241 protein-coding genes, 4 tRNA genes and 6 pseudogenes (2 of these 251 cut by a window edge) are annotated in these 216243 nt (G+C 67.7%); 146 read left to right on the top strand and 105 right to left on the bottom strand.

The genetic code is table 11. The annotated features are described in order from the left end of the window. Positions 1 to 459: the 5' portion of an FKBP-type peptidyl-prolyl cis-trans isomerase gene (locus NLF94_RS09725; protein ID WP_254841271.1), read on the bottom strand. It extends 549 nt beyond the left edge of the window; 459 of the gene's 1008 nt are visible here — the first part of the coding sequence; the start codon lies at positions 457 to 459; the stop codon falls past the left edge of the window. A gap of 156 nt (positions 460 to 615) precedes the next feature. Between NLF94_RS09725 and cyaB the strand changes: the two genes are divergently transcribed. Further along, complete coding sequence (cyaB, locus tag NLF94_RS09720; RefSeq protein WP_254841270.1) at positions 616 to 1155, top strand: class IV adenylate cyclase; 540 nt, start codon at positions 616 to 618, stop codon at positions 1153 to 1155. Between the two features lie 73 nt (positions 1156 to 1228). Next, a complete protein-coding gene (locus tag NLF94_RS09715; RefSeq protein ID WP_254841269.1) occupies positions 1229 to 2428 on the top strand; it encodes a methionine adenosyltransferase in 1200 nt (399 codons plus the stop codon). On the opposite strand, the gene NLF94_RS09710 is transcribed toward NLF94_RS09715, so the two are convergent. Beyond that, positions 2425 to 2913 (bottom strand): archaellin/type IV pilin N-terminal domain-containing protein, encoded by a 489-nt coding sequence (locus NLF94_RS09710; protein WP_254841268.1) that lies wholly within the window; start codon positions 2911 to 2913, stop codon positions 2425 to 2427. The two genes, NLF94_RS09715 and NLF94_RS09710, sit on opposite strands and share 4 nt — an antisense overlap. A gap of 225 nt (positions 2914 to 3138) precedes the next feature. Between NLF94_RS09710 and NLF94_RS09705 the strand changes: the two genes are divergently transcribed. Beyond that, positions 3139 to 3591, top strand: a complete 453-nt coding sequence (locus NLF94_RS09705) for a DUF5804 family protein (protein ID WP_254841267.1) — start codon at positions 3139 to 3141, stop codon at positions 3589 to 3591. A gap of 19 nt (positions 3592 to 3610) precedes the next feature. Here NLF94_RS09705 and NLF94_RS09700 read toward each other — a convergent pair whose 3' ends face one another. Continuing rightward, complete coding sequence (locus tag NLF94_RS09700) at positions 3611 to 4945, bottom strand: RNA-guided endonuclease InsQ/TnpB family protein (RefSeq protein WP_254841266.1); 1335 nt, start codon at positions 4943 to 4945, stop codon at positions 3611 to 3613. A 155-nt stretch (positions 4946 to 5100) separates the two neighbouring features. On the opposite strand from NLF94_RS09700, the pseudogene NLF94_RS09695 reads away from it, so the two are divergent. Beyond that, positions 5101 to 6354 (top strand): annotated as a pseudogene (locus NLF94_RS09695) (RNA-guided endonuclease InsQ/TnpB family protein). 226 nt (positions 6355 to 6580) lie between these two features. Here NLF94_RS09695 and NLF94_RS09690 read toward each other — a convergent pair. Continuing rightward, on the bottom strand, positions 6581 to 7567 hold the full coding sequence (locus NLF94_RS09690; protein WP_254841265.1) for a PLP-dependent cysteine synthase family protein: 987 nt from the start codon (positions 7565 to 7567) through the stop codon (positions 6581 to 6583). A 214-nt stretch (positions 7568 to 7781) separates the two neighbouring features. Between NLF94_RS09690 and NLF94_RS09685 the strand changes: the two genes are divergently transcribed. Together NLF94_RS09685 and NLF94_RS09680 are read left to right on the top strand one after the other, a co-directional pair. Next, positions 7782 to 9254, top strand: a complete 1473-nt coding sequence (locus NLF94_RS09685) for an HTTM domain-containing protein (RefSeq protein WP_254841264.1) — start codon at positions 7782 to 7784, stop codon at positions 9252 to 9254. A gap of 67 nt (positions 9255 to 9321) precedes the next feature. After that, the gene (locus NLF94_RS09680; protein ID WP_254841263.1) at positions 9322 to 9705 is read left to right on the top strand and encodes a TlpA family protein disulfide reductase; all 384 of its coding nucleotides are present in this window, start codon (positions 9322 to 9324) and stop codon (positions 9703 to 9705) included. A 6-nt stretch (positions 9706 to 9711) separates the two neighbouring features. Here NLF94_RS09680 and NLF94_RS09675 read toward each other — a convergent pair whose 3' ends face one another. Next, positions 9712 to 11817: a thioredoxin domain-containing protein gene (locus NLF94_RS09675; RefSeq protein WP_254841262.1), complete on the bottom strand. Its 2106-nt coding sequence runs from the start codon at positions 11815 to 11817 to the stop codon at positions 9712 to 9714. Between the two features lie 105 nt (positions 11818 to 11922). Here NLF94_RS09675 and NLF94_RS09670 point away from each other — a divergent pair, with 105 nt between their 5' ends. The 3 genes from NLF94_RS09670 to NLF94_RS09660 all read left to right on the top strand — a co-directional run bounded on the left by NLF94_RS09670 (position 11923) and on the right by NLF94_RS09660 (position 14922). Continuing rightward, positions 11923 to 12750, top strand: a complete 828-nt coding sequence (locus NLF94_RS09670; RefSeq protein ID WP_254841261.1) for a hypothetical protein — start codon at positions 11923 to 11925, stop codon at positions 12748 to 12750. 85 nt (positions 12751 to 12835) lie between these two features. Further along, complete coding sequence (purD, locus tag NLF94_RS09665) at positions 12836 to 14131, top strand: phosphoribosylamine--glycine ligase (RefSeq protein WP_254841260.1); 1296 nt, start codon at positions 12836 to 12838, stop codon at positions 14129 to 14131. A 92-nt stretch (positions 14132 to 14223) separates the two neighbouring features. Further along, positions 14224 to 14922: a sterol carrier protein gene (locus NLF94_RS09660; protein ID WP_254841259.1), complete on the top strand. Its 699-nt coding sequence runs from the start codon at positions 14224 to 14226 to the stop codon at positions 14920 to 14922. 18 nt (positions 14923 to 14940) lie between these two features. Here the strand turns inward: NLF94_RS09660 and NLF94_RS09655 are convergent, their stop codons facing one another. Then, complete coding sequence (locus NLF94_RS09655) at positions 14941 to 15825, bottom strand: winged helix-turn-helix domain-containing protein (protein ID WP_254841258.1); 885 nt, start codon at positions 15823 to 15825, stop codon at positions 14941 to 14943. 259 nt (positions 15826 to 16084) lie between these two features. Here NLF94_RS09655 and NLF94_RS09650 point away from each other — a divergent pair, with 259 nt between their 5' ends. Next, positions 16085 to 21298, top strand: a complete 5214-nt coding sequence (locus NLF94_RS09650) for an outer membrane protein assembly factor BamB family protein (protein WP_254841257.1) — start codon at positions 16085 to 16087, stop codon at positions 21296 to 21298. A gap of 33 nt (positions 21299 to 21331) precedes the next feature. Here NLF94_RS09650 and NLF94_RS09645 read toward each other — a convergent pair whose 3' ends face one another. Then, positions 21332 to 22993 carry an NADH-quinone oxidoreductase subunit D gene (locus NLF94_RS09645; protein ID WP_254841256.1) on the bottom strand — a complete coding sequence of 554 codons (1662 nt, stop codon included), beginning with the start codon at positions 22991 to 22993 and terminating at the stop codon, positions 21332 to 21334. A gap of 61 nt (positions 22994 to 23054) precedes the next feature. On the opposite strand from NLF94_RS09645, the gene NLF94_RS09640 reads away from it, so the two are divergent. Next, positions 23055 to 23714, top strand: a complete 660-nt coding sequence (locus tag NLF94_RS09640) for a helix-turn-helix domain-containing protein (protein WP_254841255.1) — start codon at positions 23055 to 23057, stop codon at positions 23712 to 23714. Here NLF94_RS09640 and NLF94_RS09635 read toward each other — a convergent pair whose 3' ends face one another. Together NLF94_RS09635 and NLF94_RS09630 are read right to left on the bottom strand one after the other, a co-directional pair. Continuing rightward, positions 23715 to 24158, bottom strand: coding sequence for an RNA-binding protein (locus NLF94_RS09635; protein WP_254841254.1), 444 nt, complete (start codon positions 24156 to 24158; stop codon positions 23715 to 23717). Positions 24159 to 24162: 4 nt separating this feature from the next. Continuing rightward, positions 24163 to 24342: a DUF1918 domain-containing protein gene (locus tag NLF94_RS09630; protein ID WP_254841253.1), complete on the bottom strand. Its 180-nt coding sequence runs from the start codon at positions 24340 to 24342 to the stop codon at positions 24163 to 24165. A 141-nt stretch (positions 24343 to 24483) separates the two neighbouring features. Between NLF94_RS09630 and NLF94_RS09625 the strand changes: the two genes are divergently transcribed. Then, positions 24484 to 25050 (top strand): NUDIX hydrolase, encoded by a 567-nt coding sequence (locus NLF94_RS09625; RefSeq protein ID WP_254841252.1) that lies wholly within the window; start codon positions 24484 to 24486, stop codon positions 25048 to 25050. A 3-nt stretch (positions 25051 to 25053) separates the two neighbouring features. Here NLF94_RS09625 and NLF94_RS09620 read toward each other — a convergent pair whose 3' ends face one another. Continuing rightward, complete coding sequence (locus tag NLF94_RS09620) at positions 25054 to 25920, bottom strand: alpha-amylase family protein (RefSeq protein ID WP_254841251.1); 867 nt, start codon at positions 25918 to 25920, stop codon at positions 25054 to 25056. A gap of 235 nt (positions 25921 to 26155) precedes the next feature. Here NLF94_RS09620 and NLF94_RS09615 point away from each other — a divergent pair, with 235 nt between their 5' ends. After that, positions 26156 to 27646 carry a S8 family peptidase gene (locus NLF94_RS09615; protein ID WP_254841250.1) on the top strand — a complete coding sequence of 497 codons (1491 nt, stop codon included), beginning with the start codon at positions 26156 to 26158 and terminating at the stop codon, positions 27644 to 27646. Here NLF94_RS09615 and pyrI read toward each other — a convergent pair. Both pyrI and pyrB read right to left on the bottom strand, forming a co-directional pair. Further along, positions 27633 to 28094, bottom strand: coding sequence for an aspartate carbamoyltransferase regulatory subunit (pyrI, locus tag NLF94_RS09610; protein ID WP_254841249.1), 462 nt, complete (start codon positions 28092 to 28094; stop codon positions 27633 to 27635). The two genes, NLF94_RS09615 and pyrI, sit on opposite strands and share 14 nt — an antisense overlap. Next, positions 28091 to 28993 carry an aspartate carbamoyltransferase gene (pyrB, locus tag NLF94_RS09605; RefSeq protein ID WP_254841248.1) on the bottom strand — a complete coding sequence of 301 codons (903 nt, stop codon included), beginning with the start codon at positions 28991 to 28993 and terminating at the stop codon, positions 28091 to 28093. Before pyrB ends, pyrI begins: the two co-directional genes overlap by 4 nt. A 154-nt stretch (positions 28994 to 29147) precedes the next feature. On the opposite strand from pyrB, the gene NLF94_RS09600 reads away from it, so the two are divergent. The 3 genes from NLF94_RS09600 to NLF94_RS09590 all read left to right on the top strand — a co-directional run bounded on the left by NLF94_RS09600 (position 29148) and on the right by NLF94_RS09590 (position 30716). Continuing rightward, the gene (locus tag NLF94_RS09600; protein WP_254841247.1) at positions 29148 to 29774 is read left to right on the top strand and encodes an RAD55 family ATPase; all 627 of its coding nucleotides are present in this window, start codon (positions 29148 to 29150) and stop codon (positions 29772 to 29774) included. Positions 29775 to 29853: 79 nt separating this feature from the next. Then, the gene (locus NLF94_RS09595) at positions 29854 to 30528 is read left to right on the top strand and encodes an NUMOD3 domain-containing DNA-binding protein (protein WP_254841246.1); all 675 of its coding nucleotides are present in this window, start codon (positions 29854 to 29856) and stop codon (positions 30526 to 30528) included. Positions 30529 to 30606: 78 nt separating this feature from the next. Then, positions 30607 to 30716 (top strand) — tRNA-Glu (locus tag NLF94_RS09590). A 10-nt stretch (positions 30717 to 30726) separates the two neighbouring features. Here NLF94_RS09590 and NLF94_RS09585 read toward each other — a convergent pair. Beyond that, the gene (locus tag NLF94_RS09585; RefSeq protein ID WP_254841245.1) at positions 30727 to 31395 is read right to left on the bottom strand and encodes a hypothetical protein; all 669 of its coding nucleotides are present in this window, start codon (positions 31393 to 31395) and stop codon (positions 30727 to 30729) included. A 40-nt stretch (positions 31396 to 31435) separates the two neighbouring features. Next, positions 31436 to 32035, bottom strand: a complete 600-nt coding sequence (locus NLF94_RS09580; protein ID WP_254841244.1) for a protein sorting system archaetidylserine decarboxylase — start codon at positions 32033 to 32035, stop codon at positions 31436 to 31438. Between the two features lie 177 nt (positions 32036 to 32212). Here NLF94_RS09580 and NLF94_RS09575 point away from each other — a divergent pair, with 177 nt between their 5' ends. From NLF94_RS09575 to NLF94_RS09565, 3 genes are all read left to right on the top strand, one after another. Further along, entirely contained in the window at positions 32213 to 34168 is a 1956-nt protein-coding gene (locus NLF94_RS09575; RefSeq protein ID WP_254841243.1) for an AMP-dependent synthetase/ligase, read from the top strand. 221 nt (positions 34169 to 34389) lie between these two features. Then, the gene (gene cysE, locus NLF94_RS09570; protein ID WP_254841413.1) at positions 34390 to 34944 is read left to right on the top strand and encodes a serine O-acetyltransferase; all 555 of its coding nucleotides are present in this window, start codon (positions 34390 to 34392) and stop codon (positions 34942 to 34944) included. An 84-nt stretch (positions 34945 to 35028) separates the two neighbouring features. Beyond that, positions 35029 to 35223 (top strand): XapX domain-containing protein, encoded by a 195-nt coding sequence (locus NLF94_RS09565; RefSeq protein WP_254841242.1) that lies wholly within the window; start codon positions 35029 to 35031, stop codon positions 35221 to 35223. On the opposite strand, the gene NLF94_RS09560 is transcribed toward NLF94_RS09565, so the two are convergent. After that, positions 35220 to 35636 (bottom strand): archease, encoded by a 417-nt coding sequence (locus tag NLF94_RS09560; RefSeq protein ID WP_254841241.1) that lies wholly within the window; start codon positions 35634 to 35636, stop codon positions 35220 to 35222. The two genes, NLF94_RS09565 and NLF94_RS09560, sit on opposite strands and share 4 nt — an antisense overlap. Before the next feature lie 164 nt (positions 35637 to 35800). On the opposite strand from NLF94_RS09560, the gene NLF94_RS09555 reads away from it, so the two are divergent. The 3 genes from NLF94_RS09555 to NLF94_RS09545 are packed head-to-tail and all read left to right on the top strand — an operon-like array spanning position 35801 to position 38501. Beyond that, positions 35801 to 36289, top strand: coding sequence for a GNAT family N-acetyltransferase (locus NLF94_RS09555; RefSeq protein WP_254841240.1), 489 nt, complete (start codon positions 35801 to 35803; stop codon positions 36287 to 36289). 44 nt (positions 36290 to 36333) lie between these two features. Next, complete coding sequence (gene priS / locus NLF94_RS09550) at positions 36334 to 37515, top strand: DNA primase small subunit PriS (protein ID WP_254841239.1); 1182 nt, start codon at positions 36334 to 36336, stop codon at positions 37513 to 37515. After that, the gene (locus NLF94_RS09545) at positions 37512 to 38501 is read left to right on the top strand and encodes a DNA replication complex subunit Gins51 (RefSeq protein ID WP_254841238.1); all 990 of its coding nucleotides are present in this window, start codon (positions 37512 to 37514) and stop codon (positions 38499 to 38501) included. The genes priS and NLF94_RS09545 overlap by 4 nt, the downstream gene beginning before the upstream one ends. Here the strand turns inward: NLF94_RS09545 and NLF94_RS09540 are convergent. Further along, positions 38493 to 39254 (bottom strand): alpha/beta fold hydrolase, encoded by a 762-nt coding sequence (locus NLF94_RS09540; protein ID WP_254841237.1) that lies wholly within the window; start codon positions 39252 to 39254, stop codon positions 38493 to 38495. The genes NLF94_RS09545 and NLF94_RS09540 overlap by 9 nt on opposite strands. Before the next feature lie 167 nt (positions 39255 to 39421). Here NLF94_RS09540 and NLF94_RS09535 point away from each other — a divergent pair, with 167 nt between their 5' ends. From NLF94_RS09535 to NLF94_RS09525, 3 genes are all read left to right on the top strand, one after another. Next, on the top strand, positions 39422 to 39658 hold the full coding sequence (locus NLF94_RS09535; protein ID WP_254841236.1) for a DUF7127 family protein: 237 nt from the start codon (positions 39422 to 39424) through the stop codon (positions 39656 to 39658). A gap of 3 nt (positions 39659 to 39661) precedes the next feature. Next, a complete protein-coding gene (locus tag NLF94_RS09530; protein WP_254841235.1) occupies positions 39662 to 41935 on the top strand; it encodes a CDC48 family AAA ATPase in 2274 nt (757 codons plus the stop codon). A gap of 93 nt (positions 41936 to 42028) precedes the next feature. After that, positions 42029 to 42295, top strand: coding sequence for a DUF8106 domain-containing protein (locus NLF94_RS09525; protein WP_254841234.1), 267 nt, complete (start codon positions 42029 to 42031; stop codon positions 42293 to 42295). Here the strand turns inward: NLF94_RS09525 and NLF94_RS09520 are convergent. Beyond that, entirely contained in the window at positions 42251 to 43105 is an 855-nt protein-coding gene (locus tag NLF94_RS09520) for an eIF2B alpha/beta/delta subunit family protein (protein ID WP_254841233.1), read from the bottom strand. The genes NLF94_RS09525 and NLF94_RS09520 overlap by 45 nt on opposite strands. An 80-nt stretch (positions 43106 to 43185) precedes the next feature. Here NLF94_RS09520 and NLF94_RS09515 point away from each other — a divergent pair, with 80 nt between their 5' ends. Then, positions 43186 to 43506: a DUF7969 family protein gene (locus NLF94_RS09515; RefSeq protein ID WP_254841232.1), complete on the top strand. Its 321-nt coding sequence runs from the start codon at positions 43186 to 43188 to the stop codon at positions 43504 to 43506. Positions 43507 to 43516: 10 nt separating this feature from the next. On the opposite strand, the gene NLF94_RS09510 is transcribed toward NLF94_RS09515, so the two are convergent. Next, complete coding sequence (locus tag NLF94_RS09510) at positions 43517 to 44197, bottom strand: type 1 glutamine amidotransferase domain-containing protein (RefSeq protein WP_254841231.1); 681 nt, start codon at positions 44195 to 44197, stop codon at positions 43517 to 43519. A gap of 183 nt (positions 44198 to 44380) precedes the next feature. On the opposite strand from NLF94_RS09510, the gene NLF94_RS09505 reads away from it, so the two are divergent. Further along, positions 44381 to 46078: an acyl-CoA carboxylase subunit beta gene (locus tag NLF94_RS09505; protein WP_254841230.1), complete on the top strand. Its 1698-nt coding sequence runs from the start codon at positions 44381 to 44383 to the stop codon at positions 46076 to 46078. 75 nt (positions 46079 to 46153) lie between these two features. Further along, a complete protein-coding gene (locus tag NLF94_RS09500) occupies positions 46154 to 46339 on the top strand; it encodes a hypothetical protein (protein WP_254841229.1) in 186 nt (61 codons plus the stop codon). 11 nt (positions 46340 to 46350) lie between these two features. Here NLF94_RS09500 and NLF94_RS09495 read toward each other — a convergent pair whose 3' ends face one another. The 7 genes from NLF94_RS09495 to NLF94_RS09465 form a co-directional block, all read right to left on the bottom strand. Beyond that, positions 46351 to 47004: a helix-turn-helix domain-containing protein gene (locus tag NLF94_RS09495; protein WP_254841228.1), complete on the bottom strand. Its 654-nt coding sequence runs from the start codon at positions 47002 to 47004 to the stop codon at positions 46351 to 46353. 124 nt (positions 47005 to 47128) lie between these two features. Next, a complete protein-coding gene (locus tag NLF94_RS09490) occupies positions 47129 to 47509 on the bottom strand; it encodes a secondary thiamine-phosphate synthase enzyme YjbQ (RefSeq protein ID WP_254841227.1) in 381 nt (126 codons plus the stop codon). After that, complete coding sequence (locus NLF94_RS09485) at positions 47506 to 48048, bottom strand: DUF7344 domain-containing protein (protein WP_254841226.1); 543 nt, start codon at positions 48046 to 48048, stop codon at positions 47506 to 47508. The genes NLF94_RS09490 and NLF94_RS09485 overlap by 4 nt, the downstream gene beginning before the upstream one ends. A gap of 41 nt (positions 48049 to 48089) precedes the next feature. Further along, complete coding sequence (locus NLF94_RS09480; RefSeq protein WP_254841225.1) at positions 48090 to 50075, bottom strand: SpoVR family protein; 1986 nt, start codon at positions 50073 to 50075, stop codon at positions 48090 to 48092. After that, on the bottom strand, positions 50072 to 51400 hold the full coding sequence (locus tag NLF94_RS09475) for a YeaH/YhbH family protein (protein WP_254841224.1): 1329 nt from the start codon (positions 51398 to 51400) through the stop codon (positions 50072 to 50074). Before NLF94_RS09475 ends, NLF94_RS09480 begins: the two co-directional genes overlap by 4 nt. Further along, positions 51391 to 53667: a PrkA family serine protein kinase gene (locus tag NLF94_RS09470; protein WP_254841223.1), complete on the bottom strand. Its 2277-nt coding sequence runs from the start codon at positions 53665 to 53667 to the stop codon at positions 51391 to 51393. The genes NLF94_RS09475 and NLF94_RS09470 overlap by 10 nt, the downstream gene beginning before the upstream one ends. Further along, positions 53664 to 55736: a PrkA family serine protein kinase gene (locus NLF94_RS09465; RefSeq protein WP_254841222.1), complete on the bottom strand. Its 2073-nt coding sequence runs from the start codon at positions 55734 to 55736 to the stop codon at positions 53664 to 53666. The genes NLF94_RS09470 and NLF94_RS09465 overlap by 4 nt, the downstream gene beginning before the upstream one ends. A 354-nt stretch (positions 55737 to 56090) precedes the next feature. On the opposite strand from NLF94_RS09465, the gene NLF94_RS09460 reads away from it, so the two are divergent. From NLF94_RS09460 to NLF94_RS09445, 4 genes are read left to right on the top strand one after another with little or no spacing between them, the layout of a single operon-like run. Next, the gene (locus NLF94_RS09460) at positions 56091 to 56483 is read left to right on the top strand and encodes a DUF5820 family protein (protein ID WP_254841221.1); all 393 of its coding nucleotides are present in this window, start codon (positions 56091 to 56093) and stop codon (positions 56481 to 56483) included. Between the two features lie 41 nt (positions 56484 to 56524). Further along, positions 56525 to 56971 (top strand): UPF0179 family protein, encoded by a 447-nt coding sequence (locus tag NLF94_RS09455; protein WP_254841220.1) that lies wholly within the window; start codon positions 56525 to 56527, stop codon positions 56969 to 56971. A 1-nt stretch (position 56972) separates the two neighbouring features. Then, on the top strand, positions 56973 to 57539 hold the full coding sequence (locus NLF94_RS09450) for a cupin domain-containing protein (protein ID WP_254841219.1): 567 nt from the start codon (positions 56973 to 56975) through the stop codon (positions 57537 to 57539). Between the two features lie 39 nt (positions 57540 to 57578). Further along, a complete protein-coding gene (locus tag NLF94_RS09445) occupies positions 57579 to 58352 on the top strand; it encodes an SDR family NAD(P)-dependent oxidoreductase (RefSeq protein WP_254841218.1) in 774 nt (257 codons plus the stop codon). On the opposite strand, the gene NLF94_RS09440 is transcribed toward NLF94_RS09445, so the two are convergent. From NLF94_RS09440 to NLF94_RS20780, 3 genes are all read right to left on the bottom strand, one after another. After that, on the bottom strand, positions 58349 to 59200 hold the full coding sequence (locus tag NLF94_RS09440) for a M14 family metallopeptidase (RefSeq protein ID WP_254841217.1): 852 nt from the start codon (positions 59198 to 59200) through the stop codon (positions 58349 to 58351). The two genes, NLF94_RS09445 and NLF94_RS09440, sit on opposite strands and share 4 nt — an antisense overlap. 98 nt (positions 59201 to 59298) lie before the next feature. Continuing rightward, complete coding sequence (locus NLF94_RS09435; protein ID WP_254841216.1) at positions 59299 to 59883, bottom strand: peroxidase-related enzyme; 585 nt, start codon at positions 59881 to 59883, stop codon at positions 59299 to 59301. Between the two features lie 44 nt (positions 59884 to 59927). Further along, on the bottom strand, positions 59928 to 60053 hold the full coding sequence (locus NLF94_RS20780; protein WP_256558734.1) for a hypothetical protein: 126 nt from the start codon (positions 60051 to 60053) through the stop codon (positions 59928 to 59930). A gap of 58 nt (positions 60054 to 60111) precedes the next feature. On the opposite strand from NLF94_RS20780, the gene NLF94_RS09430 reads away from it, so the two are divergent. After that, a complete protein-coding gene (locus tag NLF94_RS09430; protein ID WP_254841215.1) occupies positions 60112 to 60594 on the top strand; it encodes a metal-dependent hydrolase in 483 nt (160 codons plus the stop codon). Between the two features lie 100 nt (positions 60595 to 60694). After that, positions 60695 to 62368 carry a class I adenylate-forming enzyme family protein gene (locus tag NLF94_RS09425; RefSeq protein ID WP_254841214.1) on the top strand — a complete coding sequence of 558 codons (1674 nt, stop codon included), beginning with the start codon at positions 60695 to 60697 and terminating at the stop codon, positions 62366 to 62368. 59 nt (positions 62369 to 62427) lie between these two features. Here NLF94_RS09425 and NLF94_RS09420 read toward each other — a convergent pair whose 3' ends face one another. From NLF94_RS09420 to NLF94_RS09410, 3 genes are read right to left on the bottom strand one after another with little or no spacing between them, the layout of a single operon-like run. Next, the gene (locus NLF94_RS09420) at positions 62428 to 63246 is read right to left on the bottom strand and encodes a nucleoside phosphorylase (protein WP_254841213.1); all 819 of its coding nucleotides are present in this window, start codon (positions 63244 to 63246) and stop codon (positions 62428 to 62430) included. Further along, complete coding sequence (gene cdd / locus NLF94_RS09415) at positions 63243 to 63632, bottom strand: cytidine deaminase (RefSeq protein ID WP_254841212.1); 390 nt, start codon at positions 63630 to 63632, stop codon at positions 63243 to 63245. Before cdd ends, NLF94_RS09420 begins: the two co-directional genes overlap by 4 nt. Positions 63633 to 63662: 30 nt before the next feature. Beyond that, entirely contained in the window at positions 63663 to 65021 is a 1359-nt protein-coding gene (locus tag NLF94_RS09410; RefSeq protein ID WP_254841211.1) for a phosphohexomutase domain-containing protein, read from the bottom strand. 119 nt (positions 65022 to 65140) lie between these two features. Between NLF94_RS09410 and NLF94_RS09405 the strand changes: the two genes are divergently transcribed. The 3 genes and pseudogenes from NLF94_RS09405 (at position 65141) to NLF94_RS09395 (ending at position 67304) form a co-directional block, all read left to right on the top strand. Continuing rightward, positions 65141 to 65839: a hypothetical protein gene (locus NLF94_RS09405; protein ID WP_254841210.1), complete on the top strand. Its 699-nt coding sequence runs from the start codon at positions 65141 to 65143 to the stop codon at positions 65837 to 65839. 9 nt (positions 65840 to 65848) lie between these two features. Further along, positions 65849 to 66946: pseudogene (locus NLF94_RS09400) on the top strand (NAD(P)/FAD-dependent oxidoreductase); the annotation flags it as partial. Positions 66947 to 67019: 73 nt separating this feature from the next. Beyond that, complete coding sequence (locus tag NLF94_RS09395; protein WP_254841208.1) at positions 67020 to 67304, top strand: DUF7545 family protein; 285 nt, start codon at positions 67020 to 67022, stop codon at positions 67302 to 67304. A gap of 40 nt (positions 67305 to 67344) precedes the next feature. Here the strand turns inward: NLF94_RS09395 and NLF94_RS09390 are convergent, their stop codons facing one another. The 3 genes from NLF94_RS09390 to NLF94_RS09380 form a co-directional block, all read right to left on the bottom strand. Beyond that, positions 67345 to 68010 (bottom strand): 2,5-diamino-6-(ribosylamino)-4(3H)-pyrimidinone 5'-phosphate reductase, encoded by a 666-nt coding sequence (locus NLF94_RS09390; RefSeq protein ID WP_254841207.1) that lies wholly within the window; start codon positions 68008 to 68010, stop codon positions 67345 to 67347. 49 nt (positions 68011 to 68059) lie between these two features. Further along, a complete protein-coding gene (locus tag NLF94_RS09385; RefSeq protein ID WP_254841206.1) occupies positions 68060 to 70627 on the bottom strand; it encodes a heavy metal translocating P-type ATPase in 2568 nt (855 codons plus the stop codon). Positions 70628 to 70770: 143 nt separating this feature from the next. Then, positions 70771 to 71361 carry an AsnC family transcriptional regulator gene (locus tag NLF94_RS09380; RefSeq protein WP_254841205.1) on the bottom strand — a complete coding sequence of 197 codons (591 nt, stop codon included), beginning with the start codon at positions 71359 to 71361 and terminating at the stop codon, positions 70771 to 70773. Positions 71362 to 71454: 93 nt separating this feature from the next. On the opposite strand from NLF94_RS09380, the gene NLF94_RS09375 reads away from it, so the two are divergent. Beyond that, on the top strand, positions 71455 to 72138 hold the full coding sequence (locus tag NLF94_RS09375; protein ID WP_254841204.1) for a halocyanin domain-containing protein: 684 nt from the start codon (positions 71455 to 71457) through the stop codon (positions 72136 to 72138). 381 nt (positions 72139 to 72519) lie between these two features. Here the strand turns inward: NLF94_RS09375 and NLF94_RS09370 are convergent, their stop codons facing one another. From NLF94_RS09370 to NLF94_RS09355, 4 genes are all read right to left on the bottom strand, one after another. Next, a complete protein-coding gene (locus NLF94_RS09370) occupies positions 72520 to 73041 on the bottom strand; it encodes a type IV pilin domain-containing protein (protein WP_434085392.1) in 522 nt (173 codons plus the stop codon). A gap of 541 nt (positions 73042 to 73582) precedes the next feature. Beyond that, positions 73583 to 74077: a DUF309 domain-containing protein gene (locus NLF94_RS09365; RefSeq protein ID WP_254841202.1), complete on the bottom strand. Its 495-nt coding sequence runs from the start codon at positions 74075 to 74077 to the stop codon at positions 73583 to 73585. Beyond that, on the bottom strand, positions 74074 to 74310 hold the full coding sequence (locus NLF94_RS09360; protein WP_434085391.1) for a DUF309 domain-containing protein: 237 nt from the start codon (positions 74308 to 74310) through the stop codon (positions 74074 to 74076). The genes NLF94_RS09365 and NLF94_RS09360 overlap by 4 nt, the downstream gene beginning before the upstream one ends. A 31-nt stretch (positions 74311 to 74341) precedes the next feature. Next, positions 74342 to 74791: a hypothetical protein gene (locus NLF94_RS09355; protein ID WP_254841201.1), complete on the bottom strand. Its 450-nt coding sequence runs from the start codon at positions 74789 to 74791 to the stop codon at positions 74342 to 74344. A 90-nt stretch (positions 74792 to 74881) separates the two neighbouring features. Between NLF94_RS09355 and NLF94_RS09350 the strand changes: the two genes are divergently transcribed. The 4 genes from NLF94_RS09350 (at position 74882) to NLF94_RS09335 (ending at position 77654) form a co-directional block, all read left to right on the top strand. Next, a tRNA-Leu gene (locus NLF94_RS09350) sits at positions 74882 to 74965 on the top strand. 314 nt (positions 74966 to 75279) lie between these two features. After that, positions 75280 to 76065, top strand: coding sequence for an inositol monophosphatase family protein (locus tag NLF94_RS09345; RefSeq protein ID WP_254841200.1), 786 nt, complete (start codon positions 75280 to 75282; stop codon positions 76063 to 76065). A gap of 66 nt (positions 76066 to 76131) precedes the next feature. After that, positions 76132 to 77274 carry a DUF63 family protein gene (locus tag NLF94_RS09340; protein WP_254841199.1) on the top strand — a complete coding sequence of 381 codons (1143 nt, stop codon included), beginning with the start codon at positions 76132 to 76134 and terminating at the stop codon, positions 77272 to 77274. Positions 77275 to 77402: 128 nt separating this feature from the next. After that, complete coding sequence (locus NLF94_RS09335) at positions 77403 to 77654, top strand: MTH865 family protein (protein ID WP_254841198.1); 252 nt, start codon at positions 77403 to 77405, stop codon at positions 77652 to 77654. A 99-nt stretch (positions 77655 to 77753) separates the two neighbouring features. Here NLF94_RS09335 and NLF94_RS09330 read toward each other — a convergent pair whose 3' ends face one another. Together NLF94_RS09330 and NLF94_RS09325 are read right to left on the bottom strand one after the other, a co-directional pair. Next, a complete protein-coding gene (locus NLF94_RS09330) occupies positions 77754 to 78920 on the bottom strand; it encodes an NAD(P)/FAD-dependent oxidoreductase (protein WP_254841197.1) in 1167 nt (388 codons plus the stop codon). A gap of 93 nt (positions 78921 to 79013) precedes the next feature. Then, positions 79014 to 79553 carry an HTH domain-containing protein gene (locus tag NLF94_RS09325; protein WP_254841196.1) on the bottom strand — a complete coding sequence of 180 codons (540 nt, stop codon included), beginning with the start codon at positions 79551 to 79553 and terminating at the stop codon, positions 79014 to 79016. 198 nt (positions 79554 to 79751) lie between these two features. Between NLF94_RS09325 and rocF the strand changes: the two genes are divergently transcribed. Both rocF and NLF94_RS09315 read left to right on the top strand, forming a co-directional pair. Next, the gene (rocF, locus tag NLF94_RS09320; protein ID WP_254841195.1) at positions 79752 to 80651 is read left to right on the top strand and encodes an arginase; all 900 of its coding nucleotides are present in this window, start codon (positions 79752 to 79754) and stop codon (positions 80649 to 80651) included. 63 nt (positions 80652 to 80714) lie between these two features. Further along, a complete protein-coding gene (locus tag NLF94_RS09315) occupies positions 80715 to 81947 on the top strand; it encodes a hypothetical protein (protein WP_254841194.1) in 1233 nt (410 codons plus the stop codon). A gap of 34 nt (positions 81948 to 81981) precedes the next feature. On the opposite strand, the gene trpB is transcribed toward NLF94_RS09315, so the two are convergent. From trpB to NLF94_RS09295, 6 genes and pseudogenes are all read right to left on the bottom strand, one after another. Further along, positions 81982 to 83145 (bottom strand): tryptophan synthase subunit beta, encoded by a 1164-nt coding sequence (gene trpB / locus NLF94_RS09310; RefSeq protein WP_254841193.1) that lies wholly within the window; start codon positions 83143 to 83145, stop codon positions 81982 to 81984. A gap of 78 nt (positions 83146 to 83223) precedes the next feature. Further along, positions 83224 to 85725, bottom strand: coding sequence for a DNA gyrase subunit A (gene gyrA / locus NLF94_RS09305; protein WP_254841192.1), 2502 nt, complete (start codon positions 85723 to 85725; stop codon positions 83224 to 83226). 1 nt (position 85726) lies between these two features. Continuing rightward, positions 85727 to 86146 (bottom strand): annotated as a pseudogene (locus tag NLF94_RS20965) (DNA topoisomerase IV subunit B); the annotation flags it as partial. A gap of 6 nt (positions 86147 to 86152) precedes the next feature. Beyond that, positions 86153 to 87859 (bottom strand): annotated as a pseudogene (locus tag NLF94_RS20960) (helix-turn-helix domain-containing protein); the annotation flags it as partial. Beyond that, positions 87833 to 89356: pseudogene (locus NLF94_RS20955) on the bottom strand (DNA gyrase subunit B); the annotation flags it as partial. The pseudogenes NLF94_RS20955 and NLF94_RS20960, both read right to left, overlap by 27 nt. A gap of 80 nt (positions 89357 to 89436) precedes the next feature. Continuing rightward, entirely contained in the window at positions 89437 to 89979 is a 543-nt protein-coding gene (locus NLF94_RS09295) for a mechanosensitive ion channel domain-containing protein (RefSeq protein WP_254841190.1), read from the bottom strand. Between the two features lie 169 nt (positions 89980 to 90148). Between NLF94_RS09295 and NLF94_RS09290 the strand changes: the two genes are divergently transcribed. Beyond that, positions 90149 to 92542: a DNA topoisomerase VI subunit B gene (locus NLF94_RS09290; protein ID WP_254841189.1), complete on the top strand. Its 2394-nt coding sequence runs from the start codon at positions 90149 to 90151 to the stop codon at positions 92540 to 92542. A 1-nt stretch (position 92543) separates the two neighbouring features. Beyond that, complete coding sequence (locus NLF94_RS09285) at positions 92544 to 93650, top strand: DNA topoisomerase IV subunit A (RefSeq protein ID WP_254841188.1); 1107 nt, start codon at positions 92544 to 92546, stop codon at positions 93648 to 93650. A 16-nt stretch (positions 93651 to 93666) separates the two neighbouring features. On the opposite strand, the gene NLF94_RS09280 is transcribed toward NLF94_RS09285, so the two are convergent. Further along, a complete protein-coding gene (locus NLF94_RS09280; protein ID WP_254841187.1) occupies positions 93667 to 94533 on the bottom strand; it encodes a hypothetical protein in 867 nt (288 codons plus the stop codon). A gap of 86 nt (positions 94534 to 94619) precedes the next feature. On the opposite strand from NLF94_RS09280, the gene NLF94_RS09275 reads away from it, so the two are divergent. Beyond that, positions 94620 to 95171: a hypothetical protein gene (locus NLF94_RS09275; RefSeq protein ID WP_254841186.1), complete on the top strand. Its 552-nt coding sequence runs from the start codon at positions 94620 to 94622 to the stop codon at positions 95169 to 95171. Between the two features lie 81 nt (positions 95172 to 95252). Continuing rightward, on the top strand, positions 95253 to 95516 hold the full coding sequence (locus NLF94_RS09270; protein WP_254841185.1) for a hypothetical protein: 264 nt from the start codon (positions 95253 to 95255) through the stop codon (positions 95514 to 95516). Here NLF94_RS09270 and NLF94_RS09265 read toward each other — a convergent pair. After that, a complete protein-coding gene (locus NLF94_RS09265; protein WP_254841184.1) occupies positions 95505 to 96197 on the bottom strand; it encodes an MBL fold metallo-hydrolase in 693 nt (230 codons plus the stop codon). The two genes, NLF94_RS09270 and NLF94_RS09265, sit on opposite strands and share 12 nt — an antisense overlap. A 95-nt stretch (positions 96198 to 96292) precedes the next feature. Between NLF94_RS09265 and NLF94_RS09260 the strand changes: the two genes are divergently transcribed. After that, positions 96293 to 96544: a hypothetical protein gene (locus tag NLF94_RS09260; RefSeq protein ID WP_254841183.1), complete on the top strand. Its 252-nt coding sequence runs from the start codon at positions 96293 to 96295 to the stop codon at positions 96542 to 96544. On the opposite strand, the gene ligA is transcribed toward NLF94_RS09260, so the two are convergent. The 4 genes from ligA to NLF94_RS09240 all read right to left on the bottom strand — a co-directional run bounded on the left by ligA (position 96541) and on the right by NLF94_RS09240 (position 101388). Next, positions 96541 to 98187: an ATP-dependent DNA ligase LigA gene (gene ligA, locus NLF94_RS09255; protein ID WP_254841182.1), complete on the bottom strand. Its 1647-nt coding sequence runs from the start codon at positions 98185 to 98187 to the stop codon at positions 96541 to 96543. The two genes, NLF94_RS09260 and ligA, sit on opposite strands and share 4 nt — an antisense overlap. A gap of 52 nt (positions 98188 to 98239) precedes the next feature. Next, complete coding sequence (locus NLF94_RS09250) at positions 98240 to 100381, bottom strand: alpha-2-macroglobulin family protein (protein ID WP_254841181.1); 2142 nt, start codon at positions 100379 to 100381, stop codon at positions 98240 to 98242. 73 nt (positions 100382 to 100454) lie between these two features. After that, a complete protein-coding gene (gene psmB / locus NLF94_RS09245) occupies positions 100455 to 101174 on the bottom strand; it encodes an archaeal proteasome endopeptidase complex subunit beta (RefSeq protein ID WP_254841180.1) in 720 nt (239 codons plus the stop codon). Between the two features lie 40 nt (positions 101175 to 101214). After that, entirely contained in the window at positions 101215 to 101388 is a 174-nt protein-coding gene (locus NLF94_RS09240) for a hypothetical protein (protein WP_254841179.1), read from the bottom strand. A 286-nt stretch (positions 101389 to 101674) separates the two neighbouring features. Here NLF94_RS09240 and NLF94_RS09235 point away from each other — a divergent pair, with 286 nt between their 5' ends. Beyond that, a complete protein-coding gene (locus tag NLF94_RS09235; RefSeq protein ID WP_254841178.1) occupies positions 101675 to 102034 on the top strand; it encodes a DUF555 domain-containing protein in 360 nt (119 codons plus the stop codon). Here the strand turns inward: NLF94_RS09235 and NLF94_RS09230 are convergent. The 6 genes from NLF94_RS09230 to NLF94_RS09205 all read right to left on the bottom strand — a co-directional run bounded on the left by NLF94_RS09230 (position 102031) and on the right by NLF94_RS09205 (position 108080). Then, positions 102031 to 102573 (bottom strand): CBS domain-containing protein, encoded by a 543-nt coding sequence (locus NLF94_RS09230; RefSeq protein WP_254841412.1) that lies wholly within the window; start codon positions 102571 to 102573, stop codon positions 102031 to 102033. The genes NLF94_RS09235 and NLF94_RS09230 overlap by 4 nt on opposite strands. A 181-nt stretch (positions 102574 to 102754) precedes the next feature. After that, positions 102755 to 103735 carry a phosphoribosylformylglycinamidine cyclo-ligase gene (gene purM, locus NLF94_RS09225; RefSeq protein ID WP_254841177.1) on the bottom strand — a complete coding sequence of 327 codons (981 nt, stop codon included), beginning with the start codon at positions 103733 to 103735 and terminating at the stop codon, positions 102755 to 102757. Positions 103736 to 103810: 75 nt separating this feature from the next. Further along, positions 103811 to 104452 carry a zinc metalloprotease gene (locus tag NLF94_RS09220; RefSeq protein ID WP_254841176.1) on the bottom strand — a complete coding sequence of 214 codons (642 nt, stop codon included), beginning with the start codon at positions 104450 to 104452 and terminating at the stop codon, positions 103811 to 103813. Next, a complete protein-coding gene (locus NLF94_RS09215; protein ID WP_254841175.1) occupies positions 104449 to 105954 on the bottom strand; it encodes a TraB/GumN family protein in 1506 nt (501 codons plus the stop codon). Before NLF94_RS09215 ends, NLF94_RS09220 begins: the two co-directional genes overlap by 4 nt. Before the next feature lie 215 nt (positions 105955 to 106169). Then, complete coding sequence (locus NLF94_RS09210; RefSeq protein ID WP_254841174.1) at positions 106170 to 106709, bottom strand: RAD55 family ATPase; 540 nt, start codon at positions 106707 to 106709, stop codon at positions 106170 to 106172. Positions 106710 to 106757: 48 nt separating this feature from the next. Beyond that, positions 106758 to 108080, bottom strand: a complete 1323-nt coding sequence (locus NLF94_RS09205; RefSeq protein WP_254839721.1) for an RNA-guided endonuclease InsQ/TnpB family protein — start codon at positions 108078 to 108080, stop codon at positions 106758 to 106760. A 226-nt stretch (positions 108081 to 108306) separates the two neighbouring features. Here NLF94_RS09205 and NLF94_RS09200 point away from each other — a divergent pair, with 226 nt between their 5' ends. Then, positions 108307 to 108783 (top strand): acyl-CoA thioesterase, encoded by a 477-nt coding sequence (locus tag NLF94_RS09200; protein ID WP_254841173.1) that lies wholly within the window; start codon positions 108307 to 108309, stop codon positions 108781 to 108783. 24 nt (positions 108784 to 108807) lie between these two features. On the opposite strand, the gene NLF94_RS09195 is transcribed toward NLF94_RS09200, so the two are convergent. The 3 genes from NLF94_RS09195 to NLF94_RS09185 all read right to left on the bottom strand — a co-directional run bounded on the left by NLF94_RS09195 (position 108808) and on the right by NLF94_RS09185 (position 110380). Beyond that, positions 108808 to 109227 (bottom strand): universal stress protein, encoded by a 420-nt coding sequence (locus NLF94_RS09195; protein WP_254841172.1) that lies wholly within the window; start codon positions 109225 to 109227, stop codon positions 108808 to 108810. Positions 109228 to 109295: 68 nt separating this feature from the next. After that, positions 109296 to 109754: a DUF7992 family protein gene (locus NLF94_RS09190; protein ID WP_254841171.1), complete on the bottom strand. Its 459-nt coding sequence runs from the start codon at positions 109752 to 109754 to the stop codon at positions 109296 to 109298. Positions 109755 to 109825: 71 nt separating this feature from the next. Further along, complete coding sequence (locus tag NLF94_RS09185; protein ID WP_254841170.1) at positions 109826 to 110380, bottom strand: YbhB/YbcL family Raf kinase inhibitor-like protein; 555 nt, start codon at positions 110378 to 110380, stop codon at positions 109826 to 109828. A 31-nt stretch (positions 110381 to 110411) separates the two neighbouring features. Between NLF94_RS09185 and NLF94_RS09180 the strand changes: the two genes are divergently transcribed. Further along, positions 110412 to 110672 carry an HEWD family protein gene (locus NLF94_RS09180; RefSeq protein ID WP_434085390.1) on the top strand — a complete coding sequence of 87 codons (261 nt, stop codon included), beginning with the start codon at positions 110412 to 110414 and terminating at the stop codon, positions 110670 to 110672. A 5-nt stretch (positions 110673 to 110677) separates the two neighbouring features. Continuing rightward, positions 110678 to 110980 carry a divalent-cation tolerance protein CutA gene (gene cutA, locus NLF94_RS09175; RefSeq protein ID WP_254841169.1) on the top strand — a complete coding sequence of 101 codons (303 nt, stop codon included), beginning with the start codon at positions 110678 to 110680 and terminating at the stop codon, positions 110978 to 110980. A 41-nt stretch (positions 110981 to 111021) separates the two neighbouring features. On the opposite strand, the gene NLF94_RS09170 is transcribed toward cutA, so the two are convergent. Then, positions 111022 to 112122 carry a DUF7973 family transport facilitator gene (locus tag NLF94_RS09170; protein WP_254841168.1) on the bottom strand — a complete coding sequence of 367 codons (1101 nt, stop codon included), beginning with the start codon at positions 112120 to 112122 and terminating at the stop codon, positions 111022 to 111024. A 154-nt stretch (positions 112123 to 112276) separates the two neighbouring features. Between NLF94_RS09170 and NLF94_RS09165 the strand changes: the two genes are divergently transcribed. The 5 genes from NLF94_RS09165 to NLF94_RS09145 all read left to right on the top strand — a co-directional run bounded on the left by NLF94_RS09165 (position 112277) and on the right by NLF94_RS09145 (position 117149). After that, on the top strand, positions 112277 to 112753 hold the full coding sequence (locus NLF94_RS09165; protein WP_254841167.1) for a YbaK/EbsC family protein: 477 nt from the start codon (positions 112277 to 112279) through the stop codon (positions 112751 to 112753). Positions 112754 to 112809: 56 nt separating this feature from the next. Next, positions 112810 to 114915: an acetate--CoA ligase family protein gene (locus NLF94_RS09160; RefSeq protein WP_254841166.1), complete on the top strand. Its 2106-nt coding sequence runs from the start codon at positions 112810 to 112812 to the stop codon at positions 114913 to 114915. Next, a complete protein-coding gene (locus tag NLF94_RS09155; protein WP_254841165.1) occupies positions 114912 to 115988 on the top strand; it encodes a phosphotransacetylase family protein in 1077 nt (358 codons plus the stop codon). The genes NLF94_RS09160 and NLF94_RS09155 overlap by 4 nt, the downstream gene beginning before the upstream one ends. 86 nt (positions 115989 to 116074) lie before the next feature. Continuing rightward, a complete protein-coding gene (locus NLF94_RS09150; protein ID WP_254841164.1) occupies positions 116075 to 116359 on the top strand; it encodes a DUF7968 family protein in 285 nt (94 codons plus the stop codon). Positions 116360 to 116438: 79 nt separating this feature from the next. After that, the gene (locus NLF94_RS09145; protein ID WP_254841163.1) at positions 116439 to 117149 is read left to right on the top strand and encodes a methyltransferase domain-containing protein; all 711 of its coding nucleotides are present in this window, start codon (positions 116439 to 116441) and stop codon (positions 117147 to 117149) included. A gap of 77 nt (positions 117150 to 117226) precedes the next feature. Here NLF94_RS09145 and bioD read toward each other — a convergent pair whose 3' ends face one another. From bioD to trxA, 5 genes are all read right to left on the bottom strand, one after another. Next, positions 117227 to 117907 (bottom strand): dethiobiotin synthase, encoded by a 681-nt coding sequence (gene bioD, locus NLF94_RS09140; RefSeq protein ID WP_254841162.1) that lies wholly within the window; start codon positions 117905 to 117907, stop codon positions 117227 to 117229. After that, complete coding sequence (locus NLF94_RS09135) at positions 117904 to 119103, bottom strand: aminotransferase class I/II-fold pyridoxal phosphate-dependent enzyme (protein WP_254841161.1); 1200 nt, start codon at positions 119101 to 119103, stop codon at positions 117904 to 117906. Before NLF94_RS09135 ends, bioD begins: the two co-directional genes overlap by 4 nt. After that, complete coding sequence (gene bioU / locus NLF94_RS09130; protein ID WP_254841160.1) at positions 119103 to 120185, bottom strand: (S)-8-amino-7-oxononanoate synthase BioU; 1083 nt, start codon at positions 120183 to 120185, stop codon at positions 119103 to 119105. The genes NLF94_RS09135 and bioU overlap by 1 nt, the downstream gene beginning before the upstream one ends. 18 nt (positions 120186 to 120203) lie before the next feature. Further along, entirely contained in the window at positions 120204 to 121319 is a 1116-nt protein-coding gene (bioB, locus tag NLF94_RS09125; protein WP_254841159.1) for a biotin synthase BioB, read from the bottom strand. A gap of 174 nt (positions 121320 to 121493) precedes the next feature. Continuing rightward, positions 121494 to 121883, bottom strand: a complete 390-nt coding sequence (gene trxA, locus NLF94_RS09120; RefSeq protein ID WP_254841158.1) for a thioredoxin — start codon at positions 121881 to 121883, stop codon at positions 121494 to 121496. Positions 121884 to 122237: 354 nt separating this feature from the next. On the opposite strand from trxA, the gene NLF94_RS09115 reads away from it, so the two are divergent. Then, positions 122238 to 122525: a PRC-barrel domain-containing protein gene (locus NLF94_RS09115; protein ID WP_254841157.1), complete on the top strand. Its 288-nt coding sequence runs from the start codon at positions 122238 to 122240 to the stop codon at positions 122523 to 122525. Here the strand turns inward: NLF94_RS09115 and NLF94_RS09110 are convergent. Beyond that, complete coding sequence (locus NLF94_RS09110; protein WP_254841156.1) at positions 122522 to 123979, bottom strand: DHH family phosphoesterase; 1458 nt, start codon at positions 123977 to 123979, stop codon at positions 122522 to 122524. The two genes, NLF94_RS09115 and NLF94_RS09110, sit on opposite strands and share 4 nt — an antisense overlap. A gap of 121 nt (positions 123980 to 124100) precedes the next feature. On the opposite strand from NLF94_RS09110, the gene NLF94_RS09105 reads away from it, so the two are divergent. Further along, positions 124101 to 124174 (top strand) — tRNA-Lys (locus tag NLF94_RS09105). 196 nt (positions 124175 to 124370) lie between these two features. Continuing rightward, positions 124371 to 125621, top strand: a complete 1251-nt coding sequence (locus tag NLF94_RS09100; protein ID WP_254841155.1) for a transposase — start codon at positions 124371 to 124373, stop codon at positions 125619 to 125621. Positions 125622 to 125821: 200 nt separating this feature from the next. Here the strand turns inward: NLF94_RS09100 and guaB are convergent, their stop codons facing one another. Beyond that, a complete protein-coding gene (guaB, locus tag NLF94_RS09095) occupies positions 125822 to 127300 on the bottom strand; it encodes an IMP dehydrogenase (protein WP_254841154.1) in 1479 nt (492 codons plus the stop codon). Between the two features lie 229 nt (positions 127301 to 127529). On the opposite strand from guaB, the gene NLF94_RS21130 reads away from it, so the two are divergent. The 3 genes from NLF94_RS21130 to NLF94_RS09085 are packed head-to-tail and all read left to right on the top strand — an operon-like array spanning position 127530 to position 128908. Further along, entirely contained in the window at positions 127530 to 127718 is a 189-nt protein-coding gene (locus tag NLF94_RS21130) for a DUF8099 family protein (protein WP_491562648.1), read from the top strand. Between the two features lie 3 nt (positions 127719 to 127721). Further along, positions 127722 to 128639 (top strand): DUF5794 domain-containing protein, encoded by a 918-nt coding sequence (locus NLF94_RS09090; RefSeq protein WP_254841153.1) that lies wholly within the window; start codon positions 127722 to 127724, stop codon positions 128637 to 128639. A 44-nt stretch (positions 128640 to 128683) separates the two neighbouring features. Continuing rightward, positions 128684 to 128908 carry a DUF5795 family protein gene (locus NLF94_RS09085; protein WP_254841152.1) on the top strand — a complete coding sequence of 75 codons (225 nt, stop codon included), beginning with the start codon at positions 128684 to 128686 and terminating at the stop codon, positions 128906 to 128908. On the opposite strand, the gene NLF94_RS09080 is transcribed toward NLF94_RS09085, so the two are convergent. Further along, positions 128905 to 129234 (bottom strand): 2Fe-2S iron-sulfur cluster-binding protein, encoded by a 330-nt coding sequence (locus NLF94_RS09080; RefSeq protein ID WP_254841151.1) that lies wholly within the window; start codon positions 129232 to 129234, stop codon positions 128905 to 128907. The genes NLF94_RS09085 and NLF94_RS09080 overlap by 4 nt on opposite strands. An 81-nt stretch (positions 129235 to 129315) precedes the next feature. Here NLF94_RS09080 and NLF94_RS09075 point away from each other — a divergent pair. The 6 genes from NLF94_RS09075 (at position 129316) to NLF94_RS09055 (ending at position 132060) form a co-directional block, all read left to right on the top strand. Beyond that, positions 129316 to 129495, top strand: a tRNA-Trp gene (locus tag NLF94_RS09075). A gap of 182 nt (positions 129496 to 129677) precedes the next feature. Beyond that, on the top strand, positions 129678 to 129812 hold the full coding sequence (locus NLF94_RS20775; RefSeq protein ID WP_256558731.1) for a hypothetical protein: 135 nt from the start codon (positions 129678 to 129680) through the stop codon (positions 129810 to 129812). Then, entirely contained in the window at positions 129809 to 130102 is a 294-nt protein-coding gene (locus NLF94_RS09070; protein ID WP_254841150.1) for a hypothetical protein, read from the top strand. Before NLF94_RS20775 ends, NLF94_RS09070 begins: the two co-directional genes overlap by 4 nt. A 112-nt stretch (positions 130103 to 130214) precedes the next feature. Further along, positions 130215 to 130736 carry a hypothetical protein gene (locus NLF94_RS09065; RefSeq protein ID WP_254841149.1) on the top strand — a complete coding sequence of 174 codons (522 nt, stop codon included), beginning with the start codon at positions 130215 to 130217 and terminating at the stop codon, positions 130734 to 130736. Positions 130737 to 130909: 173 nt separating this feature from the next. Next, a complete protein-coding gene (locus tag NLF94_RS09060) occupies positions 130910 to 131524 on the top strand; it encodes a class I SAM-dependent methyltransferase (RefSeq protein WP_254841148.1) in 615 nt (204 codons plus the stop codon). Next, the gene (locus NLF94_RS09055; protein ID WP_254841147.1) at positions 131521 to 132060 is read left to right on the top strand and encodes a hypothetical protein; all 540 of its coding nucleotides are present in this window, start codon (positions 131521 to 131523) and stop codon (positions 132058 to 132060) included. Before NLF94_RS09060 ends, NLF94_RS09055 begins: the two co-directional genes overlap by 4 nt. 283 nt (positions 132061 to 132343) lie before the next feature. On the opposite strand, the gene NLF94_RS09050 is transcribed toward NLF94_RS09055, so the two are convergent. From NLF94_RS09050 to NLF94_RS09040, 3 genes are all read right to left on the bottom strand, one after another. Further along, entirely contained in the window at positions 132344 to 132949 is a 606-nt protein-coding gene (locus NLF94_RS09050; protein ID WP_254841146.1) for a site-specific integrase, read from the bottom strand. A 248-nt stretch (positions 132950 to 133197) separates the two neighbouring features. Next, positions 133198 to 133365, bottom strand: a complete 168-nt coding sequence (locus tag NLF94_RS09045; protein ID WP_254841145.1) for an AbrB/MazE/SpoVT family DNA-binding domain-containing protein — start codon at positions 133363 to 133365, stop codon at positions 133198 to 133200. A gap of 165 nt (positions 133366 to 133530) precedes the next feature. After that, positions 133531 to 133755: a hypothetical protein gene (locus NLF94_RS09040; RefSeq protein ID WP_254841144.1), complete on the bottom strand. Its 225-nt coding sequence runs from the start codon at positions 133753 to 133755 to the stop codon at positions 133531 to 133533. A 65-nt stretch (positions 133756 to 133820) separates the two neighbouring features. Here NLF94_RS09040 and NLF94_RS09035 point away from each other — a divergent pair, with 65 nt between their 5' ends. The 26 genes from NLF94_RS09035 (at position 133821) to NLF94_RS08910 (ending at position 152011) form a co-directional block, all read left to right on the top strand. Further along, the gene (locus NLF94_RS09035; protein WP_254841143.1) at positions 133821 to 135299 is read left to right on the top strand and encodes a hypothetical protein; all 1479 of its coding nucleotides are present in this window, start codon (positions 133821 to 133823) and stop codon (positions 135297 to 135299) included. A 6-nt stretch (positions 135300 to 135305) separates the two neighbouring features. Beyond that, a complete protein-coding gene (locus tag NLF94_RS09030; protein WP_254841141.1) occupies positions 135306 to 135758 on the top strand; it encodes a hypothetical protein in 453 nt (150 codons plus the stop codon). Between the two features lie 51 nt (positions 135759 to 135809). After that, the gene (locus NLF94_RS09025) at positions 135810 to 136181 is read left to right on the top strand and encodes a hypothetical protein (protein WP_254841140.1); all 372 of its coding nucleotides are present in this window, start codon (positions 135810 to 135812) and stop codon (positions 136179 to 136181) included. Between the two features lie 121 nt (positions 136182 to 136302). Next, positions 136303 to 136797: a hypothetical protein gene (locus NLF94_RS09020; protein WP_254841138.1), complete on the top strand. Its 495-nt coding sequence runs from the start codon at positions 136303 to 136305 to the stop codon at positions 136795 to 136797. After that, entirely contained in the window at positions 136798 to 137103 is a 306-nt protein-coding gene (locus NLF94_RS09015) for a hypothetical protein (RefSeq protein ID WP_254841137.1), read from the top strand. A 43-nt stretch (positions 137104 to 137146) separates the two neighbouring features. Next, positions 137147 to 137899, top strand: a complete 753-nt coding sequence (locus tag NLF94_RS09010; protein ID WP_254841136.1) for a hypothetical protein — start codon at positions 137147 to 137149, stop codon at positions 137897 to 137899. 2 nt (positions 137900 to 137901) lie between these two features. Continuing rightward, positions 137902 to 138234, top strand: coding sequence for a hypothetical protein (locus NLF94_RS09005; RefSeq protein ID WP_254841135.1), 333 nt, complete (start codon positions 137902 to 137904; stop codon positions 138232 to 138234). Next, positions 138231 to 138707: a hypothetical protein gene (locus NLF94_RS09000; protein ID WP_254841134.1), complete on the top strand. Its 477-nt coding sequence runs from the start codon at positions 138231 to 138233 to the stop codon at positions 138705 to 138707. The genes NLF94_RS09005 and NLF94_RS09000 overlap by 4 nt, the downstream gene beginning before the upstream one ends. Further along, a complete protein-coding gene (locus NLF94_RS08995) occupies positions 138707 to 141028 on the top strand; it encodes a PKD domain-containing protein (protein WP_254841133.1) in 2322 nt (773 codons plus the stop codon). Before NLF94_RS09000 ends, NLF94_RS08995 begins: the two co-directional genes overlap by 1 nt. Beyond that, on the top strand, positions 141021 to 141836 hold the full coding sequence (locus tag NLF94_RS08990) for a hypothetical protein (RefSeq protein WP_254841132.1): 816 nt from the start codon (positions 141021 to 141023) through the stop codon (positions 141834 to 141836). Before NLF94_RS08995 ends, NLF94_RS08990 begins: the two co-directional genes overlap by 8 nt. 2 nt (positions 141837 to 141838) lie before the next feature. Further along, a complete protein-coding gene (locus tag NLF94_RS08985; RefSeq protein WP_254841131.1) occupies positions 141839 to 143029 on the top strand; it encodes an ATP-binding protein in 1191 nt (396 codons plus the stop codon). After that, entirely contained in the window at positions 143022 to 143426 is a 405-nt protein-coding gene (locus NLF94_RS08980; RefSeq protein WP_254841130.1) for a hypothetical protein, read from the top strand. Before NLF94_RS08985 ends, NLF94_RS08980 begins: the two co-directional genes overlap by 8 nt. Then, positions 143423 to 143707, top strand: coding sequence for a hypothetical protein (locus tag NLF94_RS08975; protein ID WP_254841129.1), 285 nt, complete (start codon positions 143423 to 143425; stop codon positions 143705 to 143707). The genes NLF94_RS08980 and NLF94_RS08975 overlap by 4 nt, the downstream gene beginning before the upstream one ends. Position 143708: 1 nt before the next feature. After that, on the top strand, positions 143709 to 144005 hold the full coding sequence (locus NLF94_RS08970) for a hypothetical protein (RefSeq protein ID WP_254841128.1): 297 nt from the start codon (positions 143709 to 143711) through the stop codon (positions 144003 to 144005). A gap of 149 nt (positions 144006 to 144154) precedes the next feature. Continuing rightward, positions 144155 to 144634 carry a type IV pilin domain-containing protein gene (locus NLF94_RS08965; RefSeq protein WP_254841127.1) on the top strand — a complete coding sequence of 160 codons (480 nt, stop codon included), beginning with the start codon at positions 144155 to 144157 and terminating at the stop codon, positions 144632 to 144634. Positions 144635 to 144668: 34 nt separating this feature from the next. Beyond that, on the top strand, positions 144669 to 145016 hold the full coding sequence (locus tag NLF94_RS08960) for a hypothetical protein (RefSeq protein WP_254841126.1): 348 nt from the start codon (positions 144669 to 144671) through the stop codon (positions 145014 to 145016). Beyond that, on the top strand, positions 145013 to 147121 hold the full coding sequence (locus tag NLF94_RS08955; RefSeq protein WP_254841124.1) for an outer membrane protein assembly factor BamB family protein: 2109 nt from the start codon (positions 145013 to 145015) through the stop codon (positions 147119 to 147121). Before NLF94_RS08960 ends, NLF94_RS08955 begins: the two co-directional genes overlap by 4 nt. Before the next feature lie 379 nt (positions 147122 to 147500). Continuing rightward, positions 147501 to 147902, top strand: coding sequence for a hypothetical protein (locus NLF94_RS08950; RefSeq protein ID WP_254841123.1), 402 nt, complete (start codon positions 147501 to 147503; stop codon positions 147900 to 147902). Next, positions 147899 to 148072: a hypothetical protein gene (locus NLF94_RS08945; RefSeq protein ID WP_254841122.1), complete on the top strand. Its 174-nt coding sequence runs from the start codon at positions 147899 to 147901 to the stop codon at positions 148070 to 148072. The genes NLF94_RS08950 and NLF94_RS08945 overlap by 4 nt, the downstream gene beginning before the upstream one ends. Before the next feature lie 3 nt (positions 148073 to 148075). Then, on the top strand, positions 148076 to 148774 hold the full coding sequence (locus NLF94_RS08940) for a hypothetical protein (protein ID WP_254841121.1): 699 nt from the start codon (positions 148076 to 148078) through the stop codon (positions 148772 to 148774). Between the two features lie 63 nt (positions 148775 to 148837). Next, complete coding sequence (locus NLF94_RS08935) at positions 148838 to 149032, top strand: hypothetical protein (protein WP_254841119.1); 195 nt, start codon at positions 148838 to 148840, stop codon at positions 149030 to 149032. After that, entirely contained in the window at positions 149029 to 149994 is a 966-nt protein-coding gene (locus tag NLF94_RS08930) for a hypothetical protein (protein WP_254841118.1), read from the top strand. The genes NLF94_RS08935 and NLF94_RS08930 overlap by 4 nt, the downstream gene beginning before the upstream one ends. A gap of 97 nt (positions 149995 to 150091) precedes the next feature. Continuing rightward, on the top strand, positions 150092 to 150346 hold the full coding sequence (locus NLF94_RS08925) for a winged helix-turn-helix domain-containing protein (protein ID WP_254841117.1): 255 nt from the start codon (positions 150092 to 150094) through the stop codon (positions 150344 to 150346). Next, positions 150343 to 150792: a hypothetical protein gene (locus tag NLF94_RS08920; protein ID WP_254841116.1), complete on the top strand. Its 450-nt coding sequence runs from the start codon at positions 150343 to 150345 to the stop codon at positions 150790 to 150792. Before NLF94_RS08925 ends, NLF94_RS08920 begins: the two co-directional genes overlap by 4 nt. Before the next feature lie 59 nt (positions 150793 to 150851). Further along, complete coding sequence (locus tag NLF94_RS08915; RefSeq protein WP_254841115.1) at positions 150852 to 151625, top strand: hypothetical protein; 774 nt, start codon at positions 150852 to 150854, stop codon at positions 151623 to 151625. A 116-nt stretch (positions 151626 to 151741) separates the two neighbouring features. Beyond that, positions 151742 to 152011 carry a hypothetical protein gene (locus NLF94_RS08910; RefSeq protein WP_254841114.1) on the top strand — a complete coding sequence of 90 codons (270 nt, stop codon included), beginning with the start codon at positions 151742 to 151744 and terminating at the stop codon, positions 152009 to 152011. 17 nt (positions 152012 to 152028) lie between these two features. On the opposite strand, the gene NLF94_RS08905 is transcribed toward NLF94_RS08910, so the two are convergent. The 3 genes from NLF94_RS08905 to NLF94_RS08895 are packed head-to-tail and all read right to left on the bottom strand — an operon-like array spanning position 152029 to position 152513. Continuing rightward, entirely contained in the window at positions 152029 to 152187 is a 159-nt protein-coding gene (locus tag NLF94_RS08905; RefSeq protein WP_254841113.1) for a hypothetical protein, read from the bottom strand. 2 nt (positions 152188 to 152189) lie between these two features. Further along, a complete protein-coding gene (locus NLF94_RS08900; protein ID WP_254841112.1) occupies positions 152190 to 152357 on the bottom strand; it encodes a hypothetical protein in 168 nt (55 codons plus the stop codon). Continuing rightward, on the bottom strand, positions 152358 to 152513 hold the full coding sequence (locus tag NLF94_RS08895; RefSeq protein WP_254841111.1) for a hypothetical protein: 156 nt from the start codon (positions 152511 to 152513) through the stop codon (positions 152358 to 152360). It lies immediately after the preceding gene. 144 nt (positions 152514 to 152657) lie between these two features. On the opposite strand from NLF94_RS08895, the gene NLF94_RS08890 reads away from it, so the two are divergent. The 12 genes from NLF94_RS08890 (at position 152658) to NLF94_RS08835 (ending at position 159840) form a co-directional block, all read left to right on the top strand. Then, positions 152658 to 152879 (top strand): transcriptional regulator, encoded by a 222-nt coding sequence (locus NLF94_RS08890; protein ID WP_254841110.1) that lies wholly within the window; start codon positions 152658 to 152660, stop codon positions 152877 to 152879. A 539-nt stretch (positions 152880 to 153418) separates the two neighbouring features. Further along, a complete protein-coding gene (locus NLF94_RS08885) occupies positions 153419 to 153643 on the top strand; it encodes a hypothetical protein (protein ID WP_254841109.1) in 225 nt (74 codons plus the stop codon). 473 nt (positions 153644 to 154116) lie between these two features. Then, on the top strand, positions 154117 to 154698 hold the full coding sequence (locus NLF94_RS08880; protein ID WP_254841108.1) for a hypothetical protein: 582 nt from the start codon (positions 154117 to 154119) through the stop codon (positions 154696 to 154698). Beyond that, a complete protein-coding gene (locus NLF94_RS08875; protein ID WP_254841107.1) occupies positions 154695 to 155144 on the top strand; it encodes a hypothetical protein in 450 nt (149 codons plus the stop codon). Before NLF94_RS08880 ends, NLF94_RS08875 begins: the two co-directional genes overlap by 4 nt. Beyond that, positions 155141 to 155587: a hypothetical protein gene (locus tag NLF94_RS08870; protein ID WP_254841106.1), complete on the top strand. Its 447-nt coding sequence runs from the start codon at positions 155141 to 155143 to the stop codon at positions 155585 to 155587. The genes NLF94_RS08875 and NLF94_RS08870 overlap by 4 nt, the downstream gene beginning before the upstream one ends. Further along, positions 155584 to 155931: a CopG family ribbon-helix-helix protein gene (locus NLF94_RS08865; RefSeq protein WP_254841105.1), complete on the top strand. Its 348-nt coding sequence runs from the start codon at positions 155584 to 155586 to the stop codon at positions 155929 to 155931. The genes NLF94_RS08870 and NLF94_RS08865 overlap by 4 nt, the downstream gene beginning before the upstream one ends. Then, positions 155928 to 156278 carry a hypothetical protein gene (locus NLF94_RS08860; RefSeq protein WP_254841104.1) on the top strand — a complete coding sequence of 117 codons (351 nt, stop codon included), beginning with the start codon at positions 155928 to 155930 and terminating at the stop codon, positions 156276 to 156278. The genes NLF94_RS08865 and NLF94_RS08860 overlap by 4 nt, the downstream gene beginning before the upstream one ends. Next, on the top strand, positions 156275 to 156466 hold the full coding sequence (locus tag NLF94_RS08855; RefSeq protein ID WP_254841103.1) for a hypothetical protein: 192 nt from the start codon (positions 156275 to 156277) through the stop codon (positions 156464 to 156466). The genes NLF94_RS08860 and NLF94_RS08855 overlap by 4 nt, the downstream gene beginning before the upstream one ends. Position 156467: 1 nt before the next feature. Next, entirely contained in the window at positions 156468 to 156641 is a 174-nt protein-coding gene (locus NLF94_RS08850; protein WP_254841102.1) for a hypothetical protein, read from the top strand. Next, the gene (locus tag NLF94_RS08845; RefSeq protein ID WP_254841101.1) at positions 156634 to 157704 is read left to right on the top strand and encodes a tyrosine-type recombinase/integrase; all 1071 of its coding nucleotides are present in this window, start codon (positions 156634 to 156636) and stop codon (positions 157702 to 157704) included. Before NLF94_RS08850 ends, NLF94_RS08845 begins: the two co-directional genes overlap by 8 nt. 551 nt (positions 157705 to 158255) lie before the next feature. Beyond that, positions 158256 to 158795 carry a type IV pilin domain-containing protein gene (locus NLF94_RS08840; protein WP_254841100.1) on the top strand — a complete coding sequence of 180 codons (540 nt, stop codon included), beginning with the start codon at positions 158256 to 158258 and terminating at the stop codon, positions 158793 to 158795. 436 nt (positions 158796 to 159231) lie between these two features. Beyond that, the gene (locus tag NLF94_RS08835; protein ID WP_254841099.1) at positions 159232 to 159840 is read left to right on the top strand and encodes a hypothetical protein; all 609 of its coding nucleotides are present in this window, start codon (positions 159232 to 159234) and stop codon (positions 159838 to 159840) included. Between the two features lie 3 nt (positions 159841 to 159843). Here the strand turns inward: NLF94_RS08835 and NLF94_RS08830 are convergent, their stop codons facing one another. From NLF94_RS08830 to NLF94_RS08820, 3 genes are read right to left on the bottom strand one after another with little or no spacing between them, the layout of a single operon-like run. Then, positions 159844 to 161148 carry an ABC transporter ATP-binding protein gene (locus NLF94_RS08830; RefSeq protein ID WP_254841098.1) on the bottom strand — a complete coding sequence of 435 codons (1305 nt, stop codon included), beginning with the start codon at positions 161146 to 161148 and terminating at the stop codon, positions 159844 to 159846. Next, positions 161141 to 162163: an ABC transporter ATP-binding protein gene (locus NLF94_RS08825; RefSeq protein ID WP_254841097.1), complete on the bottom strand. Its 1023-nt coding sequence runs from the start codon at positions 162161 to 162163 to the stop codon at positions 161141 to 161143. The genes NLF94_RS08830 and NLF94_RS08825 overlap by 8 nt, the downstream gene beginning before the upstream one ends. Further along, positions 162160 to 163320, bottom strand: a complete 1161-nt coding sequence (locus NLF94_RS08820) for an ABC transporter permease (RefSeq protein ID WP_254841096.1) — start codon at positions 163318 to 163320, stop codon at positions 162160 to 162162. The genes NLF94_RS08825 and NLF94_RS08820 overlap by 4 nt, the downstream gene beginning before the upstream one ends. A gap of 187 nt (positions 163321 to 163507) precedes the next feature. Here NLF94_RS08820 and NLF94_RS08815 point away from each other — a divergent pair, with 187 nt between their 5' ends. Further along, on the top strand, positions 163508 to 164512 hold the full coding sequence (locus NLF94_RS08815; protein WP_254841094.1) for an ABC transporter permease: 1005 nt from the start codon (positions 163508 to 163510) through the stop codon (positions 164510 to 164512). Positions 164513 to 164586: 74 nt separating this feature from the next. Here the strand turns inward: NLF94_RS08815 and NLF94_RS08810 are convergent, their stop codons facing one another. From NLF94_RS08810 to NLF94_RS08800, 3 genes are all read right to left on the bottom strand, one after another. Continuing rightward, a complete protein-coding gene (locus NLF94_RS08810) occupies positions 164587 to 165297 on the bottom strand; it encodes a hypothetical protein (protein WP_254841093.1) in 711 nt (236 codons plus the stop codon). A gap of 74 nt (positions 165298 to 165371) precedes the next feature. Further along, positions 165372 to 165956: a hypothetical protein gene (locus NLF94_RS08805; RefSeq protein WP_254841092.1), complete on the bottom strand. Its 585-nt coding sequence runs from the start codon at positions 165954 to 165956 to the stop codon at positions 165372 to 165374. Between the two features lie 59 nt (positions 165957 to 166015). Continuing rightward, positions 166016 to 166396, bottom strand: a complete 381-nt coding sequence (locus tag NLF94_RS08800; protein WP_254841091.1) for a hypothetical protein — start codon at positions 166394 to 166396, stop codon at positions 166016 to 166018. Between the two features lie 109 nt (positions 166397 to 166505). On the opposite strand from NLF94_RS08800, the gene NLF94_RS08795 reads away from it, so the two are divergent. Further along, on the top strand, positions 166506 to 167267 hold the full coding sequence (locus NLF94_RS08795) for an MBL fold metallo-hydrolase (protein ID WP_254841090.1): 762 nt from the start codon (positions 166506 to 166508) through the stop codon (positions 167265 to 167267). Between the two features lie 21 nt (positions 167268 to 167288). On the opposite strand, the gene NLF94_RS08790 is transcribed toward NLF94_RS08795, so the two are convergent. The 3 genes from NLF94_RS08790 to rqcH form a co-directional block, all read right to left on the bottom strand. Next, on the bottom strand, positions 167289 to 168356 hold the full coding sequence (locus tag NLF94_RS08790) for an mRNA surveillance protein pelota (protein ID WP_254841089.1): 1068 nt from the start codon (positions 168354 to 168356) through the stop codon (positions 167289 to 167291). 41 nt (positions 168357 to 168397) lie between these two features. Beyond that, positions 168398 to 169234, bottom strand: coding sequence for a DUF4013 domain-containing protein (locus NLF94_RS08785; protein WP_254841088.1), 837 nt, complete (start codon positions 169232 to 169234; stop codon positions 168398 to 168400). Positions 169235 to 169338: 104 nt separating this feature from the next. After that, positions 169339 to 171450: a ribosome rescue protein RqcH gene (gene rqcH / locus NLF94_RS08780; protein ID WP_254841087.1), complete on the bottom strand. Its 2112-nt coding sequence runs from the start codon at positions 171448 to 171450 to the stop codon at positions 169339 to 169341. Between the two features lie 97 nt (positions 171451 to 171547). Here rqcH and NLF94_RS08775 point away from each other — a divergent pair, with 97 nt between their 5' ends. Further along, positions 171548 to 171901, top strand: coding sequence for a hypothetical protein (locus NLF94_RS08775; protein ID WP_254841086.1), 354 nt, complete (start codon positions 171548 to 171550; stop codon positions 171899 to 171901). Positions 171902 to 171920: 19 nt separating this feature from the next. Here the strand turns inward: NLF94_RS08775 and NLF94_RS08770 are convergent, their stop codons facing one another. Next, positions 171921 to 173267, bottom strand: a complete 1347-nt coding sequence (locus NLF94_RS08770; protein ID WP_254841085.1) for a S8 family peptidase — start codon at positions 173265 to 173267, stop codon at positions 171921 to 171923. Positions 173268 to 173405: 138 nt separating this feature from the next. Here NLF94_RS08770 and NLF94_RS08765 point away from each other — a divergent pair, with 138 nt between their 5' ends. The 12 genes from NLF94_RS08765 to NLF94_RS08710 all read left to right on the top strand — a co-directional run bounded on the left by NLF94_RS08765 (position 173406) and on the right by NLF94_RS08710 (position 181776). Then, a complete protein-coding gene (locus NLF94_RS08765) occupies positions 173406 to 174017 on the top strand; it encodes an MBL fold metallo-hydrolase (protein WP_254841084.1) in 612 nt (203 codons plus the stop codon). Positions 174018 to 174066: 49 nt separating this feature from the next. Beyond that, positions 174067 to 174336, top strand: coding sequence for a hypothetical protein (locus tag NLF94_RS08760; protein ID WP_254841083.1), 270 nt, complete (start codon positions 174067 to 174069; stop codon positions 174334 to 174336). Positions 174337 to 174551: 215 nt separating this feature from the next. Next, positions 174552 to 175280: an NAD(P)-binding domain-containing protein gene (locus NLF94_RS08755; protein WP_254841082.1), complete on the top strand. Its 729-nt coding sequence runs from the start codon at positions 174552 to 174554 to the stop codon at positions 175278 to 175280. Next, positions 175277 to 176701: a small ribosomal subunit Rsm22 family protein gene (locus tag NLF94_RS08750; protein ID WP_254841081.1), complete on the top strand. Its 1425-nt coding sequence runs from the start codon at positions 175277 to 175279 to the stop codon at positions 176699 to 176701. Before NLF94_RS08755 ends, NLF94_RS08750 begins: the two co-directional genes overlap by 4 nt. Positions 176702 to 176744: 43 nt before the next feature. After that, on the top strand, positions 176745 to 177521 hold the full coding sequence (surE, locus tag NLF94_RS08745; protein ID WP_254841080.1) for a 5'/3'-nucleotidase SurE: 777 nt from the start codon (positions 176745 to 176747) through the stop codon (positions 177519 to 177521). Positions 177522 to 177608: 87 nt separating this feature from the next. Continuing rightward, a complete protein-coding gene (locus NLF94_RS08740; protein ID WP_254841079.1) occupies positions 177609 to 178421 on the top strand; it encodes an AAC(3) family N-acetyltransferase in 813 nt (270 codons plus the stop codon). A gap of 57 nt (positions 178422 to 178478) precedes the next feature. Continuing rightward, a complete protein-coding gene (locus NLF94_RS08735) occupies positions 178479 to 179165 on the top strand; it encodes a carbonic anhydrase (RefSeq protein WP_254841078.1) in 687 nt (228 codons plus the stop codon). Between the two features lie 87 nt (positions 179166 to 179252). Beyond that, positions 179253 to 179708 carry an Hsp20/alpha crystallin family protein gene (locus tag NLF94_RS08730; RefSeq protein WP_254841077.1) on the top strand — a complete coding sequence of 152 codons (456 nt, stop codon included), beginning with the start codon at positions 179253 to 179255 and terminating at the stop codon, positions 179706 to 179708. Between the two features lie 107 nt (positions 179709 to 179815). Further along, on the top strand, positions 179816 to 180259 hold the full coding sequence (locus tag NLF94_RS08725) for a DUF2267 domain-containing protein (protein ID WP_254841076.1): 444 nt from the start codon (positions 179816 to 179818) through the stop codon (positions 180257 to 180259). 91 nt (positions 180260 to 180350) lie between these two features. Then, positions 180351 to 180770, top strand: coding sequence for a universal stress protein (locus tag NLF94_RS08720; protein WP_254841075.1), 420 nt, complete (start codon positions 180351 to 180353; stop codon positions 180768 to 180770). A gap of 109 nt (positions 180771 to 180879) precedes the next feature. Beyond that, positions 180880 to 181236, top strand: coding sequence for a hypothetical protein (locus NLF94_RS08715; protein WP_254841074.1), 357 nt, complete (start codon positions 180880 to 180882; stop codon positions 181234 to 181236). Positions 181237 to 181242: 6 nt separating this feature from the next. Beyond that, entirely contained in the window at positions 181243 to 181776 is a 534-nt protein-coding gene (locus NLF94_RS08710; protein ID WP_254841073.1) for a GNAT family N-acetyltransferase, read from the top strand. A 75-nt stretch (positions 181777 to 181851) separates the two neighbouring features. On the opposite strand, the gene NLF94_RS08705 is transcribed toward NLF94_RS08710, so the two are convergent. Then, positions 181852 to 182541 carry a LiaF transmembrane domain-containing protein gene (locus tag NLF94_RS08705; protein WP_254841072.1) on the bottom strand — a complete coding sequence of 230 codons (690 nt, stop codon included), beginning with the start codon at positions 182539 to 182541 and terminating at the stop codon, positions 181852 to 181854. Positions 182542 to 182698: 157 nt separating this feature from the next. Here NLF94_RS08705 and NLF94_RS08700 point away from each other — a divergent pair, with 157 nt between their 5' ends. The 12 genes from NLF94_RS08700 to NLF94_RS08645 all read left to right on the top strand — a co-directional run bounded on the left by NLF94_RS08700 (position 182699) and on the right by NLF94_RS08645 (position 190853). Next, on the top strand, positions 182699 to 182989 hold the full coding sequence (locus tag NLF94_RS08700) for a DUF211 domain-containing protein (protein ID WP_254841071.1): 291 nt from the start codon (positions 182699 to 182701) through the stop codon (positions 182987 to 182989). A 5-nt stretch (positions 182990 to 182994) separates the two neighbouring features. Beyond that, complete coding sequence (locus NLF94_RS08695) at positions 182995 to 183576, top strand: VIT1/CCC1 transporter family protein (protein WP_254841070.1); 582 nt, start codon at positions 182995 to 182997, stop codon at positions 183574 to 183576. Between the two features lie 71 nt (positions 183577 to 183647). Continuing rightward, the gene (locus tag NLF94_RS08690; protein WP_254841069.1) at positions 183648 to 183818 is read left to right on the top strand and encodes a DUF7560 family zinc ribbon protein; all 171 of its coding nucleotides are present in this window, start codon (positions 183648 to 183650) and stop codon (positions 183816 to 183818) included. Between the two features lie 245 nt (positions 183819 to 184063). Further along, positions 184064 to 184699: a helix-turn-helix domain-containing protein gene (locus NLF94_RS08685; RefSeq protein WP_350355873.1), complete on the top strand. Its 636-nt coding sequence runs from the start codon at positions 184064 to 184066 to the stop codon at positions 184697 to 184699. Between the two features lie 149 nt (positions 184700 to 184848). After that, complete coding sequence (locus tag NLF94_RS08680; protein WP_254841067.1) at positions 184849 to 185265, top strand: winged helix-turn-helix domain-containing protein; 417 nt, start codon at positions 184849 to 184851, stop codon at positions 185263 to 185265. Between the two features lie 144 nt (positions 185266 to 185409). After that, a complete protein-coding gene (locus NLF94_RS08675) occupies positions 185410 to 186462 on the top strand; it encodes an NAD(P)-dependent alcohol dehydrogenase (RefSeq protein ID WP_350355872.1) in 1053 nt (350 codons plus the stop codon). Between the two features lie 86 nt (positions 186463 to 186548). Continuing rightward, positions 186549 to 186968: a CBS domain-containing protein gene (locus tag NLF94_RS08670; RefSeq protein WP_254841065.1), complete on the top strand. Its 420-nt coding sequence runs from the start codon at positions 186549 to 186551 to the stop codon at positions 186966 to 186968. Positions 186969 to 187017: 49 nt separating this feature from the next. Continuing rightward, positions 187018 to 187647, top strand: coding sequence for a class I SAM-dependent methyltransferase (locus NLF94_RS08665; protein ID WP_254841064.1), 630 nt, complete (start codon positions 187018 to 187020; stop codon positions 187645 to 187647). A gap of 147 nt (positions 187648 to 187794) precedes the next feature. Further along, positions 187795 to 188814 (top strand): thiamine pyrophosphate-dependent dehydrogenase E1 component subunit alpha, encoded by a 1020-nt coding sequence (locus NLF94_RS08660; protein ID WP_254841063.1) that lies wholly within the window; start codon positions 187795 to 187797, stop codon positions 188812 to 188814. After that, positions 188814 to 189830, top strand: coding sequence for an alpha-ketoacid dehydrogenase subunit beta (locus tag NLF94_RS08655; protein ID WP_254841062.1), 1017 nt, complete (start codon positions 188814 to 188816; stop codon positions 189828 to 189830). Before NLF94_RS08660 ends, NLF94_RS08655 begins: the two co-directional genes overlap by 1 nt. Next, positions 189827 to 190087 (top strand): lipoyl domain-containing protein, encoded by a 261-nt coding sequence (locus NLF94_RS08650; protein ID WP_254841061.1) that lies wholly within the window; start codon positions 189827 to 189829, stop codon positions 190085 to 190087. Before NLF94_RS08655 ends, NLF94_RS08650 begins: the two co-directional genes overlap by 4 nt. Positions 190088 to 190133: 46 nt before the next feature. Beyond that, complete coding sequence (locus NLF94_RS08645) at positions 190134 to 190853, top strand: 2-oxo acid dehydrogenase subunit E2 (protein WP_254841060.1); 720 nt, start codon at positions 190134 to 190136, stop codon at positions 190851 to 190853. Between the two features lie 3 nt (positions 190854 to 190856). Here the strand turns inward: NLF94_RS08645 and NLF94_RS08640 are convergent, their stop codons facing one another. Both NLF94_RS08640 and NLF94_RS08635 read right to left on the bottom strand, forming a co-directional pair. Then, a complete protein-coding gene (locus NLF94_RS08640) occupies positions 190857 to 192068 on the bottom strand; it encodes an APC family permease (RefSeq protein ID WP_254841059.1) in 1212 nt (403 codons plus the stop codon). Positions 192069 to 192111: 43 nt separating this feature from the next. Next, the gene (locus NLF94_RS08635) at positions 192112 to 192747 is read right to left on the bottom strand and encodes a phosphoribosyltransferase (RefSeq protein WP_254841058.1); all 636 of its coding nucleotides are present in this window, start codon (positions 192745 to 192747) and stop codon (positions 192112 to 192114) included. 107 nt (positions 192748 to 192854) lie between these two features. Here NLF94_RS08635 and NLF94_RS08630 point away from each other — a divergent pair, with 107 nt between their 5' ends. Beyond that, complete coding sequence (locus tag NLF94_RS08630) at positions 192855 to 193061, top strand: HVO_2922 family protein (protein WP_254841057.1); 207 nt, start codon at positions 192855 to 192857, stop codon at positions 193059 to 193061. 63 nt (positions 193062 to 193124) lie between these two features. Here NLF94_RS08630 and NLF94_RS08625 read toward each other — a convergent pair whose 3' ends face one another. The 8 genes from NLF94_RS08625 to NLF94_RS08590 all read right to left on the bottom strand — a co-directional run bounded on the left by NLF94_RS08625 (position 193125) and on the right by NLF94_RS08590 (position 201985). Then, positions 193125 to 193274 carry a DUF7557 family protein gene (locus tag NLF94_RS08625; RefSeq protein ID WP_254841056.1) on the bottom strand — a complete coding sequence of 50 codons (150 nt, stop codon included), beginning with the start codon at positions 193272 to 193274 and terminating at the stop codon, positions 193125 to 193127. Between the two features lie 126 nt (positions 193275 to 193400). Next, entirely contained in the window at positions 193401 to 194384 is a 984-nt protein-coding gene (locus tag NLF94_RS08620; protein WP_254841055.1) for a PhoU domain-containing protein, read from the bottom strand. Continuing rightward, on the bottom strand, positions 194384 to 195058 hold the full coding sequence (phoU, locus tag NLF94_RS08615) for a phosphate signaling complex protein PhoU (protein ID WP_254841410.1): 675 nt from the start codon (positions 195056 to 195058) through the stop codon (positions 194384 to 194386). The genes NLF94_RS08620 and phoU overlap by 1 nt, the downstream gene beginning before the upstream one ends. 2 nt (positions 195059 to 195060) lie before the next feature. Further along, entirely contained in the window at positions 195061 to 195960 is a 900-nt protein-coding gene (gene pstB, locus NLF94_RS08610; protein WP_254841054.1) for a phosphate ABC transporter ATP-binding protein PstB, read from the bottom strand. After that, positions 195953 to 198604 carry a phosphate ABC transporter permease PstA gene (gene pstA / locus NLF94_RS08605; protein WP_254841053.1) on the bottom strand — a complete coding sequence of 884 codons (2652 nt, stop codon included), beginning with the start codon at positions 198602 to 198604 and terminating at the stop codon, positions 195953 to 195955. The genes pstB and pstA overlap by 8 nt, the downstream gene beginning before the upstream one ends. Before the next feature lies 1 nt (position 198605). After that, entirely contained in the window at positions 198606 to 199715 is a 1110-nt protein-coding gene (gene pstC / locus NLF94_RS08600; protein WP_254841052.1) for a phosphate ABC transporter permease subunit PstC, read from the bottom strand. A gap of 96 nt (positions 199716 to 199811) precedes the next feature. Then, a complete protein-coding gene (locus NLF94_RS08595; RefSeq protein ID WP_254841051.1) occupies positions 199812 to 200951 on the bottom strand; it encodes a substrate-binding domain-containing protein in 1140 nt (379 codons plus the stop codon). A 200-nt stretch (positions 200952 to 201151) separates the two neighbouring features. Then, a complete protein-coding gene (locus tag NLF94_RS08590; RefSeq protein WP_254841050.1) occupies positions 201152 to 201985 on the bottom strand; it encodes a universal stress protein in 834 nt (277 codons plus the stop codon). A gap of 189 nt (positions 201986 to 202174) precedes the next feature. Between NLF94_RS08590 and NLF94_RS08585 the strand changes: the two genes are divergently transcribed. Both NLF94_RS08585 and NLF94_RS08580 read left to right on the top strand, forming a co-directional pair. Beyond that, positions 202175 to 202993, top strand: coding sequence for a hypothetical protein (locus NLF94_RS08585; RefSeq protein WP_254841049.1), 819 nt, complete (start codon positions 202175 to 202177; stop codon positions 202991 to 202993). A 99-nt stretch (positions 202994 to 203092) separates the two neighbouring features. Next, positions 203093 to 203296 (top strand): hypothetical protein, encoded by a 204-nt coding sequence (locus NLF94_RS08580; protein WP_254841048.1) that lies wholly within the window; start codon positions 203093 to 203095, stop codon positions 203294 to 203296. A gap of 14 nt (positions 203297 to 203310) precedes the next feature. Here NLF94_RS08580 and NLF94_RS08575 read toward each other — a convergent pair whose 3' ends face one another. Further along, positions 203311 to 204546 (bottom strand): Dyp-type peroxidase, encoded by a 1236-nt coding sequence (locus tag NLF94_RS08575; RefSeq protein WP_254841047.1) that lies wholly within the window; start codon positions 204544 to 204546, stop codon positions 203311 to 203313. A gap of 138 nt (positions 204547 to 204684) precedes the next feature. On the opposite strand from NLF94_RS08575, the gene NLF94_RS08570 reads away from it, so the two are divergent. The 4 genes from NLF94_RS08570 (at position 204685) to NLF94_RS08555 (ending at position 207567) form a co-directional block, all read left to right on the top strand. Beyond that, entirely contained in the window at positions 204685 to 206001 is a 1317-nt protein-coding gene (locus NLF94_RS08570; protein WP_254841046.1) for a right-handed parallel beta-helix repeat-containing protein, read from the top strand. Next, positions 205994 to 206620: a hypothetical protein gene (locus NLF94_RS08565; RefSeq protein ID WP_254841045.1), complete on the top strand. Its 627-nt coding sequence runs from the start codon at positions 205994 to 205996 to the stop codon at positions 206618 to 206620. The genes NLF94_RS08570 and NLF94_RS08565 overlap by 8 nt, the downstream gene beginning before the upstream one ends. A 118-nt stretch (positions 206621 to 206738) precedes the next feature. Then, complete coding sequence (locus NLF94_RS08560) at positions 206739 to 207131, top strand: DUF7994 family protein (protein ID WP_254841044.1); 393 nt, start codon at positions 206739 to 206741, stop codon at positions 207129 to 207131. Next, the gene (locus NLF94_RS08555; protein ID WP_254841043.1) at positions 207124 to 207567 is read left to right on the top strand and encodes a hypothetical protein; all 444 of its coding nucleotides are present in this window, start codon (positions 207124 to 207126) and stop codon (positions 207565 to 207567) included. The genes NLF94_RS08560 and NLF94_RS08555 overlap by 8 nt, the downstream gene beginning before the upstream one ends. A 705-nt stretch (positions 207568 to 208272) precedes the next feature. Here the strand turns inward: NLF94_RS08555 and NLF94_RS08550 are convergent. From NLF94_RS08550 to NLF94_RS08540, 3 genes are read right to left on the bottom strand one after another with little or no spacing between them, the layout of a single operon-like run. Then, the gene (locus NLF94_RS08550) at positions 208273 to 209883 is read right to left on the bottom strand and encodes a hypothetical protein (protein ID WP_254841042.1); all 1611 of its coding nucleotides are present in this window, start codon (positions 209881 to 209883) and stop codon (positions 208273 to 208275) included. Next, positions 209880 to 210656 carry an ABC transporter ATP-binding protein gene (locus NLF94_RS08545; protein ID WP_254841041.1) on the bottom strand — a complete coding sequence of 259 codons (777 nt, stop codon included), beginning with the start codon at positions 210654 to 210656 and terminating at the stop codon, positions 209880 to 209882. The genes NLF94_RS08550 and NLF94_RS08545 overlap by 4 nt, the downstream gene beginning before the upstream one ends. A gap of 59 nt (positions 210657 to 210715) precedes the next feature. Beyond that, on the bottom strand, positions 210716 to 210979 hold the full coding sequence (locus tag NLF94_RS08540) for a hypothetical protein (RefSeq protein WP_254841040.1): 264 nt from the start codon (positions 210977 to 210979) through the stop codon (positions 210716 to 210718). 182 nt (positions 210980 to 211161) lie between these two features. Here NLF94_RS08540 and NLF94_RS08535 point away from each other — a divergent pair, with 182 nt between their 5' ends. Then, on the top strand, positions 211162 to 211542 hold the full coding sequence (locus tag NLF94_RS08535; protein WP_254841039.1) for a hypothetical protein: 381 nt from the start codon (positions 211162 to 211164) through the stop codon (positions 211540 to 211542). A gap of 13 nt (positions 211543 to 211555) precedes the next feature. Here NLF94_RS08535 and NLF94_RS21125 read toward each other — a convergent pair whose 3' ends face one another. Next, positions 211556 to 211783, bottom strand: coding sequence for a hypothetical protein (locus NLF94_RS21125; protein WP_491562647.1), 228 nt, complete (start codon positions 211781 to 211783; stop codon positions 211556 to 211558). Between the two features lie 114 nt (positions 211784 to 211897). Here NLF94_RS21125 and NLF94_RS08530 point away from each other — a divergent pair, with 114 nt between their 5' ends. Together NLF94_RS08530 and NLF94_RS08525 are read left to right on the top strand one after the other, a co-directional pair. Continuing rightward, on the top strand, positions 211898 to 212500 hold the full coding sequence (locus NLF94_RS08530; protein ID WP_254841038.1) for a hypothetical protein: 603 nt from the start codon (positions 211898 to 211900) through the stop codon (positions 212498 to 212500). Between the two features lie 20 nt (positions 212501 to 212520). Further along, complete coding sequence (locus tag NLF94_RS08525) at positions 212521 to 213393, top strand: DUF4870 domain-containing protein (RefSeq protein WP_254841037.1); 873 nt, start codon at positions 212521 to 212523, stop codon at positions 213391 to 213393. Positions 213394 to 213444: 51 nt separating this feature from the next. Here the strand turns inward: NLF94_RS08525 and NLF94_RS08520 are convergent, their stop codons facing one another. The 3 genes and pseudogenes from NLF94_RS08520 to NLF94_RS08510 form a co-directional block, all read right to left on the bottom strand. Continuing rightward, positions 213445 to 214014: a metal-dependent hydrolase gene (locus NLF94_RS08520; protein WP_254841036.1), complete on the bottom strand. Its 570-nt coding sequence runs from the start codon at positions 214012 to 214014 to the stop codon at positions 213445 to 213447. A 151-nt stretch (positions 214015 to 214165) separates the two neighbouring features. Continuing rightward, positions 214166 to 215125: pseudogene (locus NLF94_RS08515) on the bottom strand (GHMP family kinase ATP-binding protein). Positions 215126 to 215151: 26 nt separating this feature from the next. Next, positions 215152 to 215967, bottom strand: coding sequence for a DUF7839 domain-containing protein (locus NLF94_RS08510; protein WP_254841035.1), 816 nt, complete (start codon positions 215965 to 215967; stop codon positions 215152 to 215154). A 147-nt stretch (positions 215968 to 216114) separates the two neighbouring features. Here NLF94_RS08510 and cbiT point away from each other — a divergent pair, with 147 nt between their 5' ends. Further along, a protein-coding gene (gene cbiT, locus NLF94_RS08505) for a precorrin-6Y C5,15-methyltransferase (decarboxylating) subunit CbiT (RefSeq protein ID WP_254841034.1) crosses the window boundary here: on the top strand, positions 216115 to 216243 show its 5' end (the start). The gene runs 441 nt beyond the window's last position; the window shows 129 of its 570 coding nt (coding positions 1–129); the start codon lies at positions 216115 to 216117; its stop codon lies off the right edge, out of view.

Raw genomic sequence — 216243 nt, 5'->3', positions numbered from 1 at the left:
GCGTGCACCGGGATAGCGGTCGTCCTCGTCGATCTTGTCGGCCGAGACGGTCTCGACCTCCTCCTCGTCGTACTCGCCGAAGGCCTCCGCAGCGGGGACGACGACGCTGCCCTCGTCGCCGACCTCACCGCCGCGGATCGCGTCTTCGACCTCGGGGAAGAGGTGTCCCTCCCCGAGAACGATGACGCGCGGCTCGAAGGTGCCCTGGTCGTCGACGCCCTCTTCTTCCGCGACCTCTTCGTCGGTCGTGTCGACGAGCTGGCCGCCCTCGACGGTGCGGGCGGTGTAGCCGATGCGGACGAAGTCGCCGTCCTGAAGTCCTTCTTCTGCTTCGGCCGCGTCTTCCTCGCTTTCGGCGTCGGTGGCCTCGGCGTCCTGCTCCTCGGTCTCGGCGTCGGTCACTTCCTCGGCCTCGGTGTCGGCTTCAGTCTCCTCGACCTCATCGGATTCGTCACTCATGGTCGAACGGACAATCGTCGCACCCTTAACAATCACGTTTCCCGGCCGCAACCCGAGACGGCCGCTGGAACCGGTGTTGCCGCCGATTGTGGACGCCCGGCGGTTCCCCGTGGATCGGTCGGACGGCTTTTGCCAGCCGGGGTCGAGAGGCCACTTATGTACGAGGTCGAACTGAAGGTCGAGGCCGACCACGACGAGGTTCGCCGGCGGTTGACGGCCCTCGGCGCCGACCCTCTGGGCACCGTCGAACAGGTCGACACCTACTACGAACATCCCGTACGGGACTTCGGCGAGACCGACGAGGCCTTCAGGGTCCGCCGGGAGACGGACGACGAGGGAACCGAGACGCGGGTGACCTACAAGGGGCCGCTCGTCGAGGAGAGCTCCAAGACCCGCGAGGAGTTCGAGACCGGCGTCGAGGACGGCGAGACGATGGAACGGATGCTCGAAGAGCTGGGGTTCGAACCGTTCGAGGCCGTCGAGAAGCGCCGCGAGCGCTTCGCATGCGAGGGATACACCGTCACCCTCGACACCGTCGCCGGCCTGGGGGAGTACGTCGAGGTCGAAACCGAGGCGGCGGACATCGAGCCGGCACGGGAGGGTGCCGTAGCGCTGATGACCGACCTCGACCTCGACCCGGGCGAGCAGGTTCGGACCTCCTATCTGGGACTTCTGCTCGAATCTCGGGACGAGTGATGCTCTCGGGTAATCATAGCTTCCGTTTTGGTTTCCGTAAGTTATAGAACCGGTCGAGAGGTACTGGCTGGTAATGAGCGAGCGAAACATCCGCGTCGAGCCGGTCGTCGGCCGCGCGGTCGAGGATCAGGAGGTCGAGATCGTCGAGCGGAAGGGACTGGGACATCCCGACTCCATCTGCGACGGTATCGCCGAACACGTCTCACAGGCGCTCGCCCGCGAGTACGTCGACCGCGTGGGGAAGGTCCTCCACTACAACACTGACGAGACCCAACTCGTCGCCGGACGGTCGGCGCCGGCCTTCGACGGCGGCGAGGTCATCGAACCCATCTACCTGCTCATCACCGGCCGGGCGACCAAGGAGTACGAGGGCACGAAGATACCGGCCGAGACCATCGCGTTGCGGGCCGCCCGGGAGTACTTCCGGGAGAACTTCCCGCTCGTGGACTTCGGGACCGACATCGTCGCCGACGTGAAACTCGGCGAGGGGTCGGGCGACCTTCAGGAGGTCTTCGGCGAGGACGGCGTCCCGATGGCCAACGACACCTCCTTCGGTGTCGGCCACGCGCCGCTGACCGAGACCGAGAAGATCGTCCTCGAGTCGGAACGGCAGCTGAACGGCCACTACAGCGACGACAATCCCGCCCTCGGCGAGGACGTCAAGGTGATGGGCAAACGCGAGGGCGACCGGATCGATGTCACCGTCGCCGCCGCCGTTGTCGACCGCCACGTCTCCGACATCGACGAGTACGACGACGCCATCACCGGGGTCGGCGAGTTCGTCCAGGGGCTCGCCGAGCGGTTCACCGACCGTGAGGTGAACGTCCACGTCAACACCGCCGACGACTACGAGGCCGGCTCCATCTACCTCACGACCACCGGCACCAGCGCCGAACAGGGCGACGACGGCTCCGTCGGGCGCGGCAACCGCGCCAACGGCCTCATCACCCCCAACCGGTCGATGTCGATGGAGGCCACCTCGGGGAAGAACCCCGTCAACCACATCGGGAAGATATACAACCTGCTGTCGACGGACATCGCCGAGACGGTCGTCGACGAGGTGGACGGCATCCGCGAGATTCGGATTCGACTGCTCAGCCAGATCGGCCAGCCCATCGACCAGCCCCACGTCGCCGACGCCAACCTCGTCACCGAACCGGGCGTCGAGGTCGGCGACATCGAGGGGGTCGTCACCGACATCGTCGACCGGGAACTCGCCGACGTGACCTCCATCACCCAGCGGGTCATCGACGGCGAACTCTCGACGTTCTAGGTCTCCGCGGTTCCGTTCCAGGTGACGAGCGTGTCGCTCGTCTCCCCGTCGTCGTCCTTCCAGACCAGCCGAACCACGTCGTCCGGGGCGGTCTCGATGTAGGCGGCGTCCTCGACGGTCACGTCGTCGTCCGGCGAGAGCGCCGAACACTCGTGGAAGGCCTTCCTCGATGGGGCCGCCCCCACGATGGTGAGTTCGTCGACCGGGATGGTCTCCCCGGCGTTGTGCTTTATCTTCAACTCGCCGTTGGCGCTGTCGAAGGAGCCGTCGGTACAGCCTGTCGTGGACGTCGCCGACTGGTCGTAATCGACGGTGAACTGCGTCTGCGGCGCGGGACTCACGTCGACGACGCCGGTCTCGAAGACGAAAACGCCCGCGACCCCGGCCAGTACCACCGTGACGGCCACCATCAGGATGACGCCGATGACGGGGGAGACGGCTCGGGCGTCGCGGTTCGGGTCGTCGAGTGGGTCGTCGTGATCCATTGGCGTCGTTCCTATGTATCGCGTCCGCGGTCCGCCAGGGGCTCGGGTACGGGCTCCCGACGCGTCCGGCGACAGCCCCCGGACCACGGCTCGTCGTACGACCGTCCGTGCCGGGGACTTATTAATCGGATGCTTGACTTCTTCCGTGAGCTAGCCGGTAGCCGGCCGCGTCGGCGATCCGGGCCGACCCGTAACCGCTATTTCCCGGGCCGCACATCACCGACCATGACGCGGGTGTGTCTGGTCGGCGACGACGACGTCGAGTTGCGGTACGAACTCGTCAGCCGGGAGACCGCCAGGGACGCACTCGCCACCTACGACCTCTACGAACCGTACCGGAACACGGTCGCGCTGGAGACGGTCTCGCTGGGGAGCGCCGTCTCGCTTCTCAACGACCTCAACTGGTATCTGGTCCGCTTCGCAAGCGAGGCGCTCGTCTTCGAACCCTCGGTCAGCGACGAGGAGTGGCTCTCCAGGGGGCTGGCGGCGGCCGTCCGGGACGGGGAACTGGCCCCCGACGAGACCGACCGGTTCCTGAAGGTGTTCGGCGTCGCCGACGACGAGTTGCTGGAGCCGATGTTCGTCACCCGGACCGGGCCGGAGTTGCCCGACTACGACCTCCACGAGGTCGACGAGACGCTCGTCGTCCGCGTCACCGAATCCGAGTTCGGCGCGTAAACTACCCCACCCTACTCGCTCACGGCTTCTTCTCGCGGGCCGAAGGCCCGCTCGAATGGTCCGCGGAACTTCGTTCCGCGCTATCGCCGTTCGCTTCGTTGAGGGTGGGGCTTTCGCGTGGACTCCTGTTCTGGCCACCCTCGGCGGCAGGCGAATACTCGCCGTTCACGTTCAACGTCCCGCGATTCAAGCGCACGTTTACGGGTGCGCCTCCGCCCGACGACTTTTGCGCCGAGCGAAGATGCTTCAGACCGATGTTCTTCGCCGCGTTGTAGTCCGCGTGCGGTGAGTACCCGCACTTCAGACACTCGAATGCGTCCTGCCCGTCCGAGGTTGAACGGTTGTTCTCGTGAGTGAATCCGCACTTGGAACACCGCTGGCTCGTGTACGCAGGACTCACCTGTTCGACCGAGATGCCGACCACTTCGGCTTTGTACTCGACGTACTCGAACAGGCGGCGAAACGCCCATGCGTGGAACTTCTTGGCGTTCGGCATCCGCTCACGAATTCCCGTCAGGTTCTCGAACGCGATTACATCACAGTCGTGTTCGACGGCTTCCGCGACGAGTTCCTTCGAGACGGTGTGTAAGAAGTGGTTGTAGCGGCCCGTCTCGGTCCGTCCGACCGACTGGATGGTTTCATGAGCGGCCCGCGTTCCACGCTGTTGGAGCGACCCACGTCGCTTCTCGAACTCACGATGCCAGTGGTTCAACTCCGACCCGTTCCAGAACGTACCCGTAGAAGCGACGGCGATGTTTTCGATGCCGAGGTCAACGCCGAGGACTGTGCTGTGCCCGTCGTTGCCGTCGTCGGCAGTCTCGAACTCCACGTCCGTTTTTGTTCGGACGTGAAGGTAGAACTCGCCGTCGCGGTAGTGGAGTTCTGCGCCCGTCACTTCGTAATCGTCGTTGAATAGGTACTCCGAGTGGGGGGTCTCGCGGCCCTCGTCGGGAAGGATGTACTCGGCGGTGATGCGTCCTTCGACGGTTGAGAGCGTTGCGTGGTCGTCGTTGAACGTCGCACATCGCTTGTCGTAGACGAGCGTCGGGGCAGTGAAGTGCGGCTTCCCCGCGTAGTCACCGTGCTTCCACCGAGCGACGACGCTCTGTACGGCATCGGCGGCCTTGTTGCGAGCGTTCTGGACGAGATTCGCTTGAAGCCTCGTTTCGGCCCGCACGTCGTCGTAGGTTTCGCGTTGAAGTTTGGATTTTCTTGTGGTCTTGTACTCACCTTGCCACGCGTGGTCTACGACGTAGTTGGCGGCCCAGAGGAACTCGGAGATGGTTTCGTGGAGGAGGTCAGCGTCGCTGTCGGCTACGTCGAGTTTGACGGGGATGGTGCGACGTACCTCCATCCGTGTTTCAGATGTAGATTCATGTCTTTATAGAAAGTACGAGGCGAAAACCCACGGCTTTAGCCGTGGGATGAAGCCGACAACTGGAAAGCAAACCACGCTACAGTAGCAGGCCGCCCCCAATTTTTAATAATATCCCAAGCTACATATAAGATATGGCGGTGCGGCGTACCGTCCCCGTTGCGCTCGACGTGGACAGTGATGACGCCGCACTCCTCAAAGACACCGTAGACACGTTCCGCTGGTCGGCACAGTACGCCGTCGACCACGCCTTCCAAGGCGAGTACGTAACCACCAGCAAGACCACGCTGGATGACGAAACCTACGACGACGTGCGCGAGAAAACGGACGGATTCAACGGTGGACTGGTGCAAGCCGCTCGGAACAAGGCCGCTGAAGCCTGCAAAAGCGTCGTCGCACGCTGGAAACAGGGCAAGAAAGCCTCGAAACCACGCTTCACCAGTCCGCACGTCGTCTACGACAAACGCACCGCCACGTTTCACGACGAGTACGTGAGCCTCGCCACCACAGACGGCAGAATTGAAGCCGACTACGTCCTGCCCGATGAGGATAGCGACACGCCGCACTCGGAGTACCTGTTTTCAGACGAGTACGAAACGACGGGGGCGGAACTGCACTACCACGACGGCGACTGGGTGCTTCACGTCCACTGCAAGATGGACGTGGAGTCCGACACGTCGGAACAGGCGACCACCGAGAACGGAACGGTTCTCGGGGTTGACCTCGGCGTGAACAACCTCGCCGTGACCTCGACAGGCACGTTCTGGACGGGCAGCGAGTTCGACCACTGACGCAGGGAGTACGAGAAGCGACGCGGCGACTTACAGGAGCATGGCACCCGATGGGCACACGAGAACATCCAATCAGTAGGTCGCAAAGAAGACGGCCGATTCAAGCAGACGCTCCATCGAATCAGCAACGAGTTGATCGAGGAGGCCCGCGACCACAGGTGTTCGGTGATTGCCTTCGAGGACTTGACCGGCATTCGCGAGCGCCTCGGCGCGTCGTGGGGACACAAGTGGGCGTTCAACCGACTCTACGAGTACGTCGAATACAAAGCCGTCGAGTACGACATCGAGGTAGTGCAGGTAGACCCGGAGAACACGTCGCGGCGATGTTCTCACTGTGGATTCACCCACCCAGACAACCGTGAGAGCGACGCCTTTGAGTGTCAAAAGTGTGGCTACGAGAACCACGCCGACTACAACGCCGCGAAAAACATCGGGGTACGGCATCTCCGTCGCCACCAAACTGGGGGCGATGGAGGCGCACCCTTGGGCGTGCGCTTGAACAGCGGGACGTTGAACGTGAACGGAGGCTATTCTCCTGCCCCTGATGGGGCCAGAACGGGAGTCCACGCTGAATCCCACGGCTTTAGCCGTGGGTAGCTCAAATTAGTAATGGTTAGGTGGGGGAGTCGACCAGCCATCGAGCGTGGTTGGTGTAGGACCGTGTCGGTTTCTGCTCACGGGCCGAAGGCCCGTTTGCACGGCCCGAGGCGCGTAGCGCCTCGCTGTCCTCTCCGACCTGCTCGCTCGCTACGCTCGCTCCTTGAGGTCGGAGGCTCCACCTCGAATGACGCTGAGGGGTATCGACGGCTCCGCCGTCACCGCCTCAATCGAACATCCCGGTCGACATGTAGCGCTCCCCGGAGTCCCAGAAGACCGTGACGACGAGCGGACACTCCTCGGGAATCGGCTCGCGTGCCGGCGGCTCGTCGTCGAGGATTCCCACCTTGTTGTCCGGCGTGGGGGCCTCGGCGTCGACGCCGCGCTCCTCGACGAGGCGCTCGGCGACCCGTCTGGCGGCGACCAGCGACGCCCCCGAGGACTGGCCGACGAGGACGCCCTCCTCGCGGGCGAGGCGGCGACACGCCGTCTCCGCGGCGTCGAGACCGACCACCTCCACGTCGTCGAGCAGTTCGCGGTCGAGGTTCGGCGAGACGAACCCGGGCCCCATCCCCTGGAAGGCGTCCTCGCCCGTCTCGCCGCCCGTCAGCACCTCGTTGCCCTCGGGTTCGACGCCGACGACCTCTATCTCGGGGAACGCCTCCCGGAGGCGGCGGCCGACGCCGGTTATCGTGCCGCCGGTGCCGATGCCGGCCACCAGGGCGTCGACCGTCCGGTCGCCGACCGCCTCGAGTATCTCCGAACCGGTCGTCCGGTAGTGCGATTCGGGGTTGGCCGGGTTCTCGAACTGCCGGACCTGGACCGCCCCCTCCGAGTCGGTCAGTTCGTCGGCGCGCTCTTTGGCGTCGGAGATGTCCCCCTCGACGAGTTCCAGGTCCGCGCCGTAGGCCTCCATTATCCGCCGTCGCTCGGGCGACTTCGAGGCTGGCATGACGACCGTGATGTCGTAGCCCTTCGCGGCGGCGACCATGGAGAGCCCGATGCCGGTGTTGCCGGACGTAGGCTCGACGATGCGGTCGCCGGGACCGAGTTCGCCGGACCGCTCTGCGGCCTCGACCATCGCCACCGCCGGCCGGTCCTTCGCGGACCCGCCGGGGTTCTTCGACTCCACCTTCGCCGCGACGACCGACCCACGGGGCGACTCGACCTGCACGAGTGGCGACCCGAGGGTTCCGAGGATGCCCCGTTCCATTGGCGGTGGGTTGTGCGCGGTGGTATAAAACCCCGCTGGAGGCGGGAGGGAATGCCGCGGCCGGTGTCGACCGCCCGGGGAGTCGCCCCGGCGGGGGAGCCGGTCTCCTCGTTCCGATCGTCGCACCGTCGGTTCGGCCGTCGTGATTTTCCTCACGACGGTGGTCGCGTCGCTCGACAAGACATTTACGGCGGCCGGCGGATCGGGTTTAGATATGGTCCCCGGACGCGACACCGCCCTCCTTCCGTCGGCCCGGGCCGCGCTCCGACGACGGCTCGGTATCGACGCCCGCGCGCTCGCGGCCTTCCGCATCGCGGTCGGCAGTCTCCTCGTCGTCGACCTGCTGTACCGGAGCCGGAACCTCGGCGTCTTCTACACCGACGGGGGCGTCCTGCCGCGGGCCGCCAGCGCCGAACTGTACCCGACGCTGTCGGCGCTGTCGATTCACGGCCTGTCGGGGGCGGCGTGGCTCCAGTGGCTCCTCTTCGCCGTCGGCGGCACCCTGGCCGTCCTGCTGACCGTCGGCTACCGGACCCGCATCACCGCCGCCGGCTCGTGGGTCCTGCTCGCGTCGTTGCAGTTCCGCAACTACGTCGTCCTCAACGGCGGCGACACCGTCCTGCTCGTCGCGCTGTTCCTCGCGCTGTTTCTGCCCCTCGGCGAGCGGTGGTCGCTGGACGCCGTGGCCGACCGGCGCGAGGGTCGGCCCCGCTCGCGGGTCGCCGGCTTCGCGTCGGCCGCGCTGCTGTCGCAGGTGACGCTCATCTACGCGACGAACGCGGTGTTCAAGCTCCGCAGCGACGCCTGGACGAACGGCACGGCGGTCCGGTACGTCTTCGCCGTCGACCGCTTTACCGTCCGCTTCGGCGACCTGCTGGCGGAGGTGCCGGCGCTTCTGGTCGCCGTCAACTGGACGTGGCTCGCCATGCTCGTCGCCTCGCCGCTGCTCGTGGTTGCGACGGGCCGCGCCCGGACGGCCCTCGTGGCGGCCTTCGGGACCGCACACCTCGGGATGTGGCTGACGATGGACCTCGGTCTCTTCCCGCACGCCATGGTGGCCTGCCTGCTCCTCTTCGTGCCGCCGTCCGTCTGGGACCGCACGGAGCGGGCCGTCGCACCGGTCGAGCGGTCGCTGCGGGCGCGAGTCGGGAACTCGCCGTTCGTCCACTCGGGACCGTTGCTGCCTCTGGGGGTCCGGGATGTGGCGGCCCGCCTCGCCCCGGCCGTGACGGCGACGGTGCTGGTCGTCGGACTCCTCTGGCAGGGTGTGGCGGTCGGCTACGTCGCCGCGCCCGCCGAGACGCCCGTCGACCCGGCCGAACATAGCTGGAAACTGTTCGCGCCGCACCCACCGACGGCCGACGGCTGGTTCGTCGTCACCGGCGGTCTCTCGTCGGGAGCGACCGTCGACCTCTACCTGCACGCGAACACGAGCGACGGGCCACCGGCGGACAGCGCGGCAACGTATCCCACGACGCGGTGGCGCAAGTACCTCACCGAGGTCCGGCGGGACCCGCTGGTTCGGCGGTACTTCGCCGACTACCTCTGTCGGTGGGGGGAGGACCGCTACGGCGAGCGCGTCGAGACGGTCGACATCGAGTACGTCACCGAATCGGTCCGCTTCGAGGGCCCGACCCCGACGGAACGGCGCCGTCTCGGCCGCTACCGGTGTCCGGTCGTGGACTGACGCGACGAAGCCTGCCCGACGCCCGCACACCGACCACGTTTAAGCCGCTCGCACCGAACCCACTGGCATGGAACTGGAGACGATGCGGCCCAACCCGGTCTTCGACGCCGAATCCTACGACGACGCCGTCGCCGTCTTCGAGTCGCTGGCCGACGACATCGTCGTCAAGGTGTGGGGCGGCGACTGGTGCAAGGACTGCCGCTCGCAGTTGCCGGACTTCGGGGCGGCGCTCGACGCCGCCGGCGTCGACGCCGTCGAGCACTACCCCGTCGAGAAGGCCGACGACGGCTCGAAGGTCGGCCCGAAGGTCGACGAGTACGGCATCGAACTCATCCCGACCGTCGTCGTCGAGGACGCCGCCACCGGCGAGGAACTCGCCCGGTTCGTCGAGGAGGAGGACGTTCCGATCGCCGTCTACCTCGCCGAGCGGCTGGCGTCGCGCGCCGAGTAGCGCCGCTCAGAACTCCGAGCGAGCCCACGCCAGCGCCTCGCTCACGTCGTGCTTCGGTGGCGAGCAGGTGAAGTCCCGGCACGCGTAGACGGTCGGCTCGCCGTCCCGGACCTCGCGGTTCGCCCAGACGGGCGGCACTTCGTCCAGCCCCAGGCGCCCGGCCCACTCCTCGACGCCGGCCTCCTCGGGCGGCCGGACGCTCAGAAACCGCGTCGGCAGGTACGTCGACCCCACCTCGGCGCGGACGGCCTCGGGCAGGCCGTCGGCGGCCACCGTCAATTCCAGGTGACCGACGGCCCGGTCGTCGGCCGCGAGCGAAAGCGAGGCGTGCGACAGCGGGTTCGACTCCAGCGTCCCGGCGTGGGTCTCCAGCACCGTCTCCGCGACGTCGCCGAACCCCTCGTCGGGCGCGACGGCGTCCAGCGTCGAGAGCAACTGGACGGCGACGCCGGTGCTGGCCGGCGTCGAGGCGTCCGTCAGTTCCTGTGGCCTCGCCAGCAGCTTCTCGCCGTCCGCGGGCGTGAAGTACAGCGTCCCCTCGCTCTCGTCGAAGAAGGCGTCCCGGACGACCCGGCCGAGTTCCAGCGCGAACGCCAGGTGCTCGACGTCGCCGGTCGCCTCGTAGAGGTGGATGGCGCCGCGCCCGAGGAAGGCGTAGTCCTCGAGGTAGCCCGGGATGCCGACATCGCCGTCCTTGAACCGGCGGTTCAGCCGGCGCTCGTCGGCGTCCCAGAGGTGCTGCCGACAGAAGTCCAGCGCCTCGGTCGCGGCGTCGGCGTACGACGAATCGAGGACGAGCGCACCCTCGGCCAGCGCCGACACCATCAGGCCGTTCCAGCCGGCAAGCACCTTCTCGTCGCGCGGCGGCCGGGGGCGCTCGCTACGGGCCTCGAAGGCCCGCTCGCGGGCGCGTTCGAGACGTTCCTCGACCGACGTCACGGACTCGCCGTACTCGTCGGCCAGTGCCTCGATACTCGTCGATTCGGTGAGGACCGTCGTCCCGTTCTCGAAGTTGCCGGCCGCGGTGACGCCGTAGCGGTCGCAGAACAGGTCGGCGTCCGCGTCGTCGACGGCCTCGTGGACCTCCTCGGGCGTCCACACGTAGAAGGCGCCCTCCTCGCGCTCGCCGTCGGCCGTCTCGCTCTCGGCGTCGAGCGTCGAGTAGAAGCCCCCGTCGGGGTGGGTCATCTCGCGCTCGACGAACGCGAAGGTGCCCCGGACGGCGTCGGCGTACCGCTTCTCGCCGGTGACCTGGTAGCCCGCCAGCAGCGCCCGCGGAATCTCGGCGTTGTCGTACAGCATCTTCTCGAAGTGCGGGACGGTCCAGTCGCGGTCGACGCAGTAGCGGTGGAAGCCGCCGCCGACGTGGTCGTAGAGACCGCCGGCACACATGGCGTCGAGCGTCGTCGTCGCCACGTCGAGGTACTCATCGCGGCCGGTCCGGTCGTGGGCGCGCAGGAGGACGTGAATCCGGCCGGGCTGTGGGAACTTCTGGCCGCGACCCCAGCCGCCGTGCTCGCGGTCGGCGCCCCGGAGCGCCGACGACGCGGCGGCGTCGAGGAACTCGGCGTCGGGCGCCTCGCCCGGCGTCTCCGGGGTGTCCTCGAGTTCGCCGGTCACGGCGTCGGTCCACTGCTCGGCGCGCTGCTCGATTTCGGCGCGCTCCTCGGGGTCGTTCCAGGAGGCGGCGATGTCGTCCAGCAGCCCCCCGAACCCGGGCATGCCCCGCTTCGGTTCCGGCGGGAAGTAGGTGCCGACGTGGAACGGCTCGCCCTCGGGCGTGAGGAACACCGACAGCGGCCACCCGCCCTGTCCGCGGACCATCTGACAGACGCTCATGTAGACGCTGTCGACGTCCGGCCGCTCCTCGCGGTCGACCTTGATGGGGACGAAGTTCTCGTTGAGCCGTTCGGCGACTGCGGGGTCCTCGAAGCTCTCTTCCTCCATTACGTGACACCAGTGGCAGGCGGCGTAGCCGATAGAGAGGAATATCGGCACGTCGCGCTCCCGTGCGAGTTCGAGGGCGGCCTCGTCCCAGGGCTGCCAGGCGACGGGGTTGTCGGCGTGCTGGGCGAGGTACGGCGAGGCGGCCTCGTCGAGGCGGTTCTCCATACCCGACGTGGGACCGCCACGGTCTTAACGCCCGTCCCGCCCCCGACGCCGGTCTCGCGGATCGTGATAGCGGGTTATTTGAGGGGTCCGCTGGAGTGATCCACCATGAAGCTCTCCCGAAGGGGCGCCCTCCGTGCCGCCGGTGGACTGCTCGCCGGCGGCGGGCTGGCGGGCTGTGTCGAACGCCGGGTGACGCGGCGGGAAACCAACGTCGAAAGCTCGACCACCTGGGACCTCGACCCCGGGGCCGGCGAGGAACTCGACGCCTCGGCGTTCGAAGCCTACGTCGAGGAGATGGCCAACGTCTACGGCGACAGCGGCGTCTGGGGACTCGTCGACCCCGAAGCCGCCGACTTCGAGGCCGCCTACGCCCAGCGGCTCCCGATCGTCCGGGAGTCGTCGGGCCAGCCGGGCGGCGACCAGCCGACGCTGTCGCCCGACGAGATCGACCGCGAGGACGGGCACCCGATCCTCGACGCGGCCGTCTCGATGTACGGCCTCGGCGACTCGACGTACCGCTACTGGCTGTGGGCCGCCGTCGACGTGCGCAACGACACCTTCCCGACCGACGCCGACGCGACGGTGCTCTCGACGGGCGTCTCCGTCCGCGACGGGACGGTCACGAGGGCCGCGGCCGTCGCCAGGGACGGCGACGCCACCCCGACCGGAAACTGGGACGGGGGTATAGCGACCGTCGACGTTCCCGTCGATGGGGGCGACACGGAGACCGTCGGCCGGTTCCCGCTCTACGAGACGACGGATTCGGTCGGGACCGCCGCCCGGACCGAGGCCGACGGCCACTACGTCGTCGAGTGGTCCGGCGGCGTCGACGGCGTCCAGTCGGCCAACGGCGTCTGCGAGGTCGAACGGTCCGGCGAGTACGACCTCGGCTGGAGCGTCGGGGGCGGCTACCGGCGCGTCGACCGGGTGTGAAACCGACCCAGTGTAACCACGTTCGTGTACACGCTTTCCCCCCGGAAGGGCAACGTTTAGGCATCCTTGCGTCCCGAACTCGCGTATGACCGAGACGGTTCTCCTCGTGGGCGGCGGCGGACGGGAGCACGCCATCGCCCGCGCGGTTGACGATTCGGCCGACGCGGAACTGTACGCCTGCGCCTCGAACCGCAATCCCGGCATCGACTCGCTGGCCGAGGGCTTCGAGACGGTCGAGGAGACCGACGCCGACGCAATCGTCGCCTACGCCGAGGCGGTCGGCGCGACGCTTGCGGTCATCGGTCCCGAGTCGGCGCTGGAGGCCGGCGTCGCCGACGCCCTCGACGACGCCGGCGTCTACGCCTTCGGCCCGCGCGCCGAACAGGCACGCATCGAGACCGACAAGGCCTTCCAGCGGGAGTTCATGGCCGACAACGCGATTCCCGGCTGTCCCGACTACGAGATTTTCGACGACCCGGAGGCCGCCGCCGACTACATCCGCGAGTACGACGGCGACCTGGCCATCAAGCCGCGCGGACTCACCGGCGGCAAGGGCGTCCGCGTCATCGGCGACCAGATTACGGCCGAGGAGGGTGTCGAGTACGTCCTCGAGAGCGACTACGAGGAGTACGTCCTCGAGGAGCGACTCGTCGGCGAGGAGTTCACGATTCAGGCCTTCGTCGCCGACGGCCAGTACCGCGTCTCGCCGGCCGTCCAGGACCACAAGCGCGCCTACGAGGGCGACGAGGGCCCCAACACCGGCGGGATGGGGTCGTACTCGGACGCCACCTTCGAGTTGCCGTTCATGACCGAGGACGACTACACCGCGGCCGTCGAGATTATCGACGCCGTCGTCGGGGCGATGGACGACTACAAGGGCATCCTCTACGGCCAGTTCATGCTGACCGCCGAGGGACCGAAGGTCGTCGAGTTCAACGCCCGCTTCGGTGACCCCGAGGCGATGAACACGCTGCCCGTCCTGGAGACGGACTTCGTGTCGGTGCTGCGGGCGGCCCGTGAGGGCGAGGACCTGCCGGAACTGGAGTTCTCGAATCAGGCGACCGTCTGCAAGTACGCCGTCCCCGACGGCTACCCGACCGACCCCACCGCCGGCGCGAGGGTGAACATCGACCCCGACTCGGCGGGCGAGGCGCTCCTGTTCTACGCCAGCGTCGACGCTCGCGAGGACGGCGTCTACACGACCACCTCCCGCTCCTTCGCCGTCGTCGGCCGCGCCGGGACCATCACCGAGGCGGAGGCCATCGCCGAGGACGCGCTGCAGCGGGCCGGCGAGGAGGGGCTTCGCGTCCGTCACGACATCGGGACGGCCGAACTGCTGCAGGCCCGCATCGACCACATGAACGAACTGCGCGGCGACTGAGGGACGAACGGACGCGTCCGTCGGCCCCCACCGGCCGCCCATACGAGGCAGCCGGCTTATTCTGACCCACCACGAGGGTACCGACAGAACCGATGCCGTACTTCCCGACCGAGGCGTGGCTGGAGGCGTACAGGCGACGACTGAACGACAGCGAGGCGTTCGCCGACCTCGGGGCCGGGTGGGCCCGCGGCTTCGACGGCGACGTCCGCTACGTCATCACCGACCTGCCGGTCGAGACGACGACGCTCGGGGACCTCCCGCCGGGCGTCCTCGATGGACTGCCCGACCACGTCCGCGAGCGGGTCGCCGACGTTCCGCTGGCGGAGGCGCCGGCCGCGTTCGACCCCATCCGGGAGGGGCTGCCCGACGACGTGGTCGACAGGCTCGACCAGCTGGAACGGTACGCCGTCGACGGGACGGTGCACGCCCACGTCGGCCTGGAGGACGGCCGCTGTACCGACGTCGAGGTACTCGAATCGCCCGACGAGCGCGAGGCGGGGTTCGTCCTCCGTGGCTCCTACGACGTCTGGCGGTCGATAGTCGACGGCCGGCCGTCATCGTCGGCCGTCCTGAGCGGCGACCTCGCCTTCGAGGGCAACCGCGTGCGACGGCTCCGCTACGCCCCGATGTTCGGAATGTTGGGCGACGCCGCCGCCGACGTGGAGACGACCCACCTGTTCCCCGCGGAGGAGACGCCCTCGCAGCCGGTGCTGGACACGGCGATGCGGGGTCGCTCGCTGCTGGAGCGGCAGGTGCACCGGCGCGTCAAGCGGACGGTCGACCTCCTGTAGCGTCCCCGGCGACCACCGTCAGTACCGGTTCGTCTCGATCACGTTCAGTTCCTCGTCGACGACGAGTTCCAGCGTCAGCCCCTCGAGCGTGACCGCGACGGCGACCTCCCAGGGATCCCGCGAGCGGACCGTCGTGTGTTCGTCCGAGAGGACGAACTCCAGTTCCCAGTGGTTGACGGAGGTCAGATCGACGCCGTGCTCGTAGAAAAAGGAGATCAACGCGGGGTGGTACAGAAGCGCGAGCCCGACGGTCATGTACTGTTGCCGGCCGCAGTGGTCACACCCCCAGTGGACGAAGACGTCGAGCCGTTCGGATCCCTCCGACCACACTTCCTCGGACGGCACGAACTCCAGTTCCATCGGGTTGACGCAGATCGGACAGACCCCGCGGGAGGCGACCAGCATCTGGTGGCGGTTGTACTGGTCGACCCGGGCCAGCAGTTCCGTCTCGTCGGCCTCCGAGACAGCACTCGGCGGCAGCATCGTGCTCGCAAAGAGGTGGTCGCAGCCGGGACAGACCAGCCGGAAGGAGCCGTCGTCGTAGGACGCCTCCACAGGGGTCGAACAGAAGTAGCAGTCGAAGCCGGCATCGAACGGCTCGACCGTGACCCGGCGGTTGAACGCGCCCGAGCGGATGGCGCGGTACAGCGCCAGCCCCGGCGCACGCAGCACGTATCCGTCATCGGTGTTCTCGACGAACGGGCCGACGAGCTTCTGGAGGTGGTAGTTGAACTGGCCGCTGTCGACGCCCTCGTCGACGCGGGTCCGCAGTTCCGAGAAGGAGAGTCCCTCGTGTGGCGACTCTCCGAGCACCCGCATTATCTCGGCGCGGAGTTCGTTGCCCAGCAGTCCGAAGGCGTCCTCGGCGGTCAGCCCCTCTGCCGTGGCCTCCTCGTCGGTCATTCGGTTCCAGTAGGTCGCCGCGGACACATAAACGCGTCCCCACCCGACATCACCTGAAGCGACCGGTATTTGTAACTGTGTCCGCGACCCAGGAGTCGTCCACGGGCAACATGAGTGGGGGGCGACGCGCGACACCTCGACAGAGGACTCGACAGGCAGGACGCGACGGCGGACGGAACGGAACGCGACACCACGGTCTCACCGGCCGGCTGCCCCGGTCGTCGGGGCGGCCCTCCGTTCCGGGAGGCGTGGTCGGGGCGTGACCGACCGCGAGTGGCCGCTGGACCGCCGTACCGTCCTGCGGACGACCGGTGCCGGCGTCCTGGGCACGCCGGCGCTCGCGGACCGGGCGGCCGCGGGGACCGCCGCCGGCGAGCAGCGCTGGCGGTTCCAGACCGACGACACGTCCAGCGGGGTGCAGTCGTCGCCGACGGTCGTCGACGGCACCGCCTTCGTCGGTAGCTGGGACAACAACGTCTACGCCGTCGATGTGGCCACGGGCGACGAGCAGTGGCGCTTCTCGACCGACGGCGAGGTCAGCTCCTCGCCGACGGTCGTCGAGGGGGTCGTCTTCGTCGGGAGCAACGACAGCCGCCTGTACGCCCTGGACGCGGCCACCGGCGACGAACTGTGGCGATTCGAGACCGGGGCACAGATCGAGTCCGCACCGACGGTCTCCGACGGCCTGGTCTTCGTCGGGAGCTGGGACGACAACCTCTACGCGGTGGACGCGGCCTTCGGCGACGAGCAGTGGCGCTTCGAGACGGGTGACACCGTCCGGTCGTCGCCGACGGTGGCCGACGGCACCGTCTTCGTCGGGAGCAACGACGGTCGACTCTACGCGGTGGACGCGGCCACCGGCGACGAACTGTGGCGCCTCGGGACCGACGGCGAGGTCATCTCCTCGCCGACGGTGGCCGACGGCACCGTCTTCGTCGGCAGCGACGACCGCAACGTCTACGCGGTGGACGCGGCCACCGGGGAGGAACAGTGGCGCTCCGGCGTGGGCTACCTCGTCCGGTCGTCGCCGACCGTCCTCGACGGCACCCTCTACGTCGCGGACACCTCGGTGCACGCGCTCGACGCCGACGACGGCACCGAACAGTGGAGCGGGGGCTCGAACTACTTCACGAGTTCGTCGCCGACGGTGGCCGACGACACCGTCTTCTACGGGAGCGGCGACGACAACGTGTACGCCCTGGACGCGGCGACGGGCGACGAGAAGTGGCGCTTCGAGACCGGCAGACGCGTCGACTCCTCGCCGACCGTCGTCGACGGCACCGTCTTCGTCGGGAGCAACGACGGCGGTCTCTACGCGATAGGCGCCGGCGTCCCCGACGCCAGCGACGGCTCCCGGGTCTCGCTCGGAACGCTCGGACACCACCGGGACTGGGCCAACGAGGCCGGCGGCGGGACCGCGTTCACGCTGACCCCGACGACGCCCCGTATCAACGAGACGGTCACCTTCGACGCCGCCGCGACGGCCGGCGACAGCTACCAGTGGGAGTTCGGGGACGGCACCACCGCCACGGGGTCGACCGTCGACCACACCTACGCCGCCGTCGGCGACTACGACGTCGTCCTCACCGTCGAATCCGGTGGTGAAGCCGAACAGGTCAGCCGGACGGTGTCGGTCGCCGAGTACGACGACGACGGCGACGCCGGCGTCACCGCGGCCTTCGACTACGCGCCCGCGATTCCGACTCCCGAGGAGACGGTCACCTTCGACGCCGGCCTCGCCAGCGGCGCCATCGACAGCTACGAGTGGGAGTTCGACGACGGTACCACCGCCACGGGCCGGACCGTCACCCACGCCTTCGACGCGGCCGGCACCTACGAGGTCGAACTGCGGGTGGCCGACCAGGGGGCGGACACCGTCGACGTCATCGAGGCGACCCTCGACGTCTACGCCGACGATTCGACCGGCCCGTCCATCGGCACCAACCCCTCGACCCCGACGGCGGGCGATTCGGTGTCGTTCTCGACCGGTCTCGGCCCGTCGGACGTCGACACCCCGCCGGAGTGGAACTTCGGGGACGGCGGGACCGCGAGTGGCTTTCAGGTCACCCACGAGTACGCCGATGCCGGCACCTACACGGTCACTCTCGACAGCGGGGCCGGCAACTCCCAGCAGGAACTGACCGTCGAGGCGGCCCCCGTCGACGTCGACGCCGTCGACCGCGACATCGGCGGGACGCTCCTCCCGAACGTCCCCCTGGAGGAGGCCTTCGAGGCGGAGGTGTCCACGGATGGCGACAGCGCCGTCGACCGCGTCGAGTTCGACCTCGACGGGACCGAGCGGACGGTCACCACCCCGCAGGACGGCAGCTATCCGGCCACCTTCGGGACGGAGGGGCTGTCGGCGCCGGGCGGGACGCTCCGTGTCCGGGCCGTCACCGAGAGCGGTGCCACCCGGGAGGTCACCCGCCACGTCGACGTGCTGTCGCTGCCCGCCTGGCTCGACTTCCTCGTCAACGGCGGTCTCGGCCTCGACGTCTCGCTGCGGAGCGGCGACGTCTCGCTCGTGTACGACCCGCTGGAGGACCTGCTCGTCAGTTTCCAGTTGCCGAGCGACGCACTCGGCGGCGGGACCGACCAGAAAGACCAGGAGCAATCGACCGAGTTCGACCTCGGGTTCGGTGCCAGCTACGACCCGAGCGCCCGGACGGCCGACGTCGAGGCCGAGGGCGAGGTTTCGGCGGACCTGATGCGTGCGGCCGTCACCGCCGACGCGACGATTACGGGCACCGTCGAGACCGACCTCGAACTCGTGGCCGCGTCGGGCAGTCTCGACGCCGACGCCGAGGTCGACATCCCGAGCGTCGGGCCGATTCCACTGAGCATCCCGGTTCCGGGCACCGACTCGACCATCGGTATCGTCCCCACCGTCGCGCCCGGAATCGCCGCCCAGTTCAACTTCGACGACGAACTCGACTTCCAGAACGGCACGGTCACGCCCAGCGTCGACCTCGACGTGACCGTCGGACTCATGATAGAGGACCCCTTCGTCGGCTACGTCAGCGCCGGCCTGGAGGTGACCGGGTCCGGCGACTTCACCGCGGAGTTCGACGTCGGGACCGCCGACCGGAACCTGGGGGGCGAAATCGTCCTCAGCGGCGAGGTCGTCCTCGACGCAGTCGTCGGCGTCCTCAGCCTCGACGGGACCCTCCTCGACGAGGAGTTCGGCGAGGGCGTCGACGCCGAGTCGACGGGCGCGACGCTCACCGGCGAGGCGGCCCCGTTCGGCGGACCCAATCCGTCCGGCGAGGCTGCTGCCGCCCTCGCGGAGGGCGACGTCCGGACCACCACGCGGCTCACCGACCGGCCCTACGAGGACACCCAGCCGACGGTCGCGCCGCTCGGCGAGAACGCCCACGTCGTCGCCTGGAGCAGCCAGGACGACGCCAAGAGCGCCGAGGCGGGCCGCGACGTCGTCGTGCGCCGCTTCGAGGGCGGGTCGGCCGTCTCGACGACCCGGATCACCGACGACACGACCGCCGACGTCGCGCCCGTCGCCACCGCACTGGCGGACGGCCGCATCCTGCTGGCGTGGTCGACGTTCACCTTCGACGCGACCGAACAGGCGTTCGACGCCGACGCCTTCTTCGACTCGGCGGAGATCGCCTTCAGCGTCTTCGACGGCGACGGCTGGAGCGACCCCCAGCGGCTCACCGACACGGCCCGGACCCAGCAGCGCCCCACCGTCGCGGCCGCCGGCGACGAGTGGGTGCTGGCCTGGCAGTCGATCGACGACGACGCGCCCGCGACCGACGTCCGCGTCGCACGGGTCCGCCCGGACGGGTCGACGACGGAACTGGACGCCAGGACCGCCGCGGCCAACCCCGACGTGGCGGCCCGCCAAGACGGCGCCGTCGACCTCGCGTACTGCACCGTCGACTCGGGGACGACCACCGGCGTCACCCACGAGCGCATCGACGACGGCACCGTCGTCGGCACCGACCAGTACGCGGCCGCGGGCGTCCGGGACGTCGTGGCGGCCGACGGTCGACTGGCGTGGACGCTCGGCAGCGGCGAGAGCGACCCGACGGTCGTGGCCGCGAGCGGTGGCTCGAAAACGGCGTTGACCGTCCGCGACGACGTGACGACCGTCTCGGAACTGTCGCTGTCCAGCGCCGCCGGCGACTACGTGCTGTCCTACCGGGCGAAGTGGCGCGACAGCCCGAACCGGGACCTCGTCTACCGACTCGACCGGGGCGACGGCTGGATTCGGGACCGGCGCATCGCCGGCGGGCCGGCCACGGACCTGAACCTGTGGTACTCCGAGACCCGGTTCGCGTCGGCCGAGACGTTCCTGACGGCCTACGCCGTCGGCGAACCGGACCCCGGTGCGACCGACGACGTGTTCGTCACCCGCCAGCCGTTCGCGCCCGCCTACACCGTCGAGGCGACGGCGACGCAGGCGGCGGTCGGCGAGGAGAGCACCGTCGAGTACACCCTCGCGAACCGGGGCGACACGGCGGGGTCCGAGTCCGTGACCGTCGCGGTGCGGAACGGCGGCGGCGAGACGGTCGCCAGCCGAAGCTACGACCCGCTCGCAGTCGCGGGGTCCCGCACCGACAGCGTGGCCGTCGCGGTCGACGAGACGGGTCGCTTCGAGGTGGCCGTCGAGGCCGCCGAGCCGACGCTCTCGGCGGCCGACTCGCGGACGGAGGTGGTCGCGGCACGCCCGGCACTCTCCGTCGGCGAGACGACCGCCACCCGCCAGAGCGAGACCGAGGCGACCGTCGAAATCCGGGTCCGCAACGAGGGCGGCGTGCCGGCCGAGGACGTGCCCGTCGCGGTCGCTGACGCCGGCGGTCGGATCGCCGAGTCGACCGCGGCCGTCGTGCCGGCCAGCGGGGAGACGGCGGTGACGGCGACGGTGGACCCGACGGCGCTGGACCGCAGCGAGCCACAGACGGTGACGATTGCACCCGACGGCGGGGTCGCCGAGGCGGCCGTCTCGACCCGAACGCGGCGGGTCCACCTGGTCCGGCCGTCGCTGGCAATCGGCGAGGTGCGCTTCCGACGCGACGACGAAACGTTCGTGGAGGCGGTGCTGTCGAACCGCGGTCCCGGCGAGGGGCGCGGCACCGTCCGGGTACTCGACGCGGCGAGCGGGGAGGCGCTCGGGAGCAGCGACGTGGCGGTGCCGCCGGGTGCGCCCGAGGCGGCGACGTTCGAGACGTGCCAGGTCGCCACGCCGGGCCTCACGGAGGGGGACGCGGTCCGGGTCGTCGTCGAACCGGCGTTCGGCAGCCGCGAGACCAAAGCGTTGGGCGTCGAGACGGACGTCGAGGCGGTGCTGCCGGGGACGCTCGTCACCGGGGCGGCCGCCTACACCGACGCGAGCGGCGTCGTCGACACCGACGGCCTCCGGCGGGCCGTCGACGACTGGCGCGGCGGCGAAATCGACACCGACCTGCTCCGGAACGTCATCGAGTACTGGCGGTCCGGCGACCCGGTCGAGTGACGTACTGGGGGCGCTCGTCCGCTCCGGTGGAGGTCAGCGGTCGACCTCGCCCATGATGGTGTCGAGGCTGCCCAGCGACGCGATGAGGTCGGGGATGTACTCGCCTTCGGCTATCGCCGGCAGCGCCCCGACGTGCGAGAAGGAGGGTCCCCGAATCTTGAACCGGGCGGGCTTGTCCGTGCCGTCCGAGCGGATGTAGATGCCGAGTTCGCCCTTGGCGGCCTCGACGGCGCGGTAAATCTCGGTGTCGGGGTCGGGCTTCAGCGTCCGCGGGACGTTGGCCTGGATGGTCCGGTCGTCCTCGGGCCACTCGGCCAGCAGGTCGACGCACTGCTCGATTATCTTCGCGGACTCCTCGACCTCGCGCAACCGGACCAGCAGTCGGGCGAAGTTGTCACAGCCGTCCTCGGTGACGACGTCCCAGTCGAGTTCGGGGTAGTAGCCGTAGGGGTCGTCCCGCCGGAGGTCGTAGTCGACGCCGGACCCGCGGGCGACGGGACCGGTGCAGCCGTGCTGCTTGGCCGTCTCGGGCGGCAGTTCCCCGACGCCGACGGTCCGGGTCTGGAGTATCTCGTTGGAGGTCAGCAGGTCGTGGTACTCGACCATCTTCGGCGGGAGACCGTCGACGAACGAGCGCACCTTCTCGAAGAACTCCTCGCGCGGTTCGGGGATGTCCCACGAGACACCACCGAGACGGAAGTAGTTGAACATCAGCCGCTGGCCAGTGAGGTCCTCGAGGATTTCCTGGACGAGTTCGCGGTCCCGGAAGGCGTACTGCCAGGTGGCGTTGAAGTCGCCGACGACGTCGAGGGCGTAGGCGCCGACCGCGAGCATGTGCGAGAGGATGCGGCTCAACTCGGCGGCCATCGTCCGGACGACCTTCGCGTACTCGGGCACCTCGATGTCGGCGAGGTCCTCGGCGGTGCGGGCGTAGGCCCACTCGTTGAGGATGCCGCCGCCGCCCCAGTCCCACCGGTCGGGGTAGGGCATGATCTGGTGCCGGTAGGTGCCCTGCTGGCACATCTGCTCCTCGCAGCGGTGGATGTAGCCGATGTCCGGGTCGACGTCGGCGGTCTGCTCGCCGTCGAGCGTCACCCGGAGGTGCAGGACGCCGTGGGTCGCCGGGTGGTGCGGGCCGATGTTGACGAGCATCGTGTCCCCGCGCCGCTGGTCGTCCTGCAGGGGGTTGGCGTGCTCCCGGTAGGGGACCACCTGCGACTTCTCGGGGTCGTAGTCCTGCGAGAGTGGGTGGCCCTGCCACGTCTCGGGCAGGAGGATGCGCCGGGGGTCGGGGTGCCCCTCGTACTCGATGCCGACGAGGTCGTAGGCCTCCCGCTCGTGCCAGTCGGCCGTCCGGTAGACGCCCGCCGCCGACTCGCTGGTCGGGTCGGACGCCGGCACCGGCACGACGACGCTCAACTCGTCCGTCGGGTCGTCGTATGCCCGGAGGTGGTAAATCGTCTCGTAGCGGTCCCCGTAGTCCTGGGCGGTGACGCAGGCGCAGTGGTCGTAGCCCAGCTCGTCGCGGGCCACCCGGAGGGCGTCGGCCACCTCGTCGGCGCGCACGACCACCCCCGGCGCGTTCAGGTGCTCCTCGTACTCGACGGCGAAGGCCGCGAGTTCCTCCGGTACCCCCAGGTCCGGTCGCTCCTCGTAGACGGCGTCGGTCGACATACGCGGGAGGTGAACCGCCATCGGGCCGTGAATGTCGCCTCACGAGCTAGGTCTTTTATGAAATGCGGGCGAACGCCGTCGTATGAAGTCCCTCCGCTGTACCGTCCACATCGACGAGTCGGCGATGCACCCCGTCCACCGGCGACTGACGAACGACGACGCGCTGGTCCGGGACGCGCTGTTGCACGGCCACCGGGCCGGCGACGGGCCGGACACGCTCATGTTCTACGTCGAGGGCGACCGCGAGGCCTACGTCGACGCGCTGGAGTCGACGGACCGGGTCGTCGACTACGAGGTGACGCCGCTGACCGAGGAGGCCTGTTACGCCTACGTCCGAGAGCACGCCAGCGACTTCGACGCCGAACTCCAGGGCGCCTTCGAGTTGCCGGGCCTGCTCGTGGTGCCGCCGGTGGAGTTCCGCAGCGACGGGACCGCACGACTGACCGTCGTCGGCGAGGCCGACGCCCTGCAGACGGCGCTGGAGTCGGTGCCGGCCGCCGCACGGGCCGACGTCGAGAAGGTCCGCGAGTACGGCGGCCCGCCGGCGTCGCCGGGCGTCGACCTCACGGACAGACAGCGGGAGGCGGTGGCCGCGGCCCTGGAGGTGGGCTACTACGAGGTGCCGAGGCAGGGCTCCGTCGAGGCGGTCGCCCGACGGCTGGACTGTGCGCCCGGGACCGCCTCCGAGCACCTCCGGAAGGCCGAACGGGCGGCGATGGCGGCGACGGTCGAGGCCGATTGATTACGGGGTCTCGCCGGCGTGGAGGTCCTCGAGGGCCGCCTCGGCCGTCTCGATGGCGCGCTCCCTGTCGGCGGGGTAGGCCTCGACCTTCCCGCGCAGCATCAGGCCGTCGCCGAGTTCGACCGTCCCCTTGTAGGCGGCCTGCTTGTCGAGGCCGAGGAAGAACGCGCAGTTGTCGTCGATGCGCTGGTCGAGTTCCGCGAGAAGCCCCTCGAAGTCGTCGATTTCGGCCAGTCGAGAAAGGACGTGTCTGACCTCATCGGCCCGCTCCAGACGGACCGAGAGGACGAGTATCCGGTCGCCGTTGTGGCCCTCGGTCTCCTGACGCTCGATTTCGGCGTCCTCGGGCAGGAACGTCCGCAGCGCCGCCTCGACCCGTTTTTCGTCCTCCGTCGCGTAACAGAAGGTCCGGAGGTCGACGTAGTGGAACGGGACGGCGCTCATCCGCTCACTCCGCGGCTTCCAGCGAGTCCTCGGGGATGCCGGCCTCCTGGCCCTCCTCGAACTGGACGATGTAGGTGCTGTCGCCGAACATGGTCTCGGAGACCTGCGTGACCTCGCCCGTCTCGCCGTCGTATTCGCTGTGCTGGTCGTGGAGAACAACGGCGTCTCCCTTCTCGAATGCCATGGCAGCGCTTTTCGCCCGCCGGAAAAAAGCCCGTCGTTTCGCCTTCGAACGCTTTTTGCGCCACCGGCACCAATCAGCGGCCATGACCGACGCTTTCGCCCGCTGTGCGCCCCGACCGACGGACTCGCCGCCGGTGTCAGCATGACGACCTTCGACGGCCTGTGGTACCTCGCCGACGAGGCGACCCGGCGGGCCGAACGGGCCTACCATCGGACCGTCGACCGCCACGACGGCGGGTACCTCGAGCGCACCTACCGGAAGTACGTCTCCCGGGGCCGGTTCCGGACGCTCACCGAGCGCATCACCGACAGCGGCGCCCCCTACGGCGCCCACACGCTGGTCTATCGACCCTCCGGCGAACTCCTCCTCGTCCGCCACGAGGGCGTCGGCAAGTGGGTCCTCCCCGGCGGCGACCTCGAGGGATCGGAGACGTTCCACGAGGCCGCCCGCCGCGAACTCCGCGAGGAGACCGGCATCGGCGCCAGTTACGAGGGACTGGCGATGCTCGTCCGCGTGGAGATCGCCTGTGACGACCACGAGACCTGGGGCGTGATGCCGGTGTTCCTGGCGCGTGCGGAGGCGGTCGAGTTGACCGTCGCCGACCCCGACGATGAGATAGGCGCCGCGCGCTGGTTCGCCCCCGAGTCGGTCCCCGAGGACACCCGGGACCGCGAGGACATCATCGCCGCCGCGAACGCCGTCGCCTGAGGCCTACCACTCGACGCCGTCCCGTTCGTCGGCGTCCATCCGGCGCAGCGCCGCCCGCGCGTTCGACGCCTCGTAGCCGAACAGCACCGACTCGGCGTACGCCTCGGCGACGTCGGCCGCGTGAATCAGGTCGTCGATGTCGACGTCGACGGCGTACAGTTCGACGCTGACCGGCGTCTCCAGCCGGTCTTCGAAGCCGCTGGCGATGGTCTCCAGCCAGTAGGTCGTCCCGTAGTGGGTGTCGTACAGCGGGACGACGAACTCGTCGACGAACTGTTCGACCGCCTCGAGGTCGATGCCGGCCCGCTCGTAGAGGTGGCCCTCGTAGGGGTCGGGGTACAGCGTCATGTAGGTCCGGCCGGGAATCCGGTCGGCGGCCTCGGCGAGGAAGTCGGTGATGACCTCGGCGCGCCACTCGTGGCGGTCCTCGACGCCCGTCTCGTCGGGCGGCGCCCCCTCGCCGGCGTCGTGGCGGGTCTCCACCCACGTCTCGAATCGCTCGTTGCACCGCTGGCAGTAGCAGTACTCCGGGCGGGGAAAGCCAACGTCGTCGAGGCGAACGTCGGGGTTGACGGCCGCACAGTCCTCGATTATCTCCAGCAATCCCTCGCGGTAGCCGTCGTGGGTGGGACAGACGTAGGCCCAGTCGAAGTACGTCCGCTCGCGGGTGGCGGGCTGTCCGTCCGGGTTCACGGGAACGATGTCGGGGTTCTCCTCGGCGGCGGCGTTGTCGCCGAAACAGGAGACCATGCTCACCGCCGTCTCGGTGGGTTCGGCCGAGCGCCCGGAGACGTCCTTGACCTCGAAGAACGCGCGGTCGAACTCCGGCCACCGCGTCTCCTCCTCGTTGCGCGTGACGACGCCGTACATACCCGGAGTCGGGACTCCGCGAGCGTAAGTCGTTCGGAAGGGCGGCGGGGAGTGGTTCGGGGTCGGTACCTGACGGTCGCTGCGGTTACCGTTTCTTCGCGTACAGCAGGACTGCCACGACGACGAGGACAACCGCGATTGCTTTCTTCGACATACGCCGTATACGTCGGCCGCCGGTGGCATAACCTTTCCCCCGGTCCCGAGATTTTTCCGCTCGGCGACGCCAGTTTACGCTATGGACTACTCGCGTCGGGAGACGCTCGCGCTCGGCGGCGGCGTCGCCGCCGGATTCCTCGCGGGCGGCCTCCTCGGGTTGGGGGCGCGACGGGACGGAGAACCGAAACGGCGGATCGTCGGGACGAGAGACGAGGCGGCAGTCTCGGAGGCCTGCGAGGCGGTCGCGGGCGACGAGCGGGTCATCGACCTCGAGGCCCAGCGGACGCTCGTGGTCGGACCGCTGGACGAGGCGGCGGCCGCCGACCTGGCGACGGCAGAGGCCGTCGACTACGTCGAACCGGACCTGCCGGTCGCGGCCGCGGACGCGGGGCGGCGCCCGGCCCCGCTAGGACAGCGCCGCAGGCAGTGGGCGCTGGATCGCATCGACGCCCCGGCGGCCCACGAGGCCGGCCACCGCGGTGAGGGCGTCCGGGTCGCCGTCATCGACAGCGGCGTCGCAACCCATCCAGACATCGCGCCGAACCTCGCCGACGGGATCGCCTTCGTCGACTGTACCGATGGCTGTTCGGCGCCGTGGACCGACGATGCCGGCCACGGGACCGGCTGTGCCGGCGTCATCGCCGCCGCCGGCGACCTCCTCGGCGTCGCCCCCGGTGCGACCGTCCACCCGGTGAAGGTGCTCGACGCCGAGAAGGCGGGCCGCGTCTCGCTGGTCGCTGCCGGCATCCGGTGGGCCGTCGACCGCGGCTGTTCGGTCGTCAACCTCTCCATCAGCGGGCCGATCATCCGCGCCTACGAGGACGCGGTCCGACACGCCGCCGAGCACGACGTCCTCGTCGTCGCCTCCGCAGGCAACGTCGGGCCGTGTTCCGACTGTCTGAACCCGCTGTCGACCCACCCCGAGGTGGTCGCCGTCACCGCGACCACCAGAGAGGACGACTTCGCGCGGTTCTCGGCGACCGGGCCGGAGGCCGAACTGGCGGCGCCGGGCGCTGCCATTACCACGACCGGCCTCGGCCAGTACGTCACCGTCAACGGGACCTCCTTCTCGGCGCCGCACGTCGCGGGCGCCGCGGCGCTGTGTCGCGGCGCCGGCCACTCGGCGGCAGCGACGCGGGCGCTGCTGGCCGAAACCGCCGAGACGCTAACGCTTTCGGCCGACGAGCAGGGCAGCGGCCTGGTGGACGCCGCGGCGGCGCTCGTTCCGACCGTCCGGACGCTCCCGCCGGAGCGGAACGGCCGCCGAGTGACGTTCCGGGGCCAGGTACCCCGCATCGAGGGCGAGGCCGCGACCGTCCGCTTCGAGTACCGCTGGCGGTTCGGGCGGCGGTGGCGGACGACGCCGGCGCGCCGGCTGACCCGCTCGGGCCGGTTCGAGGCCACGGTCCGGCTCCGCCGACTCCTCACCTACCGGGTCCGTGCGCTCGCGGAGTTCGACGACGGCACGACCGTCAGGGGCGACGGCGTCAGGGTGCGGGTCCCCGTCTCGCTGCGACAGGGAGGGCCCGTCACTACCGGCCGTCACCGAGTGGGTGTTACTCGACGCTGATGTGGGCCGCGATCGACTCCCGGATGATGGTGTCGCAGTAAGTACAGCGGACCCCCTCCTCGAGCACCTCGAACCGGGACTCGACGGGCTCGCTCTCGGTCGTGATGCAGTTTGCGTTCGGGCACGACAGCACGCCCGTCACCTCGCTGGGACGGGAGACGCGGTGTTTCTCGACGACGTCGAAGTCCCGGACGATGTTGATGGTGGCGGCGGGCGCGATGAGCGAGAGGACGTCCACCTCGTTTTGGCTCAACTCGCGGCCCTCGACCTTCACGATGTCCTTGCGGCCCAGCCGGTCGGAGGGGACGTTCATCCCCACGGAGACCTCCTCGCCGGACGTGCCGTCGATGCCCAGAATGGCGAGGACGTTCAGCGCCTGTCCGCCGGTGATGTGGTCGATGACGGTGCCGTTCTCGATCTTGGAAACGCGGAGCTCTGTGTCTGTCATAGCATCAGATCCAGCAGCGCCATTCGGACGGGAACGCCGTTGTGCGCCTGTTCGAAGTATCTCGCGTGGTCGGTCTCGTCGACGTCCGGCGCGATCTCGTCGACCCGGGGCAGCGGGTGCATCACGGTCAGATCGTCCCTGGCCGACTCGAGCAACTCGGCGTCGATCCGGTACTCGCCGGCGACCTGGCGGTACTCGTTCTCGTCGGGGAACCGCTCGCGCTGGATGCGCGTGACGTAGAGGACGTCCAGCGTCTCCAGCACCTCCTCGATGTCGGTGTGCTCGCGGACCTGCGCACCCGCCTCGTGGAGGTCGTAGCGGACGCTCCGGGGCAGCCGGAGGCTCTCGGGGCTGACGAAGTGCTGGCTGGCGTCGAAGTTCGTCAGCGCGTGCGCCAGCGAGTGGACCGTCCGACCGTACTTCAGGTCGCCCATGATGCCGACCGTGAGGTCCTCGAAGCCCGCGTTCTCGCGGATGGTGTAGAGGTCCAAGAGCGTCTGTGTCGGGTGCTGGCCCGCGCCGTCACCCGCGTTCAACACCGGCACGTCGACGAACTCGCTGGCGAGTTTGGCCGACCCCTCCGACGGATGCCGGAGGACCAGGGCGTCGGCGTACCCCTCGATGACCCGGACGGTGTCGGCGAGGCTCTCGCCCTTCTTGACCGAGGAGGACTCGACGCTGCCCATGTCGATGGTGTCACCACCGAGCCGCTTCATCGCGGCGTCGAACGACATCTTCGTCCGGGTGCTCGGCTCGAAGAAGCACAGCCCCAGCAACCGGTCGTCGTGGGCCTCCGCGACTGCACCGGGGTCGGCGGCCATCTCGGCGGCGCGGTCCAGCACCGCCTCGATGTCGCCACGCGACAGCTGTTTCGCGCTGAGCAGGTGGTCGTGACGCATTAGGGGAACACCCGCGACGGACGCTCTTGAATCCCCCGACCGCTCACCGCGTGTGACAGCCGGCGTCGTACCGTCGGACGGCCGCCGCAAAAAGACAGTTTCCGGACCCGACTCGCCAGAAACCTTTAACGGCTCCGGTCCCGAGGAATCACCGATGAGCGACCGCCTCCGTACCGGCATCGAGGTCCTCGACCGGAAGCTCGACGGAGGCATCCCGCCGGGAAGCGTGGTCGTGCTCGCCGCCAATCCCGCCAGCCAGGCCGAACTGTTCCTCTACGAACTCACCGCTACCCGCGGCACGCTGTACCTCTCTTTGGACCGGTCCGGCGACTTCGTCTCCAACAGCATCGACGACGCCGAGACGAAGACCGGCGACCCCACCGTCAGGGACGTCACCGGCGAGGCGCCGCTGGACAACGCCGCCAAACTCGTCTCCGCGCTCCCCGAAGACTCCAACCTGATAATCGATCCCGTCGACGTCCTCGAACGACAGGAGCCGACCCGCTACCGCAACTTCCTCAACGAACTCCAGAACCACATCTACAACACCGGCGGCCTCGCACTCCTGCACTGTCTGGACGGCCACAGCGTCCCCGAACTCCGGGACACGACCGAGCACATGGCCGACATCGTCTTCCAACTTGATACCTCCGTCAAGGGCGACCGCATCGAGAACCACCTCGCCGTCCCGAAGTTCCGCGGCGGACAGGCCCTCTCCGATATCATCAAACTCGAACTGTCCGACGAGGTCGACATCGACACCAGCCGCGACATCGCGTAGGATTCCTCCGACGATTCGTGAGACTTAGTTTCGCTCCGTTCGGCAATAGTTTTTATCCGGCCGGGCGTTACCCCCGACCGTGCCGCCGGACTACCGCGACCCCGAGTGGCTGGTCGCCCGCTACCACGGGGACGGCTGGACCCAGCGGGAGATGGCCGACGCCTGCGACGTCTCGCCGCGGACCATCCGCACCTGGATGCACCGACACGACGTCGAGACGCGGGACCTGGAGGGCGAGACCCACCCGCTGTACGGGGAGTCGAGGAACGAGGGGGTCAGAGAACGGATCGCGGAGACGATGAGTGGGCGGGAGTTCTCCGAGGAGACCCGCCGGCGGATAGCCGAGGCGAACCGGGGCCGGACCGTGGACGAGTCGACCAGGCGGGAGATCGCCGAATCCTTACGTGGGCACACCCGCTCCGAGGAGACCCGGCGTCGCATGAGCGAGTCCACCGCCGGCCCGGACAACCCGAACTGGCAGGGCGGCTACAGCCAGCGGTACGGGTCCGGGTGGGCGACGGCACGGGAGCGGGTGCTGGAACGCGACGAGGCGTGTCGGCACTGCGGGCGAGGCGACGGGGAGACGACGCTCGAAGTCCACCACATCGTCCCGGTTCGGGAGTTCCGCGAGGCAGCCGACGCCGACGTGAGCGACGCCCACGACGAATCCAACCTCGTGACGCTCTGTGAGCGGTGTCACCCGAAGGCCGACCACGGCGACCTCTCCTTCGAGTCCGGGCTCGAACCGCCGTAGTGCACCGTGACGCTCCCTCACGGGGTGCGGCGCAAAGAGCAGGATTTATACGACGCCGACGCAGAAATCCGGGTACAGGCTCGCTTGGTGTAGCCCGGCCAATCATATCGGCCTTTCGAGTGCTTAAAAGGGACGGCCCTTTGAGACGAGGACAGCCGATGACAGGGGTTCAAATCCCCTAGCGAGCATTCTTCGCGGTCACCACCGGAACAGTCGCCCGAGCGGGTGCCGTGTCCGGTGGGTCGTGACCGACCACTCCCGTTCTTCGAGGGCCTCGCCGACGGCGGTGCGGTGGGCGTCGCCACAGAGGACGGCCACGCGGTCGTAGGAGCGTTCCGCCGCAAGGTCGTCGATGCGGTCGGCCATGTAACTGGCCCTGGCGTCGGCCGAGACCTTGACGAAGACGATGGCCAGCGTCGTGTAGAGGTACGGCACCGAAAGCGAGAGGACGACGAGCAGCGGGCGGTTGAGGCCGGCGACGACGGCCACCGCGAGCAGGCTCACCAGCCAGGCGCCGAAGAGGTATCGGGCGGGTGTCGGCACCATCTCGTAGACGGTGGCGGTGTCGGCGTCGATGCGGTCGTGGAAGGCGGCGTCGGCGCGGTCGGCGGCCTCCCGGAGGGTGGCGCCGGCCTCGGTCCGACCCCGGACGCGGGCGACGGCGGCCTGGACCCACATGAGCGTCACGTACCCCATCAGGAAGGCCGCGTAGCCGAGCGTCAGTTCCCGGACGACGAGTGTCGGCGAGCGCCCCTCGACGAGGACGGCGTCGTAGGACTCGAGGCCGCCGTCGCGTTCGAGCAGCGCGCGGGCGTCGGTCGCGCCGGCGTGGAACTCCCCCTGGACGGTGGCTTCCCGGGACGACACGGTCCCGTGTACGCGGTACGCCGTAGAAAATCCTGCGCCGTCAGGGGGCGATGACGGTCTCGCCGGCGCGGACGTGCTGGCCCTCGCCGACCCGGACGTCGTCGAGGTCGTACTCGGGGGGAAGGAGGACGTCGGCCCGAGACCCGAAGGAGATGTGGCCGAGTCGCTGCCCGCGGTCGAGTTCGTCGCCGGGCGAGACGTAGGGGTGGATGCGGCGGGCGACGGCGCCGGCGACGAGCGTCACCTCGACGTCGCCGCAGTCGAAGGTGACCCGCTCGTTGCGCTCGGATTCCTTGGAGAAGGCCGGCATGTGGCCGCCGGGGGTGTGGGTGACGGATTCGACGGTACAGGGGACCGGCGCGCGGTTGACGTGGACGTCGGTGACGTTCATGAAGACGGCGACGCGGACCCGCTTGCCCTCCTCGCGGACGACGGAGACGCGGCCGTCGGCGGGGGCGACGACGCCCGAGGGCGGGGGCGACCGTTCGGGGTCGCGGTGGAACCACAGCGCGGCGACGCCGGCCAGGAGACACGCGACGCCGAGCGGGAGCGCGACTAGCAGTGCAGGGACGGCGAGGGCGAAGGCGACGCCGGCGTAGCGCCACCCGCCGGGTGCGACGTCGGGGAGGGAGGGGAACACGGGTAGACGTTTTCGGCCACCACCAAGGGGGTTTCCTTGTCGACGCGGTATTTTAAATAACCGGACAGTACCCGCTATTACCCGCTTATTATCAAAGAGACGCGTTCCAGCGGTATCGTGTGCCTTCGTAGCCTCCCCATTAATGTAGGTGGCTCGTCACTGGCCCCATAGGTAGACATGTCCACGAGAAAACCGGACTGGCTGCGGGCCGAGGCGGAGTACGAGGACGAGGTGATCGGCGAGAACACGCTGTCGCGGATGTTCGAGGCCAGCGCCTCGCGGCACGCCAGCCGCGAGGCACAGTGGTACAAGGGGGGCGTCTACGACCGGTCGCTGGCACCCGAGGTGGTGCCGGAGGCGCCGACCGGCAAGTTCGCGGCGCTGACCTACGCCGAGATGCAGGACATCGTCCACAACCTCGCGGCCGGCTTCCGCGAACTCGGCGTCGAGAGCGGCACGCGAGTCGGCATCTTCGCCAACACGCGCATGGAGTGGGCCCAGGCGGACTTCGGGCTGCTCGCCGCGGGGGCGGTCGTGACGACCGTCTACACCGAGTCCTCGCCGAGTCGTGCACAGTACCTGCTGGACGACCCCGGTGCAGAGGGGGTCGTCGTCGAGAACGGCGAACTGCTCGATGGCCTCCTCGAAGTCGAGGACGATCTCGAACTGGAGTTCATCGTGGTCATGGACGAGTTCGAGGGCCACGACGACCGCGAGGACGTGCTCACGCTGCGTGAACTCTACGAGCGCGGACAGGAGTCCTTCGACATCGATTCCTACGAGTCCTGGCTCGCCGAGCGCGACATCGACGACCTCGCGTCGCTCATCTACACCTCGGGGACGACGGGCAAGCCGAAGGGGGTCCAACTGACCCACAGGAACTTCCGGTCGAACATCAACGGCATCCGCAAGCGGGTCGGTCCCCGCCCGGACAAGCCCGCCGACCTCCCGGTCTTCGACGAGACCGACCGGACGCTGTCCTTCCTCCCGCTCGCGCACGTCTTCGAGCGCGTTGCCGGCCACTTCCTGATGTTCGGGGCGGGGTCGACGGTCGCGTACGCCGAATCGCCGGACACGGTCGCCGACGACATCCAGATCGTCCAGCCGACCGGCGCCTCCTCGGTGCCTCGCGTATACGAGCGAATCTTCGACAACATGCGCTCTGAGGCGCCGGACGCCATCTTCGACCGGGCGGTCGCCGTCGCCCGCGAGTACGCCACCACCGAGAGGCCGGGACCGATCCTCCGGCTTCGCCACGCCGTCTACGACCGGCTGGTGTTCTCGAAGGTCCGCGACCAGATGGGCGGCAACATCGAGGCGTTCATCAGCGGCGGCGGCAGCCTCTCGAAGCGGCTCTCGCAGCTCTTCGAGGGGATGGGACTGCCCATCTACGAGGGCTACGGTCTCACCGAGACGTCGCCCGTCGTTTCGGTCAACCCCCCGGAGGACTCCCGTGCGGGGACGCTCGGGCCGCCGCTCGTCAACGTCGACGTCCGCCTCGACGAGTCGGTCGTCGACGACGAGCGCCGCGCGGAGGTCGAGGGCGACATCGGCGAACTCCACATCAAGGGGCCGAACGTCACGCCGGGCTACTGGAACCGGCCGGGCGCGACCGAGGAGGCGTTCACCGAGGACGGCTGGTTCCGCAGCGGCGACATCATAGAGCAGACCTCCGACGGCTACCTGATCTATCACGACCGCCTCAAACAGCTCATCGTCCTGGACACGGGCAAGAACATCGCCCCACAGCCCATCGAGGACGAGTTCGCCACCTCCGAGCGGATCGACCAGGCGATGGTCATCGGCGACAACCAGAAGTTCATCGCGGCGCTCTTCGTCCCGAACTTCGAGGCCATCGAGGCGTGGGCCGACGCCGAGGGCATCGACCTGCCCGACGACCAGGCGGCCATCTGCGCCGACGACCGCGTCCGTGAGTTCGTCCAGAGGGAGGTCGACGCCGTCAACGAACAGCTCTCGAAGTCGGAGAAGATCAAGGAGTTCCGACTGGTCCCTCTCGAGTGGACCGCCGACAACGAACTGCTGACGCCGTCCATGAAGATCAAGCGCCGGAAGGTCGTCGATCGCTTCGAGGAGCAGGTCCGGGACATCTACGGCGAGGACTACTCCCAGTAGCCCCACGACCGACAGGTTTTAGCCGCTCGTCGGGGAACTACGTGATAGTATGGCGCACGACCACGTCGCGGCCGCGGGTGTCGGTTCGCACACTGCCCGTTCGCTCTCCCGTGCGGCGTGTCGCTGTCGCTGTTGAGGCTCTTTTCGGCCGTCGCTGCCAGTGACGGCCGACTTTCGGCTGCCCGTCCCGTCTCCGACCGACCGGCTCACACCACGACATGATACTCGACAGACTCAGAGAGGACGTCCGCGCCGCGCTCGCAAAGGACCCGGCAGCGACCAGTGCCGTCACCGTCGCGCTGCTCTACCCTGGCCTGCACGCCGTCTGGGGATACCGCGTCGCACACGCCCTGTGGGAGCGGGGGTTCACGTTCACCGCTCGCCTGCTCTCGCAGGCGGTCCGACTGTTCACCGGCGTCGAGATACACCCGGCCGCCGACGTCGGCCGACGGCTGTTCGTCGACCACGGCGCCGCCGTCGTGATCGGCGAGACTGCCGAAATCGGTGACGACGTGCTGATGTACCACGGCGTCACGCTGGGCGGCGACTCGATGCGCCGCGAGAAACGACACCCGACGCTCGAAGACGGCGTCACCGTCGGCGCCAACGCGACGCTGCTCGGCGACATCACCGTCGGCGAGAACGCGACGGTCGGGGCCGGGTCGGTCGTCGTCGAGTCCGTCCCGCCCGAGACGACCGTCGCCGGGTCGCCCGCCGAGCAGGTGTCGGGGACCGGCGCCGAGCGTGCGGTCTCCCAGGAGTGCGGCCCCGAGTGAGCGCGCCCGGGCGCGCTCTCGACTCCCCGCCCGCCGACCCCCGGGACCGCAACCGATTTATCTGCACCCGCCGGGGTAGCTGGTATGAACGGACCGGCCGTCGCTGTGCTTGCGCTTCTGACCGGTTTCATCGCAGGCGCCGCCTTCGCCTTCGTCGGCGTTCCCATCCCCGCGCCGCCGGAACTGGCGGGTCTGCTCGGTATCGTCGGCATCTATCTGGGCTTCAAGACCGTCGAGTACTTCGACGTCGGCGTCGACCTGCTGGGGTCGCTCGGCTAAACGTCGAGGACGACGTAGGCCCGCCAGCCGTCGTCGGTCTCGACCAGTTCCATCTCGGAGTAGGTGACGGCCTTGATTTCGCGGGCGTCGACGGCCTCGAAGGGGACGCCGCGGGCGTAGGCCTCGGCGACCCACTCGCCGTTCCAGTGGACGTCCACCTCGTGGTCGGTCGGGAGGACGCCGCGGACATCCCGCTGATAGATGATTTCGTCGAGGTAGTCGAAGAGCAGCGCCTCCCGGGAGGCGGCGGCGACGCCGAAGCCGAAGGTGTCGCCGCCCTCGGCGGGCACCGACTCGCAGTGGGCGGCGGTCAGGCCGTCCGCGACGGCGGCAAAGACCGCTCCGAGGGTGTCGCCGGTCGCCTCGATAGCGACGTCTGCGGTGTGTTCCCGGAGGGCGAACTCACCTGTCATCGTTCTCGGGTCCGTTCGTTCCGTCGACGGAAGCGGCGGTCGAGCGTTCGGGGTCGTTTCCGGCCGGCGCTGGCGGCATTGACGACTCCCTACCACCGGACGGCCGAAAGGGTTACGGGAGGCCGGCGGTGGAGTTATATTCGGTCCCTCCGTACGCGTAGCCAGTGAGCGTCACCGTCGATACCCGCCTCATCGACACGGGAGACGACGAACTCGTCGAGGAGGCGTGGGCGCTGAAGGAGCGAATCCGGCGCGAGGAGGGCGTCCTCAAACAGCGCCACGGCTTCTTCACCGACGCCTACCGCCGCTCGAAGGTGTACCTCCTCGTCGAACCGGGCTACGACGGCGACAGCGTCGTCGGCTTCGCGGCCACGCGCCGGGACGGTTACATCCTCTTTCTGGCCGTACATCCCGACTACCGCGGCGAGGGGTTCGGCAGACGGCTCGTGGCCGCCGTCGTCGACGACCACGGGACGGTGACCTGTCACGCCCGGGCGACCAACGACGAGGCGCTGTCGTTCTACGAACACCTCGGCTTCGAGGTCCAGCGCCGGGTCGACAACTACTACGAGGACGACGGCGACGCCTACTACCTCCGCCTGGGCGACGGCGGCATCACGGAGACGCTCTCGCGGTTCATGCCCGGTGGCTGACGCGGAGAGCAACGCTTTTTCACCCGAGTCTCGAACCCCGGGGCATGGACGGCCGCACCCGCGAGTACCTGCGAGGCCGGTTCGGCGACCACTACCGGCGAACCTCGGTGTCGCCGCCGCCCGCGGGCAACGAACGCGAGTGGGGCTACATTACCTGGAGCGAGGGCGGGACGACGATGGTGCGGCACCACTCGCACCTCGACCTTGTCGGCGGCGGCGACCTCGGGGACTTCCTCGCGGGCGAGCGGCCACGGCACGTCTACTTCTCGGCGGGCCGCTACGACGACCCGGGCGCCGACAGCATGGGCGCGAAGGGGTGGCGGGGGTCGGACCTCGTGTTCGACTTGGACGCCGACCACCTCCCGGGGGTCGACCCCGGGGCGGACGCCTACGCCGAGATGCTGGCCGAGTGCAAGGGTGCGCTGCTCCGGTTGCTCGATCTGCTGGAATCGGACTTCGGCTTCGAGGAGTTGACCGTCGTCTTCTCGGGCGGCCGCGGCTACCACGTACACGTACGCGACCCCGGCGTCCTCGAGCTGGACCGGACGGCGCGACGCGAGATAGTCGACTACGTCCTCGGCGAGGGCGTCACCTTCGACGACATCGTGCGGACAGAGGCCGTCGCGGGCAGTGCCGGCCGCTCCTCGCCGGCACAGAAACGGTCGCTTCCGGCGGGCGGGTGGGCCGGCCGGACGCGGGAACGGCTCGAAACGTTCGTCGAAGAACTGCTCTCGATGGACGACGACGAGGCGCTCGAACGGCTCCAGCGTTTCGAAAACATCGGCGAGGGGAAAGCGACGGCGGCGCTGAACGCCGCCCGACAGAACCGCGAGGAGCTGGCGACGGGCAACGTGGACGTCCATTCGGCAGTCTACACCGTCGCTGCCAGACTCTTCGAGGAGGTCCGCGAGGCGGAGACGGCCCCGATAGACGAACCGGTGACCACGGACATCAACCGGCTCATCCGGCTGCCGGGGAGCCTCCACGGCGGCAGCGGTCTCGCGGTCAGGCGCATCGACCGGTCGGAGGTCGAGTCGTTCGACCCGCTCGTCGACGCCGTCCCGGAGACGTTCGTCGGCAACGACATCGCCGTCTACGTCCGCGAGTCGACGACGGTCGAACTCCGCGGCGAAACATTTAGGCTCTCGGAGGGAGTCCATTCGCTGCCAGAGTACGCGGGCGTCTTCGCCATGGCCCGCGGCCACGCAACGAAAGCCGGAGAATGAACCTCGACGAACTCCAGTCGGTGCAAGCACGCGAACGCCAGTCGAGCGACCTCCAGCACCTGCGTTCGTCGTTCTACCGAGAGGTCGGCGAGTACATCCGCGAACTCACCGAACAGCGCGCCAGCGTCGTCGAGGACGCCGACGATCCCTTCTCGTCGCCGGAGGTCAGGAAGCTCTCCGACGACATCGAGACGGCCGAACAGACCGTCGAGGCCATCTACGAGCGCCGCGTCGGCAAGGTGGTCAAGAAGGCATCCATCGCCGCGGCGGGAATGCCGGTCGACGACGACGGCCTCACCGACGAGGAGGCCGACCTCTTCGAGGACCTGGTCGCCCGCATCGAGGCCAACCGCGAGACCGTTCTCTCGGCGATGGACGGCGAGGGGCCGTCGGTCTCCTGTTCCATCGACGAGGAGACGGCCGACGCGGCCCCGGCGGACCCGAGCGTGGCGTCGGACGCCGACCGCGAGCCCCCGACGGCCGACGCCGACGACCCGGCTCCCGAGGGGGTCAGCGCCGCCGACCTGATGGGCGAGGCCCCGGAGGAGGCGCTGCCGGAATCGACGCAGGCCTCGGGGGAATCGCCGGAGACCGTCAGCGAGACGCCCGCCCAGCAACCGCCCGAGTCGCCGTCCGACCACGCCACCGAGTCGGCGACGAAATCCCCGGCGGAGGCCGTCGCAGGCCCCGACCGCACGGACGCGCCCCCCGAGACCGAGCCGACGCCGCCGGCGACGGACGAGGCCCCGGCCACCGACGACACGGTGGAGACCGCCGAGGAGGCCTCGAACGGCGGGTCAACCACGGAGTCGGGGTCCGACCTGCCCGGTATGCCGCGGACGACGGTCCGGGTCACCGCGGACGTGGGCGAGGTCGTCGGCGCCGACGACCGCGACTACGACCTCGGCGCCGAGGATGTCGTCACGCTGCCCGAACCGAACGCCGACGTCCTCGTCGACAAGGACGCCGCCGAACGGCTAGAGTAAAAACGAGCGGACGGCGTCGTCGAAGACGTCGGGTCGCTCGAGCATCGGCATGTGTGCGGCCGCCGCTATCTCCACGTACTCGCAGTCGGGCATCTCGTCGGCCAGGTACTCGGCGAACCGGGGCGGCGTCATGGGGTCGTGTTCGCCACAGAGCGCCAGCCCCGGAATCTCGATTTCCCCGAGTCGGTCCCGGACGTCGAAGGCGTCGCAGGTCCGGAAGTCACGCAGTGTGACGGCCCGTCCCGTCGACAGCAGGCCGCGCTTGGACACTTCCACGAGGTCGTCGTCGGGGTCGTGAAACAGCGTGTCGGGGACGTGCAGCGAGGCGACGGCGCTCTCGAAGTTCCGGTCCAGCGCCTCCAGAAGGCCGTCGTCGACGCCGAGTTTCGCGCCGGTGTCGGCCAGTACCAGCGCCTCGACGTCGAGGTCGTACTCGAGGGCGACCCACAGCGCGACGGCCCCGCCCATCGAGTTGCCGCACAGGACCGTCGCGCCGGTCGCCTCGCAGACGGCCACCACGTCCTCGGCGTAGGCGTCCAGCGTCTCGACTCCGGGATCGGTCTCGACGTCGTCGCTGTCGCCGTGTCCCGAGAGGTCGACCGCGACCGCGGGCGGGCCCTCGCGGTCGCCGTACTGCTCGACCCAGACGTCGTGGGCCCCGCCGGCGCCGTGGACGTAACAGACCCGTGGTCCCTCGCCGAAGTCGGTCGCTCGGTAAGCGGTCGTCCGGCCGTGGTGTGTGACCGTCTCCATGCCGGTCCCAGGTCCGGTCGGGCGATAAACGCCACGAACGAACGCCCCCGCGATTGGACGGCAGCCAATGGTGTGAACCGCAATTGTACTGGATCGATACTATTCGACACCGTATGTGGGTTTTGGTAGAAATATTTATATACTTTGAACACTAACTCATGGTTAGTATGAGCGACTACACCCAGTCGATCCGCGGCGACGTCGACGGCGTCGTCCGGCAGTTTGACTACGAAGCGGAGTCGGTCGTCGCCGTCGACCTCGGACACGTCGACGGCACCGTCGACATCGTCGACGGGACGGCCATCGTGGTCGTCGGCGACGAGCAACACGAGTTCGAGGTTCCGGCGGGCGCGTCCCGTGCAGTTATGAACAACGGAATCGTCAGTATCGAGGTGGAGCGATAACGCATGAAGCTCACCGTCAAGCCCCTCAAGCAGAAGGACGCGGGTCGCGGGTTGGCCGCCATCGACCGCAGCGCGATGGCCGATCTCGACTTAGAGAACGGCGACTACATCGTCATCGACAGCAGTGACTCCCGTGCGGTCGCCCGGGTGTGGCCCGGCTACCCCGAAGACGAGGGCGAGGGCGTCATCCGCATCGACGGACGCCTCCGCCAGGAGGCCGACGTCGGCATCGACGACAGCGTGATCGTCGAGGCCGCCGACGTCAACCCGGCCAAGCAGGTGACGGTGGCGCTGCCCCAGAACCTCCGCATCCGGGGGAACATCGGGCCGCACATCCGCGACAAGCTGAGCGGCCAGGCCGTCACGAAGGGCCAGAACGTCCCCTTCTCGCTGGGACTGGGCCCGCTGTCCTCGCGCAGCGGCCAGCGCATCCCGCTGAAGATAGCCGACACCGACCCCAGCGGGACGGTCGTCGTCACCGACTCGACGGAAATCGAGATCAGCGAACAGCCCGCCGAACAGATCGCCCAGCAGGGCGGCGGTTCCGCGACCGGTGCCGCCGGCGGCACCCCCTCCGTTACCTACGAGGACATCGGCGGTCTCGACGACGAACTCGAGCAGGTCCGCGAGATGATCGAGCTGCCGATGCGACACCCCGAGCTGTTCCAGCAGCTCGGTATCGAGCCGCCCAAGGGCGTGCTGCTGCACGGCCCGCCGGGGACCGGCAAGACCCTGATGGCCAAGGCAGTCGCCAGCGAGATCGACGCCTACTTCACCAACATCTCCGGCCCGGAGATCATGTCGAAGTACTACGGCGAGAGCGAAGAGCAACTCCGGGAGGTGTTCGAGGAGGCCGAGGAGAACGCCCCCGCGATCATCTTCGTCGACGAACTCGACTCCATCGCCCCGAAGCGCGGCGAGACGAGCGGCGACGTCGAGCGCCGCGTCGTCGCCCAGTTGCTCTCGCTGATGGACGGACTCGACGAGCGCGGTGACGTCATCGTCATCGGCGCGACCAACCGCGTCGACGCCATCGACCCGGCGCTGCGGCGGGGCGGCCGCTTCGACCGCGAGATCGAGATCGGCGTCCCGGACAAGGAGGGCCGCAAGGAGATCCTGCAGGTCCACACCCGCGGGATGCCGCTGGTCGACGGCATCGATCTCGAGCAGTACGCCGACAACACCCACGGCTTCGTCGGCGCCGACCTCGAGAGCCTCGCGAAGGAGGCCGCGATGAACGCGCTGCGTCGCCTCCGGCCCGAACTCGACCTGGAGGCCGAGGAGATCGACGCCGAGATGCTGGAGTCGATGCAGGTCACCCGCGAGGACTTCAAGGAGGCGCTGAAGGGCATCGAGCCCTCCGCGCTCCGGGAGGTGTTCGTCGAGGTCCCCGACGTCACCTGGAACGACGTCGGCGGGCTCGACGATACCCAGGAACGGCTCCGGGAGACCATCCAGTGGCCGCTGGAGTACCCCGAGGTCTTCGAGACGATGGACGTCGACGCCGCCAAGGGCGTGTTGCTGTACGGCCCGCCGGGGACCGGCAAGACCCTGATGGCCAAGGCCGTCGCCAACGAGGCCCAGTCGAACTTCATCTCGATCAAGGGTCCCGAACTACTGAACAAGTACGTCGGCGAGTCCGAGAAGGGCGTCCGCGAGGTGTTCGAGAAGGCCCGTTCCAACGCCCCGACCGTCGTCTTCTTCGACGAGATAGACTCCATCGCGGGCGAGCGCGGCAAGCGCATGGGCGACAGCGGCGTCGGTGAGCGCGTCGTCTCCCAGTTGCTGACCGAACTGGACGGTCTCGAGGAACTGGAGGACGTCGTGGTCATCGCCACGACCAACCGCCCGGACCTCATCGACTCGGCGCTGCTGCGGCCCGGTCGGCTGGACCGCCACGTCCACGTCCCCGTGCCCGACGAAGAGGCCCGCCGGAAGATCCTGGCGGTCCACACCCGCAACAAGCCGCTGGCCGACGATGTCGACCTCGAGGAACTGGCCCGGAAGACCGACGGCTACGTCGGTGCGGATCTCGAGGCGGTCTGTCGGGAGGCCTCGATGGCGGCCACACGCGAGTTCATCAACAGCGTCGATCCGGAGGAGGCCGCCCAGAGCGTCGGGAACGTCCGCGTGACCGCAGCGCACTTCGAGGAGGCCCTCGACGAGGTCGGCGCCAGCGTCGACGAGGACGCCCGCGAACGCTACGAGGAGATGGAGGAGAAGTTCACGCCCGGCGGCGAACCGGACGAACCCGAGATCAGCCGGACGTTCCAGTAAGTCGGCCGTATTCCCCATCAAAATCCATCATACACCGTCTGCCTACATTGACAGGCAGCAGGTTTATCCGTTACAGTACCATCACGTTACTTGATGGCCGACAGAAAAACGCACCCGACGGCCCGGACGGACAGGAAGGCGGTCCTGTTCTGTCCGGCCTGCGGGCACGACGCCCCCGTCGACGGGGGCTGGTCCGTGGCCAGGACCGACGGCGACCGGACGGACGTCGAGTGTCCCGAGTGCGGTGAACTCGTCGTCAGCCAGCCCCGGTTCGACGCGCCGAGCCGCTGGAACCCCTTCGCCGGTATCAGACCCCTACTCCAGTTTGTGAACGCCCTCGTCCGTCACGACGTTCTGTAGGAGGTGGGTCGGGGTCGCGTCGTAGGCCGGGTTGGCGACCGAAAACCCCTCCGCGGGCTCCCGCATCACCTCGCTCGGCGAGCGGAACTCGTTTTCGAAGGCGAACCCCTCGTCGATGAGCTTCGCGCTCGAGCCCAGCACCGACACCGGCACGGCCAGTTCCGCCGCCGTCGCCGCGATGGGGAAGGTGCCGACCCGGTTGTAGAGGACGTCGTCGACGATGCAGTCCATGCCGACGACGACCCGGTCGCAGTCGTCGAGGTAGTGGCCGGCCGCGCTGTCGACGACGAGCGTCGGTTCGACGCGGTCGATCCCGGCCAGCGCGCGGGCGGCCTTCCGGCCGATGAACCGCGGCCGCGCCTCCGTGACGTACACCTCCAGGTGCCGGCCGGCCTGTGCGGCCAGTTCGATGGCCTCCATCACGGTCGAGGAGAAGTCGTGCGTGAGGAGGGTGGTGCCGTCCTCGAGCAGGTCGACGGCCTCCTTTGCGGCCTCGTGTTTGGCCCGCTCGACGGACTCGACGGCCTCGTCGATGGCGGCTTCCGTCGCCGCCTTCGCCGCCTCGACGGAGTCGGGGTCGGTCTCCCGGACCCGGCCGACGATCTCCCGCTGGGTGGTAAAGAGCGAGGCGTGGGAGGTGTTGGCCCGGCGCAGCGCGTTGCTGTTCTGTTCGAGCGACTGGAGGTACTCCTCGGTCGTGGCGAACTCCCGGTCGAGCAGTTCCCGGAGGGCTTCGGCGGCCTTGATGGCGACCGTCGACGACGAGTGGGTCTGCATCTCCTCTATCTCTTCGACCGTCTCGTCTATCATGCGGGAACCGACGACCGGCGGCTTCATAACCCCTTCGGGCCGTCCGACGGCCCTATTGCGGTTCGGACCCAACGTCCGGTATGGTCACCGTCTCCTATCACTGCCCGCGCTGCGGCGCCGTCGCCGAACTCCAGCGCGGCGCCTACCTCGACGACAAGTGCGTCACGCCCGACCCCCTCGACGGCTGGACGTACGCCGACGCCCACGAGGCAGCCGACGCCGACCCGGACGGGGACCCCTACGCCGACAGCGAGGGGGTCGTCATCGTCTGCGGCGCCGCCGAGACCGACGGCGACGGCTGTGGCGAACCGTACTACCTCAGTTTCGTGAAGTTCGACGAGGGCCGCGAGGTCGAGCCGAACGTCGCCGTCGAGGAGGTCCGCTTCGACTTCCGGCGGTAACGGGTACCGTTCAGATGTCCAGCGCGTCAAGCAGCGTCTCGGCGGCCGCCGCCGACGACCCCGGTCCGCGCGCCGTGATGAGGTCGCCGTCGACGGTGACGCTGGTGTCGTCGTCCAGTTCCGCGTCCCAGTCGGCGCCGGCCGCCTTCACCTCGTCCTCGACCCAGTAGGGCAGTTTCCGGCCGTCCGGCATCAGATCGTCCTCGTCGACGATGCCCTCCTCCCAGTCGTTCGGGAAGCCGGTCACCGGGCGGCCCTCCGCGAGGAAGGAACCGTCGGCCTCGCGGGTGAACGCGAGGATGCCCACGGCGTGACACACCACCAGCGCGACGCCGTCCTCGCCGGCGACGGCGTCGAGCAGTAGCTGTCGAGCGTGGCGGTCCTGGTTCACGTCCCACTCGGTACCGTGGCCGCCGGGGAAGACGACGGCGTCGTACTCGCCGGGCGACGCCGCCGCGAGTCGAATCGGGTCGTTCAGTTCGGGGTGGCTCTCGTCGACCTCGCGGACCTCCGCGGCGGTCTCCTCGCCGACGTTGTCGGGGTCGACGGACCGCTCGTCGACGACCGGCGGCGACCCGGTCGGCGTCGCCACCGTCACGTCGATGTCGGCCGACTCCAGCGTCGTCAGCGGCTCGATACACTCCTCGCCCCAGTAGCCGTGCTCGCTCACGACGAACAGCGCGGCCGTCATGTCTCGGCCGTTCGGGACCCAGGGGCTAAAGCCGGTCGGTGGCCGGCAGTCGCTGCCGCGGGACCGAAGCTTTTCCCGCCGGGTGCCGAGACCGCACCCACAATGTTTTTACGCTGCGTTGGTATATCACGGCATACGCGAACGCTGGAAACTCTAAACCCACTGTGAGTTTCCCGAGATACCATGGAGATAAAAATCGACAACGAGACCGACGAGGAGGTCGCACAGGCCATCGCGACGGCCGTTTCCGAACACCTGGGCCGGGGCGTGCAACTGGTCGACGAGGGCGAGACGCTGGCGGAGGCCGGCGAGAACTGGAGCGAGGAGGGCGCCGTCGTCACCGAGCGCGAGGAGGCCATCCGCGAGGAGGTCGAGGGCATCCTCTCGGGCGGTCCCGAGCGCGGCTTCGACAAGATAGAGGACCTCGGGAAGGTGTTCGTCCGGGACCGCCTGGACATGATATTCGACCGTATCGAGTACGAGGACGGCACCTTCGCCCGCCACGGCGACGACGACGAACTCCCGGCCGACGGCCTCATAACCGGGGTCGGCACCATCGACGGCCGGAAGGTCGCCTTCACCGCCAACGACTACACCGTCAAGGCGGGGTCGCTCGGGCAGATGGGCGTCGAGAAGGTCATCCGAATCCAGGAGCGTGCGATGGACCTGGGTATCCCGATGCTCCGACTCGTCGACTCGACGGGCGCCCGCCTCAACGCCGACGAGCGGGAACCCGGCGACACCCACATGGACCGCTACCGGGGCGGCAAGATGTTCTACAACCAGTGTCGGATGTCCGGCGAGATCCCCCAGATCGGCGTCCTGTACGGTCCCGACGTCGCGGGCTCGGCGTACACGCCCGTCTTCTGTGACTACCTCATCATGGTCGAGGACATCGCCGGCATGGCCATCGCCTCCCCGCGCATCGTCGAGGCGATGACCGGCGAACAGACCGACATGCAGCAACTCGGCGGCCCGGAGGTCCACGCCAGACACTCCGGCAGCGCCGACCTCGTCGTGCCCGACGAGGAGACGGCCGCCGAGAAGGCCAAGGAAATCCTCCGCCTGCTCCCGCAGAACTACTCCGAGACACCGCCCGAGGAACCCGCGAAGCCGCCGAAGAAGAACCCCTACAGCCTCGACGGCGTCATCCCCGACGAACCGAACAAGGCCTACGACGTCGGCGAGGTCATCGACCGCGTCGTCGACCGGGACTCGTTCATCGAGGTAAAGCCCGAGTTCGCCCCCGAACTCGTCACCGGTCTCGGCCGCATCGACGGCCAGGTCGTCGGCGTCGTCGCCAACAACCCCGAGCACGTCTCCGGCGCCATCTTCCCCGATTCGGCCGACAAGGGCGCTGGCTTCGTGTGGACCTGCGACGCCTACAACATCCCGCTCGTTTACCTCTGTGACACGCCGGGCTACATGATTGGCTCGCAGGTCGAAAAGGAGGGCGTCCTCCGGAAGGGCCGGAAGTTCATCTACGCCACCTCCAACGCCCAGGTGCCGAAGTTCTGCGTCATCACGCGGAAGGCCTACGGCGCCGGCATCTACGCGATGGCCGGTCCCTCCTTCGGCCCGGACGCGACGCTGGCGCTCCCGTCGGCCGAAATCTCGGTCATGGGGCCCGACGCCGCCGTTCACGCGCTGTTCGGCGGCCAGATCGAGGACATGGACGAGGAGGCCAAGGACGCCTTCATCGAGTCGGCCAAACAGGAGTTCGACAAGTACATCGACATCGAAAAGCAGGCCGGCCAGATGCAGGTCGACGAACTCGTCCCCGCCGGCGACCTCCGCGAGCAACTGGAGGTCCGGCTGGACACCTACCGGACCAAGCAGCGCGACGACCGACCCCGTCACCACGGCACCGTCTTCTTCTGATCGGCCGGGACGGGTCGACCGCCGTGTCGTCGAGGTCGCACAGTGCTTATTTACGTCCCGTGTGATCCGAACGGTATGCATCGCGCCCTCCGTGCGGTCGTCTCGCTCGTGGTGGGACTCGTGGCCGGGTTCGGTCTCGGATTGCTCCTCAGCCCCGACCCGACCGGCGTCGGACCGGTGCTCGTCGGCACGGTCCTCGGGATCGGATTCGCCGTCGGACTGTACGTGAAACTCGGTGACGAGGCGACCGACCCGGCGTAGCCGGCGGGCGGTCAGCCAACTAGCGACTGCAGCACCCGCGATTCGGCTTTTCGGAGGTGCTCGTCGACCGTCGAGGGCGCACACTCGAGGTGGTCGGCGATCTCCTCGTGGGTCGCCCGCCGCGGAATCTCGTAGTAGCCGAGGTCGACGGCCGCCCGGAACACCTCCAGTTGTCGGTCGGTGAGCGAGGAGAGCATATCGCGGCGGTCCGGCGCGTAGGTGCCGACCTGATCGAGCGAGAGGGTCAGCGAGTCGGGCATCTCGTCGATGGCGCCCCGGAGCATCTCGTGGTCGCCGATGACGGTCATCCGAACCGAGTTACTGTGGATGAACTCGATGGGCGTCTCGATGATGAGGGCGTACTTCTCGGCCAGGTCCATCAGCTTTCGCGCCGGGTCCCCCGGCGTGACGTGGACGTAGAGGTGAAAGGCCTCCTCGTCGAGGTCCATCAGGTCGTGGGCATACAGGTCGGGGTGATCCGACAGCGCGTCGAGCAGTCGATCCGAATCGCCCACCAGCCGATAGAGCAGTATCGCGGAGCCGTCCCCCAGCCCGTCGAAGTGCATGATCGCCTCCCGGTCGACGGCGGCGTTGGCCGCGATGGCCCGGTCTACCGGGTGAATCGCGCCGTCCTCGGGGGTCAAGGTCAAATCGAAGTATCGCATTCTGGGAGGAGAGTCTGTCACGATAATAAACCACTTATTGGCGTTTAGACCTTTCGGATGACTCAACGACGAGACCGACCCCGACGCAGGGCCCGAGGTCGCGGTCGACGACGGCAGCACGCCCTCAGACCCGCACGTCGACGGTTCTGGTCCGGGGGCCGTCACACTCGACGAGGAGCACCGACTGCCAGGTTCCCAACTCGAGGGAGCCGCCCGAAACCGGGACGGTTGCGGAGGCGCCCACCAAGAGCGCCCGGAGGTGCGAATCAGCGTTGCCGTCGAGTCGGTCGTGGTCCCATCCCTCGTCGTTGACGACGGTCTCGAGGAACGCCTCGACGTCGCCGAGCAGCCGCGGTTCGGCCTCGTTGACGCGGACGCCCGCCGTGGTGTGACGGACGAACACCGTCGCCGTCCCCGAGGCACCGTCGGGCAGCGCCGCCTCGACGCGGTCGGTGACGTCGATCACTTGCGTCCGCCGGTCGGTGTCGACGTCGAAGGTGGTCATCGTAGGAGTCGCTGGAAGACGATCCGGTCCTGCTGCGTGTAGACGTGGTAGGCGGCGGCGACCATCTGGAGGAGGAAGTACCCGGCGACGAGGTACGCGAGGCTGATCGAGGAGACGCCGGGCACGCCGACCAGGGCCGCGACGACGGTCGATATTCCCAGCAGTCCCAGGCCGAAGTACAGCTCCCCCCAGGAGAGTCCGTACTCCGGGACCACCTCCATGTACACCTCGACCTGCTGGACCCGGTTGGTGAGGGCGACGTCCTTCTCGTCGGGATCGTACTCGACGATGCCGAGTTCGTCGAGTTTCGGGAGGTGCGTCTGGTGCAGCGAGACGTACACCGACTGGCGCTTGTTCCGCGGCGGCGGGTCCTCGCCGGTCTCGTGGGTCCCGATGCGTTCCGAGAGCTCCCGGACCGTCGCCTCCCCGCCGTGCTGCCGCAGCGTCTCCAGCGCCAGGCGCCGGCGGTCGTTCCGGAGGATCTCGTGGATCTCCCGCTCCTCGAGGTCCGGTTCGGCCTCCTCCACCGTGGTCGACACGACCTCCAGTAGCGGACGCGACGACAAGAAACTACCTCCGCTCAGAGCCACTCGTCCGGTTTCGTGTCGTAGTCGACATCCGTGGCGGCGATGTCCTCGATCTCCTCGTCCGGGAGGTCCTCCTCCTCGAAGGACTCGCCGTCGAAGCGGATGAGCTTGCCCCGCTCGGTCGGTTCCGGCTCCTTGTCCCGGCGGCGGGCCACCTCGATGTCGTGTTCGTCCAGTTCCTTGACGACGGTCTTCAGGGCGACCGGCCGACCCCACAGCTCGAACACCCGTTCCAGGGTCTGTTTGGCCTCCCGGACGTCGAGCTGGACGCCGTTGTAGTGGTGCGCCAGGAGTAGCTCGTTGCGGTTGCGGAAGTTGCCGTCCTGAACCGCGATGGTCGGCTTCCCGAAGTTGGTGAACTGCAACATCAGCTTCTTCTTGACGTCGGCGGCCTCAGAGGAGGTCACCCGGAAGTCCCGCGTCGTGTGGGTGTACTCGTAGGTGAAGTAGTCGTTCTCGTCGACGAACTCGGGGGTGAGGAACTCGTCGAGGAACGTCACGTCGTTGTGGCTCTCCCGGACCTCCCGCATGCGGTCCCAGCCGGCCGCCCGGTCGACGTCGGCAATCGCCGCCTCGACGGAGCCGTACCGCTCGGTGTCGAAGAGGTACCGCGAGACCTGCTCCAGTTCCGCCTGGCTGACCCGCTTGAGGAAGCCACGGTTCTGCGCCTTGGTCAGCGAGTAGTGCCGCTCGGCCAGCCCCTCGTAGGTCAACAGCTTCCAGGGGTAGGTCTCGAGGTCGATATCGCCGTCGCGGGCAGCATCGAGCGCCTCGGCGTCCACGCGAGGGTCCTCCGGATCCAGCGAATCGAGGTGGGCGACGGGGTCGGCGACCACCGGGTCCGGCTCGAGCAGTTCCATCACCGCATCGAGGTCGACCGTGTCGGCGAAGTTCCGCCAGGTGACTCCCTCGACGCGGAGGAGGTGCTCGACGACCTCCCGGCGGTTCCGCCGGTTCTCGACGTACTGCCACAGCTCGAAGCCGAGCTTGTAGGGGTTCAGCCCCGGCGAGCCGAGCACCTGCGCCATGTGGTCGGCGTAGGAGACGAACTCGTCGGCGGCCGCGAACCGCTCGTCGGCCATCATCTTCGATTCCCAGTACGCGGCGTGGCCCTCGTTCATCACCTTCGTCATCTTCTGGGGGGCGAAGTAGTACGCCTCCTTGCGGAGGATCTCCAGTATCTCCCGCTGCCACTCCTCGTAGTCGGCGGCCTTCCCCGTCTCGTCGTCGTAGGCCTTTCCGTGGGCGGCCAGGAACGCGAGCAGGTCCTTCTCGGGTTCCGGCGGGAACGTCGGTCCCTCGCCGTCGTCGGTCATGGCGTCGACGAACGCCTCGTCGAACACCTCCCGTCGGACCTCCTCGGAGACGTCCATCTCCTCGAGCTTCTCGGCGAAGTCCTCGGGGGTCGCCGCGTCGTCCTGCCACTGCTTGGCCGTCGAGAACTCGCGGTGCTGGTCGATGTTGTCCTCCAGACAGAGGACGTGGTCGATCCAGGCCTCGACCTCCTCGCGGGAGATCTCGGGGTCGTCCATGTACTCGGCGACCGTCTCGCTGTGCCGTTCGAGCATGGCGGCGGCGTCCGGCGAGGTGCCGAACATCCGGAACCACTCGTTGTTCCGGAAGAAGTCTGCGTGGGCCTCGACGTGCGTGATGACCGCCTTCTGATCGGCCATCTCGTTGGACTCCTGCAGGAAGGCGTTCGAGGGGTCGTCGTTGTTGACGATCTCGAAGGCCTTCCCGCCGAGGAACTGGGTCTGTTTCTGCTGGCGGTCGTAGCCCATCCCCCACCGCCAGTGGGGGTAGCGGTGCTGGAAGCCGCCGTAGGCGATGAGCTCGTTCATCTCGTCGTAGTCGACGACCCAGTAGTTGACGTCGAACGGCCGGAGACCGAGTTTCTCGGCCAGCGCCCGGGCCTCCCGGGCGGGCTCTTCGAGTTCGTCGGCGATGCGCTGCTTTCTGAAACGGTCGTCGGTGCTCATGATTCGTCCTCCGTGCTGAGGATGGTGTAGATGGCGTCGACCACGTCCTCGGGGCCGTTGACGTAGGCGACAGCGACGTTTCCGGCGTCGTCGAAGTGGTCGTCGACCTCCTTGGCGTGGGTCGCGTTGATGGCGTTGCCCGACGGCTGGGTCTCCACGTAGGCGTGGAGGTTCGCCGGTATCTCCTCCATCAGCGGGATGACGTTCTTGTCGGTGTCGTTCGAGGAGTTCTCCGAGTCCCCGGCCGCGAAGACGTAGCGGTTCCACTCGCTCCAGGGGTACCGCTCCTCCAGCAGTTCCGCCGCCAGTTCGTAGGCGCTGGAGATGCGGGTGCCGCCGCCCGACCGGATGCCGAAGAACTCCTCGCGGTCGACCTCCCAGGCGTCGGCGTCGTGGGCGATGTAGACGAACTCGGCGTTGTCGTACTTGCCGGTCAGGTACCAGTCCAGCGGCGTGAAGGTCCGCTCGACCAGTTCGCGCTTTGCCTGCCGCATCGACCCCGACACGTCGCGGATGTTGACGACGACGACGTTCTTCTCCCGCTCCTCGATGATTTCGGGGTAGCGGTACCGCTCGTCCTCCCGCCGGAACGGGATCTCGTCGATGCCCTCCCGGCGGATGCGCGCGGCCGTCGACTCGCGGTCGACCTCTCGTTGCATCTCCTCGATGGAGTCCCAGCGATCCATCTCCTCGGCCGGCAGCGAGTCGTAGGCGTCCTGAATCCAGGCCCGCGAGACCGGGATGTGCTCACTGCGGGCCCACTCGAAGACCCGCGAGGGTCCCCAGCCGTCGACCCGCAGCGCCTCCCGGACGTACTCGCCGTCGAAGTCCATCGCCAGTTTGCGCTTGAGACCCTGCTTGAACAGCCGCTCGAAGTCCAGCGTGCTCGCCGGACCCGTTCGGGTCATGTCCGTGAAGTCGCCCTCCTTTTCCTCGATCACCTTCTTGCCCTTCGGTTCGAGGTCGAGGCCGAGTTCCTCGTCGAGTTCCTTGGCGAACTCCTTGGGGTCCATCTCGTAGTACTCGTGGTCGCCACCCTCCTCGCCGGGCTCGTCGCCGTCGCCCTCGTCGTCGCCGTCGCCCGGCTGGGGCTGTGGCTCGCCGACGGGGTCGCCCACGTCGGGCGTCCCGCCCTGGCCCTGGCCGACGCCGCCCTGGTCGCGGGGGTCGTAGACGAACTCCGGCAGGTCGACGATCTTGATCGGTATCTTCACCTCGTCGGGCCGCGACTGACCCAGGTCGCCGTACTGGATGAACTCCGAGAGGTCCTGGCGTTTGGCCTCGCCGACCTCCCGGTAGCGGTCGAGGTCGTCTCTCAGTCCCATCTGTAACTCACCTGTCCCATGACGTGTCGGCTCGTCAGCTCCGCGGAGGCCGGCGAGTAGCCGAACATCTCTTGGAGGTTCGCGAGCGTCTTCTCCTTGAGGCGCTCGGTCTCGGTGCCCGAGGGCGGGTCGTCCCACTGGCTCGGTTCAAGGTCCTCGTAGGTCCGGCCGACGTCGTCCCAGTCGTGGCTCCCCAGTACCGTCTCGATGACGGGTATCTCGCGGGGGTCGACGTCCGAGACCCGGAAGTCGGCGTCGCGGTTCCGCCAGGCGTGGCGGTTCAGCGCCGTGATGACCTTCTGTTCGCGGAACGTCCGCGGACCCTCCTCGGCCTCGGCACCGTCGTAATCGCTCTCGTCGAACCGGCCCAGGTGCTCGATCTCGAACACCTTCATCTTCAGCGGGTCGGGCTCTTCGAGTTCGCCCCGCTCGTTGGCGATCTGCTCGCCCTCGACGGCCGCGTAGACGTGCTCGATGTACTCCTCGACCGTCTCCTCGTCGACCCGCTTGTCCCGCATGATGGCGTCGATGACGTCGTCCTCCTGGCGGCCGAAGACGTGGTTCTTCACCGGGACGAGCCGGTTCTCGTACTCCGTCCGCTCGGTGCCCGAGAAGACGGGCGCCTCGTCCAGCCCCTCGGCCATCGCGTTCAGCAGGTCCCGCGGCATGATGACGCCCTCGACGTCGAGGTCGGCGTGGTGGCGGTCGGTCTCCTCGTGCAGCAGGTCGGCGATGACGTCGCGGGTGTACGTCACCGGGATGCCACCGCCGCCCTCCTCGACATCGGCGAAGTCGAACTCCTCCTTGTAGCGGCGCTCGTCGCCGTCCTGGAGGTAGCCCCGGTCGTAGACCAGCGCCTTGTCCACCAGGTCCAGGCCGGGCGGCAGCGATTCGGCGTCCAGCCGCGAGACGACCGCGTACAGCGCCGCCGCCTCGATGGCGTGGGGCGCCAGTTCCCGCTCGCGCACCTCGCCGTCGCCCGCACGGACCGCGATGGTCACCGGCTCGCGGATGCGCTCCTCGAGGGCCTCGTAGCTGTCGGCCTCCCAGATTTCGGTCTCGTTGGTCAGCTCCCGGCGGACGAGTTCGGCCTCCAGCGAGAGGTTCAGGAGGTAGGTGAACTCGTGTTTGTCCAGCCGGCGCTTCAGCGCTTTCAGCGGGTCCGACCCCTCCATCTCGGCGTGCTTGTTCAGCTGGGCCTCCAGGTCGGGGTTCGAGATGATGACCATCTGGGTGTCGACGTCCATCCCGATGCCCTTGTCCAGTTTCACCGCCCCCTCGTCGGGGACGTTCAGCAGCTTCTGCAGCAGGTCGGCGTGCTGGGCGGCGTCCTCGACGATGGTCAGCAGGCCGTTGCCCTGCGAGAGGACGCCGTCGTAGCTGAACGCCTGGGGGTTCTTCCGGCCCCGGGAGTCGAGTTGCTGGAGCATCCCGGCCATCCAGGAGCCGACGAGTCGCTCCTTGGGAGTGCCGTCGTCCTCGCTGTGGAGGACGCCGATGCCCCGCCCGACGTCGACGACGAAGTTCTTCACCCGGAGGTGCCGCTCGTCGGTGATGGCCGAGAAGAGGTCCTCGACGCCCTGCCGGCGGTACTGCTCCTCGAGGTGGTCGTAGGCCTCCCGGCTGAACGGGTCCAGTTCCGTCTCCAGGTGGATGGGGATGTGGTCGTCCAGCCGCTCGTTGAGGTCGGCGACGATGTCCTCGCGGACCGCCTGGGGAAACACCGAAAGCGGGTGCGTCTGGACGGGCGACTCGTACCAGTCGTCCTCGTCGGGGGTCGGCTCCTCGCCGTAGGTCATCCCCGATCCGCTCCCGACGCCGGAGACGTTCCACTCGACGGTGTAGCGGCGGCCGGCCTCGGTCTTGGAGTACTCCCGGAGACCGTTGACCAGACAGCGCTTCAGTTCGGACTTGCCGGTGGCGGTCGGGCCGTCGAGCCAGAGTATCTTCTCCTCCTTGCCCCGGCGGGCGGCTATCGAGCGGAGGTCGTCGACGAAACTGTTGAGCACCTCCGTGTTCCCCAGGATGGCGTGCTCGCCGTCGTTGTGGGGGTCGTCGAAGAAGCGGTACCGCTCCTTCCGTTCGCCCTCCTCGACGACGGTCCTGGTGCCGGCGTCCTCGATGGCCGCCAGCAGGTACTTCGAGGCGTGGGCCGCCGACGCGGGGTTCTCGAGTACCTCCTCGACGTACGCCGACAGCGGCATCGGCGGCTCGTAGGTCTCCTGCAGGGAGTCGTCGGCGCGGTCGATGTACTCCTCGCCGGTCATTCGTCTTCCATCTCGGCTTTGGCGACCTCGGCGCCGGCGAACTCGAGCACCTCCTTTGCACCCTCGGTGCTGTAGCCCTGCTCCTCGAGGGCCTCCACCCAGGCGTTGCGCTCGTCGTCGTCGAGTTCGCCCGACGACACCAGCGCGGAGAAGTTGATGTTGTGCTTCTTGTCCTCCCAGAGCTTCCGCTCCAGTGCGCGGCGCAGGCGGTCGTTGTCCTGCGGCTCGAAGGGCTCGCCCTCGCGGGCCCGACGGCTGACCCAGTTTGCGACCTCCTGACGGAAGTCGTCCTTGCGGTCCTCGGGGACGTCGAGTTTCTCCTCGACCGCCCGGAGGAACTTCTCGTCGGGCTCCTGTTCGCGGCCCGTGATCTCGTCCTCGACGGTGTCGTCGTCGATGTACGCCATGACGTGGTCCATGTACTTCTCACCCTGCCGCTGGATCTCGTCGAGGTCGTAGGCCAGCGCGTGCCGGACGTCCTCGATGGCGCGCTCCTTGTACTCCTCGCGGACCAACTCGAGGTACCGGTAGTACGTCTCGAAGTTCTCCTCGGGGATGGAGCCGTGGTTCTCGAGGTTCTCCTCGAGGTGGTTGAACGTCGTCAAAGGCGAGAGGAAGCCGCGCTCGCGGTGCATCGAGTCCATGATCGCTTCGGCGATCTCGTCGCCGATGAACCGCGGCGAGATGCCGTCCATCCCCTCGCCGATGTCGGCGACGTCGTCGGCCTCGTCGCGGAGCTTCTTGACGTCTATGTCCTCGGCCTCGTCGATTTCGCCGTTGTAGGCCTTGGCCTTCTGGGTGATGGAGACGGTGCCGCCGTCGGGTTCGGTGATGCGGGTCAGGACGCCGAACAGCCCCGCCATCTCCAGGGTGTGGGGCTCGACGTGGATGTCCGGCACGTCGGCGTTCTGCAGCATCTTCCGGTAGATGCGGGCTTCCTCGGCGTACTGGAGGACGTACGGGAAGTCGATGCGCTTGGTCCGGTCGTTGAACGCCTCCATCTTCTCGTCGCCCTTCTTGTCCCGGTACTCGGGCATGTTCGTCCGGCCGACGATGACCTGGTCGATGTCGATGCGGGGGTTGTTCTTCGGCTTGATCGTCTGTTCCTGGGTGGCGTGCAGGAAGTCGTAGAGGAACTCCCGCTGGAGTTTCAGTAGCTCCTCGCCGGAGAAGATGCCCCGGTTGGCGTTGCAGAACGCCCCGGAGTAGTCGAACGCCCGCGGGTCCGACTCGCCGTAGACGGCTATCTTCGAGTAGTTGACGTCGCCGGTGAGTTCCGTCTCGTCCTGGTTCTTCTTGTCCTTCGGCTCGAACGTCTCGATTGCCTGTCGCTTGTTCTCGTCGGCGAGCAGCCGGATCACCTCGACGTGATTCTCCAGCACTGCCTGGAGGTCGTCGTCGTAGTACTCCAGCAGTTTGTCCATGTAGAACTCGCTTGCGGGGTCCAGCGCCTGCTCGTTGCGGATGGTGTAGGGGGCGTCGAGCCGCTCGTTGACGTCCTCGAGGACGCCCTCGCGCTGTTTTTCCGGCAGCAGCACGATCGGGTCCTGGTTCATCGGCGACCGGACCACGTCGTCGGCGGGGTCCTGGTCGACCAGCACGTCACACAGCCCGGTCCAGCGGAACGTGTACATCCGACCCTCCTGGCGGGTCGTGTAGTCCTCGTAGTAGCGCCGTATCTGGCGGTCGAAGTCGGACTTCCCGGAGCCGACCGGCCCGAGCAGGAGCTTGATGCGTTTCTCCGGCCCCAGCCCGCGGGCGCCGGATTTGACCTTGTTGATGAACTCGTGGATGGCCTCGTGGATGACCCGCCCGTAGAAGGTGTTCTCGCCGCCGCCGAGCGGATCCTCGGAGGCGAGTTCGTACTCCACGACCCCGGCCTCCTCGTCGTAGCTGGTGCCGTAGTAGTCGAACATGTCGGCGACCCGCTGGTGGGCGTTGCGTGCGATCTTCGGGTCCTCGTACAGTTCTTCCAGGTACCAGTCGAACGACCGCGTCTCCCGGAGGTCCGAGGGAATCGAGTCTCTGTACTCCTTGCTGAGTTCCTCGAGGGTTTCCATGTCACTCATTCTATCACGGGGACGCTCGCGCGTCCCACCCGGGGGGACCGGGCTGGCCGTCTCGGCCGTCGTCCCGGCGGGGAGTCGACCCGACGCGTACCACGCCACCCGCACGGCCCACCGCCGGAACCCGAGCGGGTGCGCGACGTTCGCGCGGCGACGCCACCACCGATACTATGATATAGGTTTGTGCCACGATAACATAAGCCTTTACGCCAATAGTCAACGAATAACAATATCCGTTCTCCCGAGAAACGCGTCCTTGCGCCGGGAACCACCGGCCAATCGCGCCGCTATCCGGGCGAACGTTGCCCCCTATTTATAAACCGGGATACTGATACGACGGGCGCCCCTATCGCCGGTATGATCGACGAGGCCGCTCTCGGGGACGGCTGGCGGGTCTGGAACGCCGAGGACGACCGTGTAATCCTCGCCTTCCGGCCGGACGTGTTCGACGGCTCCGAGTTCCCCGCTCCCTGCATGCCGACGCTGTACGTCACCCGGGGGCGGCGCAACCGGCGTCCGGAGGGCAACCGCAACCTCCCGCCGGACGCGCCCTGGATGGTGACGCTGTACCTCGAACCCGAGGTGAACCGCGACCCCGACGCCTACGACGGCCTCCCGGCTGCTGTCGAGGCCGCCGAGGCGCTGACGCGCCGCTTTTCGGCCGGCGACGTGGACTACCGGGAGCTCTATCAGGTCCCCCGCGAGGAGTACCTGGACGAACTCGACGCGCTGACCGGCCGCGGCGAGTGACTGCCGACGCCCTTAACACAGCGCCCCCGAAAGGGACGGCCATGCCGACGGTCACGCTCATCGGGGAGCGCCTCGCGGAGGTTGGCACGGAGTTCGTCTACGGCGGCGAGTCGACCGCCTGCGAGGGCTGTCCCTACCGCGAGCAGTGTCTCAACCTCACGGAAGGGCGCCGCTACCGCGTGACCGGCGTCCGCGAGTCGGGGACGCTGGAGTGTGCCGTCCACGACACCGGCGTCACGGCCGTCGAGGTCGAACCCGCGCCCGTCCTGGCGAACGTCCCCAGCAACGTCGCCTACGCCGGTAGCAAGGCCGAACTGGCCGGGCCCTGTCCGTACACCGAGTGCCCGAGCCACGAGTTCTGCGAACCCGCCGGTGCGGACTTCGACGAGGAGTACCAGATAACGGAGGTGGTCGGCGAACCGCCACACGACTACTGTATGCTCGACCGCGAGTTGACGCTCGTGGAGTTCGCCGCCGACGCGGAGTGAGATGGAGCTCTCACAGCCCGACGACGACATCGTCGTCGCACCGAGGAGCGGCAAGCGCGTCCGCTTCCGCGAGCGGCCCGAGGACCCGGACGCTGACCCGCTCCGGTTCGAGATGTGGCTCGACGCCGACGGGCACGGGCCGATGGAGCACGTCCACCCCGAACAGGACGAGTGGCTCGAGGTCGTCGAGGGCCGCCTCGGCGTCTCGGTGGCCGGCGACCGCCGGACGCTCGGCCCCGACGAGGCCGTCACCATCCCCGCGGGCGTCCGCCACCGCTTCTGGAACGCCGGCGACGAACCGCTCCACCTGGAGGGCGGCGTCGACCCTGGCCTCCGGACCGAGGCGTTCATGCGAATCACCTACGGGCTGCCCCGGGACGGCGCGCCCGCAACCCCGTCCGGGATGCCGCTGAACCCCCTCCTGCTTTCGGTCCTGCTGGCGGAGTACGACGACATGCTCTATCTCGCGCACGTCCCGGTTGCCCTCCAGCGGCTCGGAATCCGGCTCGTGGCGCCGCTCGGCCGACTCGCCGGCTACGAGAACGAGTACCCCGAGTACCTGGGGTAGGGCAGAACGGTTTTGCGTCGCCCGGACGAGCGGCCCGTCGTGCTATCGGACACCACGGCGTTCGTCACGGGCGCAAGCGGCGGCATCGGGCGCGAGATAGCCGAGACCTTCGCCGACTACGGCGCGAACGTCACAATCGCCGCCCGCAGCGACGACATCTACGAGACGGCCGACCGAATCGGCGACGAAGACCGCACGCTGCCCGTCGAGACCGATGTCACCGACGAGGACAGCGTCGAGGCGGCCATCGCCGAGACCGCAGCGACCTTCGACGGTCTCGACTGCGTCGTCAACAACGCCGGCATCGCCGGCCCGGTCCAGCCGTTCGACCGCGTCGACCGCGAGGACTTCATGGAGACGCAGGCCGTCAACGTCGCCGGCCCGCTGTCCTGCGTGAAGTACGCCGCCCCGCACCTCCGGGACAGCGACCGCGGCAGCGTCGTCAACATCGCTTCCCTCGGCGGCAAGCGGCCCTACCCGAACCGGACGCCGTACGCCGCCTCGAAGATGGGGCTCGTCGGCCTGACGCGGACGCTGGCCTACGAACTCGGCCGCGACGACGTGACGGTCAACGCCGTCCTCCCCGGCCCCGTCGAGGGCGACCGCATCCAAGAGGTCGTCGAAAAGCAGGCCGAACTCGCGGCCGTCGAGAACGCCGACCCCGCCAGCATCGGCCCGGACGACTTCGCGCTGAACGAGTTCACCGTCCCGCCGGAGGACGTCGCCGAACAGGTCGCCTACCTGGCGGGGCCGCACGGCCGCAAGACGACAGCCCAGGAGATCGGCGTCGACGCCGGCGGGACCTGGTACTAGCGGTTCCGACCGTCGGCTTTCGCCGAACGCTCTTCGCCGGTCGGCGCGGTCACGTCGTCGCCGTCCAGTCGCCCCACGAGGTCGCCGGCGTAGCCGAACGTCGACTCGTAGCCGTAGGCCGACAGCAGGATGGGGTAGAACGGCCGGTCGGCGCGGAGTTGCTTGCCGTCCGCGGCGGCGAAGACCGCCCCCTCCGCGACGCGCTCGAAGTTCTCGACGAACACCTCGTACTCCTCGGCGGGCTCTTTCGGAATCCGCTTGTCGAGGCTGAACACCGAAAGCGGGTGGTGTCGCGGCGGCTCCGCGTCGCCGGCCAGCACGCCGGTCGCCACCAGGAACTCCCTGACGAGCGACTTGGCGTTCTCGGCGGCGGCGGCCGACCGCTGGAGGCCACACTCGAGTTCGATTACGTCCGGCGTGGCGATGAGCCGGCCCTGGCTGAACTGGCCGGTCTCGACGACGGCCTCGACGGAGAGATACGGACAGATGGAGCGGGCGTGACCGTCCATCTCGTCGACCAGGGCGAACGGGGCGGCGTACGACCGGGTCGAGTGCAGCGAGAGGATTTCACAGCCCCGGATTTCGTTGAGCAACTCGTGGGCCAGTCGCCCTTCGTGGGTGTCGGCGTCGGGACTGCCGGGGAACGCCCGGTTGAGGTCCTCCTCGACGTAGCGGACACCGGCCTCGAGGGCCGCCTCGTTGGCGACGATGAGCTTCACCGGCCGCTCGACGGCCGGGTCGGCGTCGACGAGCGCCTCGACGGCCGCCGACCCGCACGGCTCGTCGCCGTGTATCGCACCGACGACTGCCACCTCCGGCTCCCCGTCTCCCAGCGTCTCGACGCGCATCTACTCCGACGTATCCGCCCCGGGCGTATGAAACACGCGCTTTCGGCCGCCCGTCCCGGGTGTCGACCGGCGGGCGCCGAAGGCACCCGACGGGCCAGCTACTCCCCGTCGGAGCCACCGCGGCCAATCGTGTAGAACTCGCCGTTCGGCCGCATGTCCGCGACGGTGGCCATCCGGTTCGAGAGGTTGAACACGGCGACGACGCTCGTGATGTCCCATATCTCCTCGGTCGAGAAGCCGGCCTCCCGCAGCGCCGCCACCTCCGCATCGCCGACGCGCCCTGGTTCGTCGGTCAGTTTGACGGCGAAGTCCAGCATCGTCCGGTGGGCGTCCGAGAGGTCGGCGCTGCGGTGGTTCGTCGCTAGCTGGTCGGCCAGTTTCGGCGCCTGCGCGAAGATGCGCAGCAGTGCGCCGTGGGCGACGACGCAGTACAGGCAGTCGTTGATGCCGGAGACGGTGACGACGAGCATCTCGACCTCCTCGCGTTCGAGGGTCGTGTCCTCGGTCAGTGCGTCGTGGTAGTCGAAGAACGCCCGGAAGTGGCTGGGCTTGTAGGCGAAAGCGTCGAAGACGTTCGGCGTGAAGCCGGCCTCCTCGGTCTCGGTCTCGATGCGCTCGCGGACGTCGTCGGGCAGTTCCTCCCGGTCGGGGACGGGGAACCGCCCCATCGCTTCCTCGCTCATACCACTCCGTCGGCCGGCACCGGCATAACTCGTTTCCCTCGCCGCTACGGGGCGCGGTAGTCCTCGTCGCCGCGAAGCCGGCTCAGGAGCAACACCAGCCCGTAGCCGAGGACCCCGAGGAGAAAGAGGACCGCCGGGATGAGGAACGGGCCGAAGACGTCGACGAGCATACGGCCGCTTGGGGCGCCGTATATACAGGTTCTTCCCTCTCGCCGCGAACGGGCGTGTATGTACAAGACCGGCCACTACGGCGCGGCCCTGCTGGTGTACGCGCCGGTCGGCTACCTGCTGCTGTCGGTCGACCCCGCCGTGGCCCTCCTCGTCGGAGCGGGGTCGGTCGCGCTCTCTCGGCTCCCGGACTACGACCTTCGGGTGCCGTTCCTCGAACACCGGGGCGTCACCCACACGCTACTGTTCCTCGGCGTCGTCGCGGCGGCACTGGGCGGTCTCGGATACGTCGCCGCCGGCGGGTTCGGCGTCGATCCGACCCGTGCAGCCGCCCTGGGAGTCGTCGTCGCCTGCGTCGCCGTCGGTTCTCACCTGCTCGCGGACGCGCTGACGCCCGCCGGCGTGCCGCTCCTGTGGCCGCTGTCCGGCGACAGCTACTCGGTGAACGTGGCGACGGCCTCGAACCCGCTGGCGAACTACGGCCTCCTCGTCGTGGGGGTCGGCGCCTGTCTCGCGGTCGGATACGTCGCGGGGACCGTGTAGTCCGGTCGCCGATTCGATAAACCGTCTCGAACTCGCCAACAGTGCCGGATTTGGACGGGCGAATCTTTAATATCCGTCCACCGGAGTGACATATGTTACTATGGAGTACTACAACGGCGAACCGCTCCGTCACATGGGGGACCTGCCGTCGATGGGTGCCCACCGCTACGGCGACAAGACCGCGATCACGTTCATGGGCCAGGAGACCTCCTACGAGGAACTGGAGGCGAGAGCCAGCAGCGTCGCCAACGTCTTCGTCGACAACGGCGTCGAGGCGGGCGACCGGGTCGGTCTCTACATCCCCAACACCGACCAGTTCCCGGAGGCGTACTTCGGCGCCCACAAGGCAGGCGCCATCCCGGTCCCGCTGAACCTCCGGATGGACCCCAACACGCTGGAGTTCGTCCTGCAGGACGGCGACGTCGACCACATGGTCGGGTCGCCGCTTCTCGCCGGCGGGATGGACACCGAGGAGGGCCGCATCATCGGTCCGACCGAACTGGCCGAGCGAGCGGGCGTCTCGAACGTCTACGTCTCCGGCGTCAGCGACGACGGCGTCGTCAACTACTCGCAGGCGACCGCCGAGGCCGACGACACCTTCGAGACCGTCGACCGCGCGTTCGACGACGTCGCCTGCCAGCCCTACACCTCCGGCACGACGGGCAAGCCGAAGGGCGTCCTCCTGACCCACGAGAACCTGCTGTCGACCATCGAGGCCTACGAGAAGGGCGGCCTGCCCATCGACCCCGACGACAGCATCGTCCTCGTGTTGCCGCTGTTCCACATCTACGCGCTGAACGCCATCCAGGGCACCTACCTCTACAACGGGTCGACGATGCACATGATCCCGCGGCCGGATCCCGAGATGATACTGCAGACCATCTCGACGAACGAGGTGACGAACTTCGCCGGGGTGCCCGCCCTCTACAACATGATGTGGCAGACCTACCGGCAGGATCCCGACGCCTACGACATGGACTCGCTGACGGACGTCATCTGTGCGGCGGCGCCGCTGGCCGACGACACACGCCGGACCATCGAGGAGGCGTGGGGCGTCCCGATGACCGAGGGCTGGGGCATGACCGAGACCGGACCGGCAGGCTGTGTCGAACCCGCCCGCGGCGTCCGGAAGTCCGCCGGCTGTATCGGTCCCGCGCTGCGGAACGTCGAACTCAAACTCGTCGACCCCGACACCCGCGAGACGCGCGTCGCCGCCGCCGACCTCGAACCGCACCCCGACGACGACATCGACTTCTCCGACGACGAGCAGGTCACCGGCGAAATCGCCATCAACGGCCCCACGGTGTTCGAGGGCTACTACAACCGCCCCGAGAAGAACGAGGCCGTCTTCGACGACGAGGGCTGGTTCTACACCGAGGACATCGCACGCGTCGACGAGGACGGCTACTTCTGGATGGTCGACCGCGCCGACGACATGATAATCGCCGGCGGCGAGAACATCTACCCCGCAGAGGTCGAGGACGCCCTCTACGAGCACCCCGACGTCGCGGAGGCCGCCGTCGTCGGCGCGCCCCACGAAATCAAGGGCGAGGCCCCCGTCGCCTACGTCGTCTTAGAGGAGGGCGCCGAGGTCACCGAGGAGGAACTCCGGGAGTTCTCGCTGGACCACGTCGCCACCTACGCCCACCCCCGCCGGGTGTTCTTCCTGGACGAACTCCCGCGGAGCGCGACCCAGAAGGTCCAGCGGTTCAAACTCGAGGAGGACGTCGAGAAGCGCCTCGACGGGTCGCTCGGGTCCAGCGAGGAGCTGTAAAGCGGTCGGTCCGCGCTCCCATGGTGGTTTTCCGTTCGGCGAACTGACGACTCGGGCCCTTACAGCGACAGGTCGGCCGTCCACCGCTCCACGCCTGCCTCCTCCTTGCGGCGATCCATCCGCGCCAGTATCGCGGCTGCCAGCGATGCCGTCTCGGCAGCCTTCGCCTCCCCCTCGGTGCGGAACTCGCCGGTGACCCGGTTGGCGTAGACGGTACAGACCGCGCCCGCCCGCAGGCCGTACAGACTCGCCAGCGTCAGGATGGCGCTGGCCTCCATCTCGAAGTTGACGACGCCGGCCTCCTGCAGTTCCGCGATGCGTTCCTCGGCGCCGGCCGCCCGGAACCCCTCGAAGCCGTCGCGGGACTGGCCCGCGTAGAAGGAGTCCGTCGAGCAGGTGACGCCGAGGTGGTAGTCGTGGCCGAGGCGCTCGGCGGCGGTCACCAGCGCCGTCACCACCTCGTCGTCGGCCGCGGCCGGGTAGTCCTCGCGGACGTACTCGTCGCTGGTGCCCTTCTGACGGACCGCGGCGGTCGTGATGACGAGGTCGCCGACGGCGGCCTCCTCCTGGATGGCGCCACAGGAGCCGACCCGGAGGAAGGTCCCGGCGCCGACGCGGGCCAGTTCCTCGACGGCGATGGCGGTCGAGGGCGACCCGATGCCCGTCGAGGTGACGGCGAGCGGTTCGCCGTCGTAGGTGCCGGCGAGCGTTCGGTACTCGCGGTGACGGGCCCGCTCCTCGAACTCGTCCCAGCAGTCGGCGATGACCTCGACGCGGTCGGGGTCGCCGGGCAGGAGTACCGGCCCCTCGACGTCGCCCTCGGACAGTTCGACGTGGTACTGCACCTCGTCGTTCGGGTCCTCGCTGTCGCCCGTCATTGCAGATGCTCCATCGAGATGGTCTCGGGGATGAGTTCGCCGAGCGTGTAGACGGCCGGGGGATCGCCCTCGCAGACGACCCGGAGGTCCGCCTCGCAGAACTCCACCAGCGACTGCCGGCACATCCCGCAGGGGGTGACGCCGTCGCGCTTCTCGGAACTGACGGCGATGCGTGAAAACGAGCGGTGGCCGGCCTCGACGGCCTTCGACAGCGCCAGTTCCTCGGCGTGGACGCTGTTGGAGTAGTTGGCGTTCTCGACGTTGCAGCCGGTGAAGACGGTGCCGTCGGCCGTCTCCAGGGCGGCGCCCACCCGGTACTCCGAGTAGGGTGCGTACGAGCGGTCGACGGCTGCCCTGGCCCGGTCGAGTAGCTCGGTGTCGTCCATGTCGGTCCCTCGTCCGGGACTCGCAAATACCTACTCCCCGGCGTCGGCGACGGCGCCCTCGACGACCGCGACCACCTCGCGGGTCAGGGCGTCGACGTCGTCGCTCTCGGCGTAGACGCGGACGTAGGGTTCGGTCCCGCTCGGCCGGACCAGCGTCCAGGCGCCGTCCTCGAACGTCAGCCGGACGCCGTACTCGGTGTCGACGTCGGCGTCGGGGAACGCCTCCGGGAGCCGACGTTCGAGGAGACCCATGGCCCGCTCCTTTCGGCCGTCGGGGCAGTCGACGCTCTCCTTCCGGTAGGGCCGTTCGGCGACGGGGGCCCGGAGGTCGTCGAGGCCATCGCGGGCGACGAGGGCGGCGAGGACGGCGGCGCTCGTGACGCCGTCGATCCACGGCCCGAAGGCGGTGTGGACGTGCTTCCAGGGCTCACCGGCGAAGACGACCGTGGTGTCGTCACCGCCGGCCGACACGGCGGCGTCGATGCCCTCGTGGAGCGCGCCGAGACGGACCCGCTCGACGCGGCCGCCCGCAGCCTCGACGCGGTCGTCGATGCGTCCCGAGGCGTTCGGCGTCGTGACGACCACGGGGTCGGCGGCGTCGCTCGTCCGGACGTAGAACGACCCGAGTATCGCCAGCACCGTGTCCTCGTGGACCACCTCGCCGTCGCCGTCGACCACGACGGTGCGGTCGGCGTCGCCGTCGTGGCCGATGCCGAGTTCGCAGTCGCCGTCGGCCACGAACGAGCGGAGGTTCGCGAGGGTCTCCGGCGTCGGCTTGGACGGCCGGGCCGGAAAGTGGCCGTCGACGTTGGCTTCCAGGGCGAGCACGTCGGCACCGAGTTCGCGGAGCACCTGCGGCGTCGCCAGTCCCCCGACGCCGTTGCCACAGTCGACGGCGACGTCGACGCCGGCGCAGTCGCCGACCCGGTCGCGGGCGTAGTCGGCGACGGCCGCCCGGTAGTCGTCGAGTATCGCCTCGCGGGTCGCCGAGCCCCAGCGGTCCCACGCGAGGGGGTCGGCCCCCGTCTCGACGCGGCCGGCGAGGGCTCGCTCGGTCTCGCGGTCGTACTCCGTGCCGTCGACGAACAGTTTCAGGCCGTTGTCGGCCGGCGGGTTGTGACTCGCCGTCACCATGATTCCCCGTCGGCCGCGGGACGCGAAGGCCAGCGCCGGCGTCGGTACCTGCCCGACGCGAACCACGTCGGCGCCGCCGCTCTCCAGGCCCGCCTCGACGGCGGCGGCCAGCGCCGGGCCGGTCTCGCGGCCGTCGCGGCCGACGACGAACTCCTCGCCGTCCGCCGCGGCGGCACGCCCGACCGCAAGCGCGAAGGAGGGCGTCACCTCGCTTTCGGCGTCGCCGCGGATGCCCGCGGTCCCGAACAGCTCCATGTGCGACCCTGTGCTGCGCGTGTACTTCAAACGGGTCGGTCCCGGAGACCGCGGTTCGCTGCCCGGGACCGGTGGCAGCGACGGGGCATCTTTAACCCGGGCCGCGACGACGGGCCGGTATGCCGGCCAAAGGGACGGGAGTCGGGGGTTTCAACAAGATTGACGATTTCGACGGCGGCGTCGGCTGGCTCGCCCACCCCGCGGAGACGATGGAGCGGGCGAGTCACGCGCTGGTCGAGGACGGCGATGTCTGGCTCGTCGACCCTGTCGACGCCGACGGCCTGGACGACCGCCTCGCCGAGATGGGGAGCGTCCGGGGCGTGGTCGTCCTCTATCACTACCACCGCCGGGACGCGAGTACCATCGCCGCCCGCCACGACGTGCCGGTGCTGTTGCCGGCGGGAATGACGGCGCTGTCGGACGACGACGTGGCCGCGCCCGTCAGGCGCTTCGAGGGTCGACTGGCGGAGACGGCCTACTACCTCAAGCGGGTGACGGTCTCCCGGTTCTGGCAGGAGTGGGCGCTCTTCGACGGCGAGACGCTGGTCGTCGGGGAATCGGTCGGGACCGCCGACTACTTCCTGGCGCCGGGCGAGCGCCTCGGCGTGTCGCTCGTCCGTCGTGCCGTACCCCCGGGGGCGACGCTGGGCGACCTCGACCCCCAGCGAATCCTCTGTGGCCACGGCGTGGGCGTCTTCGCCGACGCCGCCGGGGAACTCCGGCGCGCCATCGACGAGGCCCGCTGGACGGCCCCCCGGATGTACGCGCGGTACGCGCCGACGCTCGTGGGGAACCTGCTCGCCGCGACGATGCGGTGAGTCCGCGGCGATGCGGCGGCGCTGCCGGAGGGCACAAGCTACAAAGCCCGTGACCGGCTACGTTCGGACATGAACGACGACGCCGATCACCGTCGCCTCGTGATCGCTGGCTCCGGTATCGCCGGGCTGACGGCCGCCATCTACGCCGCCCGCTCGAACAACGACCCGCTCGTCCTCGAGGGACCGGAACCGGGCGGCCAGTTGACGCTGACGACCGACGTGGCCAACTACCCCGGATTCCCGGACGGCATCGGCGGGACCGAACTCGTCCAGAACATGAAGGAGCAGGCCGAGAAGTTCGGCACCGACATCGAACACGGCGTCATCGTCGACGTCGAGGCGGGACCGCCCCACCGCGTCGAGTTGCGCGACGGCACCGTCTACACGACGGACGCCCTCATCGCGGCCTCCGGCGCCTCCGCGAAGACGCTGGGCGTCCCCGGCGAGGACGAACTCATGGGCTACGGCGTCTCGACGTGTGCCACCTGCGACGGCGCCTTCTTCCGCGGCGAGGACATGCTCGTCGTCGGCGGCGGCGACGCCGCCTGCGAGGAGGCCGCCTTCCTCACCAAGTTCGCCGACACCGTCTACATCGCCCACCGCCGCGAGGAGTTCCGCGCCGAGGACTACTGGACGGACCGCATCCGCGAACTCGAAGACGAGGGCGCCGTCGAGGTGATGACCAACACGGAACTCCTCGAGATTCACGGGACGGCCGAGGAGGGCATCGAGAGCGTGACGCTGGCGCACAATCCGGAGGGATACCCCTCGGAGAAACTCGACGAGGAGGGGACCGACACCTTCGAGCAGGCCGTCGGCGCCGTCTTCATGGCCATCGGCCACACGCCGAACACGGGCTACCTGGAGGACACCGCCGTCGAGATGGACGAGACGGGCTACATCAAGACGGCCGGCGGCGACGGCGGCGGCCAGACGGAGACGGCCGTGCCGGGCATCTTCGGCGCCGGCGACGTCGTCGACTACCACTACCAGCAGGCCATCACCGCCGGGGGGATGGGCAGCAAGGCCGCAATCGACGCCGACGAGTACCTCGAGGAACGCGAGCGGGCCGAGAAGACGGCCGACGCCGCGGCCGCCGACGACTGAACGCCGCCGCGGTCCTGCGGCCGGGTCGCCCACGACCGGAAACCCCTTCCGTGCAGCCGCGAAACGCGTGTCCATGGCCGACGACACTGTCACGCTGTACATCGAGGGCGAGGAGGACGACGACGAGGTCACGCTCCCGGTCGAGATGCTCGATCTGATGCGGGAAGAGGAGGAGTCGGACGCCGAAATCGTCGGTGACCTCGCGCTGTTCTCCTGTGCCCAGCGGATTCACGCGACCGTCCACCACGCCGAGGGCGGCGACACCGAGCAGTACCGCGACATCGAGGCGGCGACGATGGAACTGTTCGAGGAGCGCTTCGGCGCCTCCTACGCCGAGTTGACGGGCCACCAGCACTGAGGCCGTCCCGGTTCTCCGCTCGCTTCCCCGACAGCGACGGCTACGTCCCGGCGACGGTCCACTCCAGCAGGACGCCGTCGTCGACGCGCTCGACGCCGTCGAGACGCAGTTCGGGGAACTCGTCGACGAACCCCTCGCCGTCGGCCAGCGTCGGCGCCTCCCGCCCGCCGACGACGAGGTTGCCGACGTAGACCGATAGCTCGTCGACAAGGCCGGCCTCGAACAGCGAGAAGACGAGTTCGCCGCCGCCCTCGACCATCAGGTGCTCGACGCCCTCGGCCGCCAGGTCATCGAGGGCGGCCGGCAGGTCGACCCGGTCTTCGCCCGCCGTCAGGAGCGTCGCGCCGGCGTCGGCCAGGGCCCGTCGGCGGTCCGGCGGGGCGGCCTCGCTCGTCAGGACGTACGTCTCGGGGTCGTCGGCGAGTATCGCGGCGTCGGCCGGGGCCCGACAGCGGGAGTCGACGGCGACGCGGGCCGGGGGGTCGGCGTCCGGGCCGTAGCGGTCGGCCCGGTGGGCCTCGTCGTGGCGGACGAGCGAGGGGTCGTCGGCCAGCACCGTCCCGACGCCGACGGCTACCGCGTCCGCCTCGGCCCGCAGGCGGTCGACGCGGGCGAAGTCGGTCTCGCCGCTGATGGTTATCTGCTCGCGGCGGCGCGAGGAGAGTTTCCCGTCGGCGCTGACGGCGGCGTTGACGACGACGTGCATACCCGTCGTCGGGTCCCGGGGGGCAAAAGCGGTCGGGAGCGGCGCGGGCCTACCGGCGGAGCGCGGCCAGCGGCCGCAGCGGCAGCGGAACGTAGTCGCGGGTCGGTTCGTAGCGGGCGAACAGCAGGCTGTTGGACATCACCGAGACGCTGGAGGCCGACATCGCCGCGCCGGCCAGCGCCGGGTTCAGCAGACCGAGCGAGGCGATGGGGATGAGCGCCGCGTTGTAGGCGAACGCCCAGAAGAGGTTCTGCCACACCTTCGAGATGGTCGCCTCCGAGAGCCGGATGGCCTTCAGCACGTCGGCGGGGTCCGACCGCATCAGCGTCACGTCGGCGGACTCGATGGCGACGTCGGTGCCGGAGCCGATGGCGACGCCGACGTGGGCGGCCGCAAGCGCCGGGGCGTCGTTGACGCCGTCGCCAACCATCATCGCCCGCGTCCCGTCGGCCTGGATGTCGTCGACGACGTCGGCCTTCTCGTCGGGCAGGACGCCCGCCCGGACGTTCGTCTCGGGAATCCCCACCTCATCGGCGACGGCGCGGGCGGTTCGCTCGTTGTCGCCGGTCAGCATGTGGACCTCGTAGCCGCGCTCGCGCAGGTCCGAGACGGTCCGGCGGGCGCTCTCCCGGACGGTGTCGGCGGTGGCGACGACGCCGACGACGGCCCCATCGACGGCGACGAGCATGGCGGTCTTGCCCTCGCGTTCGAGCCGTTCCATCGCCGCCTCGCCCGGCGCGGGGTCGACGCCGTTGCGCTCCAGGAGTGCGCGGTTGCCGACCAGCACCTCGCCGTGGTCGGTGGTCGCTTCGACGCCCTTGCCGGGGACGTTCTCGAAGGTTTCGACGCCGCCGACGTCGACGCCACGCTCCTCGGCGCCGGTGACGATGGCCTCACCGAGCGGGTGTTCGGAGCCGGATTCGGCGGCCGCCGCGGCCGCGAGGACGAACGACTCGTCGACCTCTCGCTCCGTGGCGAGGCCGCCGTCGGGTGCGGCGCCGCCGTCGCCGCGTTCGCCGACGACTTCGACGTCGGTCAGCCGCATCTCGCCCTCGGTGAGGGTGCCGGTCTTGTCGAAGACGACGGCCCCGACGTCGCGGACGCTCTCGAGGACGTCGCCGCCCTCGAAGAGGACGCCGTTCTTCGCGGCGATGGTTGACCCGACCATCGTCGCCGCGGGCGTGGCCAGCCCCAGCGCGCAGGGGCAGGCGACCAGCACCGCCGACGCGAAGACGATGACGGAGAACTCGAAGACGGGGACGCCGCCGACGACGGGACCGCCGCCGACCGGCTCCCACAGCGGCAGCGCCGTCGCCAGGCCGTACAGGGCGTCGGGGAAGGCCAGCCACAGCGCCGCCCACAGGACGGCGTTGGCGATGACGGCGGTGACGAAGTACCCCGAGACGACGTCGACGAGGCGCTGGACGTCCGGCTGGCGGGACTGGGCCTCCTTGACCCGGCGGACGATGTTCTGGATGGCGGTGTCCTCGCCGACCGCGGTCGCCTCGACGACGAGGACGCCGTTCTCGTTGACCGTCGAGCCGACCACCTCGTCGCCGGGACCCTTCTCGACGGGGACGGACTCGCCGGTCAGCATCGACTCGTCGACGGCCGACTCGCCCTCGCGGACGACGCCGTCGGTCGGGACCCGCTCTCCGGGGCGGACCTTCATCCGGTCGCCGACCTCGACGTCGGCGACGGGGACCGTGACCTCCTCGCCGTCCCGGAGGACGGTCGCCTCGTCGGCCTCCATCCGGAGGAGTTCCCGGAGTGCGTCGGAGGCCTTCGCCTTCGAGCGGGCCTCCAGCCAGTTGCCGAGCGTGATGAACCACAGGATGAACGCGACGGCCTCGAAGTAGAGGCCGCCGGGGACGCCGAACGCGAGGACGGCCGTGCTGAACGTGTAGCCGACCGTCGTGCCCAGCGCGACCAGCGTGTCCATGTTGAGCGAGCCGTTCTTGCCCGCGGTGTAGGCGCCGACGAGGAACTCGCGGCCGAGCGTCGCCATCAACACGGTGGCGATGGCGAACTCGACCCAGCCGAACGGGACGCCCAGCAGGGCCTCCGGGCGCGACAGCGGCGTCACCATCGTCGCCATCAGGTAGACGAACGGCGCCGTCAGGACCGCGCCGCCGGCGACGAGGCGGCGCTGCTTTTCGAGTTCGCGCTCGGCGGGCGACGCCTCCGACCCCTCGTCGTCGCCCTCGCGGACGGGTTCGTAGCCGGCCGCCTCGATGGCCTCGTAGGCCGCTTCCAGCGAGAACGCCCCGGGGTTGTACTCGACGGTCGCCTCGTCGGTCGCGTAGTTGACGTCGGCGTCGACGACGCCTGGCAGACCGACCAGCGCGTCCTCGATTGACTCCGCGCAGTTCGCACAGTGCATGCCCGCCACCTCGACGGTCCGGTGCTGGCGGCGCGGGTCGTAGCCGACAGACTCGACGGCCTCGTAGATGGCCGAAAGCGAGACGCGCCCGGGGTCGTACTCGACGGTGGCCTCGTCGGTCGCGTAGTTGACGCTGGCCGACTCGACGCCGTCGAGCGACTCGACCACCTCCGTGATCGTCTCCGCACAACTGGAGCAGTGCATCCCCCCTATCTCGAGCCGTTCCCTGTTCATGTCTCGATGTAGGTGACCCTGGTTCAAGCGGTTTGCTACTCCGAAACCGAAGTCGAGACCGCCCCCGACCTTCGAAAACGAACCTCGATTGAGTCTCGTTTCGTATTCGAATGCAACGTCCCGAAGCGGCCGCCGTGGGTCCCTCAGGCGCCCTGCTTCATGTCCTCGTACCGCTGTCGGAACCTGGTCTCGCAGGACTCACAGCAGAACTCGTAGGCTTCGCCGCCGAGGGTGGCGGTCACGCCCTCGCTGGTCACCGTGTTGCCGCACTCGGCGCACTCCAGCCCGAGCGTCGCCTCGCCCAGGCCGGGATAGCGGTCGTCGGCGACCAGCGGCGAGACGTCCAGCCCTTCGACGGCACCCGTCTCGAAGGCGGGCGCGAGGTGCTCGCGGACCTCGGCGTCGGGGACGGTCGCGATCACGAACAGGCGGGCGTCGGCGGTCCCGAAGACGTGTTCGACGCCCTCGACGCCCGCCAGTGCGTCGCGGACGGCGGCCGTCGCGCCGGGTTCGACCTCGAGGGTCACCGCCAGCCGGATCCCCTCCAGCAGACGCGAGCGGCTCATGTCGAGCGTGAACCGCTCGATGACGCCCAGTTCGGACAGCCGTTCGACCCGGTCGCTGACCGCCGGCGGCGAGAGGTCGACCGTCTCGGCCAACTCGCTGTAGGGCCGCCGGGCGTCCTCCAGGAGCAACCGGAGGAGTTCGCGGTCGGTGTCGTCGATGTCGCGCATGGTCCCCGCTTGTGCCGCGCTCCACTAACGGCTTGCGGCGGGGGCGGGCGGCAATCCCCACCCTATAAACCCCCGGCGGGCCGACCACGGGGTATGAGCGAGTCATCGCCGACCGCGGTCCGGGCCGCGGTCCGGGCCGGGGACGGAGACGAGACGACGGGACTCGGGCGGCGCAGGTTCCTGCGGGCCGGCGCCGGGGCGGCCGCGGGCGCGGCCGCCGTGGGCGCCGCCGCACCCGCCGCCGCACAGGCGTACGGCGGATGGATGAGCGACGTCGGCAACTACGAGGGAACGCTGGACTACACCGGCAACGAGGAGGTGACCGTCTCGGTCGGCGCCGGCGAGAACGGCCTGCTGTTCGACCCGCCGGCCATCCTCGTCGACCCGGGCACGACCGTCGTCTGGGAGTGGACCGGCGAGGGCGTCCCGCACAACGTGGTCCACCAGCCGGAGGGCGACGGCGACCCGGCCTTCGAGACCGAACTGATCAGCGAAGCGGGCGCAACCTTCGAGTACACCTTCGAGGAGGAGGCGACGTTCCGGTACTACTGCTCGCCGCACCGCGCCGTCGGGATGAAGGGCGTCGTCGCCGTCGGCAGCACCGACGACGAGGTCATCGACCCCGACGCCGGCGGCGGCGGTGACGGCGGTGGCGGCGGGCCGCTCACCACGTCGGACCTGCTTATCCTCGCCGCGGCCGTCGGTCTCGTGGCCGGACTCGTGCTCGCCGTCGTCGCGGCGGCCGGGAGCCCGGACGGCGACCAGTCGTCCGGGTAGCCTACTCCAGGTCCCCAGCTAAGGCGTAGTCCGCGTCTCGGGCCTCGGGGTACTCCCCGTCGAGTCGTATCTCCCGGCCGTGTAGTTCCGAGGGGTCCCCCAGCCTGAGCCATGATGAATCGACACCGATCTTGAGATCAGGATGAGTATTCACCGATAGATCAACCCAGCGTTCGACTGGCCCGGTCAGCACCGCTATTCAACAGAGCACTTGGGTGAATCACCCAATCTGTTAGTCTGCAAATCGTGGGAAGCACAATTCAGTTCTAAAGCCAGCAGTTCCCAAATCAACTGCGATCGCACCGGCTTGAGTAGAATCAGATTCAGACAATAGCAGTTTCCAGAACGGCGGGGCATTGAGCGTATTCTGCCCCTGGAACACTACGCTGTCAGCTGTTTTTTGATAATAACTGACTGCGACGGGGTGTGAATGACTCGTACTGTTGTCTCGCTTCCTGAAGTGAGTTCGCACTTATTTTTCGGAATCCGGAAGAGGAGTATCTCGCCGGCGGTGTACCGTGTTTTCAATAATGCACCTCCGTCGTTGACTTGACTCACGGCGTTATCGATAGTGTTCAACGACCGTTCGTCGAAGATGTTATCGCCCATTATTTGCCCATCAGACGCCCGAATCGCATTCCCAGCCCCAGCGGGAAGGTTTACTATACGACCTTGTCTGGTTCCACCAGCACACTCTGCTTGGACGGCGATTTCAAGTTCTTCAACCCGAACGGTGTCACCCGCCTCATGCGTGAGTAACACGATACCACCGTCGTTACCGTCCTGTGGAACAAACTCACCGCTGGATTGGGCGATGTTTGGCCCAGGGTCTCGGAGTTCGTCGACGAACCCGAGCGAGAACGTGGAGATGACGGCTGCGAGAATGACCACCACAGCGACCATCAGAATCACTCCAATAACCGGAGAGACTCCCCGAGATTCCCGAGTCAGGAGCATATAATCACTATCGGTTATTCTCGGACTGGAGGTATGAATGTACTGGAGTTCCTGTCTCAACCTTTACAGAATTGCAAGGCGAATGCCACGGGGCTTGACCCCGTGGATGAAGCCGACACGTAATGGCACAAGCCATTATGTTGCAAGATGCTGAATGATGGAGTGTGACGGCACAACGTGCCTCCGGCTTCAAGTCCAAAAACACGGACGGTCGGACGCGCCGCCGTCGCCACCAAGCAGGTCTGGGAGAGGCCGAATCCACGCCTGCGGAGACTGCGCTCCCTGTGGATTCCGCCGTGGAATCTGCAAAGTGCGTCGTGGAAACAGGAAGCCTCGGGGTCGTTCGAGAGAGCGGAGCTCTCTCGTGATGACGAGAATCTTCGATTCTCGAACCACTTGACCCCGAAGCACTTCACGAAACGACTAATTCTCTATCCTACATCGACCGATTCGTATCTGGGTATGCCAACCGTTCTATGACACCCTCTCATTCCAGGCTTTCGGCGTGTTCGTAATCCTCCGGTCGGGCTTCCGGCCGCTCGCCGTCAAGTTCAATCTGCCACCCTTCTAACCTGGTTGGATTATTAAGCGCGTTCGTGAGCGTGGTTCTAACGCCGAGAACGTCAACCCCGTAGTAATCATTCGGGACGCCGTGGAGATACTGTAGCGCCGTCTCGAAGAGGTTACGCATCCCGGCGTCGTCGTTGAAATCGAAGTGCTTGTATGCGCCCGCCGCAACTTGTACCATTCCGTGAGCGAACGCGCTTTCTGTGGTCCCTCTCCCGTAATTATACCACTCTGATTCAAAACAGTCATGCGATTCATGGAATGCGCCGGAATTGTATAGCCGGACGCCGTGAATCACCGCCCGCCGAAGGGTCCCATGTTCCCACCCATTCGACACGCTCCGGTCTTGCCGCCACCCGGTCGGGTTCCCTGAAATCGGTGGGCCTACGTTTGGGTCTTGCGTGTGGTCGTTCATAGGCTAGTTGCTGGCCGCTCGAACGCGGTTCCCTGACGGTACAATTTGTTTACACTCGGCCAAACATTCTCGAAACAGTCGTGTGATTCGTGGAACGCGTCGGAGTTGTACAGCCGCACCCCATGTTCGGTCGCCCGCCAGAGGGTGGCGTGCTCCCATCGGCCGTCGGCCCGCCAGCCCGTGGGGTCGTCGCGCGGCGGTCCCACCGTCTCGTCGCGGGTGTGGTCGTCCATCGTCGACGCTTGTGGCTCCGGCGGTGTAACTCTACAGGTCCTTTGCGATGTCGCGCAGCCCCTGTGTGCGCTCGCGGTTGCCCCGGACATCGTCGGGCGAGACGACCTCCGAGAGCCGCGTCGACTCGACGTGCTCTCTGGCCGTCTCGACGGCGTGGCCGTCGATCTCGACGCTCGTGAGGTACTCCCCGAGCGCCCGGAGTTCCTCGTCGGTAATCTCGCGGCCGCCGTCGGCGCCCGTGATTGCCCACGCCGTCTCGCGGGCGTCGGCCTTCTCGTCGCGGAGGTAGGCCCCGCCCGCCAAAACGAGCGTCTTGGCCGTCAGCCACGGCACCACGTCCCGGTTGCCGTACTCCAGGTCGTCGACCAGAAGCGCCGTCGCCCGCTCTGAGAGCGCGAACTGTTTCCGGCCCGGACTACCGACGGAGACGTCGAGGAACAGTTCGCCGGCCTCCTCGACGAGGTAGGGTGGCGTCGCCATACTCGTGGTAGGTGGTGAGGGTACTTCGGTGTCGTGTTTCGACCGAACCCGCAACGCTTTACCCGTCGCCTCACCGAATCCAGACCGCGTGCGAGGGTAGCCAAGCCGGGAAACGGCGGCGGACTCAAGATCCGCTCCTGTAGAGGTCCGAGGGTTCAAATCCCTTCCCTCGCATCGCCGCCGCGCCGCTCACCGCGGCGCGGCAAGATGCTCGAAGGGGTTTGGACCAGGAAAGTCGCAGCTGGCGAACGCAGTGAGCCCGACCGTCTTTCCGTGGTTCAAATCCCTTCCCTCGCATGGCGAGCCGGCGACCGAAGGGCGTCGGCTCGGGCAACGCGAGCGGCGCTCTGCGCCGCGAGCGCATGCGGAAGACCGCCTCTCTGGGGCGTCTTCCCTCGCAAAGACTCTCTCGACGCCACACGACGAGCGACGCGTCGGCGCTCGCCACGAACCGGTGTCGATTTCCGGGACGCCGACCGACGGCGGGTATGGGAGAGCGAGCCGACTGTGCGCTGCGGGCGGCGGAGGCCGGCGGCGCCGTCGCCGCGGGGTCGTTCCGGGACGGGGTCGCCGTCGAGACGAAGTCGGGCAAGACGGACGTGGTGACGCAGGCCGACCGCGACGCCCAAAGGCAGGTCGCGGCGACCATCGCCGAGTCGTACCCCGACGAGCCGATAGTCGGCGAGGAGGACGAGGAGGCGACGGCGGTGCCCGACGAGGGCCCGGCCTGGATAGTCGACCCCATCGACGGGACGAACAACTTCGTCCGGGGCGTGCCGCTGTGGACGACGAGCGTCGCGGCGACGGTCGACGGCGAGCCAGTGGCCGGCGCGACGGTCTGTCCGGCCATCGAGGATACCTTCCTGCTCGACGGGGAGGGGGCCTACATGAACGGCGAGCGGGCGTCGGTCAGCGACCGAACCGACCCCGAGGCGTTCACCGTCGTGGCGACGATGTGGTGGGAGATGGACCGCCGCGAGGAGTACGCGGGCATCTGTCGCGGTATCGTCGAGCGGTTCGGCGACATGCGGCGGTACGGGTCGGCGCAGTACTCGCTGGCGCTGTGTGCAGCCGGCGCGGTCGACGCCGTCGTGACGAACGTCGCGGCGTACCCCTGGGACAGCGTCGTCGGCGCGGGGCTGGTCGAGGCCGCGGGCGGCACCGTCACGGACCTCGACGGCGACCCGTGGCGACACGACAGCAGGGGACTGGTCGCCTCCAACGGCGAGGCTCACGACGTGGTCCTGGCGGCGGCCCGGGCGGCCGAGGCGTAGCCCCGGGCGTGTGCGGGTTCCGCCCGCGACCGGAAGCGTGAAACCGGCGGTGGCCGGAGGGACGGTATGGAGCTATTCGACGACCTCGACCCCGCTCGGGCGTGGCTGGCGGCCTTCGTCGGCGGCATCGTCGTCACGGTCGCCGCCGCGGTCGCCTTCCCGCAGCGCGTCGCCGACGGGTTCCTCTGGCGGTACTTCTGGGGCCCGGTCGACGCCGACGCCCACGGAGCGACGTGTGCGGTCCGCTCCGGCGGCACCACCGAACGGCTCTACAGCCAGTCGGCCTGTCGGGCCGCCGATGGCATCGTCGCCGAACCGGGCTACACGATCGTCTCGACGGTCGCCTACGCCGTCGTCCTCGTGTTCATGCTCGTCGGCGTCCTGCTGCTGTTGCGGAAACTCGAGATCGAGATGTCCCCGGAGTTCTACTTCGCGCTGTTCCCGTTCATGCTCCTCGGCGGCGCGCTGCGGGTCGTCGAGGACGTCAACGCGACGTTCCTCGCCTCGGGCATGGACACGTTCATCCCGTACCCAGAGGTCGCGCTCATCATCAGCCCGTTCATCTACTTCGTGATGTTCGGGTTCACGCTCGCGGCGCTGGTGGCGACGGTGTCGCTGGACCGCCGCGGCGCCCTGGAACGGTTCGAACCGGCGCTCGGGGCGGCAGGGGCGGTCGCACTGCTGGCGACGTTCGGCGTCCTGGCGTACGCCTCCGCGACCCGCGAGATAATCGCCTTCAACCCGCTCTTCCTGGCCCTCGTCGTCGTCGGCGCGACGGTCATCGCGGCGCTGTTCTGGGCCGTCTCCGAGCGGTACGCGCCCGTCATCAACGAGGGGACGGGTCGGATGGGTATTCTCGTGGTGTGGGGTCACTCCGTCGACGGCATCGCCAACGTGTTGAGCCTCGACTGGGGTCCCGAACTCGTCGGCCAGTCCTACGGCTCGAAACACGTCGTCAACCGGGCGACGGTCCGGATCACGGAGGCAACGTACGAGTTCCTGGGCTACGGTGGCCTCGAGGAGACCATCGGTTCCGCCTGGCCGTTCCTCCTCCTGAAGGTCGTCGCCGCCGTCGCCGTCGTCTGGGTGTTCGACGAGCAGATATTCGACGAGAGCCCCCGCTACGCGTACCTGCTTCTCATCGCCATCCTCGCGGTCGGACTCGGCCCGGGAACCCGCGACACGCTCCGGGCGACGCTCGGTATCTGACACCCGGAGAGGATTTTACTCTGAAAACTATTTCAGCTCGATTGATTGGTCTGGTAAGTCTCGATGCGGGATCCGATTACCAGTTTTAGGTAATTTTAAATCGTTACGGTCCTTCTCACCGACGGACCATGGTCGACAAAGAGGACCTTCGCCAGCAGATGATAGACGCCTTCGAGGGCGCCGACTACCCGATCAACAGCCCGATGGACCTCGTCCCGGCACTTCCCAACGGGCCGGGCACGAAGTTCGAATCCGGGGACTTCTCGATGACTGCGATGGAACTGAACACGAAGCTCGGCGGCGGGGATTTCCCGTACGACTCCGCCGAAGCGTTCGTCGACGACGTGATGGACGACCTCGAGGAACAGGACCTCATCTGAGCCGGCCGTCTTCTCGCGAACATCGAACGACCAGCGGTGCGTCCGTCGAGAGGGACGCGGACGTTCGGTACCGAAGAGGGGGTTCCGGACGGCGCCGGTCTACATGTCGGGGAAGGCCTTGGCGGCGTCGGCGAAGCCGTTGACCTTCTTGATCCAGCGGGCGGCGACGGTCTTCTTCAGCGCCTTCGCGGCGGGGCCGCCGAAGGTGTCGACGGGCAGCCCCTTGACGTCGTGGGCGACGGCCTTCTCGCCGACGGAGATGAGCGTCCCCTTGTCGTCGTAGGTCCACTCCTTCAGCGGCTGACCACGGATGGCGCGAGCGATGTTCTCGCCGGCCACCTCGGCGGCCTGCCAGGCGGCCTGCGCGGTCGGCGGCGCCGGCTGGTCGGTGTCGGGCTGGTCGACCAGGGCGGCGTCGCCGATGGCGAATATCCGCTCGTCGGAGGTCCGGAAGTCCGAGGCGGCCTCGATGCGGTTGCTGCGCTCGTCTTTCTCGACGTCGGCGGTGGCGGCGGCCTCCTGGCCGGTGATGCCGCCGGCCCACAGCAGCACGTCGTAGTCGAGTTCCGTCTCGTCGCCGACGTAGACGGTTTCCTCGTCGACCTCGCCGATGAACTCGCCGGTGTGAATCTCGACGTCCTTCTCCTCCAGCAGTTTCCGGAGTTTCGCCTGCACGACGGGGTCGTTGTTCGGGAAAACGTTGTCCAGCCCCTCGACGAGGTGGATGTCGATGGGTGCGCGGTGCTTGTCGCGGAACGACGCGATTTCGCCGGCCGACTGGATGCCGGAGAGTCCGGCCCCGCCGACGACGATCTGTGCGCGGTCCTCGCGGGAGGCCTCGCGGGCCGCCTCGGTGACGGCCTCGTGGATGTCCAGGGCGTCCTGGAGGGTCTTCAGCGTCAGGGAGTGCTCCTCGAGCCCCTCGATGCCGAAGAAGGCGGTCCGGGAGCCGAACCCGACCAGGAGGTAGTCGTAGTCGATGGTCGAGTCGTCCTCGAGGGTCAGGATGCGCTCGTCGGCGTCGATGTCGGTGACCCGCCCCTGGACGAACCGCGTCGAGGGCGCCTTGATCTCCGCGACGTCGAAGGTGATCTTCTCTTTGACCTCGGGGTTCCGGATACAGCGGTGCGATTCGTGGAGAACGAGGTGGTGGTCGACGTCCGACACCCACGTTATATCGGCCTCGTCGTCCAGCACCGATTCAAGTCGCTTGACCGCGCCAGTGCCGGCGTAACCCGACCCCAGCACGACGACGTCGTCCGTCATACCGGAAACTCGGGAGTCCACTGATACAAACCTGTTGAAACGAAAGCCGCGGCAAAAGTTTCCGATCCGGGCCGTGTCGGGCGGTTTCGCCGGTCAGTGGTCGGGGGCTTCCTCGCCCGCCGGAGCCACCATCTCGTCGATGGTGAGGATGAGGCTGTTGTTGGTGTCGTCCTTGCCCTCCAGCGTCCCCTTGATGAGCAGTTTCGACAGCGGCGTCGGGCCGACGCTTATGCTGTCGCCCTCGCCGAAGTCCGCGATGGAGCCCTGGAGCTTGATCTCGGCCCGGCACAGCTCCGGGTGGTGGACGCTCGTCAGGTCTATCTCCTGGACGTTGGCCCCCTCGATGAGCTCGCCGTCGTGCCGGAACGGGACGTCGGCCGCCTGGTCCATCTCCTGTATCTTCAGCGCGTCGTAGGCGTTGGCGGTCGGCTTGTAGCCGCCCTTCGGCCCGGGGACGCCCTCGACGAGCTGCAGCGCCTTCAGGCTCTGCATCTGGTTGCGGATGGTGCCGGGGTTCCGGTCTACTTTCTCGGCGATGTCCTCGCCCTTTACTGCACTCTCCGATTCCCGAAAGAGGTTGACCAGCTCCTGCAGGATCGTTTTCTGGCTGGGGGTGAGCTCTATTGATGACATAAACTAGCATTCGGTAGTTCGCGTCTTAAACCCGGCGGTGGACGGAGCCGTGGCGGCCCGTGGCCGGCTGCCGAAGCCCTCGAATCGACCGTGCAGTCGGCCGGTTCGCCTCCGTTCAACTCGCGGCTGCTCCGCCGGGACCATCCCGACCACCGACCCCGGCGCAGGCTTTAACGCGGCGAGCGCCGACGGACGGGTATGAACGTCCGAGTCATCGGCGCGCCCATGGACCTGGGGTCGGACCGACGCGGCGTCGACATGGGGCCGTCGGCCATCAGGTACGCCGGCCTCGCCGAGGCGATACGGGACGTCGGCATCTCCTACGACGACGCCGGCGACCTGCCGGTCCCCCACCCGGAGGGGCGGGACCCCAACGCCGAGCGCCCCGAGGAGGGCAGCGCGAAGTACCTCAAGGAGACGCGGTGGGTCTGCAGGCGCGTCGAGAGCGCGGTCGCCGACGCCATCGACGACGGCGAGACGCCGCTGGTGCTCGGCGGCGACCACTCCATCGCCATCGGCAGCGTCGGCGGCGCCAGCCGCGACCGTGACGTCGGCGTCCTCTGGCTGGACGCCCACGGCGACTTCAACACGCCCGCGACGACGCCGAGCGGCAACGTCCACGGGATGCCCGTCGCCGCAATACTCGGCCAGGGCGTCTTCGGCGAGATGAACTGGGCGACGGCCGACGTCGCGGCCGAGAACGTCGCCATGGTCGGCCTCCGCTCCATCGACGACGAGGAGCGGACGGCCATCACCGACAGCGACGTCGCCGCCTACACCATGAGCGATGTCGACACCCGGGGCATCGTCCCCGTCGTCGAGGACGCTCTGGAGGCGGCGCTGGACGGCGTCGACGCCCTCCACGTCAGCCTCGACATGGACTTTCTGGATCCCGACGAAGCGCCCGGCGTCGGGACGCCCGTCACCGGCGGCGTGACCTACCGGGAGGCCCACGCCGCGATGGAACTGGTCGCGGAAACCGACGCGCTCTGCTCCATGGAGGTGGTCGAGGTCAACCCCATCCTCGATTCGCACAACCGGACCGCCGACCTCGCCGTCGAACTGATCTCGAGCGGGCTCGGCGACCGCATCCTGTGACCGGCACTCGCTCGCCTCGACCCGCATCAGTTACTTGCCCCTCGCTCGCGTAGCCACCTCATCGTGACCGACCGGACCGACGCGGGCGGGGAGCGTGCCGCCTGGACGGCGGCCGCCCTGCTTCTCGTCGCCTCGCTGGCCGGCGCCGTCGTCCTTTCGGAGTGGCCCCGCCGCGGGAGTCCGATCGAGAACCCGGCCGAGCCGACGACGGTCAGGCCCGTCGAGGATGGGTCGGGCCTGTGGCCCTACACCTCCCGAACGCGGAGTCACGGGGGCCGAACGCTCGGCGTCAACCTCGTCGTCGTCGGACCGACCGACGAGGTGCGGCGGTCGATGGTAGCCCGGACGGAACTGGAGTGGAACGGGACTGCCGGCGGCAACGGAACGGGCGGCGCGTCCGAGCCCGAACGACGGGCCGAGCAACTCGAGGACGACATCGACTGGGGCGGGGCCCGCGGCGCGAACCGCTACACGCGGGTGACCGTCGACGGCGAGGACCGCTGGCTGGACGAATCCTACCAGTTGCACGCCGGGACCTACCTCGGCCAGCGGCTCCACGTCCGCGCCTACGAGGACCCCCACGGCGAGTGGACGGCCATGCAGGCCCACACCGAACACTGGGACTGGTTCCGGCTCCGCCACACGGTCACCGGCATCTCGGAGGCCCGCGAGGCCGTCGAGCGGGACTTCATGGACGAACCCTACGTCGGCGAGGTCACTCGGCGGTTCTACGACAACCCGACGGTCGACGGCGACGGCTGGGTGACCGTCGTCCGAACGGCGCTTTTCGTGGCCCCGCTCGTCGGGCTTGCAGCCGTCGGTCGCGCCCAGGACGTCGCCCGCCTCCTGTCGCGGATCGCCATCGAGCACGGCCGCGAGGCGGCCGTCGGCGGGCTCCTGTTCGGAATCTACATCGGTACCCGGCTGGCAGGTATCGGTCTCGAGAGGGCCTTCGTCGGCGTCTCGCCGAAGCTACTCGCCGCGCCGCTGTACCTCGTTCTGGCGGTTGGGCTCCCAGCCGTCGCCTACCGCGGCGGCCGAGGGTCTGCCCCGGTGTGGGCCGGTACCCACGCCGTCGGCGGGCTCGGGACGGCCTTCCTGGTCGACTTCGTCCTGATGGGCGTCGCCGTCCTCCCGATCCGCTTTGCGCTCCACCGGCTTTCGGTCCTGATGGCCGTCGGTCTCCTGGCCGCCGGTAGCGCCACCGCCGCCGAAGGCCGGAGCCGTGCGCCGCTTCTCGTCGGCCTGATCGGCTGGCTGCTCGTGCTCGCGTTGCCGCTTTTCGGCTACATCTGACCGGCGACGGCGCGGCCGACCCCCCGCCGTCGGCCTACCCGAGGTCCAGCATCTCCGAAACCTGCTGCATGTCCTTGTCGCCCCGCCCCGAGAGGTTCACCAGGATCGTGTCGTGGTCGCCCTCGTCGGCGAGCTGGCCCGCCAGGGCGACGCCGTGGGCGGTCTCCAGCGCGGGAATGATCCCCTCCAGTTCCGAGAGGTCCCGGAAGGCGGCCAGCGCCTCGTCGTCGGTGATGGCGCGGTACTCACAGCGGCCGACGGCCCGGAACATGGCGTGCTCGGGGCCGACGCCCGGATAATCGAGCCCTGCAGAGACGCTGTGGACGTCGACGTCGTCGTCGATGACGCGCGTCCGCATCCCGTGGATGACGTCCTCGTCGCCAGCCGAAAGCGGCGCGGCGTGTTCCGTCGAATCGGCGCCCTTCCCGCCACCCTCGCCGCCGTAGAACTCGACCGGATCGTCCCGGAAGGCGTCGAACAGGCCGATGGCGTTCGACCCGCCGCCGACGCAGGCGACGCAGGCGTCCGGTAACTCGCCGGTCCGGTCGCGGAACTGCTCTCTGGCCTCCTCGCCGATGACCGACTGGAACTCCCGGACCATCCGCGGGAACGGGTCCGGGCCGACGACGCTCCCGACGAGGTAGTGGGTGTCCTCGACGTTGGCCGCGAAGTCCTCCAGGGCGGCGTCGACGGCGTCGGCCAGCCCCGCACCGCCGCGGGTCACCTCGGTGACCTCTGCGCCCATCAGCCGCATCCGGAAGACGTTCATCTTCTGTCGCTCGACGTCCTTCTCGCCCATGTATATCTCCGTATCGAGATCGAACAGGGCGCCGACCATCGCCGTCGCGGTGCCGTGCTGGCCGGCCCCCGTCTCGGCGATGAGCCGCTCCTTGCCGGCCTTCTTTGCCAGCAGCGCCTGCCCGAGACAGTTGTTGATCTTGTGAGCGCCGCCGTGCAGCAGGTCCTCCCGCTTGAGGTAGATGTCGGCCCCGTAGGCTTCGCTGAGGTTCTCGGCGTGAAACAGCGGCGTCGGCCTGCCCGCGAACTCCTCGAGGACGGCCCGGAACTCCGCCTGGAACTCCTCCGTCGGGACGATCTCTTCGAAGGCGCCCGTCAGCTGCTCGAGCGGCTCCAGCATCGGTTCCGGGACGTACTGGCCGCCGAACTCGCCGAACTCGTGTTCTCCGGAGTCTGCCATGGTGGAATCTGTTCGCTGTTGCACAAAACTGTTGTGGGGTGGCCCGGACTCGAAGGCGGTTCGCGCCCCCGACGGTCGCTACGCCTCGTCGGTCTCCGGCGGTTCCTCGTCGCCGTCGTCGCTGTTGTCCACCACGTCGACGCCGGCGACCCGGTCCTCGTCGTCGACGGCCATCACGACGACGCCCTTCGTGTTGCGACCGACCTCGGAGACCTCCTCGACCCGGGTACGCATTATCTGGCCCGCCTCGCTCATGATGACGAGACCGTCGTCGGGGGAGACGGCGTTGATAGAGCAGACCGGGCCGTTCCGGTCGTCGGTCTTGATGTCGATGAGCCCCTTCCCGTAGCGGGACTGCTGGCGGTACTCACCGAGCGGCGTCCGCTTGCCGTAGCCGTGTTTCGTGACCGTCAGCAGGTCGCGGTCGTCGTCGGGGTCGGCCGCCACCAGTCCCGCGACCTGGTCTCCTTCCTGCAGTTTGATGCCGTTGACGCCGCGAGCGGAACGACCCATCGGCCGGGCGTCGGTCTCGGCAAACCGGATAGTCATGCCGCGGCGGGTCCCGATCAGGAGGTCGCCGTCGCCGGAGGTGACCTCGACGTCGACCAGGGCGTCGCCCGCCTCGAGGCTGACCGCCCGAATCCCCCCGGAGTGGACGTTCTCGAACGCCGAGACCGCGGTCCGCTTGACGTAGCCGTTCCGGGTGGCCATCGCCAGGTAGCCCGAGTCGATGTCGTCGGTGTTGACGACGGCGGTTATCTCCTCGCCGTCGTCGAGGTCGATGACGTTCACCGCCGACGTACCGCGGGCGGTCCGGCCCATCTCCGGCAGCTCGAACACCTTCAGCCGGTAGACCTGCCCCTGGTCGGTGAAACAGAGCAGGTAGTCGTGCGTCGAGGCGGTGAAGACCGTCGAGACACGGTCGCCCTCCTTCGGCCGGGAGCCGATGATACCCTTGCCGCCGCGGTGCTGGGGGTCGAACTCCGAGAGGGCCATCCGCTTGACGTAGTCGTCCTCCGTGACGACGACGACGACCTCCTCCTCGGCGATGAGGTCCTCGCGGGTGACCGACCCGGCGTCCTCGATGATGTCGGTCCGGCGCTCGTCGGCGTAGTCCGCCTTGATCTCGCGGAGTTCCTCCTTGATGACGCCGAGCAGTTCCGACTCGTCGGCGAGGATGGTCTCCAGTCGCTCGATTTCGGCCTGGACCTCCTCGTACTCGTCTTCGACCTCGCCGGCCTCCATCGAGGTCAGCGACCCGAGTTGCATCCGGACGACGTGCTCGGCCTGCTCCGTCGAGAGGTCGTACTCGACTTGCAGGCCCTCGATTGCGGCGTCGCGGTCCTCGCTGTCCCGGACGATGTCGACCACGCTGTCGACGTTCTCCAGGGCGACTAGCCGACCCTCGAGGATGTGCGCTCTGTCTTCGGCCTCGTCGAGTTCGAACGCCGAGCGCCGGCGGACGACCTCCCGGCGGTGGTCGACGAACTGCTCGAGCAGTTCCTTGAGGTTCAACACGCGCGGCTGGCCGTCGACGAGCGCCAGCGAGATGACCGAGAAGGTGTTCTCGAGGTGGTGTTCGAGCAACTGGTTCTTCACCACGTCGACGTTGGCACCGCGCTTGCACTCGATGACGACCCGGACGCCGTCGCGGTCGGACTCGTCGCGGATGTCGCGGATGCCCTCGATTTTGCCCTCGTTCACGTCCTCGGCGATGCGCTCGATGCGGCGGGCCTTGTTCTCCTGGTAGGGCAGTTCGGTGACGACGAGGCGGTCACCGCCGTCGTCGTACTCGATTTCGATGTCCGCGCGGACGCGGAGCCGCCCCCGGCCCTCGGTGTACGCGTCCCACAGCCCCTCGCGGTTGACGATGCTGGCGCCGGTCGGGAAGTCCGGCCCCTTCACGTAGCCGTCCGAGTCGGGCGTGTCGATCAGGTCGGCGACCGAACAGTCGGGGTTGTCGATGAGGTGGATGGCCGCATCTATCACCTCTCCGAGGTTGTGCGGGGGAATCTTCGTCGACATGCCGACCGCGATGCCCGAGGCGCCGTTGACCAGCAGGTTCGGCACCTTCGACGGCAGCACCTCGGGTTCGGTCAGCCGGTCGTCGTAGTTCGATTCGAAGTCGACGGTGTCCTTGTCGATGTCCGCGAGCAGTTCCTCGGCGATGGGTGCCATCCGGGCCTCGGTGTACCGCATGGCTGCCGGCGGGTCGCCGTCGACGGACCCGAAGTTGCCCTGCCCGTCGACCAGCGGGTACCGCAGCGAGAAGTCCTGTGCCATCCGCGCCAAGGCGTCGTAGATGGCCGAGTCGCCGTGCGGGTGGTAGTCCCCCATCGTCTCGCCGACGACCGACGAGGACTTCCGGTGACCTGCGCGGGCCGTGACGCCCATCTCGTTCATCGCGTAGAGGATGCGCCGCTGGACGGGCTTGAGGCCGTCCCGGGCGTCCGGCAGCGCGCGCCCCACGATGACGCTCATCGCGTAGTCGATGTAGGACTGCTCCATCTCGTCCTCTATGCGGACGGGCTGGACCTCCTCGGCGGGCACGTCCGGCGTGTCGGGTACGTCGGAGCTCATATCAGATGTCCACCCACTCGGCGTCGTCGGCATGCTCCTTGATGAACTGCTTGCGCGGTTCGACCGCATCGCCCATCAGGACGCTGAACATCCGGTCGGCCGCGGCGGCGTCCTCGATGGTAATCTGCTTGAGGATGCGGTTTTCCGGGTCCATCGTCGTGTCCCACAGCTGTTCGGGGTTCATCTCGCCCAGCCCCTTGAACCGCTGGGTCTGGGTCGGATTCCCGTCGCACTCCTCCTCGATGATGCGGTCGCGTTCGGCTTCGGTCATCGCGTCGTAGGTCTTCCCACCCTTGCGGATGCGGTACAGCGGCGGCTGGGCCGCGTAGACGTAGCCGCGCTCGATGAGCGGCGTCATGTGCCGGTAGAGGAAGGTCAATAACAGGGTCCGTATATGCGCTCCGTCGACGTCGGCGTCGGTGTTGTGCGCACAGAGACCACCAGTACCGGCGACGAAGTTCTCGTCGGTCTCGACGGAGAAGTCGTAGACGTACTCGCCGGACGGCTCGACCTCCTCGACCGAGCGAACCGGCAATCCGACGAGGTCGTCCGATATCTCCTCGTAGGAGCGGTTCGCGGGCGTCGTCCATCCGTCGGCGAGGTGCTCCCGGAGGGGGTCCGCGTTCTCGTGGTCGGCCCAGACGTCCGACAACGACTCGAGGTCGTCTTTCGCGGTGACCGAGACGGTGTGTTTCTCGCTCGTCGTTCTGATATCGCGGTCGCCGATAGTTCCGTCGGGTATCGCCGCTGCCTCCGTCTCGGACCGCGACGCCACGACGCCGCGGGCCGAAAGCAGGTACTGGAGACCACTCGCCAGGTCGCGTGACGTGGTGGTCCAGGCGATGCCGTTCTCGGTGACCGTCCCGTCCCCCAGCAGGTATCCCTCGAGGAACGCCGACTGGAGCGCCTCCGAGACGTTGAACGCGAGGTCCGGTATCGTCTTTTCCGCGGCGGAGTCGGCCTCGATACCGAAAACGTGCTCCCACGCCAGCGCGGCGGCCCTGTTGACGAGCTTCACCTCCCCGATCCGCTCGTCGTACTCGCTGTGCTTGCCGCGGATGCCGAACACGCTCTCGAACGCATCTCGGTATCGGTCTATCAGCGACCGGTTGTTCGGCCCCATCGCCAGTCGGACGCCGTTCCGGGGCGAACAGGAACCCTCGGCGACGTAGAACCCGAGGAGTTCGAGCAAGGTCTCGTCGACCGTAACGTACCGGTCGATACCGTGGTCGGCGTAGTGTTCCGGCGTGAGTTCGACCGCTGCGTCCGTCGGTATCAATTCGAGGTCCGCCTCGGTCAGTTCGCTCACCCGGACGTAGTCCCGAACGCGGTTCGTCTGCGAGCCCTCGTACTGGTCGTTCCACCGCTGGTCGAGCAGGGAGTTCGTCACCTCGACGTTCTCCATGACCGCCGCCGGCGAGGCACCCACGGCCTCGCAGTACGCCTGGAACTTCGAGACGGTCGGGCGTGATTCCCCCCGTTCCCACTGGGAGATGGTTATCGGCTGTGCAACGTCGACGACCTCGCAAACCTCCTGCTGGGTGAGGCCGGCCTCGTTCCGCTGGTCACGGAGCGACGTTCGAACCGGTTCGGGTGCCTCGACCCGTGGCTCCGCACGGGCGACGGTCCCGCCGTCGGCGGCGTACTCCTCGCGCACCTTCCGTTTGAACATCGCCTCGATACCGTCGCCGCGTGCGTAAATTTCCGAGTCGAGGTCGTCGGCGCGGTCGACGAACGCCGAGAGCAGATCGATACGATCGCCGTCCCGGTCGCCCCGAAGGGGCAGGGACCGCGGCGCGACCACGCGGTCGCCGGGACGTATCTCGTTGCCCTCCGCGAGTTCGACGCCGCCGTCACGCTGGACGAACACGCTGTGGGAGGCGGTCACCTTCAGGCTACGCCCGTACGCCGTCTCGATTTCGTACAGCGGTTCGTCTATCTCGTGGCGGATGACCTGGTCGATGGGCCGGAACTTCGTCTCGTGGTCGTCCCGGCCGAAACAGAGCACCTCGTACTCCTCGTACCCGTCCCCGTCGGACTCGATGACCTCATCGATGAACGGACCGATTTCGACGAACCGCCTGTTCCCGTCGCCGTCGCGGACGAACCCGTGTTCCTCGCCGTCGACGCTCATCAGGATTACCTTCTCGTAGCGTGCCTCCTCGATGTCGAACTCCTCGCCGATGCCGGTCCCGATGGCGGTGATGAGGTTCCGGATCTCGTCGTTCTCGAGGATGCGGTCGAGGCGGTGTTTCTCGACGTTGAGAATCTTCCCGCGGATGGGGAGGATGGCCTGGAACTCGGGATTGCGGCCCTGTTTGGCGCTTCCGCCGGCGCTGTCGCCCTCGACGACGAACAGTTCGGCATCCTCGGGGTCGCGGGTCTGACAGTCCGCGAGTTTGCCCGGCAGCGACGTCGACTCCAGGGCGGACTTCCGCCGGGTGAGTTCCTCGGCCTTCTTCGCGGCCTTCCGGGCCTTGGCGGCCTCGACTGCCTTCGAGACGATGGTCTCGGCAGTGTCTGGGTTCTCCTCGAGGTAGGTCGCCAGTTGCTCGTGGACGGCGCTCTCGACGATACCCCGGACCTCGCTGTTGCCGAGTTTCGTCTTGGTCTGGCCCTCGAACTGCGGGTCGGGGTGTTTGATGGAGATGACGGCGGTCAGGCCCTCGCGGATGTCCTCGCCCTTCAGCGTGCCGTCGAGGTCCGACAGCATCCCGTTGGAGGTGGCGTAGTCGTTGATGACCCGCGTCAGGGCGGTCTTGAAGCCGGTGAGGTGGGTGCCGCCCTCGCGGGTGTTGATGTTGTTGGCGAAGGCGTGGATCGAGCCCTGGACACCCGCCGTCGCCTGGATGGCGATTTCGACCTGGATGTCCTCCTCCTCGTCCTCGAAGTAGACGACCTCCTCGTGGAGGACGTCGCGGGTCTCGTTGAGGTACTCGACGAACTCCCGGATGCCGCCCTCGTACTCGAAGGTGGACGATTCCGGTTCTTCGGGGCGTTCGTCCCGGAGCGTGATTTCGACGCCCGGATTGAGGAAGGCCAGTTCCCGGAGCCGCGACTCCAGCGTCGAGTAGTTGAACTCGTCGGTCTCGAAGATGTCATCGTCGGGCCAGAAGCGTATCTCGGTACCCGTCTCCTCGTCCGCTTCCATGTCACGGACACGTTCGAGGTCGTTTTCCGGCTGTCCGTGGTCGAATCGGTGGCGCCAGACGGCGCCGTCCCGCTTCACTTCGACCTCGAGCCACTTCGAGAGGGCGTTGACGACGGAGACGCCGACGCCGTGCAATCCGCCGGAGACCTGGTAGGACTTGCTGTCGAACTTCCCGCCGGCGTGGAGGACGGTCATGATGACCTCGACGGCCGGCCGGTCGTACTCCTCGTGGACGTCGACGGGGATGCCCCGGCCGTCGTCCCGGACGACGACGGAGCCGTCATCGTCGACGACCACCTCGATGGTGTCGCAGTAGCCGGCCAGCGCCTCGTCGATGGCGTTGTCGACGACCTCGTAGACGAGATGGTGGAGACCGCGCGCATCGGTCGACCCGATGTACATCGCCGGGCGCTTCCGGACTGCTTCCAGCCCCTCCAGCACCTGTATCTGCCCGGCACTGTATTCACTATCCTTAGACATCTGAATATCTGTCTGCCCCTAACCACCCGGTGGGTAAAAAACCCCCGCACGCGCCCGCGCGTGGCGGCGGCGGACCCGCCTCAGTCGGCGCGTTTCGTCCACTTCGATTCCACGTCTCGGTTGGCCAGCACCGTCGTGTCGCCGTTCTCGCGCTCGAAGCGGCTTTTCCGGAGTTCGATCGCTTCGACCGACCCCACTATCCCAGCAACCTCGACACGGTCGCCGACCTCGAAGTCCGGGTCCCGGAGGAGGTACACGCCGGCGACGGTGTCCTCTATCATTTCCGAGAGCGCGTAGGAGACGCCGAGCGCGATGAAGCCGACGGCGGTCCCGAGACTCGCCGCGATCTCTCCGAGACCGGCGATCTTCAGCGTCGCGAGGCCGGCGCCGAACCACAGGAATATCCCGACGACCGTGACGAAAAGCTGGACCACGAGCGCCTCGCGGTCGGCGATCACTCCGTCGAGGAACCGCCGCAGGATGGCCAAGGCGATGCGGATGCCTGCGTAGGCGAGAAGCACGAAGACGACGGCGGAAATCAGCCGGGGGACCGCCGCCTCGAACCCCGCGGCCATGTCGTTCACCGTCTTCTCGAGGACACCGAGGAAGTAGTCGACGACCATACGGTCCCTCGACTTGCGGACGGCTGTTAAGTGTTGTCGGGAGTGCGACTGCTGCCACGCCCCGTGCGGTGGCATCCGACGCACGTCCTTCCTCCGTCACGGCGCCCGCCTCCACTTTCACCCTGCTCCCGAACAGGTTTTACGTCCCCGGGGGTTTACCTCCGGGTGAATGACCTCGTTTCAGTCGCAACTCGGTGAGGGCGGTGGGGGCGGCGCCACCGCCGAGGAACTGGCCGAGGGCCAGCGCTCCATCTCCATCGCCGAGTTCTTCGAGAAGAACAAGCAGATGCTCGGCTTCGACAGCGACGCGAAGGCGCTCGTCACGGCCGTCAAGGAGGCCGTCGACAACGCCCTCGACGCCACCGAGGAGGCAGGCATCCTCCCGGACGTCTACGTCGAAGTCGAGGACCGGGGCGACTACTACCGCCTGGTCGTCGAGGACAACGGTCCCGGGATCACGAAGGAACAGGTCCCGAAGGTGTTCGGGAAACTGCTGTACGGCTCCCGGTTCCACAAGCGAGAGCAGAACCGCGGCCAGCAGGGCATCGGCATCTCGGCGGCCGTACTCTACTCGCAACTCACCTCCGGCAAGCCGGCGAAAATCACGTCCAAGACCGAGAACGGCGGCGCCCGTTACTTCGAGTTGACCATCGACACCGACACGAACGAACCCGAAATCGACGTCGACGAGGCCGCCTCCTGGGAGCGCCCGCACGGGACCCGCATCGAACTCGAGATGGAGGCCAACATGCGGGCCCGCCAGCAACTCCACGACTACATCAAGTATACAGCAGTCGTCAACCCCCACGCCCGCATCGAGTTCCACGAACCGGCAGAGTCGTTCAAGTTCGAGCGTGCGACCGACGAACTCCCGCCGGAGACCGAGGAGATACGGCCCCACCCCCACGGCGTCGAGTTGGGGACGCTTCTGAAGATGCTGGAGGCGACGGACTCGTACTCCATCTCGGGGTTCCTCCAGGGCGAGTTCACCCGGGTCGGCGCGAAGACCGCCGACGGCGTCTGTGACAACCTCCGGGACCGTCACTTCGGCCGGGAGATGGCCTGGCGGCCGCCGGCGACCCACGAAGAGGCCGACGTCGAACCGGCGGTCCGCGGCGCCGTCGCCAACAAGAGTTCGGAGGCGACCGCCGACTTCGCGCGGCGGATTACGGACCGCATCGCCGACAACGACCGCGTCGCACACGCGACGGTCGCCGAAATCGTCGACGACGTGGCCGGCGAGGTCGCCGAGGAGTACGACGAGACGTTCGGCACGACGGTCCGCGAGAAGGCCGTCGACGCCGCCTGGGGTGAGGTGACCGACGAACGGGCCGCCGACTGTTACGAACTCGTCGACGAGGCGACGACGACGCGGAAGGACGACGCCGTCGTCGAGGGGCTTTCGACCCGCCTGGCCGAGAAGTTCGAGAGCCAGGACGATTCCCGCAACCGCCTGACTCGGGAACGACTTCGGGAGTTCGTCGACCGGGCCGCCGACGCCACCGAGGAGTACGACGACGCCACCTTCGGCGAGACGGCCCGCGAGAACGTCACCGACGCCTTCTGGGAGCGGGCCCGGACGGTTCCCGACGAGGTGCCGAAGGTCAGCGCCGTCGCGGACGACCGTGATGCGGCCGCCCGCCTGCTGGAGGCGATGCGGGAGACGGACATCCTCTCGCCGCCGACGGACTGTCTGGCACCCATCTCCGAGGAACTGGTCGACGCCGGCCTCCGCAAGGAGTACGAGGCGGACTTCTACGCCGCGGCCACGCGGGACGCCGAGGTTCACGGCGGCGACCCCTTCGTCGTGGAGGCGGGCATCGCCTACGGGGGCGAGTTGCCCGAGGACGGGCAGGTGGAGGTGCTGCGCTTCGCCAACCGGGTGCCGCTGGTCTACCAGCGCGGCGCCTGTTCGACCGTCGACGTCGTGAAGAACATCAACTGGCGCAACTACGGACTCGACCAGCCCGGCGGCTCCGGGATGCCGAACGGTCCCGCCGTCCTGATGGTCCACGTCGCCTCGACGAACGTCCCCTTCACCAGCGAGTCGAAGGACGCCGTCGCCAACATCCCCGACATCGAAGACGAGATAGAACTCGCCCTCCGGGAGGCCGCCCGGGAACTGAAGTCCTACCTGAACAAGCGGCGCTCCCTGGAGAAGCGCCGCCGCAAGCAGAACGTCATCGCCGACATCCTGCCCGAGATGGCCGAGAAACTCTCGGAGGTGACCGGCCGGGAGCCGCTGGCCGTCGAGGACTCGCTGGCCCGCATCATGAACAACGTCCTCGTCGAGCGGACGGTGAACGGCTCGACGGTCGAACTCAGCGTCCACAACTTCGACGACACGAACGTCTCCGGGGAGGTCACCGAGATGGTGACGGCCGACCCCGGCGACCACGACGACGCGACGGTCGTCGAGATGGACGGCGAGTGGTTCCTGAAGTGGACCCCGGAGGTGTCGCCGGGCGAGACGGCGACGCTGACCTACGAGATCGACGGCGACGCCGAGTTCGACGTCTCCGTCGAGGGCATCGAAGCCGAGAAACTGACCGTCAACGCCTGACATGAGTACCGACACCAACCCCGACGTCAAAGACGAGGAGGCCCGAGAGAAGCTCATCGACCTCGCGGCACAGTTCTACGACCAGTTCGCCGACGGCAGCGTCCCGCGGATGGAGATACCGACCCGGACGAAGAACAACATCGTCTTCGACGAGGACGAGCAGGTGTGGGTGTACGGCGACAGCCACTCGACGCGGTCGGCCAACAGCGTCCGCGGCGCCCAGAAGCTCCTGAAGGCCGTCTACACCATCGAATTCCTCGCCGAACAGCTCGAGGCGGGCCGCTCGTCGACGCTGCGTGAACTGTACTACCTCTCCGAATCGTGGGACGAGGAACGGGCCCAGTTCAACGATCAGGATGAGTCCAACCAGCTCATCGAGGACCTCGAGATCGTCAGCGAGGTCACCCGCGAGGACTTCCACATGCGGCCCGAGGAGTCCGGCGCGACGGTGATGGGACCGCTGTACCTCCGCGAGCAGACCCGCCGCGGCGAACGCGAGATCCACTGCCAGAAGGACGTCGGCGAGGGCGGCTACCAGATACCGAACAACCCCGACACAATCGAGTTCCTGGACCACGACGCCGACTTCGTGCTGTGCGTCGAGACCGGCGGCATGCGGGACAGGCTCGTCGAGAACGGCTTCGACGAGGAGTACAACGTCGTCGTCGTCCATCTCAAGGGACAGCCGGCGCGGGCGACCCGACGGCTCACCAAACGGCTCCGGGACGAACTCGGCCTGCCGGTCGTGGTGTTCACCGACGGCGACCCCTGGTCGTACCGCATCTACGGCTCCGTCGCCTACGGCTCCATCAAGTCCGCCCACCTCTCGGAGTACCTCGCCACCCCCGAGGCGGAGTTCATCGGCATCCGGCCGCAGGACATCGTCGACTACGACCTGCCGACCGACCCGCTCAGCGACTCCGACGTCAACGCCCTGGAGAGCGAACTCGAGGACCCGCGCTTCCAGGACGAGTTCTGGACCGAGCAGATCGAGTTGCAACTCGACATCGAGAAGAAGGCCGAACAGCAGGCGCTGGCCTCGCGTGGCCTGGACTTCGTGACCGACACCTACCTCCCCGAACGGCTCGACGAGATGGGCGTGCTGTAGCCGGTCCTGGGTGCGGCTACTGAGGGCAGCTACCGTCCGGACATGGGTCTCGGGGGCCCATACAGCATGCACTCGGACATTCCCGACCACCGCAACAGTAGCCCGTATATTGGCTCGAACAATTTTCGGCCTGACAGCAGATTCGAATTTCAGCGCAATTAAGCGGACACGCAGTGTACCGCTCACAGCGGATAAAGCAGAGCCCGAACAGGATTACGTCGTTCTCGCTGAGCACCGTCCCCTCTTTCTCAGCGAGACTAGCGACATTACGGCCCGGGTCGATAAGGCGCTGAGGAACCTCTGCCTTGGTCCCTCTCTGTATCTCCGGGGTCGAGTGAGCGTACGCGTCGCCAGTCGCAGGAATCACGCTAATGATGAATTTAGTAGGCTGGTCAATCACTCCCTCGTCAGCGGACTTTTGTATCTTGTAATATAATTCCGAACGGAGTCGGACGTCAACCTCTCTTAAACCGACATATGCTGACTCAGTATCGGCTTCTTTCGTGCCGATTTTCGAGAATACAGCACCCGTTTGAAAAGACTCCATATCGACAACTGCTGTTTTAAAAATCCCTTTTTCGGAAAGAAGCTGTATTAGGTCCTCTCCGTATCTCATGAACTGTTCGGTGAGAATTGCTTTTTCTTCATCATTTGCAAGATGTACTTCTGTCGGGCTGTGTTCAGAGTTTTCCGTATAGTACCGGGCGACTGGGTCAGCTATTTCAGGGTTTTCCGAAGTGCTAGATCCATTGACGGAGCTGATCGCTACGCCGGCTGTGCTTGCTCCGGCAGCTGTGCGAAGAACAGTACGTCGCTGAATCTCCGGGTCGTCTGGATCGTTTTCATTCTCTCCCCAGATTCTTTTGATTGATTTCCAGACCATGATAATGTACTATACCTGCTTGTTTGAAAGTATTATGTTTAAATTTAGACGAAAATATTATTTGGTCAAGGTAGTAATGGATTCTCATGGACCGACGGAGGTATCTCCAAGGGTTCGGCAGTATCGCTCTCGTCGGAGGGGTCTCGCTCGCGGGGTGTTCGGCGCTGAACACGAAAAACACCAGTGGCAGCAAGGACGACGATACGGTGGCCGCAGCCGTTGGCGGAAAACAACTATGGATGGGCCACAAACGAGAAGGTGAAGAAACCGGCTCGACATCCGTTATCCATTTCTGGCCGGACGAGGCATGGATCGACGAACGGATCGAACCGCGCATCGACGCGGACACCGAGGACATCAGTCCTGGGACTTCGCTGGCCGAACTCCCGATCTCGGAGATAGCCGCTGAATTGGACGGCATCAGGACGTGGGTCGTGTTTGCACTCGATCTCAGCACGCCCGACGAAATCAACGATAACGAACCAGTCGACGAAGAAGACGGGTACTACTGGTATGCGGCACCGACGGCGTTTTTCGACTACATCGACGTGGAGTCGGAACACACCTTCAGAGTTGCAGCGCCTGACGAGTACTACGACGGGTCGGGTCCCGGTCGGATTATCGACATCTTAGACTGAACGACGACCGGCCACCTCCGCATCGAGACGGCCCCGGCCGCCGTCCCCATGCTTTTCTCTTTGCCGGGCCTGCCGAACGGTATGGGCTGGCGCTGCCGGGAGTGCGACCGGACGTACGAGGACCCACCGGAGACGTGTCGCTGCGGATCGACCGACGTCGAACCCGACGACGGCGGCCGCGAGAGCCGGTACTCGCTGCTGGCGGTCCGTCGCCGGCTTCTGGAGCCGAGGTCGGCCGACCGGAGCCTCGTCGACGGCGACCCGCGGGTCGGGCTCGTCTTCCGTGCGCTCTTTCTCCTCTCGGTTCTCGCGCTCGTCTCGCTGGCCGTCGTGTTACTCGTCTAGGACGGCGCTGACGCCCCTGGAACGGCAGTCCTCGACGAACGCCTCGGCGTCGGCCTCGATGGCCTCGAAGGTGTCGTAGTGGACCGGAACGACGACCGAGGGGGCCATCGCCTCGGCCAACTCGGCGGCAGCGTGCCGATCCATCGTGTACGTCCCGCCGATTGGCGGGCAGAACACGTCGACAGCGAGGCGCTCCTGTCCCGCCAGCACGTCGGTGTCGCCCGGCCAGCAGACGGACGTGCCGTCGAGCGTGACGTGGAAGCCACAGCCGAACCCCTCGGGGTGGTACGGCTTCCCGCCCGGGCCGACGTGGGGTCCGTCGGGGTCGTTGTAGGCCGCGGTCGTCCGCACGATGGCGTCGTCGACGAGGACGTCCGCCTCGTCGTCGACGCGACGGACCTCGCAAGGGAGGTCGACGGGCCGCTCGACGTCGCGGTCGATGCGGTGGGTGTTGAGTCCCTCGAAGGCGACGAGGGTGGCGTCCTCGCCGGCGACCGACCGGACGGCCTCGGAGTCGTAGTGGTGGTCGTGGGAGACGCAGATCACGTCGCCGTCGCCCGGTTCGTACCCGTCGAGGACGCCGTACCTGCCCGGGTCGAGGTAGACGACCGTTCCGGCCGCGGCCAGGCGGACCGTGGCGTATCCGAGCCACTCCAGTTTTAGTCCCTCGTGCTCTATCATGGCTGCGCGTACGTCGCCGGGCGATTCAAGGGTGCGGTTTTCAGCGCGGTTAACCGGAGCCGACGTTTTATAATACACCGGTCCAATCCGGTGATATGGCGAGCGACGAGGAAATCGCACGTCAGGTTCGGCGGTGGGAGCGCGATGGGAGCATCGGACCGGGTGGGGACCCGAAACACGAAGAACTCGAGGAGTACAAACGGACGGCCGGCGAGATTCACGACGAACTCGCGAGACGCATCGGGGAGGTCGAGGAGGAGGCGGCCAGCGCCGAGTCCCTGGCCGCAGTCGCGGAGAGACTACAGCGCCTCGAGGCACGCCTCGACGACCTCGAGGAGCGGCTCTAGTCGCCCGCCAGCCGCTCGATCCGTTCGAGGGTGTCGGCGTTCGCCGGGTCGCGGTCGGCACGGACGCCGACGAACCGGGGAAACCGGAGCGCGTAGCCCGACGAGTAGGTCGGCGACCGCTGTATCTCCTCGTAGCCGACCTCGAAGACGACGGCTGGCTCAACGTCGACCTCGGTGCCCGACTCCGAGCGGACGTGCGGTCCCAGCAGTTCGTGAAGCTCTGCCAGCCGTTCGTCGGTGATGCCGGTGGCGACGTTGCCGATGGTCGCGTAGCCGTCCGGCGTCCGCGCCGAGAGTTCGAAGGTGCCGAAGAGGTTCGCGCGTCGGCCCTCGCCCCACTCGGCGCCGGTGACGACCAGATCGAGCGTCTCGACATCCGGCTTCCGCTTCAGCCAGTTCTTTCCCCGGCTACCGGGCGTGTAGGCCGACTCGGGGTTCTTGAGCATGACGCCCTCGTGGCCCGCCGAGAGCGCCGTCTCCTCGATTTCCGCGACGTCGTCGGGGTCGTCGGTGACCGCGAGTTCGGAGATTCCCGTATCGAGCAGGTCCGCGAGCCGTTCGTGTCGTTCGAGCAGCGGCGCGTCCAGGAGGTCCTCGCCGTCGGCGTGCAGGCAGTCGAAGGCGTGTAACTCGACGGCGACGTCCTCGCGGGCGGTCTCGATGCCGTGTTTCCGCCGGAACCGGCGGAGGACTTCCTGAAACGGGAGCGGGTCGCCGCCCTCGTCGACGGCGACGACCTCCCCGTCGAGTATCGCGGGGACCGACAGTTCCCGCTCGACGAACTCGACGACCTCCGGGAGCGGGTCGGTCACGTCCTCGAGGTTCCGGGAGAACAGCCGTGTCTCCCCGCCGTCGTAGTGGACCTGCACGCGAGCGCCGTCGAACTTCGTCTCGACGGCCGCGGACTCCCACTCCTCGATGGCGTCGACGGCGGTGCCCGTCTGTGCCAGCATGGCCTTGACGGGCCGGCCAACCTCCAGGCCGAGTTCCGCGAGTCCGGCCTCGCCGGTCTCGCGGGCCGTCTCCGCGACCAGTCCGCAGTCGTTCGTGACCTGTATCGCCCGCGCGACCGTCTCGACGGGGACATCGAAGGCCTCGGCGATGGCGTCCCGGACTGTCCCCTCGCCGACACCGACGCGCATCTCCCCGAGGACGAGGCGGGCGAGAAAGCGCGCTTCGAGCGGGTCGGCCCGGTTGAACAGCCCGAAGAGGACGTCCAGTTTGGTGTCGGTGCTGCCGTCGCCCTCCGCGGCCGCAATCTCGCGGAGCTGTCCGTCTAGCTCAGCGACTGTCAGCGTGGCCTCATCGCCGTCGCCGAAAGCGGCAAGGCCACGCTGGCCGCCCAGTTCCAGCGACTCCGCGACGGCACCGATCTCGCCGACCGACGCCAGCCGCTCCTCGACGTCCGCCGCCGAGACGTTCGGCCCCGCGGCCTTCGCCAGCGCCTCGTGACACAGCGACGGACCGACGTCGAGTTTCGTCGCGTCGTGGGCCGGGAAGACGCGGCCCTGTACGACCCGTGTGACCGTCCCGAGGTCCTCGCCCGCGGTTTCGAAAAGCGCCGCGACCAGTCCGATCACCTCGAGGTCGGCGTCCTCGGCTTCGATCTCGTCGGCCAGGGCGGCGAACTCGGCGAACTCCATCGAAAGCGGGTTGGGCGGAACCCCGATTAAAACGTCCGGATCGGCCGAGCGCCTACGCGACCTGCTCGCCGGTCCGCCAGGCGTCGACGACGTCGCGCAACAGCCCCGAGTCTATCTCGCCGGTCCGCCAGTCGTCGACGGCCGTCCGGAGGCCGTCGTTGTCGATGACGCCCGAGGCGTTGGCGTAGGCCGCCTCGCCGGTGTCCGCCGTGTCGTTCTCGACCGTGATGGCGCCGAAGCCGTAGTCGGAGTAGCGGTTCCCGTCGGCGTCGACCGCCCACACGTTGACGTTGATTCTGGCGCCGTCGGAGGCGTTCTCCGGGACGGTGATCGTGGCGTTCGCGTCAGTGCTGATGGTCGTCGCGTACGGAATCTCCGGTCGGTCCACCTCGCCGAAGACGATTCCTTCGGCGCTGGCGCCGCCGGTGTTTTCGAGTGAAATCTCGACCGTCTCGCCCGGTGCCGCGGTGGTCGTCGACACCGACAGCTCACCCGGGTACGGTGCCAGGAGTGACGTGGGGAATCGGGCCTCCTCGTAGCGGTGGACGATGTTCTTGTTGTGGTAGAACCCGACGTCGTCGGGGACCGGATACGAGGTCTGAGCCGTTCCGGTCGAGTCGGTCTCCAGGCCGCCCGTCTCGAAGGAGCCCGAATCGACCTGGCTGTACTGGGCGTCGAAGTACAGCGGCACGCCGGCGACGGGGTCGCCGGTCGTCGCGTCCGTCACCTCGATGGACGCCTCGCCGGGCTGGAACGTCGCGGCGTCCTGTATGTTCAGCGCCCGCACCGAGACCGAACTGCCGCCCCGGTAGGTCTGGCCCTGGTACTCCATCGCACTCAGGATGCTCAGGCGGGTCCCGTCGATGGCGTCGTCGGGAACCTCGAAGGCGACCTCGGCCTGTCCGGTGTCGTTGGTGACGACGGTCCCGTTGAAGACCGGCGCGCCGCTCGTGTACCTGACGACGACCTCGATCTCTTGGTTGGTGATCGCGGACCCGTTGTCCGTCGCGGTGAACGTCCTCGTGACCGTCTCGCCCGGCGCGGCACGGAACTGGAACTGGTCGCCGGAAGTCGAGATCACGACGTCCTGGGTGGTCCCGGAGGGTTGATCGCTGACGAAGACGTTGCCAGTGCTCGAGGCGACTTCCGCACCGCCGTCGGTCGTGATGTCCACGTTCGTGCTCTGGACGTCCGTGTCGTTCGGAATCCTGTAGTCGGCAACGAAGAACCCGTTCTCGTCGGTCTCGGCCTCCGTCGTCACGATACTGTTGCCATCGAAGTCGGTAAACTCGATGTCGAGGTTCGTGTTCGGGACGGGACCGCTCGACGACATCAGGCGACCGCTGTAGGATGCGTTCTCGCCCCGTCGAACCCCGTCACCGCTGAACGGCAGTGACTTCGCGGTCAGGTCCGTCGCCCCGAGGAACCCACCGAATCCGGGCGAGGCCACCGTCGCGTTCTCGGCTTTCGCCATGATCTGATAGCTCGCCGGCTGCTCGGGGACGAAGCTGATTTTCACGAAGCCGTTCGGGCCGGATTCCGCAGTCTTGGTCTCGACGACGGTCGTGCCGCGTCTGACCGTCATGGTGACCGGCATACCGGAGACGGCTTCCGTGCCGTTCCGGACGAGGAACGACCGGGTCGTCTCCTCGTCCAGGTACACCGACTCCCCGCCCGTCGTTCCGATGACGCTCGGCCCGACCGGCACCTCTATCGACGACGACGTGTCGCTCGAACCGTGCGTGACGGTTATCTCGTAGAAACCGTCGGGGCGGTTCTGGAGGTCGTATGAGGCGAGGAAACTGCCGTTGCCGTCGGTCGTCCCGGAGACTGTCGTGGTATCGCCGTCCGGCGACGTTATCGTCACCGTCACGTCCTCGCCGGGGAGCGGGCGCTGGGGCTCCGCCGAGGCGTTGAGAACGCCGACCGCCGCCTCGATGGTCCCGTCGCTCGGATACGTTCCGGCCAGCGGCGACGCGGTCACCACCACCTGGACGTTCCCGGACGTGGTCTGTGCGCTTATCGTCGACCCGTTATCGGCGGACCCATCCTGGGATTGTTCTTCGACCGACCATCCCGGATCGTGGTCGGTCGTCGCCGCGGTAGCGAGACCCGCAGCGGCACAGCACCCCCCAACGACGAGAATCACTATCAGCACTGTTCGAACCGAGGCACTCCCCCACCGTCGTGACATGGTATCACACGGCAGTTGGAGACCTATAAAACCACTGGCATCCCCGGTTCGGCCTCGACGAGGCCCCGTCCGACTACAGCAGTTCCTCGAAGTCCTTGTGACCGCGGATGTCGACGCCCTCGCCGGTGATTTCGGCGAGGTAGACGCCGTTACCGGAACCGGTGTCACGCTCGACGGCGGCCTTGATGCCGGAGGCGGCGACTCGCTTTGCCTCCTCGTTGCTCATGTCCTCCTCGTACTCGCGTTCGAGGGTGCCGTAGGCGACGGTCAGGCCGGACCCGGTGACGGTGTAGTCGTCGGCCATGACGCCGCCGGCTGGGTCGATGGAGTAGACGTGGTGGCCGTCCTCGTCGACGCCGCCGAGGATGGGGTTGATGGCGAAGAACGGACCGCCGCGGGCGAAGTTGCCCGCAAGCGTCGCCAGCGCCTCGATGGAGATGTCCTCGCCGCGGCGGGCCTCGTAGAGGTTGATCTCGGCCTCGAGCGACCGGATGAACGATTGGGCGCCGCCGACGGAGCCGACCAGCGTCAGCGCGGCCGTCGGGTGGATCTGCTCGACCTTCTGGACGTTCTTGTTCGAGACGAACCGGCCGCCCAGCGAGGCACGCATGTCCGTTGCGATGACGACGCCCTCGGCCGTCGAGATGCCGATGGTGGTCGTCCCGGTCTTGTTCACGTCCTCGAGGTCCTCCGCCGAGAGGTCGTTGGACGGTACCTCGCCGAGTTCGGGTTCGTACGGCGAGAGCGTGTGGTCCTGTCCGGTGCGCGGCAGGGAGGAATCTGGCTGTCGCATTGCTCCCAGGTAGAGACCCACCGCTGATAAATCCTTCCGGTCAGGCCGGGGCTGCCCGTTCGTAGGCGGTGCCGAGTCGGTCGACGAGCCGGCCGAGCGGGAGCCGGAATCCTAGCTGTTCGGCCGCCAGGGCGACCGGGAGCAGCGCGATGCCGAGGACGATGCTGAGCTGGTACAGGACGAACACTGCGACCCGGTACGGGCTGGATGCCATCGTAGGCTGGCGAAGCGGGTGGTAGTATATAACTTTTCCCGTCGTTTCGAATACTCGTATAATAAATGGTGTGGATTCACACCGCCGCAGTACGGCGGTTATCGGTGGGGAGGGAAACGTGTCGGCCGAGTTTCAGCATCCTTTCCCTCGGGCGGATAGCAACGCTATGTGGTCGGCTCAATCGTCATAAGTTACGAGGATAACAGTGGTGACGTGCGCGGGCGGCCCCCGGCGGTCGACGGCCGAAAACAATAGTGCTATCCGTCCCCCGTCGTTGGGGTGAGACATGAGCAACTACCTCGTCGCGATGGAGGCCGCGTGGCTCGTTCGTGACGTCGAGGAGATAGACGACGCCATCGGCGTCGCCGTCAGCGAGGCGGGCAAGCGCCTCAACGACGCCGAGATGGACTACGTCGAAGTCGAGGTGGGCGCGACCCCGTGTCCGGCCTGCGGGGAGGCATTCGATTCGGCCTTCATCGCCGCCGACACCGCGCTGGTCGGCCTCCTTCTGGAGATGGAGGTGTTCAACGCAGACAGCACCCAGCACGCCGCCCGCATCGCAAAGAGCGAGGTCGGCGGCGCCCTCCGGGACGTTCCCCTGAAGATCATCGAGACCGTCGAGACCGAATCCGAAGACGACGCCTAGGACATGTGGGCCGCGATGTCGGCCTCGGTGATGATGCCGACCAACCGGCCGTCGTCGACCACCATCACCGCGTCCTGGTGGTTGAGGTGAGCGTTCAGTTCGTCGAGCGTCGCGTCCGGCTCGACGGTCGTTATCGCCTCCCGCATCGCGTCGGCCACCGGTAGCTCGCCGGCGTTCTCCGAATCGAGCTGGCGGATGTCCGAGTTCGAGATGATACCCTGCGGCCGGCCGTCCCGGACGACGGGCAACTGCGAGTAGCTCTCCTTGACCATCACGTCGATTGCCTTCCGGACGCTGTCGTCCGGCGCGACAGAAACGACGCCCTCGTGCATGATGTCCTCGGCGTGCATGACGGCGCTCTCGGCCTGGTCTAAGGCGTTGACGATGCGCCGCAGCGTCGAGAGCCTCGGGTCCACGTCCCCGCCCTCGATGCGGGCGATGAGCGGCTGGGAGACGTCGGCCCGTTCCGCCAGCTCGCTTTGGGTCAGCTCGAGGTCCGTCCGCCGCTCGTGTAGGTCCGCTGGCGTCGGAAGGTCCATTCCCATGCCCTCCAATAACCTGGAGTTATACAAAAGCCTTCTCCCCGAGCGTTGAAGTGGGAAGCCGCGGCCAGAGGACCCGTCCGTCGAACAGCAGCGGCCGGTCCCCAGGGCGGCAGTGCGGGACAGGACCGGCCGCCGGACCGGGCGGCTCCAGCGCCCACGTCCCGCCTGCTCGCCCCTACAGTTCCAGGCCGCGGACGGCGACGGAATCGCCCGACTCGACGCGACCGATGACGCGGGCGTCCTCGAGGGTGTCGGCAACGGTCTCGGCGTCGTCCTCCGGCAGGGCGGCGACGAAGCCGGTGCCCATGTTGAACGTGCGGTGCATCTCCTCGTCGGTGACGTCGCCCCCCTCCTGGACGAACTCGAAGACCGGCTGTGCGTCGAACGGCTCCTCGACGACGTAGCGGAACTCCCCCATCCGCGAGAGGTTCGTCCACCCGCCGCCCGTGACGTGGGCGGCGGCGTGCGTCTCTGCGTCGTGTAGCGGTCCCAGCACCTCCCGGTAGATGCGCGTCGGCTCCAGCAGGACCTCGCCGACGGTCCGGTCGTCGTCGTACGGGAAGGGGTCGGTGTACTCGTGGTTCCGCGTCGCCGCCTCCCGCGCCAGCGTCAGCCCGTTGGAGTGGATGCCCGACGACGGCAGGCCGACGAGGGCGTCCCCCTCGTGTGCGGTGCCGTCGAACAGTTCGGCGTCCGTCGCCAGCCCCGCACAGGCGCCCGCGAGGTCCAGCCCCCGAATCACGTCCGGCATCACGGCCGTCTCGCCGCCGACCAGTGCGATTTCGGCCCGCTCCGCGCCGGCCGAGAGCCCGTCGCCGACCTGCTCTGCGGTGCGGTCGTCGGGCGCCTCGACGGCGAGGTAGTCGACGAAGGCGACCGGCGTGACGCCCGCTGCGATGAGATCGTTTGCGTTCATTGCGATGCAGTCGATGCCGATGGTCGAGTAGTCGTCGAGCGCCTCCGCGACCAGGAGTTTCGTCCCCACGCCGTCGGTCGCCAGCGCGAGGTACCGGTCGCCGATGTCGACCAGCCCCGCGTAGTCGCCCTCGAACTCCCCGACGGCGCCGATGAGTGCGGCCGTCGCCGCCTCGCTGGCCTCGATGTCGACCCCCGTCTCGGCGTAGGTGAGTCCCTCCTCGTCGCTGTCGTCGGTCATACACGAACGGCCGTCCGACCGGAGCAAAAGCGCGTCGGTTACTTCCGCCTCGACGGAGTCGTAGCTTCCGTCCGATCAGACGCTCGGGAAGCCGATGACGTACAGCGCCAGCACCCCGAGCGCGACTGTCCCGACGAAGGCGACGGCGAAGATCCGAAGGTCCCAGTCCCTGACCTTGCGTCCGTCGAGCGGGCCAAACGGAATCATATTGAACGCGGCCAGGAAGGCGTTGATCACGACGCCGAACTCCCCGACACCCCCGAGGAAACCATCGAAGAGGAGGAAGGGGAGGAAGACGACGACGAGAGCGACGTTCGTCAGCGGGCCCGCGATAGCGACCAGCCCGTTCTGTCGTTCGGTGATCCGGCCCCGGTGGTAGACCGCGCCGGGCGCGGCGAAGAGAAAGCCTGCCAGCGCAGCGCCGATGGCCAGCGCGAGCATCCCGTACTCGGCCCTGAACGCGGCCATCTGACCGAACCGGACGGCCACGACCTTGTGGGCGAGTTCGTGCAGCAGGAAGCCGACGCCGACCGTCAGCATGCTGATGAGCAGCACCTGGACGAACTCCGGTGAGGTGAGTGTCGGTCCCAACTCCGGGGAGATCGGGGGATCGAAGATGAAGAGGGTGAACGCGATCCCCAGAGCGACCCACGCGACCGCCAGGTCTCGGAGCTCGTCGGGGTAAAACCGGATGCCACCGAGGCGAATCGCGCTCACGTCACCGCCTCCACGATGAGGTCGACGCTGTTCTCCGCCCCGGCCAGCATCAGCCGGACGATCCCGCTCGCGCCCTCGATACCGGATCCCGCAAACAGGTACGGGAGCAGGACGGCTGCGAAGACGACACTACCGATGAAGCTACCGACGTTCGTCAGTGCGACTATCATGATCAGTCTGAACAGTGGGACCTCCGTGAGGTCGCGCCAAAGCTCCCGGAGCGGAGCCTCCTCGTCGGAAACGATTTCGTTCAACGTCGAGATGTCGCCGACGTTGACGTCGAGGTACCGCAACTCGACGTAGCCGGCGAACCACCCAGGCGCGAGCAGCGGGTTGACGCTCGTCAGCCAGGCGACGCCGCCCCCGACGCCGGCCGACTGCCAGTGGGCGCCCGCCAGCTTCGCCAGGGCGAACGCGATGATGCCGTTGACGAGGAACCACGCGGCGAACAGCTCGAACAGCAGCCGGCTCGAGGTGCCTTCGACGCCGGTGTACGTCGCGATCGCCAGAAGGACGAAGAAGACCAGGAAGCCGAGCGTGAACAGGTAGCCGAACAGTTTGTACACCGAGAACCGACGGCTCGATGCCCGGCCGGTCAGCTCCGACATCGGCGGCAGACTCGCAGGCGTCTCGAGGTACTTCTCGATGCCCTCCCGGTGACCGGCACCGACGACGGCGACGACGCGGTGGCCCTGGTCGCGGAGCGAGACGAGCTGGTGGGCGATGTAGGCGTCCCGTTCGTCGATGAGCGCCTCCGCGCCGCCGGGCGAGAAGCGGCGGAACTCCTCCATCATCGCGCCGACGACGTCGGTGTCGGTCATCCGCTCGATGTCGAACTCGTCGACGGCTTCCTCTTCCGGCGTGATTCGAACGAGCGCGACGACGAGGAGCGTCCCGACGAGGAGGCCGAGCGTGAGCCAGACCAGGACCGCATCCAGAACCGTAACGAGGATACCGGGACCGAGAGCCGTCGGCACGAGGAAGGGCCCCCCGAAGGCGCTCCCGGCGACGGTGACCATCAGGGCGATACCCAGCCCGACACCCATGCCCACCTCGCGGGGGTCGCCGAGGCTGACGGCCAGGCTCCCGACGAGTTTCAGCTTCTCCAAAAAGGAGAGCCGTGCCCAGAACCGCTGTATCGTGACCTGAATGTCCCGGTCGACGAGCGCGACGTCGGTTCCCTGCGCCTCGGCGGCCTCGATGGCCGCCTTCATGTCGGCGCCCGGCTCGATGTCGAAGCGGTCGCCGAGCCGGGCCTGGACGTACGACAGCATCCAGTACGCGAGGAACTGAAAGACCGTGTTACCCCGGAGGAGGTCGCTCGCGTCGAGGTCGTCGGGCGTCTCGCCTTTCAGCTGCCGGTAGCGTCCCTCGTCGAGTTCGACCGCGACGACGTCCGGTGATTCCTCCTCGACGACCGACTCGACCTCCCGGACGCTCGCCTCGGAGACGTGCGCCGTGCCGACGACCCGCACGGAGCCCTCCTCGACGTTGTCGCTCATTGTCGGGACCTGTCGGTCGAGGCGTTTACGTGTATCGGGACGCGACGAGGGGAAGGGTCCGGGGGGACCGAGCGACGCCACCGGTGTCGACACGCCAACCGCCCGCGATCAGCCCGGCCGTCCGCCACCCGACGGCCACGAGGAGTCACCCGACGGCTCGGGGCACTCGCCCGCCTTGGTCAGCTCCTCGACGACCGAGACTATCTCGGCTCCCGTTACCGGCTTCCTGAGATAGGTGTCGAACTCGAGGTCTCGATGTCGCTGCTGGTGACCGTCCGTTGCAGTTCGAAGACGATGTCGGCCATCCCGAGGGTGATCCCGCGCCCGCTTTCCGGGCCGGGGTCCTGACAGTGCAGCAGCGCGATACTTCCGGTCCGTCGGACGTAGGTGTGGAGTTTGTTGAGAAACGACTGGTAGTCGTCGGGGTCGCGCCGTTCGAGGGTGTCGGCGGTGTCGACGATGAGGTTCATTCCCGTCCCCGCCCGCCCGACGACGTCGCCGATCTCGTCGAAGCCGATTCCGGGGCCGGCGTAGGCGACCATCGGGTTCCCGATGTCGATGCTGGAACGGTCGAAGGCCCGTTTCACGCTCGCCTCGTCCCGCAGCGTCGACAGGTACAGCGTCGGTCGCTGGGCGGTGATACGATACAGCAGGAGCTCGCTCTGTGTCTGTGGCGGGGCCACGACCGCCACGAGCGACCCCTTCGGGATGCCGCCGCCGAGGTGGTCGTCGACGATGTCGACGCCCGTCTCCATCGCTCCACGCGTCACTCTGTTGGTATCTCTTTCGTCCGAACAAGTGAACTACCCCTGCCTACTCGCCGCCTTCGGCGGCTCCTTGAGGCAGGGGCTTCCTGTTTCAACGACGCGCTTTGGAGACACCTCATCGGCTGTCGCCTCAGTCTCCCCAGGGAGCGCAGTCTCCGCAGGCGTTGTTGATTCGGCCATGCCCTGACCTACTGTCTGCATAGTTGTTTCAACTCCAATTTTCTCCACCCCCAGACGCTTGATTTCTAAGGCTGCATTGTAGTCCCTGTCAGCTTCGAACCCACACGAGGGGCACGAGTGTTCACGCACCCAGAGAGGTTTCTCCGTCTCACAGCCACACTGTGAGCAGCGTTTCGTCGTGCCTTCCGGTGGCACTTCGATCACGTGACACCCGTTTTTCTTCCCGTGGCGTTTGAATGCCTGAATCGTTTGCCGCCACGACATCGCTGCGATGGTCCGACTGTTCCCATCATCTTCTGTCATCGCTTTCACGTCCAGATCTTCGAGGAACACTGCGTCGTACCGAGTCGTGTATTCGTGGGCGAGCTTCTCCCGGTAATCTTCACGACGGTTCTGCACCCGGTCGTATGCCTGAGCGAGTTGCTGCCGGGCTTGCTCCCAGTTGTTCGACCCGCGGTCTTTCCGGGAGAGAGCACGGTGTCGGCGGTCAATACGGTCGCGGTCACGCTGCTCATCAAGTGATTCGAACGACCGACCGTCTGAGTCGTGAATGAACTTCGTGATGCCGAGATCAATCCCGACTGTATCTGCCGGGTCAATATCCTCGACAGCCGGTTTCTCCGGGTAGCCGGGTTCGTACTCGACGACGATGCTGACAGTCCAATCACCGGTTTTCTCTTTTTTCAGGATGACTTGTGTGATGTCTCCGTCGTCGGGGAGTGGGCGGTGGTAGGTGAGGTGGAAGTCACCGATTTTCGAGAAGTTCACAATCGCGTGATCCGTCCGGTCCGTGTTATGATCCACGTCGAAACCGGATTGGTTGTACACGATGCTGCGGAACTCTCGCGGGGGCTTCCACTTCATCCGCCCAACGTCGTACCCTTGGTCTTGCAGAGACTCAAGCACTGTTTCACTTTGCTTGATGCGCCGGATAGCCATTTGCAGGCACTTGGAATACACATCCTTCCACTCCGGCCACTGTTCTTTCCACCCGGTTGGGCCAGTGAGTTTGTTCTGCATCTCCGTGTACGACGGTTTATTGGAGTCCGGGCGTGGCCGGTATTCTTGTGTGAGAGCGTGGTTGTACACTTCCCGACACGTCTGAATATCGCCCCATGCAGCCGTGGCTGTCTCGGCGTCTTCCGGCGTTGCAGCGTACTTGAACGTCTCCTTAACCACTACTGACTTATTGGGTTACCTATCACTTGAACATTCGGGAACTAAAGGAGCGCACGGCTGTATCCCCGCCCTACTCGCTCCCGGTGGTCGCTCCTTGAGGACGGGGACTTAGCCTGCAAAAGTTAAACCCGCTGGCTCGCTCCGATCGGGGCCGACACCGCGTGGATCACGACCCCTCGAGGCCGGGATCGAAGCGTCCTTCCGCCGCTGTCGTGTCCGTTCGACCATGTCGACGCTAGCCGACTCGCGGACGGAGATGACCGAGATGCTGCTCCCGAACGACACCAACACGCTCGGTCGGGCTCTCGGCGGGGAGGTGTTGCACTGGATGGACATCTGTGCGGCCATCGCGAGCATGCGGTTCGCCGGCCGACAGACCGTGACCGCCTCGATGGACAACGTCGACTTCGTCAGTCCCATCGACCTCGGGGAGGTCGCGGTCATCGAGGCGTACGTTTTCTCGACCGGGCGGACCAGCATCGACGTCAAGGTCGAGGTCCACGCCGAGGATCCCAGGGAAGGCGAACAGCGACTTGCGACGTCGTCGTTTTTCACCTTCGTCGCCCTCGACGAGTCCGGCCGGCCCGCCAAAGTACCCGACCTGGAGTGTCCGACGGAGGCGGAGGCGGCGCTCCGGGACGAGGCCATCGAGGAGCGCCGCGAACAGCTCCGGGAGGTCGCCGACCGGCTCGAAGAGTCCTGAGACGGCCCCTCCCGGGCGCGAATGCTACCGGACGACGGTCACGGGGATCGGCGACCGGCGGACGACCGTCTCGGCGACGCTACCGAGAAGCACACGGCTGACGCCCTCCCGGCCGTGGCTCCCCATCACGACCGCGTCGACGTCGTTGTCCTCGGCGTACTCGACGATGGCCCGCGCGGGACGACCGAGGACCGTCTCGGTCTCGACGTTCGCGTCGTACCGCTGCCGGACGGCCTCGAGCATCTCCCGGCCGGACGATTCGGCGTCCTCGTACCAGTCGGCCCAGTAGCCCGGCAGCGACGCCTCCGGTGGCGCGTCGTAGCCCGCGCCCACGAAGTCCAGCACGTACAGCAGGACGATTTCGGCGTCGTCGTAGCGTTCGATCGCGTGTTCGACCGCCTTCTCCGAGAGGTCGGAGCCGTCGTACGGGACCAGCACGCGCATACAGTGGTCTACCCGGGGCAGGGTGTTAAGAGTGGTCGCCGGAGGAGGGCGTCAGGGGTGGTCCCCGGTCACTCGAAGTCGGGCAGGTCGTCCGGCGCCTCGTAGTCGGTCTCCCAGTCGATGTAGTCCGCCTTGAGCGTCCGACTGACCGTATCGCCCAGTTCCGCGAGGGCGGCGTTGATGCCCGAAACCGTCTCCCAGGAGTCCAGATCGGGGTGGACCGCCCGTTCCTTCCAGTCTTCCGGCAGGCCGGGGGCGTGGTAGCCGACCCGGTCGGCGAAGGCGTCCCAGAAGAAGTCGAACCGCTGGAGCATCCCCAGGTCGGTCACGATGGCGAACGCTTCCTCGTCGAGGTCCGTGCTCTCGGCCCACTCGTAGAAGGCCTGCTCCCAGGCGCCCTCCGCCAGCAGCGCCTCGATCTCCTCGCGCTTGTAGTCGGTGTCGCCGACCACCTCCGCGTCCTCGTAGTTGTTCGGGTCGATCTCCTCCAGTTCGGGCGGGTCCGGCGGGTCCACGTCGAGCGTCATACCCGAGGTTCGGCCACCCGAGGAATAACCGTGTCGTCCCGGCCACGGCGGCCGGGACCCCGGTTCGGTCGTCAGAACCGATCGTACGTCGCAGTGAATGCGTTACTGGCGGCGATCAGCGGTTCGACGGCGTCGTCGAAGGCGTCCCGGTCGGCGCCCGGTTCGAGGTCGGGGGCCGACTCCAGGGCGAACACGGTAAAACGGTACTCGTTTTCGCCCGGCGTCTCGTGACAGGGCGAGCGATAGCCGACGGTTCCCTCGCCGTTCTGCCCCTGGCGAGCGCCGGCGGGGGACTCCAAGCGATGCTCGTTCGGTCGGTCGGCGGGCACCCGCAGGGGGTCCTCCGGCGGGAGGTTCCACAGCGTCCAGATGGTTCCCGGGTCGTAGCTCCGGAGCCACTCGCCGACGACGGCCAGCGACTCGGTCTCGGGCGGCACCCCCGAGACTGTCAGCGGCGGGGACTCGCCGGCACCGTCGCAGGTGAACCGGACGGGTATCGACGCCTCGAAGGCCGGCGAGGAGATCGACAGCCCCGTCCCGTCGGGTGGTTCACCGCCGATGGTACAGCCCGCGCTGGCGGCCGCGACGGTCGAGGGGATCGAGGCAAGCAACGCTCGCCGGCGCATACCGACGGTTCGGAGTCGGGCGTAAAGACGGATGCGGTTCGACGCCGTGCGGTTGATTACGCTGGCCGCCGTCCGTGCGAGTATGGGCGCCGAAATCGTTCCGCCGGAGCGGAGGACCTGCCAGCGCTGCGGCCGGACCGACATCTGGGACGAGGAGACCGAAAACTGGGTCATCGCAACCGAGGACGGCGAACGACAGGTCGGCAACAGACACTGCATCCACGAGTGGGACATAAACGGGCAGTACAACCCGGTCGCGGGCAAGCCCGACGTCGACCCCGACGGGGGCTGACCGCCGTGGCGACGGCCTACGTCACCGCGCCGCCGTCGGCGGCCGACGAGATAGCGACCGCGCTCGTCGAGGAGCGCCTGGCGGCCTGCGTCAACCGCCTCGACTGCCGGTCGACCTACCGCTGGGAGGGCGAGGTGGTCGACGACTCGGAGGTCGTCCTGCTGGCGAAGACGACCGCGACCCGATACGAGGAGTTACGCGAGCGGGTCGTCGAACTCCATCCCCACGACGTGCCGTGTATCGAGCGTTTCGAGGAGACTGACGCCTTCGAGCCGTTCGCCGAGTGGGTCGAGGAAAGCGTCGAGTAGCCCCGAGGACGGCCGTGTGAGGTCGATTGCGGCCGCCCGTCTCAGAGTCCCAGCGTCGGCACCAGCGCCTGCTCGAAGACGCCGACGAGGTCCAGCAGCGCGATCAACGCCGTTCCGACGACGATGGCGACGGCCGGCGGGTCGAGGTGCGTGTCGGCGTGGGCGTACAGGAGTCGCTGTGCGAGTTCGCCGACGAGAGCCGTGACGACGCCGAAGACCGCGCCGACGAGCAGCGCGACGAGCAGGTTCACGTCGGCGGACAGTCCCGCCGACGTCGTCGCGCCGCCCGCGAGACCGACGACCGCAAGCGAGGAGACCAGCGCGACGTGGTGGGTGACGGGGAACCGCTCGACGCCGACACAGAGGAAGAGCAGCGTCGTGGCGGCGACGCCGAACGCGAGGAACGGACTCGCGGTCCGGTAGGTGACGAAGGCGCCCAGAACGCCGACCACCGCGCCCAGGACGGCGACCTGCCCCCACTCGTACTGGTGGGGGAGCCACGGCTCGACGGCGAAGCGGCGCTCGCCGCCGGTGGTCCCCTCGGAGTCGACGCCCGACCGGTCGACGACGCCGCCGTCGGCCCGCGGCGAGCGCCGGATCCGGCGTTCGAACGGCGTCATGTCCAGGACGCCGTCGCCGCGAACCGTCCCGATCAGCGGGTAGCCGAGCGCGACGCGGTGGAGGACGCCGGAGACGACGATGCTGAACGCGATGGGGTCCCAGGGGAGTCCCAGGCCGGCCGACCCGTAGGCGAGACCGACGCCGACGACGCCGAAGGCGCCGCCGACCGCCATCACGTCGGCCCGCGGCCCCAGCGCGTAGGTGACGTTCTTGGCCTCGTGGTACCGGAAGTCGGTGTCGAGGTAGCCCTGCCGGGCGGCGAAGGCGGCGGCGGCCGCCCCGCCGGCGAAGGCGACGTGGGGACCGAACAGCGGGCCCAGTCCCAGCGTCGCCGTGAGGCCCGACGACCCCAGCGCGGCCGTGACGCCGCTCGGGTCGGGGACGGATTCGCTCGCGAGGTTCACCGCCTCGCCGACCACGACGAGCAGGCCCGCGACCGAGAACGCCTCGAGTCCGCCGACGGCGGCGCCGAACGCCCCGCCGGCGAACGCGACGACGACGAGCACGAGCGGGTCAGCCACCGCGACCACTCCGGGGCGTGCGGACGAACATTGAAAGCCGGTGGTCCCGGGACCCAAATATCGTTGGCGGTTCTCCGTCGATCGGCCGCTCGGTGTTCCGGCGGCGAGTCCCGGCACCGGGGGATTCTTGATCGGGCGCGGACACCGACACCGCATGCATCCACGCGCCGAGGAGTTCGCGCGCCGGGCGGCCGAGGAACACGGCTTCGAGGTCGACGTCCACGAGTTCCCCGAGGGGACGAAGACGGCGGCCGACGCCGCGGCGGCCGTCGGCTGTGACGTCGCACAGATAGCCAGCGGCATCGTGCTGTCGGCCGGGGACGGACTGGTCGTCGTCGTCACCAGCGGCGCCAACCGGGTCGACGAGGCGAAGGTAGCCGAACTGGTCGGCGTCGACGCCGCGGCGGTGTCGATGGGCGACGCCGACGAGATCAAGGCGACACTGGGGTGGTCCATCGGCGGCGTGCCGCCGTTCTGTCACGAGGCCGACGTGCCGGTGTTCATGGACGAGACGCTTTCCGGCCACGAGGAGGTGTGGGCCGCCGCGGGGACGCCGGAGGCGGTCTTTCCCATCGCGCCAGACCGACTGGCAGCGCTGTCGGGCGCGACGGTCGCCGACGTCGCGGAGTGACCCGGAGCGGGCGGCGACGGCCACCTATTAGGACCGTGCCGCCCAACTCCGAACCGATGAGCGAACTATCGGGGCTGTTCGCCCCCGAGGTGGTCGCCGTCGTCGGCGCGACCGAGCGCGAAGGGTCCGTCGGGCGGGCGGTCTTCGAGAACCTGCTCGCCGACTTCGACGGCGAGGTGCTTCCGGTCAACCCGAACGTCGATCGCGTCTTCGACCGGCCCTGCTACGACAGCGTCGCCGAGACCGGGGCGGACCTGGCGGTCGTCGTCGTGCCGGCCGAGACGGCGGTCGAGGTCGTCGAGAACGCCGGCGAGACCGGCATCCGGAACGTGGTCGTCATCACGGCCGGCTTCGGCGAGACGGGCAGCGAGGGCACCGCCCGCGAGAAACGGCTGGTCGAGGCCGCCGAGACGTACGACCTGAACCTCGTCGGCCCGAACTCGCTGGGCGTCATCTCGACGCCGGTCGGACTCAACGCGACGTTCGGCCCGACGAACGCCCGGCCGGGCGGCATCTCGTTCATGAGCCAGTCGGGCGCGTTCGTCACGGCGGTGCTGGACTGGGCCGAGGACCGGCAGGTCGGCTTCAACGACATCGTCTCGCTGGGCAACAAGGCGGTGCTCGACGAGACGGACTTCGTCGAGTCGTGGGGCGACGACGCCGACACCGACGTCGTGCTGGGCTACCTCGAGAGCATCGAGGACGGCGTCTCGTTCGTCCGGACGGCCCGCGAGGTGACCCGCGGGACGCCGGTGGTCGTCGTCAAGTCCGGGCGGACCCAGGCCGGCGCCAGCGCGGCGGCCTCCCACACCGGCGCCATCGCCGGCAGCGAGCGTGCCTACGAGGCCGGGCTCCGGAAGGCGGGCGTCATCCGGGCGGACTCGGTGAGCGAACTGTTCGACTTCGGCGCGATGCTCTCCGGCCAGCCGGTCCCAGACGACGGCGGCGTGGCCGTCGTCACGAACGCCGGCGGTCCCGGCGTGATGGCGACGGACGCCGTCGGCGACTCCGGCGCCGAGTTGGCCGAGTTGACCGACGACAGCCGGGAGGCGCTCGCCGCGGTACTGCCCGACAGCGCCGACCCCTACAACCCGGTCGACGTCATCGGGGACGCCCCCGTCGAGCGGTTCGAGGACGCACTCGAGGTGGTCCTCGCGGACCCGAACGTCGGCTCGGCCGTCGTCATCGCCTGTCCGAGTGCGGTGCTGTCCTTCGAGGCGCTGGGCGAGACGCTGGCCTCGATGGCCGAGACCCGCGAGCAACCGCTGTCCGCCTGTCTCATGGGCGGGACCTCGACGGCGGCGGCCGCCGCCGCCCTCGGGGAGGTCGGCGTCCCAACGTACTTCGACCCCGCGCGGGCGGTCCGGGGGCTGGCGGCCCTCTACGAGTACCGGGCGATACGCGACCGTCGCTACGAGGAACCGGCGACCTTCGACGTCGACCGCGAGGCCGCCCGGGAGATACTGGGCCGCGTCGAGACGACGCCGGACAACAACCTCGGCATCGAGTCGATGGACCTGCTGGAGGCGTACGGCATCCCGACGCCGGACGGCGAGGTTGTCGACTCCCCGGCGGCAGCCCGCGAGGTCGCCGAACGGCTCGACGGCGACATCGTGATGAAGATAGTCTCGCCGGACATCCTCCACAAGACCGACGTCGGTGGCGTCGAGGTCGGGGTCGCCACCGCCGACGTCGAGGACGTCTTCGAGTCGCTGGTCACCCGGGCGCGGACCTACCAGCCGGACGCACGGGTCCTCGGCGTCCAGGTCCAGGAGACCGTCGACCTCGAGGCCGGCGTCGAGACCATCGTCGGGACGAACCGGGACCCGCAGTTCGGCCCGCTCGTGCTCTTCGGTCTCGGCGGCGTCTTCGTCGAGGTGCTGGAGGACACGACCGTCCGCGTCGCGCCGGTCTCCGAACCGGAAGCGACCGGCATGCTGGACGACATCGACGCGGCGCCGCTGCTTCGCGGCGCCCGGGGCCGCGAACCGGTCGACGAGGACGCCGTCGTCGAGACCATCCAGCGGCTCTCCCAGCTCGTCACCGACTTCCCGGCCATCGTGGAACTGGATGTCAACCCGCTGGTGGCGACGCCCGACGGCGTGGCCGCAATCGACCTCCGACTCACCGTCGACCCCGAACGGCTACCACACAACCCATGACCGTACTCGTCACATCCACCGAGCAGAGCACAGGCAAGACGGCCGTCGCCCTGGCGCTGGCGCGAGCGGCGACCGACCGCGGCCGCATGGTCGGCTACATGAAGCCCGTCGGCACCCGGCTGCAGTCGGCGGTCGGCAAGACGCTGGACGAGGACCCCATGCTCGCCCGCGAACTGCTGGGGCTGGACGCCGAGACCCACGAGATGGAGCCGGTGGTCTACTCGCCGACCTTCGTCCAGGAGGCTATTCGGGGACGAGAGGACCCCGACGCCCTCGCCGACCAGGTCCGGGAGTCCTTCGACCGCCTGGCGGCCGACGCCGACACGATGGTGATTGAGGGCGGCGGCGAACTGACGACGGGCGGCATCGTCGACCTGACCGACGCCGACGTCGCGGAACTGCTCGACGCCACCGTCGTACTCGTCGTCCCCTACGAGGAACCGGGGGACGTCGACGAGGTGCTGGCCGCCGCCGACCTGCTCGGGGACCGCCTCGGAGGCGTCCTGTTCAACAAGGTTCCCGACGCGGCCTTCGACGCGCTCGCCAGCGACGTCGTCCCGTTCCTGGAGGGTCGCGGCGTCCGGGTGTTCGGCTCCATCCCGCTCGACGAGGAACTCGCCGGCGTCACGGTCGCGGAACTGCGCCAGGAACTCGGCGCGGAACTGCTGACGACGGAGGCACCGACCGACGGCCGCATCCAGCGGTTCGTCGTCGGCGCGATGACCGCGAACGAGGCGCTGGGCCAGCTCCGCCGCGTCCGCGACGCCGCCCTGGTGACGGGCGGCGACCGAGGCGACGTACTGACGGCCGCCCTCGAGGCCTCCGGCATCGAGTGCTTCGTCCTGACCGGGGGCCTGCGCCCGCCCGGTGCGGTCCTCGGCCGCGCCGAGTCCGCCGGCGTGCCGGTCCTCCTGGTGCAGACGGACACGAAGACGGCCATCGACCGCGCCGAGGCTGTCGTCTCCTCGGGCCGGACCAGAAACGCCGACACCGTCGCCCGGATGGGCGAGTTACTGGCCGACTACGCCGACGTCGACGCGATGCTGGACGCGGGGAACGCGCCCGACGGGTAGGCTGCAAGCGAGGTCCGACCGTCGGTGGTGCGGCGACGCCACACGCTCGCCGCGGGCGTTTTTACGCTGGCACCCGTCCACCGGACATGAGCGACGCCACGACCGGAACCGCAACGCGGGTGGTCCTCTCATACGATCCCGAGGCGATAGACGACCTCTCGCGGTACTGGGTCGAGGACGAACTGTCGGGGGAGTCCTTCGAGGGGCGGGTCCGCCGGACGTACGGAGCGGTCGCCGAGGGCGATACCCTCGTGGAGGCCGTCTCGAAGGGCTGTGGCGTTCCGGTGGAGGTGACCCTGCGCGTCGAGGGTCTGGACGGCGGCACTGCGGTCGGCGAGGGGACGGCCGTCGAGGTTCGGCGCCGGGCGTGACGGTCGCCCTCGCCTCCGTGCTTGCCGTCCGTTACCGTGTCACAATAACTCACATACCTGCCCGCCGACTGGTTCCCGCATGGACGACGCCTTCGGCCGGATGGTGCTCGACTACTGGCGGGACGAGTACGACGGCAGCGGCGTCTACCGGAGCCACACCGGCGACACCCGGCCGGGGCACCCGGAGTGGTACTTCGGCGACTCCTTCGACGACGAGACCGAGGCGGCGCTCCAGCGGGTCCGGGCGGTCGACGGCCTCGTCCACGACGCCGGGTGTGGCGCCGGCCAGCACGCCCTGGCGCTCCAGCGGGCGGGTCTCGACGTCGTCGCCACGGACGTCAGTCCGGGGGCGCTGGCGGTGGCGCGGGCCCGCGGCGTCGACCGACTCGCCCGCGCGGACCTGCGGTCGCCGCCGGTCGTCGCCGACTGCGTCTTCCTCTCGGGGACGCAACTCGGCGTCGGCGGGACCGTCCCGGCGCTGCGGTCGACGCTCGCGTCGCTTTCGGCGGCCACGGCCGAGGGCGGCCGCGTCGTCGGCGACCTGAAGGACCCCTTCGGGGTCGCCGAGCACCACCTCGCGGGTAGCGAGGAACTCGTGGCCTTCGACCGCGAGACCGGCGTCGCCCGCCGGCGGATGCGAACGGAGTACCGCGACCTGGCGGGTCCGTGGCTGTCGCTGCTCTGTCTCACTCCCGAGGCGGTACGCGATGTCGTCGCGCCGACTCCCTGGTCGGTCACCGAGATAATAGCGGGCGAGGGAGCGCGGTACTACCTCGTTTTGGACCGGTAGGCGGGTGCTACCGGCCGACCACAGAATTATGTCGCTCGCGCTCCTACACGGGGTGGAGCCTCACGGGCTCCGTAGTGTCACAGTGGGGGCTCCTCCCCCATCTGTTTGTGCAACGGCGGTACGGATTCGAGGAGTTCCTCGTGGGCCTGGCGGCCGTCCAGCGACCGCTCCGGTAGCGTCCACACCGGCGTCTCGCACATCCGCTCCAGTTCCGCGGGGTTGGTCCGCTCGGCGACCGTCGCGCCCTCGTGACGATTGAGCGCCACGCCGAGGATGGGTACCCTCCGATTCTCCAGGGCCTCGACTGTCAGGGCCGTGTGGTTCAGCGTGCCGAGTCCCGAGCGTGCGACGACCAGTGCGGGCACCGACAGGTCGGCCACGAGGTCGACGATTTCGCGCCGCGGGTCGTTCGACAGCGGCACCCGGAGGCCGCCGGCCCCCTCGACGACGCCGACCTCCGCGTCGGCCAGCGCCGCCCGGGTCTCCGACAGCAGTTCCTCGTACCGTATCGGGTCGTCGCCCCGGCGTGCGGCGACGGCCGGGGCGAGCGGTTCGCCGAACGTGCGGAGCCGGGTGGCTGCCCCCTCGGTCGAGCAGACATCCCGAACGTAACCGGCGTCGTCGTCCTCCGGGAAGCCGGTCTGGGCGGGCTTGACGGCACGGGCGTCGACGCCGCGGCCGCGAAGCCGTGCGACCAGCGCTGCGGTGACGACGGTCTTGCCGACGCCGGTGTCGGTGCCGACGACGGCGACGTTCACGCGAAGTCGCCCTCCTCGGCGGCGGCCTCGAAGGCCGACAGACAGCGGTCGACGTCGGCGTCGGTGTGGGTCGCCTGCGGTGCCAGCCGGATTCGGCTCGTCCCCTCGGGCACCGTCGGCGGGCGGATGGCCGGCGCGACGACGCCGGCCTCGCTGAGCCGCCCTTCGAGCGCGAGCGCGTCGGCCCGGTCGCCGACCACGACCGGCAGGACGTGGGTGTCGCCCCACACCTCGTAACCCAGCGTCTCGAGGCCGTCCCGGAGCCGGTCGACGTTACGCCACAGCGACTCGCGGCGCTCCGGGGCCAGTTCCAGCGCGCGCTCGGCGGCGGCCGCTGCCGGCGGCGCCAGGCCGGTCGAGAAGACGAACGACCGGGCCGCGTTCAGCAGGTGCTCGACGAGCGGTTCGTCGCCGGCGACGAAGCCGCCCTGTGCGCCGAGTGCCTTCGACAGCGTCCCTAGCTGGACGTCGACGCGGTCCGCGAGGCCACGCTCGCCGACGAGGCCGCCCTCGTAGACGCCGGTGGCGTGGGCCTCGTCGACCATCACCCAGGCGCCGAACTCCTCGGCGGCGTCACAGACCGCCGCCAGCGGCGCGGCGTCGCCGTCCATCGAGAACACCGAGTCGGTGACGACGAGCCACGACTCCCCGGCGTCGGCCGCCTCGGCGCGGGCGGCCATCGTCGCCGCGAGGTCGGCGGCGTCGCAGTGGTCGTACACCTCGACGTCGGCGCCGGAGAGTCGGGCGCCGTCGACGATGCTCGCGTGGTTCAGTTCGTCGGAGTAGATTACGTCGGGGTCCAGTGCCGTGATGGTGCCGACGTTGGCGGCGTAGCCCGACGAGAACGCCAGCGCGCGCTCGGTGCCCTTCTCCTCGGCAAGGCGGCGCTCCAGCGACCGGTGGATTGGGGTGTCGCCGACGACGAGTCGGGAGGCACCGGCGCCGGCACCGACCTCGCGGGCGGCGCGGGCGGCCGCCCCGGCGACCCGCTCGTCACCCGCCAGCCCGAGGTAGTTGTTGGCCGCGAAGACGACCCGCTCCTCGCCGAACTCGGGCGGGTCTCCGCCGGGGTCGTCGGCGGTCCGGGCGCGGCCGGCGACGGCGTCGACCGGGTCGAGGTGTCGCCGGAGACCGGCCCGCTCGCGCTCCCGGAGCCGCGCCTCGAGGTCGAAGCCGTGGGCGTGCTGCAGCGACATCAGAAGCCGGGCATCAGATCGGCGGGCCCGAAGACGCCGTACTCGCCGGCGCGGTTCCGGCGGACGCCGGCCTTCAGGTAGCCCAGCGCCGGCCCGTTGACGTTGGCTTCCATGCTCGTGTCGTCGTCCAGCCGGAAGGTGTTGGTGCCGCGCTCGCCGTCGAAGGTCCGGCCGGTGACGCTGACCGTCGTGGTGGTGGGTTTCTCGTCCGAGCGGACGTCGAGAATCCCGCCGACGGTGACGTCCTCGGCGTCACAGATGCCGGCCCGCTCCAGCAGCACGTCGTCGGCGTGCTCCATGTCGGTGAACTCGATGCGGCCGTCGTGCTCCTCGACGATGTCCTCGATTGCCTCGTCGGTGAGGTTCCGAGCCGTCTCGATGTCGTAGCCGTCGAGGTGGGCGATGTCCTCCCGGACGGTGCCGCGGTTGTCCTCGTAACCCGACTTGAGGCCGACGCCCCACCAGATTTCGACCTCCTCTATCTCGACGAACGACTGGGCCGCCAGCGCCGCGGCCCCCGTGAGGAAGCCGGGCGTGGCGCCGGCGCCGCAGACGAACGTGATGCCGGACTCCTCGAAGACGTCCTCGCGGTCGTCGAGGTGGCCGATGACCCGGGAACGCTTGAGGACGTCCACGAGGACGCCCTCGTAATCGGCCTCGGCGAACCGCTCGGCGACGTTCGGGATGAAGTCGTGTTCGAGGTTCGGCAGCGCGATGAGAACCGCGTCGATGGCATCGGCCTCGGCGACGACGTCGTCGATGGGCGAGTCGGTCGGGTCGGCCTGTACCGATGCGGCGACGCCTCTCATCTCGCCGGACTGCTTGACGGCCGTTGCTCCTCCATCCGTTCGCGGCTCGCGGTGTTCGCCGCTCACGTCGTCCGAGGCGCGTCGCGCCTCGCTCGCTACATTGCCTTCGGTGGCGGCCATGAGTTCGTCGACGTCGAGGCCGTCGTGGTCGACGGCGACGCCGTGGCGGTCACAGGCCGCGACGGGCGTGAGTGCGTCCTTCTCCTTGGAAAGGTCGAGCGCTCGCCGTCCGATGCCTCCGGTTCCGAGAACTGCGAAGTTGATTTCGTTCATTGTCGTGTGTATTGTCGGTCAGTCGTCCAGTTCGGTCGCCGCGTTGCTGGTCGCGGTCCCGACGGCGGTGTCGGGCGCCGGTTCGTCGCTGTGGTCGGCCTTCACCCGCTCGGGGTCGAACTCGTTGACCTCGCGGTTGGGCTCCAGTCCCGCTCGCTCCATGATCTCGATGTCGTCGCCGGGGTCCTGGCCCTCGGTGGTGAGGTAGTCGCCCGTCAGCAGGCCGTCGGCACCGGCCTCGAACGGCAGGTGCTGTTCGTCGGGCGCGAGGTTGACCTCGCGGCCGCCGGTCAGCCGGACCCGCGATTCGGGGTGCAGGAATCGGTAGACGGCGATGGTCTTCAGCACCTCCGTCTTCGAGATGGCGGCGTGTTCCTGGTCGCCCATCGGCGTCCCCTCGACGGGGTTGAGTATGTTGACCGGCAGCGAGGAGACGCCGACATCCTGCAACTCGATTGCGGCGTCGACGCGGTCCGTCGGCGACTCGCCCATCCCGAGGATGACGCCGGCACAGAGGTCCATGCCGGCGGCCTTCGCCCGCCGGAGCGTCTTCAGGCGGTCCTCGAAGTCGTGGGTGCCGACGACCTCCGGGAAGTAGCGCCGGGAGGTCTCGATGTTGTGGTTGTAGTGGTTGAGTCCCTCCGCGGAGAGTATCTCGGCCTCCTCCTCGGTCAGGAGGCCGAGCGAGGCGTCGACCTCGACGTCGGTCTCGTCGCGGACCAGCCGGATGGCCTCGAGTATCTCCGACCACTCCTCGGGGCGGTGCTCCTTCGAGACGCCCTTCTCGGCGACGACGATGCCGAACCGCTGGGCGCCGTCGGCCTCGGCCCGCTTTGCGGCCTCCAGTACCTTCTCGGGTCCGAGGAAGCCGTAGGTGTCGATGCCGGTGTCGAAGTGGGCCGACTGCGCACAGAAGCCGCAGTCCTCGGCACAGTCGCCCGCCTTCGCGTTGACGATGCTGCAGGCGTCGACCGTGCCGTCGGAGTAGTGCCGCCGGACGATGTCGGCGCCGGCCGCCAGCGCGTCGGGTGGCTGGGCGATGAGCGCCAGTCCGTCGGTCCGGTCGAGGGTCTCCCCGTCCAGCACCCGACTCACGGCGTCGTCGACCGTTCGGTTGCCTGTCTCGTAAACCACGCTAGTCTACGCGGTTGACAGCAAAATAAATCTACCGGGAGTTGGGAGTTTTCGCCTGCTGCGGCTCGCGGGAGGCACGTACCATCGACAGAACGTCCAGTGTTGTAAACCTAGTGCCGATTCTGAGTTTACGGGAGGGTATCACCGGCCGGGGCGCGAGACGAAGGGGCCGTCTCAGGCGTGGGCTTCGATCTTTTCGACGAGGGTACTCTTGTCCTGGACGCCGACCATCCGGTCGGCCGGTTCGCCGTCGACGAAGAGGTACAGCGTGGGGACGCCCTGGACCTGGTACTGCTGGGCGAGGTCCTGGTGGGCGTCGATGTCGACCTTGGCGACGGCGGCATCGGTCTCGGCGGCGATTTCCTCGACGGTCGGTTCGAGCATCTTGCAGGGCCCACACCAGTCGGCGTAGAAGTCCACGAGCAGCAGTCGGTTCTCCGAGAGCAGTTCCTCGAGGTGAGTCCCGCCCTCGACGTGGACGGGTTCGTCGGGCGCCCCCGCCATGCTCCGGAGTTTTTCCTTCTTCTTCTCCCGGATGTCGTCGATGTCTTCGGCGTCGCTCATGGGCGAATATAGCGGACTGTCGGGGTTAATTCCTTCGGGGAACTGCACGGCGGACGCGACGACGGCGACGGTCCGGGCGAACCGTCGCCGACTGCCGGAACTGTCAGAGGCACCCCGGCACGTTTCTTTCACGACTCGAAATACTTCAGTTCATCTCTTCCTGTATTACTCGATCGTAAGGAGCAGTTGTATGACACTGACCGTCTGTGATAGATAAAATGAGGTTAACTTACGTTACATAGCGTCCGCGGCGTCGGTCCCGGGACCGGCGGCGGTCTCGCAGCGGGGGACAGTCGACCGGCCGGCGTGGTGAATACCGCCAACAGTTAAGGGGAGCCCACTCCACCGGCCGCTATGGAGTCAGAGTCCGTCCCACAGGAGATCACGTCGCTCGTCGGTCGCGAGGTCTACTCGAACAACGGCGTGTTCGTCGGGGAGGTCGAAGACCTCCGCCTCGATATGGACGCCGAACGCGTCACCGGCCTCGCACTCGGGGAGATCAACCGCGAACTGTTCGACGCCCGCGTCGACGGCTCGAAGGGCGTTCTCGTCCCCTATCGGTGGGTCCGGGCGGTCGGGGACGTGGTTCTCATCAACGACGCTATCGAGCAAATGACGGAGACCGACGACGAGGACGTCTAGTTCCCGTTGGAACCCTCGCCGCCGCTGCCGCTCTCGACGCCCATCGCCTCGAACAGCTTCGAACGCACCGCCTCCTCGGTCAACTGCAGTAGTGTCTCGCGGTTGTCGCCCGATATCTCCAGCCCCGTGAAGATGCCCAGCGGTATCTTCGCGGAGGCGTCCGTCGAGTGACCGACCACCTCGCCGACGTCGTCGAAGGCGTCCCCGAGCACCTTGCCGATGTTCATGCGGATGTCCTTCGAGCGCGCCGCGAGGTAGATGGTGTCGTCGGCGATGGCGAAGACGGCCGAGGTGGTGATTCCTTCCAGGTTCAGGAGGTGCTGGGCGGCCTGCGAGAGGGCGTCGCGGTCCCGGATGAAGCCGGCGTTCGAGACCAGATGCGACCCCTTCACCTGCCGGTTCCGGATGGCCTCCGCCAGCACGTCCAGCGTCTCGGGGCTCATCGACGGCGACTCGACCTGTTCGAGGGTGTCGTGGTCGGCGAACGGATAGAGGTACGCCGCCGCGGTCAGGTCCGCCGGCGTCGTGTCGCGCTTGAAGTCCAGCGTCTCCGCTCGGATACCGTACAGGAGTGCCGTGGCGACGGCTTCGGGCAGGCTGAGGTCGAACTCCTGGACGTACTTCGTGAGGATGGTCGACGTCGAGGAGACGTTCGGCCGGATGTCCTGGAAGGTCGCATTGTAGTCGACCTCGGGTTCGAAGTGGTCGATGAAGATGTCGACGTCCTTCTCGACGACTGGGTCGGAGGCCTTCGCACAGTCGACCAGCGCGAGCGTGTCGTAGGCCTCGAGGTCGGCGTCGTCGAGCGAGGTCAACTCGATGCCGAGCAGGTTGACGAACGCGCGGTTCTCCTGGTGGCCGATCTCACCCTCGTAGAGGATGTCGGCCTCGACGCCGCGGGAGTCGGCGATGGCCTGCAGCGCGACCGCCGAGGCGATGGAGTCGGGACCCGGCGAGCGGTGTGCGAGGATGGCCAGCGTCTCGCCGCCGTCGATGACCTCGGCGAGTTTGGCGGCCCGGTACTCGAGTTCGCCCTGTTCGAGCGCCCGCAGCGCCGAGTCCGCGATGACCGCCGAGGGGTTGATGACCACGTCGGCGCCGTCCTCGCGGAGTTCGTCGGCGGTGACGGGGTCCGACGCGCGGGCGATGATGAACTTGTTCTCGGCGTTTTCGCGGATGTTCTCGACGGCGACCCGGTTGGCCTCGACGTCCGACGAGAGGATGAGGATGACGTCGCGGTCGGCGACCGCCTCGACGGCCGCCGCCTCCCGGATGTCGGCGGTCCTGGCGTTGAGGTCCTGATCCCGCAGCGCCTCGACCCGCCCCTCGTCGCGGTCCAGAATGAGGACGTCCTTCTCGCCTGCCACCAGTTCCTCGGCGACGGCGTGACCGACGCTGCCGCACCCGAGGATGGCGTACGAGGACATCGATGCCATCGAGACGGTGCTGTTCATGTTAGGCGGCCCGAGGAACGGAACGTACTTAATAGGCCCGTACTCTCCGAACCGCGCGACGCCGTCCCGCCGTGACGGGAACGCAACCTATTTGAACCGACCACGGTTACGTGGATTCGCTGGGCCGATAGCTCAGTCAGGGAGAGCGACGGCCTCTTAAGCCGTCGGTCGGGGGTTCAAATCCCCCTCGGCCCGTGCAGCAAGCCGACGAGCGGCGCGAACGAGGTGGGCGCCCCCGACCGATCCACTCTCTATCTTTTAACGAGGAGAGAATCCCGCCGTTTACGGTGGGAGTGAATCCGACAACGCGGACGCCGACCACCGCCGATGAGAGGCCGGATATTCCACGTTCATCCATACCATTAAGTTGGTTACTCTATATAGGCTATGTATGGCGGTTGAGGTCACTCGCACCTACGTTGGTTCCATCCAGAACCACCGACAGGTCTGCGATGGCCTCGACTCGCTCGGAGACGCCGCTTCAAAAATCTGGAACGTCGCACGCTGGACAGCCGACCGCATCTGGGATGCAACCGGCGAGATCCCGGACGAAGGCGTGCTGAAATCGTACATGAAGAACCAGTCGTGCTGGAAAGACCTGAATGCGCAATCCAGTCAGAAAGTCATCGAAGAACTTTCCGACGCTTTCCAGTCGTGGTTCGACCTGCGACAGAAAGACCCAGAGGCGAATCCACCCGGCTACCGCAAACACGGCGACACACGCCCCAAGAGTACGGTCACGTTCAAAGAAGACGGGTTCAAACACGACCCCGAGAACAACCGCGTCCGCCTCTCGAAAGGCTCGAACCTCAAAGAGTATTGGTCGGACTTCCTGCTCTGCGAGTACCAGACGCGCCCCGACGTTGACCTCTCAGAAGTTGAGACGGTGCAGAACGTTCGCGCAGTCTGGAACGGCGACGAGTGGGAACTGCACTTCGTCTGCAAAGTCGAACTCGAAACCAACGACTTCGTAGGTGACAAAGTTGCGGGGATTGACCTCGGCATCACGAACATCGCCACGGTTGCGTTCCCTGACGAATACATCCTCTACCCCGGAAACACGCTCACAGAAGACAAGCACTACTTCACCCGAGCAGAGTACGACACCAAGGGTAAGAACGGCCCCTCGGAGACGTCGATGTGGGCGCGCCGGAAACTCGCAGACCGCGAGACGCACTTCTTCCACACGCTTACGGACACCATCATCACCGAGTGTGTCGAACGTGGTGTTGGCACGCTCGCGGTGAGTTGGCCCGAAGACGTACGAGAGTCTGACTGGGGAAAGACCGGCAACAAGAAACTGCACTCGTGGGCATTCGACCGCATCTACCAGTACCTCGAATACAAAGGCGAAATACGTGGCGTTGAGGTGCTGAAGGAGAACGAGTGGGACACCTCGAAGACCTGTTCACGGTGTGGTGACAACAGGAAGTCGAACCGTGTCGAACGCGGCCTGTATGTTTGCTCGTCGTGTGAGTTGGTAGCGAACGCGGATTGTAACGGGGCGGAGAATATGCGGCAGAAGATAACTCCGAGTCCTCACGGCGAGGATAGGAGTAACGGCTGTGTGGCACAGCCCTCGGTACGCCTGTTCGACCGCGAGAGCGGGACGTTCACCACGAGAGAACAGGCCGTATCGTAGACCGGCAAATATCCCACCCTGCGGGACGGGACGCCTCGCCGTGACCGGCGAGGAGGATGTCACTCCTGTGACCAGCGCCTACGAGGTCGCCCGTCGTTTGCACTGAGAGACTCACGCCCTGTATTCAGTACGGTTGCCGAAACGTATCCTCGACCCGCCGAAGCCTGTCGTCGACTGCCAAAGTCAACGGACCGGTACGCTCAGTTCTCGGGACTGTAGTTCGGCGCCTCGTCGGTGATGACGACATCGTGTGCGTGGCTCTCGGTCTGGCCGGCCGAGGAGACCCGAACGAACTCGCTGCGCTCCTTGAACGCGGGGATCGTCTCGGCGCCGACGTAGCCCATCCCGGACTGCATGCCGCCGACGAGCTGGTGCAGTTCCGAGGCGAGCGATCCCTTGTAGGGCTTTGCGGCCTCGACGCCCTCGGGGACGAACTCGTCCTCGTCGGGTTCGTCCTTGAGGTAGCGTTCGCCGCCGCCGTCGTTCATCGCACCGACCGAACCCATGCCCCGGTACTGCTTGTAGCGCTTGCCGTTCATCGTGATGACGCGGCCGGGCGCCTCGTCGGTGCCGGCGAAGTACGAGCCGAGCATGACAGCGTCGGCACCGGCGGCGATGGCCTTGATTGCGTCGCCGGAGTAGCGGATGCCGCCGTCGGCGATGACGGGGACGTCGTGGGCGACGGCGACGTCGGCGACCTCCGCGACGGCGGTGATCTGCGGCATGCCGGACCCCGAGACGACCCGCGTGGTGCAGATGGAACCGGGACCGATGCCGACCTTGATGCCGTCGGCGAAGTCGACGATTGCCTCGGCCGCCTCGCTGGTGCCGACGTTGCCGACGACGACGTCGGCGTCGACCTCCGATTTGATGTCCCGTGCGGAGTCGATGACGTCGAGATTGTGTGCGTGCGCACAGTCGATGAACAGCACGTCGGCGCCGGCGTCGTCTGCGGCACGGGCCCGGTCGGTCTCGAAGGGACCGACGGCGGCGCCGGCGACCAGGGCGCCGTCGTCGTCGCGGGCGGCGTTGTCGTACTCGCGGCGCGCCAGGACACCGGCCATCGTGATGAGACCCGTCAGCCGGTCGTCGTCGTCGACGATGGGGACCCGCTCTATCTTGTGTTCGTACATCAGTTCGAGGGCCTCGCGGGCGGTGACATCCTCGGCGGCTGTGACCACCTCGTCGGTCATCGCCTCCCGGACCTCGTCGTGCTCGCCGACCTGGAGGTACGGGCGGATGTCGGTCCCCGAGATGATGCCGAGGACCGTGTCGTCGTCGTCGACGACGGGAGCGCCGGAGACGCCAGCGCGGTCCATCATCGCGTCGACCTCACGGACGGTCTGGTCCGGGTCGGCGGTGACGACGTCGCGGATGATGAGTTCGTCGGCGCGCTTTACCGCCTCGATCTGTTCGGCCATCTCCTCGACGTCCATGTTGCGGTGGAGGACGCCGAGACCGCCCTGTCGGGCCATCTCGATGGCCAACTCGGCTTCGGTGACGGTGTCCATCGCCGCCGACAGCACCGGGATGTTGAGCGTGACGTTCCGCGAGACGCGGGTCGTCATGTCGGCGTCGTCGGGTTCGACGCGGCTCTCCTGGGGCCGAAGCAGGACGTCGTCGAACGTCAACGCTTCCGGTACGCGTAGTTTCTCCGAGAATGGATCGTCTCTCGCCATGTAAACCGTGGGGTGGCCCCGCCCAAAAGCGTTGCGAGAGCGACCGCTTGCGGTCACGGGGTGGTACCCAGCCGTGGCCGTACATACCGTCCGTCGATGGACGTTCGTCGTCATCGGTGGCCAGATTTTTTCGTTCCGAAACGTATTCCGCCGTGTGGTGGCTGGTCGTCGGGTGTGTGGGGACACGCCTCACACAACACTTATGCTTCGATCAACGCTTGCATGAAGTATGGACTCCGCTGGTCCCATTGCGAAGCGCACCGCCGGACGACCCAGTTCCGCAACCGGCGCCAAATTTACATTCGCTAATGGGACAATCAAAGCGGAGAACGTCGCCACCCGATGGCTCTCCCTTCGACGCTCCAGAGGGTACCGCGACACCTACCACCGCGCCCACGGTGAGGGTCCGTCAGCCTGACGCATGAGTGCATCACGCCACCCGATAGCGTTACGCCTCGAGCGACAGGTTGGCGAGGGTACCCGCCTGCTGGCGACCGTCATGGCCCTGCCGCTTCTCGACGGCATCTTCGCCGCGCTGGTGCTGGCCGGCGCCGTCTCGACGGTGCTCGGGATGATCGAGGTCGGTCTGCTCATCTTCGGCGGCAGCGCCACCCTCGCTGTGGTGCTCGCGGAGATGGAGGGCACCCGCCCCGAGCAGATCAAGAACGTCCTGCTGGTCGGTGCCGTCGTCGTCCCGCTCGCCGCCCTCCAGGCGGCCATCGCGCCGACCATCGAGTCCGTGCTGGCGATGCCCATCTTCGAGCGGTTCGCGGCGCTGGTCATCCTCGCCGTCGCCGCCAAGACCGCGAGCGCCTCCATCGGCGAGTACCTCCCGAGTCCCGGCATCATCATCGGCCTCGGAATGATAGCGAGTTTCCGCCCCGGCGGCTTCGAGTTCGCCCTCGTCACCGAGCCGATGTACGTCGTCTACGGAACGGGTGCGGCGGCCGTCGGCGTCGCCTTCGCGCTCTCGATTGCGGTGTTCGCGCCGTGGCTCCGCGGTAACGTCGACATCGACCGGTTTCGCTTTGGCAGTGCGGTCGCGCTGGGCGTGTTGCCGCTGACCATCCTCCGTGTCATCCCCTCGGAAGCCCCGCTCGCGCTGGCGGTCCTCGCCGTGACCGGCCTGCTGGCGTTCAACCCAGAGGGCGCCGACGCGACCGCCGACGAGGAGGTGCCCGGCGACGACGCCACACCCGCGGCGGCCGACGGCGGCGCTCCCGACGACGGCGACGAAGAGGACATCTTCGAGGACGCCGAACAGGCCGTCCAGTCGATCGACGAAAGCGACGACGGCTCCCCCGGCGTCTCCGACGGCGACCGCGCGCCGTGGCTGTAAGCCGGTCAGCAAAGGCTTAGGGGCCTCGGCGTCCCTCCTCCGGTATGGCCGACAACCGCGTCGTCGAGGGGCGTATGGTAACGCCCGGAAAGCTCGCCGAACTCGTCGAGGGCGACTCCGTGATGGACACCGAGGGCATCGAGGACGCCGACCGCGACTGTCCGGACTGCGGCGGGGACGTCCTCTCGGTCGGTTACATGCCCAGCGTCACGGAGTTCGTCACCGGCTACAAGTGTCAGGAGTGCGCCTGGAGTGACACCGACCGCTAGTCCGGCAGCAACTGGCCCCAGACCACCTTCTCGACCAACTCCACGGTCATCGGTTCGGTCACTCTGACCTGACACGACAGCCGCGGGTAGCCCCACCGCTCGGCGGCCGCGTCGTGCCACTGCTCGGGCGCCGGCGTCCCCTCTCGAACCCGGACGCCACAGGTACCACACAGACCCCGCCCGCCGCAGTTGACACGGCGCGAGACTCGTCCGTAGACATCGAATCCCGTATCGAGGAGCGCGTCCCGGAGGACGGCCCCCTCCGAAACCCGGAGCGTCGTCTCGGTCCCGCCGTCCAGAACCGTCACCGGAATCGCCTCGTCCATACCGCCGTTTCGGGCGCCGGACACAAGTGGGGTCCGGCGAACCGAAACCCCTTTGAGGGGAACGGAAATACTCACGGGTGCGGGGACGTGGCCAAGCCAGGCATGGCGGCTGACTCCAGAGGCCACGCGCCCGGTGACGAGACTCCAGACTGATATACCGAGCGGCCGACTGATCATCGCGCCGCGTTGACGACCCTCTGGAGGACCGAGGCGCACACCGGAGATATCAGTAGATCGGGGGTTCAAATCCCTCCGTCCCCATTCCGACTATAAACCTTTCTCAGGGTTTCTTCCGTCCGCTTACCGCAGGTTATGGAGGTGGTTCGCATGGCAGTTGAGAGCGATACCACCACATTCCTGACACACATCTGCGAGTGGTGCGGCCGGGAGATTCAGGACGACACTCAGGACTGTCCGGCGCTCCACGACGGGAGGTGTCAGCCGTGACGCTCGACGACTGTCCGACCTGCGGCGGCTCGCTCGCCTTCGTCGAGCGTCGGTCGACCGTCACCGCGAACGGCCATCACAACTGCGTCTACGAGTGTGGCGAGTGCGGCTGCGAGGTGATTTCAGGATGAACCGCAGGTCGCACCAGCGTTCTGATCCCGCTTTCATCCGAGAGGGTGGCGAGGGGCTTCCGCCGAACCCCGAGAAAGAACACGACCTCGAGAACGACTGCAAGACCTGGCTGTTCACCTGCCTCGAGTGTGGCAAGCGGTGGTGCAACCCGCCGGCGCCCGTCTCCAGGTGTAGCTGCGGCGGCGACATCACAGCACACCGCTTCGACCCCGCCGAATACTCGCGGATTCGGTGGTACGGCGACCCGAGAGATTTCGACGGTCAGCAATCAGGAGGTGACGGACGGTGACAGAGTGCTCGATCTGCGGCGCCGACAGCGAGTACTCGTGGCGCTGCTCGGAGTGCGGCAAGCTCTTCGAGGATAGCCAGGACACCGCGCGCGGCGAGGGGGTCGGTCGCCGATGAGCACCTACGAGACCGGCACGGAAACCGTCTCTCGCGAGGAGGCGTTCCGCGAGAACGAACTCCAGCGGCTCCGGACCGAAGCGGCTCGGATGGTTTCGGACGGGACGCTCCGCCTCGAGGACGTGTCCCTGGCGGGCCGCCTCGACGACGGCCAGCAGCTCGCCGACGGTGAGGAGGAGGCGTTCCGCGAGGCCGTCCGCGAGGCCGCCGACGAGGTGCCTGACCGGCAGCGGACGACCGGCACCGAGGACAGCGAGCCCGTCGACGGCTGGGAGCCGACCGAGGTGGAGTGGGTGACGATCTGGGACGAATTCTCGCTCCAGACGCACGTCAGTCGGACTGAGTTGGAGCTGGCCCTGGAGGTCTCCGACCACACCGGCTTCGGCCGCGGCGGCGCGGGGCGGGCTATCCAGTCCGCCGTCGAGGACGGCGCGCTGGTCGATACGACGCCGCAACTCGACCACGAGGACGAGCCCTCGAAACAGCCAGGACTTCGTTTCGCCAGGAGGGATGCGTAATGGCCGATAGAACTGCGGACGATGCCGACCGATTGAGGCCCCAGTGTTTCAACCCGAATTGCGACAAGAGTTTCGAGTCGGTGAACGAGATGGTCGCGGTTCCTGGCCGAGGAGGTCGAAGCCCTCGGCACTTCTGTAAGGAGTGTGCCGAGCGCATCCGTCGTGGACCATCGATGACCGACGGCGGGCGCGTCAAAGACGGCAACAATCGATCTCCGCCTGAAGAGATACTCGACGCAACGACCGGGGGGAAGGGAATCTGGTGTGACGGTCAGAAGGACAACGACCGCACGCTGTTTATCGACAAACGCGAACGTGACCCGGGCTTCTGCGGTCAGCCCAATCGCTACTATCAGGTTCAGCCCGACGAGGTCGAAGACTTCCGTGATCTCCCGTACAGTGACGAGAGCTTCGATCTCGTCGTCTTCGACCCGCCGCACACCATCCGCGAGAACGGCATGGCCGACCTGAAGGGGTACGTAACGAAAAAATACGGCGCGCTTCACGCCGAGACGTGGCAGGACGACCTTCGCCGCGGCTTTCTCGAGCTGTTCCGCGTTCTCCGTCCCGGCGGCACGCTCGTTTTCAAATTCGCCGACGAGGCTGCGGACTTCGAGGATGTCCTCGAGCTCGCGCCAGAGCCGCCGCTGTTCGGTACGCGAACGAAACAGTCGAAGCAGGTCGAAACTCGTTGGTTCGTTTTCTACAAGCCCGACGACCAGCGAAACACCCGGTCGGGTAGCACGGATACCGACCGATCCGACGAACGGGAGGAGTCGGGTCGATGAGCGACGATCCACACCCGTTGGTTGATGCGATCCGCCGGAAGCTGTCGGATATAGAGACGGCGATTCGAGGCGATAGAGATGTCGTCGAAGTTGAGGAAATCGTCGAGGAGAAAGGCGACCTCCTCACCCGTGTCGACGAGCTTGAGTCGCAACTGGCGGCCGTTGAGTCACAGCTCGACTCGATACAAGACCTCGGACAGGAGAAGTCCACGAAGGAAGAGAAGATCGCGGCGGTCGTCCAGTACGCACAGAACGCGGCTGACGATCCAAAAACCGGGCGAGTCGCCCTCAAGGCGACGGACGTGAAGGGCGTCACCGGCGTTTCTCGCCGCTACGCCTACGACCTGATGGACGGCTTGCCGGACGAGTACGAGTGGGCGCTGGACCGGAGTGACGTCTCCCAGTACGGCGAGCTCGAGATCGACCAGCAGAGCCAGGACCGCGCCCTGATAATCGACCTTGAACTCCTTCACTCGGACGAGGGGGCTGTGAACAAGTTCACCACACGAACCAGCCGAAAGGAGGCCTCAGCATGACCCAACCACGGCGAGGAAAACCACCGCCCTTGAACTAAGATAAAATTACGTTGTAGTAGTCTTGTTTGTAACGGTTGGTTAGAGTGACCTAAATCGGCTGTAGCGGAGCGAAGCGGAGCGATTTCGGTCACTTCGGCTGGTTCAACGCGGCTGTTTGGTGTGGTGAACAAGTTCAATGCTCGGAAGTTCTGATAGGTTCCTCTGGACCACCGTCACGTCGTGCGGTTCTCCCGGCTACTTCGTTCTGGACGGCTCTTCGACTACTCTCCCGACGACCGCTGAATCATGAAATCTCAGCCTCCTCAAAGGCCTCGTTGACGACCTGCGGGGTCGGTGCGTTCAGGTATGGCTCAATCGCCTGGAACGAGTCCCACCCACCTACCTGCATAACTACACGAGGGTTCATCTGCCGATCCACGAGCAGTCGTTGAGCGAACCGTCGACGGAGATCGTGGCTACTGACGTATCGAAAATCCTCGTCCCCAGTCTTTTCCGCTGCGCTAATCGCTGTTCGCTTCACGACATCCCTGACAGCGCGTTCAGTCAAATCTACGAGCGGCTGCCCTGGATTGATCGCCTCTGCGTTTTGGTATCTGTGAATGTCGCCCTCGACGTCTTGCGGGAGGTATGCGTCTCGAGGCTTCCCTCCGTTCCCGGTGGTGTCCTTACCCTCTGGAACACGAAGCCGATAATGGTCACCGTCTTCTGTCCGCTTGATATGCTTCGGTTTGATCTGCGGTATCTCGAAGGCTCGGAGGCCGACGTAGCCCCCGAGTTGAATAATCAGATCGTCGCGGTGTCTTGCCGCGGCCCGACGTAGCTCCTCGAGCTCCTGATCGGTCATCCAGACCTTGTATTCATCTGGTTTACCAGTTGCCTCCAGCCTCATACCACACTTCTAAAACAACATTGCAGAAAAAGACTCCGCACACCTGTTCTCATATCCGAAATTGGTGCCTATATGGCTCTTCACTTCCGACTTATCATACAAGTCGGAAACCTCGGGTCTGGGTTATTCACCACGCCGACGAGCTTCTCACGAGAATCGACCGTATCTACTCGCACCTTCGCTCGAGGTAGTCAGACGGAGGGCTGACATAATCCGCCGCCGCTGGATATTATATAGCGAGATACGATTTATAGATGGTAGGTTACCGTCTCGGCTTCGTAGTCAACTTCCACGTCGACACTCGCCTGTTCGTCGAGACCCAACTCCCGGCAGGAATCCATCGGGATCGACACCATGTAGGAGTTCCCGATCTGGGTTACTTCTCGCCCGTGGTCGATTTTCTTCTGAACGCCCATACGCGAGCAACGTACTAGATAACTAAAAAGACAGCGCCATGTCTGACGCGATGTTAAAACTGCGTTTAAACACCATTAGAACCGCGTTTTGACCGACGGATAAACCTATCCAAATGCTGTTTTAACATTCCGTTGATATATAGGGAACTAAACACAATACTACGGTCAAGCCTCGGCCCGCGACGGGTCGCGGCCCCACACACCATGAGTACGACGCCGCCACCCGACGCGGCCGTTCACGACGCCCAGCGCCGGGACCGGCGACATCGGCCCGCCGACCACACTGTCGGCGAACGGGATCGCCTCGAACTCGCCGGTGTGAGTCGGCCACTCGACGACCGAGACGCCCGCGGCATCGTAGTCGACTACCTTTCCTTCAGACCATGACACTAGACTCACAGACCACGACGTATCGCCAGGGAATCATCGCCCTGCTAATCGCGTGCGCAGTGCTGATGTCCACGGTCGCCCCTGCCCTCGCAGCGGCGGGGAGCGGGCCGGACATCAACTACGAATCGAGTGACGCCTCGCCGGCGTACATCCACGAGGACACGCTCACTATCGCCGAGTACGACCGCGGCGAGATGGCGCTCTCGGCTGACAACATCGAGTACGAGAGCGACGACGGCGACGTCGAGCAGCTCCCCGCGCACTACAACGACAGTCAGGACGAGCCGGTCCAGGTGCGCTTCGACCGCGTGGACGAGGACAGTCTCCATCAGTTCCCGCGCGTCTCCGGTGAATCCGAGAACGCGCATACGTGGCTGAACGCCTCGAACTGGTCGACCACGAGCGGCGCGGGTTCCTCGATGACCGTCACCGACGACGACGGCGACACCGCTTCGGGCGTGCCCGCGGTCTCTTTCGACGGCTCGGTCGCCAGCACCGAGACCGCGAACGCGACCCTCTCGAACGGGATCAACATCTCGTCGGACGCCGACAAGCGGTTCCTGACGGTGTTCTTCGCGGTGGACACGCTGAAATCCGCGTCGAACATCACCATCGAAGTCCACGACTCCGACGGCGACTACAAGGCCATGGAGATCGCGCCGGGCGCGTCGAACTCCTCGACGAACATCGGTGCGACGACGACCGGCGAGGGCTACGTCTACCAGGAGCGCCTTTCGGACCTCTCGTTCAAGGGTTCGTCCGGTGACGACACCTGGGACGAGATTCAGAGCGTGCGCGTGTCCGTGCAGGAAGCGAACGGCGAGGTGACCATCACTGGTCTCGACGTCGCCCGCAAGAGCGAGATCGAGCTCGGCGAGACGATGCGGGACACCGACGGCGACGGTGAGAACGAGACCGAGACGGTCACGCAGATCAACGGCACCCACTACGAGGGCTACGTCAACCTGACGGCCCTCGATACGATGGGCTCGGAGTTCGACGATGCTGCGGTCCACGAGCTGAAGATCAACGACGTGTGGTACAGCGAGTCCGACCTCGCCGACGAGGAGGACTGGAACGCCTCGTTCGAGGCGGCCGACAACTACAGCTACGACCGCAAGCTGGACAAGCAGGTCCGGCTCGTCGTCCCGTCGGCCATCGACCTCTCGCACGGCACGCTCGAACTGCGGATGCACCAGGGCCTCGTCGACGACCGCTACGCCGAAGTCCGGTACGCGACGGACACTGGTGACACCGAGTTCGGGAACGTCTCGGACTCTGACTACACGGAGACCTCGTCGAGCTTCACGTCTCGCGGTGACTACGTGACGCTGACCACGGTCAACGCCGACGAGAACGCCATCGTCGACGCGACGATCCTGCTCCAGCCGAGCGAGGAGGAGAACCTGATGAGCGCCGGCGCAGGCGGCGGCGCACCGATGGGCGAAGGTGGCGGCGGCATCTTCAGCTCCATCCAGGGTACCATCATGGCGGCCGTCGGCGCGCTCCTGGGACTGCTCGGTCTCAGCCGGCTCTCGGGGTGACCACCGATGTCCGCCTCTGGTGACGACGGCCTCGGAATCATCGCGTTCGCCAACAAACGCTTCGAGAGTCCGTCGAGTGCCGTCCTCGCGTCGCTGACCGGCGCTATCGTCGCGCTCGGCGCGGCGTTCATCGACTTCTGGACGGCCGTCGCTGACGTGATTATCGTCCCGCTGTCGGCGATGGGCGAGTTGCTTGCGGGCGTCCTTCAGGCCTTCATCGGCGGGGGCGCGTCCATCATCGGCCAGGGGGCGGCGACGACGGTCCAGTCGCTCGTGCCGGGCTCGATCTTCGCGCTGGGACCGCTGACGTTCGCCGAAGGCATCGCGGCCGCTGGCGCTGGTATCCTCGTGATGACGTGGATACTGAGCCGCGAGGTGACGAGTGACACCATACCGTTCAGTGCGACGGACATCCCGTTCCTCGGCGTCGACGAGGACGACGAGGACCCGTCGGAGTGACCATGCTCGGGCACCCCGTCGAACTGACTCCGACCCGCGGGGGTGCTCGACATGGCGAGTAGCGGTGGCGATTCCTTCGGTCCGGGCGAGTTCATCGAAACGTCGCGCTTCAGCTTCAACGTCCGGTGGGTAGCGCTCGGTAGCACCATCCTCTCCGGGACGGTCGTGGTGTTCTTCCAGACCATCATCGGCTTCATCCGGAGCGTCGGCCTCGGCCTCGAGGCGGTGCTCAACACCGGCACCGCCCGGATAACCGGCGTCATCGAGGCGCTGTTCCAGGCCGTCGGGATCATGGACGCTGCGTGGGCGGCCGCGGCCGCCGACCTCGCGGGGGCCGGCATCTTCGCGTTCGCGCTGTCAGTCGCGGTCGCCGGTGCCGTCGTCCTGATTTACTCGTGGGGGGTGCGTGCCCTTGTCGAGTAGTTCCGATGGCGGTGAAAAAACGATAAATATCGCCATCAACAGCGCCATCGACCGGACTCCACTAATCAAGAGAGCTGCCGCCACTGCGATTTCGTGGTTGATACCCGGCGTCAGTGCAGCCATGATTATAACAGGTCAGTTGGACGTCGGTTCCATCCCTGCGAAGCTGTCCGAATTCATCATCTCGACGGTGGTCGACTGGTTCGTCGTGTCGTTCGTGCGTCCCGTCGTCGGTTCCATCCTCTGGATTGCTGGACTCTTCATCGACACGATACTGCTGGTGGCGTTCGGCCCCGACCGCGCCATCGGCGGCTCCCCAGGCCTCGCCGACTTCGCGCTGTTCCTCGCGGGCGAGTTCATCGACATGACGGCGCCGGTCGCCACGGAGATCATCACCACCATCGTTCAGGTGAACGAGACCATCGCCGCCGTCGCCGCCGAGGCAGGCATCGCGGCGCCCATCGTCGTGAGCGCGCTGGTCTTGCTCGAACTGGCCGTCACGGCGTACATCGCGTGGTCGATCATCCGGGTCATCAACGTGCCGCTGGTCGACCTCGACGCGATCATTCTCCGCGTCACGGGACCGTTCCGAGCCATCCTCAGGAGGTTGAATTAGATGCCGAAATCCAACGACGTCACCTGGAAAGAGTTCGTCGCCCACCCGATAGCGACCATCGGCGCCGTCGTGTCCATCGTCGGCGGTGGCCTCGCCGGCGTCATCGAGCCGCTTCTCGGGACGGTGTGGAGTCAGGCGGGCGCGTTCTTCGCCGTCGCGTCGGTCGGTCGCGGGACGCTCGCCGACCAGTTCGCGTGGCTACCGAAGGGCGCCCTGACGGCGGCCGCGGTGGGCGCAGGTCTCGTGTTCGTCGCCAACCGCGGCTGGAAGATCGTCCAGGGCTACCGCAAGGAGACTCAAGAATGAGCTACAGCACACGACAGCAGCGGTCCGTGGGAGGTATCGTGCGATGAGCGCCAGCAGTCAGTCCGTCGGGCGGCTGATACCCGGCCTGAAGACGATGGCGGCCGGCGTCCTGTCGTTCCTGGCCGTCGGCTTCGTCATCAGTTTCTTCGCCGGCGTGCCGTTCATCGCCGGCTTCTGGGGCGGTCTCGATCAGGCCGCCGCCTGGGTCATCCTCATCGCGCTGGTCGTCTACATCGGCTACTACACCGACGACATCAACGCCGGCTTCATCTTCGTGACGCTGGGCCTGCTCGCGCTGGCCTCGTTGTTCCTGCCGAGCTGGGCGACCCGACCGTTCGCGTTCGTCTCGGAGTTGCTGTTCGGCACGCCGTCGCTGGGCATCAACCGCGTACATTTCGCCGTGCTGGCGGTGACGGGCGTCATCCTGTACTGGGGCGTCCGGGCACGGCTGTTCGGTCGCGGGAAACGGCCGGCGGCGGTCACGAACCGCATCCGGACGAACGCGGAGAGCCTCACCAGGCAGTACGCGAAGATATTCGCCGCCGTCGGCGGGTTCCTCGTCACGTCGGTCTTCCTCTTCGCCAACCGGGGCGGCGAGGTACTCGGCGAGGTGTTCACACTGGCGTCGAACTCGCCGGTCGTCGGGAGCTACCTGACGGCCATCGTCGGGTACGTCGGCGCGTTCTTCACCGACTGGCCACTCATCAGCCAGTTCGGGGTGACGGAGTTCTTCGTCGTACTCGTCGCGCTGTTCCTGATCGCCACCGCCGCGAAATACAGCAGTGCACTCGACTGACCATGATCGGGACCATCACACTCCAGAGCGGGATCGAACGCACACTGATGGAGCTGGCGCCGTTCCTGGCGCTCGGCATCGGGCTGTACTGGCTGTGGACGCTGTTCGTTCGGACGTTCCGGTCCGACGAAGACCCGAGTTACCGGAAGTTCTCGAGTAGCCGCGTCGGGTCGGCGTCGTTCCTCGTCTCGGGGGCGTACTTCAGCGGTCTCGTCGCCGCTGCGATTGCGGCGATGACGTGGCCGCTCGTCCTCGAGTCGCCGCTCATCGCAGTGGCGCTCGTCGGCGGCGTCGCCTACCACGCGATGCTCGAGTACCAGGAATCAGCGACATGACCTCGACACCACCCATCCGCGAGCGGCTGCACGCCCTCGACGCACAGGCATGGCTGTTCGTCATCGCGGCGGTCGCCTCGACCGCCGTCGCCGCGGGACTGGCGTGGACTGCGGCGGCCGCCTCGGCGTCGACGATCATCCTCTTCGCGGCGTTCGCGGCCATGTGCTACCTCGTCGTCCGGGAGATCGCCCGTCCCGACGTGCGCGGCGAGTGCAAGGAGTGTGGCCGCGCGGTCGTCGTCGACCCGGCCCGGGACTCCAACGACGCCGCGGTGACGGTCCAGTTCGCCGCGGAACCGGAGCGCCGGACGGTCGGCCCGGTCGAGATGATCGCCGACCGAAACCGCCAGCGTCACACCTTCTGCACGGCGGTTTGCGCTCGGGCGAATCTCGGCTCGCTGGAAGACCTCGACGGGGAGCCTGAACCGAGCGACCCGGAACCGACCGAACGCCCGCAGCAGGTGAGAGACTGATGCGTAGAACCGTCCTCGTCATCGCGGTGCTCGCCCTCCTCGTCGGCGGGCTGTTCGCCCCCGCAGCACCAGCACTCGCGCAGAATCGGAGCACGGCAACTCCCACGCCGACCCCGACGCCAACGCCCACGGCCACACCGACCGCGACACCAACTCCGACGCCGACGCCGACCGCTACTCCGACGCCAACTCCCACGCCAACGCCCACGTCGACCCCGACACCGACGCCGAAGGACGACGCCCCGGCTGTAGTAGCAGCCTTCGAGGTGTCGCCGAAGGCGCCGAGTGCTGGCGAGCAGATCGTCCTCGATGCAGCACCGAGTAGCGGCCCCATCGACCGCTACCTCTGGGACGTCGACGGGGACGGGACCTACGAAGAGACCGGCGAGTACGTGACTCACACGTACGCGAACGCCTCGAATTACAACGTCACGCTCTACGTCTCGGAGATGAACGGCGACGCCGAGGACACCCACACCCGCCGCGTTCGCGTCATCCCGGCGGACTCGACACCGACGCCGACCCGGACGGAGACCGCGACCCCCACGCCGACGCCGACCGCTACGCCGACCCCGACACCGACGCCGAACGGGTCGGCCGCCGCGTCAGACTCGACGCCGACGGCAACGAGCGGAGGGGCCGACCAGCCGACACAGCCCGGTTCCTACTCGCTGTCGGAACTCCGAACCGGCGGCCGGCAGCCGGCCGATGCCCCGCCGAGTGTCCGGTATCTCGGCGAGACGGGCGCGGTGGCGATCCGGTACATCCCCACGAGCCCGCTCCAGTACGACCACGTCTACCTCGAGCAAGGGACGGAGATCAATACCGACCAACTCCAGGTCTACTCCACGCGGTTCGGCGACATCGAGCCGCAGAACTTCTCGCTGACGGTCGTTACCTGGCAGCAGGCAACGCGGCAGGTCGAGACCGACGATGGCACGACGACCGAGACCTACGCGGCCGACCAGTCGGTCTCGACGTACACGGTTCGGATGGGCACCGGCTACGACGCCACGCCGCTGGACCTCCCGAGCAACTACAACGAGTCGCGGCAGGTGACGATGTGGCTGTCCGTCGATGGGGAGCGGATCGAGGGCGCCCGCTGGCGGTTCTCGCATCACACGAGCCCGATCTCGCAGACGGTTCCCATCAACAACTTCGGGGACCTGCTCTGGTGGCTATTCAAGAACGTCGGCCTCATCGCCGCGCCCGGACTGCTCGGCGCGGCGGTCGCTGCGAAGGGAACCATCCGACAGACCGGCCTCGGCCCCGAGAAGGGCGCGATGTGGTGGGCTATCGTCGGGACGATAGCCGCCTTCGGAATCGCCGCGTTCGGGTACTTCTACACCGCCGTCCTCTTGCGGCGCGTCCCGCAGTTGTTCGGCCTCGCCCTCGTCGCCATCGCGTTCGTGGCGATGCTGGAGATGATGGGTCGGGAGGCTCGCACCGACGAGTTCGTTCGTGACGAGCTGGGCGACGCCAACACCGCCTTCGGCGGAGACGTTCGCTCGCACATCGAGCGCGAGAAGGCGCGCGTCCGGACGGTCAAACGTGAGGACGGTCTCGGGCTCATCAAGCGCGGCATCCGACCGTTCCTCGCACGCCTCTTCGCCGACCCGGCGGTCGTCGACACGTCGGACCTGAAGACCGACATCAAGCTCACGAAAGGCCCCGACGACGCGACGTACATCGCCGACCCGGCGAGCGACGAACCGCTCACCTGGAAGCCGGCCCGCTGGGAGTTCGACCCGCGACTCCTGCTGCCGGCCTCCGAGGGGAGTGGTCGGGTCGGCGGTGCGCTCGAGCGCATCAACCTCCGGCTCATCGGCGGGACGGCCGCCGGCGCCGCCCTCGCCGGCCTCGCCTTCGGGTTCGTGTTCTCGGCGGCGACGGTCGGGGCCGTCCTCGGGGCGCTGGTCGGCTTCGCCGCCGTCGCGTTCCGCGCCGTCGACGGCGAGGCGGAGTTCAAGCCGGCGCCGGTCCACTACCGGCCGGCGAGGGCCTCCATCGCGGCGCTCCAGATCAGCTACGAGGAGGCCACGAACCTCCAAGATGCGCTGGAGAAGCTGTGGGCGGAGCGCGCCCGCACGATGGAAGAGGCTCGCGCACTCCAGGCGGCCGAGGACAAGTCCGTCACCGAGGAGATGGCGAAAGCCGAGACGGGTATCGACCCCGGCCAGCTCGGTGGCTTCGAGATCACCGACCAGACCGAGAACGGGAACGGCAGCGAGACCGACGACACTGGCGGCGAGCCCATCGGCATCGAGGCAACCGGAACGGGCGACGAACCGGAGCCGGAGGAGGGCAGCGACGATGAGTAGCGACCCGTCGGCCGGTGATACGCCGGATTGGAGCGGCCGGCAGCCTCGGGTCGCGGTCGACGTCCTTCAGCGAGACCAGCGGCGCGTGTTGTTCGATGGGGACGCCGACCGTACGCCCGAAATCGTCCCCATCACCGACGGCTTCGACGCCCGACGGGACCTGTTGAACTGGTGGCAAGCGGCCTGTGTCCGGTCGTTCGGCCACCTATCGACTCGCTTCCCGGCACGGCAACTCCTGTACGACAAGGCGCTGGTCGACGCCCTCACGGCCGACGACCCGACGCCGGGGCAGCAGCACGAACGCGAGCGCGTCCGCGAGCACGTCATGGCCGCCTGTACGGCCGCGTATCGTGACCTCGAGGGTCGGGCGCACGAGTGGCTGCCGGGGGACGAAGGCCCGGACGGCGGGAAGTCGGACTACCGCCAGATCGACCCGGAAAGACAGACGCATATCGCCATGCGCCCGGCGTTCTCGCGGCTCGACGCCGGGCAGGCGACGATCCTCCGCGAGCTTTGGGGTGGCTTCGCCAGCCGCGGCGAGATCGTCCACTGGTGTCATCGCCTGCCGGCGGTGGCCGACTTCTCCGAGGTACTCGACGGGGAGACGGACCCGACGGAGTGGCTGGTCACGGACCGTGCCGCCGTCGAGAAGCTGACCGACCGGAGCGAGAGCGGCCGCGACTGGCGCGAACGGTTCGCGGCGGCGGTCCTGCTGCCGGCGTTCGCCGTCCGGGCGAAGCGCCTGCAAGGCGGCGCCCTGGAGCGGTCGAAGCGCGACCCGAACCCCTGGAACGAGGTGCGAGACTGACCATGACAGACGACTACGTTACCGAACACGACCTCCGAGAGCATCACACCCACACCGACGGCCAGGAAATCCGGAAGACGTTCGGCATCGCGCCGTTCTGGAAGCTGGAAGAGCAGTTCGAGGACTACGAACACCCACTCCCGGACTGCATCATCCACACGCGAGACGGCAGCGAGTGGGGACATCCGGGCGGGACGAACTGGCTCGCCATCGGCGGCAAAGGGTCGGGGAAGTCGACGCTGGCGCTGTGGCTCGCGTCGCACCTGCTCGACGTGAACGGCGAGACGGTCGTTTGGCGGGGCGCCGAAGCGCGGAGCGAGTGGCTCCCGTTCAAGCGGTGGACGACGCTGTACCTGCCGGCCGGCTGTGCCGTCGAGGCGGTGTGGCGCCCGGAGAACGCCCATCGCGGCGCCGACGGCGAGCCGGCCGACCTCGAGAACGTCGTTCGTGAGGTGAAGCGGTACCACGGCGTTGTCGACCTGCTGGAGCAGCTCGACGAGCACGAGTTCGCCGTCGTCTACCCCGACCCCGAGTTCCGCGGCTGCAACGACGTGATGCAGGACTCCCAGTACGTCCAGCAGCCGATCACCTACCAGACCGAGGAGATTGCCGGGTCGCCGGAGGCCGTCACGCCGCTCGTCCACTGGTGGATCGCCTTCTCGGTGGCTCGCGTCGAGGGGTACGGCGGGCACTTCGACTGGACCAGCCTCATCTTCGACGAGATCGCCGACCTGCTCCCGCAATCGGCCCGTGCCGACGAGACACAGACCTACCAGAAGCTCGAAGTCATGCGGAAGGTCGTCGCCGATTCCCGGAAGTACGGCTTCTCGCTGTTCGGATTCGGCCAGGACGAGACCAACGTCCACGAAAAGGTTCGGCGGACGTTCCAGTGGCGGGTGGCGATGCCGGACGACGACGGGAACCCCTGTAAGCGGCAGAACGACCGAGCGCCGGTCGGCTTCAGCTCGATCCCGATGGTCAAGAACTTCCTGAAGCGGAAGGACGCCGGGTTCGGCATCTGCTGGAAGCCGAACAACTTCACTCGGTTCGTCTGGGACGACATCCCGGACTGGGAGGAGGACGTCGACCGGAAGCTGAAGATCAGTCTCGTCGACGACCAACTACACACGCGCGGGACAGAGTCGAACCCGGACGCCGGGGACAGCCGCCGCGAGGAGGTGGCTGATGACTAAGATTCCGTTCGTCGGCGACGTGAGTATCTCGGCGAACGGCATCCTCATCGCCGGGCTGCTCTTCATCGTCGCGCTCATCCTCGGCGGCGTCCTCGGCGTCCCGGAGGGAACCGGCGTCCAGCTCGTCGTCGCGCTCGAGTTGCTGGCGTTGTACCTGCTGCTGCACGAACTGGACAGCTACTCGTTCCCGGCGTTTGTCGCCATCGGAGCCGTCACGACGGTCATCGCCCTCTCCGCCACGGGCGAACCCGTCATCGCGTCGATCCTGAACAGCAACGTCGGCGTCATCCTCGTCGTCGGGTCGCTGTACCTGCTGTATCGGTGGCTCCGGCAGCGGGGCGACGACAACCAGACCATCGTCGTCCGAGGGCGCCGCGGCGGAGGTGGTGGGTCGTGAGCCGCTCGGACACCATCATCGTCATCGTCGCTGCGGCGGCACTGTCCCTACTCGCTGGGTCGTTCGTCGAGGCACTCCTGGTCGAGTCCCACGGCGGGCCGATGGACGCGCTCGTGGCTGCCGTTCGGGATGCACTCCCGACGCTGGCGGCGTTCGACCTCATCATCTCGCTCATCCTGCTGCTGGCGTGGCTTGCGGCGACGATACGGCTCGCCCGCCGCGCGCCGGACAACACCACGCTCGGCCACTGGCTCGGCGACGACCAGGAGGGATCGGAGTAGCATGGTCCTCTCCGAGCTGTTGCAGTGGGCGGTCGGGTCGACGGCCGGTCAGATCGGGATTGCGGTCGGGTTGATCGCCGTCGCGCTCTACTGGCGGAAGCTCACGATGGCCGGCTCGACCATGCAGTCGTGGGGCGGCCGTGTCGCCTTCTCGGCGGTCGCCGTCGGCGTCCTGCTGTTGCTCGGCGTCATTTCCGGCGTCGACGTCGAGCGAGCGACCGGCATCGCGGCGACGGCCGGCGAGTGGCTCCTCGAGGCGGCGACCGAGATATGGGAGGTGTTCCGGTCGTGGCGGTGAGCGACCTGCTCTGCGTCCGCTGCCGCCTCGGCGGCGACGAGAGTCGGCGCTGTCCCAACTGCGGCCGCCCGCGCAGGCGGTCGGGAGGGCGGCCATGAGCCCGCGGCAGGTGCTGCGATCCGGGTTCGAGTCCCGGGCGGGCCGTGACGATGCAGCTCCGACAACTGCTCGAATCGACCGACAGCAGCGACGACCGTGCGGTCTCGCCGGTGATCGGCGTGATCCTCATGGTTGCGATTACCGTCATCCTGGCAGCCATCATCGGGACGTTCGTCCTCGGACTGGGCGAGCAGGTGCAGTCGTCCGGCCCGCAGGCTGGATTCGGAACCGACTACTCGCCTGGGACGACCGGCGCCGACTGCTCGCTCGGCGGCGACGGCCAGCTCGAAATCTCGCACGAGAGCGGCGAGACCATCGACCCCGTCAACCTGAACGTCACCGACGGGTCGGCCTCGAAGCCGTGGGACGGTGGCGACGATGGGACGTGCGCCGCAACGACGGCGGACGTGACGGCTGGCTCGTCGATGGCGGTCGACGTGGACAGCGACGACTCGGTGCGGCTGGTGTGGGTCTCCGAGTCCGGCGACGAGTCCGCGACGCTCACGGAGTGGGATGGCCCCGACGCCTGACCCGTTCCTGCTGGCGGACCAGGAGGGAGATGGCGTGAGCGCGCTCGAGATGGCCGGTACTCGGAGGCGGCTCTACGTCGCCGAGTTGTGCGCGCTCGTCTTGGTCCCGCTCGACATCCTGCTGACGCAGCTCGTTGCCGTCGAAGGCCCGGCTGTCGAGGTCGGCCTCGGCGCAGTGCGCTGGCTCTCGCTCGGCGGCTGGCCGGCGCTGTTCGCGGCGCAGGTAGTCGCGGTCTCGGTCGGCTTCGGCGCCGCTCGATTGGTCGGGAGAGTCGATGCGGGCCTCGGACACCAGGTTCGCGGCCTCGTCGTCGGGTTCTGGCTGTTCACGGTCTCGAGCAACGCGGCAATCGCGGTCCATACGGGAGTGATTTCACTATGACAGATACCAATGGATGGAAGCGGGTTCGGCAGGCGTTGAGCATCGCGGTCGTGGCGCTGTTGGTCGTAAGCGGTGTCGGCCCGTTCGCGTCGTTCGGTGGCATGATCAACAACGATCATGGTGGGGAGGCTTCTGCTTCGCCCGATTCAGATGTGGTTTATATCGGCGGTTCAGACAACGACGTTGAGGCGATATACGCAGATAACGGTTCTAACGTGTGGACATTTAGCGGCCACTCAGACTCAGTGAAAGGAGTTGTTCAATCTCCCAATGGTGATGTTGTCTACTCGGCGTCTATCGACGGGACGGCGAAAGCGATATACGCGTCAAACGGGACCGAAAAGTGGTCGTACAGTGGCCTCGGAAACCTTTGGTCGGTGGCTGCTTCTCCCAATGGAGAATATATCTTCGTGGGAGATGGTGACGGTGACGTTGCCGCGCTCGATCCATCGGACGGCTCCGAAATTCGGTCTGCAAGCCCGCACGGGAATAGGGTGACAGACATTGCCGTTGGTGCGGATTCTGTTTACTACTTCACTTCCTCCAACGATGGTACTCTGGACTCACGGTACGTCGAAAATGGTTCAAGTGTCTGCGGATACAGCCACCCGAACAGTGTCTACGGGGTCGGTGCGGGACCCGACGGGGAATGGTTTTACAGCGCACCGAATGAGGGTATCGTGACCAAGCTCGGCGCGACGAACTGTTCGTCAGATTGGACCTACGACGCCGGCCAAGACGTGAACGACGTTGCTATTGATTCTGACGGTGATAGGGCGTATGTTGCCACATACGGCTATCAGACCGGTGATTTGGTCGCTCTTGACGACTCCGACGGATCGAAGCAGTGGTCGTACACGGGGCAGGGCAACGATGTGGAGAAGGTTTCGACCAGTCCGTCGGGAGATACTATCTACTCTGCATCACGCGACGGCACTATTGCCTCCGTTGATACGGGAGGTTCGGAGAATTGGAAAACTTCCAAAGCCGGTAGCCTGACTGCCGTTTCTGGTGGCGGCGATATATCTGCGAAATTTAAATTATCAGGCCAAGTTAACGACAGTAGCTCTAACGCCATTGAAGATGCATCAGTTGATGTCGTCGATGCTTCATCAGGAGATACTAAAGCAAGTACGACCACAGATTCCACCGGATACTATGAAGTCAGCGTCCTGTCAGGCACGTATGACGTAACTGCTTCAAAGTCATCCGATTCAAAAACAGAGACAGTCACAGTTTCATCTGCGACAACTCTCGACTTCTGTCTCGGGTGTGGCGGCAGTAGCGGCTACACCCAAGAGTTCCATCTGAACGACTACGCCGACACCTTCGACGACGCGACACTTTCCGTCTCGGAGGAAGTCAACGATGACGACCAGTCCGGGTACATCGCACCCAAGGACACTGAGGATTGGAACACAGTCGCCGAGACCTCGTTCAACCACAACGACAACGCCTTCGTCGACTCCCTCGAGGACGGTGCCCTCTACCGCCTGAAGGTCACGGACGCCGACTCGGAGTACACGGAAGTCGGTTGGGAGGCCGATCCCGACAGAGGCCCGTACAACATCACGGTCGGTGAGGCTGGAAGCAGTCCAACGCCGACCGAGAACGGGACGAACGACAGCGGCGGCGAACTCGAAGTAGTCGAATGCGGCCCGAACAACGAGAAGCTCTGCATCAAGTACCGCGGCGACGAAGTGGACCGAATCAACGCGAACGTCACGGACGGCGACGGCAACCCGGTCTACAAGATCAACCGCTCGTTCGACCGGAACAAGTCCTACATCCGGTGGGTCGTGAACAAGACGCTCGGAAACAACTCCACGGACCCCGGCGACTACGAGATCGACTTCAACGGGACGTACGGGAACGGCTCCTGGTGGAACGGCAGCGCCGGCGCCGGTGACGACGTCCAGGTCTACCCGAACGGCTCGACGGACACTGACGCCGGCGGGCTGTTCGGTGGCGGCGGCGGTGGCGGAGGCGGCGGGATCGTGCCGGCCGACAGCGGCGGCGGCGCCCCGGTGTGGCTGACGGCGATCCCGGCCGTGGCCGCCATCGGCTACGCTGTGTATCGGCAGCGGTCGGGCGGCTTGACGTAAGCAGCGGCGGCGTCTGCTCCGCGCCCGCTCGACGGGCGGCGCGGGCGCGTCTCGACGGGCGCGCGTACTCGAACGTTCTCGCAGCGATTTCTGCCAAGCTGGGACCCGTAGCGCGGGTGTTCGGCGATAAACCGCGACGTTCGTCGAGAACCGCGAGGGGGTGGTGGGGGGTGGGGGGTGTGGGGGGTACCCCACCCCCCGCATGCGGGTGGGGGGTGTAGGGGGCGGGGTGGATGGTCCTGGCGAGCTGGCCGTATTGCGCCCGCGAGTGACCGACCGCGGCCGCGCCCTCGTGCGGTCTATTTGAATCTATTACCCATACCTTTGGTTAGGTAGCCAAAGGATTTATTACCCACCACTCCCTTTGGTTAGGTGTACAATGGCTACCAGCCAAGCAACGTTCGGCGACATTGAGCCGGATACGGCCGACCGGAGCGAAAGCAATGCTGTCCCGCGGTGGCTCGAGAATCCCGCGACGATAGAAGCCGGCGCGAAGATTCTCGTCGACCGCAACGACCACCGGGAAGATCGCGCTTACACCGTGACGGAAACGCGGTCGAAGAGCCTCATCGCCGAACGGGACGGAAACGAGATCGAGCTGCGGAAGCGCCGCGGCGAGTGGGTCCACGGCCGTACGTCGTTCACCTCGACCGTGAAGCTCCTATCCACGCCCGAGAAGCCGCTCCTCCGGTGTGCGGAGTGTGGGGAAGCGCGCGATCCGGCCGACTTTGCGCGGCGCGACGGCCGGACCTACACCTGCGGGGAGTGTGTCGACCGATGACCACCCAGGGGACGCTGTCGCTCGAGCCGGCCGACGATCCCGAAAGCCCGTTCGCCGACGATGACGACGGAAGCGCCGACGAAGCCGGCGACACGCGAGAAGCGACCGATGCCGACCGGACCCTCGCCCGGTTCGGCGCCGGCGGCCAGCTATCCATCGGAGAGTTTTGAGCCATGTCGACGAAGAGCTACAGCCGGAGCGAACGCGGCGGCGGGACGGGTGAGACCGGGCGGCGGCGCGCCGCGATCCTCAATCAAATTTCGACCTGGTGGATGCAGGCCACCTGGAACGACCAAACGCGGGCGGATCGCGTCTTCGAGAAAATGCAGGAAGCGCCCGAGAAGTACATCACCCCGGAGCCGGGCGCCGATTATCAGGAAGAGGCGAAGCGGTGCTATGAGGCCATCAAGGACGAGTATGGCCTCCGGACCGACCGGGAGGCCGAACGGGAAGCGAAGGTGTGGGAAGAGCGGGAGGAGCGGTACATCGAACGGAAAAAGCGGGCGGGCGAGACCGAGACCGGCGCCGAACCGGAGCCGGAGCCCGAACCGGAGCCGGAGCCCGAACCGGAGCCGGAGCCGGTCGACGAGACCGACGAGACCGACGAGACAACGGACACGCCCGAACCGGCGGGCGCCAGCGACGAAGCGGTCCGTGAGGCGATAGAGCGGGCCGAACGGGAGGCCAGCGACGAGACCGAGACCGGCGCGGAGTCGAAGCCGGTCGGCGAGATGTCCACGCCGGAGCTGGTCGTCCGCGCGGTCGGTCGAGAAGCGGCGGCGGCCGGCCGTGAGATCGCCCGGGGATTCCGGACGGTCGGCCGCGCCGCCGCGTTTATCGCGGCAAATCCGGACGCTGCGAGCGGTGCGTAACCCGTCCCCCTGGTGGGGTTCGAGCGGGGTTCGATTCCCCAGCGGGAACTTGGGTGTCAACCCATGAATGAAAGCGAGCGAATGGCGACGACCGGCGAAGAGACCGTGACCATCGAACTACCGCGCGGCGACGCCCAAACCGTGCACGGAATGTTGATGGCCGAGGAGAACACCGCGGAGACGGCCGACGAGAAGGCCGCATACGCGCGGATTAAGGCGAGAGTCACGCATGCCCTGGAAACGGAGGGTGGTCGATGACGGAGTCAGAGCTTCCGGAGAACGAGACCGTCCTTCTCGTGACGAGCATAACGCGAGTGATGAACAGCCCCGAGGTGATCGAAGGCGAGACGTCGGGGACCGGCAAGACGATTTCCGCGCCGAAGTCGAAGCACAGCGACGGCTCGGTCCGATTAGACACCGAGACGATCCTCTCCGGCGACTCGGAATACAGAGACACGCGATCCTACGAGCTGTACACGCCGGCGAGACTCCAGAAGCGACAGCAAACGAACCACGCGCCCGGTCCGCAGGCCGGCGCGAACCACGTTTCGGAGCCGTCGGAGCTGCCGGAGCCGACCCACTGGCCGCGAGTCGATCAGCCCGACGATCTCCCCGAGGAGTGCCCCAACTGCGGGAGTGAAGCGGCGCCCTTCCAGGTCGACCGCGTGGCTTCGCCACGGTGTGAAGCCTGCGGGAACACACTCGAGGAAAGCGAGGAGAACGGCGACGAACCGGAGGATTCGGCGGAGACCGACGAGGTGGGCGAAGAGTCGACCGACCCGCTCGAGATGTCTACCTGGGACCGCGGCGACGTGTTCGCTATCGACGGCAAAGGCGAGGTGCTCCTCACCCGAATCCGCGGTCGGATGGCGACGACGGGGGCCGAAGCGGTCGACCGCGCCGGTACCGAGTACGTCGTCCGGACGCAGGACGTGATGGGGCCGACGCAGCTCCTTCTCGAAGACGCCGAGGAGTCGAGTGCGGTGGTCATGGTGGAAGAGACCGACAGCTACGGCGCCGAAGCGGTCGAATATGCTGGCGAGAATACCGACTGGCTTCGCCGCTGGATTCGACAGTCACGCGGCGACGGCGGCAGCAACGACGACCACGACGGAGGCGGTGGCGGAGGTAGTGACCGCCCCGACGATGCCGGCGGTGGACAGCCCGAGATTCGGGCCGACGGCGGCGGCCAGACCGCACTATCCGATTTCGAGCGGTAACGGCCGGTATCTTCTCCGAGAACGCAGGAGTCCCCTTCAAATGCAACACGTCAGACACGACACAATGCTTATCGGCTACGTAGCCAATGGGTTAGGTATGGCAAACGAGCGCCCGCGAGCGGAGAATGGGACCTGGGAGCCGGAGACGGAGCCCGAGGAGATACTCGACGTGATGCGACCCGTCGAGCCCTACGGGACGACCGAGATCGCCGAGTTGCTGGACCTCCCGCAGTCGACCGCGAACTACCGGCTGAACAAACTCGCAGACGAGGGCGTGATTCGGAAGAAGAAGCTCCACGGGCAGACGGTCGCGTGGTATCGCCCACCCGAGGGCTGGGGGGAATCGAAATGATTCGGTCGCTTCTGCGCGGTCTCGCCGGCGGTCTCGCGCCTCAGGGAGCGGGCGACCCCCAGGAGGCCGACCGGGAGACCGTCGCGGCGTACTGCGGCATCGAGCGGCCGGCCGCCGTCGACGACGAGCTGATCCCGCTCGAGGCGTACCGCCAGCAGGGCGGGAGTGTGACGTGCTCGCGGAGCGGCCGCGAGCCGTACCCGCCCGAGACCATCGTCGCCAACTACCCGCTCCCGAACGGCGGCCGTGAGGTGCTGTCAGACGCTGCGTATGCGGACCTGCTCGCCGACGAGCACGGCCTCACGGACGAGGAGGCGACCGCGCTGGCGTACGCTCGGGCCGGCTGGCCAACCAACGAGCTACACGCCGTCATGGGCGCGATGCGGCCCGGTGAGGTGCTGGCGTCGGCGCGCGAGGCGGTCCGCGACGAGGGCGGCGAGGAGTAGCTTTCAATCGGTACACTCGTCCCGAGATTTATACGGGCTGGCTGCGAGAAGTCGGCGAAATGTCGCAGTTCAGGGTCCTGGTGCTTCTGGTTGGAATCGTCGCTATCGCCGGCTGTGCTGGCGCCCCGCTGGGTGGGCAGTCGACGCAACCCGACAACGGCTCAGATTCTTCCGGCGGCGGTGACGGCGGAGGTTCGAGCACCTCCGGGCCAGTATCCGACGTGAGTCTCTCGACCGGCATCGACCAAATGCGCGGCGTTCTCCTCCGAGTCTCGGTGTCCGGCGAGATTGAGGAAGGAACCTTGCAGGTGGTGGTGAGCGACCCGTCGGACAACACGGTTGGAGAGGCCTTCATCGGAAAATCCGATCTGGTTGACGGGTCCGAGACCGTGACGGTGCAACTCGGGCAGTTCCCCGACGGCGGCGAGTATTCGGTGGTCATCCTCGAAACGTCGACCCAGGAGCAGGCGGTCGTCGCCGAGGCCTCCAAGTCGTTCGCCGCGCCGCAGCTCGCCGTCGAGTCCATAGAGATCGAGACCGAGCCCCAGGAGGCCTTCGACGGCTACCGCGTCACGAACGCGAAGGTAACGCTGTCGAATCCCGGCGGCTTCCCCCTGTATCCGGCGGGCATCGACATCGTGACCGAGGAGGGCGACGGGTTCATCCAGGTGGGTAGTGGGGCCACCATCCAGCCCGGCAACAGCAAGACCTTCAGCGAGAGTCAGCAGGCTGCCCTCCCGCCGATCTCCGAGGGGCAGAGTACCGTCGAGGTGGTCGTTCGGTATGACGGCCGCGTGGTCGCCGAAGGTTCGACGGCCGTGACCGTCGGCTGAAACTTTCGCTTTCCGAAACTGTGCAAGACGTCTTCCCGTCTGGCGGTTCGCATCAGTTTCACTTTCACCGAACTTCATAACTCCGGCTTTTACCACCCCGCCTCTCCGGGACAGATATGTCGTCTCGAATGGCAGCCGACGGCAGCAGTGTTGAGGACCGACCGCAGACCGTCACCATCGACTTCAGCGACGAAATCGACCGGATGCGGTACCGCTGTCCCAACGGGCACGCCTCGTTCACGCGGACGAACTCCCATATCTGGTGTCACGGGTGCGCCGACGCCGCCCAGCGCGGCCACGACGTCGAGCCCGAGCACTTCGAGATTCACGACGCTCGGACGGGAAAGGACATCCCCTGGAGCGCCGTCGAAATTATCGAGGAGTAGACCGATGCGGGGAGGGGTCAGCAATCGAAATCGACAGTCTCGACGACCTCGTGGCCGACGACGCGCCACTCGCAGGGCGTCCGCGCCTCCTCGAAGACGCGCCAGCGGCCATCGTCGAGCGGCTCCGCGCGGAGCCGGCAGTCGCCGTACCGTAGGGTCTTCGTCGTCCGGGGCATCGTCACAGCGTCGGCGGGTCCGGCGGGTTCTCGACGAGCGACGAGATGGGCGTCGGCTCCGTTGCCGAGTCGCCGCGGTCGAGATCGCCGCCGTGGGTGCGCCACTCGTGGCGTTTGTAGGCGCCGATGCTGGGGAACTCTCGGTCGCAGGCGAGGCAGCGAAGCGGCATCTAGTCGCTCCCCCGGTCGAGCGGCGCGAACGGCTCCGAAATCTCGATTTTTCGGTCCTCGATGGTTCGCTGGACAGTTCGCGGGGCGTCCTCGAAGGACTCCCAGCCCAGCTCGCGGGCGATACTATCTTTAGGGTCGGGTTCGTTTTCGGTCATGTCGTCCGTGAGACGACGGCTCGTCCCGGTGCAACGGGTCGGGCCGGCTCGTTTCTCCGCAAAACCGGTCCGGTGAGCCGTTCGTCCGTGGATAGAGTGTGTTCCGCAACGACCATAATACTTTTGCTATTGGTAAACGAATAGATGAACGAAGAGATGCCCCAAGGCAAGGAGACTGTATCCGACGATGAGATCGTCAACGCGATTGAGAGTCATGACGACCCGTTTGTAGTCGCGGCAGAGGTCGCAGAAAGGTTCGATCATACTCGCCAGTGGGCGCACGATAGATTGCAAAATCTTGCCGATGAGGGCCGAATACAGCGAAAAGCCGCCGGAAAACGTTCGGTGATATGGTGGGTCGATTAGCTATCTTGAATCGCGCAGCTTCTCTTTACCCTTGTGTGAGGGCCAATAAAATCTCGCGCGTCCGCCAGGATTTTTCGAGTGGAGTAACCCATCATCCTCCATCGTTTTCAGGCGATTATCTGCCCATTGTCGTGTCTTATCGAATTCGTCAGCCACCTCTCTCGCGGTAAAGCCCGGATCGGTATGCTCCTGCATGAAAGACAGGATTTCAACCGCCGCGATGTCCGGCTCCGGCCCTCGAGTCACACCCGTATTTTCTCTTAGTTGGTAATAATTCGGTTGGAAGGCCGACGATACTATACCATTTACCGAAAGCAAAGGTTAAGTAGGGTCGACATAATACACGAAGTGATGACTCTCACGGGCGGAGAGGCGCCGCGGAAAATCTCGTGCGCCGACCGGACCTGTGCTCCGGCCGACGCTGGTGGAGTCAGTGACGACCCATGAGAATCAACGACTCCGCACCCGGTAAAGATTCCGGGCACGGGCTGACGAATCGGTTTCAACCACAGACAACAACGCAGAGGAGGTTCCGATGAATGGGCCCGCGAGTCCCCGCTTGGCTCGTCGGCTACGGTGTGCTGGTCGGTGTCGGCTTCGCAGTCCTGCTCTGGCGAGTGTACACCGTCGCGCCGCCGCTGGAGTTCACCATCCTGGCGGCGTACGGCTACGTGTGGCTGGCGGTGTCTATCGCCACTCGAGTCGCTCAGTTCGTCGACGGCGAGGACGAACTGGCGCTGATGTTCATGAGGGGCCGGCTATGAGGCCTCGTCGATCTCCCGGTAGATGTCGACGAGTTGGACGAGTCCCATACACGCCGTTGCGAGAGCCCCGAACACGCCCCCATACACTGCTGACCCGTGGAGGAAGGCGGCGACTGCCAATAGCGCGTTATAGAGGCCGAGTGTTCCCACAATCGGGCGCCACGGCCAACGGCTCCAGGCCATGCTGTTACTCGCCTCCCCCCCGGAACGGTCCGGTCAGTTCGAGGTATATAAACAGCACTCCTGTCGTCACAATCAACCCGACTACTGCCCACTCATCGTTCGGGAATCCACCCCCGAATCTGACCCATCCGATTGCGAGTAACCCGGCGAGTGACGTGAGCACCTGTATCCAGCGTAGGGCTCTTCGCCCACTCATATCCAGCCCGTCTCCTGGGTGCAAGAAAAAGCATCGGTACGCTCGAACAGACCGGCGTGCAGGCCGGCCGACGCTCGTGGGAGTCTACCCCAACATGAGAGACGACCGCGCACCCGGTAAAGATTCCGGCCACGACCTCGAGGCACAGCACTCACAAGCAATCGCCACCGACGGCGGCCAGGACCTCCCGCGCTTGGAATACAACGACACCGACATTTCGACCGGCGATGTGGTGGTCGACCTCGCCAGCGGGAAGTCCCTCCAGGTCGTCGGCAAATCGACCCAGTCCGTGGGCGAGCACCGCGAAACCCGGTCGGACGCGACGGCCGAGATGTTCGGCGCCGACGCCGACGAACCCGTGTTCATGTGCGTCTACCTACCCAACGGCGAAAAGGTCAGCCCGCCGTCGAAGACCTACGCCTACCCGGAGAGTCGACTGCTCCGCTACCCCGTCGAAGACGCGACGGAGTACGCTGGCGACATCCAGACGTGGCTTCGCACCGCGTTCCTCGACGAGCTGGCCGATGGCGTTGCCCGGAGTGGGAATGATTCGATGGCCGCCGAACTCGTCGCGCTCGTCGGCGACGTCTACGACGAGGAGATCGCGGCGACCTTCGAGGAGATGATCCGCTCGAAAGGCGGCGAGATGTTCGACCTGGAGGTGGCCGACCGATGAGCGATTCGGTGCTCCCCTGGCGCGGTTCGTGCGATACAGAAGACGCCCGGGAGTCGGTCATCAATAAACAGATCGTCGAACTATACAGGGACGGCTCATCCTGGGAGGACATCGCCGACGACTTCGACATCACGCGACAGGAGGCGGTAGAACGGTACCGGACAGAAGCCTGGGACCACTGGACGACCGGCTGGACGCGGTTTGCCAGCGGCGGGTCGGCGCACATCGAGAGCGGTGTCCTCCAGGCGCCCATCGACGCGGATGCCCAGATCACCATCGAAGAGATCCGAGACGAGATCCCGCTGCTGGTCCGTGTCGACGCTGGGGATGCCGCTGCAACCACGCACGCGTATCTGACGGCCGATGGCGCCCGCGAACTCGCTCGGACGCTCGAGGAGTGTGCGGACATTCTCGAATCCAACCAGGAACGGGAGGCAGAGAAATGAGCCGGAGTGCATCACGGACCGCCGATGCCCTGAACCGCTCGGCGAAACGTTTCATGCGAGCCCACCCGAACCAGGCGCTTCGGCTCCCGGACGCCGGAGAGACCTGGGTCGCCCGCGACCACGGTCTCGGTGAGGCCCCGCTCCAAGAGTTCCGAGAGCGGGACATCATCTACGTCGTCGGCCGGACGCGGGCCGGCGGGGATGCGCGGTCCGCGGTCAATGAGTGGCAGACGAACCCCCGTGCGGCTGCCTGGATCGAGAGCCACATTGAGGGATTCACCCGGACGCCCTGTGGCTGTTCGGCGGGCGTGCGTACCGTCAAGCGCGGCTCGCTGTTTACCTGCACCGCGGACGACTGCGACGCCCGCTTTTCTCGGCTCGTCGCCGAGGCCGTCGTCCAGAATCGCGGGCCCGTGATGGGCCAGGGGGCGCGAGGGCCATGAGCACGGACATCGTCTCCCAGGCCGACCCCCGCGAGGAGCGCACCACCATCCGCGTCTCGACGCGGACGGCCGCTAAGCTCACCGACGAGTTCTACACCACCAGCGAGGGCCTCCGGGCGGCGATGCGGTACTGTATCGCGGAGGCTCCGCTGTCAGAATGGCCGGTCCCCGAGCAGCCGGTCGGCGCCGACATCCGGGCCGACTCGACGCGACGCGTCACAGTGCGCGTCGACCAGGAGCGGCTTGAGCGGCTGGAGGCCGTGGTCGATCGCCACAACGTTCCCTCGCCCTCGAGGGCGGTTCGGGATGCACTCCGAGAGATGCTGGCAGGTGATCTGCGATGAGCGAGGAGATCGGTCAATCCACGGACGATACCTACCGAATCCCGTTCGACTACACCACGGCAATAAAGGTGCGGCTCTCCGGGCTCAAACGAGGGAGCACCGGGACCGGACGCGCCCGAGATACGGTGAACCACCTATTCGTAAAAGAGGCGTTCACGGAGGGTAGACTGTCCCGAGAGGCCGATACCTACCTGTGCGACCCGAACGCCACGCCTCACTTCCCGTCGGAAGACGGGGAGCACGACGAACCGCGAGAGGTGACGTGTAAATCCTGTCTCGACCTGATGGAACGGTGGTCTGTAGACGCGGAAATAGACCGATCCGAAACAGGGGGTGGACGCCGGTGAGCGCCGAAGCGCGGTGCGCTATCACTGTCGGCCGCGACCGGACGTACCTCCGAACTGAACCCAGGGCCGGCCGCGATCCGCTCCGGGTCGTCACCGAAGACGGTTCGGCGACGATCTTCGACACCGAAGCTGGCTGTTGGCTCTCGGTTGACGAAACCGCCCTGCGAGACCTCCGGGAGGTGCGGTGAGATGTCGGCCGCAAGTGACGACATGACCGCCGACCCGTGGGACCGCGTTCGACGACTCGGCGGGTCGCTCGAAGTGATAGCCGAGAACCGCGACGAAGAGCGGCTGACCGAGGCGCGTCGGCTGCTGGACAGCCTCGAACAGCGGCTCACGGAGGGGAGCGATGGCCGTGAGTAGCGACGACCGTCGCGGAGACGCTCGGGAGTTGTCCGTCCGGAATGCTTTGGAGCGGTTCATGCGCAAGCGACAGACCGATGCGACCGACCGGACGCTCCGGAGTTACCGCTCGCGTCTCACGCCGTTCGTGGAGTACTGCGAGGACGTCGGTATCGAGACTGTCGGTGAACTTCGCGCCTACGACATCGACGAGTACGACTTACAGTTGCGGTCCCGCGACCTGGCGGCGACGACAATCAAGGGCCACCTATCGACGATTCGCGTCTTCGTGCAGTATCTCGAGGAGATCGACGCCGTCGAGGAGGGCCTGTCGGACGCGATTTCGCCGCCGTCGCTGGATGCCGAGACCGAATCCAGCGACGAACGGCTGGCGGCCACCGACGCCCAGCGCGCGCTGTCGTTCTTCCGGGACTCTCGGGAGTTCTTCGGCGTTGGGATGCACGCCTTCCTCGAGCTGGCGTGGCACACGGGCGCTCGCATGGGATCACTCCGGGCGCTCGATTTGGAGGACTACGACTCGGACAGTGGCGTCGTTCACTTCAGACACCAACCGTCGACGGGGACGCCGCTGAAGAACAAAGCCGGCGGCGAGCGGTTGGTCGGTATCCCAGCGGCCGCCTGCGAGGCGATAGACACCTACATCGCCCGTGAACGCTCCGACAAGCGCGACGAGAACGGGCGACAGCCGCTCTTTGCCGGGAGGCAAGGCCGGCAATCCTTCTCGACTCTCCGAGCCTGGAGCTACCAGGCAACCCAGCCGTGTCTCTGGACCGAGTGTCCCCACGGCCGTCGCCGACCGAGTTGTGAGTGGACGGAGCGTAGTCACGCCAGCAAGTGCCCGTCCTCCCGGAGTCCGCACGCGATTCGGACCGGGAGCATCACCTGGCAACTGAACCAGGGTCTCGACATCGAAACCGTCGCCACGCGGGTAAACGCCGCACCGTCGACGATCCGACGGTACTACGACGCCGCTGACCAGGGCGAGGAGTTCGAAGAGCGGCGGCAGAACGTCGCGGAGACACTCGACCTATCAGAAACACAGGAGGACGACAACGATGACTAACGCTACACGCACGCTTCGTAGAATCGCAGGACGGCAGTATCCAACCCCGAGTTGCTGGATTCCCTCCGTCCCCATACTCACCTTAAGGAAACTGACGAAGCACTGATATGTGAATGCTGCGGCGAGACCATCACCGCGCTCCCGCAGAAGTGCATGGCCCTCGACAGCGGGTGGTGTCGCCCACGAGGCGGTACTGCCCCGAGTGCGGCGGCCGCATGGCCACCGAAACCTCCGACGGTATCCCTCGCCGCGTCTGCGAGGACGACCCGTCCGGCGTCTCGGAGGTGGATCGAGGCCCATGACCGACGCTTTTCGTGTCATCTCGGTCAACCTCGCCGTCGACACGACCACGACTCGAGTCTGGAGGGTGACCCGCGGGTGTCCGTCAACGACTCCCGGTTGAACGGCGACCGCACCGCCGCGCACCGCAACCGTCGTGGCGGCTACGTCCCCGAGCCGCACCGTCGACCCTGTCGGCGGTCCGGGTGTTTTCGAACGCTGAAACTACTCATGGGTCTTTATTCTTTTGGCCGTCCCGTGTTCGGACGCGCATGGGAGTACCCACCGATCGGTCCAGGGCTGCTGCCCGCGGCATCTCGCCAGTCATTGGCGTCGTGCTGCTGGCGTCGATAACCGTCGTGCTGGCCGCTCTGGTCGCGACGATGGCGATCGGCTTCCAGGGGAAGCTCCAGGACCCGGCCCCGAACGGCGGGTTCGATCAGGACTACCAGCCGAGCGGCGCGGACAACACCGACGACCGACCCTACGTCGAGATCACTCACCAGGTCGGCAGGGTGGTCGACGCCGAGAACATCGTGATCAAGGACGAATCCGGGAACACGATCACGTGGAACGACGTCTGGACGGGCGGGCCACAAGTGCGAGCCGGCGAGTACGTCCACCTCGACGGGTTCGCCAGCGACGGCGTGCTCGACCCGATCTGTGAGGAGGGCGACACCTACTGGATCATCCTCAAGAACGACGAGGGCGAGACGCTCATGGTGAACGAGTGGACGGCCCCGACCGACCCCGACCTCCCGCCGGGGTCGGACTCCGACGACGACGGCGACGGCATCCCGAACTGGTGTTGACGACGCCACGCACGCCGAACGCCGGACCAGCCGCCACCAGGTACACTGCCGAAACTGGCCGCCAGCGGCGTCATCACCTACCGCGACACCCCGGCGACATCGAACTCGCCGACGCCGATCCGCGCGCGCCCTTTCCGTCGGCAGCCCGCCGGGCCGACCGGGCTGACCGCCCATTCGACCAGTCACGCCTCCCTCGCCCGGACTCGGACCCACACCGAGGGCGGGCCAGCCCGCCGAGGACCGCCCGACCGGGCCCCCGAACTGGCCCGCGACACACCTACTGCCCGACGGAAAGCCCCGGACGGTCCTAGGCGTATATGTCGCTGCAACGTATTGTCCGACGTATGCGTCCCCGACGTGACCACCCTCCAACCCGAATCGAACGCCGAGAACCGAGGCGACCCGGTGACCGCGTGCGCTCTCCGACGGAGCGTGGGTGACCGTGCGTCGACGGGCGATACTGGCGGCGGTCGGTGCGGTCGCCGCCGCCGGCTGTGGCTGGAGCCAGGACCCGGGAGGAGATTCTGCCGGAGGCGACGAGGAGACCCCACGGCCGACGCTCGCCGAAAGCGGGGGCGGCGACGGACCGATCGAGGTCGACGCCGGGCGACTGCTGTTGACCATCGAGGACCTCGATGCCGGGGCCTGGCGGGAGACGGACGTCCAGACGACGAAGACCTGTAACACCTTCCGACGGGGTAACGAGGACTACTCGTTCGTCATCGAGTCCTGTGCGGAGGTGTTCGAGGACGAGGCGGCCGCAAGCGAGGAGTTCGACGCGGCCGTGGACAGGGCCCCGAAGTTGCTCGGGGAGCGGGCCGACCGGGAGCCGGAGATCGGCGGAAAGACGGCAGTCTTCACGAACGACGGCGGCTTCCCGCGCAGCGACGGGCCGACGATACGGCTACTGTTCCGGGACACGAACGCGACCGGCCGTATCGACTTCACCGAGGAGATACGCAGCGACACCGCCGAGATACCCCAGTACGGCATCGCCGACGTCTCCGTGTGGGGCGCCCGGATGCACGACCGCTGGCGGGGGTGACGCTCACTCCAGGCCCGCCCCGCTGCCGGCGTCCGCCAGCGGCTCGCCGGGCTCGTCGGGGTCGTACCGGTGGCAGGCGACGGTTCGTCCGTCGCTCTCGACGGTCCGGTCCGGCGAATGTCGCTCGCAGACCGTTTCCGTGGCCGCCTCCAGACGGGTTCGGGCACGCTCGAGGTCGTCGTTCGCTATCGCCTCGGCCGCGTCGGCGACGGCCGCCTCGACGGCCTCGTCGCCGAGCGGGTCCCCGAGGTCGAACCGCTCGCGGATGCTCTCGGGGGACGTGACCTCGCCGCCCGCCGACGATAGCGACGAGCGGAGCGTCGCGGCGTCGTCCCACTCGTCGTCCAGGTGGAAGCGGAACCCGACGACGTCGAGCCACCGCTCTCGCGGCAACTCGACGGACTCCGGCGGGACGATGGCCGGACACCGCGGATGGAACCGGCAGCCGGACGGCACGTCGGCGGCGTCCGGGAGTTCCTCGGAGGGAGTCTCGATCGCCGTCGATGTCTCGGCGGGGTCCAGCGACGGGACCGACGAGACGAGCATCCGGGTGTAGGGGTGTTTCGGGTCCTCGACGACCTCGGCGGCGGTCCCGGTCTCGACGAGCGACCCGAGGTACATGACACCGATCCGGTCACAGAACCGCCGGATCAGGCCGATATCGTGGCTGATGAGCAGGACCGAGAGGTCGAACTCCCGCTGGAGGTCGCCAAGGAGCGCGAGCACGTCCGTCTTCGTCCGGCCGTCGAGCGCGCTCACCGGCTCGTCGGCGACGATGAGGTCCGGGTTGAGGACCAGCGCCCGCGCGATGGCGATACGCTGTTTCTCGCCGCCGGAGAACTCGTGGGGGTAGTCGTCGGCGTCGGACGCCGAGAGGCCGACCCGCTCGAGGGTGTCCTCGACGACGCGCCGTCGTCGCTCTGGGTCGTCGATGCCGTGTACCTCCAGCGGCTCCGCGACGGCCTCGCCGACGGTCCGCCGGGGATTGAACGCCGAGTCGGGGTCCTGGAGGACCAGCTGGACACGGCGGCGGAACGACCGCAACTCGGCGCCGTCGTACTCCAAGACATCCTCGCCGTCGAAGCGGACCTCGCCGCCGGTCGGCTCCTCCAGGCGGAGCAGCGAGAGGGCCGTCGTCGACTTCCCACAGCCGGACTCGCCGACCAGCCCGAACGTCTCACCGTGCCCGACCTCGAAGCTGACGCCGTCGACGGCACGCACCCGGCCCGTCTCCCTGCGGAACAGCCCCTCGGTGATGGGGAAGTGTTTCTCGAGGTCCCGCACCTCCAGCAGCGGGTCCTCACTCATGAGATGCACCTCCCGGGCCGTCACCGAACCGCGGCGCCTCGGCCATAACCGTCGCGGGGTCACGGTCGGGACCGTGGAAGACGCAGGCGGCCTCGTGGTCGGTCGCGCCGCCGACGGCGTGGAACGCCGGCTTCTGGCCAGCACAGGCGTCGACGGCGTGGGGACACTCGTTGCGGAACGGACAGCCGTCGGGTGCCGGTCCGTCCGCCGCGTCGTCGCTGCGCTCGCCGTCGCCGGTGAAACTCCGCAGCAGCGCCTGGGTGTAGGGGTGGCCCGGCGACCCGAAGACGCTCGAAAGCGGCCCGCGCTCGACGACCCGGCCGTCGTACAGGACGACGACCCGATCGGCCAGCGCCGAGACCACCCGGAGGTCGTGGGTGACGAGCAGGAGCGAGAGGTCCCGCTCGGCCTGGATGCGCTCCAGGAGGTCGATGATGCGGGCCTGGATGGTAACGTCCACGGCGGAGGTTGGCTCGTCGGCGATCAAGAGATCCGGTGCCGCGGCGAGGCCGATGGCGATGGCGGCCCGCTGGCACATCCCGTCGGAGAACTCGTGTGGGTACTGGTCGACCCGCTGTTCGGGGCGGGAGATGCCGACCGTGCGCAGCAGCTCGACGGCGCGCTCGCGGCCCTCGGTCCCGTCCACGGTGTCGTGGAACGACATCGCCTCGACGATCTGTTCGCCGACCGTGTAGACGGGGTCGAGGGCGCTCTGTGCGTTCTGGAACACGTAGCCGATGCGGTCCCCCCGGACGGACCGCATCGTCGACTCCCCCGCAGCGAGGAGATCCCGCTCGTCGAACGCGACGCGACCGGAGATGTCGGCGTCCGGATGACCCACCAGTCCGGTGATCGAGTCACAGGTCAGCGTCTTGCCGCTGCCGCTTTCGCCGACGAGACAGACAGTCTCGCCGCGTTCGACGGTGAAGTCGACGCCGTCGACGGCCCTGACGAGACCGTCGGCCGTCGGGAGGTGGGTCTGGAGGTCCTCGACGGTCAGGAGGGCGTCGCTCATGGGCCACCCCGCGGGTCGAGGACGTCCCTGAGGCCGTCGCCCGCGACCTTGAGCGCGACGACGGTCACGCCGATCATGACGCCGGGGAAGGCGGACGTCCACCACTGCCGGAGCATGACGGGGCCGACGCCCTGGGCGATGGTCATCCCCCACGACTGGTAGGAGGCCAGGAAGCCGAGGAACGCCAGCCCCGCCTCGGAGAGCACCAGGATGGCGACGAGGTGGAACGTCGCCGGGACGACCGTGTTGGTGACGTTCGGGAGGAGGTGCCGCCGGAGGATGCGCCGGTCCTCGAGGCCGACTGCCTCCGCCGAGCGGACGTACCCCTCCTCGCGGCGCTGGAGCGTCTCGCTGCGGACGATGCGGGCGATTCCGCCCCACGAGAGCAGCCCGAAGGCGACCAGAAGCATGGCCATCGAGTTGAGGATGAACATGTAGGCGACCATGTAGATGAGTATCGCGGGAACGCTCAACTGGACGTCGACGTAGCCCATGAGGAAGTCGTCGATTCGGCCGCCGTAGTAGCCGGCCGCCATGCCGACGACCGTCGCCAGCGGGACGATCAGCCCGAGCGTCACGACCGCCAGGTAGGCGAACGGCCGGGACCCGACCACGAGCAGGTCGACCATGTCGTAGCCGAAGGTGTCGGTACCGAGGGGATGTTCCCAGGTGGCCCGCTCGCCGAAGCCGACCGGCGGCAGATCGGACGGGGTCGTCCCCTCCCCGGGGAACCACACCCTTGGCTGGAACCCCTCGATGGTCGCCCACAGCGAGACCGCGAGCAGCGCGACGAGGAAGGCCAGACTCAGGACCGTCGGAATCCGGGTCCGGAGTCGGCTGAACACCCGCGTTCGCGTGTCGCCGTCGACCACGAGCGGGACGACGCCGTAGGCGACGACGATGGCGGCCGCCGGGAGGAGCAGCCAGTCCTCGTTGCCGATGTTCCAGCCACGAACCAGGATGGTTCGGCGCTGGGTCTCGAAGTAGACGTACGTGGCCAGCGCGACGAGGAGTCCGACCAGGAGGGCGATACGCTCCGCCGACAGCAGGGAACCCGAGTCGTCGACCTCCTCCCAGTCGATTCGCTCGAAGGCCGCCTCGCGGTCCGGACCGGCAGAGCGACTGGTGGAGGGCTCGTTCTCTGCGGAGTCGTTCATCGGGGACCTCGAACGACTAGCCAGCCCGTCTTGTCGAGAATTAAACGTTATGGTAATTTACACTGCTCGACGAGTGGATGCAACGCTGGGGCGACGCCCGGCGGCCCCGGCGGAAGTTTGAAATGGCGTCAGCGGGACGATGACGGCGTATGCCCTCCACCGTCACCCTCCAGAGGAGTGAGTCCGGATGAGTGTCGGCCGACTCCTCCTGAAGCGGGCCCTCCTCGGTCTCGCGACCGTCTGGGCGACCGTCTCGGGGGTATTCCTCCTGTTCGTCGGCACCGAGGACTGGTATCTGAGCGCCAAACTGGCCAGTGCGAACCGGAACCCGGACACGACTCGAGCGGAGATCGAACAGCAGCGCCAGGCGTACCTCGCCGAGCGGGGACTCGACGGCGACCTCTGGGAGGTCTACCTCGAGTGGATGGCACGAACGTTCACGTTCCAGTGGGGCAACTCCTTCGAGTACGGCCGGTCGGCACTCGAGATGGTGCTGCAGGGCGTCGCCCGGACCGCGGCCTACGTCGTGCCGGCCGTCCTGCTGGCCGTGCTCGTCGGCCTGGCCATCGGCGTCGTGACGGGGATGAACAGCCGCTCGCGGGGCGAGACCGGCCTGCGCGGGCTCGTCTACGTCGGGCTGGGCGTGCCGAACTTCTGGATCGGGGCGTTACTGCTCACCCTGGCGTCCGGAGCGGCCTTCATCTACACGCCCATCTACGCGTTCGGGCCCGGGGCGGGGATGCCGGAGATCGCCGTCGCCGAGTGGACGTTCCTCTACTCGTACGTGGTGCCCGTGCTGTTGCTCGCGACGACGCTCGTCGCGGCGGTCGTCAGCTACGCCCGGGCGTACTCGATGCAGTACTACGCCGACGACCTGACGAAACTCGTCAGGGCGAAGGGCGGCAGCCGCACGGACGTCGCCCGCCATGTGGTCCGCAACGCGGCGGTGCCGCTGGTCTCGCTGCTTTTCACCGAGACGCTCGCGCTCATCGCGCTGTCGGTGTTCGTCATCGAGGCCACCTTCGCTATCGACGGTATCGGGTCGCTGTACTACAACTCCATCTGGACCCAGGACCTCCCCATCCTGCTCGGCGGCGCCATGACGTTCGTCGCCCTGAGCGTCCTCAGCAACGTCTGTCAGGACCTGCTCCACGCCGTCCTGGACCCCCGGGTCGACACCGCCTCGCTGTAGGGCAGCGGGCGCTCCCGCCCCGGCGGTCCACTCACACCGACCCCTCATACCCACTCGGCGACGCGCCGAGAGCGTCACCGCGAGGAGGATACCGAGGAGGAACACGACGCCGTACAGCGCGACCAGTTCCAGCGTCGACGGGGCCGCCCCCCCACTGGATGCTCCAGTCGCCAGGGCCGCCGTCGGCCAGGTAGCCGTAGGTGGCGGGCCCGACGGGTGTTCGCGTGACGAGGAACCACGCCAGGTCGGCGGCGACGACGACGGCTGCCGTGCCCGCTATCCGGTCGCATCCAGGTCAGGTACGCCCCGGAGTCGTCGTCCTCGAGGCGCGGAGGACGGCCTCCGGGGGCGAAGGTCGCCGACCTGAAGACGAACCGCCAGGCGAGACGGCCGGCCCGTGCGTTGGTCGCCGAGTACGCGAAAACGAGGGCCACCAGCAGCCCGCCCGTCTCGATGGCGTCGAGGTCGGCCTCGAGGACATCGGCCGGTCGGTCGACGTCCCGGAAGAGGTAGTACGTGCTCGCCGCCGCTCCCGCGCCGAGGAGGAACGCGTAGAAGGTCACCTCGAGTATCAGGTCGGTGAGTTCCGAGACCGTCGGGAGGAGCGCCGCAACGGGGATTCCCACGCTACCGAGTATCGCCAGCCGGCGCGTCCAGGCGGCGGCGGTGGCGAAGTCGTCGCCCGTCCACCGCTCCAGGAACCGGCCCGCCTCCCGTCTAGCGGCCGCCTCGTCGAATTCCTCGCCCGTGAAGACGTCGCCGAGTTGGAACTCCCCCGAAGCCATCCCTGTCGTGGGATCCTCGCAGCGCTGCCATGCAACTCTTTGGGACGCCACCGCCCGGCGGGAGGCGGCCGCGATCACCCCGACCCGTCGGCCGGCGGAGCCGAGACGGCTCCGCGAAGCCGGTCGACGGCCGTCGGGTCGTCGGGCGACGGGAGTCTGACCGGGTCGGCGCCGGCGACGGTCACCTCGAGCACCGTCCGGCGCTCGCGGACGTAGCCGACGGCCCGGAACCCCGCCCACACCAGCGCGAGTAGACCGGCGACGAGGAACGCCTCGTCGACGTACTGCAGCAGACCGACCAGGGCGTTCACGGCCGCGAACAGGTCGTCGAACCCCGTCCCCGGCGGTACGTCGACGGGCGCGAGGAACCCCGAAAGCGGTGCGAACCGCCACGCCGCGAGCAGGAACGCGCCCAGACCCGCCCAGAGGAGAGCCGACAGGACCAGTCCCCGATCGCTCAGCGTCCGCTCGCGGATCGCACCGACGTTGGTCCGGTCGACGGCCCTGACCGCCGGGGTTCCGGTCTCGCGTGCGACCAGTAGCCGGCGGTCGGTCACGCCGACCGTCGCCGACCCGACGCGGAACTCGTCGGTCAGGCGTTCACCGTCCCGGAGGTGTCCGGCGAAGGGGCCGTGCTCGTCGCCGGGCGCGTGCGACATCGATGCTCACCATCGCTCGCCGATGTAGGAAATAGCCGTCGGTCCGGCGCCCGCCGTCGTCAGGCGTCCCGGCGTTCCCGGACGACGACCGTGCCGTCCTCGGCCGTGACCACGAGCGTGGCCTCGCCGGTCTCCAAGCGGAGCCGTTCCGTCGAGACGCGGCCCTCCGGACCCCCCTCGGAGCGCAACACCCCGACCAGTTGGTCGAGGCTGCCGTCCGTCGCGGTGACTTCCTCCGTCGAGATGGCGGCCCTGGAAGCGGTTCCGCCGTCCGTGTCGGTCCCGGCGTCGTCCCCGAGGCCCGTACCCGCGAGTCCGAGGACGTTGCCGCAGTCCTCGCACTCGAAGACCGGTGCGCCGGCGTCGTCGCTGCGGATCGGTGCGCCGCCACACCTGTCACAATTGCCGGGCGAGTTCGGTGTCCCCTCGTCCGTCGGCATCGTCGATGCCGGCGATTGTATCTCGGGAGGCAAATACCTGTCCGGGACGACCGGCCCCGAGCGGCGGCCCACCACAGCGCACTTGCCTTCCCCCGCCCACGGGTGGGGTATGCAGGTCACCTTCCTCGGCACCGGGTCGGCGATGCCGACCGGCGAGCGCTACCAGACCGGGCTCCTCCTCGAGGACCCCGACGGCGACGCCGACCCGCTACTCGTCGACTGCGGCAGCGGCGCCCTCCACGGTCTCGCGGCGACCGACGTCGGCTACGAGGGCATCGGCAGCGTCCTCCTGACGCACCACCACCTCGACCACGTCTCCGACCTCATGCCGCTTCTGAAGGCGCGGTGGCTGGCCGGCGAAACGGAACTCGAAATCGTGGGACCCACGGGGACCGAGTCGCTAGTCGAGGACCTGCTCGCGGTCCACGACTACATGGAGGGCCGTTTCGAACTCTCCTTCCGGGAGGTCGAACCGGACACGTTCTCGGTCGCGGGCTACGACGTCGAGGCCGTCGAGACGGTCCACTCGATGTACTGTCTGGCCTACCGCTTCGAGACCGACGACGCCGTGTTCACTTTCTCCGGCGACTCGGAGGCGACCGAGGCCGTCGCCGACCTGGCCGACGGGTCGGTGCTCTTGGCGCACGACTGCTCGTTCCCCGACGGCATCGACGTCGACAACCACCCGACGCCCGCACAACTGGGCGAGGTGCTCGCGGGCCGGGACGTCGGCCGCGTCTACCTGACGCACCTCTACCCGCACACCGACGGCGAACACGAGGCGATGGTCGAGTCCGTCCGAGAGGGGTTCGACGGCGACGTGCGGGTCGCACGCGACGGCCTGACGGTCGACGTCTCCGAGCGGGAGTAGCCCGGACCACTCTGCGGCCACCTACTCGAGCCGGTACCGCAACAGCGCCGCGATGCCGCCGAGGTTGCCGAGTTGCTGGCCCGGGTCGAACTCGTGGGAGAAGACGGTTACGTCGCCGCCCTGCTGTTCGACCGACTCGACGACGTCGTTGACGTCGAGGTCCCAGTCGCCCTCGCCGGCGCGTTCGGCCCGGAGCCGCTCGTCGAGGACCAGGAGCGTCTCGACGGCGCCGTAGTCGGCGGCCTTGGCCACCTCCTCGATTCCGTAGGCGACCTTCGCGCCCTCGCCAATGCGCTCCATCAACTCGTCGATCAGTTCGGCCTCCTTTGCGATGCGGGTCTCGGTCTGGACCTGCTCGACGGCGCCGCGCTTCAGCACCTCGTGGACGCCGCGGTCGCCGACGCTCGCGGTGTCGACGGTCCGTATCCGCTCGGCGACGGCCGGCGCCTCGCTCTCGACGTACTCAAGGGCGTCGCCCTTCGTGAAGCCGGGACCGGCCAGGATGATGGCCTCGACGTCGAGCCGCTTCAGGATGGCTGTCAGCTCCTCGAACAGTTCCTCCCGGGAGCGGGCGTACTCGCCCTTGCCCGTCGTCCCGGTGATGGAGGCCCGTTCCTCGACGCCGTACTGGGCGACGGTGTGGACGTGGGCGGCGCCCTCCTCGACGGTGGCGACGGCGACGTCGGGCTGTTCGGCCGCCTCGACGGCCTCTTCGAGCCGTTCGAGCTGGTCGACTTGCCACACCTTCTCGATCTCGAGTTCGTCGTGCTCCTCGACGTTGAGCGTGTGGTGGAAGCCGAGCTGGTCCTCCCGGGAGCAGTCGACGATTTCGCCGCCGACCCGCAGTCGGTTGGAGAACTTGGCGAACTCGACGTCGGTCACCGAGAGGCGGACCCACATCGGCTCGCGCTGGCCGCCGGTGTCGCGGGTCTTGTCGTCGTCGCGCTGGATACGTCGGGTCGTGTCGCCGGCGACCGAATCGCCCGGCTCCAGAACGTAGGTGAGGTGCCACAGGTCGTCGAGGCTCTCGGGGACGACCGTGATCCGCTCGCGGCCGCCCTCGGCGTCCTCGCGGTGGGCAATGCGCATGTCGGTGCTGGGGCGGGCGGCCCTAAGTGCGCTCCCCTTCGCTACCGGCGCTCGTCCAGGGGGTCCTCGCCGGTCCGGGGGCGAGCGGGCGTGAAGCTATCCCCGGGCGTCGGTTCCGCCCGGTCGCTCCCGCCAGGGTCCGGGACGACCGGGTCGAGACCCAGGGCGGCGCCGACGCCCTGCCCGTAGCAGTACCGGACGCCGACCGCGACGACGAAGTGCAGGAAGAACCCGACGAGGACGACCCGGAAGGCGTACGCGAAGGGGAAAACGAGGCCCTGCAGCAGCAGCGAGACGGCCCAGGCGACGGCGTAGTCCTCGGTGAGTGCGCCGGCGACGACCCGCCGGACATCGAAGGCCGCCCGGACCCGGTCGGCGTGGGCGAACCTGGCGACGGCGACCGGCGTCGCGTACAGCGCGCCGAGCAGGTACATCGCCGCCACGAGCGCGAGAAAGTCCGTGAACGAGAGGGCAGCCTCCGCGAGCGCGGTCGGTAGCCCCAGGTCGGCGTACACCGTTTCGAGGTCGGCGTCGACGGCGCGGGCGTAGACCAGCGGCCCGATGACGACGGCGCCCGGCAGCAGGTAACACGCCGAGACGACAAGCGACAGCAGGCCGTCCCGAAACAGCCGCCGGGGGTCGTCGAGGGCCGGCGGCGTCGGCCGGTCGCGGCCGATTGCCGTCCGGACGACCCTCACGTAGTACCCCCGGAGGAACAGCCAGGGGACGACACCGAGAACCGCCAGATAGCGCAGCGACCCCTCCAGAAGCGCCGTCGCGCCGAAGAGCGAAGCGACGAAGACGACGCCGCCCCCGAGCAGGACGCTCCGGGGGCCGTTCGGCTTCCGCGTCGGGTACGACAGCGCCTCGCGGAACATACCCGTTCGACGGCCCGGCGGCGCTTATAAGCCCTGGATTACACGGCAGCGGGGCCGTCGCCGGCGGCCGTGTCAGTCCGGCCGGACTCCCGGTCGCCCATCGTTCACTCGTCGACCATCCGGCTGCCGCCCGCCGGACAGAACTCCTGAATCCGGTCGGGGCTTGCGACCTTGCGGACGAAGCTCGTGTCCTCGAAGCGCTCCCGGAAGGTCCGGTAGACCCGCTTTGCGATGTCGTTCTGTGCGAACTGGCCCGGTTCGAGACGGACCGACGTCTCCGCCCGGGGTTCGACGGCCGAGGGGGGTCCGCCGACGACCCGGGTGTCGGGTTCGCACTTGATGCCGACGGCGACGCCGACCGGCGTGTCGCGGTAGTACTCGCGGTCGCCGCGAATCACGAAACTGCCCTTCTCGATGTACTCGCCGCTCTCGGGCGTCTTCGAGACCTGCTCGGGGTCGACCTCGTAGACGTCGCCCTCGAACTTGCCGTCCTTCCAGACCGACGAGTACGAGACGGCGAACTGCGCGGCCTGCTCGCGGCTCGAGTCGGGGATGTCGACCTCGCGGGCGGCCTCGTCGGGGTCGGTCGCCTTCAGGACCGTCACCGGCGCGCCGTGGGCCTGCGCGTGGAAGAAGCGGTCCGAGGGTTCCATGTACTTCTTGACGAGTTCCTCGTTCTGGTCGGCGTTGCGGCCGCCCAGCACGAGGAAGCCGTCGGACGTGTGGAACCACCGGAACCGCTCGTACCACTTCTCGTCGTACCGGGCCGGAACCGACCCCATCGCCAGCCAGTCCCGCTCCGGGCCGTCGCCGTCCTCGTCGTCGTCGGCCGCCTCGTCGGCCTCCTCCCACTCCTCGCGCCGCCGCTTCGCGTCCTCGAGGTCCTCGCGGGTGTCCTCGATGGCCGCCTGAGCGCCCTCCTTCTTCTCGCGGATGCGCTTGGCCTCGGTGTAGAGGCGGTCGGCGTTCTTCTCGACGCCCATCGTCGGGTCCACCTCGACGGTCGTGCCGTCGAGGTCGATGGTGACCGTCCCCTCGGCCTCGTCGACGCCGACGACGGCCGCCGCCTCCGGGATGCCCTGCTCTGCGCCCTCCGCGAACGTCGCCTCGATATCCGTCCAGGGGACGCCCTCCTCGCGGGCCTCCCGAACCGTCGTGCATATCTCGTCGACGAGGTCGTAGTTGCCGTACAGCGACTCGGCCTTCTGTTGTTCGCGCTCGGCCTGCTGTTCGAAGTCCTCGATGGCGCCGCGCTGCTGGTCGATGATGCGCTCGTACTTCTCGATTTCGGCCTCGAAGTCCGGCCGCTCGGTGCCCGGTTCGCTCGCCGACTCCTCGGCGGCCTGCTGGAGGCGATAGAAGTACTCGTCGATGGCGCCGTTGAAGTGCTCGAAGGCCGTCGCGGCGTACCCCGCAGCGGCGTGTTCCTCCAGCGGCAGCGGCGTCGCGTCGACCACCGCCCCGTCGTCGTCCTCGTACAGTCGGGGGTCGGTTTCGCCGGCCAGGAGCGGGTCCCTGAGACGCTCGAGGGCGCCGAACAGCGCCTCGTACTGGTCGTCCGTCGCCTCGGTGATGTCGACGGTCTTCTCGACGCCGGCCCGGGTGCACAGTTCCTCGGCGTAGAGACCGCCGAAGTTCAACTGCGTCGCCAGCGTCCGCACGAGGTCGGTGTCGGAGTCGTCCATCTTCGCGGCGAAGGCGTCGTAATCGCAGTCCAGCGGACTGAACCGCTCGTCGGGGTAGCCGTACTGGGCGCCGGGCGCGACCGTCCGGGAGCGCAGGCGGACCGTGTCGAGCGAGTCGATCACCTCGTGGTCCTCGTTCATGACGGCGACGTTGCCGTCCCCGAACAGTTCGGCGACGACGAGCGTCGTCCTGTCTTCCCGCTCGAAGCGGAACGTGAGAATGCGGTCGAAGCCGTACTGATCGACGCCCTCGAAGTTCGCGCCGGCGATGCGGTTCCGCAGCATCTTGGCGAAGTTCGGCGGCCGCCCCGGCGCGTCGGGGACGTGCTCGGGCGCGGCGACGTGGGCCCGTTTCGGGTCGCCCACCTCGACGACGAGTTCGACCCGGCCCCGCTCGTAGTCCCGCATCTTCAGCCGGACGAGGTCGTCGCCGTAGAGGTAGGCCTTGTCGACGACGGCGCCCGTGTACTCCCGCAACTCGCCGACGAGCGCCGCGAGGTCGACGCTGGTCATCGCCCGCTTTCGGTCCATACGCCCACCCTGCGGCGGCGCGGAGAAAGGCCTGACGGGTCGGGACGCGTCGGGCCGGGTCGCAATCCCTTAGGCACCGCCCGACGGAGGGCCGTCCATGGACGACCGTCTCGCCGGCGTCGCCGCTGCCGTCGTCGGCGTCGCCCTCGTCGCCGTCGGCATCGCCGAGTACGTCGCCCCGGGGTTCCCGCCGCCACCGCCCGAACCGCTGGCCACCGGCGTCCTCGTCGTCGGCGCCGGCCTCGCGCTCCTCGCGGCCGGCACGCTCGCGGTCCGGACGGGACTGGACCACCTGGCGCTCCGCATTGCGACCGGTCTGGGTCTCCTGGCGCTCGCACTCGCCGTCCTCCAGCCGTCGGCGCTACTCTTCGGCGGCGTCTTCTGGCTCGGACTGGTGTTCGCCGTCCTCGTCGGCGCGGGCGCCGTCCGCACCGTCGGCCACGTCCGCTAAACGCCGACTCCCGGCCCCCTCAGAGCGCGTCGACGACGTCCAGATAGCCGGCGCCGTAGTAGGCCTTGTCGTAGCCGTCCGGGACGCTCGCGGCCCGTTTCAGCGCGCTCTCGATCTGGTTGGCGTTGTAGTTCGGGTTCGTACTCTTGACGAGGGCGGCGGCCCCGGCGACGTTCGGTGCGGCCATCGACGTGCCGGCCTTCCAGCCGTAGCCCGGCACCCGGGTGTCGGGTTCGCCGTCGCCATCGGTGTCGACGTACTCGAAGACTGTGTTGAACACGAGGTCGTTGAACCACGGGACGCCAGTCCCGATCACTTTCTGGACCGCGTCGCCGCCCGGTGCGGCCAGCGTGATCGCGTTGGTCCCGTAGTTGGTGTAGAAGGCCGGCGATTCGGGCGGTGCGACGAGGTCTGTGGTCTCGCCGTCGCCGTCGGCGTCCCAGCCGTAGCCGCGGGGCCCGGTCGCGGCCACCGAAAGCGCCTGTGCGCCCTCGTTCGGCAGGCTGATGACGCCGCCGTCGTGCTGGAGGTCCGCACTGTCGTTGCCGGCCGCGACGACCAGGAGCGTCCCCTCCCTGTTGGCGTACGTCATCGTGCTGTTGAGCACCTTGCCGTAGAAGTCGCCCTCCCCCTGGCGCGGGACCGGGTACGCCCCGAGCGAGAGGTTCGCCACGTCGGCGTCGACGTTGGCGCTGTAGACGACGGCCGCGAGGATGTCCGCGAAGGACGCCTGCGCCCCGGAGAACACGCGACAGTCGACGAGGTCCGTCTTCGGGGCCGTGCCGTTGACGCCGGCGCCGCCGCCGTTGTCCGCGGCGACGATGCCGGCGACGTGGGTGCCGTGATCGTCACCGCCGACGGGGTTGTGGTCGCCGCCGTCGTCGGTGAAGTTCCGCGACAGGTCGAGGTTCAGCGGTCCCGCCAGATCCGGGTGAGTCTCGAGCACCCCGGAGTCGATGACCGACACTCGCGTGCCCTCCCCCTCGGTCGTCTCGTGGGCCTCCGGGACGTTCAGGTCGTCCTTGTCCCACTGGAGGAAGTCGCCCGGCTGTCCCTCGTACTCGTCGGCGTCGAACGCCGGCACCGACTCGTTTACGTCCGGTGCGTTCAGCCGTATTTCGAGGTCGGGCGCGTGGTTCTTGACGGCCTTCGACGACGCCAGTTCGGACGCCTCGGCACGGACGACCGAGAACTTCACGCCCGGCATCTCGTGGACCACCTCGAAGCCTTCGGGCGTGCGCCGGCCTTTGGTCTCCACGATGTGTCGGTCGGTCCGGGTGCCGGCCACCACGGTCGAGCCGACGGCGATGCCACCGAGAACCGTCCCACTCAGCTTCAGGAACGTTCGCCTGTCATGCTCTGTCATATCGGTACACCACAGCCCTACCCTCAGGAATAACAAACAATAAAAGCGTTGAATTAACCAGCTATTAGCAGCCTATTAAATAAGTAGGCCACCACGGCCGATGCGAGACGTTTTGGTGACCACGTTCGTGTAGCCGGTATGCCGACCGAACTCCTCGACGGCGTCTACGACATCACCTGCGCCGAGACGGAGGCCGGCCGCATCCGGGCGTTCCTCTTTTCAGACGGGACGCTCGTCGACTGCGGGCTGCCGTCGACGACCGACGCGCTCTTGGAGGGTATCGAGGCGACCGGGATCGAGCCGAAGCGACTGGTCGTCACGCACGCCGACCGCGACCACGCCGGCGGCTTCGACGCCCTCGTCCGCGAACTGTGGGTCGAGACGTACCTCCCCGAAGACGCGTCGCTGGACAGCGAGTACGAGCCGGATCACCGCTACGGCGACGGCGACGAGATCGGGCCCTTCGAGGCGGTCCACGTCCCCGGCCACCGCGCCCACCAGCACGCCCTGATCGACGAAGAGGGCGGCGTCGCGGTACTGGCCGACGCCGTCTCCGGCGCCGACCAGCGCGGCCTGCCCGAAGGCTACTTCCACCTGCCGCCGGGCGTCTACACCGACGACCTGAACCGCGCCGAGGAGTCCCTCGAACGGCTCACCGACTTCGAGTTCGACGCCGGCCTCGTCTACCACGGCTCGTCGGTGCTGTCGAACGCCGACGAGAAACTCGAGGCGTACGTCTACCGGGGGTGACGAGTCCATCCGGAAAAAGAATACGTCGATGGGAGCAATCGTTCCGGCTGTGATCAGATCACGCCTCTATTATGCTTCGATAGCCGTCTGTGGTGCTGTTCTCGGATTGACGGGCCTCTCCAGTGTCGTATCCGGAAGCACCGCTCTCGTTCCAGTGCTTCTCTCGATCGGCGGGCTCGGAATGATTGCGGGGGTCGTCTACGACGTATTCGTCTCGGCAGACCCCATCGAGACCGTGCCGGACGATAGAGTAGTGTGGTTCACAGTAGCGATGGCCGTCGTCGGCGTCGTCGCCTGGATCTGGTACGTCGTCGGGTAGTACTGAGCGGTACGCTCTCGTTAGAGCCGTCGACCACGTCGGCAAGCTACAAGCCGCCCGACCACCTACCGCCGCTGGCGGCGATGATGAGGCTCGTACCCCCGCTCCGAGCCCCGTGTGACGACGCCCACTTCTGAGCCGCCGTTCCGAAACCCCACAGCCGCGGCTCCGACGCCGTTAGAAGCGCTTTTCAGCCACGGCCGGCAACCGGACGTATGGATCTGCTGGTCGTCGGCGCCGGCGAGATGGGGCGGTGGTTCGCCCGCACGAGCGGTGCCGACGCCGTCGCCTTCGCCGACCGCGACCCGGCCGTGGCGCGGGCGGCCGCCGACGCCGTCGGCGGTCGGGCCGTCCCGCTGGATGGCGACGGTCGCTTCGAGGTCGTCTGTATCGCGGTGCCGATGGGTGCCGTTCCCGACGTCGTCGCCGAGCACGCCCACCGGGCGACGGAGGCGGTCGTCGACGTCTCCGGGGAGATGCGCGACTCCGTCGCCGCCCTCCGCGAGCACGCGTCGGGCCGGGAGCGGGCCAGTTTCCACCCGCTCTTCGCCGCGGCGAACGCCCCCGGCAACGTCCCGGTCGTCGTCGACAGCGGCGGCCCGACCGTCGCGTCGGTCCGGGAGGCGCTGGAGGCCGCCGGCAACGAGGTGTTCGAGACCACGCCCGCCGAACACGACCGCGCGATGGAGACCGTCCAGGCGCGGGCCCACACCGCGGTGCTGGCCTACGCCCTGGCGGCTGAGGAGGTCGACCCCCGCTTTCACACGACACTGTCGGAACCGCTGGCCGAACTCGTCGAGGGGCTGACCGGGAACACGCCGGGCGTCTACGCCGACATCCAGGAGCGCTTCGAGGGCGCCGAGACCGTCGCCGAGGCCGCCCGGTCCCTCGCGGCGGCCGACCGCGAGACGCTGCTGGAACTGTACGAGGACGCCGACCGATGACCGACACCGAGGCCATCCTCGAGAACGCCCGCTACCTGCGGAACGTCCGCCCGATCGATCCCGAGGAGATCTACGAGTACGTCGACGGACAGCCCCACCCGGCGGTCGTCCGGGAGACGCTCAGAGCGCACGCCTTCGAACTCGCCCTCCGAGAGCGCGAGGACGGTACCTTCGTGCCCGTCGAGGAGGGGACGATACGGCCGACCTTCGACGGCGTCGAACGGTTCCCGGAGACCTACGCGCGGCGGTTCGAGGAGCTGCTCGTCGACCGCTACGGCGCCGGCTGGCCGGAGGGCGACGCCGGCGACCGCCTCCGGGCACGAATCGACGACCTGAAAGCGGCCTACTTCGCCGACGAGAGCGTCACCTACGACGCCGAGACCGCCCTCGCCTACGGCATCTACCACCTGCCGGACTACTACGCGGCGATACAGTACGTCCTCGACGAACTCGGCCGCGACGGGCTGCTCTCGCGGCGACTGCGGGTGCTCGACGTCGGCGCCGGGACGGGCGGGCCGGCGCTGGGACTCCACGACTACCTCCCCGAGACGACGCTCGTCGACTACGAGGCCGTCGAGCCGAGCTCGGCCGCAGACGTCCTGGAGCACCTGCTCGCCGAGACTCGGCCGGGGTTCGACGTCACCGTCCACCGCGAGACCGTCCAGGAACACGCCGGCCTCGCCGACGGGACATCCGCGGCCGAGCGAGACGACGCCTACGACCTCGTCCTCCTGGGGAACGTGCTCTCGGAACTCGACGACCCGGTCGAGGTCGCGGCGGACTGTCTCGACGCACTGGCCCACGACGGGACGCTCGTGGCGCTGTCGCCGGCCGAAGAGCGGACCGCCACCCGCCTCCGTGCGGTCGAGCGGGAACTGCTGGAGCGGGCCCCCGAAGCCACCGTGTACGCGCCGACCGTCCGGCTGTGGCCCGACGAGACGCCCGACGACTACGGCTGGACGTTCCGCCGGGAGTCCGACATCGCGGTCCCCTCCTTCCAGCGGCGGCTCGACGAGGCGGCCGACGGCGACGGCACCTACGTCAACGTCGACGTGCAGTTCGCCTATCTGCTCGTCCGCACCGACGACCGGCGGACCGTCGAGTACACGCCCGACCCCGGCTCGGTCGCCAGGATGGCCGGGATGGAGGACCACGTCACCGACCGGATCGACCTGGTGGCGCTGAAGCTCTCGCCGAACCTGGCCGAGGAGGGCAACCCCCTGTTCAAGATCAGCGACGGCTCCGAGCGGGTCGACCACTACGCCGTTCTGACGCGGGAGTCGGCGCTGAACGAGGCCCTGAGCCGGGCGCCGTACGGCTCGTTGCTCGCCTTCGAGAACGCTCTGGTGCTGTGGAACGACGACGAGTCCGCCTACAACGTCGTGGTCGACGCCGAGACGGTCGTCGACCGCCTCGCCTGACCCGGTGCGGTGACCTTTTGCGCCCGCCCCCCGGACGACGGGTATGGACGTGCTTCTCACCAACGACGACGGCATCGACGCCGTCGGGATACGGGCCCTCCACGACGCCCTCCTCGACGGACACGAGGTGACCGTCGTGGCGCCGGCCGACGACCAGAGCGCGGTCGGCCGACAGCTCTCCCGGGAGGTCGAACTCCGGGAGCACGAACTCGGCTACGCGGTCGAGGGGACGCCGACGGACTGCGTCGTCGCCGGCCTGGAAGCGCTCGATCTCGATCCCGACGTCGTCGTCGCGGGCTGTAACCGCGGCGCCAACCTCGGCGAGTACGTCCTCGGCCGCTCGGGGACCGTCTCCGCGGCCGTCGAGGCCGCCTTCTTCGGCGTCCCCGCCGTCGCCGCCTCCGTCTATTTCCCCGTCGGCGACATGGACTTCGCCGAAATCGATCCCGACCTTCCGGACTTCGCCGAGGCGACCCGCGCCGTGAGCTACCTCGTCGACCACGCGCCGAACGTCGGCGTCTTCGAGCAGGCCGACTACCTCAACGTCAACGCCCCCCTGCCGCCGGACTCGGGGCACGCCCCCATGGAGATAACCCGCCCCTCCCACGCCTACGACATGGACGCCGAGTACGACGGCGGCAGCGTCCGCATCCGCGACCGCATCTGGGAGCGGATGGCCGAAGGCGAGATCCCGGACCCGAAGGGGAGCGACCGCCGGGCCGTCGTCGAGGGTCGGGTCAGCGTCTCCCCGCTGACGGCGCCGCACACGACCACCCACCACGAGGCGCTGGACGGGCTCGCCGAGACCTACGGCGGGTAGGGGGTCCGCCGGCCGAACGGGACGGGAACGAGGGCGCCGTCGACGGGAGCGGGAACGCTTTACTCTCACGACCGCGACCGACCGGACATGGGAGAGCGAGACGCCGTCGAGGCCGTCGAGGAGCCGATTACCGTCGACTCCCTTCGCGCCGACCTGCGGGACCTGGGCGTGAGGGAGGGCGAGACGCTGCTGGTTCACTCCTCGCTGCGGTCGCTGGGGTGGGTCGCCGGCGGCGCCCAGGCGGTCGTCGAGGCGCTGCAGGGTGCGGTGACCGAGACGGGCACGCTCGTCGTGCCGACGTTCACCGGCCAGTACACCGACCCGTCGGCGTGGTCGAACCCGCCGGTGCCCGACGAGTGGGTCGAGAGGATGCCCGAACGGATGCCGACCTTCCGTCCGGCAGTCACGCCGACCCGGGGGATGGGTGCGGTGCCGGAGTGTCTGCGGACCGAACCGGCGGCGGTCCGGAGCCGCCACCCCGAGACCTCCTTCGCGGCGTGGGGTGCCGACGCCGACGCCGTCGTCGCCGACCACGACTACGACTACGGACTGGGAGAGGGGTCGCCGCTGGCGTCGATTTACGACCGGGGCGGCCGGGTGCTGTTGCTCGGCGTCGGCCACGACGTCGACAGTTCGCTGCACCTGGCCGAGTATCGGGCGTCCGTCGAGATGGAGGCGGTCCGGCACCGGGCGCCTGTCCTGCGGGACGGCGAGCGGGAGATGGTCGCCTACGAGGACATCGCCACCAGTACCGACGACTTCGAGGCGCTGGGTGCCGACTTCGAGCGCGAGGTCGGTGCCACCGAGGCCCCGGTCGGCGCGGGAACGGCGAAACTCCTGGACCAGTCCGCGCTGGTTGACTTCGCCGTCGAGTGGTTCGAGGCCAACCGAGGGCCCTGAATGGGGGAAACCGGGGGAACCGGGGGTTATATGCGCTCCTCGCCCGGGCACAAGCCTATGAGTACGCTCCCCGACCTGCTGTCGGGCAACGCCGACCACGCGGCCGACTTCGAGGACCGTTTCGACGAGGTTCAGGCCGGCCAGCGACCCGAGGCCGTCACCGTCTGCTGTTCCGACTCGCGGGTCCTGCAGGACGAGATGTGGAGCAACGACGAGCCGGGGCGGCTGTTCACCTGCGGCAACATCGGCAACCGGGTTATCCAGCGGACCGCCGACGGCGAGGTCGTCTCCGGGGACGTGCTGTACCCGCTCGTCCACACTGGGACGCGGACGGCCGTCGTCGTCGGGCACACGGGCTGTGGAGCCGTCACTGCGACGTACGACGCCCTGACCGACGGGATCTCGGAGCCGGCCGGCATCGAGCACTGCATCGAGTTGCTGAAACCGCACCTCGAGGCCGGCGTCGAGGCCCTTCCCGACGGGGTCGAACGGGCCGACGCCATCAACCGCCTCGTCGAGTACAACGTCGACCGGCAGGTCCAGTTCCTGCTGGAATCCGACGACGTCCCCGCCGACGTCGACGTCGACGGCGTCGTCTACGACTTCCAGGACGTCTACGGCGGCCGACGCGGCGAGGTCCACGTCGTCAACGTCGGCGGCGAGACGGACGTCGACGCTCTGCGGTCGGCCCACCCCGAAATCGCCAGCCGGGTCGACCGGCTCTGGGAGTACCCGGGCGCGTGAGGCGACGCCCTGCCGGTCGCCCGGTTCTCGCACAGTAAGAATCCCCGTCCGCTACTTCTCGGTCGCCGTCCTACGGACGGTCGCATCATGAACGGATCGATAAACCCCTTCGACGAGATCGCCGGATTCGTCAACCAGATGAGCCGCCAGTTCGAGGACGCCTCCCGGAACCTGGAGGCGACCGAGCCGTTCGACCGCCTGCCGATCTGGCCCGAGGCGATCCCCGTCGACGTCATCGACACCGACGAGGAACTCGTCGTGGTGGCCGACGTGCCTGGCTTCGAGCGCGACGACGTCGAGGTCCGGGTGACCGACCGAAGACTCCGGATCGACGTCGACCACGAGGAGGCGGGCGAGGAGGAAACGACGGGCCAGTACCTCCGCCACGAGCGGCGCCACAAGCCGACGAGCCGGACGCTCGAGGTGCCCGCGGAGATAGCGACCGACGACGTCGAGGCACACCTGGAGAACGGCGTACTCCGCATCACGCTCCCGAAGGAGGTCGTCGAGAAGGGACGCGAGGTACAGATAGCCGTCGAGTAGCCGGCCGGCGGACCGCCGAAACCGCCGTGTTCGGCGACGGCCGCGCCCTTCCCAGTCGGTGAGAACGGTGTCCGCACTTGACGGCGCCGGAGGACCATCACACGAGCATGAACTTCGACGAGTTCTGCGGGGCGGTGCAGCACCGGCTCGAACTGCCCGGCACGGGCGAGACGGTTCGGGCCATCCGGGCGACCCTGACGACGCTCGGCCAGCGGATTCCGGCGGGCAACGCCGAGGACCTCGCCGCGTCGCTGCCGATGGAGATAAAGTGGTACATGACCGGCGCCGTCGACGAGCACGGCCAGCGATTCGACTGGCAGGAGTTCGTCCGGCGGGTCGGCGAGATAGAGGGCGTCGATCCGCCCGAGGCCGCCTACCACGCCGGAGTGATCGTCGACCTGATCCGCTCGCAGGTGCCGGCCTCCGACTTCCGGCAGCTCAGAGACCAGTTGCCCGAGAGCGCGGACGACGAAAACTGGGCGAAACTGTTCGAGTTCACCGACCAGGGCGGGTGGGAGAGCCGCGAAGGCGAGGCCTCGACCGGCGAGTAGTCGGGAGTCGACGACGGAACGGTGTCGGTAGACACTCCCGACGCCCGGGAATCGGGGGTAGGAATATTACCATCGTGACCGAAGTCGGGATATGTCTCGCTCGGTTCTGGTCGGTGTCGACGGCTCCGAGCAGTCCACCGGAGCGCTCGAGTACGCACTGACGGAGTTCCCGGACGCACGGATACTCGCGCTTCACGTCATCGATCCGGTAGAGACGTTCGGAAACGAGGAGTACGACAGCGTGGCGATGTCGGAGGTCCGTCGGGAGGTCGGCGAGGAGATCTGCGAGACGGCCGCGGAGACGGCCGCCACGGAGTACGGCCGCGAAATCGACACGCGGATTCGGATGGGTCGCCCCTCGAGGATCATCGTGTCCGTCGTCGAAGCGGAGGACATCGATCACGTCGTCGTCGGGAGCCACGGCCGGACGGGACTCGCCCGCGTGCTGCTCGGCAGCGTCGCGGAGTCGGTCGTCCGACGGTCGCCCGTCCCGGTGACGGTCGTCCGTTGATCCCGACCGGTACGCCGGTACTGCCGCCTGCCGGGGCGGCATCGGCCCGCTCGCCACCGAATACACCGTTTAAGTGGGCACCGGGCGACGCTCCGATACCCCGAGGAAAATGATACGAGCCGACCTCACCCTGACGCCGCTCCACTGGCTGATGATTCTGCTGTCGGTCACGACCGGCGCGATTCACGTCTACATCGGACTGACCGACGGCCCGGTCGTCTTCGTCGTCCTCGGTGTGATCCTGTTCGGCGGCCTCGCCGTCTTCTTCACAGCGCTTTTCGAACCGGTGCTCTATCTGGTCGGGGTGGTGTTCGTCGGCGTGCTGTTCGTGGTCTGGATACTCGAGGGGGCGGCTATCGACGGCGTGAGAGCGTTCGACAAACTCGTCCAGGTGGTGCTGGCCGTCGTCTTCTTCCTGCTTCTCTTCCGCGAAGAGGGCGGGAGATCGGCGCCGATACTGGAGTGATCGCCCGTGTACCAGGGTCACTTCCCGACGCTCGGGCACGAAGCCGAGTTGCGGTGTCCACCTTTCGACCTCGTCGACGACGCGGGCCGGGAGATAACCATCCGCAAGTACGGGTCCGCGCCGGCCGGGGACGACTACGAGGCGCTGGTAGCGATGTACCGCGATTTCGACCCGGCGTACCGGTCGCTCGGGATACCGCCCATCGGCGAGGATCGGATTCGTCGGTGGCTCGACGTCGTGCTGGGGGACGTCTGCGTGCTGGCGTGTCACGACGGCCGGCCAATCGGCCAGGCGGTGCTCGTCGAGGACGGCCCCCGGAGCGCGGAGCTGGCCATCTTCCTCCACCAGGACTACCACGGTGCCGGTATCGGGACGGCGCTTTTGACGGCGACGCTCGCGGTCGGCAAACGTCGCGGCCTCGAACACGTCTGGCTCCTCGTCGAGCGGGACAACCGCCTGGCGGTGAACCTCTACAACGACCTCGGCTTCGCGGTGCTCGACGACGAGGGGCCGGACCTCGAGATGGGGCTGGCGCTGTGACCGCGCGGTCGGCGCGCAACCGTCGCCGGGACGGCCGCCGTCGTCACGGCGTCGGTCGGGCGTCGCGGGCCGCGGTCAGTCGGTGACGGTGACGCCCCCGAAGGCGGCGAAGCCGGTGACGACGAGGTCGACCGTCTCGTGTTCGCTCTCCCGACGGGGCCGGTCGTCAGAGGCACCGGCCAGGATCGGCAGGACGTCCAGCCGGACGTTCCACTCCCGCGGGACGACGACATCGACGCCGCCGAAGAGGGCGACCGCGTTGATCCGGGCCGGCGGGTCGGCGACCGCCGCGTCCCGGAGGTCGAGTTCCGTCCCACCGAAGATGGCGGTGAGATCGGCGCCGGTGAACGCCTTCGAGGTGCTTCGCTTCTCGACGCCGCCGAAGGCCGCGAAGGCGGAGGTGAACTCGTCGTCGGTCGGGCGGACCCGCGAGCGGTACTGCCCGAGCGCGATGGAGAGACCGAGTGCGATGACGAGCACCGGCCAGTAGACGAGGACCTCCCCGACGGTCGCGTAGCCGAGCGTGACCAGTTGCGCCGCGCCGGCGACGGCCACCAAGAGGAGCGGGCCGACGACGTTTCGGAACCGGCTCTGAACGAGCGCCCAGACGCCGACGAGGACGAACGCCAGCGGGACGAACGAGAGCAGGTCGTCGGTGCCGATCACGCCGGTCGTATCGAGCAACAGCAGTACACCGACCAGCACGACCAGGAGTCCCAGGAGAACCTGGCTGGTCGGTAGCCGGCGGGAACGTTCGGTAGCCATACCCTGATTACGGCCGAAACGGGGGTAAAGACGCTCTATCGTTCCCACACGTCGGGAAGGAGGTCCCTCGGCCCTCGGCGTCCGTTCGACGAGAGGGTGGTCCCGTCAGTCGACACCGACACGCGCCTTTTAGAGGGAGACGGCCGTATCCCGAACCATGGCTCCGGTCCGGCGCCTCGTCGTCGACGTACTGAAACCCCACGACCCGCCCATGCTGGAGTTCACGAACCGGGTCGCGGAGACCGAAAGCGTCGAGGGAGTCACCTCGTCGCTCATCGAACTCGACCAGGAGGTCCAGAACGTCAAACTCACCGTCGAGGGCGAGGACGTCGATTACGCGGCGATAGAGGAGACCGTCGAGAGCCTCGGTGCGTCGATACACTCCGTCGATCAGGTCGCCTGTGGCGAGTACGTCGTCACCGACCGGCCCACCTTGCAGGACGGGTGAGAGCGATGTCGTCGATCCGGCAACTCCTCCGGCGACTCCTCGGCAAGGAGGACGTCCTCGCCATCTCGCGGCGCTACTTCATCTCCAACGGCTTCGACGGGACGCTGACGAGCATCGGCATCGTCGTCGGCGCCGTCCTCTCGGGGATCCCCGACGGCCTCACCGTCATCAAGATCGGGCTGGGTGCGGCCGTCGGACTCGGGACCTCCGCCGTCTGGAGCGTCTGGGAGATCGAACGGGCAGAAACCCGGGCGAAGATACGGCGCATCGAGCGGGCGATGCTCACGAATCTCGACGACACCCGCATCCAGCGCGAGCAGAGCGGCGCACGGCTCGTACACGCGGTATCGAGCGGGCTCGGCCCGCTCATCGGGATTCTCGTCCCGCTGAGCCCGTTCCTGATCGAGGGGACCGTACTCACGATGGCGGAGGCCGCACTCGTCGGGGTCGGCCTCGGCGTCTGCGTGCTGGGAGTATTCGGTGCCTACATGGGCTCGATCTCCGGACAGCGGTGGTACGTCTCCGCGGCCCGGATGGGGCTCGCCGGACTGGTCGTCGCCGGGATCAACGTCCTGCTGCCGGGCTGAAACGTCGTCGTTCTCACACGCTCGGAACCTGAGAACCCCATTTATCGGAGAGTCCCGTATCGGTGGGCACGATGGGCGTCGAACCGAGCGAGGAGTACACTTTCGTCTGCCCGGCCTGCGACGAGTCGCTGGCGGTCGACACCGGGATGAAGGACGCCCTCATCGAGAACGGCTGCGTGATCTGTCGCGCGACCGTGACGGCGGACGCGTTCACGCGTATGCCGTCTGCCGGTTCTCACTGACCCCTCGCGTTTCGACGACATTCCCGGTACGTCGCGGTCGGTCGCCGACCACACCGGTCAACGGCTCCCTAACGGCGCCGTGGGAACGTGAACGCCATCCTTACGCCGACGGCACGGCACGAACCGAGGTCCCGTCACGGGCGGCAAGAAACCACCGGACGATCCCCGGCCGATCGGCGCGAAGCGACGCTCGGGGTTAGTAGCCGTATACTGAAGCCTGCCCGGGGACCCCAATGCGTATTCGCATGGCGCCCGGGATTCGAGCGACGGTCACCTTCGACGGTCCCAGCGTCTGTCCCGTGACGGAACTCTCGGCGGCGACCGAAACGAGGGTCGACTCGGTGGCGACGAGCATCTGCTCGGACGGGTGCACCGAATGCGTGACCGAGTTCACGGTGGACGCCGACGAGGTGCCCGACGTCGACATCACGCCGGTCTTCTCGCACGGGTCGACCCACCGATACCGCCTGACCCACGGCGGCGACCCGAACTGTCCCTGCGAGCGACTCGGGGTCCACGGCTGTCCGGTCTCCCGGTACGTCGCGGAGGACGGCTCGCTCACGATAGTGTTCCACGCCGCCGACTACGACCAGCTCCGTTCGGTCGTCGCCGACCTCCGGGAACGGTTCACCGGGATGGACATCGAACGGGTCGTCCGCTCGCCCGACGGCGAGCAACCGCAGGACAGCGTGCTCGTCGACCGGGGCAAGCTCACGAATCGACAGCTCGAAGTGCTGGAGGTCGCCGACGACATGGGGTACTTCGAGCGCCCCCGGCGGACCAACGCGACCCAGATCGCCGCCGAACTCGACATCAACCCCTCCACCTTCCGGGAGCACCTCGTGGCGGCCGAATCGAAGATTCTCGACGACCTGCTCTGACCGGCGCGAGACCACCGCTGACCGGCGGAACCGTGCCGCCCGCCGGGAAAGCGGCGGTACCGTCCAGCGGGGCGTCCCTGACGGCCAGTATAAACCTGCCCGGATACTGTGGGTTCGCCTTCTCCCCCTGGCCGATAGTACGTTCAGGTATGAGCCAATCACCGACAGTGTCGGCAACCGGCCGCTACAGTGACTCCGCCTCGGAGACGGTCCGTCGGGTAGACGGCGACGAGGAGATACAGCGGCTCCTCCACGTACTCGAGGACGCGGACTGCCGGGACGTTCTGGACGCGACGAGCGATGCGATCTTGACCGCGGACGAGGTTTCCGACACCTGTTCGCTCCCCCTCTCGACGACCTACCGAAAGCTCGACCTACTCACCGACGCCGGCCTGCTCGCCGAACGGACCCGAATCTGTCCGTCCGGCAAGCACGCCAGCGAGTACTTCCGCACCGTCGAGCAGGTACTCGTCTCGGTCGCCCCATGCGGCGAGATGCGACTCCAGGTGACTCACCGTGCGGACGCCGAACGGGTCGAATCGTTCGGGACGGACGCGGACGAGTAGCCCCCCGAGGATGGGGCGTCGACGGGGGGTCGTCCGCGCCGGGGGCGGTCGATTTCTCGACGCCCGGACGGTGTTACCACGGGCTGGGAACGGTCTCGCTACATTATGTCCGACCTTCGCGTCGTTCCGATGGAGGCCACGAGGATGGACGCATTCGTCATGAAGGAGATCGGCGAGACCGGATTCGCCGAGAAGGACGTACCGGAAGCGGGACCGACCGACGCCATCGTGCGACCGACGAAAGGACTCGTCTGTACGTCGGACGTCCACACGGTCCACGGCGCCATCGGCGAGCGGGAGAACCTGACGCTCGGCCACGAGATCGTCGGCGTGGTCGAGGAGGCCGGCGACGACGTCTCGGAGTTCCACCCGGGCGACCGGGTCGCCGTCGGTGCGATCACGCCGGACTGGGGGTCGCTGGCCGCCCAGGCGAACCACCCCTCACAGTCCAACGGGGCCCTCGGCGGCTGGAAGTTCGCAAACGTCAAAGACGGCACCTTTGCCGAGTACGCCCACGTCAACGACGCGGACGCGAACATGGCGCACATCCCCGACTCCGTGACCGACGAGGAGGCCGTCTACGTCACGGACATGCTGAGCACGGGGTTCATGGGCGCCGAACACGCCGACATCCCGGTCGGGGGGACCGTGGCGGTGTTCGCCCAGGGACCCGTCGGGCTGATGGCGACGAAGGGGGCGCGTCTCCAGGGGGCCGGCCGCGTCATCGCCGTCGAGTCGGTCCCCTCGAGACAGGAACTGGCCCGCACGTACGGCGCCGACGACGTCGTCGACTTCCAGTCGGTCGACGCGGTCGAGCGGATACTCGACCTCACGGAGGGGGAGGGCGTCGACGCCGCAATCGAGGCGCTCGGCGCGAGCGGAACCTTCGAGCAGTGCGTCGAGGTGACCAAGGCCGGCGGGACCATCTCGAACATCGGCTACCACGGCGAAGGCGAGTACGTCAACATCCCGCGCGACGAGTGGGGCGTCGGGATGGCCGAGAAGGACATCGCCACCGGGCTCTGTCCCGGCGGTCGGCTCCGCCTGCAACGCCTGTTGCGGCTCATCGAGCGGGGTCGCGTCGACCCGACGCACATGACGACCCACGAGTTCCCCTTCGAGGAGATAGACGAGGCCTTCCGACTGATGGAGACCAAGGAGGACGACATCATCAAGCCGCTCGTCGACTTCGAGTGAGCGTCGACGAAGACGTTCCAGCCCGCTGAGAACGTCCCTCGCGTTATATCGCCGCCGTCGAGCATCGTTCGAACGGAGGCAACAACATGCCAATCGAAGACCTCGCTCGTGAAGCCGTCGTCAGTGCCCGCCCGGACGCGCCGGTCGCGGAACTCGCCCAGCAGATGCGCGACGAGAGCGTCGGGAGCGTCGTCGTCGCGGAGGACAACCAGCCGACCGGTATCGTCACTGACCGGGACCTCGCCACCCGCGTGATAGCCGAGGAGGCCGAGGCCGACGAGTTGACCGCCGAGGACGTCATGTCGACGGACCTGTGTTCGGTCGACCCGGGCGCCGGCTTCTACCAGGCCGCCCAGGAGATGAGCGAGAACGGCGTCCGTCGACTGCCGGTCTGTGAGGGCGACGAACTCGTGGGCATCATCACCGCCGACGACCTGACGGAACTGCTCGCCGACGAACACGAACACCTGGCAGCGGTCATCCAGGCCCAGCGACCGTCGTACTGACCCCGGAACACACGTTTCTCGACGGAGAGCCACCACCGGAACGACCACCATGCCGAAGTCCGAACCGTTCGAGCGACACACCGACCGCTACGAGGCCTGGTTCGAGACCCACGAGGCCGCCTACCGCTCCGAACTCGCGGCCCTGGAACGACTGATACCGCGACCGGGGTTCGGTATCGAGATCGGCGTCGGAACCGGCCGGTTTGCGGACCCGCTCGGCATGGCGGTGGGACTCGACCCGGCCCGCGAGATGCTGGTCCGGTCCCGCCGGCGGGGTCTCGACGTCGTCAGGGGCGTCGCCGAGTCCCTGCCGTTCGAGGACGACACGTTCGACACCGCACTCGTCGTCACGACCATCTGTTTCGTCGACGACGTTCCCGCGACCCTGGCCGAAGCCCGGCGGATTCTGCGTCCGGACGGTTCCCTCGTCGTCGGCTACGTCGACAGGGACAGTCCTGTCGGCCGGGTCTACCAGGAGAAAAAGTCGGAGAACCCCTTCTATCGGGAGGCCACCTTCGTCTCGACCGACGAACTCGTCGACGCGCTCGAAGCGGCCGGGTTCTCGGAGTTCGAGTTCGTCCAGACCATCTACGAGTGGCCCGGCGACATCGACGAACCTGAACCGGTCCGGGAGGGCTACGGTGACGGCTCCTTCGTCGGACTCGGGGCCTCCCGATAGCGGTCGCGGTTCCCGACGGGGGGCGCTCTTTGTACGGCCGCCGAACTCACCCCGCTGTCGTTCTCGGCGGTTGAGAATCCCCGTCCGAGTTCTTGCATCGCGGTCCGTCTGTGCACTCGTATGCCCAGCGTTCACACAAAACGGACCATGTACGAGGACATGGTCACCGCGCGGTACTACGAGGAGCGCCTCCAGGAGGAGTACCTCGAGGGCAAGCAGCCGGCCTTCGACATCTCCGCCGGGCCGATTCCGGGCGAACTCCACCTGGCGGCCGGCCACGAGGCGTCGGGAGCCGGCGTCTGCATCCACCTCCGGGACGACGACACCGTCACGGCGCCGCACCGACCCCACCACGTCGCCATCGCCAAGGGTGTCGACCTGAAGCGGATGACGGCGGAGATATTCGGCCGGGAGACCGGCCTCGGGAAGGGCAAGGGCGGCCACATGCACCTCTTCGACCCCGACGTGAACTTCGCCTGCAGCGGCATCATCGCCCAGGGCTGTCCGCCCGCGGTCGGGGCGGCGCTGGCGGCCAAGAAACGCAACACCGACAGCGTCGCGGTGGCGTTCCTGGGCGAGGGCGCCATCGACCAGGGCGGGTTCCTCGAGTCGCTCAACTTCGCCAGCGTCCACGACCTGCCGGTCGTGTTCGTCGTCGAGGACAACGACTGGGCCATCAGCATGCCCAAGGAGCGCATCACGGACGTCGAGGACGGCTCCAGGCGCGCCGAGGGGTTCGACATGCACGGCGCCCGCGTCGACCACGACGACGCCTGCGACGTCTACGAGGCCGCCGAGGAGGCCGTCGGCCGCGCCCGCGACGGCAACGGCCCGACGCTGCTGGAGGTACAGGTCCACCGCCGGATGGGTCACTTCATGGGCGACGCCGAGGGCTACCGGCCCGACGCGGACGTCGAACGCCACCAGGCCCGCGACTCCATCGAACGGCTGGCGGCGGACCTCCGCGGCGACGGCGTCGACGAGGCCGACCTCGAGGCGATCCGGTCCGACGCCGAGACCCGCGTCGACGAGGCCATCGAGTGGGCCAAAGAACAGCCCGAACCCGACCCCGAGGCCGCCCACGAGGACGCGTTCACGAACCCGCCGAACGGCGTCACCGAGGAGGAACCGGCCATCGCCGCCGGCGACGGCGGAGGTGATGACTGATGGCGCAAACGCAGGTCTCCGAGCGGGAACTGACGATGAGTCGGGCGATGGTCGAGGCGGTCGCCCACGAGATGCGCGAAAACGAGGAGGTGTTCCTCATGGGCGAGGACGTCGCCGACTACGGTGGCATCTTCTCCTCGACGGACGGGCTCCGCGAGGAGTTCGGCTACGACCGCGTGATGGACGTCCCCATCGCCGAGACCAGTTACATCGGGGCCGGCGTCGGCGCCGCCCAGGCCGGCATGCGCCCGATTGTCGAGTTGATGTTCGTCGACTTCTTCGGCGTCGCCATGGACCAGATCTACAACAACATGGCGAAGAACACCTACATGTCCGGCGGGTCCGTCAGCGTGCCGATGGTGCTGACGACCGCCGTGGGCGGCACCTACAACGACGCCGCCCAGCACTCCCAGACGCTGTACGGGACCTTCGCGCACCTGCCGGGGATGAAGGTGGTCGTCCCGAGCACGGCCTACGACGCCAAGGGCCTGATGCACAACGCCATCCGGGACGACGACCCGGTGGTGTACATGTTCCACAAGCGGCTGATGGGGCTGGGGTGGATGCCGGCCCCCGACGGCCCGAAGACCGGCGTGCCCGAGGAGGAGTACACCATCCCCTTCGGGGTCGCCGACGTCAAGCGCGAGGGCGCCGACGCGACCGTCGTGACGCTGGGTCTCCACGTCCACCGGGCGCTCGAGGCCGCCGAGGCGCTCGCCGAGGACGGCATCGACGCCGAGGTCATCGACCTGCGGACGCTGACGCCGCTGGACACCGAGACCGTCCTCGAATCGGTCCGGAAGACCGGACGACTGGTCGTCGTCGACGAGGACTACCGCTCCTACGGCGTGACGGGCGAAATCGTCGCCACCGCCGCCGAGGACGCGCTGGCGGACCTGGAGGCCGTCCGACGGCTGGCGCTGCCCGACGTGCCCATCCCCTACAGCAGACCCCTCGAGAACGAGGTGCTGCCCGGCGCCGACGACATCGCGGCGGCCGTGCGAGACGTGCAATGAGCGCCGAGCGCGTCGCCGTCACCGTCGACGAGTACTGGCCCGCCGACGCCGACGAGTCCGAGTCCGGCGTCGTCACCAACTGGTTCGTCCGCGAAGGCGCCAGCGTCGCAGAGGGCGACACGCTCTGTGAGATACAGGTCGAGAAGGTCAGCGCCGACGTCGTCGCGCCCGTCGGCGGCACCCTCGCCGAAGTCGCCCTCGGGGAGGACGCGGAGTTCGACCGCGGCGACACGCTGGCCTGGATAGAACCGGCCTGAGACCCCGGATTCGGACCGGGCGAACGACCGACGCCACGAGAAACCCATGACCGACGACACGACCCCCGCGAAACGAACCGAACCCGTCGCCCGGACCGTGCGGGAAGCGCGCACGCTCACGCCGATGCGGCGCTCCATCGCCGACCGACTCCACGAGAGTTACAGCGAGGCCGTCCACGTCACCGTCAGCCGCGAGGTGGACGCCGGTCCCATCGTCGAGCGGGCCGACGCCGCCGAGTCACAGGAGACGCCCGTCTCGGTGATCGACGTGATTCTCGTGGCCGTCTCGGAGACGCTGGCCGAACACCCGGAGTTCAACGCCACCTTCGAGGACGACACCCACACCGTCTACGAGGAGCACAACGTCGCGGTGGCCGTCGACCTCGAGGAGGGACTGGTGACGCCGGTCCTCGAGGACCTCCGCGGGAAGTCGCTGGCGGCGGTCGCGGCCGAGCGACGGCCGCTCACCGAACGGGTGCGGGCGGGCGAGTACTCGATGAGCGACCTCCGGGGGAGCACGTTCACCGTGTCGAACCTCGGCCCGCTGGGGAGCGACTCCTTCACCCCGGTCATCAACCCGCCGGAGGTGGCGATTCTCGGCGTCAACCGCATCCGCGAGCGGCCCGCCGTCGAGGACGGCGACCTCGCTGTCGGACGCTTCCTGACGCTCGACCTCTCCTTCGACCACCGGGTCGTCGACGGGGCCGACGCCGCGCGGTTCCTGGGGACGCTTGCGGGCCTGCTGGGCGACGGCGCCGACCGCTGAGAGCTACCACGTCAGCACGTAGAACAGTATCAACCCGAGACACGAGAGGAGGCCCGCGACCGCGGTCAGCGACAGGCGGCCGACGTTGAGCGGCGCCCGGAACCCGCGCTCCAGGCCGGGCCGTGCGTACCGGAGTTTCAAGAGCGCGGCGTTCACCAGCACGAAGACGACCAACAGCACGAGGTTGGCGAGCCCGGCCACGAGTCCGATGTCGCCGAGGAGGACGAAGGGGAGCGTCAGGAGTCCGACGGTCGCCACCGCGTAGTGTGGCGTCCGGCGGGCGGCGTGAACCCGGGAGAACACCGCCGGGAAGACGTCGTACTCGGCCTTCGAGACGCCGTACAGCAGCCGCGAGGTCGAAATCTGGAGGATGAGGACGGTGTTCGTCGTCGAGAACAGCGCGATGACGGCCAGCACCGTCGCCCCGAGCGGTCCCCACCCGACGCGGGCGACCTCGGCCAGCGGCGACGCCGATTGGCCGAGCACCTGCGGGTCGACCAGCGCGACCGCCGAGAGTCCGACCAGGACGTACAGTACCGTCGTGATGCCGATTGAGAGGACGATGGCGCGCGGTATCGCCACGGAGGCGTCCTCCGTCTCCTCGGCGAGGTTGACGACGGACCCGAAGCCGAGGTAGGCGAAGAAGATCAGAAACGCCGCCTCGACGACGCCGACGGCGCCGTTGGACGCCTGCAGGACGTCGGCGTTGCCCCAGGAGCCGCCCGCGACCCAGACGATTATCAGCAGGCCGGCCACCTCGATGGCGGTGAAGAGGACGTTGATCCGGGTCGAGAGGTCGATACCCCAGAAGTTGACGACGGTCGTGGCGACGACGAGGACGACGGCGACCGGGACGGCCGGCACGTCGACGAAGGCGGTCAGGTAGCCCGAGAACGCGAGCGCCACCGCCGCCGAGGAGATGACGCCGATTGCCAGGCGGCCCAGCGCCGTCGCGTCGGAGACGACGTCGCGGGCGAAGGCCTCCCGGACGTAGACGTAGTCGCCCTCGGCCTTCGGGAACAGCGAGGCGAGTTCGGCGTAGCTCAACCCCGTCAGCGACGCGACGAGGGCCGCCAGGAGGAACGAGACCACTATCGAGCCACCGGTCACGCCGGTCGCCTCGCCGATGATGGCGTAGATGCCGGCCCCGAGAATCAGGCCCACGCCGTAGACGACGGCCTCCAACAGCCCCAGTTCGCGGCGGAGTTCCGCCATCAGTGGTCCCGCAGCGCCCCCGGGAGGCCGCCAAAAGTCGCCCTCATTCCAGGTAGGCCATCGCCGCCTCGTCGGAGACCTGGTCGAACCGCTCGTAGAACTGGCCGACGCCCATGAAACTACCGGGCGTCTCCAGACAGACCACCTCGTCGACGGTCTCTCGCAACTCGGCTATCGTGTCGGGCGGGCCGACGGGGACCGCCACCACGACGCGGTCGGCGTCGCTCTCGGCGAGCATCCGGAGGCAGGCCCGGAGGGTCGACCCCGTGGCCACGCCGTCGTCGACGACGACCACGGTCTTGCCCGCGAGGTCGAGTTCCGGGCGGTCGCCCCGGTAGCGGTCGGCCTTCCGACGGGCGTTGTCGACCTCCAGCTCGCGCTCCCGCTCGAAGTACTCCTCGCCGGCGCCGGTGCCACGCAACGCCGCCTCGTTGCGCCAGACGCTGCCGTCGCTGGCGACGGCGCCGATGGCCAGTTCCGGGTTGCCCGGCGCGCCGATCTTCGAGGCGACGACGACGTCGAGCGGGGCGCCGACGGCGTCGGCGACGGCCCGCCCGACCGGGAGACCGCCCCGGGGAACCGCCAGCACGAGGTCGACCGCGACGTCCCGCTCGCGGAGCGCCTCGCCCAGTCGCTCGCCCGCCTCCGTCCGGTCCCTGAACCGACGAGATGGTGGCATGGCTCGGTCGAAAGAGACGCCGCAGCGACCTGTAGCGTGCGACCGTTCTCAGGAAATCGGAACGTCGACGCCCGACGTTTTTGGTCCGCCGGGCCGAACGCTAGGTCATGTCGCAAGCCACCTTCGAACTCTACGAGGACAGCGCGGGACAGTGGCGCTGGCGACTCGTCCACGACAACGGGAACATCATCGCCGACAGCGGTGAGGGGTACGCCAGCCGACAGAAGTGCGAGCAGGGCCTCCGGAGCGTCAAGGAGAACGCGCCGGGGGCGGACCTCGAGGACGTCGAGAACCCCACGGGCGGCGCCGAGTAGCGGCGCTCCCGGGCGGTCGGCGGCGGTTCGAAACCGGAGGGCGCCGCGAGAACCGCCCGCCGATCACTCCGAGTAGCCTTCCTGGAGGAACGCCCCATCGGTCTCGTAGAGGGCGACCAGTTCGGTGATGAGCTCCTCGTACGATTCGCCCTCCTCGAGGTGGTCGTCCAGTCGTTCCCTGAGTTCGTCGCTGATTTCGAGCGTGTAGGTCATGTGGTCGGTTCCGCTATCGGAACCGGGGCAGCAATACTCCGGCGGTGGTTCCCGGCCGGTGGGAATCGTCGGGGAGAGGTGCCGCGGTCGGCGCGGCGGGCCCTCGTCCGCCGGCACCCCGACGGCCTACAGGGATTCGCCGCTGAGAGCCATGCCGAGGCCGACCTCGGCGACGTTACCCCCGTGTTCGGCGGTCCGTTCGAGGCTGTCCAGAACCCGGACGAGATGGACGGCGTCGTCGCCGCCGAGGAGGTCCGCCTCGAACGCCCGGACATCCGATCTGATCGCGTCCCGCTCGGTCAGCGCGCGCTGGGCGGTGGCCCTGTCGGGGTCGTCGAGGACGGTGTCGACGGCCGTCTCGACGACGTCGTGGGTCCGGCCGGCGAGGGCGGTCAGCCGGTCGGCCGTCGCCGGGGCTGGCGCGTCGAGTTCGGCCCCGATGGCCGCGATTCGCTCGGCGTGGTCGGCGACCCGCTCCAGTTCCCTGGCCGTCCGCCAGCAGCCGAACAGTTGCGGGCGAGTCAGTCCGAGGGCGTCCACTTCCTCGAGCCTGACGAGCGCGCGCTGGAAGTGCCGGTCGACGAGGGCGTACATCCGGTCGGCGTGGTCGTCCTGTGGAATCGGGTCCTCGAGGTCGTCGCTGGTCACCGCCGCGACGGCGCTCTCGTGGGCGCCGAGCGCGACGTAGGTGAGCTGTCGGACCGACTGCTGGACGGAGACGCCACGGGAGTCGAGCAGCGTCTCCATCGACAGTGCCGTCCCGGACTCGGTGTCGACGGTCAGCCCACAGAGGTTGCGAGCGGCCCGCTTGAGCGCCCGCTTCTGTCCGTCTTCGAACCCCTCGGGGGCGGTGAACCGGACGCGCTCGATGCCCGCGGCGTAGGCCGCCCGCAACAGCTGTTCGGGGCGGGCGGCCGCCTCGTCGCCGACCTCGACGTCGAGGGCCCCGTCGTCGTCGGGTTCGACGGCCTGGACGACGAGCAGGTCGTCGAGGTGGGCACGCAGCGTCACGACGCTGCCGGCCTCGATGTCGACGCCCCTGGCCCACTCCTTCGGGAGCGACACCGTGTACGTCCCGTTGCCGACCTGCTGGATCTTGCGTTGGTCCATCAGTAGACGAGTTCGGGGTCGCTCTCGGTCATGTACAGGGTTCGTGCCGCGACGTTGACGGCGTGGTCGGCGATGCGTTCGATGTCCCGGACGGTCAACAGCAGCCGCGAGACGTCGTCCAGCAGCGCCTCGACCGTCCAGAGGTCGTTGCCGGCCTCCCGTTCGACGAGGTCCCTGACCACCTGCTGGGTGGCCCGCTGACAGAGCGCGTCGACCTCGTCGTCGTCGGCCGCGACGGCCCGACAGGCCGCCGAGTCGCCGGTCTCGTAGGCGTCGAGGCTCCGCTCGAGGAGGCCGACCGCGTCGCGGCCGATGTCGACGACGCCGACCTCGGGGAGGCTGCTGCCGTCGTCGGCCAGCGAGTACTTCGCGAGGTTCGCCGCCAGGTCGCCGACCCGTTCGAGGTCCGTGAGTATCTTGAACGAGGCGGCGACGAAACGGAGGTCGCTGGCGACCGGCTGCTGGAGAGCAAAGAGGTCGATGCAGTCGCTCTCCAGTTCGAGGTATCGGTCGTTGATGGGGTCGTCGCCGTCGATTACCTCGCGGGCGAGTTCCTCGTCGCCGGACTCCAGCGCCGCGAGCCCGCCGTCGGCCTGCCGGACGACGGCCTCGCCCATCCCGAGCACGTCGCTTCGGAGTTCCTCGAGCGACTCCTGGTAGGTGTCGCGGGCCATGCTCATCCGAACTTCCCGGAGATGTAGTCCTCGACGCGCTGGCTCTCGGGGTCCTCGAATATCTTCTCGGTGTCGTCGTACTCGACGAGTTCGCCGCCGGTGAGGAAGACGGCCGTCTGGTCCGAGATGCGGGCCGCCTGCTGCATGTTGTGGGTGACGATGACGACGGTGTACTCCTCGGCGAGTTCCTCGACGAGGTCCTCGATCTTCGAGGTGGCGATGGGGTCCAGCGCCGAGGCGGGTTCGTCCATCAGGATGACCTCCGGGCCGACCGCGAGACAGCGGGCGATACAGAGCCGCTGTTGCTGGCCGCCCGAGAGTCCCAGGGCGTTGTCGTCGAGGCGGTCCTCGACCTCGTCCCACAGCGCGGCCGACTGCAGCGAGCGCTCGACGAGGTCGGCCTCCGCCTCGGTGTCGTCGCGGCCAAGCAGCCGCGCGAGCAGTCCCTTCTCGATGTCGCCGTGCTTGCGGGGGCCGTAGGAGACGTTCTCCCGGATCGACTTCGGGAACGGGTTCGGCGACTGGAACACCATGCCGATCCGCTTGCGGAGTTCGACCAGGTTGGCGTTCGGGTCGTAAATCTCGGTCCCGTCGAGTTCGACCGACCCGTCGACGCGGGCGCTCTTGATGCGGTCGTTCATGCGGTTGAGACACCGCAGGAACGTCGACTTCCCGCAGCCCGAGGGCCCGATGAGCGCCGTGACCGACTCCTCGGGGATGTCCAGCGAGACGTCCTTCAGGGCGTGGTCGTCGCCGTACCAGACGTTCAGGTCCTCGACCGAGAGCTTCGTCTCGGCGCCGGTCCGGTAGTCGGTCCAGGCGTCCCGGACCTGCTCTTCGCTCTCGCCGGTCGTCGTGCTGCCGGCGTCTGTACGCTCCGTCTCGGGTGTCGTTTCACTCATAGTTCAGTTTCCTCCGGAAGTAGGTCCGGGCCGTGATGCCCACCGCGTAGAACGTCAGCACGACCATCAGCAGGACCGTGGCCGACGCCCAGCCCATCTGCGGGGAGCCGGAGACGCCGGCCGCGATCACCGCCCACACCTGCGTCGGCAGTGCCGCCGACGCCGTCAGCAGCTGGTCGTTGACGACGAACGGCGGCCGGCCGACGAACTGGAAGCCGTCGATGACCTTCACGGCCGTCGTCGCGTTCAGCGTCGAGCCGAGCACGATGATCAGCGGCGCGGTCTCGCCGGCGATGCGGCCGACGCCGAGGATGAAGCCGGTGATGACGCCCGGCATCGCCGCCGGCAGCACGACGCTTTTGATGGTCTCCCAGCGGGAGACGCCCAGCGCCGCGCTCGCGTCGCGGTACTCGTCCGGGACCGCCTTGACCGCCTCGCGGCTCGTGATCAGCACCAGCGGCAACAGCATGAAGCCGAGGACCACCATTCCGGCCAGCAGCGTCTCGTTGTTCCCGGTTCGCGGCAGGATGAACGCCGCACCGAACAGGCCGAAGACGACGCTCGGCGTGCTCCACAGCGCGTTCGTTGCGACCTCCACGACCGCGGTGAACGGTCCCTGTTCTGCGTACTCGGTGAGGAACACCGCCGCGCCGACGCCGAGCGGGACGGCGAACAGCGTCGCGCCGACGACCAGCCACACCGTCCCGACGACCGCGGGCATGATGCCGCCGGGTTCGGCCCCGAGCGGGATGTACGCCTGCATCGTCATCGGCCACGAGAGCGTGCCCTTCGTCGCTACCGCGAGGCCGCCCAGACGGACCGCCGAACCGGTCACGAACACATGCAGCCCGACGAGGGCCGCGTATCCGAACCCGCCGGCCAGTGCGAGGACGGTCTCCTCGCCGAGCAGCCTTGTTCGGAGTGTGTCGTCGCTCCCGTAGTTTGCGGACGCGGCGACGCCGGCGGCCGCTATGGAGGCCAGCGCCGCGATGATGCCGGCGAGGGGGACGACAGCGATCCCGGCGACGGCGGGCGTCGTTCGCGCGGGCGCCTGCAGCACCAGCACCGACGCGAGCAGGCCGAGCCCACCGAACACGCCGACCACGTACAGCGGCGCCGCGTCGAGTGCGCGGTCGGCCAGCGGACCGTCCCGCGACACGACGGCAGCCACCGGGAGCGCGGCCAGCAGGAGTGCGGCGACGGCGCCGGCGACGACGACGGCCGCGCCCACGGTGCCGCCGACCGGAAGGCCGGCCGGGGTCGGACCCGAGAGCAGGAACGCGCCAGCGAGCACGACGCCGAGAGCGATTCCGACCGGAATCGCGGTACGGACCGCCTCGAGGCGCTCGGTCGACTCGCCGACGTTCCCGAGCGAGCCGTACCCCCGATAGAGGACGACGGCCACGAGCGCGGTCGGGAGGAACAGCGCGAGACCGCCGACGGTCCACTCGGGCGTGACCGCGATGGCGGTGTCGAGCGTCCTCGACTGGCGGCTCTCGGTGAGGATGGTGTAGGTGAACGGGTAGGCCAGCCGGTCACCCGTCACCAGCACCGTGGTCAACAGCGCGGCGACCGCGCCGGTGACGGCGAGCGGGACCGCGCGGAACAGCTCCCTCGCGCCCCGGTGCCACTCCGTCCGTCCCGGCGGCGTTCGAGCGAACTCGGTGACGAGCGCGAACACCGGCACCAGGAGGACGAGCAGCTCCAGTGCGCTGGCGGAGAACCCGTGGAACGCGTAGGCCAGGCCCTTGCTGAACACGAAGACGACGATGCCGACCATCACGAGGATCATCATGAACCCGTTGAGGTAGACGACGAGGAAGGCGCCGTACTCCCGGCCCTGGGCACCGAAGCCGGCGCGTGACTTCCCGGCCGCCCAGCCGGAGACGAGCGAGCCGAACACGGCGAAAATCGGGATCACGACCCCGCCCGTGAAGCCGCCGTCGATGGCGCTCGGATCCCACTGCCAGCCGACGCCGATGGCGGCCGTGGTGACGACCACGCCGAGCGTGCCGACGACGAACCCGACCGGGAGCGTCGAGCCCAGGTCCTCGCGCGGAAACACGGTGACGCCGCCGAGCACGAGTGCGCCAGCGAGCCCGCCACCGAGCGCGACCGGGCCGACCCCGACCACGCCCGCGGTCAGCGTCGCCCCGACGGCCAGACCGACGGCGGCGAACAGCCCGCCAGCCAGCAGCCCGGCCGAGCTGTCGGGCTGGGTGTCGACCGCGTCGAACCGGGAGACGACGCCGGCGCCGACGACGACGACCCCCTGCACCAGCAGGACCACGCCGAGCAGCGTCGCGAGGGTCACGCCGGACGTGGCCCCGACGGCTGCGAGCAGGATCGTGGTGACGACGAGCCCGACGGCGATACCGCGGACCCGCTGGGAGTCGACGGTCACGACCCGGAGCCGGTCGGCGGCCGCGACCACACCGAGACCCCCGGCGACGACGGCCACGAGGGTTCCGAGGAACGTCACGAGTTCGGCGCCCGCCGCTGCCGGGGAGACGACATCGGGGAGCGCGACGAGCCCCATACCGAACCCGAGCACGGACAGCGCGATGACGCCGTCCATGATCCGGTCGTACACGGACGACTCCGCGTTCACGAGGGTCGTCTCGGTGGCGTACGCGTCGCTCATCTCAGGTGTCCCCCTGGAGTTTGGTTTGCATGCGGCGTTCGATGTACTGGGCGACGATGCTCATGCTGGCGACGACGACGAACAGCATGACGCCGGAGACGAACAGCACGTCCACGGTCGACTCCGAGGCACTCCCGTAGTTGACCGCGATCAAACTGGTCAGCGTCGTGTTCGCCTCGAAGAGGTCGAACAGCGGCGCGCTCAGGTTGGCGGACAGCGCCCCGATGATGGCGGCGACGGCCATCGTCTCGCCGACGGCCCGGCCGAGCCCGAGGATGACGGCCGCGGAGATGCCCGAGAAGGCCGCCGGGATCGAGATGCTCTTCATCTTCTGCCACTCGGTGGCGCCCATCGCAACGGCACCGTCGCCCATCGCGTCGGGGACGCTCGAGAGGGCGTCCTCCGCGACCGAGACGACGGTCGGCAGCGCCATCACGCCGACGACCAGGCCGGCGATGAAGAAGCTCGCACCGTCGTCGAGGAACGACTGCTGGACGAACTCGTTGAGCACCTGGAAGCCGATGAAGCCGTAGACGATCGAGGGGATGCCCGCCAGCACCTCGACACCGGGTTTGACGACCTCGCGGACGCCGTCGCTGGCAATCTCGGCGATGAACAGCGCACCGAGCAGTCCGAGCGGGCCCGCGACGAGCCCCGCGATGGTCGTCACGACGACCGTCCCCCAGATCGAGGGGATCAGCGAGTAGGCACCACCCCGAGGGTTCCAGATCGCATCCGTCCCGGGGAGAACGTGCTGGAGCCAGAAGAACCAGCGTTCGTCGCCGTTCTCGACCGGGATCGCCAACAGTCCGAGCCCGTGTTCCCGGAACGCGGGTAGCGCGCTCGCAAACAGGAACAGGGTGATGAATAGCACGGTCAGGACGGTCAGGATCGTCGCCACGAGCGTCAGGAGCCGGGCGACCGCCGCCTGGTAGGTCACCCACCCGACCGCCGTCACGACGAGGAACGCCACGAGCACCGGCACCGCGAGTCCGGGCCGGAACAGGAACGTGGCGATGGCCGCGACGAGCGTCAGCGCCGACGCTGCGACCGCGAGCACCGACCCATCGTCGGCGTCCGCCCCGATGAGACCACCTGTAACGTCTGTCATAGTTGAATTGGCATGGATTGAAAACGTGGCTGCTCCGTTGACCCGCCGGTCCAGCGTCCGCCGCGTGCCGCGGGAGCGAATGGCCTCGGTCCGCCGTTACACCGGGTCCTGATCGGGGAGCTTCGCGCGCTGCTCCTCGAGGCGGCGCTGTCCGAGCGTGAAGTAGTTGTTCGGCGCGACGAACGTCTCCTGGCCGAACTCCGAGAGACACATGTTGATGAAGGCGGCTTCCTTCATCGAGGTGCCGTCCCAGGTGTACATGTGGAGGTCCCGCGACAGCGGGTACTCCTTGGAGTCCAGGCCGTTCTGGTCGTCCTGGTACTCGTAGGTCGTGCCCTCCCACTCGAGGGCGACCGGAGCGAGGCCGTCGGTGTCGATGAACGCCAACGCGAGGTAGCTGATGGCGTTGTCGGCCTGGGCGACCGCCTGGGCGAGCCGCTGGTTCTGGCCGAACCGCTGGTCGACGGTCGTGTTCGCCTTCGGATCGCCGAAGACGTTCGAGACGAACGACGTCCGCGTCCCGGAGCCCTTCACGCGGGCCAGGACCTGTATCTCCTTGTCCGGGCCGCCGATCTCGCTCCAGTTGTCGACGCGGCCCTTGTAGATGTCCTTTAGCTGGTCGCCGGTGATCGTCTCGACGCCGGCGTCGGCGATCTCCTGGGAGACCACGAGCGGCTGGCCGTCGACGGCGACGACGTGGTCGACGAACTTCTCGTAGCTGTCACGGTCGGGGAGTTCGTCCTCGACGTTCCCCGAGGAGTTCCCGATGTCGTGTTTCTGGTCGCGTACCTTCTCGACGCCCGTCCCGGAGTGCGAGAGCGCGACCGCGACGGTGAACGGCGGGTCGCCGTCCTCGCCCGGTTCGAAGCCGTACAGGCCCGCCCAGTAGTCGGCGAGGTTCTTGTCGGTGTCGATGCCGTACTCGCCGTGCGGCCAGTACTCGGAGTCGCTGGCCGGCCGGTTGGCGTTCCAGTACGACGAGGCGGTGTTGGAGACGGGATAGACCGTCGAGGAGCCACCGGCCTCCAGGGGCGAGGTCCCCGAGGCCTCGTCGTCCTGTTCGGTGTCGGTCTCGTCGTCGTCGCCCATCCCCGCGTCGGTCGGCGTCTCGTCGTCCTCCGCCGGGTTACTCTGATCGGTACAGCCGGCGACGGCCCCGATCCCCGCAACACCGGTCGTGATCAGGAACTTGCGCCGCGATGCGAGATTCGCCAGCCGCGTTTCATCACGCGTCATCACCAGAACCGGCGCGAGAGAGTACTAAACTACTTTATAATAGGGGTACCCCCCGATACGGTGGTCACCGGTCCGGTACGAGCCGGTACTTGCTCCACCCGAGTAGAAATTGTGATATATAGCGCTATTTTTCGGGCGGGCGAACGGCGGGCGCCCGGCGACTGCGAAGGGCGACGCCAGCGGCGAGTCGGGACTGAGCCTCACCGGACGACCGTAACGGGTGCGGGCGACCGTCTCGCGACGGTCTCGGCGACGCTGCCGAGGAGCACTCTCGACACGCCGGACCGACCGTGACTCCCCACGATCACATGGTCGACGTCGTTGCCGTCGACGTAGTCGAGAATCGCGGCTGCCGGCCGATTCGGTCCCCACTCGACGACCGTCGTCGTCGTGACCTCGGCGCCGTGCTCCTCGGCGAACTCCCGGGCGTCCGCAAGCAACGCTTCGGCGTCCCGCTCGATCTCCTCGTAGGCCGCCTCCGAGTGGACCAGTTGCCCCTCGCCGTAGTACGTCTCCATCGGGTCGATTGCGTGGAGTATCGTCGTTTCGACCTCCGGGAAGACCGTGAACGCGTACTCCAGGGCCTTCTCGGACTGTTCGGAGCCGTCTATCGCGACGAGGTGGTGCGTCGCGCCCCGCCGCTGGTGGGGGCGAACGACCGTGACGGGGACCGGCGCCCGTCGCAGGACGCGCTCGGCGACGCTACCCAGCAGTATCCGTGACGCCCCCTCCCGGCCGTGACTCCCCATCACGATATCGTCGACGTCGGCTTCCTCGCTGAACGCGATTATCTCGCGGCTCGGGTGCCCGACACGAACCTCGGTTTCGACCTCGACGCCGTGCTGCTCGGCGGCGTCGAGTAACTCGGTGAACACCCGTTCGGGCCGCAACACGTCTTCGTCCGGCGCGGTGTACCGGGGGTCGTCGACGTGGAGGAGCGTGAACGTGCCGTCCGGGAACGTCGCCGTGGCGTGTTCGAGTGCGTCGTTCGAGAGCGGTGAGCCGTCTACCGGCACCAGTACGTTCCGTGGCATGCAGGACAGTTCGCTCCCGGCCACGTTAGAAGCCACAAGGTAACAGCCGTGACGCCCGCCCGAGGACAACCGACGGGTCGTCGAGGCGCTGGGCGAGATCCTCTAGTTCGCCGTCGCCCACCCGCGGAACGCGGCGGTCCACATGTGTGACCCCCACCGTTAGGTAGGCGCGTGCGCTACTGTGCGCCAGTGACTCCGGACGCCGGCCGCTGGGCCCTGGTAGTCGTTCTCGTCGCCGCGAGCGGGTGTTCCGCCCTCCCGGGCGGCGGTACGGCCGTCGAGACGGAGACGGCCACGCCCGTCGCGGTGCCGACCGACCGGCCATCCTATCCGCCCGGCGTCGGTGCGGCCGGCGTCGACGGCCCACAGCGCCTCGCGGCCGCCAACGGCCGCGCGCTCGACGCGACGGCCCACCGGCTCGAACGGACGGTGGAAGTTCGCGGCCCGGACGGCACGCTCCGCATCGAGCGCGTCCAGCGACGCACCGCCGACGGGGTCGTCATCGCCACGCTGTCGATCCGTGGCGACGGCCCGGTCGGTGCCGCCGTCGAGAACCGGACCCGGTATCGGGAGTCGGACATCGTCCACTCGCGGGCGGAACTCGCCGACGGGCGGACGGTTACGAACCGCCTGCCCGCCAGTAGTTCGGCGACGTACTTCTTCGGTCGGGCGCTTCCGCGGCGGCTCTTTGCGACCGGCGACTACGAGGTGACTCGCGGCACAGACGGGCAGGTTCTGCTCGACTCGACCGGGGCGGTCGACCTCGACCGCGGCCTCTCCGGGGTTCGGGCCGGGAGCCCGCGGAACGTCTCGGTGGGTGCGACGGTCACGGAGGCGGGACTGGTCCGGGAACTCGCGGTCGCCTACGACGCGCGAACGGGCGCCGGGTCGGTCCGGGTTCGACTCACCCAGTCGGTCACGCCCCGGAACGACGTCGCCGTCGAACGACCGGCCTGGATCCCGGACGCGGACGAGGGGCAATCGAGGCCGCTGAACGCGACCGTTTGAACGGGTGGAGGCCACGGGGAGCCGTAAGTGATGCCGAACCGTCGTTATCGCGCTCCTAACAATGTCCGTACGGCGACTAGCCGGGTCGAGGGAAACATCGTGTCATCACACACCGACGCCGACCACGACGAGCGCGATTCTATCACTTGGGTGACTCGACAGGTGTCCGTCACGACAGCGTCGTCGCCGATCTGCCGGGTCTGTGAGGAACCCCTGCGTCCGGCGGGCGATCTCCAGGGTGGAACCGGGGCGGTCCACGAGGCGTGTCGCGTCGAACTCCGGCGTGGGGTCTCGCTGTACTGACACGTAGCGTCGGGTCAGGGGAGGGCCCGCAGTCGACGAGGTGGTATCAGGAAGTTCCCCCGCTGGTGGGTCCGGAAGTACTGGAGGATGCCGTTGTCCTGACGCTCGGAGACCGGGGTCGACGCCGCGATGTCGAGTCCCGCCATGGCGACCCGGAGACGACGGAACTCCTCGAAGGCACGCTGTAGCGAGACGAAGACGACGCCGGCCTCGTGGTCGTGGTCGGTGTTGACGTCGCGCCGGAGGATCGGCGGGCGTCCGTCCTCGCGGAAGCGGGCCATCTTCTGGGCGTGCCCGACGACGCCGTGTTCGTCGGCCACCTCGTGGAGTGCCGACTCGTCGACCGGGTCGACCCGGTTGTGGGCGGTCAGTTCCTCGCCGACCGGGCCGACGTTCTCGGCGTCGACGTCCGGTGCGAACATCCGTGCGACCTGCTCCTGTGTCGAGCGGTCGAACCAGTTCGAGAGCGTGTGGACGAGCAACGCGACGTGCTGGGTCGTTCCGCCCGCGAAGCGGCCCTCCCGGATCGTGACCCGGTCTTCGGTCGCCTGGGAGCCCTTCAGCCCGGACCGGAAGTTCATGAAGTTCGGCGCCGCCTCGTGGACCTCCTCCTGTGGGACCCCCTGGAAGTTGCCCTCCCTGTCGGCCGGGAGCCCGGCGCCGACGAATCCGGTCCGGCGGCCGTCCTCCGGGTCCGCCAGTTCGAAGACGCCATCGAGTCGGCTCACGTCGGTCCCGTTGGCCGGCCGGTCGCCGAACAGCGCCGCCTCGGCCCCGAGGACGGCGCTCGCGTGATCGGACGCGAGATGCAGGAAAGCGTCGGCGTCGTCGCGGCGGACGTTCTCGCCCGGTACGACCGGCCCGGCGGGCGGCAGGTCGACCGAGAGCGACTCGCCGAACCGCTCGAAGTACGAAGGCGAGTAGCCGACGGTAAAGAGGAGGCCGTCGGGACTCGCCCCGTAGGCGCGTTCGAGGTCCGTCAGCGCCGTCTCCACGAGCCCCCGGTCCCGCTCTCGGTCCTCGCCGACGTAGGACAGCGAGCGGAAGACGTGGTGTCTCGGGAGCCGTCGGTTGCCGTGCTCGTCGGTCTCGAGAGCGGCGTTCCAGGCGTGCTGGCGGTCGGGGCGGTCGTCCGGCGATCCGCTGGGTATCTCGGGGGCGTCGTCGTCGAACTCCACGTCGAGACACGCCGACAGCGCCGCCGCCCCGCCGGCCGCCAGGAGCCTCCGGAGGACGGCCCGCCGATGCATGGCCGGATGGTACGACGCCCGGAGCAAGAAGGTTCGGGGGCCGGAGCGACCGAAGCCGGCAGGGTCGCGGCCACCGCCTCCGGCGTACGGGAGCGTACCACCCCAACTTATACATTCTAAACCCGATCAACGTTCACCATGAATACGGATCGTCGAACGCTGCTCAAGGCGGGGGCGGCGGTCGGTGCCGCGGGTGTCGTCGGTGCGTCGGCCAACCGGGACGTGAACGCCCACGTCGCCCGGTCGGAGTCGTGGGGCGAGCAGACCGCCCCGGAACCGTACGACGACTACGACGTCCACCGCGTCGCAGGTGATGGAAGCGGCGACTTCGAGACGATCCAGGCGGCGGTCAACGGGGCCACGCCGAGGGACCTGATCCTGGTCTCGCCCGGCCGCTACACCGAGGAGGTCGAGATCAACGACACGCCCTACCTGACGATCCGGGGGACCGACCGCGAGGAGGTCGTCATCGACGGCGAGAACGAGCGGTACAACGGCATCAGGACCACCGCCGACGGGACGGTCGTCGAGAACCTGACGGTCAAGGACCACCGGGGCAACGGCGTCTACTGGACCAACAGCGTCACCGGCTATCGCGGGAGCTACGTGACGGCGATCAGAAACGGCGTCTACGGCATCTACGCGTTCAGCTCCGAGAAGGGCCGCTTCGAGCACTGTTACACCTCCGGCTGCAAGGACGCGGGCTTCTACATCGGCGAGACCCAGCAAGCCGACGCGGTCATCACCGACTGTCTCGCCGAGCAGAACGCGATGGGATACTCGGGGACGAACTCCGGGGGGAATCTCGTCATCCGGGACTCGATTTGGCGGGACAACGCCGTCGGGATCGTCCCGAACACGCTCGACTCCCAGGAGGGCGCGCCGCAGGGCCACGAGAACGGCGGCATCCGCATCGAGAACAACGAGATCTACGACAACAACAATCTGGAGGTGCCGATGTACTCGAACGCCTACGCGGTGTCGGGCGCCGGGGTCGTCGTCGCCGGCGGCGTCGGCAACGACATCTGCGACAACACCATCGAGAACCACGACAAGTACGGCATCGGCGTCATCCCGATGGTGACGGGCGATACGAACCTCTATCGGCCCCGGAACAACGCCGTGATGCGGAACCGGGTGCGAGGCTCGACCCGGGCGGATCTGGCGCTTTCGGCACCGGCCGCCGGGAACGCCTTCTCGGACAACGAGGTCGGGAGTACCCGTCCGACCTTCCTCCAGCGCCGCGACGGCAGTTTCGGCGACGTCTGGGTGTTCCTCAACGTCCTGAAGGACTTCATGCAGGCCGACGAGATCGGGAGCTATCCGCAGGGCACGGACGCGACCGTCGAGGATCCGGACCCCGAGACGCTCCGCAGCGACCTCGACGAGTACGAACTCGCCGACCCCGAGACCGAACCGCCGAAGCCGCCGATCGGGGGGCTCGAGGATGTCTGAGACGGCCGACACTGGGGTCGACCTCCAGCACCTCTCCAGCGTCGTTCTCGGCGCGGTCGTCGTCGGCGCGACCGCCGCGTGGGTCGCCGCGGAGGTGGCCGGTCCCGTCCCGGTCTTTGTCGCCACCGCACTCGTCGCGGGCTATCTCCTCGGTGCGCGCCGCGGCGAACGCGAGAAACTCGTCTTCGTCGGGTACGCCGTCGTCGCCATCCTCGCCGTCTCGCCCGCCCTCTTCTTCCTGCCGGACGTCCTCTCGGGCCGGACCGTGGTGCTGTTCCAGACCATGACCGTCGTCGTCACCCGGATGCTGCTGGGGGTCGCCGGCGTCGTCGGCTACGCCGTCTACCGACTCGACGGCGGCACCGGGGTACTCGAGCGAGCCAGGACGCCCGAACGACGGACGGCGATCGCGGCCTACGCCGTCGCCGTGGGCCTCTTCGTCCTCCCGTTCGTGCTGTTCGTCGTCGATCTGGTCGCCGGGACGAACGCCGTCGAGCTACCGGGCGTCCTCGGCTGGCGACTCCTGGGACTCGTCGCGGTCGCCATCGGCTACGGCGCCTACCGGCACGACGGCGACGCCGGCAGCGCCGCGACGACGCCCGCCGGACGGCCGGAGTGAGCGAGGCGTCGGTTCGCTGGCCGCAACGCGCTGCTCGTTTGTATTCGGAACCCGAAGCGGCGGTCGTGCTGCCCTCCAGTTCGAGCCGATACGGAATCCAGACACATTGCTCACACCCATGAGCGTGGGCCGAACGCAGCGACGGCTGAACGCGGCGCTCGGCGTGTTCCTGCTCGCCGTCGCGGTGGTCGTGGTCACACTCTTGGGCGACGGGTTGCTTGCGACCCCGGTTCTGGCCGGGCAGGTACTCCTCGTGGCGCTCGCCGGGGGCTGTGATCTGCTCGCGGCCGCCGACAGACCGGGTGGCTGGGCGTGGTACCGGTGGAGCGGGCTCGGGAACGTCCTGCTCGGACTGTCGCTCCCGCTCGGGGTCTTCGGGACGGCCGGCGGATCGCTCTACCTGCTTTTGGCCGGCGTCGGCGGGCTCTCGCTCGCACTGCTGGGCGTCGATCTCCTCGTGTTCGCCGGGAGGTACACCCGCGGGACCCAACTCGACTGGCGCGATGACTGAGAGCCCACACCGCCGGGACGGGACGACAGGTGGCTGGCGGGACGCCAGCCTGTTCGCCGCCGTCGGCGGGGTCGTCTACGCGGTGGTCGTGCTGGCGTGGATGCGGTCGAACGGCCTGTACTTCGCGGGCGGCGACCCGGTCACGACAGCCCTCGGCGTCGGGTACGCCGGCGGCGGGCTCTGGCTCGTGGCCGCGGTCCCGCTGTACCTGCTGGCCCGACTGTCGCTTTGCACGCCGGCCATCGTCACCGCGGGACTCTTCGGCAACACCGTCTACATGTGGGCCTACGGGACCCACCTCCACCCGCTTTCGTCGTACCTGACCGTCTGGCCGCTGTTGTTCGCGCTCGCGGTTCTCGCCGGCGGTCTCGAGGCCGTTCTCAGGGTTGGCACTGACCGGTTCGGCGGCGTGGGCGGCCTCCGGCGCCTCCTATGACATCCTCCGCGCGGTGAACGGCGCGGTTTCCCCACACCCGCACGGTTGGGGTCGGGCGGTCCGACACCAACGGGGGCAAGATTCCGCCGCGTGGGCGTACTCCGGTTCGTGCTCGGTCCGTGAGCCCCGCGAGGGGTGTGGCGGGTTCGGTGTCCGGGATGGACACGGTATCTCCTTGCACAGCGCCCGAAACAGCATCGGGCTCGCCCCCGCCGTTCGCGGTCGGGGACGCACGGGCCGTGCCATCGGCCTGCCTCGCCTTTCTGCCACGGTGGCGAGGCTCAACCGCCGCAGGGGTTGGATTGGTCGTGCCGTCACCCGCTCTCGTACACGGGCGTTAACCGCCCGTTCCAGCGGAGGTACGGGTAGTGTGAGGACGTTGGATTTCGCACACCACAGCTGTCTCCCTTCTCCGTTGTGGCCCCGAGCAGTCGAGGGTGGTGTCCGTCCATATCGGCGGAGAGGACCCCAATGTGTTCTCGGATTAGTTTCGGCGCTTGAGTCACGTCTGCGTTCGACCCAGGCGGGCATAAATACGGGGAAAGCGGAGTGAAAGTGACGCGATTCACGCCAGCCCTGAAGGGCGGGACTCTCTCACTGTTACAGGTAGCCTCGTCGTGGCGCGCCGGCGACCCGCAGGCCCCCGGTGACCCCGACCGCGACCCGCCCGGTCTCGCTGGCCACGGCCGTCCCCCGGTGGTAGCCTCAATCGATCGCAAATCGCCTGTATCGACGGTGCGCGTACCGGTAGGCCCCGTAGGAGATGCCGACCGTCAGGAGGAGGTATACGCCGATTCCGACGCCGGAGACAGGCGTGAGCGTGAGGTTGCCGGTGACGGCGAACCACGTCGTGACCAGCCCGACGACCGTGCCGCCGCCGACGACGAAGATGTAGCCGAACATCACCAGCATCGACGGGACGACGGTCTCGGTCCCCCAGAACTTCCGTTCGGTGTAGACCGGGTAGGTCGCACCGAGACCGACCGCAAAGAGGGCGGCAGCGAGACACATCGCCGCCCCGACCGCGGCCAGCGCGACCGCCGTCGTCGGCGCCGAACCGAGCGCCAGCGAGGCGAGCGAAACGAGGACGGCCACCGGGACGCCGACGGCGAGACCGGCGAGTACGCGCCCGCGAACCAGCGTCGCCGGTGTCGTCGGCGTCAACAGCAACAGCGGCAGTTGCGGCCGGTCCTCGCCGAGGGGGTTCAGCCCGAACGTCGCACCCGCAAGGTAGGTCCCGAGACCGACACCGGTGCCGGCGACGAGGGCGCCGAGGGCGTCACCCGACGACTGGACGACGGTGGTGGCCAGCGGCCCGATGAAGAACAGGACCATCACGAGGTGGCTGAGTTCGCCGGGGTTCCGAATCCCGCGGACGAGCAGCCCCCACGCGATGCGGCCGCTCTTGCGCCACGCGAAGGGGCGAGGTGCCGTGAAGTCGCCCGACGACGTCGGTGCCGCCGAGGTGTCGCTGGATCGGTGGACGTCGGTGAACCAGAGGCTACTCGCCTGTCGGGTCGCCACGGCGAGTCCGAGCGGCGTCGAGACGACGAGCGCCGCGAGGACGCCGACCGCGGCCGGCGTGATCGGCCCGCCGAGGCGAGTCCCGACGAAGGCGAGTGCGACGTAATCGACGAGCGGTGCGAACGCGAGCGTGTCCAGTATCGATTCGAGGGAGACATCCCCCTCGACGAGGTACGGCCCGACGAACTGGGAGGCGACGATCAGGCCGATCATCGCAACGACGCCGACGACCTTCAGGACGCGGCGAACGCCCGGAAGCCGGCGGAGCGCCCGGAGGACCGCCAGCCCGAGGGCGTACCCCCAGACGGCCGTCCACGCGACCACCGGGACCGCGACGACGGGGGCGGCGAACGGGAGCGAGGCCGACCCCACCCCGAGCGCGAACGCGACGAGGAGCGCCACGAGCGGCGGGCCGAACCACGCCGCCAGCCGGAACAGTTCGGCGAGGACGAGTCCGACGACGACCGCCCGGTGGTGGACCGTCGTCAGGAGCAGCGCCTCCTGGTCGCTGGCGGCGATACGTTCGAGGGTCCGGAGGCCCGCGAGCAGCAACAGCCCGACCGGGACCAGCGTCAGGGAGCCGCCGAGATACGGCAGCGCCGAGAGCGACTCGGCCGTTCGGCCGAGGGCGTACACCGCCGGCAGGGCGAACAGGAAGTTCCCGCCGAGGAACAGAACGGCGACAGCCATCCCGACCACGCGGCGGGTGCTACCCAGCTGTCGGCGGACGCTGCGGGTCGCCTCGGCGCGGCCGATCCGGGCGCCGTCGCGGAGGTCGCGTCGGAGGTTCATTCCGGCCGGGCCACCGATTCGGCGTCGCCTTCGCTCGTCACCGCGAGGAAGGCGTCCTCGAGTGTGCCACCCTCGCCCGTCTCCGCGCGGGACTGCAGTTCCGAAGGCGACCCCTCGGCGACCACCCGGCCGTCGTAGAGGACGCCAACCTCGTCGGCGACCGCCTCGACGACGGGCAGGATGTGCGTCGACAGAAAGACCGTCGTGCCGTCGTCGGCGAAGGCCGCGATGGACTCCCGGATGCGGCGGGCTGCACGCGGGTCCAGCCCGGAGGTCGGTTCGTCCAGGAACAGGACGTCGGGGTCGTGCAGCACGCTCTGGATGAAGGCGGTCTTCTGTTTCATCCCCTTCGAGTACTCGCCGATGCGCCGGTCGGCGTCCTCGGCCAGGTCGAACCGTTCGAGGTAGTCGTCGATCCGGTCGTCGGCCCGCTCGCGCGGGATGTCCCGCAGGTCCGCGACGTAGGAGAGCTGTTCGTTGGCGCTGAACTCCTCGTACAGCGGCGGACTCTCCGGGAGATAGCCGATGAGCGACGACAGGGTACGCCGGTCGGAGACCTCGGTACCAAGGATTCGCGCGCTGCCGGCGGTCGGCTGTGTGAGCCCCGTCAGGATGCGCATCGTGGTCGTCTTCCCGGCGCCGTTGGGCCCGAGAAAGCCGTACACCGTTCCGGTCGGGATGGAGAGCGAGACGCCGTCGAGGGCGACCTCCGTGTCGTAACGCTTCTGGAGGTCCCGCGCCTCGATTGCGACATCGGCGGTTCTGGAGGGCACGAGTGCCGGACGTTCCGGGAGAACACGCCTAACAGTTTCGACTCGGGGAGCGTCCTGGCCTATATGACGTCGAGGACGACGGCCGCGTTGACGAGACCGAGCACGAAGAGCACCGCGCTGACGGCGATTTCGAGGGGCGACGACGCGACGATGGCGCCACCACCGCCGACGCCGATCAGAAACAGTGAGAGCCCCAGCCGGGCGACGGTCCCGAGCACCTCCAGTATCGCGTCCTTGACCGCCCGCTTGACGACGGCGTACAGTTCCGTCTTCGTCAACCCGTCGTCCGCGCGGTCGGTCACTCTCTCGGTCATCTCGGCCATGGATCATTCCTGTACCACCTCGTCACATAAATTCGACGCTGCTGAAAAGAACGCGCAAATCGGCGATGAAGAACCCGACCTAGATGCGGCTGAGAAAGACACCTGGCTGGCGGTCGGAGGCGACGCGTCTCCCAGTACGTTCGACAATTAATTACCTCCGTCGTCCATTATGACGAGATAGAATGCCAATCTCCAATGAGGAATTCGAGTCGGGGACGGTCGAAGTTAGCGGTGACGAGCCGATCGCCAACGACGAAGAGGGGCCCATCGAAACTGAAAAAGACCTCATTACGTCCTTTTTAAGCGAGCGGCCGAACAGGGCGTTCACCGAGCGGGAAATCGTTCTCGGCGTCGATTTTAGCCCCGTATTCATGGATCGGACGCGGAATCCATTGGGAGTGCTCGCTGACGGTCTGGTCGACTTTGCCGGTGATGTTGCTGCCTCGACAATCGTGGTCAACGATATCGATGAAGCACTCACCGAACTAGTCGAGGAGGGAATCGTGACGACCAAAGAAGTGGAGACGGAAAACGGGACGTCGGTCTATTACACGCTGGCGTAACTCGCAGTAACGACTACGTCGTAGTTGGCTTCGGGGTGAATCCATCCTGCCAAGATTGCCGAACGGACTCCCTGTACCTATCGATTCGGTACCCCGGTGTCGTTTCGCGTGTGTTCTCGACGTGCTGCTCTAGTTCCTGTTTGCAGACGTTCGTCGTCGTGAGGCCGACGTGTTCGGTTAGCTGGTTCCACGAACCGGACGATTCGGTCTTGGCGCCTGCGGTCCCCGGTCGTGCGGCCACGAAACGCCCCGGCCGGGAAATCGCCGCCGTTCGGCCGCAGTTTGGCGGTTGGCGCCCGCCAAATCGACGTGTGGGTTTATCCTTCGGTGTCTCCAAGCCGGAGCCACCAGGACGATGTCGGCCCTCCCAGCGTGGATCGACGACCGAACCGATCACGACCTCGACAAGAAGCTCACACAGCGGCACGTCGTCGAGACGATGCTCGACGCCGAGCGGCCGTTCTTCTCGGCCGAGCAGATCCGCGCCCGGGTGAGTCCCGACGTGAGCAAGGAGACGGTCAGAAACCGGCTAATCGAACTCCGCGAGATCGACGTCGTCGCCGCGGAGACCTACCCCGAGTCGATCACCCTCTACTACGTCAACCACCCCGAGTCGAACTGGCCGCTCGCGCCGGCCGCGAAGGAGGCGCTGTCCCACGAGACGCCGCTGGAGACGCTCTCGCTTTCGGATTTCGTCCGACTGCGCAACCCCGCCGGCATCCGGACGCTCGTGCTGGCCGGCTTCCAGCTGTGTCTGGTCCTGTTCGTCCTCGGGACTGTCGCGGCCCTGACGACGGTCGATCCAGCGATCGGGAGCGAAAACGGGCTCTGGGCGGCCGCCGCGAACCTCTTCGCCGTCTGTTTCGTCCTGCTCTTCGCCGAACGCATCGCTCGAACGGTCCGCAACGACGGCCCCCGAGGTCTCGTGCCGACCCGCGATCGATCCGTCTCGAAGTAACCCACACCGACACGAAAGCCATGTCCAACGAACACGACACCACGACCCGAGCGGAACAGCCCTCCCAGCCGGGACCGGACGTCCTGGCGGAGCGAACGCTAGCCGGCATCTTCGTCCACCTGCTCGGCCTGTTTACGTCGTTCGTCGGGCCGCTCGTCGTCTACGCGGCCGCCGACCACGAGTTTACCCGGTCGAACGCCCGGAACGCGCTCAACTGGCAGGTGCTGTACGCGGCAGCACTGGCCGGTGTGTTCCTGCTCGCCGGCCTCTTCATCGCCGGCGGGGCCGTTCTCCCTGATCTGGTCTTGCTCCCGGTTGCCGGACTGCTGTTCGTCGCGGCGTCCGCGACCGTGTTCGTCGCGTTTTGCACGTTCGCCTTCTCGCTCGTCGCCACCGGCAAGGCCGTGTTCGGAAGCGCCTGGGAGTACCCGCTTGCGCCGGACGTGCTTGACGGCGACGGCGTCCAGTTCGGCGTCGGTCTCGCCTGGTGGACGCCCCTCGCGGTGTACGTCGTGACCGCGCCGGTCCTGTTCGGCGGCCTCCTGTGGTCCGTACTCGGCCGCGACGTCGAGGCAATCTTCCCCGAAGGGGCATTCTTCGTCGTCGTCGCGTTCGTACTCGTCGTGGCGCTGTTCGCGCCCCTCGCCGCCTACAGGGACGTGATGGACGTGAGAGGCGCGGATACGGCGTGGAACCCCACCTGGCTCGCGTACGTCGGCGTCGCGGTGGCCGGCGGCGCCGTGACGTACCTGGCAGCCACCTTTTATTACGGCTCCGGGAACCCCTCCGGGGACGCCGTGTACGGCTACGCGGCCACGCTGTGGGTCGTGATGGTGGTCTATCTGGTCCGTCGCTTCACGGCCGGGACTACCGACACAGCGGAAAGCGGGTAGCCGCCGGACGGAAAGTCGTACTCGAGGTGGCGGATGGCCCGTCGGAAACGGTCACCGGTCCGGGTTCGAGACGGCCGTTCGATACCGCTCGCGGAGCCAAGTACGGGTCGCAAGCAGGCCCGGCCGTCCGTCGACGATCCAGAGCGCGGCCGCGACGCCGAAGAGGACAAGCTGGTAGTGCGGCGGCGTCGTCAACTGGGTCAGCAAGTACTCGACGAGGACGCGTTCCCCATCGGCACTGTACCGGTACGCCGGCGTCACTGGCCAGCCGAGGAATCCGAGTTCGGCCCATCGGCCGGCCGTCGCCGGGCCGACGGCGTCGGCCGCGACGTGCGCGAGCTGGCCGAACAGGAAGGCAGCGGCGACGTCCAGCCGGTCGAACCGCCGACCCAGCAGCCAGAGGCCGGCGCCACAGACGAGCGCGAAGAGAAGCGAGTGGCCCAGGCTCCGCCCCGAGGGCAGCAGGGCCACCCATGTGACGAGTGGTTTGTCGATCAGGTCGGGGAACTGCGTGCCCACGGCGAGCGCCAGAACGGCTGCACCGGAGGGGCTGCCGCCTCGAACCCGGACGGCAAGCGAGTAGGCGATGTAGGCGACCGCCAGGTGACCCCACGGGAGCATTCGTGTCGCCGGTATCGGGCAGATGTACCTGAACCTTCCCCTTCCAGTAGTTGAGACTGGCCGTCTCAATGCATAGGATGTTCTCTTCGGATTCTCAAGCAATCGACTTTCCTCGAGTCCATTAAAAAACCATAGACTGAGATGTTCTCAGTCAGAAGAGGTGCTGGTCAATACTCTCCACCCCGTCACCGACATGCCACGTCCGAGATTCTACTCCCAATCCCTCGACTGCGTCTGAAACTTCATCAGCGTATTCGGCGGTTGTGTTAACGTACGCTGTCGCTCCAGTATCAGACGAGAGATAGACGGGAATACCAGTCTCTCGCAATCTACGAGCTAACTGGAGTAACTCGAGCGTCTCCGGTTGCCAGTACACCCACCCGTCGGGTCCGGTCATCGTCACGGCGAGGAGGTTGAGTGAATCGCGCTCTGCAATCTCAAACGTCGATTCGAAATCTCCGCTCTGAATTGCATCACGCATCTCGGCCAATTCGCTGTGAATGTGTGCAAGCCGGCCACGAAAGAGATGTGACTGTGGTGTCTCCATATGAGCACGAGAAGTTCGCTTGTATTCCGGCACGACTCCAACGATGATACGGCTGTCCTCTTCAAACCTGTCAGATATCCGTTCGGCGACGTAATCCTCCGCGTGTTCGCTCGTACGCAGATGTGAGAAGCCCCCAGTTACGCTCCGAGCAGCAGATGTAAATCCACGCCGAGCCAGTCACGAGAGTTTCTCGCGCGGAAGATCGAGTCCGGCTGCATCCGTCGCTGCGAGGGCGAGGGCAGCAAACGCGGAGGCTGACGCACCAAGACCGATGTTCGACTCGAAGTTGTTCTCGGAGACGACTCGGGCGTAGCTATCGATACCAGAACGATTCCTGACAAGGTCAAGGACGGTCGTCACCCGTTCGTATCCCTCGTCGTCGATTGGGGACCCGTTGACGTGGCAGGTGTCGGTATCGTACCCGAAGGCTACGGTCGTCCGGGTCTCCGAGGGCGCAGTGCAGACTGAAATCGAATCGTGGTACGGGATATTCAGGGCGGGGTCCCTCTGGCCGTGATACTTGATCAGCCCTTGGATCGGGTGGGCACGCGCGCTGGCCTTCATATTCACAGGTCCGCTAGTTGGCGGCGCTACGTGTCCGCCACGTCCACGACCTCATAACTGAGATTCTGATCCCGGAGTTTGTCGGTGTGTGCCGAGAGCAGATCTGTCGAAGATAGGAGCAGTATGTCGAGTCCCTTCGCAGCTGCTTCTTGAACAGCAGACGCGCTTCCGAAACGAATGTCTGGCTCGAGATCTGCTGCCTCAGCGACGGCGATAGCCTCGACTCCACCAACCGCTATCAGATCGTGGCTTTCGGCCATCTCAGCGATTCTATTCGGATCCACCGCCGAACTTCCGCCGTTTTGAACCCGTGGGATCGAGACGATAGTCACCGAACCCAAGTCGTAATCGACGACCCCGTCGAAATTCGTAATTCCAACATCCTGCCCTGCCTCCGCGTTCGTGACTGCAACTGCAGTTGCGCTCCCGGCCCCACCAGACATAGCCCGTAGAACACCGTCCTGCATCGTCAGTGATACGGTCTCTCCTTCGCTGATTTCCGTCGTCGCGATTGCAGTCTCGATCTCGACCTGTCCGATGACGTCTTCAGAAACGTGTTCGATGAAGTGGCGCAACTCGTCGGTCTGTGAGATCAGCCAGTCGACTCCTTCCTTGGTTACTTCGTATCGGCCACGGCCGTGCTTGTTGACGTATCCGTGTTCAACCAGGTCTTGGAGGTAATCGCTCACAGCCTGGGAGGTGACCCCGATAGCATCGGCTATCTCTTGTTGGTTTACCGCGGGTTGTCGTTCTGCGATCTGGACGAGGATTTGATACCGTGTGGCGTTACGTTTGCTCTGGAGAACGCCGAATTCCTCGGGATCGGCCGCGTTCTTCGGCATTATCTCTTCTCTGGACTGCGAACTAAAGTAACTTTGGCTTAGAACGCATGAGGTTGGGTAAACATGACCTCTACGGCAAACTACCCAACTTAAATTTCTCTAAAACAACCAAAATTGTTTTACGCCTCACGATAGTTGTGTTCGGCGATGGCACACGTATCGCTCCCACACGATGCGAAGGCCGGTCCGACGAAACCGGAGGTCAGGGCCGTCCTTCTCAGCAAACTCGACCTCGGGTCGACCGACCACTTCGCAGAGGTCGGTTCGTGTACCGGC

This window comes from Natronomonas marina (genome assembly GCF_024298905.1).
Classification (GTDB): domain Archaea; phylum Halobacteriota; class Halobacteria; order Halobacteriales; family Haloarculaceae; genus Natronomonas; species Natronomonas marina.
The sequence above is the reverse complement of the archived record's forward strand: the minus strand, read 5'-3'. Positions and strand labels throughout refer to the sequence as shown.

Excerpts from the sequence above, each read along its gene's own strand:
- cyaB (WP_254841270.1), top strand. The coding sequence starts at position 616 with ATGTACGAGGTCGAACTGAAGGTCGAGGCCGACCACGACGAGGTTCGC.
- NLF94_RS09715 (WP_254841269.1), top strand. The coding sequence starts at position 1,229 with ATGAGCGAGCGAAACATCCGCGTCGAGCCGGTCGTCGGCCGCGCGGTC.
- NLF94_RS09710 (WP_254841268.1), bottom strand. The coding sequence starts at position 2,913 with ATGGATCACGACGACCCACTCGACGACCCGAACCGCGACGCCCGAGCC.
- NLF94_RS09705 (WP_254841267.1), top strand. The coding sequence starts at position 3,139 with ATGACGCGGGTGTGTCTGGTCGGCGACGACGACGTCGAGTTGCGGTAC.
- NLF94_RS09700 (WP_254841266.1), bottom strand. The coding sequence starts at position 4,945 with ATGGAGGTACGTCGCACCATCCCCGTCAAACTCGACGTAGCCGACAGC.
- NLF94_RS09690 (WP_254841265.1), bottom strand. The coding sequence starts at position 7,567 with ATGGAACGGGGCATCCTCGGAACCCTCGGGTCGCCACTCGTGCAGGTC.
- NLF94_RS09685 (WP_254841264.1), top strand. The coding sequence starts at position 7,782 with ATGGTCCCCGGACGCGACACCGCCCTCCTTCCGTCGGCCCGGGCCGCG.
- NLF94_RS09680 (WP_254841263.1), top strand. The coding sequence starts at position 9,322 with ATGGAACTGGAGACGATGCGGCCCAACCCGGTCTTCGACGCCGAATCC.
- NLF94_RS09675 (WP_254841262.1), bottom strand. The coding sequence starts at position 11,817 with ATGGAGAACCGCCTCGACGAGGCCGCCTCGCCGTACCTCGCCCAGCAC.
- NLF94_RS09670 (WP_254841261.1), top strand. The coding sequence starts at position 11,923 with ATGAAGCTCTCCCGAAGGGGCGCCCTCCGTGCCGCCGGTGGACTGCTC.
- purD (WP_254841260.1), top strand. The coding sequence starts at position 12,836 with ATGACCGAGACGGTTCTCCTCGTGGGCGGCGGCGGACGGGAGCACGCC.
- NLF94_RS09660 (WP_254841259.1), top strand. The coding sequence starts at position 14,224 with ATGCCGTACTTCCCGACCGAGGCGTGGCTGGAGGCGTACAGGCGACGA.
- NLF94_RS09655 (WP_254841258.1), bottom strand. The coding sequence starts at position 15,825 with ATGACCGACGAGGAGGCCACGGCAGAGGGGCTGACCGCCGAGGACGCC.
- NLF94_RS09645 (WP_254841256.1), bottom strand. The coding sequence starts at position 22,993 with ATGGCGGTTCACCTCCCGCGTATGTCGACCGACGCCGTCTACGAGGAG.
- NLF94_RS09640 (WP_254841255.1), top strand. The coding sequence starts at position 23,055 with ATGAAGTCCCTCCGCTGTACCGTCCACATCGACGAGTCGGCGATGCAC.
- NLF94_RS09635 (WP_254841254.1), bottom strand. The coding sequence starts at position 24,158 with ATGAGCGCCGTCCCGTTCCACTACGTCGACCTCCGGACCTTCTGTTAC.
- NLF94_RS09630 (WP_254841253.1), bottom strand. The coding sequence starts at position 24,342 with ATGGCATTCGAGAAGGGAGACGCCGTTGTTCTCCACGACCAGCACAGC.
- NLF94_RS09625 (WP_254841252.1), top strand. The coding sequence starts at position 24,484 with ATGACGACCTTCGACGGCCTGTGGTACCTCGCCGACGAGGCGACCCGG.
- NLF94_RS09620 (WP_254841251.1), bottom strand. The coding sequence starts at position 25,920 with ATGTACGGCGTCGTCACGCGCAACGAGGAGGAGACGCGGTGGCCGGAG.
- NLF94_RS09615 (WP_254841250.1), top strand. The coding sequence starts at position 26,156 with ATGGACTACTCGCGTCGGGAGACGCTCGCGCTCGGCGGCGGCGTCGCC.
- pyrI (WP_254841249.1), bottom strand. The coding sequence starts at position 28,094 with ATGACAGACACAGAGCTCCGCGTTTCCAAGATCGAGAACGGCACCGTC.
- pyrB (WP_254841248.1), bottom strand. The coding sequence starts at position 28,993 with ATGCGTCACGACCACCTGCTCAGCGCGAAACAGCTGTCGCGTGGCGAC.
- NLF94_RS09600 (WP_254841247.1), top strand. The coding sequence starts at position 29,148 with ATGAGCGACCGCCTCCGTACCGGCATCGAGGTCCTCGACCGGAAGCTC.
- NLF94_RS09575 (WP_254841243.1), top strand. The coding sequence starts at position 32,213 with ATGTCCACGAGAAAACCGGACTGGCTGCGGGCCGAGGCGGAGTACGAG.
- NLF94_RS09565 (WP_254841242.1), top strand. The coding sequence starts at position 35,029 with ATGAACGGACCGGCCGTCGCTGTGCTTGCGCTTCTGACCGGTTTCATC.
- NLF94_RS09560 (WP_254841241.1), bottom strand. The coding sequence starts at position 35,636 with ATGACAGGTGAGTTCGCCCTCCGGGAACACACCGCAGACGTCGCTATC.
- priS (WP_254841239.1), top strand. The coding sequence starts at position 36,334 with ATGGACGGCCGCACCCGCGAGTACCTGCGAGGCCGGTTCGGCGACCAC.
- NLF94_RS09545 (WP_254841238.1), top strand. The coding sequence starts at position 37,512 with ATGAACCTCGACGAACTCCAGTCGGTGCAAGCACGCGAACGCCAGTCG.
- NLF94_RS09540 (WP_254841237.1), bottom strand. The coding sequence starts at position 39,254 with ATGGAGACGGTCACACACCACGGCCGGACGACCGCTTACCGAGCGACC.
- NLF94_RS09535 (WP_254841236.1), top strand. The coding sequence starts at position 39,422 with ATGAGCGACTACACCCAGTCGATCCGCGGCGACGTCGACGGCGTCGTC.
- NLF94_RS09530 (WP_254841235.1), top strand. The coding sequence starts at position 39,662 with ATGAAGCTCACCGTCAAGCCCCTCAAGCAGAAGGACGCGGGTCGCGGG.
- NLF94_RS09525 (WP_254841234.1), top strand. The coding sequence starts at position 42,029 with ATGGCCGACAGAAAAACGCACCCGACGGCCCGGACGGACAGGAAGGCG.
- NLF94_RS09520 (WP_254841233.1), bottom strand. The coding sequence starts at position 43,105 with ATGATAGACGAGACGGTCGAAGAGATAGAGGAGATGCAGACCCACTCG.
- NLF94_RS09515 (WP_254841232.1), top strand. The coding sequence starts at position 43,186 with ATGGTCACCGTCTCCTATCACTGCCCGCGCTGCGGCGCCGTCGCCGAA.
- NLF94_RS09510 (WP_254841231.1), bottom strand. The coding sequence starts at position 44,197 with ATGACGGCCGCGCTGTTCGTCGTGAGCGAGCACGGCTACTGGGGCGAG.
- NLF94_RS09505 (WP_254841230.1), top strand. The coding sequence starts at position 44,381 with ATGGAGATAAAAATCGACAACGAGACCGACGAGGAGGTCGCACAGGCC.
- NLF94_RS09500 (WP_254841229.1), top strand. The coding sequence starts at position 46,154 with ATGCATCGCGCCCTCCGTGCGGTCGTCTCGCTCGTGGTGGGACTCGTG.
- NLF94_RS09495 (WP_254841228.1), bottom strand. The coding sequence starts at position 47,004 with ATGCGATACTTCGATTTGACCTTGACCCCCGAGGACGGCGCGATTCAC.
- NLF94_RS09490 (WP_254841227.1), bottom strand. The coding sequence starts at position 47,509 with ATGACCACCTTCGACGTCGACACCGACCGGCGGACGCAAGTGATCGAC.
- NLF94_RS09480 (WP_254841225.1), bottom strand. The coding sequence starts at position 50,075 with ATGAGCACCGACGACCGTTTCAGAAAGCAGCGCATCGCCGACGAACTC.
- NLF94_RS09475 (WP_254841224.1), bottom strand. The coding sequence starts at position 51,400 with ATGGGACTGAGAGACGACCTCGACCGCTACCGGGAGGTCGGCGAGGCC.
- NLF94_RS09470 (WP_254841223.1), bottom strand. The coding sequence starts at position 53,667 with ATGACCGGCGAGGAGTACATCGACCGCGCCGACGACTCCCTGCAGGAG.
- NLF94_RS09465 (WP_254841222.1), bottom strand. The coding sequence starts at position 55,736 with ATGAGTGACATGGAAACCCTCGAGGAACTCAGCAAGGAGTACAGAGAC.
- NLF94_RS09460 (WP_254841221.1), top strand. The coding sequence starts at position 56,091 with ATGATCGACGAGGCCGCTCTCGGGGACGGCTGGCGGGTCTGGAACGCC.
- NLF94_RS09455 (WP_254841220.1), top strand. The coding sequence starts at position 56,525 with ATGCCGACGGTCACGCTCATCGGGGAGCGCCTCGCGGAGGTTGGCACG.
- NLF94_RS09450 (WP_254841219.1), top strand. The coding sequence starts at position 56,973 with ATGGAGCTCTCACAGCCCGACGACGACATCGTCGTCGCACCGAGGAGC.
- NLF94_RS09440 (WP_254841217.1), bottom strand. The coding sequence starts at position 59,200 with ATGCGCGTCGAGACGCTGGGAGACGGGGAGCCGGAGGTGGCAGTCGTC.
- NLF94_RS09435 (WP_254841216.1), bottom strand. The coding sequence starts at position 59,883 with ATGAGCGAGGAAGCGATGGGGCGGTTCCCCGTCCCCGACCGGGAGGAA.
- NLF94_RS20780 (WP_256558734.1), bottom strand. The coding sequence starts at position 60,053 with ATGCTCGTCGACGTCTTCGGCCCGTTCCTCATCCCGGCGGTCCTCTTT.
- NLF94_RS09430 (WP_254841215.1), top strand. The coding sequence starts at position 60,112 with ATGTACAAGACCGGCCACTACGGCGCGGCCCTGCTGGTGTACGCGCCG.
- NLF94_RS09425 (WP_254841214.1), top strand. The coding sequence starts at position 60,695 with ATGGAGTACTACAACGGCGAACCGCTCCGTCACATGGGGGACCTGCCG.
- NLF94_RS09420 (WP_254841213.1), bottom strand. The coding sequence starts at position 63,246 with ATGACGGGCGACAGCGAGGACCCGAACGACGAGGTGCAGTACCACGTC.
- cdd (WP_254841212.1), bottom strand. The coding sequence starts at position 63,632 with ATGGACGACACCGAGCTACTCGACCGGGCCAGGGCAGCCGTCGACCGC.
- NLF94_RS09410 (WP_254841211.1), bottom strand. The coding sequence starts at position 65,021 with ATGGAGCTGTTCGGGACCGCGGGCATCCGCGGCGACGCCGAAAGCGAG.
- NLF94_RS09405 (WP_254841210.1), top strand. The coding sequence starts at position 65,141 with ATGCCGGCCAAAGGGACGGGAGTCGGGGGTTTCAACAAGATTGACGAT.
- NLF94_RS09395 (WP_254841208.1), top strand. The coding sequence starts at position 67,020 with ATGGCCGACGACACTGTCACGCTGTACATCGAGGGCGAGGAGGACGAC.
- NLF94_RS09390 (WP_254841207.1), bottom strand. The coding sequence starts at position 68,010 with ATGCACGTCGTCGTCAACGCCGCCGTCAGCGCCGACGGGAAACTCTCC.
- NLF94_RS09385 (WP_254841206.1), bottom strand. The coding sequence starts at position 70,627 with ATGAACAGGGAACGGCTCGAGATAGGGGGGATGCACTGCTCCAGTTGT.
- NLF94_RS09380 (WP_254841205.1), bottom strand. The coding sequence starts at position 71,361 with ATGCGCGACATCGACGACACCGACCGCGAACTCCTCCGGTTGCTCCTG.
- NLF94_RS09375 (WP_254841204.1), top strand. The coding sequence starts at position 71,455 with ATGAGCGAGTCATCGCCGACCGCGGTCCGGGCCGCGGTCCGGGCCGGG.
- NLF94_RS09370 (WP_434085392.1), bottom strand. The coding sequence starts at position 73,041 with ATGGTCGCTGTGGTGGTCATTCTCGCAGCCGTCATCTCCACGTTCTCG.
- NLF94_RS09365 (WP_254841202.1), bottom strand. The coding sequence starts at position 74,077 with ATGAACGACCACACGCAAGACCCAAACGTAGGCCCACCGATTTCAGGG.
- NLF94_RS09360 (WP_434085391.1), bottom strand. The coding sequence starts at position 74,310 with ATGGACGACCACACCCGCGACGAGACGGTGGGACCGCCGCGCGACGAC.
- NLF94_RS09355 (WP_254841201.1), bottom strand. The coding sequence starts at position 74,791 with ATGGCGACGCCACCCTACCTCGTCGAGGAGGCCGGCGAACTGTTCCTC.
- NLF94_RS09345 (WP_254841200.1), top strand. The coding sequence starts at position 75,280 with ATGGGAGAGCGAGCCGACTGTGCGCTGCGGGCGGCGGAGGCCGGCGGC.
- NLF94_RS09340 (WP_254841199.1), top strand. The coding sequence starts at position 76,132 with ATGGAGCTATTCGACGACCTCGACCCCGCTCGGGCGTGGCTGGCGGCC.
- NLF94_RS09335 (WP_254841198.1), top strand. The coding sequence starts at position 77,403 with ATGGTCGACAAAGAGGACCTTCGCCAGCAGATGATAGACGCCTTCGAG.
- NLF94_RS09330 (WP_254841197.1), bottom strand. The coding sequence starts at position 78,920 with ATGACGGACGACGTCGTCGTGCTGGGGTCGGGTTACGCCGGCACTGGC.
- NLF94_RS09325 (WP_254841196.1), bottom strand. The coding sequence starts at position 79,553 with ATGTCATCAATAGAGCTCACCCCCAGCCAGAAAACGATCCTGCAGGAG.
- rocF (WP_254841195.1), top strand. The coding sequence starts at position 79,752 with ATGAACGTCCGAGTCATCGGCGCGCCCATGGACCTGGGGTCGGACCGA.
- trpB (WP_254841193.1), bottom strand. The coding sequence starts at position 83,145 with ATGGCAGACTCCGGAGAACACGAGTTCGGCGAGTTCGGCGGCCAGTAC.
- gyrA (WP_254841192.1), bottom strand. The coding sequence starts at position 85,725 with ATGAGCTCCGACGTACCCGACACGCCGGACGTGCCCGCCGAGGAGGTC.
- NLF94_RS09295 (WP_254841190.1), bottom strand. The coding sequence starts at position 89,979 with ATGGTCGTCGACTACTTCCTCGGTGTCCTCGAGAAGACGGTGAACGAC.
- NLF94_RS09290 (WP_254841189.1), top strand. The coding sequence starts at position 90,149 with ATGACCTCGTTTCAGTCGCAACTCGGTGAGGGCGGTGGGGGCGGCGCC.
- NLF94_RS09285 (WP_254841188.1), top strand. The coding sequence starts at position 92,544 with ATGAGTACCGACACCAACCCCGACGTCAAAGACGAGGAGGCCCGAGAG.
- NLF94_RS09280 (WP_254841187.1), bottom strand. The coding sequence starts at position 94,533 with ATGGTCTGGAAATCAATCAAAAGAATCTGGGGAGAGAATGAAAACGAT.
- NLF94_RS09275 (WP_254841186.1), top strand. The coding sequence starts at position 94,620 with ATGGACCGACGGAGGTATCTCCAAGGGTTCGGCAGTATCGCTCTCGTC.
- NLF94_RS09270 (WP_254841185.1), top strand. The coding sequence starts at position 95,253 with ATGGGCTGGCGCTGCCGGGAGTGCGACCGGACGTACGAGGACCCACCG.
- NLF94_RS09265 (WP_254841184.1), bottom strand. The coding sequence starts at position 96,197 with ATGATAGAGCACGAGGGACTAAAACTGGAGTGGCTCGGATACGCCACG.
- NLF94_RS09260 (WP_254841183.1), top strand. The coding sequence starts at position 96,293 with ATGGCGAGCGACGAGGAAATCGCACGTCAGGTTCGGCGGTGGGAGCGC.
- ligA (WP_254841182.1), bottom strand. The coding sequence starts at position 98,187 with ATGGAGTTCGCCGAGTTCGCCGCCCTGGCCGACGAGATCGAAGCCGAG.
- NLF94_RS09250 (WP_254841181.1), bottom strand. The coding sequence starts at position 100,381 with ATGTCACGACGGTGGGGGAGTGCCTCGGTTCGAACAGTGCTGATAGTG.
- psmB (WP_254841180.1), bottom strand. The coding sequence starts at position 101,174 with ATGCGACAGCCAGATTCCTCCCTGCCGCGCACCGGACAGGACCACACG.
- NLF94_RS09240 (WP_254841179.1), bottom strand. The coding sequence starts at position 101,388 with ATGGCATCCAGCCCGTACCGGGTCGCAGTGTTCGTCCTGTACCAGCTC.
- NLF94_RS09235 (WP_254841178.1), top strand. The coding sequence starts at position 101,675 with ATGAGCAACTACCTCGTCGCGATGGAGGCCGCGTGGCTCGTTCGTGAC.
- NLF94_RS09230 (WP_254841412.1), bottom strand. The coding sequence starts at position 102,573 with ATGGACCTTCCGACGCCAGCGGACCTACACGAGCGGCGGACGGACCTC.
- purM (WP_254841177.1), bottom strand. The coding sequence starts at position 103,735 with ATGACCGACGACAGCGACGAGGAGGGACTCACCTACGCCGAGACGGGG.
- NLF94_RS09215 (WP_254841175.1), bottom strand. The coding sequence starts at position 105,954 with ATGAGCGACAACGTCGAGGAGGGCTCCGTGCGGGTCGTCGGCACGGCG.
- NLF94_RS09210 (WP_254841174.1), bottom strand. The coding sequence starts at position 106,709 with ATGGAGACGGGCGTCGACATCGTCGACGACCACCTCGGCGGCGGCATC.
- NLF94_RS09200 (WP_254841173.1), top strand. The coding sequence starts at position 108,307 with ATGTCGACGCTAGCCGACTCGCGGACGGAGATGACCGAGATGCTGCTC.
- NLF94_RS09195 (WP_254841172.1), bottom strand. The coding sequence starts at position 109,227 with ATGCGCGTGCTGGTCCCGTACGACGGCTCCGACCTCTCGGAGAAGGCG.
- NLF94_RS09190 (WP_254841171.1), bottom strand. The coding sequence starts at position 109,754 with ATGACGCTCGACGTGGACCCGCCGGACCCGCCCGAACTGGAGGAGATC.
- NLF94_RS09185 (WP_254841170.1), bottom strand. The coding sequence starts at position 110,380 with ATGCGCCGGCGAGCGTTGCTTGCCTCGATCCCCTCGACCGTCGCGGCC.
- NLF94_RS09180 (WP_434085390.1), top strand. The coding sequence starts at position 110,412 with ATGCGGTTCGACGCCGTGCGGTTGATTACGCTGGCCGCCGTCCGTGCG.
- NLF94_RS09165 (WP_254841167.1), top strand. The coding sequence starts at position 112,277 with ATGCATCCACGCGCCGAGGAGTTCGCGCGCCGGGCGGCCGAGGAACAC.
- NLF94_RS09160 (WP_254841166.1), top strand. The coding sequence starts at position 112,810 with ATGAGCGAACTATCGGGGCTGTTCGCCCCCGAGGTGGTCGCCGTCGTC.
- NLF94_RS09155 (WP_254841165.1), top strand. The coding sequence starts at position 114,912 with ATGACCGTACTCGTCACATCCACCGAGCAGAGCACAGGCAAGACGGCC.
- NLF94_RS09150 (WP_254841164.1), top strand. The coding sequence starts at position 116,075 with ATGAGCGACGCCACGACCGGAACCGCAACGCGGGTGGTCCTCTCATAC.
- NLF94_RS09145 (WP_254841163.1), top strand. The coding sequence starts at position 116,439 with ATGGACGACGCCTTCGGCCGGATGGTGCTCGACTACTGGCGGGACGAG.
- NLF94_RS09135 (WP_254841161.1), bottom strand. The coding sequence starts at position 119,103 with ATGTCGCTGCAGCACGCCCACGGCTTCGACCTCGAGGCGCGGCTCCGG.
- bioU (WP_254841160.1), bottom strand. The coding sequence starts at position 120,185 with ATGAACGAAATCAACTTCGCAGTTCTCGGAACCGGAGGCATCGGACGG.
- trxA (WP_254841158.1), bottom strand. The coding sequence starts at position 121,883 with ATGAGCGACGCCGAAGACATCGACGACATCCGGGAGAAGAAGAAGGAA.
- NLF94_RS09115 (WP_254841157.1), top strand. The coding sequence starts at position 122,238 with ATGGAGTCAGAGTCCGTCCCACAGGAGATCACGTCGCTCGTCGGTCGC.
- NLF94_RS09110 (WP_254841156.1), bottom strand. The coding sequence starts at position 123,979 with ATGAACAGCACCGTCTCGATGGCATCGATGTCCTCGTACGCCATCCTC.
- NLF94_RS09100 (WP_254841155.1), top strand. The coding sequence starts at position 124,371 with ATGGCGGTTGAGGTCACTCGCACCTACGTTGGTTCCATCCAGAACCAC.
- guaB (WP_254841154.1), bottom strand. The coding sequence starts at position 127,300 with ATGGCGAGAGACGATCCATTCTCGGAGAAACTACGCGTACCGGAAGCG.
- NLF94_RS21130 (WP_491562648.1), top strand. The coding sequence starts at position 127,530 with ATGGACTCCGCTGGTCCCATTGCGAAGCGCACCGCCGGACGACCCAGT.
- NLF94_RS09090 (WP_254841153.1), top strand. The coding sequence starts at position 127,722 with ATGAGTGCATCACGCCACCCGATAGCGTTACGCCTCGAGCGACAGGTT.
- NLF94_RS09085 (WP_254841152.1), top strand. The coding sequence starts at position 128,684 with ATGGCCGACAACCGCGTCGTCGAGGGGCGTATGGTAACGCCCGGAAAG.
- NLF94_RS09080 (WP_254841151.1), bottom strand. The coding sequence starts at position 129,234 with ATGGACGAGGCGATTCCGGTGACGGTTCTGGACGGCGGGACCGAGACG.
- NLF94_RS09070 (WP_254841150.1), top strand. The coding sequence starts at position 129,809 with ATGAACCGCAGGTCGCACCAGCGTTCTGATCCCGCTTTCATCCGAGAG.
- NLF94_RS09065 (WP_254841149.1), top strand. The coding sequence starts at position 130,215 with ATGAGCACCTACGAGACCGGCACGGAAACCGTCTCTCGCGAGGAGGCG.
- NLF94_RS09060 (WP_254841148.1), top strand. The coding sequence starts at position 130,910 with ATGACCGACGGCGGGCGCGTCAAAGACGGCAACAATCGATCTCCGCCT.
- NLF94_RS09055 (WP_254841147.1), top strand. The coding sequence starts at position 131,521 with ATGAGCGACGATCCACACCCGTTGGTTGATGCGATCCGCCGGAAGCTG.
- NLF94_RS09050 (WP_254841146.1), bottom strand. The coding sequence starts at position 132,949 with ATGAGGCTGGAGGCAACTGGTAAACCAGATGAATACAAGGTCTGGATG.
- NLF94_RS09045 (WP_254841145.1), bottom strand. The coding sequence starts at position 133,365 with ATGGGCGTTCAGAAGAAAATCGACCACGGGCGAGAAGTAACCCAGATC.
- NLF94_RS09035 (WP_254841143.1), top strand. The coding sequence starts at position 133,821 with ATGTCCACGGTCGCCCCTGCCCTCGCAGCGGCGGGGAGCGGGCCGGAC.
- NLF94_RS09030 (WP_254841141.1), top strand. The coding sequence starts at position 135,306 with ATGTCCGCCTCTGGTGACGACGGCCTCGGAATCATCGCGTTCGCCAAC.
- NLF94_RS09025 (WP_254841140.1), top strand. The coding sequence starts at position 135,810 with ATGGCGAGTAGCGGTGGCGATTCCTTCGGTCCGGGCGAGTTCATCGAA.
- NLF94_RS09020 (WP_254841138.1), top strand. The coding sequence starts at position 136,303 with ATGATTATAACAGGTCAGTTGGACGTCGGTTCCATCCCTGCGAAGCTG.
- NLF94_RS09015 (WP_254841137.1), top strand. The coding sequence starts at position 136,798 with ATGCCGAAATCCAACGACGTCACCTGGAAAGAGTTCGTCGCCCACCCG.
- NLF94_RS09010 (WP_254841136.1), top strand. The coding sequence starts at position 137,147 with ATGAGCGCCAGCAGTCAGTCCGTCGGGCGGCTGATACCCGGCCTGAAG.
- NLF94_RS09005 (WP_254841135.1), top strand. The coding sequence starts at position 137,902 with ATGATCGGGACCATCACACTCCAGAGCGGGATCGAACGCACACTGATG.
- NLF94_RS09000 (WP_254841134.1), top strand. The coding sequence starts at position 138,231 with ATGACCTCGACACCACCCATCCGCGAGCGGCTGCACGCCCTCGACGCA.
- NLF94_RS08995 (WP_254841133.1), top strand. The coding sequence starts at position 138,707 with ATGCGTAGAACCGTCCTCGTCATCGCGGTGCTCGCCCTCCTCGTCGGC.
- NLF94_RS08990 (WP_254841132.1), top strand. The coding sequence starts at position 141,021 with ATGAGTAGCGACCCGTCGGCCGGTGATACGCCGGATTGGAGCGGCCGG.
- NLF94_RS08985 (WP_254841131.1), top strand. The coding sequence starts at position 141,839 with ATGACAGACGACTACGTTACCGAACACGACCTCCGAGAGCATCACACC.
- NLF94_RS08980 (WP_254841130.1), top strand. The coding sequence starts at position 143,022 with ATGACTAAGATTCCGTTCGTCGGCGACGTGAGTATCTCGGCGAACGGC.
- NLF94_RS08970 (WP_254841128.1), top strand. The coding sequence starts at position 143,709 with ATGGTCCTCTCCGAGCTGTTGCAGTGGGCGGTCGGGTCGACGGCCGGT.
- NLF94_RS08965 (WP_254841127.1), top strand. The coding sequence starts at position 144,155 with ATGCAGCTCCGACAACTGCTCGAATCGACCGACAGCAGCGACGACCGT.
- NLF94_RS08955 (WP_254841124.1), top strand. The coding sequence starts at position 145,013 with ATGACAGATACCAATGGATGGAAGCGGGTTCGGCAGGCGTTGAGCATC.
- NLF94_RS08950 (WP_254841123.1), top strand. The coding sequence starts at position 147,501 with ATGGCTACCAGCCAAGCAACGTTCGGCGACATTGAGCCGGATACGGCC.
- NLF94_RS08945 (WP_254841122.1), top strand. The coding sequence starts at position 147,899 with ATGACCACCCAGGGGACGCTGTCGCTCGAGCCGGCCGACGATCCCGAA.
- NLF94_RS08940 (WP_254841121.1), top strand. The coding sequence starts at position 148,076 with ATGTCGACGAAGAGCTACAGCCGGAGCGAACGCGGCGGCGGGACGGGT.
- NLF94_RS08935 (WP_254841119.1), top strand. The coding sequence starts at position 148,838 with ATGAATGAAAGCGAGCGAATGGCGACGACCGGCGAAGAGACCGTGACC.
- NLF94_RS08930 (WP_254841118.1), top strand. The coding sequence starts at position 149,029 with ATGACGGAGTCAGAGCTTCCGGAGAACGAGACCGTCCTTCTCGTGACG.
- NLF94_RS08925 (WP_254841117.1), top strand. The coding sequence starts at position 150,092 with ATGGCAAACGAGCGCCCGCGAGCGGAGAATGGGACCTGGGAGCCGGAG.
- NLF94_RS08920 (WP_254841116.1), top strand. The coding sequence starts at position 150,343 with ATGATTCGGTCGCTTCTGCGCGGTCTCGCCGGCGGTCTCGCGCCTCAG.
- NLF94_RS08915 (WP_254841115.1), top strand. The coding sequence starts at position 150,852 with ATGTCGCAGTTCAGGGTCCTGGTGCTTCTGGTTGGAATCGTCGCTATC.
- NLF94_RS08910 (WP_254841114.1), top strand. The coding sequence starts at position 151,742 with ATGTCGTCTCGAATGGCAGCCGACGGCAGCAGTGTTGAGGACCGACCG.
- NLF94_RS08905 (WP_254841113.1), bottom strand. The coding sequence starts at position 152,187 with ATGCCCCGGACGACGAAGACCCTACGGTACGGCGACTGCCGGCTCCGC.
- NLF94_RS08900 (WP_254841112.1), bottom strand. The coding sequence starts at position 152,357 with ATGCCGCTTCGCTGCCTCGCCTGCGACCGAGAGTTCCCCAGCATCGGC.
- NLF94_RS08895 (WP_254841111.1), bottom strand. The coding sequence starts at position 152,513 with ATGACCGAAAACGAACCCGACCCTAAAGATAGTATCGCCCGCGAGCTG.
- NLF94_RS08890 (WP_254841110.1), top strand. The coding sequence starts at position 152,658 with ATGAACGAAGAGATGCCCCAAGGCAAGGAGACTGTATCCGACGATGAG.
- NLF94_RS08885 (WP_254841109.1), top strand. The coding sequence starts at position 153,419 with ATGGGCCCGCGAGTCCCCGCTTGGCTCGTCGGCTACGGTGTGCTGGTC.
- NLF94_RS08880 (WP_254841108.1), top strand. The coding sequence starts at position 154,117 with ATGAGAGACGACCGCGCACCCGGTAAAGATTCCGGCCACGACCTCGAG.
- NLF94_RS08875 (WP_254841107.1), top strand. The coding sequence starts at position 154,695 with ATGAGCGATTCGGTGCTCCCCTGGCGCGGTTCGTGCGATACAGAAGAC.
- NLF94_RS08870 (WP_254841106.1), top strand. The coding sequence starts at position 155,141 with ATGAGCCGGAGTGCATCACGGACCGCCGATGCCCTGAACCGCTCGGCG.
- NLF94_RS08865 (WP_254841105.1), top strand. The coding sequence starts at position 155,584 with ATGAGCACGGACATCGTCTCCCAGGCCGACCCCCGCGAGGAGCGCACC.
- NLF94_RS08860 (WP_254841104.1), top strand. The coding sequence starts at position 155,928 with ATGAGCGAGGAGATCGGTCAATCCACGGACGATACCTACCGAATCCCG.
- NLF94_RS08850 (WP_254841102.1), top strand. The coding sequence starts at position 156,468 with ATGTCGGCCGCAAGTGACGACATGACCGCCGACCCGTGGGACCGCGTT.
- NLF94_RS08840 (WP_254841100.1), top strand. The coding sequence starts at position 158,256 with ATGGGAGTACCCACCGATCGGTCCAGGGCTGCTGCCCGCGGCATCTCG.
- NLF94_RS08830 (WP_254841098.1), bottom strand. The coding sequence starts at position 161,148 with ATGAGTGAGGACCCGCTGCTGGAGGTGCGGGACCTCGAGAAACACTTC.
- NLF94_RS08825 (WP_254841097.1), bottom strand. The coding sequence starts at position 162,163 with ATGAGCGACGCCCTCCTGACCGTCGAGGACCTCCAGACCCACCTCCCG.
- NLF94_RS08820 (WP_254841096.1), bottom strand. The coding sequence starts at position 163,320 with ATGAACGACTCCGCAGAGAACGAGCCCTCCACCAGTCGCTCTGCCGGT.
- NLF94_RS08815 (WP_254841094.1), top strand. The coding sequence starts at position 163,508 with ATGAGTGTCGGCCGACTCCTCCTGAAGCGGGCCCTCCTCGGTCTCGCG.
- NLF94_RS08810 (WP_254841093.1), bottom strand. The coding sequence starts at position 165,297 with ATGGCTTCGGGGGAGTTCCAACTCGGCGACGTCTTCACGGGCGAGGAA.
- NLF94_RS08805 (WP_254841092.1), bottom strand. The coding sequence starts at position 165,956 with ATGTCGCACGCGCCCGGCGACGAGCACGGCCCCTTCGCCGGACACCTC.
- NLF94_RS08800 (WP_254841091.1), bottom strand. The coding sequence starts at position 166,396 with ATGCCGACGGACGAGGGGACACCGAACTCGCCCGGCAATTGTGACAGG.
- NLF94_RS08795 (WP_254841090.1), top strand. The coding sequence starts at position 166,506 with ATGCAGGTCACCTTCCTCGGCACCGGGTCGGCGATGCCGACCGGCGAG.
- NLF94_RS08790 (WP_254841089.1), bottom strand. The coding sequence starts at position 168,356 with ATGCGCATTGCCCACCGCGAGGACGCCGAGGGCGGCCGCGAGCGGATC.
- NLF94_RS08785 (WP_254841088.1), bottom strand. The coding sequence starts at position 169,234 with ATGTTCCGCGAGGCGCTGTCGTACCCGACGCGGAAGCCGAACGGCCCC.
- rqcH (WP_254841087.1), bottom strand. The coding sequence starts at position 171,450 with ATGGACCGAAAGCGGGCGATGACCAGCGTCGACCTCGCGGCGCTCGTC.
- NLF94_RS08775 (WP_254841086.1), top strand. The coding sequence starts at position 171,548 with ATGGACGACCGTCTCGCCGGCGTCGCCGCTGCCGTCGTCGGCGTCGCC.
- NLF94_RS08770 (WP_254841085.1), bottom strand. The coding sequence starts at position 173,267 with ATGACAGAGCATGACAGGCGAACGTTCCTGAAGCTGAGTGGGACGGTT.
- NLF94_RS08765 (WP_254841084.1), top strand. The coding sequence starts at position 173,406 with ATGCCGACCGAACTCCTCGACGGCGTCTACGACATCACCTGCGCCGAG.
- NLF94_RS08755 (WP_254841082.1), top strand. The coding sequence starts at position 174,552 with ATGGATCTGCTGGTCGTCGGCGCCGGCGAGATGGGGCGGTGGTTCGCC.
- NLF94_RS08750 (WP_254841081.1), top strand. The coding sequence starts at position 175,277 with ATGACCGACACCGAGGCCATCCTCGAGAACGCCCGCTACCTGCGGAAC.
- surE (WP_254841080.1), top strand. The coding sequence starts at position 176,745 with ATGGACGTGCTTCTCACCAACGACGACGGCATCGACGCCGTCGGGATA.
- NLF94_RS08740 (WP_254841079.1), top strand. The coding sequence starts at position 177,609 with ATGGGAGAGCGAGACGCCGTCGAGGCCGTCGAGGAGCCGATTACCGTC.
- NLF94_RS08735 (WP_254841078.1), top strand. The coding sequence starts at position 178,479 with ATGAGTACGCTCCCCGACCTGCTGTCGGGCAACGCCGACCACGCGGCC.
- NLF94_RS08730 (WP_254841077.1), top strand. The coding sequence starts at position 179,253 with ATGAACGGATCGATAAACCCCTTCGACGAGATCGCCGGATTCGTCAAC.
- NLF94_RS08725 (WP_254841076.1), top strand. The coding sequence starts at position 179,816 with ATGAACTTCGACGAGTTCTGCGGGGCGGTGCAGCACCGGCTCGAACTG.
- NLF94_RS08720 (WP_254841075.1), top strand. The coding sequence starts at position 180,351 with ATGTCTCGCTCGGTTCTGGTCGGTGTCGACGGCTCCGAGCAGTCCACC.
- NLF94_RS08715 (WP_254841074.1), top strand. The coding sequence starts at position 180,880 with ATGATACGAGCCGACCTCACCCTGACGCCGCTCCACTGGCTGATGATT.
- NLF94_RS08705 (WP_254841072.1), bottom strand. The coding sequence starts at position 182,541 with ATGGCTACCGAACGTTCCCGCCGGCTACCGACCAGCCAGGTTCTCCTG.
- NLF94_RS08700 (WP_254841071.1), top strand. The coding sequence starts at position 182,699 with ATGGCTCCGGTCCGGCGCCTCGTCGTCGACGTACTGAAACCCCACGAC.
- NLF94_RS08695 (WP_254841070.1), top strand. The coding sequence starts at position 182,995 with ATGTCGTCGATCCGGCAACTCCTCCGGCGACTCCTCGGCAAGGAGGAC.
- NLF94_RS08690 (WP_254841069.1), top strand. The coding sequence starts at position 183,648 with ATGGGCGTCGAACCGAGCGAGGAGTACACTTTCGTCTGCCCGGCCTGC.
- NLF94_RS08685 (WP_350355873.1), top strand. The coding sequence starts at position 184,064 with ATGGCGCCCGGGATTCGAGCGACGGTCACCTTCGACGGTCCCAGCGTC.
- NLF94_RS08680 (WP_254841067.1), top strand. The coding sequence starts at position 184,849 with ATGAGCCAATCACCGACAGTGTCGGCAACCGGCCGCTACAGTGACTCC.
- NLF94_RS08675 (WP_350355872.1), top strand. The coding sequence starts at position 185,410 with ATGGACGCATTCGTCATGAAGGAGATCGGCGAGACCGGATTCGCCGAG.
- NLF94_RS08670 (WP_254841065.1), top strand. The coding sequence starts at position 186,549 with ATGCCAATCGAAGACCTCGCTCGTGAAGCCGTCGTCAGTGCCCGCCCG.
- NLF94_RS08665 (WP_254841064.1), top strand. The coding sequence starts at position 187,018 with ATGCCGAAGTCCGAACCGTTCGAGCGACACACCGACCGCTACGAGGCC.
- NLF94_RS08660 (WP_254841063.1), top strand. The coding sequence starts at position 187,795 with ATGTACGAGGACATGGTCACCGCGCGGTACTACGAGGAGCGCCTCCAG.
- NLF94_RS08655 (WP_254841062.1), top strand. The coding sequence starts at position 188,814 with ATGGCGCAAACGCAGGTCTCCGAGCGGGAACTGACGATGAGTCGGGCG.
- NLF94_RS08650 (WP_254841061.1), top strand. The coding sequence starts at position 189,827 with ATGAGCGCCGAGCGCGTCGCCGTCACCGTCGACGAGTACTGGCCCGCC.
- NLF94_RS08645 (WP_254841060.1), top strand. The coding sequence starts at position 190,134 with ATGACCGACGACACGACCCCCGCGAAACGAACCGAACCCGTCGCCCGG.
- NLF94_RS08640 (WP_254841059.1), bottom strand. The coding sequence starts at position 192,068 with ATGGCGGAACTCCGCCGCGAACTGGGGCTGTTGGAGGCCGTCGTCTAC.
- NLF94_RS08635 (WP_254841058.1), bottom strand. The coding sequence starts at position 192,747 with ATGCCACCATCTCGTCGGTTCAGGGACCGGACGGAGGCGGGCGAGCGA.
- NLF94_RS08630 (WP_254841057.1), top strand. The coding sequence starts at position 192,855 with ATGTCGCAAGCCACCTTCGAACTCTACGAGGACAGCGCGGGACAGTGG.
- NLF94_RS08625 (WP_254841056.1), bottom strand. The coding sequence starts at position 193,274 with ATGACCTACACGCTCGAAATCAGCGACGAACTCAGGGAACGACTGGAC.
- NLF94_RS08620 (WP_254841055.1), bottom strand. The coding sequence starts at position 194,384 with ATGGACCAACGCAAGATCCAGCAGGTCGGCAACGGGACGTACACGGTG.
- phoU (WP_254841410.1), bottom strand. The coding sequence starts at position 195,058 with ATGGCCCGCGACACCTACCAGGAGTCGCTCGAGGAACTCCGAAGCGAC.
- pstB (WP_254841054.1), bottom strand. The coding sequence starts at position 195,960 with ATGAGTGAAACGACACCCGAGACGGAGCGTACAGACGCCGGCAGCACG.
- pstA (WP_254841053.1), bottom strand. The coding sequence starts at position 198,604 with ATGAGCGACGCGTACGCCACCGAGACGACCCTCGTGAACGCGGAGTCG.
- pstC (WP_254841052.1), bottom strand. The coding sequence starts at position 199,715 with ATGACAGACGTTACAGGTGGTCTCATCGGGGCGGACGCCGACGATGGG.
- NLF94_RS08595 (WP_254841051.1), bottom strand. The coding sequence starts at position 200,951 with ATGACGCGTGATGAAACGCGGCTGGCGAATCTCGCATCGCGGCGCAAG.
- NLF94_RS08590 (WP_254841050.1), bottom strand. The coding sequence starts at position 201,985 with ATGCCACGGAACGTACTGGTGCCGGTAGACGGCTCACCGCTCTCGAAC.
- NLF94_RS08575 (WP_254841047.1), bottom strand. The coding sequence starts at position 204,546 with ATGCATCGGCGGGCCGTCCTCCGGAGGCTCCTGGCGGCCGGCGGGGCG.
- NLF94_RS08570 (WP_254841046.1), top strand. The coding sequence starts at position 204,685 with ATGAATACGGATCGTCGAACGCTGCTCAAGGCGGGGGCGGCGGTCGGT.
- NLF94_RS08565 (WP_254841045.1), top strand. The coding sequence starts at position 205,994 with ATGTCTGAGACGGCCGACACTGGGGTCGACCTCCAGCACCTCTCCAGC.
- NLF94_RS08560 (WP_254841044.1), top strand. The coding sequence starts at position 206,739 with ATGAGCGTGGGCCGAACGCAGCGACGGCTGAACGCGGCGCTCGGCGTG.
- NLF94_RS08555 (WP_254841043.1), top strand. The coding sequence starts at position 207,124 with ATGACTGAGAGCCCACACCGCCGGGACGGGACGACAGGTGGCTGGCGG.
- NLF94_RS08550 (WP_254841042.1), bottom strand. The coding sequence starts at position 209,883 with ATGAACCTCCGACGCGACCTCCGCGACGGCGCCCGGATCGGCCGCGCC.
- NLF94_RS08540 (WP_254841040.1), bottom strand. The coding sequence starts at position 210,979 with ATGGCCGAGATGACCGAGAGAGTGACCGACCGCGCGGACGACGGGTTG.
- NLF94_RS08535 (WP_254841039.1), top strand. The coding sequence starts at position 211,162 with ATGCCAATCTCCAATGAGGAATTCGAGTCGGGGACGGTCGAAGTTAGC.
- NLF94_RS08530 (WP_254841038.1), top strand. The coding sequence starts at position 211,898 with ATGTCGGCCCTCCCAGCGTGGATCGACGACCGAACCGATCACGACCTC.
- NLF94_RS08525 (WP_254841037.1), top strand. The coding sequence starts at position 212,521 with ATGTCCAACGAACACGACACCACGACCCGAGCGGAACAGCCCTCCCAG.
- NLF94_RS08520 (WP_254841036.1), bottom strand. The coding sequence starts at position 214,014 with ATGCTCCCGTGGGGTCACCTGGCGGTCGCCTACATCGCCTACTCGCTT.
- NLF94_RS08510 (WP_254841035.1), bottom strand. The coding sequence starts at position 215,967 with ATGCCGAAGAACGCGGCCGATCCCGAGGAATTCGGCGTTCTCCAGAGC.